Origin of the sequence: Pantoea cypripedii (assembly GCF_011395035.1) — a bacterium.
In the GTDB taxonomy this organism is placed as follows: domain Bacteria; phylum Pseudomonadota; class Gammaproteobacteria; order Enterobacterales; family Enterobacteriaceae; genus Pantoea; species Pantoea cypripedii_A.
In genome coordinates this window covers 508,942-739,627 of record NZ_CP024768.1, presented here as the reverse complement: position 1 = coordinate 739,627, position 230,686 = coordinate 508,942, and the positions used below count along the sequence as shown (strand labels likewise).

201 protein-coding genes, 6 tRNA genes, 1 pseudogene, 1 riboswitch and 1 other annotated feature (2 of these 210 running past the window's edge) are annotated in these 230,686 nt (G+C 55.6%); of the genes and pseudogenes, 91 read left to right on the top strand and 117 right to left on the bottom strand.

Features of this window, described 5'->3' with window-relative positions:
* The 17 genes from ftsA to ilvI all read right to left on the bottom strand — a co-directional run.
* Positions 1-1,216, bottom strand: the 5' portion of a protein-coding gene (ftsA, locus tag CUN67_RS03325) for a cell division protein FtsA (RefSeq protein WP_013507861.1). 41 nt of this gene lie to the left of the window's left edge; 1,216 of the gene's 1,257 nt are visible here — the first part of the coding sequence; it begins with the start codon at positions 1,214-1,216; the stop codon falls past the left edge of the window.
* Positions 1,213-2,052 (bottom strand): cell division protein FtsQ, encoded by an 840-nt coding sequence (gene ftsQ, locus CUN67_RS03320; RefSeq protein ID WP_208713996.1) that lies wholly within the window; start codon positions 2,050-2,052, stop codon positions 1,213-1,215. The genes ftsA and ftsQ overlap by 4 nt, the downstream gene beginning before the upstream one ends.
* Before the next feature lies 1 nt (position 2,053).
* Positions 2,054-2,974 carry a D-alanine--D-alanine ligase gene (locus CUN67_RS03315; protein WP_208713995.1) on the bottom strand — a complete coding sequence of 307 codons (921 nt, stop codon included), beginning with the start codon at positions 2,972-2,974 and terminating at the stop codon, positions 2,054-2,056.
* Positions 2,967-4,442 carry a UDP-N-acetylmuramate--L-alanine ligase gene (murC, locus tag CUN67_RS03310; RefSeq protein ID WP_208713994.1) on the bottom strand — a complete coding sequence of 492 codons (1,476 nt, stop codon included), beginning with the start codon at positions 4,440-4,442 and terminating at the stop codon, positions 2,967-2,969. Before murC ends, CUN67_RS03315 begins: the two co-directional genes overlap by 8 nt.
* 70 nt (positions 4,443-4,512) lie before the next feature.
* Positions 4,513-5,571, bottom strand: coding sequence for an undecaprenyldiphospho-muramoylpentapeptide beta-N-acetylglucosaminyltransferase (gene murG, locus CUN67_RS03305; RefSeq protein ID WP_208713993.1), 1,059 nt, complete (start codon positions 5,569-5,571; stop codon positions 4,513-4,515).
* Positions 5,568-6,782: a cell division protein FtsW gene (ftsW, locus tag CUN67_RS03300; protein ID WP_208713992.1), complete on the bottom strand. Its 1,215-nt coding sequence runs from the start codon at positions 6,780-6,782 to the stop codon at positions 5,568-5,570. The genes murG and ftsW overlap by 4 nt, the downstream gene beginning before the upstream one ends.
* Positions 6,782-8,098 (bottom strand): UDP-N-acetylmuramoyl-L-alanine--D-glutamate ligase, encoded by a 1,317-nt coding sequence (gene murD, locus CUN67_RS03295; RefSeq protein WP_208713991.1) that lies wholly within the window; start codon positions 8,096-8,098, stop codon positions 6,782-6,784. The genes ftsW and murD overlap by 1 nt, the downstream gene beginning before the upstream one ends.
* Before the next feature lie 2 nt (positions 8,099-8,100).
* Positions 8,101-9,183 (bottom strand): phospho-N-acetylmuramoyl-pentapeptide-transferase, encoded by a 1,083-nt coding sequence (gene mraY, locus CUN67_RS03290; protein WP_084872672.1) that lies wholly within the window; start codon positions 9,181-9,183, stop codon positions 8,101-8,103.
* Entirely contained in the window at positions 9,177-10,538 is a 1,362-nt protein-coding gene (gene murF / locus CUN67_RS03285) for a UDP-N-acetylmuramoyl-tripeptide--D-alanyl-D-alanine ligase (RefSeq protein WP_208713990.1), read from the bottom strand. The genes mraY and murF overlap by 7 nt, the downstream gene beginning before the upstream one ends.
* Positions 10,535-12,022, bottom strand: a complete 1,488-nt coding sequence (gene murE, locus CUN67_RS03280) for a UDP-N-acetylmuramoyl-L-alanyl-D-glutamate--2,6-diaminopimelate ligase (RefSeq protein ID WP_208713989.1) — start codon at positions 12,020-12,022, stop codon at positions 10,535-10,537. The genes murF and murE overlap by 4 nt, the downstream gene beginning before the upstream one ends.
* Complete coding sequence (locus CUN67_RS03275) at positions 12,009-13,775, bottom strand: peptidoglycan glycosyltransferase FtsI (RefSeq protein WP_208713988.1); 1,767 nt, start codon at positions 13,773-13,775, stop codon at positions 12,009-12,011. The genes murE and CUN67_RS03275 overlap by 14 nt, the downstream gene beginning before the upstream one ends.
* Before the next feature lie 16 nt (positions 13,776-13,791).
* Positions 13,792-14,112: a cell division protein FtsL gene (ftsL, locus tag CUN67_RS03270; RefSeq protein WP_084872661.1), complete on the bottom strand. Its 321-nt coding sequence runs from the start codon at positions 14,110-14,112 to the stop codon at positions 13,792-13,794.
* Positions 14,109-15,050, bottom strand: a complete 942-nt coding sequence (gene rsmH / locus CUN67_RS03265) for a 16S rRNA (cytosine(1402)-N(4))-methyltransferase RsmH (RefSeq protein ID WP_208713987.1) — start codon at positions 15,048-15,050, stop codon at positions 14,109-14,111. Before rsmH ends, ftsL begins: the two co-directional genes overlap by 4 nt.
* Positions 15,051-15,052: 2 nt before the next feature.
* Positions 15,053-15,511, bottom strand: a complete 459-nt coding sequence (gene mraZ / locus CUN67_RS03260) for a division/cell wall cluster transcriptional repressor MraZ (protein WP_208713986.1) — start codon at positions 15,509-15,511, stop codon at positions 15,053-15,055.
* A 490-nt stretch (positions 15,512-16,001) separates the two neighbouring features.
* Positions 16,002-17,012, bottom strand: coding sequence for a catabolite repressor/activator (gene cra / locus CUN67_RS03255; RefSeq protein WP_208713985.1), 1,011 nt, complete (start codon positions 17,010-17,012; stop codon positions 16,002-16,004).
* 197 nt (positions 17,013-17,209) lie between these two features.
* Positions 17,210-17,701, bottom strand: coding sequence for an acetolactate synthase small subunit (gene ilvN / locus CUN67_RS03250; protein ID WP_208713984.1), 492 nt, complete (start codon positions 17,699-17,701; stop codon positions 17,210-17,212).
* 2 nt (positions 17,702-17,703) lie between these two features.
* Positions 17,704-19,428, bottom strand: a complete 1,725-nt coding sequence (gene ilvI, locus CUN67_RS03245; protein WP_208713983.1) for an acetolactate synthase 3 large subunit — start codon at positions 19,426-19,428, stop codon at positions 17,704-17,706.
* Positions 19,429-20,163: 735 nt separating this feature from the next.
* Here ilvI and leuL point away from each other — a divergent pair.
* The 5 genes from leuL (at position 20,164) to leuD (ending at position 25,018) form a co-directional block, all read left to right on the top strand.
* Positions 20,164-20,247 (top strand): leu operon leader peptide, encoded by an 84-nt coding sequence (gene leuL, locus CUN67_RS30645; RefSeq protein WP_208717057.1) that lies wholly within the window; start codon positions 20,164-20,166, stop codon positions 20,245-20,247.
* Positions 20,248-20,341: 94 nt separating this feature from the next.
* A complete protein-coding gene (leuA, locus tag CUN67_RS03235) occupies positions 20,342-21,904 on the top strand; it encodes a 2-isopropylmalate synthase (protein WP_084872644.1) in 1,563 nt (520 codons plus the stop codon).
* A gap of 2 nt (positions 21,905-21,906) precedes the next feature.
* Positions 21,907-22,998: a 3-isopropylmalate dehydrogenase gene (leuB, locus tag CUN67_RS03230; protein WP_208713982.1), complete on the top strand. Its 1,092-nt coding sequence runs from the start codon at positions 21,907-21,909 to the stop codon at positions 22,996-22,998.
* 4 nt (positions 22,999-23,002) lie between these two features.
* Positions 23,003-24,409: a 3-isopropylmalate dehydratase large subunit gene (leuC, locus tag CUN67_RS03225; protein WP_084872638.1), complete on the top strand. Its 1,407-nt coding sequence runs from the start codon at positions 23,003-23,005 to the stop codon at positions 24,407-24,409.
* A 3-nt stretch (positions 24,410-24,412) separates the two neighbouring features.
* Positions 24,413-25,018 carry a 3-isopropylmalate dehydratase small subunit gene (gene leuD, locus CUN67_RS03220; protein WP_208713981.1) on the top strand — a complete coding sequence of 202 codons (606 nt, stop codon included), beginning with the start codon at positions 24,413-24,415 and terminating at the stop codon, positions 25,016-25,018.
* A gap of 82 nt (positions 25,019-25,100) precedes the next feature.
* Here the strand turns inward: leuD and CUN67_RS03215 are convergent, their stop codons facing one another.
* Entirely contained in the window at positions 25,101-26,279 is a 1,179-nt protein-coding gene (locus CUN67_RS03215) for an MFS transporter (RefSeq protein WP_208713980.1), read from the bottom strand.
* Between the two features lie 258 nt (positions 26,280-26,537).
* Here CUN67_RS03215 and sgrR point away from each other — a divergent pair, with 258 nt between their 5' ends.
* The 4 genes from sgrR (at position 26,538) to thiQ (ending at position 31,637) form a co-directional block, all read left to right on the top strand.
* The gene (gene sgrR, locus CUN67_RS03210; RefSeq protein WP_208713979.1) at positions 26,538-28,199 is read left to right on the top strand and encodes an HTH-type transcriptional regulator SgrR; all 1,662 of its coding nucleotides are present in this window, start codon (positions 26,538-26,540) and stop codon (positions 28,197-28,199) included.
* A gap of 35 nt (positions 28,200-28,234) precedes the next feature.
* A riboswitch (TPP riboswitch) is annotated at positions 28,235-28,332 on the top strand.
* 47 nt (positions 28,333-28,379) lie between these two features.
* Positions 28,380-29,366, top strand: a complete 987-nt coding sequence (gene thiB, locus CUN67_RS03205; RefSeq protein WP_208713978.1) for a thiamine ABC transporter substrate binding subunit — start codon at positions 28,380-28,382, stop codon at positions 29,364-29,366.
* A complete protein-coding gene (gene thiP, locus CUN67_RS03200; protein WP_208713977.1) occupies positions 29,342-30,952 on the top strand; it encodes a thiamine/thiamine pyrophosphate ABC transporter permease ThiP in 1,611 nt (536 codons plus the stop codon). Before thiB ends, thiP begins: the two co-directional genes overlap by 25 nt.
* Positions 30,936-31,637, top strand: coding sequence for a thiamine ABC transporter ATP-binding protein ThiQ (gene thiQ / locus CUN67_RS03195; RefSeq protein WP_208713976.1), 702 nt, complete (start codon positions 30,936-30,938; stop codon positions 31,635-31,637). The genes thiP and thiQ overlap by 17 nt, the downstream gene beginning before the upstream one ends.
* On the opposite strand, the gene CUN67_RS03190 is transcribed toward thiQ, so the two are convergent.
* A complete protein-coding gene (locus CUN67_RS03190; RefSeq protein ID WP_208713975.1) occupies positions 31,634-32,398 on the bottom strand; it encodes a DedA family protein in 765 nt (254 codons plus the stop codon). The genes thiQ and CUN67_RS03190 overlap by 4 nt on opposite strands.
* Before the next feature lie 167 nt (positions 32,399-32,565).
* Between CUN67_RS03190 and polB the strand changes: the two genes are divergently transcribed.
* From polB to rluA, 3 genes are all read left to right on the top strand, one after another.
* The gene (gene polB, locus CUN67_RS03185; protein ID WP_208713974.1) at positions 32,566-34,926 is read left to right on the top strand and encodes a DNA polymerase II; all 2,361 of its coding nucleotides are present in this window, start codon (positions 32,566-32,568) and stop codon (positions 34,924-34,926) included.
* 154 nt (positions 34,927-35,080) lie between these two features.
* On the top strand, positions 35,081-37,987 hold the full coding sequence (gene rapA, locus CUN67_RS03180; protein ID WP_208713973.1) for an RNA polymerase-associated protein RapA: 2,907 nt from the start codon (positions 35,081-35,083) through the stop codon (positions 37,985-37,987).
* A gap of 30 nt (positions 37,988-38,017) precedes the next feature.
* Entirely contained in the window at positions 38,018-38,677 is a 660-nt protein-coding gene (rluA, locus tag CUN67_RS03175; protein WP_208717056.1) for a bifunctional tRNA pseudouridine(32) synthase/23S rRNA pseudouridine(746) synthase RluA, read from the top strand.
* Between the two features lie 95 nt (positions 38,678-38,772).
* On the opposite strand, the gene djlA is transcribed toward rluA, so the two are convergent.
* Entirely contained in the window at positions 38,773-39,588 is an 816-nt protein-coding gene (djlA, locus tag CUN67_RS03170) for a co-chaperone DjlA (RefSeq protein ID WP_208713972.1), read from the bottom strand.
* Between the two features lie 182 nt (positions 39,589-39,770).
* Here djlA and lptD point away from each other — a divergent pair, with 182 nt between their 5' ends.
* The 6 genes from lptD to apaH are packed head-to-tail and all read left to right on the top strand — an operon-like array spanning position 39,771 to position 46,580.
* Entirely contained in the window at positions 39,771-42,146 is a 2,376-nt protein-coding gene (gene lptD, locus CUN67_RS03165) for an LPS assembly protein LptD (RefSeq protein WP_254711374.1), read from the top strand.
* A gap of 54 nt (positions 42,147-42,200) precedes the next feature.
* Positions 42,201-43,496, top strand: coding sequence for a peptidylprolyl isomerase SurA (surA, locus tag CUN67_RS03160; RefSeq protein WP_208713970.1), 1,296 nt, complete (start codon positions 42,201-42,203; stop codon positions 43,494-43,496).
* Positions 43,486-44,478 carry a 4-hydroxythreonine-4-phosphate dehydrogenase PdxA gene (pdxA, locus tag CUN67_RS03155; RefSeq protein WP_084872602.1) on the top strand — a complete coding sequence of 331 codons (993 nt, stop codon included), beginning with the start codon at positions 43,486-43,488 and terminating at the stop codon, positions 44,476-44,478. The genes surA and pdxA overlap by 11 nt, the downstream gene beginning before the upstream one ends.
* Positions 44,471-45,295: a 16S rRNA (adenine(1518)-N(6)/adenine(1519)-N(6))-dimethyltransferase RsmA gene (gene rsmA / locus CUN67_RS03150; protein WP_084872600.1), complete on the top strand. Its 825-nt coding sequence runs from the start codon at positions 44,471-44,473 to the stop codon at positions 45,293-45,295. The genes pdxA and rsmA overlap by 8 nt, the downstream gene beginning before the upstream one ends.
* Before the next feature lie 4 nt (positions 45,296-45,299).
* A complete protein-coding gene (apaG, locus tag CUN67_RS03145) occupies positions 45,300-45,677 on the top strand; it encodes a Co2+/Mg2+ efflux protein ApaG (protein ID WP_084872598.1) in 378 nt (125 codons plus the stop codon).
* Between the two features lie 51 nt (positions 45,678-45,728).
* The gene (apaH, locus tag CUN67_RS03140) at positions 45,729-46,580 is read left to right on the top strand and encodes a bis(5'-nucleosyl)-tetraphosphatase (symmetrical) ApaH (RefSeq protein WP_208713969.1); all 852 of its coding nucleotides are present in this window, start codon (positions 45,729-45,731) and stop codon (positions 46,578-46,580) included.
* A gap of 58 nt (positions 46,581-46,638) precedes the next feature.
* Here the strand turns inward: apaH and folA are convergent, their stop codons facing one another.
* From folA to ribF, 10 genes are all read right to left on the bottom strand, one after another.
* Positions 46,639-47,121 (bottom strand): type 3 dihydrofolate reductase, encoded by a 483-nt coding sequence (folA, locus tag CUN67_RS03135; protein WP_208713968.1) that lies wholly within the window; start codon positions 47,119-47,121, stop codon positions 46,639-46,641.
* A 288-nt stretch (positions 47,122-47,409) separates the two neighbouring features.
* The gene (locus tag CUN67_RS03130; RefSeq protein ID WP_208713967.1) at positions 47,410-48,552 is read right to left on the bottom strand and encodes a porin; all 1,143 of its coding nucleotides are present in this window, start codon (positions 48,550-48,552) and stop codon (positions 47,410-47,412) included.
* A 236-nt stretch (positions 48,553-48,788) separates the two neighbouring features.
* Positions 48,789-52,013, bottom strand: a complete 3,225-nt coding sequence (carB, locus tag CUN67_RS03125; RefSeq protein ID WP_084872587.1) for a carbamoyl-phosphate synthase large subunit — start codon at positions 52,011-52,013, stop codon at positions 48,789-48,791.
* A 13-nt stretch (positions 52,014-52,026) separates the two neighbouring features.
* On the bottom strand, positions 52,027-53,175 hold the full coding sequence (gene carA, locus CUN67_RS03120) for a glutamine-hydrolyzing carbamoyl-phosphate synthase small subunit (RefSeq protein WP_208713966.1): 1,149 nt from the start codon (positions 53,173-53,175) through the stop codon (positions 52,027-52,029).
* A 470-nt stretch (positions 53,176-53,645) separates the two neighbouring features.
* Complete coding sequence (dapB, locus tag CUN67_RS03115; RefSeq protein ID WP_208713965.1) at positions 53,646-54,461, bottom strand: 4-hydroxy-tetrahydrodipicolinate reductase; 816 nt, start codon at positions 54,459-54,461, stop codon at positions 53,646-53,648.
* A 266-nt stretch (positions 54,462-54,727) separates the two neighbouring features.
* On the bottom strand, positions 54,728-55,681 hold the full coding sequence (gene ispH, locus CUN67_RS03110) for a 4-hydroxy-3-methylbut-2-enyl diphosphate reductase (RefSeq protein ID WP_208713964.1): 954 nt from the start codon (positions 55,679-55,681) through the stop codon (positions 54,728-54,730).
* Entirely contained in the window at positions 55,662-56,132 is a 471-nt protein-coding gene (fkpB, locus tag CUN67_RS03105; RefSeq protein WP_208717055.1) for an FKBP-type peptidyl-prolyl cis-trans isomerase, read from the bottom strand. Before fkpB ends, ispH begins: the two co-directional genes overlap by 20 nt.
* A gap of 9 nt (positions 56,133-56,141) precedes the next feature.
* Positions 56,142-56,642: a signal peptidase II gene (lspA, locus tag CUN67_RS03100; protein ID WP_084872574.1), complete on the bottom strand. Its 501-nt coding sequence runs from the start codon at positions 56,640-56,642 to the stop codon at positions 56,142-56,144.
* A complete protein-coding gene (ileS, locus tag CUN67_RS03095) occupies positions 56,642-59,461 on the bottom strand; it encodes an isoleucine--tRNA ligase (protein ID WP_208713963.1) in 2,820 nt (939 codons plus the stop codon). The genes lspA and ileS overlap by 1 nt, the downstream gene beginning before the upstream one ends.
* A 27-nt stretch (positions 59,462-59,488) precedes the next feature.
* Positions 59,489-60,430, bottom strand: coding sequence for a bifunctional riboflavin kinase/FAD synthetase (ribF, locus tag CUN67_RS03090; protein WP_208713962.1), 942 nt, complete (start codon positions 60,428-60,430; stop codon positions 59,489-59,491).
* 318 nt (positions 60,431-60,748) lie between these two features.
* Here ribF and rpsT point away from each other — a divergent pair, with 318 nt between their 5' ends.
* Complete coding sequence (gene rpsT, locus CUN67_RS03085) at positions 60,749-61,012, top strand: 30S ribosomal protein S20 (protein WP_208713961.1); 264 nt, start codon at positions 60,749-60,751, stop codon at positions 61,010-61,012.
* Between the two features lie 60 nt (positions 61,013-61,072).
* Here the strand turns inward: rpsT and nhaR are convergent, their stop codons facing one another.
* From nhaR to dnaK, 4 genes are all read right to left on the bottom strand, one after another.
* Complete coding sequence (gene nhaR, locus CUN67_RS03080; RefSeq protein WP_208713960.1) at positions 61,073-61,966, bottom strand: transcriptional activator NhaR; 894 nt, start codon at positions 61,964-61,966, stop codon at positions 61,073-61,075.
* A 21-nt stretch (positions 61,967-61,987) separates the two neighbouring features.
* Positions 61,988-63,160 (bottom strand): Na+/H+ antiporter NhaA, encoded by a 1,173-nt coding sequence (gene nhaA / locus CUN67_RS03075; RefSeq protein WP_208713959.1) that lies wholly within the window; start codon positions 63,158-63,160, stop codon positions 61,988-61,990.
* 177 nt (positions 63,161-63,337) lie between these two features.
* Positions 63,338-64,483: a molecular chaperone DnaJ gene (dnaJ, locus tag CUN67_RS03070; RefSeq protein WP_208713958.1), complete on the bottom strand. Its 1,146-nt coding sequence runs from the start codon at positions 64,481-64,483 to the stop codon at positions 63,338-63,340.
* Positions 64,484-64,583: 100 nt separating this feature from the next.
* Positions 64,584-66,494 carry a molecular chaperone DnaK gene (dnaK, locus tag CUN67_RS03065; RefSeq protein ID WP_208713957.1) on the bottom strand — a complete coding sequence of 637 codons (1,911 nt, stop codon included), beginning with the start codon at positions 66,492-66,494 and terminating at the stop codon, positions 64,584-64,586.
* 275 nt (positions 66,495-66,769) lie between these two features.
* Between dnaK and satP the strand changes: the two genes are divergently transcribed.
* Complete coding sequence (satP, locus tag CUN67_RS03060; RefSeq protein WP_208713956.1) at positions 66,770-67,336, top strand: acetate uptake transporter; 567 nt, start codon at positions 66,770-66,772, stop codon at positions 67,334-67,336.
* A 35-nt stretch (positions 67,337-67,371) separates the two neighbouring features.
* On the opposite strand, the gene CUN67_RS03055 is transcribed toward satP, so the two are convergent.
* The 3 genes from CUN67_RS03055 to tal form a co-directional block, all read right to left on the bottom strand.
* Positions 67,372-68,682, bottom strand: coding sequence for an MFS transporter (locus CUN67_RS03055; RefSeq protein ID WP_208713955.1), 1,311 nt, complete (start codon positions 68,680-68,682; stop codon positions 67,372-67,374).
* A gap of 113 nt (positions 68,683-68,795) precedes the next feature.
* Positions 68,796-69,383, bottom strand: a complete 588-nt coding sequence (gene mog / locus CUN67_RS03050) for a molybdopterin adenylyltransferase (RefSeq protein WP_208713954.1) — start codon at positions 69,381-69,383, stop codon at positions 68,796-68,798.
* A 126-nt stretch (positions 69,384-69,509) separates the two neighbouring features.
* Complete coding sequence (tal, locus tag CUN67_RS03045) at positions 69,510-70,463, bottom strand: transaldolase (RefSeq protein WP_084872543.1); 954 nt, start codon at positions 70,461-70,463, stop codon at positions 69,510-69,512.
* A 213-nt stretch (positions 70,464-70,676) separates the two neighbouring features.
* On the opposite strand from tal, the gene yaaA reads away from it, so the two are divergent.
* Positions 70,677-71,453: a peroxide stress protein YaaA gene (yaaA, locus tag CUN67_RS03040; RefSeq protein ID WP_208713953.1), complete on the top strand. Its 777-nt coding sequence runs from the start codon at positions 70,677-70,679 to the stop codon at positions 71,451-71,453.
* Between the two features lie 111 nt (positions 71,454-71,564).
* Here yaaA and thrC read toward each other — a convergent pair whose 3' ends face one another.
* From thrC to CUN67_RS03015, 5 genes are all read right to left on the bottom strand, one after another.
* Complete coding sequence (gene thrC / locus CUN67_RS03035) at positions 71,565-72,851, bottom strand: threonine synthase (RefSeq protein WP_208713952.1); 1,287 nt, start codon at positions 72,849-72,851, stop codon at positions 71,565-71,567.
* 3 nt (positions 72,852-72,854) lie between these two features.
* Positions 72,855-73,784 (bottom strand): homoserine kinase, encoded by a 930-nt coding sequence (gene thrB / locus CUN67_RS03030; protein ID WP_208717054.1) that lies wholly within the window; start codon positions 73,782-73,784, stop codon positions 72,855-72,857.
* 2 nt (positions 73,785-73,786) lie between these two features.
* Positions 73,787-76,249, bottom strand: a complete 2,463-nt coding sequence (gene thrA / locus CUN67_RS03025) for a bifunctional aspartate kinase/homoserine dehydrogenase I (protein WP_208713951.1) — start codon at positions 76,247-76,249, stop codon at positions 73,787-73,789.
* A 27-nt stretch (positions 76,250-76,276) separates the two neighbouring features.
* Positions 76,277-76,399: a sequence feature (Thr leader region), on the bottom strand.
* Complete coding sequence (gene thrL / locus CUN67_RS03020) at positions 76,335-76,406, bottom strand: thr operon leader peptide (RefSeq protein WP_084878310.1); 72 nt, start codon at positions 76,404-76,406, stop codon at positions 76,335-76,337. (Overlaps the previous feature by 65 nt.)
* Before the next feature lie 185 nt (positions 76,407-76,591).
* On the bottom strand, positions 76,592-77,296 hold the full coding sequence (locus tag CUN67_RS03015) for a tRNA/rRNA methyltransferase (protein ID WP_208713950.1): 705 nt from the start codon (positions 77,294-77,296) through the stop codon (positions 76,592-76,594).
* 609 nt (positions 77,297-77,905) lie between these two features.
* On the opposite strand from CUN67_RS03015, the gene arcA reads away from it, so the two are divergent.
* Positions 77,906-78,622, top strand: coding sequence for a two-component system response regulator ArcA (gene arcA / locus CUN67_RS03010; protein WP_208713949.1), 717 nt, complete (start codon positions 77,906-77,908; stop codon positions 78,620-78,622).
* A 48-nt stretch (positions 78,623-78,670) separates the two neighbouring features.
* On the opposite strand, the gene creA is transcribed toward arcA, so the two are convergent.
* A complete protein-coding gene (gene creA / locus CUN67_RS03005) occupies positions 78,671-79,144 on the bottom strand; it encodes a protein CreA (RefSeq protein ID WP_084872528.1) in 474 nt (157 codons plus the stop codon).
* A gap of 195 nt (positions 79,145-79,339) precedes the next feature.
* Here creA and robA point away from each other — a divergent pair, with 195 nt between their 5' ends.
* Positions 79,340-80,215 (top strand): MDR efflux pump AcrAB transcriptional activator RobA, encoded by an 876-nt coding sequence (gene robA, locus CUN67_RS03000; protein ID WP_084872525.1) that lies wholly within the window; start codon positions 79,340-79,342, stop codon positions 80,213-80,215.
* Between the two features lie 55 nt (positions 80,216-80,270).
* Here robA and gpmB read toward each other — a convergent pair whose 3' ends face one another.
* The gene (gene gpmB, locus CUN67_RS02995) at positions 80,271-80,918 is read right to left on the bottom strand and encodes a 2,3-diphosphoglycerate-dependent phosphoglycerate mutase GpmB (RefSeq protein WP_208713948.1); all 648 of its coding nucleotides are present in this window, start codon (positions 80,916-80,918) and stop codon (positions 80,271-80,273) included.
* A 51-nt stretch (positions 80,919-80,969) separates the two neighbouring features.
* Between gpmB and yjjX the strand changes: the two genes are divergently transcribed.
* Complete coding sequence (gene yjjX / locus CUN67_RS02990; protein WP_208713947.1) at positions 80,970-81,488, top strand: inosine/xanthosine triphosphatase; 519 nt, start codon at positions 80,970-80,972, stop codon at positions 81,486-81,488.
* Here yjjX and trpR read toward each other — a convergent pair whose 3' ends face one another.
* Both trpR and sltY read right to left on the bottom strand, forming a co-directional pair.
* Complete coding sequence (gene trpR / locus CUN67_RS02985) at positions 81,489-81,812, bottom strand: trp operon repressor (protein ID WP_208713946.1); 324 nt, start codon at positions 81,810-81,812, stop codon at positions 81,489-81,491.
* A 44-nt stretch (positions 81,813-81,856) separates the two neighbouring features.
* Positions 81,857-83,776, bottom strand: coding sequence for a murein transglycosylase (gene sltY / locus CUN67_RS02980; protein WP_208713945.1), 1,920 nt, complete (start codon positions 83,774-83,776; stop codon positions 81,857-81,859).
* A 258-nt stretch (positions 83,777-84,034) separates the two neighbouring features.
* Here sltY and atzF point away from each other — a divergent pair, with 258 nt between their 5' ends.
* The 8 genes from atzF (at position 84,035) to urtE (ending at position 95,725) form a co-directional block, all read left to right on the top strand.
* A complete protein-coding gene (gene atzF, locus CUN67_RS02975; RefSeq protein ID WP_208713944.1) occupies positions 84,035-85,831 on the top strand; it encodes an allophanate hydrolase in 1,797 nt (598 codons plus the stop codon).
* A 2-nt stretch (positions 85,832-85,833) separates the two neighbouring features.
* Positions 85,834-89,454, top strand: a complete 3,621-nt coding sequence (gene uca, locus CUN67_RS02970) for an urea carboxylase (protein WP_208713943.1) — start codon at positions 85,834-85,836, stop codon at positions 89,452-89,454.
* A 9-nt stretch (positions 89,455-89,463) separates the two neighbouring features.
* Positions 89,464-90,165, top strand: coding sequence for a GntR family transcriptional regulator (locus tag CUN67_RS02965; RefSeq protein WP_208713942.1), 702 nt, complete (start codon positions 89,464-89,466; stop codon positions 90,163-90,165).
* A 30-nt stretch (positions 90,166-90,195) separates the two neighbouring features.
* The gene (gene urtA, locus CUN67_RS02960; RefSeq protein ID WP_208713941.1) at positions 90,196-91,464 is read left to right on the top strand and encodes an urea ABC transporter substrate-binding protein; all 1,269 of its coding nucleotides are present in this window, start codon (positions 90,196-90,198) and stop codon (positions 91,462-91,464) included.
* Positions 91,465-91,599: 135 nt separating this feature from the next.
* Entirely contained in the window at positions 91,600-93,165 is a 1,566-nt protein-coding gene (urtB, locus tag CUN67_RS02955; protein WP_208713940.1) for an urea ABC transporter permease subunit UrtB, read from the top strand.
* Positions 93,165-94,241 (top strand): urea ABC transporter permease subunit UrtC, encoded by a 1,077-nt coding sequence (urtC, locus tag CUN67_RS02950; protein ID WP_208713939.1) that lies wholly within the window; start codon positions 93,165-93,167, stop codon positions 94,239-94,241. The genes urtB and urtC overlap by 1 nt, the downstream gene beginning before the upstream one ends.
* Positions 94,234-95,025 carry an urea ABC transporter ATP-binding protein UrtD gene (gene urtD, locus CUN67_RS02945; protein WP_208713938.1) on the top strand — a complete coding sequence of 264 codons (792 nt, stop codon included), beginning with the start codon at positions 94,234-94,236 and terminating at the stop codon, positions 95,023-95,025. The genes urtC and urtD overlap by 8 nt, the downstream gene beginning before the upstream one ends.
* Before the next feature lies 1 nt (position 95,026).
* Complete coding sequence (gene urtE, locus CUN67_RS02940; RefSeq protein ID WP_208713937.1) at positions 95,027-95,725, top strand: urea ABC transporter ATP-binding subunit UrtE; 699 nt, start codon at positions 95,027-95,029, stop codon at positions 95,723-95,725.
* Positions 95,726-95,755: 30 nt separating this feature from the next.
* On the opposite strand, the gene CUN67_RS02935 is transcribed toward urtE, so the two are convergent.
* Positions 95,756-97,330, bottom strand: a complete 1,575-nt coding sequence (locus CUN67_RS02935) for a methyl-accepting chemotaxis protein (protein WP_208713936.1) — start codon at positions 97,328-97,330, stop codon at positions 95,756-95,758.
* Positions 97,331-97,523: 193 nt separating this feature from the next.
* Here CUN67_RS02935 and deoR point away from each other — a divergent pair, with 193 nt between their 5' ends.
* Positions 97,524-98,288: a DNA-binding transcriptional repressor DeoR gene (gene deoR, locus CUN67_RS02930; RefSeq protein WP_208713935.1), complete on the top strand. Its 765-nt coding sequence runs from the start codon at positions 97,524-97,526 to the stop codon at positions 98,286-98,288.
* On the opposite strand, the gene CUN67_RS02925 is transcribed toward deoR, so the two are convergent.
* Complete coding sequence (locus tag CUN67_RS02925) at positions 98,285-99,232, bottom strand: 2-hydroxyacid dehydrogenase (protein WP_208713934.1); 948 nt, start codon at positions 99,230-99,232, stop codon at positions 98,285-98,287. The genes deoR and CUN67_RS02925 overlap by 4 nt on opposite strands.
* A gap of 174 nt (positions 99,233-99,406) precedes the next feature.
* On the opposite strand from CUN67_RS02925, the gene ettA reads away from it, so the two are divergent.
* The 3 genes from ettA (at position 99,407) to CUN67_RS02910 (ending at position 103,834) form a co-directional block, all read left to right on the top strand.
* Complete coding sequence (gene ettA / locus CUN67_RS02920; RefSeq protein WP_208713933.1) at positions 99,407-101,074, top strand: energy-dependent translational throttle protein EttA; 1,668 nt, start codon at positions 99,407-99,409, stop codon at positions 101,072-101,074.
* A gap of 323 nt (positions 101,075-101,397) precedes the next feature.
* Positions 101,398-102,555, top strand: a complete 1,158-nt coding sequence (locus CUN67_RS02915) for a mandelate racemase/muconate lactonizing enzyme family protein (protein WP_208713932.1) — start codon at positions 101,398-101,400, stop codon at positions 102,553-102,555.
* The gene (locus tag CUN67_RS02910) at positions 102,548-103,834 is read left to right on the top strand and encodes an MFS transporter (protein ID WP_208713931.1); all 1,287 of its coding nucleotides are present in this window, start codon (positions 102,548-102,550) and stop codon (positions 103,832-103,834) included. Before CUN67_RS02915 ends, CUN67_RS02910 begins: the two co-directional genes overlap by 8 nt.
* A 31-nt stretch (positions 103,835-103,865) precedes the next feature.
* Here CUN67_RS02910 and nadR read toward each other — a convergent pair whose 3' ends face one another.
* The 3 genes from nadR to serB all read right to left on the bottom strand — a co-directional run bounded on the left by nadR (position 103,866) and on the right by serB (position 107,579).
* Positions 103,866-105,104, bottom strand: a complete 1,239-nt coding sequence (gene nadR / locus CUN67_RS02905) for a multifunctional transcriptional regulator/nicotinamide-nucleotide adenylyltransferase/ribosylnicotinamide kinase NadR (protein ID WP_208713930.1) — start codon at positions 105,102-105,104, stop codon at positions 103,866-103,868.
* Between the two features lie 101 nt (positions 105,105-105,205).
* Complete coding sequence (gene radA / locus CUN67_RS02900; protein WP_208713929.1) at positions 105,206-106,588, bottom strand: DNA repair protein RadA; 1,383 nt, start codon at positions 106,586-106,588, stop codon at positions 105,206-105,208.
* A 13-nt stretch (positions 106,589-106,601) separates the two neighbouring features.
* A complete protein-coding gene (serB, locus tag CUN67_RS02895; RefSeq protein ID WP_208713928.1) occupies positions 106,602-107,579 on the bottom strand; it encodes a phosphoserine phosphatase in 978 nt (325 codons plus the stop codon).
* 107 nt (positions 107,580-107,686) lie between these two features.
* Here serB and CUN67_RS02890 point away from each other — a divergent pair, with 107 nt between their 5' ends.
* A complete protein-coding gene (locus CUN67_RS02890) occupies positions 107,687-108,346 on the top strand; it encodes a YtjB family periplasmic protein (RefSeq protein ID WP_208713927.1) in 660 nt (219 codons plus the stop codon).
* Here the strand turns inward: CUN67_RS02890 and yjjJ are convergent.
* The 4 genes from yjjJ to CUN67_RS02870 form a co-directional block, all read right to left on the bottom strand.
* The gene (gene yjjJ, locus CUN67_RS02885) at positions 108,343-109,665 is read right to left on the bottom strand and encodes a type II toxin-antitoxin system HipA family toxin YjjJ (RefSeq protein ID WP_208713926.1); all 1,323 of its coding nucleotides are present in this window, start codon (positions 109,663-109,665) and stop codon (positions 108,343-108,345) included. The two genes, CUN67_RS02890 and yjjJ, sit on opposite strands and share 4 nt — an antisense overlap.
* A gap of 105 nt (positions 109,666-109,770) precedes the next feature.
* Positions 109,771-110,454, bottom strand: a complete 684-nt coding sequence (yjjG, locus tag CUN67_RS02880) for a pyrimidine 5'-nucleotidase (RefSeq protein WP_208713925.1) — start codon at positions 110,452-110,454, stop codon at positions 109,771-109,773.
* Positions 110,455-110,474: 20 nt separating this feature from the next.
* On the bottom strand, positions 110,475-110,915 hold the full coding sequence (gene rimI, locus CUN67_RS02875) for a ribosomal protein S18-alanine N-acetyltransferase (protein WP_208713924.1): 441 nt from the start codon (positions 110,913-110,915) through the stop codon (positions 110,475-110,477).
* Positions 110,887-111,297 carry a DNA polymerase III subunit psi gene (locus tag CUN67_RS02870; protein ID WP_208713923.1) on the bottom strand — a complete coding sequence of 137 codons (411 nt, stop codon included), beginning with the start codon at positions 111,295-111,297 and terminating at the stop codon, positions 110,887-110,889. The genes rimI and CUN67_RS02870 overlap by 29 nt, the downstream gene beginning before the upstream one ends.
* Positions 111,298-111,403: 106 nt before the next feature.
* Here CUN67_RS02870 and rsmC point away from each other — a divergent pair, with 106 nt between their 5' ends.
* The 4 genes from rsmC to CUN67_RS02850 all read left to right on the top strand — a co-directional run bounded on the left by rsmC (position 111,404) and on the right by CUN67_RS02850 (position 112,898).
* A complete protein-coding gene (gene rsmC / locus CUN67_RS02865; protein WP_208713922.1) occupies positions 111,404-112,435 on the top strand; it encodes a 16S rRNA (guanine(1207)-N(2))-methyltransferase RsmC in 1,032 nt (343 codons plus the stop codon).
* A gap of 142 nt (positions 112,436-112,577) precedes the next feature.
* A tRNA-Leu gene (locus tag CUN67_RS02860) sits at positions 112,578-112,664 on the top strand.
* Between the two features lie 32 nt (positions 112,665-112,696).
* Positions 112,697-112,783: transfer RNA gene (locus CUN67_RS02855), tRNA-Leu, on the top strand.
* 28 nt (positions 112,784-112,811) lie between these two features.
* Positions 112,812-112,898: transfer RNA gene (locus CUN67_RS02850), tRNA-Leu, on the top strand.
* An 85-nt stretch (positions 112,899-112,983) separates the two neighbouring features.
* On the opposite strand, the gene CUN67_RS02845 is transcribed toward CUN67_RS02850, so the two are convergent.
* Positions 112,984-113,268 (bottom strand): DUF1435 domain-containing protein, encoded by a 285-nt coding sequence (locus CUN67_RS02845; protein WP_208713921.1) that lies wholly within the window; start codon positions 113,266-113,268, stop codon positions 112,984-112,986.
* 230 nt (positions 113,269-113,498) lie between these two features.
* Between CUN67_RS02845 and CUN67_RS02840 the strand changes: the two genes are divergently transcribed.
* The 3 genes from CUN67_RS02840 to CUN67_RS02830 all read left to right on the top strand — a co-directional run bounded on the left by CUN67_RS02840 (position 113,499) and on the right by CUN67_RS02830 (position 116,049).
* Entirely contained in the window at positions 113,499-114,593 is a 1,095-nt protein-coding gene (locus CUN67_RS02840) for a diguanylate cyclase (RefSeq protein WP_208713920.1), read from the top strand.
* A 101-nt stretch (positions 114,594-114,694) separates the two neighbouring features.
* The gene (fhuF, locus tag CUN67_RS02835; protein ID WP_208713919.1) at positions 114,695-115,489 is read left to right on the top strand and encodes a siderophore-iron reductase FhuF; all 795 of its coding nucleotides are present in this window, start codon (positions 114,695-114,697) and stop codon (positions 115,487-115,489) included.
* A gap of 95 nt (positions 115,490-115,584) precedes the next feature.
* Positions 115,585-116,049, top strand: coding sequence for a YbaK/EbsC family protein (locus tag CUN67_RS02830; RefSeq protein ID WP_208713918.1), 465 nt, complete (start codon positions 115,585-115,587; stop codon positions 116,047-116,049).
* On the opposite strand, the gene CUN67_RS02825 is transcribed toward CUN67_RS02830, so the two are convergent.
* The 4 genes from CUN67_RS02825 to CUN67_RS02810 form a co-directional block, all read right to left on the bottom strand.
* Positions 116,046-117,266 (bottom strand): MFS transporter, encoded by a 1,221-nt coding sequence (locus CUN67_RS02825; protein WP_208713917.1) that lies wholly within the window; start codon positions 117,264-117,266, stop codon positions 116,046-116,048. The two genes, CUN67_RS02830 and CUN67_RS02825, sit on opposite strands and share 4 nt — an antisense overlap.
* Before the next feature lie 212 nt (positions 117,267-117,478).
* Positions 117,479-118,459 carry a nucleoside hydrolase gene (locus CUN67_RS02820; protein ID WP_208713916.1) on the bottom strand — a complete coding sequence of 327 codons (981 nt, stop codon included), beginning with the start codon at positions 118,457-118,459 and terminating at the stop codon, positions 117,479-117,481.
* A gap of 8 nt (positions 118,460-118,467) precedes the next feature.
* On the bottom strand, positions 118,468-119,490 hold the full coding sequence (locus CUN67_RS02815) for a LacI family DNA-binding transcriptional regulator (RefSeq protein WP_208713915.1): 1,023 nt from the start codon (positions 119,488-119,490) through the stop codon (positions 118,468-118,470).
* 47 nt (positions 119,491-119,537) lie between these two features.
* A complete protein-coding gene (locus tag CUN67_RS02810; RefSeq protein WP_208713914.1) occupies positions 119,538-120,929 on the bottom strand; it encodes an MFS transporter in 1,392 nt (463 codons plus the stop codon).
* A 583-nt stretch (positions 120,930-121,512) separates the two neighbouring features.
* Here CUN67_RS02810 and CUN67_RS02805 point away from each other — a divergent pair.
* Entirely contained in the window at positions 121,513-122,067 is a 555-nt protein-coding gene (locus CUN67_RS02805; RefSeq protein ID WP_208713913.1) for a histidine phosphatase family protein, read from the top strand.
* Here the strand turns inward: CUN67_RS02805 and CUN67_RS02800 are convergent.
* Positions 122,060-123,010, bottom strand: a complete 951-nt coding sequence (locus CUN67_RS02800; RefSeq protein WP_208713912.1) for a WD40 repeat domain-containing protein — start codon at positions 123,008-123,010, stop codon at positions 122,060-122,062. The genes CUN67_RS02805 and CUN67_RS02800 overlap by 8 nt on opposite strands.
* Before the next feature lie 389 nt (positions 123,011-123,399).
* Between CUN67_RS02800 and CUN67_RS02795 the strand changes: the two genes are divergently transcribed.
* Positions 123,400-124,419 carry a glycosyltransferase family 32 protein gene (locus CUN67_RS02795; RefSeq protein ID WP_208713911.1) on the top strand — a complete coding sequence of 340 codons (1,020 nt, stop codon included), beginning with the start codon at positions 123,400-123,402 and terminating at the stop codon, positions 124,417-124,419.
* Here the strand turns inward: CUN67_RS02795 and CUN67_RS02790 are convergent.
* The gene (locus CUN67_RS02790) at positions 124,393-125,316 is read right to left on the bottom strand and encodes a LysR family transcriptional regulator (protein ID WP_208717053.1); all 924 of its coding nucleotides are present in this window, start codon (positions 125,314-125,316) and stop codon (positions 124,393-124,395) included. The two genes, CUN67_RS02795 and CUN67_RS02790, sit on opposite strands and share 27 nt — an antisense overlap.
* A gap of 120 nt (positions 125,317-125,436) precedes the next feature.
* On the opposite strand from CUN67_RS02790, the gene CUN67_RS02785 reads away from it, so the two are divergent.
* The 4 genes from CUN67_RS02785 to CUN67_RS02770 all read left to right on the top strand — a co-directional run bounded on the left by CUN67_RS02785 (position 125,437) and on the right by CUN67_RS02770 (position 130,890).
* Positions 125,437-125,826 carry a tautomerase family protein gene (locus CUN67_RS02785; protein ID WP_084872422.1) on the top strand — a complete coding sequence of 130 codons (390 nt, stop codon included), beginning with the start codon at positions 125,437-125,439 and terminating at the stop codon, positions 125,824-125,826.
* Between the two features lie 212 nt (positions 125,827-126,038).
* Positions 126,039-128,336, top strand: coding sequence for a phosphatidylglycerol--membrane-oligosaccharide glycerophosphotransferase (gene opgB, locus CUN67_RS02780; protein ID WP_208713910.1), 2,298 nt, complete (start codon positions 126,039-126,041; stop codon positions 128,334-128,336).
* A gap of 319 nt (positions 128,337-128,655) precedes the next feature.
* The gene (locus CUN67_RS02775) at positions 128,656-130,257 is read left to right on the top strand and encodes an APC family permease (RefSeq protein WP_208713909.1); all 1,602 of its coding nucleotides are present in this window, start codon (positions 128,656-128,658) and stop codon (positions 130,255-130,257) included.
* A 171-nt stretch (positions 130,258-130,428) separates the two neighbouring features.
* Positions 130,429-130,890 carry a hypothetical protein gene (locus CUN67_RS02770; RefSeq protein ID WP_208713908.1) on the top strand — a complete coding sequence of 154 codons (462 nt, stop codon included), beginning with the start codon at positions 130,429-130,431 and terminating at the stop codon, positions 130,888-130,890.
* Here CUN67_RS02770 and CUN67_RS02765 read toward each other — a convergent pair.
* Positions 130,883-131,596, bottom strand: coding sequence for a GNAT family N-acetyltransferase (locus CUN67_RS02765; RefSeq protein WP_208713907.1), 714 nt, complete (start codon positions 131,594-131,596; stop codon positions 130,883-130,885). The two genes, CUN67_RS02770 and CUN67_RS02765, sit on opposite strands and share 8 nt — an antisense overlap.
* Before the next feature lie 107 nt (positions 131,597-131,703).
* Between CUN67_RS02765 and CUN67_RS02760 the strand changes: the two genes are divergently transcribed.
* Positions 131,704-133,152, top strand: a complete 1,449-nt coding sequence (locus CUN67_RS02760; protein WP_208713906.1) for a PLP-dependent aminotransferase family protein — start codon at positions 131,704-131,706, stop codon at positions 133,150-133,152.
* On the opposite strand, the gene CUN67_RS02755 is transcribed toward CUN67_RS02760, so the two are convergent.
* From CUN67_RS02755 to CUN67_RS02740, 4 genes are all read right to left on the bottom strand, one after another.
* Positions 133,142-133,582: an RcnB family protein gene (locus CUN67_RS02755; RefSeq protein WP_208713905.1), complete on the bottom strand. Its 441-nt coding sequence runs from the start codon at positions 133,580-133,582 to the stop codon at positions 133,142-133,144. The two genes, CUN67_RS02760 and CUN67_RS02755, sit on opposite strands and share 11 nt — an antisense overlap.
* Positions 133,583-133,755: 173 nt before the next feature.
* Complete coding sequence (locus CUN67_RS02750; protein ID WP_208713904.1) at positions 133,756-134,934, bottom strand: serine hydrolase domain-containing protein; 1,179 nt, start codon at positions 134,932-134,934, stop codon at positions 133,756-133,758.
* 136 nt (positions 134,935-135,070) lie between these two features.
* Entirely contained in the window at positions 135,071-135,856 is a 786-nt protein-coding gene (locus CUN67_RS02745) for a MetQ/NlpA family ABC transporter substrate-binding protein (protein WP_208713903.1), read from the bottom strand.
* Positions 135,857-135,865: 9 nt separating this feature from the next.
* Entirely contained in the window at positions 135,866-136,888 is a 1,023-nt protein-coding gene (locus CUN67_RS02740) for an isopenicillin N synthase family dioxygenase (protein WP_208713902.1), read from the bottom strand.
* Positions 136,889-137,122: 234 nt separating this feature from the next.
* Between CUN67_RS02740 and CUN67_RS02735 the strand changes: the two genes are divergently transcribed.
* Positions 137,123-137,797: a YecA/YgfB family protein gene (locus tag CUN67_RS02735; protein WP_208713901.1), complete on the top strand. Its 675-nt coding sequence runs from the start codon at positions 137,123-137,125 to the stop codon at positions 137,795-137,797.
* A gap of 123 nt (positions 137,798-137,920) precedes the next feature.
* On the opposite strand, the gene CUN67_RS02730 is transcribed toward CUN67_RS02735, so the two are convergent.
* Positions 137,921-138,970, bottom strand: coding sequence for a DUF1176 domain-containing protein (locus CUN67_RS02730; RefSeq protein WP_208713900.1), 1,050 nt, complete (start codon positions 138,968-138,970; stop codon positions 137,921-137,923).
* Between the two features lie 81 nt (positions 138,971-139,051).
* The gene (locus tag CUN67_RS02725; protein WP_208713899.1) at positions 139,052-139,942 is read right to left on the bottom strand and encodes a LysR family transcriptional regulator; all 891 of its coding nucleotides are present in this window, start codon (positions 139,940-139,942) and stop codon (positions 139,052-139,054) included.
* 90 nt (positions 139,943-140,032) lie between these two features.
* Here CUN67_RS02725 and CUN67_RS02720 point away from each other — a divergent pair, with 90 nt between their 5' ends.
* Positions 140,033-140,812 carry an NAD(P)H-dependent oxidoreductase gene (locus tag CUN67_RS02720; protein ID WP_208713898.1) on the top strand — a complete coding sequence of 260 codons (780 nt, stop codon included), beginning with the start codon at positions 140,033-140,035 and terminating at the stop codon, positions 140,810-140,812.
* Between the two features lie 9 nt (positions 140,813-140,821).
* On the opposite strand, the gene CUN67_RS02715 is transcribed toward CUN67_RS02720, so the two are convergent.
* The 10 genes from CUN67_RS02715 to CUN67_RS02670 all read right to left on the bottom strand — a co-directional run bounded on the left by CUN67_RS02715 (position 140,822) and on the right by CUN67_RS02670 (position 147,044).
* Positions 140,822-141,151: a DUF1493 family protein gene (locus CUN67_RS02715; protein ID WP_208713897.1), complete on the bottom strand. Its 330-nt coding sequence runs from the start codon at positions 141,149-141,151 to the stop codon at positions 140,822-140,824.
* 107 nt (positions 141,152-141,258) lie between these two features.
* Positions 141,259-142,128 carry an AraC family transcriptional regulator gene (locus CUN67_RS02710; RefSeq protein ID WP_208713896.1) on the bottom strand — a complete coding sequence of 290 codons (870 nt, stop codon included), beginning with the start codon at positions 142,126-142,128 and terminating at the stop codon, positions 141,259-141,261.
* 106 nt (positions 142,129-142,234) lie between these two features.
* A complete protein-coding gene (locus CUN67_RS02705) occupies positions 142,235-143,212 on the bottom strand; it encodes a nucleotidyl transferase AbiEii/AbiGii toxin family protein (protein ID WP_208713895.1) in 978 nt (325 codons plus the stop codon).
* Entirely contained in the window at positions 143,205-143,600 is a 396-nt protein-coding gene (locus CUN67_RS02700) for a DUF6088 family protein (RefSeq protein WP_208713894.1), read from the bottom strand. Before CUN67_RS02700 ends, CUN67_RS02705 begins: the two co-directional genes overlap by 8 nt.
* 101 nt (positions 143,601-143,701) lie before the next feature.
* Positions 143,702-144,658, bottom strand: a complete 957-nt coding sequence (locus tag CUN67_RS02695; protein WP_208713893.1) for a nickel/cobalt transporter — start codon at positions 144,656-144,658, stop codon at positions 143,702-143,704.
* 73 nt (positions 144,659-144,731) lie between these two features.
* Entirely contained in the window at positions 144,732-145,070 is a 339-nt protein-coding gene (locus CUN67_RS02690; protein WP_208713892.1) for a DUF1493 family protein, read from the bottom strand.
* Complete coding sequence (locus CUN67_RS02685) at positions 145,064-145,522, bottom strand: STM2901 family protein (RefSeq protein WP_208713891.1); 459 nt, start codon at positions 145,520-145,522, stop codon at positions 145,064-145,066. The genes CUN67_RS02690 and CUN67_RS02685 overlap by 7 nt, the downstream gene beginning before the upstream one ends.
* Positions 145,523-145,725: 203 nt before the next feature.
* Complete coding sequence (locus CUN67_RS02680; RefSeq protein ID WP_254711373.1) at positions 145,726-146,166, bottom strand: hypothetical protein; 441 nt, start codon at positions 146,164-146,166, stop codon at positions 145,726-145,728.
* Positions 146,167-146,272: 106 nt separating this feature from the next.
* Positions 146,273-146,545: a hypothetical protein gene (locus tag CUN67_RS02675; protein WP_208713889.1), complete on the bottom strand. Its 273-nt coding sequence runs from the start codon at positions 146,543-146,545 to the stop codon at positions 146,273-146,275.
* On the bottom strand, positions 146,523-147,044 hold the full coding sequence (locus CUN67_RS02670) for a DUF2778 domain-containing protein (protein ID WP_208713888.1): 522 nt from the start codon (positions 147,042-147,044) through the stop codon (positions 146,523-146,525). Before CUN67_RS02670 ends, CUN67_RS02675 begins: the two co-directional genes overlap by 23 nt.
* Positions 147,045-147,543: 499 nt before the next feature.
* On the opposite strand from CUN67_RS02670, the gene CUN67_RS02665 reads away from it, so the two are divergent.
* The 3 genes from CUN67_RS02665 (at position 147,544) to CUN67_RS30245 (ending at position 151,376) form a co-directional block, all read left to right on the top strand.
* Positions 147,544-150,747 carry an Eco57I restriction-modification methylase domain-containing protein gene (locus CUN67_RS02665; RefSeq protein ID WP_208713887.1) on the top strand — a complete coding sequence of 1,068 codons (3,204 nt, stop codon included), beginning with the start codon at positions 147,544-147,546 and terminating at the stop codon, positions 150,745-150,747.
* A 300-nt stretch (positions 150,748-151,047) separates the two neighbouring features.
* Positions 151,048-151,155: a hypothetical protein gene (locus CUN67_RS30250; RefSeq protein WP_368389656.1), complete on the top strand. Its 108-nt coding sequence runs from the start codon at positions 151,048-151,050 to the stop codon at positions 151,153-151,155.
* Complete coding sequence (locus CUN67_RS30245; RefSeq protein WP_217621300.1) at positions 151,143-151,376, top strand: hypothetical protein; 234 nt, start codon at positions 151,143-151,145, stop codon at positions 151,374-151,376. The genes CUN67_RS30250 and CUN67_RS30245 overlap by 13 nt, the downstream gene beginning before the upstream one ends.
* Before the next feature lie 341 nt (positions 151,377-151,717).
* Here CUN67_RS30245 and CUN67_RS30330 read toward each other — a convergent pair.
* Positions 151,718-151,822 (bottom strand): annotated as a pseudogene (locus tag CUN67_RS30330) (Arm DNA-binding domain-containing protein); the annotation flags it as partial.
* Between the two features lie 188 nt (positions 151,823-152,010).
* Positions 152,011-152,095, bottom strand: a tRNA-Leu gene (locus CUN67_RS02655).
* A gap of 240 nt (positions 152,096-152,335) precedes the next feature.
* On the opposite strand from CUN67_RS02655, the gene CUN67_RS02650 reads away from it, so the two are divergent.
* The 3 genes from CUN67_RS02650 (at position 152,336) to CUN67_RS02640 (ending at position 154,435) form a co-directional block, all read left to right on the top strand.
* Positions 152,336-152,845, top strand: coding sequence for a DUF2501 domain-containing protein (locus tag CUN67_RS02650; RefSeq protein ID WP_208713886.1), 510 nt, complete (start codon positions 152,336-152,338; stop codon positions 152,843-152,845).
* A gap of 184 nt (positions 152,846-153,029) precedes the next feature.
* Positions 153,030-153,665, top strand: coding sequence for a hypothetical protein (locus tag CUN67_RS02645; protein ID WP_208713885.1), 636 nt, complete (start codon positions 153,030-153,032; stop codon positions 153,663-153,665).
* A gap of 92 nt (positions 153,666-153,757) precedes the next feature.
* Positions 153,758-154,435 carry a MarC family NAAT transporter gene (locus tag CUN67_RS02640; protein WP_208713884.1) on the top strand — a complete coding sequence of 226 codons (678 nt, stop codon included), beginning with the start codon at positions 153,758-153,760 and terminating at the stop codon, positions 154,433-154,435.
* Positions 154,436-154,472: 37 nt separating this feature from the next.
* Here the strand turns inward: CUN67_RS02640 and CUN67_RS02635 are convergent, their stop codons facing one another.
* The 3 genes from CUN67_RS02635 to CUN67_RS02625 are packed head-to-tail and all read right to left on the bottom strand — an operon-like array spanning position 154,473 to position 158,265.
* On the bottom strand, positions 154,473-155,723 hold the full coding sequence (locus CUN67_RS02635) for a c-type cytochrome (RefSeq protein WP_208713883.1): 1,251 nt from the start codon (positions 155,721-155,723) through the stop codon (positions 154,473-154,475).
* Positions 155,724-155,727: 4 nt separating this feature from the next.
* Positions 155,728-157,497, bottom strand: coding sequence for a GMC family oxidoreductase (locus CUN67_RS02630; protein WP_208713882.1), 1,770 nt, complete (start codon positions 157,495-157,497; stop codon positions 155,728-155,730).
* Between the two features lie 36 nt (positions 157,498-157,533).
* Positions 157,534-158,265: a gluconate 2-dehydrogenase subunit 3 family protein gene (locus CUN67_RS02625; RefSeq protein WP_208713881.1), complete on the bottom strand. Its 732-nt coding sequence runs from the start codon at positions 158,263-158,265 to the stop codon at positions 157,534-157,536.
* 532 nt (positions 158,266-158,797) lie between these two features.
* Here CUN67_RS02625 and CUN67_RS02620 point away from each other — a divergent pair.
* The 3 genes from CUN67_RS02620 to CUN67_RS02610 all read left to right on the top strand — a co-directional run bounded on the left by CUN67_RS02620 (position 158,798) and on the right by CUN67_RS02610 (position 163,245).
* Entirely contained in the window at positions 158,798-160,369 is a 1,572-nt protein-coding gene (locus CUN67_RS02620) for an ABC transporter substrate-binding protein (RefSeq protein WP_208713880.1), read from the top strand.
* Positions 160,370-160,448: 79 nt separating this feature from the next.
* Complete coding sequence (locus CUN67_RS02615) at positions 160,449-161,951, top strand: helicase HerA-like C-terminal domain-containing protein (protein WP_208713879.1); 1,503 nt, start codon at positions 160,449-160,451, stop codon at positions 161,949-161,951.
* 10 nt (positions 161,952-161,961) lie between these two features.
* Complete coding sequence (locus CUN67_RS02610) at positions 161,962-163,245, top strand: DUF445 domain-containing protein (RefSeq protein ID WP_208713878.1); 1,284 nt, start codon at positions 161,962-161,964, stop codon at positions 163,243-163,245.
* An 86-nt stretch (positions 163,246-163,331) separates the two neighbouring features.
* On the opposite strand, the gene lptG is transcribed toward CUN67_RS02610, so the two are convergent.
* Together lptG and lptF are read right to left on the bottom strand one after the other, a co-directional pair.
* The gene (lptG, locus tag CUN67_RS02605; RefSeq protein WP_208713877.1) at positions 163,332-164,408 is read right to left on the bottom strand and encodes an LPS export ABC transporter permease LptG; all 1,077 of its coding nucleotides are present in this window, start codon (positions 164,406-164,408) and stop codon (positions 163,332-163,334) included.
* Positions 164,408-165,508, bottom strand: a complete 1,101-nt coding sequence (gene lptF / locus CUN67_RS02600) for an LPS export ABC transporter permease LptF (protein WP_208713876.1) — start codon at positions 165,506-165,508, stop codon at positions 164,408-164,410. The genes lptG and lptF overlap by 1 nt, the downstream gene beginning before the upstream one ends.
* Positions 165,509-165,778: 270 nt before the next feature.
* On the opposite strand from lptF, the gene pepA reads away from it, so the two are divergent.
* The 4 genes from pepA to CUN67_RS02580 all read left to right on the top strand — a co-directional run bounded on the left by pepA (position 165,779) and on the right by CUN67_RS02580 (position 171,330).
* Positions 165,779-167,290, top strand: a complete 1,512-nt coding sequence (pepA, locus tag CUN67_RS02595) for a leucyl aminopeptidase (RefSeq protein ID WP_084872334.1) — start codon at positions 165,779-165,781, stop codon at positions 167,288-167,290.
* Positions 167,291-167,438: 148 nt separating this feature from the next.
* The gene (locus CUN67_RS02590) at positions 167,439-167,897 is read left to right on the top strand and encodes a DNA polymerase III subunit chi (RefSeq protein WP_084872332.1); all 459 of its coding nucleotides are present in this window, start codon (positions 167,439-167,441) and stop codon (positions 167,895-167,897) included.
* A gap of 5 nt (positions 167,898-167,902) precedes the next feature.
* Positions 167,903-170,758 carry a valine--tRNA ligase gene (locus CUN67_RS02585; RefSeq protein ID WP_208713875.1) on the top strand — a complete coding sequence of 952 codons (2,856 nt, stop codon included), beginning with the start codon at positions 167,903-167,905 and terminating at the stop codon, positions 170,756-170,758.
* A 68-nt stretch (positions 170,759-170,826) separates the two neighbouring features.
* A complete protein-coding gene (locus CUN67_RS02580) occupies positions 170,827-171,330 on the top strand; it encodes a GNAT family N-acetyltransferase (RefSeq protein ID WP_208713874.1) in 504 nt (167 codons plus the stop codon).
* 141 nt (positions 171,331-171,471) lie between these two features.
* Here the strand turns inward: CUN67_RS02580 and miaE are convergent, their stop codons facing one another.
* Both miaE and rraB read right to left on the bottom strand, forming a co-directional pair.
* Positions 171,472-172,233 carry a tRNA isopentenyl-2-thiomethyl-A-37 hydroxylase MiaE gene (gene miaE / locus CUN67_RS02575; RefSeq protein WP_208713873.1) on the bottom strand — a complete coding sequence of 254 codons (762 nt, stop codon included), beginning with the start codon at positions 172,231-172,233 and terminating at the stop codon, positions 171,472-171,474.
* Positions 172,234-172,291: 58 nt separating this feature from the next.
* On the bottom strand, positions 172,292-172,714 hold the full coding sequence (rraB, locus tag CUN67_RS02570; RefSeq protein ID WP_208713872.1) for a ribonuclease E inhibitor RraB: 423 nt from the start codon (positions 172,712-172,714) through the stop codon (positions 172,292-172,294).
* Positions 172,715-172,878: 164 nt separating this feature from the next.
* Here rraB and argF point away from each other — a divergent pair, with 164 nt between their 5' ends.
* From argF to ridA, 4 genes are all read left to right on the top strand, one after another.
* Positions 172,879-173,886, top strand: coding sequence for an ornithine carbamoyltransferase (gene argF / locus CUN67_RS02565; protein WP_084872319.1), 1,008 nt, complete (start codon positions 172,879-172,881; stop codon positions 173,884-173,886).
* Between the two features lie 243 nt (positions 173,887-174,129).
* Complete coding sequence (pyrB, locus tag CUN67_RS02560; protein ID WP_084872316.1) at positions 174,130-175,065, top strand: aspartate carbamoyltransferase; 936 nt, start codon at positions 174,130-174,132, stop codon at positions 175,063-175,065.
* A gap of 13 nt (positions 175,066-175,078) precedes the next feature.
* On the top strand, positions 175,079-175,543 hold the full coding sequence (gene pyrI / locus CUN67_RS02555; protein WP_013507722.1) for an aspartate carbamoyltransferase regulatory subunit: 465 nt from the start codon (positions 175,079-175,081) through the stop codon (positions 175,541-175,543).
* A gap of 81 nt (positions 175,544-175,624) precedes the next feature.
* Positions 175,625-176,011: a Rid family detoxifying hydrolase gene (gene ridA / locus CUN67_RS02550; RefSeq protein WP_208713871.1), complete on the top strand. Its 387-nt coding sequence runs from the start codon at positions 175,625-175,627 to the stop codon at positions 176,009-176,011.
* Between the two features lie 86 nt (positions 176,012-176,097).
* Here ridA and CUN67_RS02545 read toward each other — a convergent pair whose 3' ends face one another.
* Positions 176,098-178,482 carry a beta-N-acetylhexosaminidase gene (locus CUN67_RS02545; RefSeq protein ID WP_208713870.1) on the bottom strand — a complete coding sequence of 795 codons (2,385 nt, stop codon included), beginning with the start codon at positions 178,480-178,482 and terminating at the stop codon, positions 176,098-176,100.
* 269 nt (positions 178,483-178,751) lie between these two features.
* Here CUN67_RS02545 and nrdD point away from each other — a divergent pair, with 269 nt between their 5' ends.
* Positions 178,752-180,890 (top strand): anaerobic ribonucleoside-triphosphate reductase, encoded by a 2,139-nt coding sequence (gene nrdD, locus CUN67_RS02540; protein ID WP_208713869.1) that lies wholly within the window; start codon positions 178,752-178,754, stop codon positions 180,888-180,890.
* Entirely contained in the window at positions 180,887-181,453 is a 567-nt protein-coding gene (nrdG, locus tag CUN67_RS02535) for an anaerobic ribonucleoside-triphosphate reductase-activating protein (RefSeq protein ID WP_208713868.1), read from the top strand. Before nrdD ends, nrdG begins: the two co-directional genes overlap by 4 nt.
* Here the strand turns inward: nrdG and CUN67_RS02530 are convergent.
* The gene (locus tag CUN67_RS02530) at positions 181,346-182,383 is read right to left on the bottom strand and encodes a permease (protein ID WP_208713867.1); all 1,038 of its coding nucleotides are present in this window, start codon (positions 182,381-182,383) and stop codon (positions 181,346-181,348) included. The two genes, nrdG and CUN67_RS02530, sit on opposite strands and share 108 nt — an antisense overlap.
* Before the next feature lie 184 nt (positions 182,384-182,567).
* Here CUN67_RS02530 and CUN67_RS02525 point away from each other — a divergent pair, with 184 nt between their 5' ends.
* Complete coding sequence (locus tag CUN67_RS02525; RefSeq protein WP_208713866.1) at positions 182,568-183,092, top strand: type 1 glutamine amidotransferase domain-containing protein; 525 nt, start codon at positions 182,568-182,570, stop codon at positions 183,090-183,092.
* Between the two features lie 83 nt (positions 183,093-183,175).
* Here CUN67_RS02525 and CUN67_RS02520 read toward each other — a convergent pair whose 3' ends face one another.
* Positions 183,176-183,601: a YhbP family protein gene (locus CUN67_RS02520; RefSeq protein WP_208713865.1), complete on the bottom strand. Its 426-nt coding sequence runs from the start codon at positions 183,599-183,601 to the stop codon at positions 183,176-183,178.
* 101 nt (positions 183,602-183,702) lie between these two features.
* Here CUN67_RS02520 and CUN67_RS02515 point away from each other — a divergent pair, with 101 nt between their 5' ends.
* Positions 183,703-183,990, top strand: a complete 288-nt coding sequence (locus CUN67_RS02515; protein ID WP_084872293.1) for a GIY-YIG nuclease family protein — start codon at positions 183,703-183,705, stop codon at positions 183,988-183,990.
* On the opposite strand, the gene CUN67_RS02510 is transcribed toward CUN67_RS02515, so the two are convergent.
* Together CUN67_RS02510 and ubiT are read right to left on the bottom strand one after the other, a co-directional pair.
* Positions 183,974-184,480 (bottom strand): GNAT family N-acetyltransferase, encoded by a 507-nt coding sequence (locus CUN67_RS02510; protein ID WP_208713864.1) that lies wholly within the window; start codon positions 184,478-184,480, stop codon positions 183,974-183,976. The two genes, CUN67_RS02515 and CUN67_RS02510, sit on opposite strands and share 17 nt — an antisense overlap.
* On the bottom strand, positions 184,474-184,998 hold the full coding sequence (gene ubiT / locus CUN67_RS02505) for a ubiquinone anaerobic biosynthesis accessory factor UbiT (RefSeq protein ID WP_208713863.1): 525 nt from the start codon (positions 184,996-184,998) through the stop codon (positions 184,474-184,476). The genes CUN67_RS02510 and ubiT overlap by 7 nt, the downstream gene beginning before the upstream one ends.
* 204 nt (positions 184,999-185,202) lie before the next feature.
* On the opposite strand from ubiT, the gene ubiU reads away from it, so the two are divergent.
* From ubiU to CUN67_RS02490, 3 genes are all read left to right on the top strand, one after another.
* Complete coding sequence (ubiU, locus tag CUN67_RS02500) at positions 185,203-186,198, top strand: ubiquinone anaerobic biosynthesis protein UbiU (RefSeq protein ID WP_208713862.1); 996 nt, start codon at positions 185,203-185,205, stop codon at positions 186,196-186,198.
* Between the two features lie 9 nt (positions 186,199-186,207).
* Complete coding sequence (locus tag CUN67_RS02495) at positions 186,208-187,092, top strand: U32 family peptidase (protein ID WP_208713861.1); 885 nt, start codon at positions 186,208-186,210, stop codon at positions 187,090-187,092.
* Between the two features lie 118 nt (positions 187,093-187,210).
* The gene (locus CUN67_RS02490) at positions 187,211-188,221 is read left to right on the top strand and encodes a luciferase-like monooxygenase (protein WP_084872279.1); all 1,011 of its coding nucleotides are present in this window, start codon (positions 187,211-187,213) and stop codon (positions 188,219-188,221) included.
* A gap of 5 nt (positions 188,222-188,226) precedes the next feature.
* On the opposite strand, the gene CUN67_RS02485 is transcribed toward CUN67_RS02490, so the two are convergent.
* Positions 188,227-189,141, bottom strand: coding sequence for an AraC family transcriptional regulator (locus CUN67_RS02485; RefSeq protein WP_208713860.1), 915 nt, complete (start codon positions 189,139-189,141; stop codon positions 188,227-188,229).
* Between the two features lie 183 nt (positions 189,142-189,324).
* Here CUN67_RS02485 and CUN67_RS02480 point away from each other — a divergent pair, with 183 nt between their 5' ends.
* Entirely contained in the window at positions 189,325-190,071 is a 747-nt protein-coding gene (locus CUN67_RS02480; protein WP_208713859.1) for an SDR family NAD(P)-dependent oxidoreductase, read from the top strand.
* A 70-nt stretch (positions 190,072-190,141) separates the two neighbouring features.
* Here CUN67_RS02480 and CUN67_RS02475 read toward each other — a convergent pair whose 3' ends face one another.
* From CUN67_RS02475 to rlmE, 17 genes are all read right to left on the bottom strand, one after another.
* Complete coding sequence (locus tag CUN67_RS02475; RefSeq protein ID WP_208713858.1) at positions 190,142-192,058, bottom strand: DEAD/DEAH family ATP-dependent RNA helicase; 1,917 nt, start codon at positions 192,056-192,058, stop codon at positions 190,142-190,144.
* Positions 192,059-192,074: 16 nt separating this feature from the next.
* A complete protein-coding gene (gene yrbN, locus CUN67_RS30640; protein ID WP_100229640.1) occupies positions 192,075-192,131 on the bottom strand; it encodes a protein YrbN in 57 nt (18 codons plus the stop codon).
* A 105-nt stretch (positions 192,132-192,236) separates the two neighbouring features.
* Positions 192,237-193,121 (bottom strand): lipoprotein NlpI, encoded by an 885-nt coding sequence (nlpI, locus tag CUN67_RS02465; protein WP_208713857.1) that lies wholly within the window; start codon positions 193,119-193,121, stop codon positions 192,237-192,239.
* Between the two features lie 247 nt (positions 193,122-193,368).
* Entirely contained in the window at positions 193,369-195,510 is a 2,142-nt protein-coding gene (pnp, locus tag CUN67_RS02460; protein WP_208713856.1) for a polyribonucleotide nucleotidyltransferase, read from the bottom strand.
* 309 nt (positions 195,511-195,819) lie between these two features.
* On the bottom strand, positions 195,820-196,089 hold the full coding sequence (rpsO, locus tag CUN67_RS02455; RefSeq protein WP_038016938.1) for a 30S ribosomal protein S15: 270 nt from the start codon (positions 196,087-196,089) through the stop codon (positions 195,820-195,822).
* A gap of 122 nt (positions 196,090-196,211) precedes the next feature.
* On the bottom strand, positions 196,212-197,156 hold the full coding sequence (truB, locus tag CUN67_RS02450) for a tRNA pseudouridine(55) synthase TruB (protein ID WP_208713855.1): 945 nt from the start codon (positions 197,154-197,156) through the stop codon (positions 196,212-196,214).
* Complete coding sequence (gene rbfA, locus CUN67_RS02445) at positions 197,156-197,563, bottom strand: 30S ribosome-binding factor RbfA (RefSeq protein WP_208713854.1); 408 nt, start codon at positions 197,561-197,563, stop codon at positions 197,156-197,158. The genes truB and rbfA overlap by 1 nt, the downstream gene beginning before the upstream one ends.
* A 65-nt stretch (positions 197,564-197,628) precedes the next feature.
* Positions 197,629-200,322 carry a translation initiation factor IF-2 gene (gene infB, locus CUN67_RS02440; RefSeq protein WP_208713853.1) on the bottom strand — a complete coding sequence of 898 codons (2,694 nt, stop codon included), beginning with the start codon at positions 200,320-200,322 and terminating at the stop codon, positions 197,629-197,631.
* A gap of 17 nt (positions 200,323-200,339) precedes the next feature.
* Entirely contained in the window at positions 200,340-201,827 is a 1,488-nt protein-coding gene (nusA, locus tag CUN67_RS02435) for a transcription termination factor NusA (RefSeq protein ID WP_084872254.1), read from the bottom strand.
* Positions 201,828-201,851: 24 nt separating this feature from the next.
* Entirely contained in the window at positions 201,852-202,304 is a 453-nt protein-coding gene (gene rimP, locus CUN67_RS02430; protein ID WP_139810892.1) for a ribosome maturation factor RimP, read from the bottom strand.
* Positions 202,305-202,517: 213 nt separating this feature from the next.
* Positions 202,518-202,594 (bottom strand) — tRNA-Met (locus CUN67_RS02425).
* 59 nt (positions 202,595-202,653) lie between these two features.
* Positions 202,654-202,740, bottom strand: a tRNA-Leu gene (locus CUN67_RS02420).
* A 47-nt stretch (positions 202,741-202,787) separates the two neighbouring features.
* Entirely contained in the window at positions 202,788-203,120 is a 333-nt protein-coding gene (gene secG, locus CUN67_RS02415; protein WP_013507698.1) for a preprotein translocase subunit SecG, read from the bottom strand.
* A gap of 218 nt (positions 203,121-203,338) precedes the next feature.
* The gene (glmM, locus tag CUN67_RS02410) at positions 203,339-204,673 is read right to left on the bottom strand and encodes a phosphoglucosamine mutase (protein WP_208713852.1); all 1,335 of its coding nucleotides are present in this window, start codon (positions 204,671-204,673) and stop codon (positions 203,339-203,341) included.
* A 6-nt stretch (positions 204,674-204,679) separates the two neighbouring features.
* Positions 204,680-205,513 (bottom strand): dihydropteroate synthase, encoded by an 834-nt coding sequence (gene folP / locus CUN67_RS02405; protein WP_208713851.1) that lies wholly within the window; start codon positions 205,511-205,513, stop codon positions 204,680-204,682.
* 85 nt (positions 205,514-205,598) lie between these two features.
* Positions 205,599-207,527 carry an ATP-dependent zinc metalloprotease FtsH gene (gene ftsH / locus CUN67_RS02400; protein ID WP_036627470.1) on the bottom strand — a complete coding sequence of 643 codons (1,929 nt, stop codon included), beginning with the start codon at positions 207,525-207,527 and terminating at the stop codon, positions 205,599-205,601.
* Positions 207,528-207,701: 174 nt separating this feature from the next.
* The gene (rlmE, locus tag CUN67_RS02395; protein WP_084872247.1) at positions 207,702-208,331 is read right to left on the bottom strand and encodes a 23S rRNA (uridine(2552)-2'-O)-methyltransferase RlmE; all 630 of its coding nucleotides are present in this window, start codon (positions 208,329-208,331) and stop codon (positions 207,702-207,704) included.
* Between the two features lie 126 nt (positions 208,332-208,457).
* Between rlmE and yhbY the strand changes: the two genes are divergently transcribed.
* Positions 208,458-208,754, top strand: coding sequence for a ribosome assembly RNA-binding protein YhbY (gene yhbY / locus CUN67_RS02390; protein ID WP_208717052.1), 297 nt, complete (start codon positions 208,458-208,460; stop codon positions 208,752-208,754).
* A gap of 107 nt (positions 208,755-208,861) precedes the next feature.
* Here the strand turns inward: yhbY and greA are convergent, their stop codons facing one another.
* Positions 208,862-209,338, bottom strand: a complete 477-nt coding sequence (gene greA / locus CUN67_RS02385; RefSeq protein ID WP_084872242.1) for a transcription elongation factor GreA — start codon at positions 209,336-209,338, stop codon at positions 208,862-208,864.
* 247 nt (positions 209,339-209,585) lie between these two features.
* Here greA and dacB point away from each other — a divergent pair, with 247 nt between their 5' ends.
* The 3 genes from dacB to pmrB are packed head-to-tail and all read left to right on the top strand — an operon-like array spanning position 209,586 to position 212,736.
* The gene (gene dacB / locus CUN67_RS02380) at positions 209,586-211,019 is read left to right on the top strand and encodes a serine-type D-Ala-D-Ala carboxypeptidase (RefSeq protein WP_208713850.1); all 1,434 of its coding nucleotides are present in this window, start codon (positions 209,586-209,588) and stop codon (positions 211,017-211,019) included.
* Positions 211,019-211,681, top strand: coding sequence for a two-component system response regulator PmrA (gene pmrA / locus CUN67_RS02375; RefSeq protein ID WP_084872237.1), 663 nt, complete (start codon positions 211,019-211,021; stop codon positions 211,679-211,681). Before dacB ends, pmrA begins: the two co-directional genes overlap by 1 nt.
* The gene (gene pmrB, locus CUN67_RS02370; protein ID WP_208713849.1) at positions 211,678-212,736 is read left to right on the top strand and encodes a two-component system sensor histidine kinase PmrB; all 1,059 of its coding nucleotides are present in this window, start codon (positions 211,678-211,680) and stop codon (positions 212,734-212,736) included. The genes pmrA and pmrB overlap by 4 nt, the downstream gene beginning before the upstream one ends.
* Here pmrB and CUN67_RS02365 read toward each other — a convergent pair.
* Positions 212,733-214,985 (bottom strand): TonB-dependent siderophore receptor, encoded by a 2,253-nt coding sequence (locus tag CUN67_RS02365; RefSeq protein ID WP_208713848.1) that lies wholly within the window; start codon positions 214,983-214,985, stop codon positions 212,733-212,735. The two genes, pmrB and CUN67_RS02365, sit on opposite strands and share 4 nt — an antisense overlap.
* A 254-nt stretch (positions 214,986-215,239) precedes the next feature.
* Here CUN67_RS02365 and fes point away from each other — a divergent pair, with 254 nt between their 5' ends.
* The 3 genes from fes to CUN67_RS02350 are packed head-to-tail and all read left to right on the top strand — an operon-like array spanning position 215,240 to position 220,605.
* Entirely contained in the window at positions 215,240-216,457 is a 1,218-nt protein-coding gene (gene fes / locus CUN67_RS02360) for an enterochelin esterase (protein ID WP_208713847.1), read from the top strand.
* A 16-nt stretch (positions 216,458-216,473) separates the two neighbouring features.
* Positions 216,474-216,695: an MbtH family protein gene (locus tag CUN67_RS02355; RefSeq protein WP_084872228.1), complete on the top strand. Its 222-nt coding sequence runs from the start codon at positions 216,474-216,476 to the stop codon at positions 216,693-216,695.
* Positions 216,688-220,605, top strand: a complete 3,918-nt coding sequence (locus CUN67_RS02350) for an enterobactin synthase subunit F (RefSeq protein WP_208713846.1) — start codon at positions 216,688-216,690, stop codon at positions 220,603-220,605. Before CUN67_RS02355 ends, CUN67_RS02350 begins: the two co-directional genes overlap by 8 nt.
* 75 nt (positions 220,606-220,680) lie before the next feature.
* Here the strand turns inward: CUN67_RS02350 and CUN67_RS02345 are convergent, their stop codons facing one another.
* Genes CUN67_RS02345 through fepD form a run of 3 tightly spaced genes read right to left on the bottom strand, consistent with a single transcriptional unit; the run spans position 220,681 to position 223,402 of the window.
* Entirely contained in the window at positions 220,681-221,481 is an 801-nt protein-coding gene (locus tag CUN67_RS02345) for an ATP-binding cassette domain-containing protein (protein ID WP_208713845.1), read from the bottom strand.
* Positions 221,478-222,449: an iron-enterobactin ABC transporter permease gene (gene fepG / locus CUN67_RS02340; protein WP_208713844.1), complete on the bottom strand. Its 972-nt coding sequence runs from the start codon at positions 222,447-222,449 to the stop codon at positions 221,478-221,480. The genes CUN67_RS02345 and fepG overlap by 4 nt, the downstream gene beginning before the upstream one ends.
* Entirely contained in the window at positions 222,446-223,402 is a 957-nt protein-coding gene (fepD, locus tag CUN67_RS02335) for a Fe(3+)-siderophore ABC transporter permease (RefSeq protein WP_254711372.1), read from the bottom strand. The genes fepG and fepD overlap by 4 nt, the downstream gene beginning before the upstream one ends.
* Before the next feature lie 182 nt (positions 223,403-223,584).
* Between fepD and entS the strand changes: the two genes are divergently transcribed.
* Positions 223,585-224,835, top strand: a complete 1,251-nt coding sequence (gene entS, locus CUN67_RS02330) for an enterobactin transporter EntS (RefSeq protein WP_208713842.1) — start codon at positions 223,585-223,587, stop codon at positions 224,833-224,835.
* On the opposite strand, the gene fepB is transcribed toward entS, so the two are convergent.
* A complete protein-coding gene (gene fepB / locus CUN67_RS02325) occupies positions 224,830-225,795 on the bottom strand; it encodes a Fe2+-enterobactin ABC transporter substrate-binding protein (protein ID WP_208713841.1) in 966 nt (321 codons plus the stop codon). The two genes, entS and fepB, sit on opposite strands and share 6 nt — an antisense overlap.
* 175 nt (positions 225,796-225,970) lie before the next feature.
* On the opposite strand from fepB, the gene CUN67_RS02320 reads away from it, so the two are divergent.
* The 5 genes in view from CUN67_RS02320 to CUN67_RS02300 are tightly spaced (at most 17 nt apart) and all read left to right on the top strand, a layout consistent with a single transcriptional unit that may run on beyond the window.
* Positions 225,971-227,149, top strand: a complete 1,179-nt coding sequence (locus tag CUN67_RS02320) for an isochorismate synthase (RefSeq protein WP_208713840.1) — start codon at positions 225,971-225,973, stop codon at positions 227,147-227,149.
* Between the two features lie 10 nt (positions 227,150-227,159).
* Positions 227,160-228,776, top strand: a complete 1,617-nt coding sequence (locus tag CUN67_RS02315; RefSeq protein WP_208713839.1) for a (2,3-dihydroxybenzoyl)adenylate synthase — start codon at positions 227,160-227,162, stop codon at positions 228,774-228,776.
* 17 nt (positions 228,777-228,793) lie between these two features.
* Positions 228,794-229,645 carry an isochorismatase family protein gene (locus tag CUN67_RS02310; RefSeq protein ID WP_208713838.1) on the top strand — a complete coding sequence of 284 codons (852 nt, stop codon included), beginning with the start codon at positions 228,794-228,796 and terminating at the stop codon, positions 229,643-229,645.
* Positions 229,645-230,403, top strand: a complete 759-nt coding sequence (gene dhbA, locus CUN67_RS02305) for a 2,3-dihydro-2,3-dihydroxybenzoate dehydrogenase (RefSeq protein WP_208713837.1) — start codon at positions 229,645-229,647, stop codon at positions 230,401-230,403. The genes CUN67_RS02310 and dhbA overlap by 1 nt, the downstream gene beginning before the upstream one ends.
* A gap of 3 nt (positions 230,404-230,406) precedes the next feature.
* On the top strand, positions 230,407-230,686 hold the 5' portion of the coding sequence (locus tag CUN67_RS02300; protein WP_208713836.1) for a hotdog fold thioesterase. Its footprint extends 137 nt past the window's final position; 280 of the gene's 417 nt are visible here — the first part of the coding sequence; the start codon lies at positions 230,407-230,409; its stop codon lies off the right edge, out of view.

Below are 230,686 nucleotides of genomic sequence, written 5' to 3'. Positions count from 1 at the left end.
AATTGCCCACTGAAGCACGTTTTTCCGTTTCAGCATCACCGTTCATATGTGACTCTTTGCCGTAATGCAGCAGACCAACTGCGGTTGAGTAGTACGGCTCCTGCGCATAATCCGTCAGGCCAGTGATGTTCAGTGGCTGACCAATACGCACCTGCGTGTGGAAAACACGCTGGGCGCAGGCCGCCAGGCCTTCAATCTGCGCCGCGCCACCGGTCAGCACAATACCGGCCGCCAGATGGTGCTTCACGCCTTGCTGGCGCAGTTGTTCTTGCAGTTGCAGAATCTCGTCATTCACCAGATTCAGCAATTCGGTGTAACGCGGCTCAATCACTTCCGCCAGCGTCTGACGTTGCAGGCTGCGCGGTGGACGTCCACCTACGCTCGGGACTTCCACATTCTCGTCTTTACCGACGATGGACCCCAGCGCACAGCCGTGGCGCACTTTAATCGCTTCGGCATCCGTCGGCGGCGTACCGAAGGCATAGGCTATATCGCTGGTCACCACGTTCCCGGCATAAGGGATCACTTTGGTGTGACGCAGCGCGCCGCCGGTGTAGACCGCGATATCCATTGTACCGCCACCGATGTCAACAACACAGACTCCCAGCTCACGTTCATCTTCAGTCAGTACTGAGAAGCTGGACGCCAGCCCGGCAAAAATCAGTTGGTCCACTTTCAGGCCACATCGTTCCACCGCCTTGACGATATTTTTCGCCATATCGTTGTGGCAGGTGATCAGATGAACCTTCGCCTGCATACGCACGCCGGACAAGCCAACCGGGTTTTTGATGCCTTCCTGATAATCGATGGCATATTCCTGAGGAATGACATGCAGGATACGATGCTCGTCACGCACGCGGACCGATTTCGCGGTATGCACGACGTTCTCTACATCATCCTGAGTCACTTCCTCTTCGGAAATCGGAACCATCCCGATTTCGTTCTGACAACTGATATGTTTGCCCGATAAAGCAAGGTAGACGGATGAAATCTGGCAATCTGCCATCAGTTCAGCCTGATCGATGGCGCGCTGCACGCATTTCACCACCGATTCAAGGTCATTCACGCCACCTTTATCCATACCGCGAGACGGGCAGCTGCCCACCCCAATAATGTTGACCATACCATCGGGCAGAATTTCCCCAACCAGGGCGGCGACCTTCGCGGTGCCGATTTCGAGTCCTACTACCAGTTTTCTGTCCGTTGCCTTGATCATTGTTGTTTAGCCTGTGCCTGGTTCTGTTGCTGATTGACTTCCTGTGGCTCTAACGGTGCCGGTGCCCATCCTACGGCGGCACCCGAGTCATAGCGCAAATCGACATAACTGATGCGCTTATTACCGCTCTGGGCCTGCTGTTGCAGTTCCGGATAGAGCTCAATAAAACGGTTCAGACGCTTCATGGTATCGCTGCGTCCCAGTTCGATGCGGACATCGTCACTGGTCACCAGCTGCCACGAGCGCCGCGCCGTCATCGACGCGACCTTCAGGGTAAACTTGCTGGCCTTCAGCACATCGCTCATGGTGTGATAACCGGCCAGCACCTCTTTTTCACTGCCTTCTGGCCCGTACAGCATCGGCATGTTTTCTTTGCCAATGTGACTGGCCGGGATGCTGAAGGAGACACCATCGGCGTCCACCATATGCAGGTCATTCCAGCGTGCCACCGGAACATACTCCACCAGGTTAATCTTCAGCTCATCAGGCCACTGCTTACGCACGCTGACCTGTTTAATCCACGGCAAACGTTCAATTTGCTGCTGGATAATGTCGACGTTCTGCGACATAAACGTGCCCGGTGCGCCGAGTGACAAAATCGCCTGGCGAATGTCATCGTGCGTGGTGTAATGCGTTTCACCGGTCACCACCAGTTTCGATAATGGCAGGCGGGAAGCATCATTCATCCACTTCAGCACCACCAGCCCACCGGCCACCATAATGCCCAGCACAATCAGCAGGAACACGATGCCGAAAAGTCGGGCACCGTTGCTACGCCCGGTGCGCGTGCGCTCCTGGGGTTCGCGGTTGCGTACGTTCAGCGCCGCCTGTGACATATCAGTCGGCCAGCTCCAGAATACGTGCAACCAGCTGCGGGAAGCTCAGTCCCGCCTGCTTCGCTGCCATCGGCACCAGGCTATGGCTGGTCATGCCCGGCGAGGTATTCACTTCCAGCAGCTGGAAGTTGTCATCACCGTCCACCATGACATCGACACGTCCCCAGCCGCTGCATCCCAGAGCACGCCAGGCTGCGACCACCAGCGCCTGCAATTCTGCTTCCCGTTCGGCACTCAAACCGCTCGGGCAGAAGTATTCAGTATCGTCAGAAATATATTTTGCTTCATAGTCATAGAACTCACTGGCGCTCTGAATTCTGATGGAAGGCAGAATCTGCTCGCCGAGGATACCGACGGTGTATTCCGCGCCACTCAGAAAGGCCTCAACCAGCACGTCATCGTCGTGACGAAAAGCTTCTTCCAGCGCCGCAGGCAGCGCATCAAGGGTATTCACCCGGCTGATACCGACGCTGGAACCTTCGCAGCTCGGCTTAACGAATAACGGCAAGCCCAGCGCGTCAATCGCCGCCTGCGTCTGTGCATCTAAACCGTTGTCCTGCTGCTGACGCGTCAGCCAGACAAATTTACCCGCCGGCAATCCCCTGCCCTGCCACAGCAATTTGCTGCGCAGTTTATCCATGGTGATCGCCGAGGCCATCACGCCGCTGCCGGTATACGGCATCTGCTGGAATTCCAGCACCGCCTGCAACGTACCGTCTTCACCGCCACGGCCATGCAGCGCGATAAAGGCTTTATCAAATCCCTGTTGCTTCAGGTTGAGCACCGAAACATCACGCGTATCAACCGGATGTGCGTCAATGCCCATTTCACGCAGCCCGGCCAGCACCGCGTTACCCGACATCAGCGAAACATCACGCTCCGCCGACGTGCCGCCTAACAATACCGCGACCTTCTCAGCCATTGCGCACCTCCGCTTTCACCGTGGGTTGCAAACGGATATCCGCCAGCTTGCGGGCGATTTTGCCAATGTTGCCAGCACCCTGCACAATCACCAGATCGTTGCCGGTCAGCAGCGGTGCCAGTGCTTCTGGCAGCGCATCGTGTTCTGAAACCAGAATCGGGTCCACTTTGCCGCGGCCGCGAATCGCGCGGCACAGCGAGCGACTATCCGCTCCCGGGATGGCCGTTTCACCTGCCGGATACACATCCAGCATCAGCAACACGTCCACCTGCGACAGCACGTTGGCGAAATCATCAAACAAATCGCGCGTGCGCGTGTAGCGGTGCGGCTGGAACACCATCACCAGCTTTTTCTCTGGCCAGCCAGCGCGTGCCGCTTTAATGGTCACATCCACTTCTGTCGGATGGTGACCGTAATCATCAACCAGCATGGCGCTGCCTGGCTTACCGTTGACAGGTGCGGTATCAAACTCACCCAGCACGTCAAAGCGGCGACCGGTGCCCTGGAAACTCTCCAGTGCGGCCAGAATAGCGTTGTCGTCGATACCTTCTTCGCTGGCTACCGCCACCGCCGCTGCTGCGTTCAGCGCGTTATGGCGACCCGGTGCGTTCAGCGTGACATGCAGTACCGGCTTGTCGTGGCGGATCAGGGTGAAATGCCCCTGCGCACCCCGCTGCTCGTAATTTTCAATGCGCACATCCGCATCGTCGCTAAAACCGTAAGTGGTGATCTGACGCCCGACGCGCGGAATCAGGTCACGGATAACCACGTCATCAACACACATCACCGCACGGCCATAGAACGGCAGGTTATGCAGGAAGTTAATGAACGTCTGCTTCAGGTTCTCGAAATCGCCCTGATAGGTGTCCATATGATCCGCTTCAATGTTGGTGACAATCGCCACCATCGGTTGCAGATGCAGGAAAGACGCATCGCTCTCGTCCGCTTCGGCAATCAGATAACGGCTGCTGCCCAGACGCGCATGGGTCCCGGCGGCTTTCACCAGGCCACCGTTGACGAAGGTTGGGTCCAGACCGCCTTCGGCATAGATGCTCGCCACCATCGCTGTGGTGGTGGTTTTACCGTGCGTACCGGCAATCGCAATGCCGTGACGGAAGCGCATCAGTTCAGCCAGCATCTCTGCGCGGCGAATCACCGGAATACGCTGTTCACGCGCCGCAACCAGCTCCGGGTTGTCCTGCGCCACGGCGGTGGAAACCACCACCACGCTCGCATCGGTCACATTTTCCGGACGATGGTTGAAGTAGATCGTTGCCCCCAGCGACGCCAGATGCTGCGTGACCGGGTTGGGTGCCAAATCGGAACCGCTAATATGATAACCTTCGTTCGCCAACACCTCGGCAATACCGCCCATGCCAGCACCACCGATGCCGACAAAGTGGATGTGCCGGACGCGACGCATCTCGGGCACAATAGAACGCAGTTTTGCCAATTGCTGTGTATTCATCTGTCTCTGTTACCTGTGTTTTCCATTTGTACCTGAGTCAGGTACGGGTCAGCCTCGCTGACCGATTAACTTATTTCGCGGCACCTGCCACTTCGTGTGCAACCCGATCGGTTGCATCAGGAATCGCCACCTGGCGGGCCTTTTCTGCCATGGTCAGCAGTGTGGCGCGATCCCAGTGACGCAGCGTGTCCGCTACCACAGCCGCGGTAAACTGCGGCTGCTCAAAAATTTTGGCTGCGCCCGCTTTCTCCAGCGGCAACGCATTCCAGTACTGCTGGCGATCTTTATGCATAAAAGGCACGAAAATCGCCGGTAAACCTGCGGCGGCCACTTCACTTACCGTCAGCGCTCCTGAGCGGCACACCACCACATCAGCCCAGGCGTAAGCAGCGGCCATGTCATCGATAAACTCGGTGACTTTGTGCTGCGGTTGACCGGCATCGCGGTAAGCCTGTTGCACCGTTTCCAGCGCACCTTTGCCGGTCTGATGCCATAAAGTGATGGCATCGCCCAGTTCTGCGGCAACCACAGGCAGCGTCTGATTCAGGATGCGCGCCCCCTGGCTGCCCCCGACCACCAGCACCCGCACCGGTCCGCTACGCCCCGCCAGGCGTTCAGCAGGCAACGGCAGCGCCAGCACATCGGTGCGTACCGGGTTACCCACCACATCCGCGTTGGGGAATGCGCCCGGGAAAGCCTGCATCACTTTGGTGGCGATTTTCGCCAGCCATTTATTAGTCAGCCCGGCGATGCCGTTCTGTTCATGCAACACCACCGGGATGCCGCAACTCCACGCCGCCAGGCCGCCAGGACCCGAAACATATCCGCCCATGCCCAGCACCACATCCGGCTGCCAGTTTTTCATGATGCGGCGCGCCTGACGCCAGGCATTAAAAATACGTACCGGGGCCAGCAGTTGTGCTTTTACCCCTTTACCGCGCAAACCGCTGATGCGGATAAAATCAATCTCGATACCATGTTTTGGCACCAGATCGGCTTCCATACGATCGGCGGTTCCCAGCCAGCGTACCTGCCAGCCCTGTTCCATCAGATGATGGGCGACAGCCAGACCAGGGAACACATGTCCACCGGTGCCACCTGCCATCACCATCAGTCGCTTCCCACTCATCGACCACCTCGGGTAAACGCCTGGGCTTTTGCCAGACGCGTTTCATAATCTATGCGCAACAAAAATACGATGGCTGTCGACATGATGATCAGACTGGAACCACCGTAACTGATCAGCGGCAGCGTCAGACCTTTGGTCGGCAGCATACCGGCGGCGGCCCCGACGTTAACCAGCGCCTGGAAGCTGAACCACACACCGATGGAACACGCCAGAAAGCCGGAAAAACGCTGGTCAATCTCCAGTGCGCGGCGGCCAATCGACATCGCGCGAAAAGCGACGAAGAATACCATCAACAGCGCCAAAACCACACCGGCGTAACCCAATTCTTCACCGATGATGGAGAAGATAAAGTCGGTATGCGCTTCGGGCAGATATTCCAGTTTCTGCACCGAGTTGCCCAGGCCCTGTCCCCAGAATTCACCACGACCAAATGCCATCAGTGACTGGGTTAGCTGGTATCCACTACCGAACGGATCTTCCCACGGGTTCCAGAACGAGGTCACACGGCGCATACGGTAGGGTTCGGCGATAATCAGCAGTACCACAGCGAACATGCCGGAGCCGATGATCGCCAGGAACTGCCACAACTTCGCTCCGGCGAGAAACAACATCGCCAGCGTGGTCACGAACAACACCACCACCGTACCGAGGTCCGGCTGCGCCAGCAGCAGAACCGCCAGTATCACCATCACGCCCATCGGTTTACAGAAGCCCCAGAAGTTGTTGCGCACCTCTTCAACTTTACGTACCAGATAACTGGCGAGGTAGCAGAACAACGAAAGCTTTGAAAGCTCAGCAGGCTGTATGCGCAACGGTCCCAGCGCAATCCAGCGCGATGCCCCGTTCACCGAGCTGCCCACCACCAGCACGATCAGCAGCATCAATACCGTCACCACCAACATCACGTTGCTGTAACGCTGCCAGAACTCCATCGGCACACGCAGCGTGACCAGCGCCATGCCGAGTGCCAGAGCGATATAAAACGCATCGCGCTTGGCAAAATAGAAAGGGTCTTCGTTGAGGCGTTGTCCCACAGGCATTGAAGCCGAGGTCACCATCACGAAACCGACAATCGCCAGACCCAAAGTCAGCCACAGCAGCGTGCGGTCATACAGCACCACCGGCGCATCTTCGTTCTCACGCGCCCCCATCACCCAATCTTTCAGGCGCAGGGAGAGGAAGCTGGCTATCGCGGCACCGGGAATTCGCATCAGCCTAACTCCTTCGCCAGTTGCGCGAACTGATCGCCGCGCTGCTCAAAATTACGGAACTGATCGAGGCTGGCACAGGCCGGTGATAACAACACCATATCGCCCGCTTTCACCTGGCTGGCAATGTGTTCCATCGCCTGCTGCATGGTCTCGGTGCGGGTGGCAATTTCCGGACGCAGCGCGGCCAGCGCGTCGCCATCACGACCAAAGCAGAGCAGTTGTACGTTGTTGCCTTGCAGATAACGCGCCAGCGGGCTGAAATCGGCAGATTTGCCATCGCCACCCAGCAGCAGCCACAACGTCCCTTTGACCTGCAAACCATTCAGTGCGGCTTCGGTGCTGCCCACATTGGTGGCTTTGGAATCGTTAATCCAGCGCACGCCCTTCGCTTCATGCACCAGCTGGAAACGGTGCGACAGGCCAGTGAAGGTGGTTAACGCTTTCAGGCTGGACGCACGCGGAATATTCACCGCATCCGCCAGCGCCAGTGCTGCCAGGGCGTTGGTGTAGTTGTGCTGGCCCACCAGCTTCATTTCGTCGGTGTTCAGCACTTTCTCGCCCTTCACCCGCAGCCAGGTGCTACCCTGCTGCCGGTTGAGATGATAATCACCGAGGTCGATACCAAAGCTGACGCAGCGGGTATCGGCACCGCGCACCGGCATGGTCATACCATCATCGGCGTTCACCACGCAGACGCTGGCGTTTTCATAGATGCGCAGCTTGGCGGCACGATACTGCTGCATCCCCAGCGGATAGCGATCCATATGATCTTCAGTCACGTTGAGGATGGTTGCGGCAGCGGCTTTCAGGCTATGGGTGGTTTCCAGCTGGAAGCTGGAAAGCTCCAGCACATACAGCTGTGCCGGGGATTTCAGCAGTGACAGCGCCGGTAAACCGATGTTGCCGCCCACCCCTACCTGCCAGCCTGCGGCACGCGCCATCTCACCGACCAGCGTGGTCACGGTGCTTTTGCCGTTCGAGCCGGTAATCGCCACAATCGGTGCCTGAGCTTCACGGCAAAACAGTTCGATATCACCGACGATTTCGATACCGGCATCCGCCGCATCGCTCAGCGCCGGATGCGCCAGGGCAATGCCGGGGCTGGCGATGATCAGATCGGCCGCCAGCAGCCAGTCGTCGTTCAACCCACCGACATAGCGCTCCACCTGTTCCGGCAACTTATCCAGCCCTGGTGGTGACACACGGGTGTCCATCACGCGAGGGGTTACACCCTGCGCTAAAAAGAAATCAACACAGGAGAGGCCCGTCAGGCCCAACCCGATGATGACGACTTTTCTGCCCCGATAGTCAGCCATGATTAACGTACCTTCAGCGTTGCCAGGCCAATCAGCACCAGCATCAGCGAAATGATCCAGAAGCGCACGATGACGCGCGGCTCTGGCCAGCCTTTCAATTCATAGTGGTGATGGATCGGAGCCATGCGAAAAATACGTTGCCCGCGCAGCTTGAACGATCCCACCTGCAGGATCACCGACAGCGTTTCAACCACGAACACGCCCCCCATGATCACCAGCAAAAATTCCTGACGCAGCAGCACCGCAATGGTGCCCAGCGCGCCACCGAGCGCCAGTGAACCGACGTCGCCCATAAAGACCTGCGCCGGATAGGTGTTGAACCACAGGAAACCAAGACCGGCCCCGACAATGGCGGTACACACAATCACCAGCTCACCGGCATGGCGCAGATACGGGATGTGCAGGTACTCAGCAAACTTCACGTTACCGGTCGCCCAGGCCACCAGCGCAAAACCGGCCGCGACAAACACCGTTGGCATGATGGCCAGACCATCCAGACCATCGGTGAGGTTAACCGCGTTCCCGGTGCCGACAATCACGAAGTAAGCCAGCAGCACATAGAACAGCCCCAGCTGCGGCATGATGTCTTTAAAGAACGGCACCACCAGCTCGGTCGCCGGGGTATCTTTCCCCGCCAGGTACAGCGCGAACGCCACGCCGAGCGAGATCACCGACATCCAGAAATATTTCCAGCGTGCAATCAGGCCCTTGGTGTCTTTGCGCACCACTTTGCGGTAATCATCGACAAAACCGATAATGCCGAAGCCGATCAGTACGGCCAGAACGCACCAGACATACGGGTTCGACGGATACGCCCACATCAGCACCGACACGGTGATGGAGGTGAGGATCATGATGCCGCCCATAGTCGGGGTGCCGCGCTTACTGAAATGCGACTCAGGACCATCGTTACGTACCACCTGACCAATCTGCAGCTTCTGCAGCCAGGCAATCAGGCGGGGGCCCATCCACAATGAGATGAACAATGCGGTCAGCAGGCTGACAATGGCGCGAAACGTCAGATAGGAAAAGACGTTAAAGCCGGAATAAAGTGCGACCAGATGCTCGGCCAGCCAGACTAGCATGTTCCTTTCTCCTGTAAGCTCTGTACTACCTGCTCCATGGCGGCACTACGCGAACCCTTAATCAAAATGGTAATGTCCTGATGTTCGGACAATAGCGTCCGCAAACGTTCAATCAGCGCGGCTTTACTGGCGAAATGTTCGCCATTGCCACTGTTTTCACTGATCAACTGGCTAAGCGTTCCGGTGCTCAGCACACAATCAATTCCGGCGGCTTTTGCCGCGTCACCGACCTGACGATGGCAGGCTTCAGCCTCCTCGCCCAGTTCGGCCATATCGCCGACCACCATCACGCGGTAGCCGGGCATATCACCCAGCACCTGCGCGGCGGCCGTCATCGAACCGACATTGGCGTTGTAGCTATCATCCAGCAGCAGCTGATGCTCAGCCAGACGAACCGGGAACAAGCGTCCTGGAACCGGCTGCAGGGTTTTCAGGCCAGCCTGAATTGCGCTCAGCGGTGCATCGACCGATAACGCTAAGGCTGCCGCCGCCAGCGCGTTGGCAATGTTGTGACGCCCTGGCAAGGGCAGCGTGATGGCGATGTCACCGCGCGGAGTATGCAGCGTGAACAGGGTGGCATCCGGGCGCAGCGTGATATCGCTGGCGCGGAATTCAGCATCCGCCTGCGGCTGCGGCGAGAAACGCCACAGGGTTTTACCGGCAAACTGCGGCTGCCAGTTCAGCAAATCATTGCTCTCTGCGTTGATGATGGCGGTGCCGTGAGGCGGCAAACCGGCAAAAATCTCGCCCTTCGCTTTGGCAACGCCAGCCAGTGAACCAAATCCTTCCAGATGCGCGGCGGCCAGGTTATTGACCAGCGCCGTCTCCGGACGCACCAGGTCGGTGGTCCAGGCAATTTCGCCCTGGTGGTTGGCACCCAGCTCAATCACCGCGTAATCATGTTCTTTGGTCAGACGCAGCAGCGTCATCGGCACGCCAAAATCATTATTCAGGTTGCCAGCGGTATACAGCGTTTCCCCGCACTGACGCAGAATCGCGGCGGTCATCTCTTTAACCGAGGTTTTACCGGACGAACCGGTTAACGCCACCACGCGGGCCTTCGCCTGCTGACGCACCCAGGCACCGAGGCGACCAAAGGCAATGCGCGTATCGGCTACCACGACCTGCGGTACAGCAACCGGTAATGATTTACTGACCAGTAACGCCTGTGCGCCATGGGCAATGGCATCCCCGACGAAGTCATGGGCATCAAAACGTTCACCCACCAGCGCGACAAACAGGCAACCCGCCGTCACTTTGCGCGTATCGGTGACCACATCACCAAAGGTGAGATCGGAGCCGATCAGCGTGCCGCCTGAGATTTCCGCCAGGGTGTTGAGTGAAAGCGGGATCATGCCATCACCCCCAGCAAACGGGCGACAGTGTCGCGATCCGAGTAATCCAGACGACGATTACCGACGATCTGATAATCTTCATGGCCCTTGCCTGCCACCAGCACGATATCGTTACTTTTGGCCTGCATGATGGCGTTGGTCACCGCCTGCGCGCGACCTGCCACCACACGGGCACGGCCCGGATCGAGCAGACCGGTCAAAATATCATTCACAATCGCCTGTGGATCTTCGCTGCGCGGGTTGTCATCGGTAATCACCACCACGTCAGCGAACTGCTCCGCAATGGCACCCATCAATGGGCGCTTACCTTTGTCGCGATCACCGCCACAACCAAACAGGCACCACAGCTGGCCTTTGCAATGCAGGCGAGCAGCTTCCAGCGCTTTCTCCAGCGCATCGGGCGTATGGGCGTAATCCACCACTACGGTGGGTTTTTCGGGTGCGCTAAAGACTTCCATGCGACCGGTCACCGGCAGCAACTGTGACGCACTGCTGACCAGAGATGCCAGCGGATAATCCAGCGACAGCAGGGTTGCCAGCGCCAGCAGCAGATTGCTGACGTTAAAAGCCCCCATCAGGCGGCTATCGAACTCGCCATCGCCCCAGCTGGAGCTAAAGCGAATATGCGCGCCACCGTCGTGATACGTCACTTCAGTGGCTTTCAGCCAGCGGCCATGGCAACCGGGTTGCAGGTTATCCTGCAGGGTGACAGCAACGGCATCCGGCAGTTTCGCCAGCCAGCGGCGTCCGACTTCGTCATCCGCATTGATAATCGCCGCACCGACCTGATGTTCGGAGAACAGCAGCCATTTAGCGGATTCGTAGCTTTGCATATCGCCGTGGTAATCAAGGTGATCACGGCTCAGATTGGTGAATACCGCGGCGGCAAACGGCAGCGCGGCCACGCGATGCTGCACCAGACCGTGCGATGACACTTCCATCGCCCCCAGCGTTGCGCCCTGGCTTACCAGGTCGTGCAGAACATGCTGAACATCCACCGCTGAACCGGTGGTGTTTTCTGTTGGCACCAGATGGCCGTAAAGACCGTTGCCGACCGTACCCATCACGGCCCCGGTTTCGCCCAGCAAATTGGCCCACTGCGCAATCAACTGGGTCGTGGTGGTTTTACCGTTGGTGCCGGTAACACCAATTAATTTCAGCTTTTCAGCAGGCTGCTGATAAAAGCGTCCAGCCAGTGCCGAGAGACGCTGCGGCAACTGCGCCAGATAGATAACCGGGACGCCATGCATCTCACGGATATCTCCATCGCTGGCCTCACCTTCGGCTTCGGCAATCACTGCCGCCACGCCCTGGGCAATAGCCTGCGGAATAAATCGACGTCCATCAGCATGATGGCCCGCCACGGCGATAAACAGATCGCCAGAAGCCGCAGAGCGGCTATCCAGTGTCATGTCACGGAGTGGACGCGCCGGCGCGCCCGGCACCCACGGGGCCAGTAAATCGCGCAGGTTACGATCTGTCACTTGGTTCCTCACTTCGGTTTTTCACCAACTCGTTCTTATCAATTACCGGTAGCGCATCGGGTTCGATATTCATGGTACGCAGTACACCGCCCATGATGGCACCGAACACCGGCGCGGAGACCGCACCACCATAATATTTACCGGCCTGGGGATCGTTGATCACCACCACCAGCGCGAAACGAGGATGACTGGCAGGCGCGACGCCTGCGGTATAGGCAATGTATTTATTAACGTAGCGCCCATCCGGTCCGACTTTTTTCGCGGTACCGGTTTTAATCGCAATACGGTAGCCCTTAATGGCTGCCTTCACACCACCGCCACCGGGCAGCGCAACGCTTTCCATCATATGCATCACGGTTTTCACCAGTTCTTCCGGGAAAACACGCTCACCGGCTACCGGTGGATCAACTTTAGTAATCGACAGCGGACGATAGACGCCATAGCTGCCAATGGTTGCGTAGACTCGCGCTAACTGTAACGGCGTTACCATTAGCCCGTAGCCGAAAGAGAAGGTGGCCCTCTCTATGTCAGACCACCGTTGTTTTTGAGGATATAAGCCACTGCTTTCTCCGACCAACCCCAAATTGGTCGGCTTACCCAGTCCAAAGCGCGCGTAAGTTTCTACGAGAGCTGAGGACGGCATCGCTAACGCCAGACGGGAAACCCCGACGTTACTCGACTTCTGCAGAACCCCGGTCAGGGTCAATTCGTTGTAACGCGCCACATCTTTGATCTCATGACCATTGATCCGATAAGGCACGGTATTCAATACGCTGTTTTCTTTCACCACACCGCGTTGCAGGGCGGTCATCACCACCATCGGCTTCACGGTAGAACCCGGTTCGAAGATGTCGGTGATGGCACGGTTACGCATCACATCTTTTGGCGTGTTGCCCAGATTGTTCGGGTTGTAGGCCGGGCTATTGGCCATGGCCAGCACTTCGCCGGTATTGACATCCACCAGCACCGCCGAGCCAGATTCTGCTTTGTTGAAGGCAACCGCGTTATTCAGTTCGCGATACACCAGCGCCTGCAAACGTTCATCGATGCTCAGCGTCAGGTTGTGTGCGGCACGGCTATCAACTGAGGAGATATCTTCAATCACGCGACCGAAGCGATCTTTACGCACGGTACGTTCACCGGGTTCGCCAGTCAGCCATTTGTCGAAGCTTTTTTCTGTGCCCTCAATGCCCTGGCCATCAATATTGGTGAAACCAATCAAATGCGCAGTGACCTGGCCCGCCGGGTAGTAGCGGCGTGACTCTTCACGTAAATAGATACCCGGCAGCTTGAGTTTTTTGACGTATTCGCCAATCGCCGGATTCACCTGGCGCGCCAGATAGACAAAGCGGCCTTTCGGGTTGGCATTGATGCGCGTGGACAGTTGATCGAGTGGGATCGACAACGCATCGGAAAGGGCTTTCCAGCGGCTGTCGAGAGAGACGCCGCCGTGTTCATTCAATTCTTTCGGGTCGGCCCAGATGGCGTTCACCGGCACACTGACCGCCAGCGGACGGCCCGCACGATCGCTGATCATGCCGCGGGCGGTAGGCACCGCCTGCACGCGCAGCGAACGCAGGTCACCTTCTTTCACCAGTTTGTCAGGATTGATCACCTGCAACCAGGCCACGCGAGACAGCAAGCCACCCAGCGCCAGTAAAATACAGCCGCACAGCAACGCAAAACGCCAGCTTACAAAGCTGGCCTTATCTTCCTGTTTTTTTAACTTCAGCGTTTTGCTCGCGCCGCTCATCAGGTTCTGAGATTCCTTATTGCTGCACCACAATGTTTTCCTGCGAAGGATCGACATGCTGCATTTGCAGCTTGTCGGTTGCGATTCGTTCTACCCGGCTGTGGTCGCCGAGGGCGTTCTCTTCAAGAATCAGGTTGCGCCATTCGATATCTAATGCGTCACGCTCCAGCACCAGCTGTTCGCGTTCTGCCGTCAGACGACGCGTTTTGTGCGTCGTCGTCACCACCAGCATGGCGGAAACCAAAACGGCCACCAGCAACAGCACCGGGATCTTGCCAAACCGCAGCAAATCGCCACCGATGACGCCGGGCAGACTGTGGCGTTCGTTTCCGATCATGACGCCGTCCTTTCAGCAATACGCAACACGGAACTCCGTGCGCGTGGGTTGTCAGCGACTTCGGCTTCTCCCGGCACCAGTTTGCCGAGGGTTTTCAGATCCCGACCACCCAGCGCTTTCAACTGCGTTTCGGTCATCGGGATACCTGCCGGTACCTGCGGACCACGGCTTTGGTCGCGCATAAAGCGTTTCACCAGGCGATCTTCCAGTGAATGGAAGCTGATCACTGACAACCTGCCGCCAGGTGCCAGCACCGACAATGCCCCTTTCAGCGCGATGTCGATCTCTTCCAGTTCGCTGTTGATCCAGATGCGAATCGCCTGAAAGCTGCGGGTCGCCGGGTGCTTAAATTTGTCTTTCACCGGGGTCGCTGCATAGATAACGTCGGCCAGTTCTTTGGTACGCGTCATCGGCTGCTCACGGTTGCGCTCCACAATCGCGCGCGCAATACGTTTGGCGAAGCGTTCCTCGCCGTAGGTCTTCAGCACAAAGGCGATATCCGCCTCTTCCGCGCTGAGCAACCATTCCGACGCCGATTGTCCGCGCGTCGGGTCCATGCGCATGTCCAGCGGACCATCACGCATGAAAGAGAAACCACGTTCTGCGTCATCCAGCTGCGGCGATGACACGCCTAAATCCAGTAAAACGCCGTCAATTTTTCCGTTCAGCCCGCGCTCGGTCACGTACTCCGCCAGTGCCGAAAACGGCCCGTGGACGATCGAGAAGCGCGGATCTTTTATCTCAGCGGCTGCGGCTATGGCTTGCGGATCGCGATCTATCGCCAGTAGCTGCCCGTTCGCGCCAAGTTGCGAAAGGATCAATCTGGAGTGACCACCGCGACCAAAAGTGCCGTCAATGTATATGCCGTCTTCCCTGATATTGAGCGCGTTAACCGCCTCATCCAGCAGCACTGTGGTGTGTTTGAAATTTTCCTGCATAGCTATAGCGACAAGTCCTGCAACCGCTCAGATAAAGGCTCCTGAGCCGACTGTTCTGCGTCAATATCGTCCTTAACTTGTTGATACCAGGTCTGTTCATCCCACAATTCAAACTTGTTGAACTGTCCAACCAGCATCACTTCTTTGGTCAGGCTCGCATGCTGACGAAGGGTATTCGCCAGCAGCAGGCGGCCTGCATTATCCATCTGACACTCACTGGCATGCCCCAGCAGCAGTCGCTGCACGCGACGCTCGGCAGGGTTCATGCTGGATAAGCGAGACAGCTTTTTCTCAATGATTTCCCATTCGGGCAGGGTATAAAGCAGCAGGCAGGGCTGGTGGAGGTCAATGGTACAAACCATTTGACCCTGAGACTCTGCGATCAGCAAATCACGATAGCGCGTTGGTACAGCCAGTCGCCCTTTGCTGTCGAGATTGACTAACGTTGCCCCACGGAACATGCCAGCCTCACCCCTCAGATACCCTTTTTCACCACTTTATCCCACATTTTACCACGAAAAGAGTTTACGGAGCCGATGAAATCCTTGTCAAGCCGCAACGACAAGTGAATATCACTCTTTACAGCGGGTGAAATTATTTGGCGGTGGGGAGAAGAAGGTCGTGAATGGCAAAATAAAAATTAACCTGATGAATAATGGAATAAAAATTTTCACGTAATAAAAAACGGCGAAAAATAAAGCGCTTTATCGCGTTTTGATAAATATCCTGCGTTATGCGACAGCGGCTGCATTTTAGGGGATTTCCTAAAGGAAGCCCAGCACCATCGCGACAGCTCTGCTACCGGCAGATGCCGAAGATGTAAACAAATAAGAAAAGGTAGTCCGCTTAATTTGTTAGCAAGGTCGACGAGAATTTACGCTTTTTTACGTGAAAGGTGACGGGGGAAATTAAAAGCATGATGAATAAATTGGGCAGCACGCTGCCCATCATTCATTTTGTCCGGCGACTTAATTGACCACGACGGAATAAATTACGGCGAATTCGGGTTAAACCTGGCTTCGGTTTTCGCGGTTCATCCAGCGAGGCTAAAACCAGCTCCAGAACGCGCTCGGCAACATCACGATGACGCTGTCCCACCGCCAGTACCGGACACTCAAGGAAATCCAGTAACTCATGATCGCCAAACGTGGCAATCGCCAGGTCGGTCGGTAAACGCCCGTCACGTTTCAGCGTGACATCCATAACGCCCTGCAACAGGCCAAAGGAGGTGGTGAACAACGCTTCCGGCATCGGATGATCTTCCAGATACTTCTCAAACAAGGCCGCCGCCGCCGTGCGTTCAAAGCTGTTGCAGTAGATATAATCAATCGGACGCTCGTCGCCCTTCCAGGCTTCACGGAAGCCCATTTCACGCAGGAAACTTACTGACAGCTCCGGCAGCGCACCGAGAAACAGGACATTTTTCACCGGCAGCTGACGCAATTCAGCGCCCAGCGTCTGGGCATCATCCTGATCGGCACCGACCACGCTGGTGAAGTGTTCACGATCCAGCGCGCGATCCAACGCGATAATCGGCAGAGGATCGTTGATCCAGCGCTGATAAAACGGATGTTCCGGCGGCAGCGACGTGGAGACGATGATCGCATCTACCTGACGCTGCAACAAATGTTCGATGCAGCGCATTTCATTGTCAGGCTGATCTTCCGAGCAGGCGATCAACAGCTGATAGCCACGCTGCCGTGCCTGGCGTTCCAGATAGTTGGCGATACGCGTATAGCTGGTATTTTCCAGATCGGGGATCACCAGACCAATCGAACGGGTACGTCCGGCGCGCAAACCCGCCGCCACGGCATTCGGGTGGTAATTGTACTCACGCACCACCGCCATCACTTTCTCGACGGTTTTGTCGCTGACACGATATTGCCGTGCTTTGCCATTAATGACGTAGCTGGCCGTGGTGCGCGACACGCCAGCCAGGCGCGCGATTTCATCCAGTTTCACGATGACACCTTAATTCCTGATTAGCCATACTGGCGAAAATGTCCGCAGATTAGCTAAGGGTAAAACATTTGTAACATCTAACCGCAGAAAACTACGCTGAGCAACCGCTTTTATCTGCCGGGGTGTGCAAGCGCATAAAATAAAAAAACCCGGCATTCCGCCGGGTTAGCAATGAGACTCAATCCAGGCAGTGGCGATTAACGCATGATGCGCTCGCCGCGAGACACGCCGACGATACCAGAACGCGCCACTTCCACGATCTCCGCGACGTCGCGCACAGTGTTCAGGAACGCATCCAGTTTGTCACTGGTACCCGCCAGCTGAACCGTGTACAGCGTCGGCGTCACGTCGATGATCTGCCCACGGAAAATTTCCGTACTACGCTTCACTTCTTCGCGGCCATAGCCCGAAGCCTGGATTTTCACCAGCATGATTTCACGTTCAACGTAGGCACCCTGCCCCAGCTCGCTGACACGTAACACGTCCACCAGCTTGTGGAGCTGCTTCTCGATCTGCTCCAGCACCTTGGCATCACCGACGGTTTGAATCGTCATGCGCGACAGGGTGGGATCGTCAGTCGGGGCAACCGTCAGACTTTCGATGTTGTAGCCACGCTGCGAAAACAGGCCAATCACGCGGGACAATGCGCCGGATTCGTTCTCCAGCAGTACCGATAAAATGCGACGCATAATTATGTCCTCTCCGTTTTGCTCAACCACATCTCGTCCATACCGCCACCACGAATCTGCATCGGGTAAACGTGCTCGCTGCCATCCACGGTCACATCAACAAACACCAGACGCCCTTTCGCCAGGGTCTCCAGCGCCTGCGTCAGTTTCTCTTCCAGCTCAGCCGGATGTTGAATCGCGATACCCACGTGACCATAAGCCTCAGCGAGACGCACGAAGTCCGGCAGTGATTCCATGTAAGATTGCGAATGGCGGCCAGAGTAGATCATGTCCTGCCACTGCTTCACCATGCCAAGGAAGCGGTTATTCAGGTTCAGCACCAGCACCGGCAAATCGTATTGCAGCGCGGTTGAGAGTTCCTGAATGTTCATCTGGATACTGCCGTCGCCGGTGACACAGATAACGGTTTCTTCCGGCAGCGCCATCTTCACACCCAGCGCAGCAGGCAGGCCAAAGCCCATGGTGCCGAGGCCACCGGAGTTGATCCAGCGACGCGGCTTATCAAACTGATAATACAGCGCGGCAAACATCTGGTGCTGACCGACGTCTGAGGTCACGTAAGCCTCGCCTTTGGTCAAACGACAGATGGTTTCGATCACCGCCTGCGGTTTGATTTTGTCGCTGGTGCGATCAAATTCGAGGCATTTGCGGCTGCGCCAGCCGTCAATGCGTTGCCACCAGTCACGCAGGCTGTCGAGCTCCTGCTTCACGTCGGTCTGCGCCAGCAACTCCAGCATTTGCGAAAGCGTTTGTTTCGCATCACCGACGATCGGAATATCCGCCGCGACGGTTTTGGAAATCGAGGTCGGGTCAACGTCGATATGCATCACCGTGGCATTCGGGCAATACTTCGCCAGATTGTTGGTGGTGCGGTCATCGAAGCGCACGCCGATACCGAAAATCAGATCGGCGTTATGCATGGTCATGTTGGCTTCATAGGTGCCGTGCATGCCGAGCATCCCGACGCACTGACGGTGAGTACCCGGGAATGCGCCCAGCCCCATCAATGAAGTGGTGACCGGAATGTTCAGCGTTTCCGCCAGTTGCAGCAGTTCCGCTTCACAACCTGAGGTAATCGCCCCGCCACCCACGTACATCACCGGATTATGCGCAGCCAGCAGGGTCTGCAACGCGCGCTTAATCTGTCCTTTGTGGCCCTGAATCGTCGGGTTGTAAGAACGCATGCTGACCGATTCCGGCCAGACGTAGGGCAGTTTATTGGCCGGGTTAAGAATATCTTTCGGCAGATCGATAACCACCGGTCCCGGACGGCCACTGGCTGCCAGCCAGAAGGCTTTTTTGATGACGGTTGGGATCTCTTCGGTGCTTTTCACCAGGAAGCTGTGCTTCACCACCGGACGGGAGATCCCGACCATGTCGCACTCCTGGAAAGCGTCATAGCCGATAAGCGAAGACGGCACCTGACCAGACAGAACCACCATCGGAATGGAGTCCATATAGGCGGTCGCAATACCGGTTATGGCATTGGTGGCACCAGGACCCGAAGTCACCAGCACGACACCGACTTCGCCGGTCGCACGCGCCAGGCCATCAGCCATATGCACAGCGCCCTGTTCATGGCGAACTAATACGTGGTCGATACCGCCGACCGTTTGCAGAGCGTCATAAATATCGAGCACCGCTCCGCCCGGATAACCGAATACCTGTTTAACGCCCTGATCGATTAACGAACGGACGACCATTTCGGCTCCTGACAACATCTCCATTTTCTGCCTCCAGGCTTGAGGAACTGAATCCACTGACGACCGCTTTCCGGCGCGCCACTTGCATCCTGCCCCATATTCGCCAATTAAGATCAAAACCTTATGTTTAAGCTCAGAAGAGGGAATTCATTTCCGCCTTCCAGGTACAGGGAAATCTACTTGAGTTCATTCTTTTGAGAGTAGGTCGATTACCATAACCGTAGAAAACCCGGCAGGCAAACACCGCAACTCCGCGCCGTGCTAATGACAACCGCAAAGGCTCTAAGGGGTGATAATCGCTTGCGAGGATTAAACTAATGTCCGCACTGAAGGGCAGATGATAATGCTGGTCTGGTGATTATTTACAGCGAGTTATAAGAAATGCATGATGCATATTTTGCAACGTTCCAGCCCACAATCTTACCCATCAATTAATTTCTGGCGTGATTATCTTTAAAAACTACCTCTCACATGAGAATCATCTAAACAACAGTGCGAATGCTGATTTATTACCAGAGAAACAACCAGATAAAAAATCATATAAATCATAATCTTAAAATTTACATTCATTTTTAAAACTTTTTTTAACCAGATTCCGATAACCCTGCACGCCTTAATATTTGTTTTTCCTCTGAACAAGCGGATTATCACAGCAGATCCCCCTTAACCGCCGTGGGAAATAACCTTTCACTTATGGTTGACATCGTCGGCCTTTCTCAGTATCAATATGTGCAGCACTCAATTTACGAGGTTTGATCCATGTCCCGTTCTTTCCGTCTACCTGGTCTACTACTAAACGCATCCCCATTGCGCGGTAGACTCGTGGGCGGAATCGACAACTGATTCGAACCTGCAGAAAGTTTAAAAAAACCCGCGCCATGCGCGGGTTTTTTTATGCTCGTAGCACCGGCGAAGTTAATGCATAAGGAAGATTACGATGAGCCAGCAAGTTATTATTTTCGATACCACTCTGCGTGATGGCGAGCAGGCATTACAGGCCAGCCTGAGTGTTAAAGAAAAACTGCAGATCGCCCTGGCGCTGGAACGTATGGGCGTGGACGTGATGGAAGTCGGTTTCCCGGTCTCCTCACCAGGCGATTTTGAATCGGTTCAAACCATCGCACGCACCATCAAAAACAGCCGCGTCTGCGGACTGGCACGTTGCGTTGAGAAGGATATCGATGCCGCTTACGAATCCCTGCGCGTCGCTGAAGCGTTCCGTATCCATACCTTTATCGCCACTTCGCCGATGCACATCGCCACCAAGTTGCGTAGCACGCTGCCCGAGGTGATTGAGCGCGCAGTGCATATGATCAAACGCGCCCGCAACTACACCAACGACGTAGAGTTCTCCTGCGAAGATGGTGGCCGCACGCCGATTGATGACCTGTGCCGTATGGTGGAAGCCGCGATCAACGCCGGTGCCACCACCATCAATATCCCGGATACCGTGGGTTACACCCTGCCACACGAGTACGCCAACATCATCAGCCAACTGGTGAATCGCGTACCGAATATCGATAAAGCCATCCTGTCCGTGCATACCCACGATGACCTGGGTATGGCCACCGGCAACGCCATTGCCGCCGTGATGGCAGGTGCACGCCAGGTTGAAGGTACGCTGAACGGCCTGGGTGAGCGTGCCGGTAACTGTGCGCTGGAAGAAGTGATCATGGCGATTAAAACCCGCCAGCAGATCATGAACGTGCACACCAATATCAAACATCAGGAAATCTACCGTACCAGCCAGACTGTCAGCCAGATCTGCAACATGCCGATCCCGGCTAACAAAGCGGTGGTCGGTTCCAACGCCTTCGCCCACTCCTCCGGTATCCATCAGGATGGTGTGCTGAAAAACCGCGAAAACTACGAAATTCTGACGCCGGAATCCATCGGCCTGCACAAAATCCAGCTCAACCTGACCTCGCGTTCTGGTCGCGCGGCGGTGAAACACCGTATGGAAGAGATGGGTTACAAAGAGACCGACTACAACCTGGATACCCTGTACGACGCGTTCCTGAAACTGGCTGATAAGAAAGGCCAGGTGTTTGATTACGATCTGGAAGCGCTGGCCTTCATCAACAAACAGAATGAAGAACCGGAACATTTCCAGTTGAAAGAATTCAACGTGCAGACCGGTTCCAGCGTCACGGCTACCGCGTCAGTACAGCTGGGCTGCGGCGAAGAAACCAAAGCTGACGCCGCCACCGGCAACGGCCCGGTCGATGCCGTCTACCAGGCGATTAACCGTATCACCGGTTTTGAAGCTGAACTGGTGAACTACAAGCTCACGGCTAAAGGCCACGGCGAGAACGCGCTGGGTCAGGTCGATATCGTGGTGAACTACAACAATCGCAAATTCCACGGCGTGGGTCTGGCGACCGATATCGTCGAATCTTCCGCTAAAGCGATGGTGAACGCCCTGAACAATATCTGGCGTGCTAAGCAGGTGGAAAAAGAATTGCAGCGTAAATTTAAAGAACAGAAGGAAACGGTGTAACTATGACTAAGTCTTTTCATATCGCAGTCATGCCGGGCGACGGAATCGGCCCGGAAGTGATGGCGCAGGCCATGAAAGTCCTGGACGCGATTCGCACGCGTTTCGACATGCGTATCACCACCAGCGAATATGATGTGGGCGGTATCGCTATCGATCGTCATGGCGAACCGCTGCCACCCGCATCCGTTGCGGGTGCCGAGCAGGCCGATGCCATCCTGTTTGGTTCAGTTGGCGGCCCGAAATGGGAACACCTGCCTCCTGCGCAGCAGCCAGAGCGCGGTGCGCTGCTGCCGCTGCGTAAACACTTCAAACTGTTCAGCAACCTGCGTCCGGCTGCGCTGTATAAAGGCCTGGAAACATTTTGCCCGTTACGTAGCGACATCGCCGCACGCGGTTTCGACATCCTGTGTGTTCGCGAACTGACTGGCGGCATCTACTTCGGTCAGCCAAAAGGCCGCGAAGGCAGCGGTCCGCATGAGCGCGCATTCGACACCGAGGTGTATCACCGTTTTGAGATCGAACGTATTGCCCGCATTGCCTTTGAATCTGCGCGCAAACGTCGCAACAAGGTGACGTCGGTCGATAAAGCCAACGTGTTGCAGACTTCAGTGATGTGGCGCGAGATCGTCAATGAAGTGGCGAAGGATTACCCGGATGTGCAGCTGAGCCATATGTACATCGACAACGCCACCATGCAGCTGATTAAAGATCCCTCACAGTTTGACGTGCTGCTGTGTTCTAACCTGTTTGGCGACATCCTGTCGGATGAATGCGCCATGATCACCGGTTCCATGGGCATGCTGCCGTCAGCCAGTCTGAACGAAGAAGGCTTCGGTCTGTACGAGCCAGCGGGCGGTTCCGCGCCAGATATCGCCGGTCAGAACATTGCTAACCCGGTTGCTCAGATCCTCTCGTTGTCCCTGCTGCTGCGCTATAGCCTGAATGCCGCTGAGGCTGCCGACAGCATTGAGCGCGCCATCAACCGCGCGCTGGAAGCGGGTCATCGCACCCGTGATTTGGCCGGTGACGGCCAATCCGTGAGCACCGATGAAATGGGCAGCATCATTGCCCGTTTCATCACCGAGGAAAAATAAAAAAATGAAAAGCTTATACCAGAAGTTATTTGATGCACATGTCGTCCACGAAGCACCGAATGAAACCCCGTTACTGTATATCGATCGTCATTTGATCCATGAAGTCACCTCACCGCAGGCCTTTGATGGCCTGCGCGCTCACGGCCGCAAAGTGCGTCAGCCGTCGAAGACGTTCGCGACCATGGACCACAACGTTTCTACCCAGACCAAAGACATCAACGCCTCGGGCGAGATGGCGCGCATTCAGATGCAGGAGCTGATCAAGAACTGTGCTGAATTCGGTATCCAGCTGTATGACCTGAACCACCCGTTCCAGGGCATCGTGCATGTGATTGGTCCTGAGCAGGGTATGACGCTGCCGGGTATGACGATTGTCTGTGGTGACTCGCACACCGCTACCCACGGTGCCTTTGGTTCACTGGCGTTTGGTATCGGGACGTCCGAAGTAGAGCATGTGTTTGCCACTCAGACCCTGAAACAGGGTCGTGCCAAAACCATGAAGATTGAAGTGCTGGGCGAAGCGGCGCCGGGCATCACCGCGAAAGACATCGTGCTGGCGATTATCGGTAAAACCGGCAGCGCCGGTGGTACCGGACATGTAGTGGAATTCTGTGGCCCGGCGATTGAAGCGCTGACCATGGAAGGCCGCATGACGCTGTGCAACATGGCGATTGAAATGGGTGCCAAAGCGGGCCTGGTTGCGCCGGATGACACCACCTTTAATTACCTGAAAGACAAACAGTTCGCACCGAAAGGCGAGCAATGGGATCAGGCCGTTGCCTACTGGCGTACCCTGAAATCCGACAGCGACGCGAAATTCGACGCCGTGGTCACCCTGAATGCGGCCGATATCGCGCCGCAGGTCACCTGGGGCACCAACCCGGGTCAGGTGATGGCGGTCGATCAGGCCATCCCGAATCCGGCTTCTTTCGCCGATCCGGTTGAACGCGCCTCTGCCGAGAAAGCGCTGGCGTATATGGATCTGCAACCTGGCATCAAACTGACTGACGTGGCTATCGACAAAGTCTTTATCGGTTCCTGCACCAACTCACGTATTGAAGACCTGCGTGCCGCAGCGGCTATCGCCAAAGGACGCCATGTGGCTCCGGGTGTGGTGGCAATGGTGGTGCCGGGTTCTGGTCCGGTGAAAGCACAGGCGGAAGCGGAAGGTCTGGATAAGATTTTCCTCGAAGCCGGTTTTGAATGGCGTCTGCCGGGCTGCTCCATGTGTCTGGCGATGAACAATGACCGTCTGAACCCCGGCGAGCGTTGTGCCTCAACCAGTAACCGTAACTTTGAAGGTCGTCAGGGCCGTGGTGGACGTACCCACCTGGTCAGCCCGGCGATGGCCGCGGCGGCGGCGGTCACGGGCCGTTTTGCCGATATTCGTGAACTGACTCAGGGAGCTTAAACCATGGCGAAGAAATTTACCCAGCACACCGGGATTGTCGCACCGCTGGATGCAGCGAATGTCGATACCGATGCCATCATTCCGAAGCAGTTCCTGCAAAAAGTGACCCGCACCGGTTTTGGCGCGCACCTGTTCCACGACTGGCGCTTCGATGACGATGCCGGTACCGTGCCGACGGCCAGCTTTGTTTTGAACAAGCCGGAATACAAAGGCACCAGCATTTTGCTGGCGCGTGAAAACTTTGGCTGTGGCTCCTCGCGTGAACACGCCCCGTGGGCACTGACCGATTTCGGTTTCCAGGTGGTGATTGCGCCGAGCTTCGCCGACATCTTCTATGGCAACAGCTTCAACAACCAGCTGCTGCCGGTGAAGCTGAGCGATGAAGAAGTAGATGAGATGTTTAAGCTGGTTGCCAGCCATCCGGGCGTCAGCTTTACCGTTGACCTGGAAGCCCAGACCGTGACCGCCGGTGACAAAAGCTATAGCTTTGAAATCGACAGCTTCCGCCGTCACTGCATGATCAATGGCCTCGATAGCATCGGCCTGACGCTGCAACACGAAGCGTCAATCAGCAACTATGAGACGAACCAACCGGCGTTTTTACGTTAAAAACGATGCGCAATAAATTGCGCCGCTACAATCCGGTCGTAGCGGCGCGATTTATCGCGCAGGTTTTAAGGTTTTACATCGTTTATACATCCCGCACGCGCGACGTCAGTCCCAGCGCCAGCACCGCCAACCCCAACGCCAGCCAGTACACCGACTCATGCCCGAAGCGTTCGCTTAACGATCCCTGAATCACCCCCGCCACGATCATGCCGGTGGAAATCGAGGTGGTAAACATGGTGGTCGCCGCTCCGGCGCGTCCCGGCATCAGATCCTGAAACCAGAGCATGCCAATCCCGGCAACAATGCCGATAAACGCCGCGTTGAACAGCTGCAACACCATCAGCGCCGTGCGTGAATGGAACAGCCCCAGCCCAAGGTAAAACAGCACGGCAGCCACCAGCGCCAGCTGCACCAGACGGCGTTTACCATAACGGCGCGCATAATGTCCGGCCAGCAGCATAATCGGGATCTCTAGCCCTGCTGCTGTCCCCATCAGCAAACCCGCCAGCTTTTCCGGCAGGCCGAGCGTGGAGCTGATATACAGCGGCATATCAATGATATACATCACGTTGCAGGTCCACATAATCACCGAAGCGATAAACAGCAGGCGCACCTGGCTATCCTTCCACGGACTCAGCTGCGTCAGCACCTGCTCGGGGGAAGCCGCAACGCGTGGTACTGATGGCAAGGTACGCCAGATCAGCACGGTACTGAGCAAAAAAATCACCGCCGCCACACTAAATAAGGTGATGAAACCGTAATTCAGCGCCAGCGCGAAGGATAACGGCGGCCCGATCACCCATGCCAGCGACAGCTGCGCACGCATCACCGAACTGAACATCACCACTTCGCGCGCCGAATGGTCGGCATACTCACGCGCCAGCGCAAATATCTGTGGTACCGCCACGCTGGCCAGCGCTGACAGCAGCACGCCCAGTGTAATCAGCGTCAGATAATGACGGCTGAAGGCAAACAGCACTGAATTCGCTACCGCCATCAGGCAGCAAAACAGGATCAGTTTGCGGCGATCGCCGTGACTATCGGATCGTTTCGCCACCAGCAGGCTGATGACGATGCCCGCGATAGCGTTGACGGTAAAAAACAGCCCGACCCAGAACGGGCGCACCTGTACCTCACGCGTCAGAAACAGGCTCAGCGTGGGGGCCTGTAACGCTCCGGCCACGCCAGTCATAAATGAGACGGCCATAAAAGCCAGATAAACCGGGTTGAGGCGACGTTGACGCGTTAACAGCGATTTCATGGTGAAATCCCTTTGCGGAAGAAAAGCGGAGAACCAAAAAAAGAGGGTAGAAGATTCCACAGCAAAACGAAAAAAGCCAGCAGAGAAAACACTGCTGGCGGTGAAATTGCACCCTACTCAGAAAAGGTTCCACGTCGGCGGAACCACTGTCAGAGCGCCATTCATGACTGAATGCCTCCCGCTCTTCCAATGAGGTCTACTATGCCTCTAATATAGGGCAGAAAAAACTGAGCGATTATGCGCTGGAGTTCCCCTTTTATGTCTTCTTCGCGACTACAACAGCAATTTATCCGCCTGTGGCAAAGCTGCCAGGGCCAGGATCAGGAAACCACCCTGAGCGAACTGGCGGAGCTGTTGCACTGCTCGCGCCGCCATATGCGTAACCTGCTGAATGCCATGCAGGCTGCGGGCTGGCTCATCTGGCAGGCCGAAGCGGGCCGCGGCAAACGTTCCACGCTGAGCTTCTGCTACACCGGGCTGGCGCTACAACAGCAGCGTGCGGAGGATTTGCTGGAGCAGGATCGTATTGATCAACTGGTACAACTGGTCGGTGACAAAAATCAGGTACGTCAGATGATTGCCGCCCATCTGGGCCGCAGCTTTCGCCAGGGCAAACATATTCTGCGCGTACTTTACTATCGCCCGCTGCCGAATTTGCTGCCGGGTTCACCGCTGCGGCGCTCGGAAACCCATCTGGCACGACAAATTTTCAGCGGTCTGACGCGCATAAATGAGGAAAAGGGGGAAATCGAACCTGATATCGCTCATCACTGGCAACAAACGTCACCGCTGCACTGGCGCTTCTTTCTGCGTCCGGCCATTCGCTTTCATCATGGTCGTGAACTGGAAATGGAAGACGTCATCAGTTCGCTGGAGCGTCTGCGCAGCCAGCCGCTGTTCTCCCATATCGCCAGACTGCACTCCCCGGCCCCCTGGACGCTGGATATTCAGCTGACGCAGCCCGATAACTGGCTGCCGTGGCTACTCGGCAGCGTCAGCGCGATGATCCTGCCGCGCGAATGGCAAACCCTGCGTGGTTTCGCGCGCCAGCCAATCGGCACCGGTCCCTATAGCGTGGTACGCAATCAACAGAGCCAGCTGAAAATCGCCGCCTTTGATGACTACTTCGGTTACCGCGCGTTAATTGATGATGTCTCCATCTGGGTACTGCCGGAGATCAGTGATGAGCTGGTGTATGCCGGGGTGAAGTTACAAGGCGAAACCGCTGATGAGAAATCGGAAGAGAGCCGTCTGGAAGAAGGCTGCTATTTTCTGTTGTATGACCAGCGCTCAGAACAGGGCCGCGATGCGCATTTCCGCCGCTGGGTCAGCTACCTGCTCAATCCTATCGCCCTGCTGAATAACGCGGGCATCGGTTATCAGCGCTACTGGTTCCCGGCTTATGGTTTATTACCACGCTGGCATCATCGTCGCGATCTGACGGCGGTCAACAAGCCGGATAACCTGAAGCAACTCACCATCAGCTGGTACAGCCACCATGTGGAACATGAAGGTATCGCCAACGCCTTACGCCCATTGCTGGCGCAACAGGGCGTGGAGCTGATCACCCGTGAGCTGAGCTACGAAGCATGGTTTAACGGTGAAGGTGCAAGCGACATCTGGCTTGGCAGCGTCAACTTCACCCTGCCGCTCGATTACTCGCTGTTCGCCCAGTTGTACGAGCTGCCGCTGATGCAACTGTGTATCCCGATTGACTGGGAAAATGCGGCCACACGCTGGCGCGAAAAAACGCTGCCGCTCGCAGAATGGAGTAAGCAACTGGTGGATAGTGATTATCTGCACCCGCTGTTTCACCACTGGCTGTTGCTGGAAGGTCAGCGCAGTATGCGTGGCGTGCGCATGAATACGCTCGGCTGGTTTGACTTCAAATCCGCCTGGTTTGCCCCGCCGGAACTGTGAACCTTTCACCCTGACGCGGAAATGTCTAGAATGTGCCGTTCTCAACGGGGTGCCCTGCATTACAGGGGCTGAGAGAGACCCGTCGAACCTGATCCGGTTAATACCGGCGTAGGGATTTGAGATGCCTCACCACTCAGATCCTTTGCGACTCAACCTTATCTTCTCCTCAAGGAGCGCAAAGTGTTAAACAAAGTTCTGCCCGTGCTGTTGCTGGTCTCTGCCCCGGTACTGGCTGCCAAACCGGTACTTACCGTCTACACCTACGACTCATTCTCCGCTGACTGGGGCCCAGGCCCGGCAGTGAAAAAAGCCTTTGAAGCCCAGTGCGGCTGCGAACTGAAATACGTGGCGCTGGAAGATGGCGTATCGCTGCTCAACCGCGTGCGGATGGAAGGCAAGAACAGCAAGGCGGATGTGGTGCTGGGCCTTGATAACAACCTGGTGCAGGCCGCAGAAAAAACCGGGCTGTTTGCCAAAAGCCCGGTGGATACCCACGCGCTCCAGCTGCCAGGTGGCTGGCATAACGACACCTTTATCCCGTTCGACTACGGTTACTTCGCCTTCGTCTACGACAAAAACAAACTGAAAAACCCACCCAAAAGCCTGAAGGAACTGGTCGAAAGCCCGGAAAAATGGCGCGTTATCTATGAAGATCCGCGCACCAGCACCCCTGGCCTCGGCCTGCTGCTGTGGATGCAAAAAGTCTATGGCGACCAGGCGCCGGATGCCTGGCAGAAGCTGGCGCAGAAAACCGTCACCGTCACCAAAGGCTGGAGTGAGGCCTATGGGTTGTTCCTGAAGGGAGAAGGTGATCTGGTGCTGAGTTACACCACTTCACCGGCTTATCACATCATTGAAGAGAAGAAAGAGAATTACGCCGCTGCGCCGTTTAGCGAAGGCCATTATTTGCAGGTTGAAGTGGCGGCGCAGCTGGCCAGCAGCAAACAACCGAAACTGGCGCAGGAATTTATGCAGTTTATGGTGTCCCCGGCCTTCCAGCAGACCATCCCGACCGGCAACTGGATGTATCCGGTGATCAAAAGCGACCTGCCTGCCGGTTATCAGGCGCTCAACGTGCCGCAAACTGCGTTGCAATATAGTCCGGCGGAAGTCGCCGACCATCGTGCAGCCTGGGTAGCCGCATGGCAACGCGCCGTCAGCCGTTAATTCCCGGCTGGCTGCTGCCCGGCAGTTTCACTGCGCTGCTGCTGTGCGCAGTGGCGCTGCTGGCGTTGGGTGCGCTGCTGATGTCAGCCCCCATCGGCGACTGGCGCGCCCTGCTCGCCGATGACTATCTGCATCATGTGCTGGCTTTCTCCTTCTGGCAGGCGCTGCTGTCAGCGCTGTTTTCGGTCCTCCCGGCTATCCCGCTGGCGCGCGCCCTGTATCGACGCCGCTTTCCGGGTCGAGAACTGTTGCTGCGTCTGTGCGCCATGACGCTGGTGCTACCGGTGCTGGTGGCGGTATTTGGCCTGCTCAGCGTCTATGGCCGCAGCGGCTGGCTGGCGCAGCTGTGCGCTGCGCTGGGCCTCCACTATCACTTCTCGCCTTATGGGTTACAGGGCATTCTGCTGGCACACGTATTCTTCAATCTGCCGCTGGCGACGCGCATGTTGTTACAGGCGCTGGAAAGTATTCCCGGCGAACAACGCCAGCTGGCGGCGCAGCTTGGCCTGCGCGGCTGGAATCTGTTTCGTCTGCTGGAGTGGCCGTGGCTGCGGCGGCAAATTTTCCCCACTGCCGCCCTGATTTTTATGCTGTGTTTTGCCAGTTTTGCTACCGTGCTGGCGCTGGGTGGCGGTCCGCAGGCGACCACGCTGGAGCTGGCCATTTATCAGGCATTAAATTTTGACTACGATCCCGGACGCGCGGCGCTGCTGGCGCTACTCCAGCTCGGTTGCTGCCTGCTGCTGGTGTTGCTGAGCCAGCGCTTCAGCAAAGCGATTCCCGCCGGAAGCCAGCAAATACGCGGCTGGCGCGATCCCGCCGATAGCTGGCGCGCCCGTATCAGCGACAGCCTGTTAATTGGTATTGCCCTGCTGCTGCTGCTCCCTCCGCTGCTGGCAGTGGTGGCAGATGGTCTGCGCGGCGGCGTGGCCGGAGCGATGCAGCAACCAGCCCTATGGCAGGCCACCTTTACTTCATTGCGCATTGCCGTCGGCGCTGGCGTGCTGTGTGTCATCCTGACATTGATGCTGCTGTGGAGCAGCCGTGAGCTGCGTCTGCGCCACAACAGCGTGGCGGCGCAGGCGATGGAACTGAGCGGCATGCTGATTCTGGCGATGCCGGGTATTGTGCTGGCCAGCGGCTTTTTCCTGTTATTCAACGCCACCGTCGGCCTGCCGCAATCCGCCGATGGGCTGGTTGTCTTCACCAATGCGCTGATCGCCATTCCCTATGCCATGAAAGTGCTGGAGAACCCAATGCGCGATCTTAGCGCGCGTTACAATCAGTTGTGCGCCTCACTCGGGGTACAGGGGCTGAACCGCCTGCGTCTGATTGAACTGCGCGCGCTGAAACGCCCACTGGCTCAGGCGCTGGCGTTTGCCTGCGTGCTGTCGATTGGTGATTTTGGCGTGGTGGCACTCTTTGGCAGCGCGGATTTCCGCACGCTGCCGTTCTACCTGTTCCAGCAAATTGGTGCCTATCGCGGCGATGATGGCGCGGTAACCGCCCTGCTGTTGCTGGTGCTATGCCTGCTTTTGTTTACCCTGATGGAAAAATTACCGGGTCGTCATGCTGACACTGAATAACCTCACTTACCTGTACCAGCATTTGCCGATGCGCTTTCAGTTCAGCGCGCAGCCTGGTGAACGGCTGGCAATCCTCGGCCCCAGCGGAGCCGGGAAAAGTACCCTGCTCAGCCTGATTGGCGGGTTTCTGCCTGTCAGCAGCGGCACCCTGCTGCTGAAGGGTGAGGATCATACCCATAGCGTGCCTGCCGCGCGTCCGGTATCGATGCTGTTTCAGGAGAACAACCTGTTTCCGCATCTGACCGTGCAACAAAATCTCGGGCTGGGCCTGCATCCCGGCCTGAAACTCAGCAACGACCAAAAGCAGCAGGTGAGCGACATCGCCGCGCAAACCGGACTCGGCGAGATGCTCGACCGTCTGCCGGGGCAACTCTCTGGCGGCCAGCGGCAACGCGTGGCGCTGGCGCGCTGTCTGCTGCGTAATCAGCCGATTTTGTTGCTGGATGAACCCTTCTCGGCGCTGGATCCGGCGCTGCGCAATGAGATGCTGCAACTGGTACGCAGCGTGTGTGAAGCACGCAATATCACGCTGCTGATGGTGTCGCATAGCCTGGAAGATGCGCAGCAAATTGCGCCGCGTAGTCTGGTGGTGGTCGATGGGCGGGTGTACTGGGATGGCAGCACCGCAGACCTGCTTAACGGCAGCAGTCCGGCGGCGGCCATCCTCGGCGTAGCACAACCTTAGGTGAAGAACACCTTCCACAGCAGATGGCGGAAGATGGGCATCATCGGATGGAACTGAATCGCGATAAACGCCGCCAGCCCGATCAGCGCGGCGAGCGGTGCCAGCCAGCGCAGGCGCGCCACAGGCAGATACTTCGTGGCCCAGTCGACAGATTTACCGCTGCGCCACCAACGCCAGCACAGCCAGAAGCCCAGCCACACCAGCAGCGCCACCAGCAATAACAGCCAGGTAAAGTGACCGCCCTGGCTCGCTTTAGGTACATCAATCGCCACCCCGGCCAGAATACCCGGCATCAGGTAGGCGGGCGGCCACAGGATGCAGCCGATAATATTGGGCGGCAGAAACTTGCGCACCGGCAGCTCCAGCATCCCCGCCGCCAGCGGGATCAGCGGACGCGTCGGCCCGACAAAGCGGCCTACCAGGATGGTAAACATGCTGTGCTGATGCAGCGCGTGCTCGGTTTTATCCAGCAGCCCACGGTATTTTTGCAGATATTTCCAGCGATGCAGCGGCCCCTGAAATTTCCAGCCAATGCCATAGGAAACCCAGTCACCGATCAGACAACCGACCAGACCAGCGGCCCAGGCGGGATAGAGACCAATCTGGCCGCTCCCTACCAGCGCGCCCAGACTTGCCATTAAAACCGTGCCCGGCAGTAACAATCCTACGAAGGCCAGTGACTCCAGAAAGGTCACCAGCGCCACAGCAAACAGCGCCCATTCCAGAGATTGCGTAAAGAGATGTTGTACCCAGGCTTCCATAAATATCCTCTGCGGAATATGAAGGCTGGATTGTCCAGAGCCAGCGCCACAGCGTCAAGGCAAGATTTGTACATCAATGTTGACATTATGCTGACAGTTTAAGCAAGCAACAGACACTGTATAAACATCCATGGTACACTTAAGGGGTATTCATACCCGGAGTGACCGTGACCGATCCACGCGCAGGTTTTCTGCTTTCCCGACACTGGCGAGACACCCCCACTGGCAGCGAAGTGGTGCTATGGCTGGCTACCGACCTTGGCGCACAGCGCGTGGTTCTGCCCGCTCAGGAGTCGGTCGCCTTTGTGCCGAGCGAGTTTCAACCCCAGGTTGAAGCGCTACTGCGTGATGAGCGCAATACCCGCCTGCAATCCCTGACGCTGAAAGATTTCCGTCGCCGTCCGGTGCTGGGCCTCTATTGTCGCAGCTACCGCCAGTTGCAGAATCTGGAGAAACGCCTGCGGGAAAACGGCATCCCGGTCTATGAGGCCGATATTCGCCCGCCGGAGCGCTACCTGATGGAGCGCTTTATCACCGCGCCGGTCTGGTTCAGCGGTGATGTGCGTGGCGACAGCGTGGTGAATACGCGCCTGAAACCCCATCCCGACTATCGACCGCAGCTTTCCTGGGTGTCGCTGGATATTGAAACCACCGAGCATGGCGAGCTGTACTGCATCGGGTTAGAGGGCTGCGGCCAGCGTCAGGTGTTTATGCTCGGCCCGCCGAACGGGGATGCCAGCCAGCTTGATTTTGAACTGATTTATGTCGAAAGCCGCCCGAAGCTGCTGGAGCAGCTGAACGCCTGGTTTGCCCGCCATGAGCCGGATGTGATCATTGGCTGGAACCTGGTGCAGTTCGATCTGCGCGTGCTGCAAAAGCATGCCGATCGCTACGGCATCCCGTTACGTCTGGGCCGCCAGCAACAGGCGCTGGAGTGGCGCGAGCACGGTTTCAAACCGGGCGTGTTCTTTGCCCAGGCGACAGGCCGCCTGATTATTGATGGTATCGAGGCGTTAAAATCGGCCTTCTGGGATTTCCCTTCTTTCAGCCTCGAAGCGGTATCGCGTGAGTTACTCGGTGAGGGCAAAGCCATCGACAACCCATGGCAGCGCATGGAGGAGATCAACTGGCGCTTCGCCCATGATAAACCGGCGCTGGCACGCTATAACCTGAAAGATTGCGAGCTGGTGACGCGTATTTTCCAGCATACCGCCATCATGCCGTTTCTGCTGGAGCGCGCCACCGTTAACGGGCTGGCGGTGGATCGCCACGGCGGCTCGGTGGCGGCTTTCGGCCATCTGTATATTCCACGTATGCATCGCGCCGGGTTCGTTGCGCCCAATCTCGGTGAAGTCACCCCTGAAGCCAGCCCCGGCGGCTATGTGATGGACTCTCGCCCCGGTCTGTATGATTCGGTGCTGGTGCTGGATTACAAAAGCCTCTATCCGTCGATTATCCGTACCTTCCTGATCGATCCGGTTGGGCTGGTGGAAGGCCTGGCGCACCCCGATGATGCCGATTCAGTGCCCGGCTTTCGCGGCGCACGCTTTTCCCGTCACACCCACTGTCTGCCAGCGATTGTGGAACAGATCTGGCAGGGACGTGAGCAGGCCAAGCGTCAGCACAATAAGCCGCTGTCGCAGGCGCTGAAAATTATCATGAACGCTTTTTATGGCGTGCTGGGCACCAGCGCCTGTCGCTTTTTCGATCCGCGTCTTGCGTCATCCATCACCCTGCGCGGCCACGCCATTATGCAGCAAACGCGCGAGCTGATTGAGGCCGAGGGCTATGACGTGATTTATGGCGATACCGATTCCACCTTTGTCTGGCTGAAAGGCGCGCACAGCGAGGAGCAGGCCGCCGCGATTGGTCGTCAGCTGGCCGATCACGTCAATGGCTGGTGGAAGAACCATTTGCAGCAGACCTACGCTCTCGACAGCGCACTGGAGCTGGAGTACGAAAACCATTTCAGCCGTTTCCTAATGCCCACCATTCGCGGTGCCGAGCAGGGCAGCAAAAAACGTTATGCCGGATTGATTCGTTCTGCAGGGACGGAACGGCTGGTGTTTAAAGGGCTGGAATCGGTGCGGACCGACTGGACCCCGCTGGCGCAACAGTTCCAGCAAACGCTGTATGGCCGCATTTTTCGCGGCGAGCCCTGGCAGGATTATATTCGCGACACCGTGGCGCAGTTGCTGGCGGGTGAACTCGATGATTTGCTGGTCTATAAAAAACGTCTGCGCCGCCCGTTAAAAGATTATGAACGTAACGTGCCACCACACGTGCGCGCCGCCCGGCAGGCCGATGAGGTTAATCGCAAGTTAGGCCGTCCGTTGCAGTATCAAAATGGTGGCTCCATCCGCTATGTCATCGCCACCGCAGGCCCGGAGCCACTGGAGGCGCGCAGCACGCCGCTCGACTATGATCACTATGTGTCAAAGCAGCTACAACCGGTGGCTGAAGGCATTTTACCCTTCGTCGGCGATGATTTTGCTACACTGATTACCGGGCAGTTGGGGCTTTTTTGACAGGTGACGAATCCCCTGTCATCCAGTACCATAGCGCCCTTCCTGAATCTCACCGCATCGATGCCTTCCCAAACCCATCTTGTTTGGCGGGACTGCTTTGCCTGAGAGCAGGTGCACATCTTCATGACATGACAGAGAGTCGAGCAGAAAATATATGGTTTTTACACTGGGTCAACGCTGGATAAGTGATACGGAAAGTGAACTGGGACTGGGCACGGTAGTTGCGCTGGATACGCGCATGGTCACTCTGATGTTTCCGGCAACCGGCGAAAACCGCCTTTATGCCCGTAACGATTCTCCTGTTACCCGCGTTATCTTCAATCCGGGTGATACCGTCACCAGCCACGAAGGCTGGCAGATGCAGGTTGACGAAGTTCGCAACGAAAACGATTTAATCACCTATATCGGCACCCGCCTCGATACTGAAGAAGCTAACGTGGTGATGCGTGAAGTGATGCTCGACAGCAAACTGGTGTTCAGCAAGCCGCAGGACCGCCTGTTCGCCGGCCAGCTCGACCGTATGGACCGCTTTGCGCTGCGCTTCCGCGCCCGTAAATATCAGAGCGAGCAGTACAACCTGCCCATCAGCGGCCTGCGCGGCATGCGCACTAACCTGATTCCGCATCAGCTGCATATTGCACACGATGTCGGCCGTCGTCACGCGCCACGCGTACTGCTGGCCGATGAAGTGGGTCTGGGTAAAACCATTGAAGCCGGGATGATCATCCAGCAACAATTGCTGGCAGGTCGGGCTGAGCGCGTGCTGATTGTGGTGCCGGAAACCCTGCAACATCAGTGGCTGGTGGAAATGCTGCGTCGCTTCAACCTGCGCTTTGCGCTGTTTGATGACGGTCGCTATACCGAAGCCCAGCACGACAGCGATAACCCGTTCGATACCGAACAACTGATCATCTGCTCCCTCGATTTTGTGCGCCGTAACAAGCAGCGTCTGGAACAGCTGGCCGATGCCGCCTGGGATTTGCTGGTGGTGGATGAAGCGCACCATCTGGCGTGGAGCGAAGACGCACCGAGCCGCGAATATCAGGTGATTGAACAACTGGCGGAACAAACCCCAGGCGTACTGCTGCTGACCGCCACGCCGGAGCAGCTCGGCCTGGAAAGTCACTTTGCCCGTCTGCGCCTGCTCGATCCTAATCGCTTCCACGATTTCAGCCAGTTTGTCGCTGAGCAGCAGCACTATCGCCCGGTGGCGGATGCGGTCAGCACGCTGCTGGCCGACAAATCGATCTCCAAAGATGAGATGAACCTGATTAACGATCTGGTCGGTGAGCAGGATATCGAACCGTTGTTGCAGGTCGCGAACAGCGACCGTGAAGGCAAAGAAGACGCGCGTAAAGAGCTGATTTCGATGCTGATGGATCGTCATGGCACCAGCCGCGTGTTGTTCCGCAACACCCGTAATGGTGTCAAAGGGTTCCCGAAACGCGAACTGCACCAGATCCGTCTGCCACTGCCTGCGCAGTACCAGACAGCAATTAAAGTCTCCGGCATCATGGGCGCACGCAAAAGCGCGGAAGAACGCGCGCGTGACATGCTTTATCCGGAGCAAATTTACCAGGAATTTGAAGGTGATACCGGCACCTGGTGGAACTTCGATCCGCGCGTCGAGTGGCTGATGGGCTACCTCACCAGCAATCGCAAAGAGAAAGTGCTGGTGATTTGCGCCAAAGCGGCCACGGCGCTGCAACTGGAGCAGGTACTGCGCGAACGCGAAGGTATTCGTGCCGCGGTATTCCATGAAGGTCTGTCGATCATTGAACGCGACCGTGCTGCTGCCTGGTTTGCCTCGGAAGAAGATGGCGCGCAGGTGCTGCTGTGCTCGGAAATCGGTTCTGAAGGCCGCAACTTCCAGTTTGCCAGCCGTCTGGTGATGTTTGACCTGCCGTTCAACCCGGACCTGCTGGAGCAGCGTATTGGCCGCCTCGACCGTATCGGCCAGGCGCACGATATCCAGATTCTGGTGCCGTGGCTGGAAAAAACCGCCCAGGCGGTGCTGTTGCGCTGGTATCACGAAGGTCTGGATGCGTTTGAACACACCTGCCCTACCGGCCGCACCATCTACGACAGCGTTTACAACCAGCTGATTGAATACCTGGCTGCACCGGAAAACCCGCAGGGGCTGGATGAGTTTATCGCTGAGTGTCGCAAGCAGCATGACCAGCTGAAAACCCAGCTGGAACAGGGACGCGACCGCCTGCTGGAGCAAAACTCCAACGGGGGGGAGGCCGCCCAGGCGCTGGCCGACGCGATTGCCGAGCAGGATAACGATACCGGTCTGGTCAATTTTGCCCTTAACCTGTTCGATATCGTCGGTATCAATCAGGAAGATCGTAGCGATAACCTGATCGTGCTGACGCCGTCCGATCATATGCTGGTGCCGGATTTCCCTGGCCTGCCGGAGGATGGCTGCACCGTCACCTTCAACCGTAACCAGGCGCTCTCGCGCGAAGATACCCAGTTCATTACCTGGGAGCATCCGTTGATCCGCAACGGTCTGGATTTGATCCTTTCCGGCGATACCGGCAGCTGTGCGCTGTCGTTGCTGAAAAACAAAGCGTTGCCGGTCGGCACCCTGCTGGTTGAGATGATTTACGTGGTGGAAGCCCAGGCACCGAAACATCTGCAACTGACCCGCTTCCTGCCGCCCACGCCGGTTCGTCTGCTGATGGACCGTAGCGGCAACAATCTGGCGACCAGGGTGGAGTTCGAAAGCTTTAACCGCCAGCTGAACGCGGTGAATCGTCATACCGGCAGCAAACTGGTTAACGCCGTCCAGCAGGATGTGCATCAGATTCTGACGCTGGCCGAAAGCGCCGTGGTGCCGGAAGCCCAGGCAGTCATCGCCGCAGCAAAAGTGGAAGCCGATGAGAAGCTCAGTGCGGAGCTGTCACGTCTCGAAGCACTGCGTGCCGTCAACCCTAACATCCGTGATGATGAGGTTGAGGCACTGGAAAGCAACCGTCGCCAGGTGCTGGCAAGCCTCGGTGAAGCGGGCTGGCGTCTTGATGCGTTACGTCTGATTGTGGTGACGCACCAATAACTGAACGGGGCCGTCTGGCCCCTTACGGAACTGCTGATGGAACCTTATAACCCCCCGCTCGAACCCTGGCTGCATATCCTGTATCAGGACGACCACATTATGGTGGTCAACAAGCCGAGTGGTTTGCTGTCAGTGCCGGGCCGCCTCGATGAGCACAAAGACAGCGTGATGACGCGTATTCAGCGCGATTATCCACAGGCTGAATCGGTGCATCGTCTGGACATGGCCACCAGCGGCGTGATCGTGGTGGCGCTGAACAAAGCGGCGGAACGTGAGCTAAAGCGCCAGTTTCGTGAGCGCGAACCCGCCAAACAATATGTCGCACGCGTCTGGGGCCACCCGGCGCAGGAAAAGGGGTTGATCGATCTGCCGCTGATTTGCGACTGGCCGAATCGGCCAAAGCAGAAGGTGTGTTTCGAGACAGGTAAACCGGCCCAGACGGAATATCAGGTACTGGCGTATGACGCGGATAACAGCGCGCGCGTGGTGCTGAAGCCGATCACCGGACGCTCGCACCAGCTACGCGTGCATTTGCTGGCGCTGGGGCATCCGATTCTCGGTGACCGCTTCTATGCGCCACCAGAAGCGCTGGCGATGGCTCCGCGCCTGCTGCTGCATGCCGAGTCACTGACCATTACCCATCCGGCGTTTGGCAACAGCATGACGTTTCGGCAACCGGCGGATTTCTGACCGTTGTCGTAGCGGCGCGATTTATCGCGCGTTTCCGTGCATGTGGCGGGAAAAACCTGCGCGATAAATCGCGCCGCTACAGCAGGAAAAAGGATTTATTTAAATCCTTTTTCCTTACGAATCAGATCGTAAGCCGCCTGAATCTCCTGCGCTTTCTGCTTCGCCATCTCCATCATCTCCGGCGGCAGCCCTTTCGCCACCAGCTTATCCGGGTGATGTTCCGCCATCAGCTTGCGGTAAGCACGTTTGATGGTGGTGCTGTCGTCACTGCTTTTCACGCCCAGCACGCTACAGGCATCTTCCAGCGTCGGCCCGCGTTTGGCCTGCTGGAATCCCCCACCGCTGTAAGAAGAACCGCCACCGCCAAACTGCTGGCCGCCTTCCATCATGCGCAGGAACTGATCAAACTGCATCCGCGAGATGCCCAGTTCCTCGGCAATCACATACAACACCTGCCGTTCATTCGGGTGGAGTGAGCCATCGGCAAATGCCGCCTGGATCTGAATTTCCAGAAACATCCGAATCAGATCAAAACGACCAAAACAGGCGCTGCGCAGTTCACGTAATTTATTACGCAACGGATAGTCACCCTGCTTCCCTTCACGGAAAGCACGCTGCGCGGCAGTACGCGCATCGCCATGCAGCTGCATCCGGTCCATCAGTAAAGATGCAATCTGGATATCCGCTTCAGTGACGCGCCCTTTTGACTTGGTCAAATGGCCCATCACCTGAAAAGTGGTGCTAAAAAACAGTGTCTGGCGGGTCTGGTTGTTGGCGAAATAGCCTTGTCCCTGCACGCTGCGCACTTTATCAAACATATGGCCAATGACGAGACCCAGTACGATGCCCCAAAAGCCCAGTCCGGATAGCAAGCCCAGAGCCAGACCAATTACTTTTCCCCAGTAGCGCATAAACTCCTCAATTCGCCATGCTTGCGGCTGAAAATTGCATTATCATACCTGTCATTTATCTCAGCGCCTAACGGCAACGCGGACAGACAAGGATTAACACTGGCGCAACGCCGGGCAGTAAGTTAGTCTCTGACCGGATTGTCGGCATGATGCCAGTTTTCATGGAATTATCGAAACCGCGTATGAAAAAACGTATACCTACCGTGCTGGCTACCATGATTGGTGCAGCGTTATACAGTCAGTATTCACTGGCCGACGACTTAATGTCGCAGTGTATGCTGGGCGTGCCGAGCTTTAACCGCCCGCTGGTTAATGGCGACACGAACTCGCTGCCCGTCACGATTCATTCTGACACGTCTAAAGGGAACTATCCCAACGACGCGGTGTTTACCGGCAATGTCGATGTACAGCAGGGTAACAGCCGCCTGAATGCCGACGAAGTGCAGCTGCATCAGCGCCAGCCGGAAGGGCAAACCACCCCGGTGCGTACTGTCGATGCGTTGGGTAATGTGCACTACGATGACAATCAGGTCATCCTGAAAGGTCCGAAAGCCTGGTCGAATCTGAATACCAAAGACACCAACGTCTGGAACGGTACCTATCAAATGGTGGGCCGTCAGGGGCGTGGTGATGCTGACCAGATGAAACTGCGTGGCGACAATCGTTATACCATCCTCGAAAACGGCAGCTTTACCTCGTGCCTGCCTGGCTCCAATAGCTGGAGTGTCGTCGGTTCTGAAGTGATTCAGGACCGCCAGGAAGAAGTGGCCGAGATCTGGAACGCGCGCTTCAAACTGGGCAATGTGCCGGTGTTCTACAGCCCGTATATGCAGCTGCCGATTGGCGATCGCCGCCGTTCCGGTTTCCTGATCCCTAACGCAAAATACAGCAGCACCAATGGCTTCGAGTTCATGCTGCCGTATTACTGGAACATTGCGCCGCAGGCCGATGCCACCATTACGCCGCACTACATGAGCAAGCGCGGCATGCAGTTGCAGAACGAATTCCGTTATCTGACTCAGTTCGGTGGCGGTTTGATGGAACTGGATTATCTGCCATCAGATAAACAGTACGATAACGATAAAGCGGTGCGCGGTATTTCGCAGGATGCCAGCTCCGATCGTTGGTTGTTCTACTGGCGTCACGCCGGTGTTTACGATCAACACTGGCGCTTCAATGCCGACTACACCAAAGTGAGCGATCCGTACTACTTCACCGATCTCACCTCGAAGTACTACAGCTCCACCGATGGCTACGCGACGCAGAAATTCAGCGTGGGCTATGCGGACACCAACTGGGACGCGACGCTCTCTACTAAAGACTTCCAGGTCTTTGGCAGCACCAGCACCAGCAACGTTTACCGTGCGATGCCGCAGCTCGATCTGAATTACTACCAGAACGATATCGGGCCATTTGATGGACATATTTATGCGCAGGCGGTGAAATTCACTAACGTGAATAGCCGCATGCCAGAAGCGACGCGTTTGCATTTCGAACCGACGCTGGATCTGCCGTTGTCGAATGGCTGGGCCAGCCTCGATACCGAAGCCAAGCTCCTCGCGACGCATTACCAGCAGGACGGCATCGATTATTACAACAATTCACTGGCACAGGACAGCACCGTCAGTGGTCAGTTGAAAGACTCGGTTAACCGCACGCTGCCACAGTTTAAAGTCGATGGTCGCCTGGTGTTTGACCGTGATATGGACTGGGCTGAGGGCTACACCCAGACGCTGGAACCGCGCGTACAGTACCTTTACATTCCGTACCGCGACCAAAGCAATATCTACCCGTATGACTCAACGCTGCTGCAAACCGACTACACCGGTCTGTTCCGCGATCGCACCTACAGTGGCCTCGATCGCATCGCTTCAGCCAATCAGGTGGCAACCGGTGTCACCACCCGAATTTATGATAACGATCTGGTTGAACGTTTTAACGTTTCTGTTGGTCAAATCTACTCGTTTACCCCATCGCGGACTGGTGTTAACCAGACCGACGCTGAAGATGACACCGGCAGCCTGATCTGGGCCGGTGACACTTACTGGAAAGTAAGCGATCGCTGGGCCGTGCGTGGCGGGCTGCAATACGATACCCGCCTTGATAACGTGGCGCAGGGCAATGCGGTGCTGGAGTATCGTCAGGACGCCGATCGTATGGTGCAGCTGAGCTACCGCTACAGCAGCCCGGAATACGTGGCACAGGCGCTGAATGATTCAAGCCTGCTGACTAACCCGATCTATAAAAACGGGATCTCGCAGGTGGGTGCCACTGCCAGCTGGCCGATTGCCGATGCCTGGTCGCTGGTGGGTGCATATTACTACGACACCCGCAACAGCAAGCCAGCGGATCAGCTGCTGGGCCTGCAATATAGCTCCTGCTGCTACGCGATCCGTCTTGGCTACGAGCGCAAAATCAACGGTTGGGAAAACAACGAAAGTAAGTATGACAACCAAATCTCATTCAACATTGAGCTACGTGGCCTTAGCTCCGACTATGGCTTAGGCACCCATCAAATGCTGCGTCAGGGCATTATCCCTTACCAGCAGGGTTTCTGATGTTGTGATGTTTGACAGGCTATCCCGCAGTGCGGAAACAACAATGGATAAAGTATGAAGAACTGGAGAATGCTGATTCTTGGTGTGGCGGTTGTCGCTAACACCGCGTTCGCAGCCCCGCAAATGGTAGATAAAGTTGCCGCCGTGGTGAATAACGGCGTGGTGCTGGAGAGTGACGTTGATAGCATGCTGCGCACCGTGAAAGCACAGGCACAGCAAGCTCATCAGCAATTGCCGGATGACAACACCCTGCGTCATCAGATCCTTGAGCGCCAGATCATGGATAGCATCATTCTGCAAATGGGTGAAAAAGCGGGCCTGCAGGTCAGCGACCAGCAGCTGGACGAAGCGATCCAAAACATCGCCGGTCAGAACCATATGACCCTCGATCAACTGCGCAGCCGCATTGCCTACGACGGTATCAACTACAACGAATATCGTGCGCAGATCCGTAAAGAGATGATGATCTCTGAAGTGCGTAACAATGAAGTCCGTCGTCGCGTCACCATTCTGCCGCAGGAAGTGGATACGCTGGCGAAGCAGGTGGGTTCACAGAACACCCAGGGTACTGAGCTGAACGTGAGCCAGATCCTGCTGCCGCTGCCGGAAAACCCCACGCAGAAACAGGTTGATGATCAGGAAGCACTGGCTCATCAGCTGGTGGGTGAACTGCAAAAAGGCGCTGACTTCGGCAAGCTGGCTGTGACCTATTCTGCCGATCCGCAGGCGCTGAAAGGCGGCAACATGGGTTGGGCCAAAATTGAAGAGCTGCCAACCCTGTTCTCCCAGGCACTGGCAACCGCGAAGAAAGGTGATGTGGTCGGTCCCATCCGCTCAGGCGTTGGCTTCCATATCCTGAAAGTGAACGATCTGCGTGGTGAGAGCAAAAACATCTCCGTCACCGAAGTGCACGCACGTCATATTCTGCTGAAACCGTCACCGATCCTGACTGATGATCAGGCACGTGCCAAACTGGAAGAGATCGCGGCTGACATTCGCAGCGGTAAGACCACTTTCGCTGCGGCGGCCAAACAGTATTCGGACGACCCAGGTTCAGCGAATCAGGGTGGCGATCTGGGCTGGACTTCTCCGGAAGCCTTTGATCCGGCTTTCCGCGATGCGTTAATGCGTCTGCAGAAAGGCCAGACCAGCCAGCCGGTTCACTCTTCATTCGGCTGGCACCTGATTCAGCTGCTGGATACCCGTCAGGTTGATAAAACTGACGCCGCGCAGAAAGAACGTGCCTATCGTCTGCTGTTTAACCGTAAATTCGCGGAAGAAGCGCAAACCTGGATGCAGGAACAGCGCGCCAGTGCTTACGTGAAGATTCTGGACAACAATGGTCAGTAATTATCGTGTGGTGATCACTCCCGGCGAGCCTGCCGGGATTGGTCCTGATTTAACCGTGCAACTGGCTCAGCGTGACTGGCCAGTTGAACTGGTGGTGTGTGCCGACGGCGAACTGTTGCGTCGCCGTGCCGCGCAGTTAGGTTTACCGCTGACGCTGCGTGATTACCAACCCGGTGTCGCCCCCCAGCCACAGCAGGCCGGTTCGCTGACGCTGTTACAGGTCGATACCGCCCAGCCGGTGACGCCCGGTGAATTGACGGTTGCCAACAGCCACTACGTGCTGGAAACCCTGGCGCGCGCCTGTGACGGCTGTCTGAATGGCGAATTTTCCGCCCTGATTACCGGCCCGGTGCACAAAGGTGTGATCAACGATGCCGGTATTCCCTTTACCGGGCATACCGAATTCTTTGCCGATCGCGCTGGTGGCGATCGCGTGGTGATGATGCTGGCCACCGAGGAGCTACGGGTGGCGCTGGCAACCACCCATTTGCCGCTCAAAGATGTTTCAGCAGCCATCACGCGCGACAGCCTGCATGAAGTGATCACCATTCTGCATCGTGATATGCAGCAAAAGTTCGGTCTGCCGAACCCGCATATTTTCGTCTGCGGCCTGAATCCGCACGCGGGCGAAGGCGGCCATATGGGCCGCGAAGAGATCGACACCATCATTCCGGCGCTGGACGAATTACGCCAGCAAGGCATCCAATTGACCGGCCCGCTCCCCGCTGACACCCTGTTCCAGCCCAAATATCTGCAACATGCTGATGCGGTGCTGGCGATGTATCACGATCAGGGCCTGCCGGTGCTAAAATTTCAGGGGTTTGGCCGCGCGGTGAATATCACGCTGGGCCTGCCCTTTATCCGTACCTCCGTTGACCACGGTACCGCGCTGGAACTGGCCGGACTGGGCCAGGCGGAGCCGGGCAGCTTTATTACGGCGCTTAACCTCGCCATCACTATGATCAAGAGCAGTAATGAATAATCGCGTCCATCAGGGGCATTACGCCCGTAAACGTTTCGGGCAAAACTTCCTGAACGATCAGTACATTATCGACAGCATTGTCTCCGCCATTCATCCGCAAAAAGGTGAAGCCCTGGTGGAGATCGGCCCTGGCCTTGGCGCATTGACTGAGCCGGTGGGCGAGCGTCTGGATGCACTGACCGTGGTGGAACTGGACCGCGACCTTGCCGCACGTTTGCAAACGCATCCGTTCCTCGGTCCTAAACTGACCATCTTCCAGCAGGATGCGATGACCTTTGATTTCTCTGCGCTGGCGCAGGAGAAAGGCCAGCCGTTGCGTGTTTTCGGCAACCTGCCGTACAACATCTCAACACCGCTGATGTTCCACCTTTTCAGCTATACTGGTTCGATTAAAGATATGCACTTCATGCTGCAGAAAGAAGTGGTCAACCGTCTGGTGGCCGGACCGGGCAGCAAAGCCTATGGTCGACTCAGCGTGATGGCGCAGTATTATTGTCAGGTGATCCCGGTACTGGAAGTGCCGCCACAATCTTTCACGCCACCGCCCAAAGTGGACTCTGCGGTGGTACGCCTGGTGCCCTTTACCCAGCCGCAACATCCGGTCAGTGATGTGCGTCTGCTCAGCCGCATTACGACTGAAGCCTTTGGTCAGCGCCGTAAAACGCTGCGCAATAGCCTGAGTCACCTGTTTACTGCGGGTGCGCTGGATGCACTGAATATTGATGCGACCCTGCGTGCAGAAAACGTCTCGGTAGCACAGTATTGTCAACTGGCCAACTGGCTTGGCAATCATCAGGCAGCAACCCCGGAGAACTGAGTGCATGAGTGAACTGGCCCGCGTCTGTATCCAGGTACAAAGCCTGTATGTGGAGTCGCAATCGTCACCTGACGAGGAGCGCTACGTGTTTGCCTACACCATCACCATCCGCAATCTGGGACGCAACAGCGTCCAGCTACGCGGCCGCTACTGGTTGATCACCAACGGTAATGGCCGTCAGACCGAAGTTCAGGGCGAAGGTGTGGTGGGTGAACAGCCTCATATCGCCCCGGGCAACGAATTTCAATATACCAGCGGCGCGATCCTTGAAACGCCGATGGGCACCATGCAAGGCCACTACGTGATGATCGATGAGGAAGGTGAAGAGTTCTTTGTCGAAATCCCGGTATTCCGGCTTGCGGTACAAACCCACATCCACTAATCCTTCTCCGCCCGGTCCATCCGGGCGGCGCGTTTTAACCGGACTGACGTAATGAGTACATACCTGATTGGCGATATTCACGGCTGTTACGACGAGCTTCGTGCCCTTTTGGCGCAGGTTGATTTCGATCCGCAGCAGGATACCCTGTGGCTGACCGGTGACCTGGTGGCGCGCGGCCCTGGCTCACTCGACGTGCTGCGCTACGTGAAATCGCTGGGGGATTGCGTACGGCTGGTGCTGGGCAACCATGACCTGCATCTGCTGGCGGTGTTTGCCGGTATCAGCCGTAACAAACCGAAAGATCGCCTGACCCCCTTGCTGGAAGCTGACGATGCCGATGAGCTGATCAACTGGTTGCGTCGCCAGCCGTTGTTGCAGGTGGATGAAGAGAAAAAGCTGGTGATGGCGCATGCGGGTATCACGCCGCAGTGGGATCTGGCGACGGCAAAAATTTGCGCGCGCGAAGTGGAAGCGGTGCTTTCCAGCGATAGTTATCCGCTGTTCCTCGATGCCATGTATGGTGATATGCCCAATAACTGGACGCCGGAACTCAGCGGGCTGTCGCGCCTGCGGTTCAGCACCAACGCGCTGACGCGTATGCGTTTCTGCTTCCCGAATGGCCAGCTGGATATGATCTGCAAAGATACGCCGGAGTCTGCCCCACCCCCGCTCAAGCCCTGGTTTAAGATCCCAAGTCCGGTAGCACAGGATTACACCGTGGTGTTTGGTCACTGGGCATCGCTGGAAGGCAAAGGGACGCCGGAAGGGATTATCGGTCTCGATACGGGTTGCTGCTGGGGCGGCACGCTAACGTTGCTGCACTGGGAAACGCAGCAATATTACGTCCAGCACTCCAACCGCGAACAGGCGATGGCGCAAAGCGCGACACATCCACGTCCGTAGCGGCGCGATTTATCGCGCTGTTTTTTAAAATACGCGCGATAAATCGTTCTGCCGTTAATTAACGGCGGCGTTCCAGAATCTCAAAGCAGTAGCTGTGCGAATTCTGCGCGTCGGCATCATGGAATTCACTGAAGGTTGACTGCCACTCATCCGGTTCGTAGTCCGGGAATTGCGTGTCACCTTCCACTTCCGCGTCGATATGAGTGAGATAGAGACGATCGGCGCGCGGCAGCATCTGCTCATAAATACGCCCCCCCCCAATCACCATCACCTCTTCAGCATCGCCTGCCGCATTGACGGCATCTTCCAGCGACGTCACCCAGGTCACGCCATCATGACTGCCCGGCTGGCTGCTGACCACAATATTCAGGCGTCCCGGTAACGGGCGGCCAATGGATTCAAAGGTCAGGCGGCCCATAATCACAGGCTTGTTCAGGGTGTTACGTTTGAACCAGGCCAAATCAGCCGCCAGGTTCCAGGGCATGGCGTTTTCCATACCGATGATGCGATCTGCTGCCAGTGCCGCGATCAGACTAATCATGTTAAAAGACCTACAGGAAAAAAATTGGCGCCATCATACGTAAAGGCGAAACTTTCGTCGATAGGGCGAACTCGCTATTTACGTAAAGCTCCTTTGCCACCGCATTTTTGTTATTGGACAGAGTTTTACACCGCTTTTCTCACCAATTTCCGAAAGAGGCGCCATAAATGGGTAGAGAAACGGCACAAGGCAGCGTGAAAAGGGGATCTTGCGTGTATGCGCCTGTAAAGAAAAGCGCACTCCATGCAACAAATGAAAACGGCTCCCGCAGGAGCCGTTGAGACAGGGTTAGAAATCGTAGCGCAGACGCACCAGATTCATGTTACCCAGTGATTTGTCAGTGCTGGAAGTGATCACATATTCATAGTCAACACGGAAGCCGTAGTCGAGCTGGAACGAGACACCCAGACCATTGTCGATACGCTGGTAGTCACGGTCATTAACGTATTGCAGACGGTCACCCATAAAGTACGGCTGAATGGATTTGACCGCATACTGACCAATCGGGAATTTATAACCCGCAAAGTATTCCACGCCCCATGCATCACCGGCGAAGTAGTTATGAACCGTTGATTTATGTGTGGTCAGGAAGTTCTGATAGTAACCAACGCCAGCAGACAGCGTCCAGTTGTCCGGTGTCCAGCTCAGCGCCGTACCGTAGATGTTCTGGTTGTAATTTTTGTCATCACCCGTTGAAGTGTTACGCATTTCAGCACGCGTGTAGTTCCACGCAGTACCCCAGGTCAGGTTTTTGGTGATGTGGTAATCCGCACCCAGCGAGCCGCCGCCTTTACGTTTGTAACGCAGGTAGTTGCCACGCAACAGATCATCGTCACTGAACAGGTATGATGCATAAACATCAACCTTGCCAAAGGTGTTTTTGTATTTCAGCTGTTTACGCGCACGGTAGGAGCCGTCGTAGTCACCATTGACACCATTACCTGGTGCCTGGGCCAGCATATCGTAGTCCCAGATATCGGTCTTCGCACCAACCACATCATAGTAGACGCTGTTCTGCTGACCGAAAGTCAGCTGACCCCAGGTGGCACTCTTGAAGCCGGTATACAGTTGACGGCGAGTGGTGTTGTTCGCACCGTCGGCATAGTGATTATCCCAGCCCCACCACGCCGGGAAGTTAACGCCCAGCTCGTAGTAACCTACCCAACTTATATCATCAAACAGATAATAATTGGCGGTGAAACGGAAGCGGGAACCGCCGTCATAGCCATTACGCTTGTAAGATTGGTCGCTTACGCCGGCTTGATGCTGGAACTGCGGACGAATACTACCGCCGACCTGGAAGGTGAGACGGCTAAGCGGATCGTTAGCCTGCGGATCCGCCTTCAGCAGAGTAACTTCAGCCTGGCTGGCAAGTGGTGCCGCTGCGACCAGCGCAGCAATGGCGGTGAGTGTGAAAGCACGCATTTTCATTTTTTATATCTATCCCAGTTACGCTCGAAAAGATGAGCGACTGAGATACTAAGGCTAGCGGCCTCGCTTTCTATTTATAAATTCGTGCTAATAAATGTGTGGACAATAAATACCGCATCAGGCGCTAAAAAATCTTAAAATCATAATATTGTCATAAACTAATGTTATGCAAAGATTAACAATAGCGAAAAAAACGGCCCCTTTCGGAGCCGTTATTTGTAACAATCGTTTAGATATCAACCATTGATTTGCGCATGCATTTCCTGCACGGAAATCACCTTCTCGGTTGGGTCCGCATTCAGCGCCATCGCTGTGGCAAAACCGCCATTCAGGGTGGTGTCGTAATGAACTTTGTATTGCAGCGCACTGCGGCGAATCAGTTTGGAATCTTCAATCGCCTGACGACCTGCGGTGGTGTTAACGATATAGGTATACTCGCCGTTCTTCAGGCGATCCTGAATATGCGGACGACCTTCGTGCACCTTGTTCACCAGACGCGGGTTAATCCCGGCTTCGCCCAGTACCACCGCCGTACCGTGAGTTGCATCCAGCTCAAAACCAAACTTCAGCAGTTTTGCTGCGAGGTCAACGATACGCTTCTTATCGCCTTCACGAACTGACAGCAGCGCACGACCTGATTTCTTCATGTTGCTCTGCGCACCCAGCATCGCTTTAGCGAAGGCTTCAGCGAAGGTACGACCGACACCCATGACCTCACCGGTAGAACGCATTTCCGGGCCGAGGATCGGGTCAACGCCCTGGAATTTGTTGAACGGCAGCACCACTTCTTTTACGGAGTAGTACGGCGGGATCACCTCTTTGGTGACACCCTGCTCAGCCAGGGTTTTACCAGCCATCACACGCGCTGCCACTTTCGCCAGCGGTACACCGGTCGCCTTGGAGACGAACGGTACGGTACGTGCCGCACGCGGGTTCACTTCAATCAGGTAAACTTCGTTATCCTTCACCGCGAACTGCACGTTCATCAGACCACGCACGTTCAGTTCGAACGCCAGTTTTTCTACCTGCTGACGCATCACGTTCTGAATATCCGCATTCAGGGTGTAAGCCGGCAGTGAACAGGCTGAGTCACCGGAGTGAACCCCCGCCTGCTCGATGTGTTCCATGATGCCGCCAATCAGCACACGCTCGCCGTCGCAAATCGCATCCACATCCACTTCAACTGCGTCATCGAGGAAGCGATCCAGCAGTACCGGCGCATCGTTAGAAACCGATACCGCGGTCTGGAAGTAACGCTTGAGGTCGATTTCGTCGTAAACGATTTCCATCGCACGGCCACCCAGTACGTAGGACGGGCGCACCACCAGCGGATAACCGATGCCAACCGCTTTTTCTACCGCCTGCTCCAGCGTGCTGACGGTGGCGTTGGCAGGTTGTTTCAGGTTCAGACGCTCAACCGCCTGCTGGAAGCGCTCACGGTCTTCCGCACGGTCAATGGCATCCGGGCTGGTGCCGATAACCGGCACACCCGCCGCTTCCAGCGCACGCGCCAGTTTCAGCGGAGTCTGACCACCGTACTGTACGATCACGCCTTTAGGTTGCTCAATACGCACGATTTCCAGCACATCTTCCAGCGTTACCGGCTCGAAGTAGAGACGGTCAGAGGTATCGTAGTCGGTTGATACGGTTTCCGGGTTACAGTTAACCATGATGGTCTCAAAACCATCTTCACGCAGCGCCAGCGCCGCATGTACGCAGCAGTAGTCAAACTCAATGCCCTGGCCGATACGGTTCGGACCGCCGCCCAGCACCATGATTTTGTCGCGATCCTGGTTCGGATTGGCTTCGCACTCTTCTTCATAAGTCGAGTACATATAAGCGGTGTCGGTGGCGAATTCTGCCGCACAGGTATCGACACGCTTATAAACCGGGTGCAGGTTGAACTGCTGACGCAGTTTGCGGATTTCACCTTCTGCGACGCCAGCCAGCGTTGCCAGACGTGCATCAGCGAAACCTTTACGCTTCAGCGCACGCAGGAAAGTCGCATCCAGTGACTGCACGCCTTCACGCGCGACCTGCTCCTCGAGACGGACCAGTTCCTCAATCTGCACCAGGAACCAGCGGTCAATATTGGTCAGGTTGAATACGCCATCGACAGACATACCCGCACGGAACGCATCCGCGATGTACCAGATACGGTCAGAACCGGCATCCTTCAGTTCGCGGCGGATACGGGTCAGTGCTTCAGCATCGTCCAGGCTCACTTTCGGGTCGAAGCCATTGGCACCCACTTCCAGACCGCGCAGCGCTTTCTGCATCGATTCCTGGAAAGTACGGCCAATCGCCATCACTTCACCGACAGATTTCATCTGAGTCGTCAGACGATCGTTGGCTCCGGCAAATTTCTCGAAGTTGAAGCGAGGAATCTTGGTGACAACGTAGTCGATGGACGGCTCAAACGAGGCCGGGGTACGGCCACCGGTGATGTCGTTCATCAGTTCATCGAGGGTGAAGCCCACCGCCAGTTTTGCCGCCACTTTAGCAATCGGGAAGCCGGTCGCTTTGGAGGCCAGCGCCGAAGAACGTGACACGCGCGGATTCATTTCGATGACAATCAGGCGACCATCTTTCGGGTTAACCGAGAACTGCACGTTGGAGCCGCCAGTCTCGACGCCGATTTCACGCAGTACCGCCAGCGAGGCGTTACGCATGATTTGATACTCTTTGTCGGTCAGGGTCTGAGCCGGGGCCACGGTGATGGAGTCACCGGTGTGGATCCCCATCGCATCGAAGTTTTCGATGGAGCAGACGATGATGCAGTTGTCGTTTTTATCACGCACCACTTCCATCTCGTACTCTTTCCAGCCAATCAGCGACTCGTCAATCAGCAGCTCATTGGTCGGCGACAGATCCAGGCCGCGCTCACAAATCTCTTCAAACTCTTCACGGTTATAAGCGATACCGCCACCAGTGCCGCCCATCGTGAAAGAAGGACGGATAATACACGGGAAGCCAACGTCTTCGGCCACGGCCAGTGCTTCTTCCATGGTGTGGGCGATACCTGAACGCGCGGTATCCAGGCCGATGCTTTTCATCGCCACGTCAAAACGACGGCGGTCTTCGGCTTTATCAATGGCGTCGGCGGTCGCACCAATCATGGTCACGCCGAACTCTGCCAGCACGCCCTGACGCTCCAGCTCCAGCGCACAGTTCAGCGCTGTCTGGCCGCCCATGGTCGGCAGCACTGCATCCGGGCGCTCTTTTTCAATGATTTTACGTACCACTTCCCAGTGAATCGGCTCGATATAGGTCGCATCGGCCATTTCCGGGTCGGTCATAATGGTTGCCGGGTTAGAGTTCACCAGAATGACGCGGTAGCCCTCTTCACGCAGCGCTTTACACGCCTGCGCACCGGAGTAGTCAAATTCACATGCCTGGCCGATAACGATCGGACCTGCGCCAAGGATCAGGATGGATTTTATGTCTGTACGTTTTGGCATCGTTAGCTCCTGATTACTTCGCGTTAGAACGGTAGGCTTCGATCAGTTCGATAAAGTGATCGAACAGCGGTGCTGCATCGTGCGGGCCTGGGCTGGCTTCCGGATGTCCCTGGAAGCTGAAGGCCGGTTTATCGGTACGGTGAATGCCCTGCACGGTCTGGTCAAACAGTGACACATGCGTCACACGCAGATTTGCCGGTAAGTTGCTTTCATCAACGGCGAAACCGTGGTTCTGGGCAGTGATCATCACGGTGTTGTTATCGAGATCTTTGACCGGATGGTTACCGCCATGATGGCCCAGTTTCATTTTGATGGTCTTCGCACCACTCGCCAGCGCCAGCAGCTGATGGCCGAGGCAGATGCCGAATACCGGGATGTCGGTATGCAGGAAAGCCTGAATGGCGTTGATAGCGTAGTCGCACGGCTCCGGGTCACCCGGACCATTGGAGAGGAAAATACCGTCCGGATTCAGCTTCAGAACGTCTTCCGCAGAAGTTTGCGCCGGAACCACCGTCAGGCGGCAGCCGCGATCCACCAGCATGCGCAGAATGTTGCGCTTCGCGCCAAAATCGTAGGCGACAACGTGGAACGGTAATTCTTCTGCAGATTTCTGCTCCGGCAGGTCGCCTTGCAGCGTCCAGCTCCCCTGCTGCCACGCATAGGTTTCGGCCGTCGTCACTTCTTTCGCCAGGTCCATGCCTTTCAGGCCCGGGAACGCCTGCGCTTTCTGCAATGCCAGCGCGGCATCCGGCTTGTCACCGGCGATGATGCAGCCGTTCTGTGCCCCTTTCTCACGCAGCAGACGCGTCAGCTTGCGGGTATCGATATCGGCAATGGCGACGATGTTGTTGCGCTGCAAGTAGGCTGACAGACTTTCTTCACTACGGAAGTTGCTGGTAATCAGCGGCAGATCGCGAATAACGAGGCCCTGAGCATGAATTTGGCTGGATTCTTCGTCGGCGGCGTTAGCGCCAACATTGCCGATATGGGGATAAGTGAGGGTGACGATCTGGCGGGAATAGGAGGGATCAGTGAGGATTTCTTGATAACCGGTCATTGACGTGTTGAAAACGACCTCCCCCACTGCCGATCCCGTTGCCCCGATGGCCCGACCGTGGAATTGGGTTCCGTCTTCCAGAACCAAGAGCGCTGACTTAATCAAAACATCCTCCAGGGAATAAACAGTCACAATATTTGCATATTAATTCAAAATACTGTCCTGAATCAATGCAAAAACCGCCTGAATGGTCGATTTTTGGCAAATTGCGCGCATTCTAATGATCGACCTGCACCTTGTCTACCCTGAGACGGTATTTTTTTGTTTTTTTCGGGCAACTGAATGTTAAAAGCCACAATAAGCGACAAAAGAGAGAGACAACTGGGAAAAATAAACGGTTGCGAGGCGGAAATAATCTTGAAATGGTGCTAGCGAGTGGAAAATTTTGACCAAATGGTCAAAAACGATGTTTTACAGGATGAAAAGCGTTCAAAAACTCAGTAAAAAATGCGACTCAAACAAAAACTAATCTATAACGGTTATTTTCAAGATAAAATAAAGGGCAATAATAATATTGCCCTATTCAATCAATATCTTACCGATTGAAATAACCACATCACGATGGTTCACAACACTCACAACATCGATAAATCCAGCACATCACGCATATCATAAAGGCCAGATTTCTTGTCTTTAAGCCAGGAAGCGGCTTTAACGGCTCCATTTGCAAAGGTCATGCGACTGGAAGCCTTGTGGGTAATCTCTACACGTTCGCCGATATCTGCAAACATCGCGGTGTGCTCACCGACGATATCGCCTGCACGGACGGTAGCAAAACCGATGGTCTGCGCTTTGCGCTCACCGGTATGGCCTTCACGCGCGTAGACTGCGTGCTCGTCCAGTTTCCAGTCCATCGCTTCGGCAATCGCTTCACCCATTGCCAGCGCTGTCCCTGATGGTGCATCAACTTTATGACGGTGATGCGCTTCAACGATTTCAATATCAGCGTAATCGCCCATCACTTTCGCCGCCTGTTTCAGCAGCTCCAGCACCAGATTCACGCCTACACTAAAGTTTGCCGCGAACACGATGCCAATCTCTTCCGCCGCAGCGCGAATGGCGGCTTTACCGGCTTCATCAAAACCAGTGGTGCCAATCACCATTGCTTTCTGGTGCTGGCGACAAAAGGCCAGGTACTCCAGCGTGCCTTCCGGGCGGGTGAAATCGATCAACACGTCGAAATCATTCACCACCTGCTGTAAATCGGCGGTGACCATCACCCCGGTTTTCCCGATTCCCGCCAGTTCACCGGCGTCACTACCGATCAGCGACGAACCGCTGCGAGCCAGCGCGGCACCTAACACTACGCCTTCCGCCTGCTGCGCAGCCTGAATCAAATTGCGTCCCATACGACCCGGCGCACCAACAATAGCAATGCGGATTTCACTCATATTTATTCATTCCTGATACAAATCTATGCATGCAAAGCGCAAACAGGTTAACGGTGAGATAACAGTCACGCCACAATAAAAAAGGGATAATAAGAATTTTATGCCAGCCGCGTCAGATTATCAGTAAAAGCAATCTCACCAGGTGGAAATGGGTCTGCGCGGACGGCAGATAATGAAAAGGCAGAACGATGTCTGCCAGTTGTAGCGGCGCGATTTATCGCGCTTTTTTCAGAAAGACGCGCGATAAATCGCGCCGCTACGAACGGTTACTGCACGTTGCGAACTTCGACGCGCAACTCTTTTGGCACTTCAAACACGATGTTTTCTTCACGGCCAATCAGCTCAATCGCCGCTTCGCCGCCGAACTCGCGCAGGCGCTGAATCACCTGCTGCACCAGAATATCCGGCGCAGAAGCCCCCGCCGTCACGCCAATGGTGGTCACGCCTTTCACCCACTCTTCCTGAATATCGTCGGCAGAATCGATCAGCTTAGCCAGTTTACCGGCACGCTGCGCCAGTTCGGCCAGACGGTTGGAGTTGGAAGAGTTTTTCGAACCGACCACCAGCACCACTTCAGCATCACGCGCCAGCACGCGTACCGCTTCCTGGCGGTTGGTGGTAGCGTAGCAGATATCATCCTTACGCGGACCGATGATCGCCGGGAAACGCTGACGCAGCGCATCAATCACATCAGAAGTATCATCCACCGACAGCGTGGTCTGGGTCATAAAGCACAGGTTGCTTTCATCTTTGACAGCCAGTTTGAACACGTCTTCCGGCGATTCCACCAGATACATGCCACCGTTGGGGTTGTTGTACTGCCCCATGGTGCCTTCCACTTCCGGATGCCCGGCATGACCAATCAGAATGGCTTCAACGCCTTTACGGCTGGCGCGCGCCACTTCCATATGCACTTTGGTCACCAGAGGACAGGTGGCATCAAACAACATGGTCAGGTTACGCGCCTTCGCTTCGGCACGGACCGCCTGCGATACCCCGTGGGCAGAGAAGATCAGGATGGCGTCATCCGGCACTTCACTGATTTCTTCGATAAAGATGGCACCGCGCTCGCGCAGGCTGCTCACCACGTAGCGGTTATGGACGACTTCATGGCGAACATAGATAGGCGCACCGTACATTTCCAGCGCGCGCTCCACGATACTAATGGCGCGATCCACGCCCGCGCAGAAGCCGCGTGGGTTAGCTAACAGGATTTGCATCGCTGGCCTCCAGCACCGGATCGATCTCCAGCACTTCAATTTCAAACTGAATGCGCTGCCCCGCCAGCGGGTGGTTGAAATCCACGGTGATGGAATCACCCGAGACTTCACGGATCACCCCCGGCATCTCGCTGCCACCCATGCCGCTGAATAGCATAATGGCACCGACTTCCGGCTCTCCCGCATCAATAAAATCACGACGGGAGAAGTATTGGATCAGGTCCGGGCTGATGCCACCGAAGGCATCCTCCGGTGCCAGGGTAAAACCGTGCTTATCGCCGACTTTACGTCCCAGCAGTTCCTGCTCCAGCGCTGCCGACAGGCTACCATCGCCCAGACGAAACAGCGCGGGTTTGCCGTTGGCGCGCGTTGATTCCGCTGTCGAGCCATCTTCCAGCTTCAGCGTAAAATGCACCAGCAGGGCGCTATCGCGCTGTACAGTGTCTGTCATCATTTACCCTTAATCTTTAACCTGTTTGCCTTTCGGGCTAAAGAAGCCCTCCAGCACCACCAGCGCCGCGCCGATGCAGATCCCGCAGTCGGCGATGTTGAAGGTCGCGAAGTGCCAGTCACCGATATAGAAGTCGATAAAATCGACCACGAACCCGTGGTAAGCACGATCAAACAGGTTACCTAATGCCCCGCCGATAATCAGCGCGTAAGCGATGTTGGTTAACTTGTTGCGGGCAGGATTGCGATACATCATGACCAGTAACGCGACCACAATCGCGATCGCGATACCGGCAAAGAACCAGCGCTGCCAGCCGCCTTTGTCCGCCAGGAAACTGAACGCCGCGCCATAGTTGTGCGCGTAGAACAGGTTCAGGAACGGCATCAGCGACCGCGTTTCGTGCAGCATCATGTTATTCATGACCCACTGCTTACTGGCGAAATCGACAACAATCACCACCAGCACCAGCCACAGCCAGCGCAATCCGGTTGAGAGAATAGCTTTACTCATCAGGCAAACTTACGCTCTTCGCCGTTACCGGCCACGTTGGTGTAACAACGTCCGCAGACCGCCGCGTGTTCCGGGTTCTGACCAACGTCGGTAGTGTAATGCCAGCAGCGCGGACATTTCTCGCCTTCTGCTTTATGCAAGGCGATTTTCAGACCTTTCAGCAATTCGCTCTGCTGTGCTTCGTCGCTCGCGGTGGCGTAATCCGCCACCGTGGCACCGGAGGTCAGCAGCACAAAGCGCAGCTCATTGCCCAGCGCCTGCAGTTTGGCCGCCAGTTCAGCATCGGCGTACAGCGTAACCGTCGCTTCCAGCGAGCCACCGATACGTTTATCACCACGCGCCTGCTCGATGACCTTGTTCACTTCACCGCGGACTTTCAGCAGTTCAGCCCAGTAAGCATCGTTCAGCGCTTCGTCTGTCGCCAGACCAAACAGGCCGTCGTACCACTCTTCGGTAAACACGTATTGCGCGCGATCGCCCGGCAGGTAACCCCAGATTTCATCCGCGGTGAAGGACATGATCGGTGCCATCCAGCGAACCAGCGCTTCCACGATGTGCCACAGCGCGGTCTGGCAGCTGCGACGCGCCAGGCTGTCGCCCTTCGCGGTGTACTGACGGTCTTTGATGATGTCGAGGTAGAACGACCCCATCTCAATCGAGCAGAACTGCATCAGACGCTGGATAACTTCATGGAAATCATAGTTGGCGTAGGATTCCACGATGTCCGCCTGTGCAGCCTGTGCACGGCCTACAGCCCAGCGATCCAGTACCACCATCTCTTCCGGGCTGACTTTATCCGTCGCCGGATTGAAGCCGCTCAGGTTAGCCAGCAGGAAACGTGCGGTGTTACGGATACGACGATAGGCATCCGCTGAACGTTTCAGGATCTCATCGGAAACCGCCATCTCACCGGAGTAATCGGTTGAGGCGACCCACAGACGCAAAATGTCTGCGCCCAGCTTGTCCATCACATCCTGCGGCGCGACGGTGTTGCCGATGGATTTCGACATTTTGCGGCCCTGACCATCAACGGTAAAACCGTGAGTCAGTACCTGGCGATACGGCGCTTTGCCTTTCATCGCGGTGGAAATCATCAGTGAAGACATAAACCAGCCGCGATGCTGATCCGAGCCTTCCAGATACATATCCGGGCTATGGCCTTCAAATTCCGGACGGGCGTCAACCACGGCATAGCTGGTTGATCCTGAATCGAACCACACATCCAGCGTATCCGGCACCCTGGTGTAGTTGTCAGCGTCGTCGCCCATCAGATCGCGCGGATCGAGATCCCACCACGCCTGGATGCCATCCTGCTCCACACGCTGTGCCACTTTCTCCATCAGCTCCAGCGTATCCGGGTGCAGCTGCTCGGTCTCGTTGTGGACGAACAGCGCCATCGGCACGCCCCAGGTGCGCTGACGGGAGATACACCAGTCCGGACGGTTAGCCACCATCGCTTCAATACGTGCCTGGCCCCAATCCGGGATCCACTGCACGCCTTTGATCTCTTTCAGCGACTGCGCACGCAGGCCTTTCTGATCCATGCTGATAAACCACTGCGGCGTCGCACGGAAGATGATCGGCGTTTTATGACGCCAGCAGTGCGGATAGCTGTGCAGCAGTTTTTCCACATGCAACAGCGCGCCTTTTTCTTTCAGCAGCTCAACGATCATATCGTTGGCTTTAAATACGTTAACGCCGTCCAGCGTCGGGTAAGTGCCCGGCAGATACGCGCCATCCGGGCCAACCGGGTTAGCGGTTTCCAGACCGTATTTCTGACCAATCACGTAGTCATCAGGACCGTGGCCCGGAGCGGTGTGCACCGCACCCGTACCGGCTTCGAGGGTGACGTGTTCGCCCAGCACCACTTTCGACTGGATGTTTTCCAGGAAAGGATGCTGGAACAGTTGCAGCTCCAGCGCTGAACCTTTGCATTCACCCAGCACGCGCCACTCGCTGATACCCGCGCGCTTCATCACGCTTTCGACCAGATCTTTGGCGAGGATCAGGCTACGGCCTTCGATCTGCACCAGCTGGTATTCAAACTCCGGATGCAGGGAGATACCGCGGTTGGCGGGCATGGTCCACGGGGTGGTGGTCCAGATAACCAGAGAAACCGGGCCTTCAGACGCGGTGACGCCAAATTTAGCGCGCACGGCATCGGCATCCAGCGCGTTGAACATCACGTCGATGGACGGGGAGGTTTTGTCGTAATATTCGACTTCCGCTTCCGCCAGCGCCGAACGGCAATCCAGACACCAGTGCACCGGCTTCGCGCCTTTATGCAGGTGACCATTGCCGATGATTTTGCCCAGCGCGCGGATGATGTTGGCTTCAGTCTGGAAGTTCATGGTCAGGTACGGACGATCCCAGTCACCCAGTACACCAAGACGGATAAAGTCTTTTTTCTGCCCTTCCACCTGCTCCGCCGCGTATTGACGGCAGGCTGCACGGAATTCCGCCGCGCTGACTTTCTCGCCCGGCTTACCAATCATCTGCTCAACTTTGTGTTCGATCGGCAGACCGTGGCAATCCCAGCCCGGTACATAAGGCGAATCAAAGCCCGCCATGCCTTTCGACTTAACGATAATGTCTTTCAGAATCTTGTTAACGGAGTGACCAATATGAATGCTGCCGTTCGCGTAGGGAGGGCCATCATGCAGAATAAAGGTTTTTTTCCCTTTTTTGGCTTCGCGGATGATGCCGTACAGGTTGTCATCATACCAACGTTGCAGCATTCCCGGTTCGCGTTTAGCCAGATCGCCACGCATCGGGAACCCCGTTTCCGGCAAATTCAGGGTAGATTTATAGTCACTCATCAGATTCTCGGTTCCGTGTTTCGGTCATTAAACCTTTGTTTTTAGCCCAAAAAATTGGCGGGCCGTCACCACATCTTTCGCTATTTGTTCTTTCAGGGCGTCCAGCGAGGCGAAACGCTGTTCGCTGCGAATCTTATGCCTTAGCACCACTTCAATGTGACGCCCATAAAGATTCATATTTGTGTCGAGCAGGTGAACTTCAAGCTGCTGACGCAGGCCTTTTACCGTCGGGCGTGTACCAATGTTGGCAACACCAGGGATAGGTTCGTCACCCAGGCCCAGTACTTCAACCGCAAATACGCCTTTAACCGGCGTTACCGTGCGGCGTAAAGGGAGATTCGCGGTGGGAAAACCAATGGTGCGCCCCAGTGCATCACCGTGCACGACGCGGCCTGAAATGCTGAAGGGATGGCCCAGCAATGCCTGCGCCTGAGCAAAGTCATCCTGCGCCAGCGCCTGCCGCACCGCGGTACTGCTGATGCGTATACCAACCCCATCACAAAAGGTCTGGGTGCTGATGACATCAAAGCCAAATTCCGTACCGGCTTTCTGTAATAACAGGAAATCACCCTGGCGACCAGCACCAAAGCGGAAATCATCGCCGACCGCGAGGAATTTGACGTTCAGCTTCGATACCAGCAGTTCAGCGATAAAGCTCTGCGCCGAATGGGCAGCGAAACGGCGATCGAAGCGGACACATAACACCTCATCCACGCCTGCCTGCTGAAAATACTTCAGCTTTTCACGCAGACGTGTCAGGCGTGCCGGCGCTTTATCACCCGCAAACAGCTCCAGCGGCTGTGGTTCAAACAGCATCACTATCACCGGCAACTGGCGCTTACGGCCCTCTTCAATCAGCTCTGCCATCAATGCCTGATGGCCACGATGGAAACCGTCAAAATTACCAATGGTCAGGACGCAGCCGCGATGCTGCTCATTGAGATTGTAAATACCGCGGATAAACTTCATGGCTGACTCAAACCGGTGGAAATCGGCGGATTATACCCTTGAATAGCGTTCAGGTTAACCCGTATACGTGCCTTTCCTGCGTCTGTGACAGCTTATTCCGCGTGCAGGCAGGGGCTTAGGTGCGATCTTGAGAATTTTATTGCGAAATACTGTATTCAACGAGGTGATGCTGGTAGAATCTTGCGCCATCAATTACGTAACCGGGTGTCGTTTGTAAAACGGCGCTTATTTGCACAAATCCATTGACAAAAGAAGGCACAAAAGGCATAGTCCTCGGCCTTTGATTTGTCCATATAGAACACATTTGGGAGTTGGACCTTGGCTAATATCAAATCAGCTAAGAAACGCGCCGTAACATCTGAGAAACGTCGCAAGCATAACGCGAGCAACCGTTCTATGATGCGTACTTTCATCAAGAAAGTATACGCGGCTATCGCAACAGGCGACAAAGCTGCTGCGCAGAACGCATTCAACGAAATGCAACCAATCGTGGACCGTCAGGCTGCTAAAGGTCTGATCCACAAAAACAAAGCTGCACGTCATAAATCAAACCTGACTGCGCAGATCAACAAACTGGCTTAATCGCCCGTCTGTTAATCGCTTTGTGAAAGAACCGGCGCTTAGCCGGTTTTTTTATGTCTGTTATTTGCCGCTGAACAGCGTGCTGAAGTCACCATGACAGATGCGCTGCACCGCCGGATGCTGGATCATACGCTCGGCAAAAATCACGTGATACTCCTCCATCACCGTATCCAGACGCCCCAACTCCTGAATGGTATCATCGCGATAAATGGCATCGCCGTAGAGCGTAGGAGCGACAAAAATCGCGTTATGCTGCGCACCAAACGCCTTCATCAATGCCGCATCATCAAACTCGCCAAGAATCTCAACCTGTAATCCCTGGCTATGAATCCAGTTCAGTAGCTTGCGTCCCAGCATGGAGCGGCGGCCCGGAATCAGCAAACGCCGCTGTTCCAGGCAGGCAGGAAATGCCTGTTCCGGCCAGGGCGCGCTACACCAGAAACTGACCGGGCACTCGCCCAGTTTGACCGAGAACAGCCCCTCCTGCTGCGTCGAATCAATCGGGCAGTCGGAGACAATCATATCCAGCTTATGCTGGCTCAGTTGCTCCAGCAGCATCTCATGCGTCGATTCAAAGCAGCGCAGATGAATCTTCTCATCGGCCACTACCGCCGCCTCCAGCACCTTACTGACCAGTTGCTTGGACAGCGCATCGGCGATGCCGACATCAAACAGCAGATGGGACTCCTTGCGGTAATTCACGATATCGAGCATTTCCTGGCTCAGCATAAACATGCGATCGGCATAGCGAAACACCAGCTGCCCCAGCTCCGTCGGGACCAGCCCGCGTCCCTGACGGCGAAAAAGTTTGCCTTGCAGACGATCTTCCAGCGCCTTGATCTGCCCGGTGATGGTTTGCGGCGTGAGAAATAGCGCCTCCGCCGCACCGACAATCGACCCCTCACGGCAGACATGCCAGAAGTAATACAGATGGTTGTAGTTGATATGTGACATCTGCGCTCTCCCTGCGTCAGCTTATGCCGCCTGACGCGGCAGACGTCGCCACAGCAGGAAATAACCGACAATGGCCGAGATTATCGATCCCAGCAAGATACCCAGCTTCGCCAGCGTGATCAGCTGGGGAGCGGCCTCACCATAGGCCAGAGAGGCAATAAAGATCGACATGGTAAAACCGATGCCGCACAGCACGCCGACGGCAGCGATATCGCGTAGCGAGGTATTATCCGGCAACTTCGCTACCCCGGTTTTTACGCCAAGCCAGCAAAACAGCGTGATGCCAAGGGGCTTGCCGATAAACAGCCCCAGCATGATGCCGAGCGGCAGCAGCGAGAACAGGCTGCCGGGCGTCACTCCCGCCAGCGAAACGCCCGCGTTGGCGAAGGCAAACAGCGGCAGAATCAGCCAGCGTACCCATGGATGCAACGCGTGCTCCAGATGGATGGCCGGGGAATGCCCCTCTTTCTTCTTCAGCGGGATCAGGAAACCGACCACCACGCCCGCCAGCGTGGCATGCACGCCAGATTTCAGCACCGCAGTCCACAACACCAGCCCCACCAGCAGATACAAACCGGTATTACGCACATTCAGCAGGTTCATGATGCCCAGCACCACAATCGCCCCTGCTGCTACGCCCAGCGACAGCACGGAAAGATCGCTGGTATAGAACAGCGCGATAATCACGATAGCGCCCAGATCATCAATGATCGCCAGTGCCATCAGGAAGATCTTCAGCGCGGGAGGAACCCGGCTGCCCAGCAATGCGAGGATACCCAACGCGAACGCGATATCGGTTGCCGTGGGAATGGCCCAGCCGCTGCGAGTGGCAGCATCGCCGATGTTAAATAGCAGGAACACTAAACCGGGTACCACCATACCGCCCAGCGCCGCAATCAGCGGGAAAATCGCCTGATCGCGTCTGGCCAGCGCACCCATCACCATTTCGCGCTTCACTTCCAGGCCGACCATCAGGAAAAACACCGCCATCAGTGCATCGTTGATCCACAGCAGCAAATTTTTGCTGATATCCAGCGCACCAAAGCGGAACTCCACCGGAATATTCAGCAGGTCGAGATAGCCCTGGTGGGTGCTGGCGTTGTTAGCCAGCAGCATGGCAATGGCCGCCGCAATAATCAGCACGACGCCGCTGCTGGCGTCGCTGTTAAGAATTTTTTTCAAACGGATATTCACGTCCAGATTCCTTGTTATAAGCGAATGGTAAAAAGGCGATTAGCTTAACGACAATATTAACTCGAAAAAAACAGATTATTTATTAGGCCAGGTTCGAAAAAACCGAATGATTGCGGGAAAACAGGCAATAAAAAAGCCAGCGACTCAGCGCTGGCTTCAGGGATAACGCAGAAAAACTTAGCGGGTTAAGTCGTCAAAAAACTTCTTCACGCCGTCAAAGAAGCTCTTGGAACGCGGGCTGTTTTTCTCACCGGTCGGGCCGCCAAAACTCTCTTCCAGTTCGCGCAACAGCGCTTTCTGTTTGTCATTCAGGCTGACCGGAGTTTCCACCACCACGCGGCACAGCAGATCACCCACCGCACCACCTCGTACTGATTTCACGCCTTTACCACGCATACGGAACAGTTTGCCGGTCTGCGTTTCTGACGGCACTTTCAGCTTCACACGGCCATCCAGAGTCGGCACTTCAATCTCGCCGCCCAGGGCTGCCATCGCGAAGTTGATCGGCACTTCACAGTACAGGTTGTTATCTTCACGTTCGAAGATCGGGTGTTTTTTCACCGAAACCTGAACATAAAGATCGCCAGCTGGCGCGCCATGTTCACCCGCTTCCCCTTCTCCGCTCAGGCGGATACGGTCACCGGTATCAACACCCGCGGGGATTTTCACCGACAGGGTTTTTGAGCGCTCAACGCGACCGTGACCATGACAGGCGTTGCACGGATCTTTGATCACCGAGCCGCGGCCATGGCAGGTCGGACACGCCTGCTGCACGGTAAAGAAGCCCTGACGCATCTGCACCTGACCAGCACCATGACAGGTCGGACAGGTTTGCGGTTGCGTTCCGGCTTTCGCGCCGCTGCCGTGGCAGACATCACACTCTTCCAGGGTTGGAATGCGGATCTCTTTGGTCACGCCGCGCACCGCTTCTTCCAGCGTCAGGTCCATGTTGTAGCGTAAATCAGCGCCACGGGCAGCGCGCTGACGGCGGCCACCACCAAAAATATCGCCAAATACGTCGCCAAAGATATCGCTGAAATCAGCACCACCGCCGCCGAAGCCGCCGCCGCCAAATCCACCACCGCCCATGCCGCCTTGTTCAAACGCCGCATGACCGTACTGGTCGTAGGCCGCACGCTTCTGCGCGTCGGTCAGAATTTCGTAGGCTTCTTTAACTTCTTTGAATTTCGCTTCGGCTTCTTTATCGTCCGGGTTACGGTCCGGGTGATACTTCATCGCCAGGCGCTTATACGCCTTTTTGATTTCGCGCTCATCTGCCGATTTAGAGACGCCTAAGATCTCGTAAAAATCACTCTTCGCCATCTTCTGCCCTTAACATGATCGCACGGGCGTGGAGAGATCTCCTACGCCCGTGCTGGTTTCAACGGCTGTCAGGCCAGCCGTCGCGCCCGGTCAGGGGCAATTATTTTTTATCTTTAACTTCTTCGAATTCAGCGTCGACAACGTCGTCATCTTTCTTCGCGGAAGCATCGCCTGCGTCAGCCGCGCCAGCCTGACCCTGCTGCTGTGCCATTTCCATCAGTTTGCTGGAAACCTGCATCAGAGCCTGCATCTTCGCTTCGATTTCGGCTTTGTCTTCGCCTTTCAGCGCGGTGTTCAGTTCGTTCAGCGCAGATTCGATCGGTGCTTTGTCATCGGCAGACAGCTTGTCACCGGCTTCATCCAGCTGCTTACGGGTGCTGTGCGCAATCTGGTCGCCCTGGTTACGCGTCTGCACCAGCTCTTCGAATTTACGGTCAGATTCCGCATTCGCTTCCGCGTCGCGTACCATTTTTTCGATCTCTTCTTCGTTCAGGCCAGAAGAGGCTTTAATGGTGATCTTCTGCTCTTTACCGCTGTTTTTGTCTTTCGCTGACACGTGCAGGATACCATCCGCATCGATGTCGAAGGTGACTTCAATCTGCGGCATACCGCGCGGTGCAGACTGGATACCGTCGAGGTTAAACTGGCCCAGTGATTTGTTGTCGCTGGCGCGTTTACGTTCACCCTGCAGCACGTGAATGGTCACGGCAGACTGGTTATCTTCAGCAGTCGAGAACACCTGGCTGTGTTTGGTCGGGATGGTGGTGTTCTTGCTGATCAGCGAAGTCATCACGCTACCCATGGTTTCAATACCCAGTGACAGCGGGGTTACGTCCAGCAGCAGCACGTCTTTCACGTCGCCGCCCAGCACGCCGCCCTGTACGGCAGCACCAACAGCAACCGCTTCGTCCGGGTTCACGTCTTTACGCGGTTCTTTACCAAAGAATTCAGTCACTTTGGCCTGCACCAGCGGCATACGCGTCTGACCACCCACCAGGATCACATCGTTGATGTCAGAAACAGACAGGCCCGCATCCTGCAGTGCCACTTTCAGCGGCTCAATCGAACGCGCAACCAGGTCTTCTACCAGTGATTCCAGTTTCGCACGGGTCACTTTGATGTTCAGGTGCTTAGGACCGGTCGCATCAGCGGTGATGTACGGCAGGTTCACGTCAGTCTGCTGGGCAGAAGACAGTTCAATTTTCGCTTTCTCTGCGGCTTCTTTCAGACGCTGCATCGCCAGCGGATCGTTATGCAGATCGATGCCCTGATCTTTCTTGAACTCAGCGACCAGATAGTTGATCAGACGGCTGTCGAAGTCTTCACCACCGAGGTGGGTATCACCGTTGGTTGCCAGAACTTCAAAGGTTTTTTCGCCATCAACTTCGTCGATTTCGATGATGGAGATATCGAACGTACCGCCGCCCAGGTCATATACCGCGATGGTGCGATTGCCCTGACCTTTGTCGAGGCCGTAAGCCAGCGCCGCAGCAGTCGGTTCGTTAATGATACGTTTGACTTCCAGGCCTGCGATACGGCCGGCATCTTTGGTTGCCTGACGCTGCGCATCGTTGAAGTAAGCCGGAACGGTGATAACCGCTTCAGTCACTGGCTCACCGAGGAAATCTTCCGCGGTTTTCTTCATTTTTTTCAGCACTTCCGCAGAGATCTGCGGCGGAGCCATTTTCTGGCCTTTCACTTCCAGCCAGGCATCACCGTTATCTGCTGCGGTGATTTTGTACGGCATGATTTTGATATCACGCTGCACTTCTTCGTCCTGAAAACGACGGCCAATCAGGCGCTTAATCGCGAACAGAGTGTTCTGCGGGTTAGTCACCGCCTGACGTTTAGCCGGTTGACCGACCAGAGTTTCGCCATCCTGTGTATAAGCAATAATTGAAGGCGTGGTACGATCGCCTTCGGCATTTTCCAGCACGCGTGCTTTAGTGCCGTCCATAATCGCAACACAAGAGTTGGTTGTACCCAGGTCAATACCAATAATCTTACCCATCTAAACGTCTCCCACTTAAATTCTGTGCCAAATTGGGTTGTGAAGCAGAGATGCGGACAAATCTTGCCGCTTTCAACTGCCTGAGCAGGCTTTTTTTCCTGCTCCACAACACTCGATGACAACTAGATGGGGCCGCTTCGAAGCGCATCAAGGGTTAAAACTAAAAAAATTTTAATTATCTCCCCCCTTTCAGATCAAAGATGCCCTTGTGGTGGCTGATTATTATGCAGCGCCCCCACAACGAGGGGTCTACACAACATTACCTCTGAGGAACTATGCGCAACATCTCTCTGGCGAATCCTGCGCCGCTGGGCTTAATGGGGTTCGGTATGACCACCATTCTGCTCAACCTGCACAACACCGGACTTTTCGCGATGGACACCATCATTCTAGCGATGGGCATCTTTTATGGCGGCCTGGCGCAAATCTTTGCTGGCCTGCTGGAGTTTAAAAAAGGCAATACTTTTGGTCTGACAGCGTTTGCCTCCTACGGCAGCTTCTGGCTGACACTGGTGGCCATTTTGCTGCTACCCAAAATGGGTCTGGCGGAAGCCGCCGATAGCCATTTCCTCGGGGCTTATCTCGGGTTATGGGGCGTATTCACGCTGTTTTTGTTCTTCGGTACCCTGACCGGTCCATTGATGCTGCAATTTGTTTTTGCCAGCCTGACGGTGCTGTTTGCTATGCTGGCGATTGGGCATTTGATCGATAACACCCTGCTGGTGCGCATCGGAGGTTGGATCGGCCTGGTGTGCGGTGCCAGCGCTATTTATCTGGCGATGGGCGAAGTGCTGAATGAACAATGGGGACGGACCATCCTGCCGATTGGTGCCACCCGCTGATAGCCACGCGGAGCCTGCTGGCTCCGCGTGATTAGTTATGACGTGTGGATGGGGCCCTCAAGCTGCACGCTTTCCTGCCGGTTATCGCGCAACAGCCAGATACCGACCACGAAGCCAATACCCGCCATCGCCAGTACATACCAGGCGGGGGCCATCGGCGTCAGACGCATCATCAGCGTCACGCTGATTGGAGTCAGTCCACCAAAGATGGCGTAGGCAACGTTATAGGAGAAGGAGATACCGGTGAAGCGCACCGCTGCCGGGAAAGCGCGTACCATCACAAACGGCACGACCCCCACAACACCGACGCACAGTCCCGCCAGGCCATACCAGACAAACAACATATCAGGTGTTCCGTCGAGCTGATGGAAGAAATTCCAGCTCGCGATAGCCAGCAACAATGATCCCACCACCAGCGTGCGCGCCGCACCGAAGCGATCGACCACCCAGCCCGCAATGACACAGCCAAACAGCAGCATCACCGTGGCAAAACTGTTGGCCTGCAAACTGAGCGCAGCCGGAATTGCGTGCTGTTTTTGCATCAGGGTTGGCGCCATCAGAATCACCACCACAATGCAGGCGGAGAGCAGCCAGGTCAGCAGCATGGAAATCACGATGCTACGTTTGTGATGTGCCAGGATGGTTTGCAGCGGCAGTGTATCGGCCAGCGCTTTACGCTGCTGCATCTGCTGAAACACCGGTGTTTCATGTAACCAGCGACGCAGATACATCGCCAGCAGACCAAACACCCCGCCGAGGAAGAACGGAATACGCCAGCCGTGATCGGCAATCGCCGCCGGGGTCAGCCCGGTATTGATAATGGTTGCCACCAGCGAACCGAGCAGAATTCCGGCAGTTAAGCCCGCCGTTAAGGTGCCGCAGGCAAAACCGACGCGTTTTTCGGGTACGTGCTCAGCCACAAACACCCATGCGCCAGGCACTTCGCCACCAATGGCGGCCCCCTGCAAGACACGCAGCAGCAGCATCAATAACGGAGCCGCAATCCCGATGCTGGCGTAGGTCGGCAACGCGCCCATCGCCAGTGTCGGTAAGGCCATCAGCAGGATACTCAGGCTGAACATTTTTTTACGGCCAACCTTGTCACCAAAGTGCGCCATGATGATGCCGCCAAGCGGTCGCGCCAGATAACCCGCCGCAAAGATGGCGAAGGTCTGCACCTGACGCAGCCACTCCGGTATATCGGCCGGGAAGAAGAGTTCACCGATGACCGCAGCGAAAAACACAAAGATGATGAAGTCGTAAAATTCCAGTGCCCCGCCAAGGGCAGCCAGCGCCAGGGTTTTGTAATCCTGTCGATTGAGGCGACGCGTTGAGTGCGAATCCATAACGTACCGGTATCCAGAGGCAAAATGAGTCTAGTTGTAAAGTTATACTTACTATACCGTCAATTTTTTGCCACACCAGTAAGACTGAATTTTATGCCTGAAAATAGCAATTTTCAGACGTTTGTTTCCCGCCTCGCGCTTTTTGGCCGAAATGCTGCTACCACCTGCGGGTCTGTTTCGACATACGGCCCTTCCAGAAGTTGTAAACAATACGGTACAGCCGCAAAGATCCCCGGCACTTTCACCGCCCCATCCTCGCCCTTCAGTCCTTCCAGCGTTTCTTTGATCGATTTCGGCTGGCCGGGCAAGTTGAGGATCAGCGATTGTTTACGGATCACCCCCACCTGACGCGACAGGATCGCCGTCGGCACAAATTGCAGGCTGATTTGACGCATTTGCTCGCCAAAACCCGGCATCTCGCGGTCGGCTACGGCCAGGGTGGCATCCGGTGTCACATCACGGCGAGCTGGCCCGGTGCCGCCGGTGGTCAACACCAGATGGCAAAAAAGCTCATCAACCAGTTCACAAATCGCCTGCTCGATCATTGGCTGCTCATCCGGCACCAGCCGGGTTTCAATTTCAAACGGCGTGGTCAGCGCGCTGCCGAGCCAGCTCTCAAGCGCCGGAATGCCCTGATCCTGATAAATGCCGTTCGCAGCACGATCGGAAACGGAAATTAATCCAATACGTAAAGTATCCATAGAGTTATCGCTGTGGTTTACCGCATGCGGTATGGAGATAAAGGGGGATTTAAGAAGGATAATACAAAGCGAAAGGGAGAATAAAGTTTAAAACCGTGGCGAACGGTGCCGCCACGGTTTGATGGATTACAGCAGTTCGGCAATCATCTTCTCAAGTTTGCCCTGGTCGATGGCAAAGTTACGGATGCCTTCAGCCAGTTTGGTCACCGCCATCGGATCCTGGTTGTGCTGCCACAGGAACTCGGATTCGGTCATTTTTGCCGGACGCGCTTTCACTTCACCGCTGTAGCTCAGTTTGCGCTCAACCGCGCCTTCGCTTTCAGCCAGCTCTTTCAGCAGGTTCGGGGAGATTGTCAGACGGTCACAACCGGCCAGCTCGATGATTTCGCCGACGTTACGGAAGCTCGCGCCCATCACCACGGTTTCGTAACCGTGCTGTTTGTAGTAATCGTAGATCTCAGAAACAGAAACCACGCCCGGATCTTCGTGTGCAGCGTACTCTTTCTTGTCAGTGTTGGCTTTGTACCAGTCAAGAATACGGCCCACGAACGGAGAGATCAGGAACACGCCCGCTTCAGCACAGGCACGCGCCTGAGCGAAGGAGAACAGCAGGGTCAGGTTACAGTTGATGCCTTCTTTCTCCAGCTGCTCCGCGGCGCGGATGCCCTGCCAGGTAGAAGCCAGTTTGATCAGGATGCGATCGTTGCTGATGCCGGCATCGTTATACAGTTTGATCAGACTACGGGCTTTAGCGATGCTCGCTTCGGTGTCGTATGACAGGCGCGCATCCACTTCAGTCGAAATACGACCCGGGATCAGTTTGAGAATTTCCAGACCAATGTTGACGGCCAGCTTGTCAGAAACCAGCTGCAATTGTTCTTCTTTGTTGCTGCTCTGCTGACGCGCCCAGCTAATGGCTTCGTCAATCAGTTTACGGTATTCAGGGATTTGAGCGGCATTGAGGATTAAAGAAGGGTTGGTGGTTGCATCCTGCGGTTGATAAAGTTTCATCGCCGCGATATCACCGGTGTCGGCTACCACAGTAGTCAGCTGACGCAAGGAAGTAAGTTTGTCCGTCATGGTTCTCTTTTCTCTTAGGTTGACTGTCAGGGTGTAAAAAGGCTGTTGCGATAATATCACGCGGTAACCACGGTGCAAGGTCGCGGCGTGCCCTTTCAGCCTGGGGAGACCGATGGGAACGATTTGCCGATCCGTCGCGCTTTTTTGCTACACTCGCCGGACAAATTTCCTGTTAATACCCTGATAAAATTGGGGGTCACCGAGGACGTACCGATGCTGATGGTCATCTCGCCAGCGAAGACGCTGGATTTTGAAAGCCCGCTTGCGACACAACAATTCACTCAACCGGCGCTGTTAGAAAAGTCACAACTGCTGATTGATGTCGCCCGTGACCTGTCACCCGCACAAATCGCTTCACTGATGGGCATCAGCGACAAACTGGCGCATCTCAATGCTGACCGTTTTAACAGCTGGCAGCCGCCTTTCACGCTGGAGAATGCGCGTCAGGCGATTCTGGCATTCAAAGGGGATGTCTATACCGGTTTGCAGGCGGAGACCTTTAGCGATAAAGATTTTACCTTCGCTCAACAGCATCTGCGCATGCTGTCAGGGTTGTATGGTTTGCTGCGCCCACTCGATCTGATGCAGCCGTACCGGCTGGAGATGGGGATCAAACTGGCTAACCCCGCCGCCAAAGACTTGTATGGCTTCTGGGGAGATTTGCTGACTGAGAAGCTGAATGCGGCGCTGGCGGAGCAAGGTGATGATGTGCTGATTAACCTCGCGTCAGACGAATATTTCAAAGCCATCAAACCGAAGAAACTGGCCGGACGCCTGATCAAACCGGTATTCCTCGATGAGAAGAACGGCAAATTTAAGGTAATCAGTTTCTACGCCAAGAAAGCGCGGGGCCTGATGAGTCGTTATGTCATCCAGCATCGCCTGAGCAAGCCGGAGCAACTGAAGAAATTCGACGTGGATGGGTATTTCTTTGCGGCGGCAGAGAGCAGCGAAAACGAGCTGGTGTTTAAGCGTCACGAACAAAAATAATCCAGGTGCGCATCAATGCGCACCCTACAATGTAGGGTCGGGATTTATCCCGACCTGGTTAATAACCGCACGTTACGTAATGACGGGATTTATCCCGACCTGGTAAAGCAATTATTTTTTCAGTAAGAACGCACGCAACGGAGCGAAATCTGCTGCCATCTCATGCGACAACAGCGGCAAATCAGCACGCTCAGCCAGGGCTTCCGGCAGCGGCAGCGTCTGTTCCAGAATCGCTTCCACGCTCTCCTTAAACTTCGCCGGATGCGCAGTGCCGAGGAACAGGCCGTACTCGCCTTCCTGTAACTGATCGCGCAGCAAACGATAAGCAATCGCCGCATGCGGTTCAGAGAGATAACCGATGGCCGCCAGTTCACGCATCGTCGCTTTGGTGGTCTCGTCACTCACCGCGCCATAGGCCAGATCGCCCAGACGCCAGGTTTTGCGGCGGAATAACTCTTCCACGCGTGGCCAGTTGTTTGGCTGACTCACATCCATCGCATTGGACAATGTCGCTACCGTAGCATGCGGCGTCCATTCACCATTGGCGAGGAAGCGCGGCACCGTATCGTTGGCGTTGGTCGCTGCGATAAAGCGTTTGATCGGCAGGCCGAGTGATTTTGCCAGCAGGCCAGCTGTCAGGTCGCCAAAGTTGCCGCTCGGCACCGACACCACCAGCTGATTGCGTTTCTCCTGTGGCAGCTGGGCTACCGCTTCGAAGTAGTAGCAAATCTGCGCCAGCAGACGGCTGATGTTGATGGAGTTAGCCGAGTTCAGGCCAATCGCCTTTTTCAGCTCTTCATCATCAAACGCCTGCTTCACCAGTGCCTGGCAGGCGTCGAAGTCACCATCAATGGCGATGGTTTCGATGTTGCCACCCAGGGTGCAGAACAGTTTTTCCTGCAACGGGCTGATTTTGCCCTGCGGATAGAGGATCACGACCCGCACGTTTTCCATGCCGTAAAACGCATGCGCGACCGCAGCACCGGTGTCGCCTGAAGTGGCAGTCAGAATGGTGATCTTCTCATCAGCACCACTCACGTAGGAAAGCATCTGCGCCATAAAGCGGCCGCCGAAATCTTTAAACGCCAGCGTCGGGCCGTGGAACAGTTCCAGACAGGCCACATCGTCACTGACTTTTGCCACCGGTGCCGGGAAGGCAAACGCAGCTTTGACACGCTCAGCCAGCTGATGGGCGGCAATTTCATCACCGATAAAAGCCGAGAGGATTTTGCTGCTGCGGGAGACAAAATCCATCTCCAGCATCGCGTCGATATCGGTCAGTTCAAATTCCGGCAGTTCGAGCGGGAAAAACAGCCCCTGCTGCGAGCCGAGGCCCTGCTTCACTGCCTGAGCGAAGCTCACCTGCTCGTTATGATCCTTAAGGTTATAGAGTTTCATGCGTTATCCCAATTTACGTGCGCCAGCCGTATCAAGACGGCAGATGTGGACGAAACCTTCTTCATTCTGCAGATAGTGCTGGCTCAGCCAGTCTGCCATCCGCTGTGCCGTTGCCATCTCGTTGCAAACGGCGAAAAGCGTCGGGCCGGACCCCGAAATACCGCAAGCCAGGGCACCGATATCGGCAGCCGCTTTACGCGCTTCGGCAAAGCCCGGCAGCAGTTTGGTGCGATACGGCTCGGCCACCACATCCTGCATCAGTTTAGCCGCAAGCGCGGGCTGACCGGTGTGACAGGCGTGGATAAAACCACCGAGCAGACGGCCATGCTTGATGATGTCCTGCTTGCGATATTGAGCGGGCAGAATGGCACGCGCCTCGGCGGTGGAGACTTTGATGCCTGGATAGGCCATCACCCACAGCCATTCATCAAACGACGGTACAGACTGGCTGATGATGCCATCTTCTTCAATCATCAGCTGCACGCCGCCGAGGAAACAAGGCGCGACGTTGTCGTAATGCACGCTGCCGGAAATGCGCCCTTCCAGCTCGCCCATCAGCGCCAGCAGCTCGGTATCGTTCAGCGGTTTGCCGCAGAATTCGTTCATCGCCATCAGGCCCGCCACCACGGAACAGGCGCTGGAGCCAAGACCTGAACCGATTGGCATGTTTTTTTCCAGCGTCATCGCCACCGGGACTTCTTTGCCAATCGCTTCACAAAAACGCTGCCAGCACTGGTAAACAATGTTTTCCTGTGGATCAGTCGGCAGTTTGCTGACAAAGCGCCCTTCGTTCACCAGGCTAAAGCTGTCGGCCGCCTCGACCGACACACAATCACCCAGCAGGGTGCCATCCACCGGCGAAACCGCCGCGCCCAGCACATCAAAGCCGACGCTGACGTTACCTATCGAGGCCGGTGCATAAATTTTTACCATCATCAAACTCCCAACTTCCACGACAGAGTGCGCAGCAGATCGGCAAATACGCCAGCGGCTGTCACATCATTCCCGGCACCGTATCCGCGCAGAACCAGCGGGATCGGCTGATAATAACGGCTGTAGAACGCCAGCGCGTTTTCGCCATTTTTAACTTTAAACAGCGGATCATTGCTGTCCACTGCATCAATTTTCACCTTGCAGGCTCCACCCTCTTCGATGGCACCCACGAAGCGTAACACTTTACCTTCATCGCGAGCTTTGGCAACGCGCGCCGCAAAGGCGTTATCCAGTTCCGGTAAACGCTGCATAAATTGCTCAACGTCGGCAATTTCCGTCAGGCTGGCGGGCAGCAGCGGCTCGATCTCGATATCGCTCAGCTCCAGCTGATGCCCCGCTTCACGCGCCAGAATCAGCAGCTTGCGCGCCACATCGGTGCCGGAGAGATCATCACGCGGGTCCGGCTCCGTAAAGCCGAGTTCACGTGCCATATTGGTCGCTGCAGACAATGAGACACCCTCATCCAGCTTGCCGAAAATAAATGACAGCGAGCCAGAGAGAATACCGGAGAATTTGATCAGCTCATCACCGGCATTCAGCAGGTTTTGCAGGTTTTCGATCACCGGCAGACCGGCACCCACGTTGGTGTCATACAGGAACTTGCGGCGTGATTTCTCTGCGGCGGCACGCATCTGCTGATAATAATTCCACGACGAGGTGTTGGCCTTTTTATTTGGCGTCACCACGTGGAAGCCGTCGGCAAGGAAATCGGCGTATTGATCGGCCACCGCCTGGCTCGAAGTACAATCGACAATCACCGGGTTCAGCAGATGATACTCCTTCACCAGGCGAATCAGACGGCCGAGGTTGAACGGCTCTTTGGCTTCCGCCAGCGCCGACTCCCAGTTGCTGAGATCGATACCGTGCACGTTGGTCAGTAAGGCGCGTGAGTTAGCGATGCCGCAAACGCGCAGATCAATATGCTTCTGCTTCAGCCATGCCTGCTGGCGATGCAGCTGCTCCAGCAGTGCAGCGCCCACACCACCTACGCCCACCACGAACACTTCGATCACCTGATCGGTGGCGAACAGCATCTGGTGAACGACACGCACCCCGGTGGTGACTTCATCGTTACTGACCACCGCCGAGATAGAACGCTCAGACGACCCCTGCGCAATCGCCACGATGTTGATATTGGCGCGCGCCAGTGCGGAGAAGAACTTGGCAGAGATGCCGCGCAACGTGCGCATGCCATCCCCAACCACGGAAATGATCGCCAGCTGTTCAACCACTTCCAGCGGATCCAGCAGGCCATCTTTCAGCTCAAGATAGAATTCATCTTCCAGTACGCGACGCGCACGCGCCAGCTCGTTCTGCGGTACGCAGAAGCTGATGCTGTATTCAGAAGAAGATTGGGTGATCAACACCACCGAGATACCGGTACGGGACATCGCCGCAAACACGCGCGCGGCCATCCCCACCATGCCTTTCATCCCCGGACCGGAGACGTTGAACATCGCCATGTTGTTGAGGTTGGTGATGCCTTTTACCGGATTCTCATCATGCTCGCCTTCGCCACCGATTAAGGTGCCCGGCGCTTGTGGATTGGCGGTGTTTTTGATCAGGCAGGGAATCTGGAACTGGGCAATTGGGGCAATGGTGCGAGGGTGCAGAACTTTAGCCCCGAAGTAAGACAGCTCCATCGCCTCCTGATAGGACATGGATTTCAGCAAGCGCGCATCCGGTACCTGGCGCGGGTCACAGGTGTAAACACCGTCCACGTCAGTCCAGATTTCACAGCAATCAGCGCGCAAGCAAGCCGCCAGTACGGCGGCTGAGTAGTCAGAACCGTTACGGCCCAGCACCACCAGCTCACCACGTTCATTACCAGCAGTGAAACCGGCCATCAGGATCATATGATCCACCGGGATCTGGCTGGCGGCGATACGGCGGGTCGATTCCGCGATATCGACGGTCGATTCCAGGTAATGTCCCACTGCCAGCAGTTTTTCCACCGGGTCGATCACCGTGACCTTGTGGCCACGCGCCTGCAACAGCGCTTCCATGATGGCGATCGATAACTTCTCACCACGGCAGATGATGGCAGCATTCACCGCATCCGGGCATTGCCCCAGCAAGCTGATGCCATGCAGCACTTGTTTCAACTGGGCAAATTCGAGATCGACACGGGTTTTTAAACCGTCGAAATCGAAACCAGGCTGGGTATCGGCCAGCCTCTGTAACAGCTCGGCAAAAATACGTTCGGCATCGCTGATATTCGGCAACGCATCCTGCCCGCTAATCGTTTTCTCAATCATCGCGACCAGATGATTGGTAATCTTCGCTGGCGCAGAGAGTACGGTGGCGACCTGTCCCTGTTGCGCATTGCTTTCCAGAATGTCTGCCACGCGGAGAAAACGTTCCGCATTGGCTACTGAGGTTCCGCCGAATTTCAGCACTCGCATGGTTGAAGCTCTCCTGAATTTTTGCCGAAAAAAAAAGCCCGCACTGTTTAGGTGCGGGCTTCTTTTTTTGTTTTTCCTGTATGCGTCAGCCCGCACCGTTACCTGTGGTAATGGTGGTGGTAATAATAATGGTGGTGTTCAGGCTGATTGTACGCATTTAGATTTTTTTCTGTCTGTCTTGATTGTCCGTCTGCCTTCCAGAATTAAAGCAAAGTGCCGGTTAAGTCAACGAATTTGTCCTTTGCTGGATTTTTCGCCACTACGCAGTGCTACGCTTTGCCCGGAAAATGCTATCAGGATCGTTCAGCAAATAGCCGCAAGTCCCGATCTGTCACTATAAACTCAGGATTTACCCGAGTTATTATCTATAAGTTTTTTTTCTACATCATGCAGCAGGCGGTGCAACATGGCGCTGTCGCGCTGCTCAAGCAAACCGATACGTTGATCAATCCAGTCGGCCATCTTGGCATCGTCGCTGACGTCCAGCTGCACCAGCAATTGCTGGAAACGCACGCGCAGTGCCTGCAATTGCTGAGCGTCCGCCCGTTCTGCCGCAGGAGCCGCGACCTGATTCAGCGCGGCAAGTTGATAGCAGTACACCATCACCGCCTGACCGAGATTCAGCGAGGGGTAATCATTGGCCATCGGGATACCGGTCAGCAGATCGACCTGCTCCAGTTCCTCGTTGGTTAACCCGCTGTCTTCACGACCAAAAACCAACGCGATACGGTTCAGCCACTGGCGTTTCTCCTGCAGGATGGTTTCCACCTGGGCAGGCGTGGCGTAATAACGAAACTTCGCCCGACTGCGGGCGGTGGTGGCGACGGAGAAGTCAACGTCCTGCAACGCCTCGCTCAGCGTGCCATAGGTTTTTACGTTATCGAGGATCTCGCCCGCGCCATGCGCCACACGCCTGGCTGCCGGGTCCTGCCAGGCGTCACTGGCGACAATACGCAACTCGCTAAATCCCATGGTTTTCATCGCACGGGCTGCCGCACCGATATTTTCTGGCCGGGCGGGAGAGACAAGAATGAGGGGGAAATGCATGATTTTTCCATCGAACTGTTAACAACGCGGCCTATGTTGGCATGCAGACCGCAAAATACCAACCATAGCGCTATAAGAAAATAAGATGTTAAGGATGTTAAAAGCGAATAAAACCGATGGGTAGCATAAATTAACGTATTAAAGCTAAATTTCCGGACCATTTTAATATAAAAGCATTAGATATCATCTTATTGAAATATAATTTCCGGCAGGTTTTGGTTTTGCTATTATGCAGCTGAAATGTAGCAAAAATGCTGCTTTTTGTGAGCTAAGCTGGCATTCCTGGAGAAGTTTTTCATAAAAGTGTTAACGTGCTACACTTGCATTTGATATAAGTCAACGAAGCGTTGTTTTTATGCTTATCGGTTGTTGTTGGTGCTGTTAGGTTGCTGTTAATACGGTTAGGATAAGCGCCAGTCCGATACCCACGGGGCACGCAAATATTCATCCTGACTGGCTGAGCTAACACTGAAGTTGACGTAGATGGATGGTGTATTCCGAAGATTATTTCGTACACCGGTTGTGAACGGCATGCTGTTACGACGAACAGTAAGTGCAACCGCCGTACGCCCTGTTTTCGATTTGTTGGCAAATTTTAGGTAGCGAAACATGCAGACCCCGCACATTCTTATCGTTGAAGACGAACTGGTCACGCGTAACACCCTCAAAAGTATCTTTGAGGCGGAAGGTTATGTGGTCTATGAAGCCACCGACGGCGCCGAAATGCATCAGGTCCTGACGGATAACGACGTCAATCTGGTGATCATGGATATTAACCTTCCCGGTAAAAACGGCTTGTTGCTGGCGCGTGAACTGCGCGAGCAGGCGAACGTCGCGCTGATGTTCCTGACCGGCCGTGATAATGAAGTGGATAAAATCCTTGGTCTGGAAATTGGTGCGGATGATTACATCACCAAGCCATTTAATCCGCGTGAGCTGACCATCCGTGCGCGCAACCTGTTGTCACGCACCATGAATCTGGCGATGCCGAACGAAGAGCGTCGTCAGGTGGAAAGCTACCGTTTCAACGGCTGGGAGCTGGATATCAATAGCCGCTCACTGATCAGCCCGAACGGCGAGCAGTACAAACTGCCGCGTAGTGAATTCCGCGCCATGCTGCACTTCTGTGAAAACCCAGGCAAAATTCAGACGCGTGCTGATCTGCTGAAGAAGATGACCGGTCGCGAGCTGAAGCCGCATGACCGCACCGTGGATGTCACCATCCGCCGCATCCGTAAGCATTTCGAGTCCACGCCGGATACACCAGAAATCATCGCCACCATTCACGGCGAAGGTTACCGCTTCTGCGGCGAGCTGCAGGACTAAGCAGCCCGCAAAAAAACGCCCGTCAGGGCGTTTTTTTATGCGCGATGATCAGTGCCACGGCATGATCGGCACGGCGCTGAGCGCGTTCTTCGGAGAGCCTTCGACGACTTTGTCTGAATAAGCCAGGTACACCAAAGCATTGCGCTTTTGATCATAAAAGCGTACAACCTGCAACTTCTTAAAAACCAGCGATGTGCGTTTCTGGAACACCACATCCCCCTGCGCCTTACCTTGCGCGATTTTATCACTAAGGGTGACCGGTCCAACCTGCTGGCAGGAAATCGCCGCGTCGGAAGTATCTTCCGCCAGGCCTAATCCGCCCTTGATCCCACCGGTTTTTGCCCGGCTGATATAACAGGTTACATTTTTTACATCGGGGTCATCGAAGGCTTCCACCACGATCTTATGATCGGGACCAAACATCTTGAACACCGTGTCAACAGAGCCGATCTCCTCAGCAAAGAGGGGGCCAGAAAAAGCAAATGTTGCCAGGGTGACTATAAGAAGGCGAGTTACTGTCATTGAGTTACCATTGCAAACGGAATAGATGAGAATGTAATGTACTGGCAATTGGTAACAGAACCAAACCAAATGGGTAACAACCCGCATTGATGTAGCACAGTCGACTTACAAAACCGCCCTCTCGCCTTTTTGCATTTCGTGCTATTATTCGACGACTTCATAAGTTGCGCCACCAGAGAATTATGAGGATGTTTTATGGACCAAGCCGGTATCATTCGCGATTTGCTTGTCTGGCTGGAGAGCCATCTGGATCAACCCCTTTCACTGGATAATGTCGCCCTGAAAGCGGGTTACTCCAAATGGCACCTGCAGCGCATGTTTAAGGACGTGACAGGCCACGCGATCGGCGCGTATATCCGCGCACGCCGGCTGTCGAAGGCAGCGGTCGCATTACGTCTGACCAGCCGTCCGATTCTCGACATCGCCCTGCAATACCGTTTCGATTCCCAGCAGACCTTTACCCGTGCGTTCAAAAAGCAGTTTAACCAAACGCCCGCCTGGTATCGTCGTTCGTCAGACTGGAACTCCTTCGGTATCCGCCCCCCAATCCGTCTGGACGACAATCATCTGCCGGAGCCGCAGTATGTCACGCTGCCGGAAACCGTGCTGGTGGGCCAGACACAAATCTACAGCTGCACGCTGGAACAGATTTCCAGCTATCGTGACGAAATGCGCGTGCATTTCTGGAAGCAGTTCCTGCTGGAAACCGACACGGTGCCGCCGGTGCTATACGGCCTGCATCAGGTACGTGCCAGCCACGAGAAGGATGATGAGCAGGAAATTCTCTACACCACCGCGGTGACGGCCGATCAGTTAGGGAAAAGCATGCAGTCCAACCAGAGCGTGATTCTGGAAGCGGGTGATTATGTGCAATTCACCTATACCGGCCCGCGCACTGCGTTGCAGGAATTTATTCTGCTGCTGTACGGCACCTGTATGCCAACGCTGGGTCTGGTACGTCGCCAGGGGCAGGATATCGAGCGCTTCTTTACCCACGGCGGTAAAAAGCGTAGCGAGCCGCCAACGGAAATCCGCTGCGAATACCTGATTCCGATTCGCCCGGCTCAGTAACATGCACATTCCGTAGCGGCGCGATTTATCGCGCCGCTACGGATATGACGATGATTTAGCGCTGCAATTCATCCAGCGCGGGCGCATCGAGATGCGATACATCGCCCGCCGTTTCCACTACCCAGCCCGCCGCCAGCCAGGCGCTCTGCTGATGATCAACACGCGAGATTGAGCAGTTACGCAGACGCAGACGGCGCTCCGCATGCGCCGGTAAGCCAAGAATGGTGCTCACCAGTACGCCCAGCGCCATACCGTGGCTGACAATCAGCGGACGGCTACCCGGTGGCAGGTCAAGACAGGCATTAAGCGCAGCGTGCATACGCGCCGCCATCTCCGCCATCGATTCTCCGCCAGGGATACGCCCCCCTTCGGTGCCATCCACCAGCGTTTTACGCCAGCTTTCCTCTTCCGGCGTCAGGCCGTCGAGGGGACGCTTCTCTAACACGCCCATATTCAGCTCGCGCAGACGCGCATCGACAGTGACGGTGCAACCGCAGGCATCCGCAATAATTTCTGCGGTGCGACGGGTACGTCCTAAATCGCTGGCAATCACGTGGGTAATGCCCAGCGATTTAACGCGCTCGCCCACCTGATGGGCCTGCTGCTCACCTTTTTCCGTCAGCGGACTGTCGGACTGCCCCTGAATGCGTCGGGCCGCATTCCAAACCGTTTCACCGTGACGAACAAGATAGACCTGTAGCATGCTTAATTTCCGTTATACTGCGACAAATTTGCCTTGAGGGTTCAAACAATTATGTACCATGTTGTCGCAGCCACCATCAACCCGGCAAAAATCCGCGCGATTGCACAGGCGTTCAACGACGTTTTCGGCGAAGGATCCTGCCATATTGAGGGGGTCGAGGTCGAGAGTGGCGTTGCTGCCCAGCCGCTGAGTGATGTAGAAACGCGAACTGGCGCACGTCAGCGCGTCGCCAATGCGCGTGCGAAAAAAGCCGATGCCGATTTCTGGGTGGCGATAGAGGCGGGTATTGAGGGCGATAGCGCCTTCGCCTGGATGGTGGTGGAGAATACCCGGCAGCGCGGAGAATCGCGTTCTGCCAGCTTTACGCTGCCACCGGTGGTGATGCGCGGCTTGAACGCTGGAAACGAACTGGGTGATGAAATGGCGCGTTTAACCGGTGTGGAGAATATCAAACACAAAGGTGGCGCGATTGGCGCCTTTACGCACGGCCTGCTGACCCGCTCCAGCGTGTATCATCAGGCGTTGATTCTGGCGCTGTGTCCGTTCACGCATCCGCTGTATCAGCAGTAATCAGGCGCGTCCCAGACGCGCTTCCAGCCAGCGTTTCAGCTCCGGTGGTGCTTCTTTCAGGCTGTTGGAGCCACGGGTGATAGTGGCGATACCGACGCCCAGCTCGTTCTTCAGTTCACGCTGGCTCATCTCGCCGTTCATCAACTCTTCAATAATCCGCAGACGCGTACCGTAAGATTCCCGCTCATCCGGGGTCATCATCAGATGCAGCAACGGCAGTGCCACGCCATCGGCGTAGGCATTTTGCATCAGTTCGACAAAACGCAGCCAGTTATCTTCAACCGGCTGTGCCGATTGCGGCTGGGAAGAAAGGGGTTGGCTCATGAAGGGCTTCCGTACTCATTAACGAGTACGGAAGCATAGCACAGTCAGTAGCGGCGATTCCACTCGCCATCAGCCAGAATCTTATCGGGCTTGCCCATGAAGTAACGATAGTAGGCATCGTAGGCCAGCACGTTCTTCACGTAACCGCGGGTTTCCGAGAACGGAATGGTCTCGATAAAAGCGACGGCATCAAGACGTCCGCCGCTGTTATTCAGCCAGCTGCGCACCCGTCCAGGTCCGGCGTTATAGGCCGCCGAGGCAAAGATACGGTTCTGATCAAACTGCTGATAAACATATTCCAGATACTGCGTCCCGATCTGGATATTGGTTTGAGGATCAAACAGTTGGCTGCTGTTCACATAACCGGGGATGTTATACATCTTCACGGTATGGGTGGCGGTGGCAGGCATGATTTGCATCAGGCCGCTCGCTCCCACCGGTGAACGCGCTTTCGGATTCCACGCACTTTCCTGGCGCGAAATCGCCATCGCATAGCTCTGCGGAATGCCTTTGCCGCCAGTGTATTGCTGATACAGGTTCTGCCACGCCAGCGGGAAGCGCTCTTTCAGGCTATCCCACATTTTGGCGGTGATGGTCGCCTGCACGCTGAGGTCCCACCAGTCCTGCTCATTGGCGTAACGCGCCAGCATCTGCTGCTGATCGCGGGTTTTGCTGGCGATCAGATTAGCCCACTCGCTGCGCGCCAGGTTATCCAGCCCCCAGTACATCAGCTCACGCACCCGAGCCAGTTCTGCACCCTGCACCAGGTTGTTATCCGGTGCCGGGGCTTTATCCACCTGCAACGGATAATCCACGCCCAGCCGCTGTGCCGCCACCATCGGGTAAAAGCCACGCGCCTGCATCAGCTTACGCAGAATCTCGTCAGCTTCTTCTTTACGCCCCTGAGAGATCAGCAGATCGGCTTGCCAGTATTGCCACTCATCCTTCTCTTTGGCTTCCACCGGCAAACGGGCAATCCAGGTGTTCAGCCCGCGACGATCGTTATTCGCCAGCGCCAGCCGCACGCGACGCTCAATCAGGGTGGTGGATTCACTGTTCATCACCACGTTATCGCGCCAGCGCGCCTGATCTGAGGTGACATCATTATCCATCAGTCGCCAGGCCACGATCTCTTTCAGCGCCTGGTCTTCTTCCGGTCCCATCTTCTGTGATTGCACCAGAATCGGAATCATCAGTCGGGCATTTTCCACATCCTGACGCGCCACGCGGGCAAAGGCAAACGTGGTGGCCTGACGGGTAAAATCGGTGGGACCGACGCTGCTGGCAAAGCTGGTGATGGTGAGCGGATTCTGCTGTAACGTCATCACCGCATTCGCCATGGTTTGATAATCCGCAGGCAGCATCTTCGCCAGGTAATTCACCAGGCTATCGTTGCCTTCTTTCATTGCCAGACGAATACGTTCGAGGATGGTAATCGGCGACAGTTGCCCGCTGGATTGCCACACCGAGAACAGTTGATCGCAATCATTGGGCAGCGCGGTGCCGCGCAGCCAGATCGATTTCGCCCCATCAAACGCCGCCTGCTGCTGGCCGGTCGCCCATTTGGCGTAGTACCAGTTACAGCGTGCCTGCACCGGTTTGGGTTCTTCCGGGCTAAAACTCAGCAACTCCTGCCAGTCCTGGCGGTGTGCCAGCACGTTGACAAAACGCGTCGCCAGCGAGCGCGCAGGCGGCAACGTTGGATATTGCTGAATAAAATTTTTCACCGCCAGCGGTGTTTCCTGATCGAGATCCTGCGCCAGCATCCGATATTGCAGATAAGGATAAAGCGGGTAATCCTGTAGCGTCGGCATCAGTTGCGCCACGGTATCCATCTGGTTGCTATCCCAGGCTTGTTTTATCTGGGCATAGCGCTGTCGTTGTTGATCAAGCGAATCGGCCCATACGCTGCTGGCCGCGCTGACCAGACAGATCCCTATCATCCAGTTACGCCACTTCTCCACGACGATCTCCTCTTTGTGCTGCGATCCAGCTCATGCCGGACTTCATTCATGCTAACCAGGGCCACGGCCTCTTGCCATGTTCTTCACAAAATTTACGCTCACGCACCGTCATCGACCACCCGACGCGCTGCCATTGTGCATTTATTCATCACAAAAACTTATCGTAAAACCATTAGTTACGCATAATCATTCTGTTACAAAAATGGCACGTCCTTTGCTCTGTTGAATTCCATCTTGTATACCAGTTGGAATTCACCCATGGCATCAACTTTTGGTCTCACGATTCAGGATTGGCAGCAGCGCTACCAGCAGGAACCACAGCAAATTACCGCCCTGCTGACCGCACACCTCAACGCAATCGATCCTCAGGACAACGCCTGGCTTTACCTCGCCACTCCCGCGCAATTACAGGCGCAGATTGAGCCATTGCTCGCCAGCTACCTGCGTAACCCGGCCGCGTTGCCGCTATTCGGCGTACCTTTTGCGGTGAAAGACAATATCGATGTCGCGGGCTGGCCCACCACCGCCGCCTGTCCGGCACTGACCTACACCGCCACCGCCGATGCCTTCGTCGTGGCACAACTGAAAGCCGCTGGCGCAGTGCTGATCGGTAAAACCAATCTTGACCAATACGCTACCGGCCTGGTCGGCACCCGCTCGCCGTTTGGCGCAGTCAGCAATACTTTTAACCCGGACTACGTCAGCGGCGGCTCCAGTTCCGGTTCCGCCTCGGTACTGGCACGCGGTCTGGTGGGTTTCTCCCTCGGCACCGATACCGCCGGTTCTGGTCGCGTACCGGCCGGGTTTAACAATATTGTCGGCCTGAAACCCACCAAAGGCTGGTTCTCCGCCAGTGGCGTCGTGCCCGCCTGTCGCCTGAACGACACCATTTCCGTGTTTGCCTTGACGGTGGAAGATGCGTTCGCCGTCGCCAGCGCCGCCGGTGGCTACGATGCGGGCGACGCCTATTCACGCAGCAACCCGCATACCGCACCCGCCAGCATCAAGGCCCATCCGGACTTTGCCATTCCGGCCAACCCGGAATTCTTTGATGACAAACAAGCCGAAGCGGCCTGGGATAGCGCGCTGGAGCGCCTGCTGGCCAGCGGTGCCACGCTGCATCCCATCGACTTTACCCCGTTCCACCAGCTGGCAGAGCAACTTTACTACGGCCCGTGGGTCGCCGAGCGCACCGTAGCAGTGGGCGAGATGATTAATCGCCCGGAAGAGATGGACCCGGTGGTCTACGGCATCGTCAGCAGTGGCCTGAAATACAGCGCGGTGGAGGCTTACCAGGCCGAATACCTGCGCGCCGAACTGACGCGTCAGATCCAGCAAACCCTGGCGCAGTTTGACGCCGTGGTAGTGCCCACTTCGCCAACCATCCACACGCTGGAAGAGATGCAACAGGAGCCGGTGCACTACAACTCGCAGTTCGGCACCTACACCAATTTCACTAACCTGGCCGATCTCAGCGCACTGGCGCTGCCCGCCCCGTTCCGCGCCGATGGCCTGCCTGCGGGCATCACGCTGATCTCCCCCGCCTGGCACGATCGGGCGCTGGTGGAGTTCGGCCTGCGCTGGCAACAGCAGCTGGCGTTGCCGCTCGGGGCCACCGGCAAACCACAACCGGCCCAGCACGCCGTTTTGCCGCCTTCCGCCGACCATGTGCGCGTGGCGGTGGTGGGTGCGCACCTCACCGGCATGCCGCTGAATTTCCAGCTCACCACCCGTCAGGCAGTTTTGGTGGAAGAAACTGCCACTGCCAGCAATTACCGACTGTTCGCCCTGCTTGATGGACCGATCAAAAAACCCGGCCTGCTGCGCGATGAGCAAGGTGCGGCGATCACCGTCGAACTGTGGGACATCCCGCTGGCGCGCTTTGGCGAATTTGTGGCGGAGATCCCACCGCCGCTGGGCATTGGCTCACTGACGCTGGCCGATGGCCGCGTGGTTAAAGGTTTTATCTGTGAACCGGCGGTGCTGAAACAGGCACTGGAGATCACCGAATTCGGCGGCTGGCGTAACTGGCTGGCGACTCAGGGGAGTAAATAATCATGTTCAGCACCGTTCTGATTGCTAACCGTGGCGAAATCGCCTGCCGTGCCATCCGCACCCTGAAGCGCCTGGGCGTGAAAAGCGTGGCGGTTTATTCCGACGCCGACCGCAACGCGCGTCACGTCAAAGAAGCCGATGTCGCCATTGCCCTCGGCGGTGATAAAGCCAGCGACAGCTACCTGAAAATCGACAAGATTCTGGCCGCTGCGCAAGAAACCGGTGCTGAAGCCATCTGGCCGGGCTACGGTTTCCTGTCTGAAAGCCTGCCGTTTGCTGCCGCCTGTGAAGAAGCGGGGATCGCTTTTGTTGGCCCCACCGCCCAGCAGATCGGCGAATTCGGCCTGAAACACCGTGCGCGTGAGCTGGCGGCCAGCGCCGGTGTGCCAATGACGCCGGGTACCCCGCTGCTGGCCTCGCTGGACGAGGCGCTGAACGCCGCCGATGGCATCGGTTATCCGGTGATGCTGAAAAGCACCGCGGGCGGCGGCGGTATCGGCCTGACGCGCTGTGCCGATGCCGATGCCCTGCGCAACGCGTGGGAGAGCGTGCGTCGCCTCGGCGAGCAATTCTTTAGCGATGCAGGGGTGTTTCTTGAACGCTGTATCGATCGCGCCCGTCATGTCGAAGTACAGATTTTTGGTGACGGCAACGGCAAAGTCATCGCCCTTGGCGAACGTGACTGCTCGCTGCAACGTCGCAATCAGAAGGTGGTGGAAGAAACCCCGGCCCCCAACCTGCCGCAGGCGACGCGTGAAGCATTGCTGGCTTCAGCGGTACGCCTTGGCGAGCTGGTCAGCTACCGCAGCGCCGGTACTGTGGAATATATCTACGACGCCGAACAGGATGCGTTTTATTTCCTCGAAGTGAACACCCGTTTGCAGGTGGAACATCCGGTGACCGAGTGCGTCACCGGCCTCGACCTGGTGGAATGCATGCTGAAAGTGGCGGCGGGTGACAGCCTCGACTGGGCACGGATGCAGCAGGCACCGCAGGGTGCGTCAATTGAGGTGCGTCTGTACGCGGAAGACCCGCTGAAAAACTTCCAGCCCAGCCCTGGCGTACTGACGGGCGTCAGCTTCCCGGATGACGTGCGTGTCGATGGCTGGATCGCTACCGGCACCGAAGTCTCCGCATATTACGACCCGATGGTCGCCAAACTGATCGTGCATGCCGCGACCCGTGACGCCGCGCTGGCGAAAATGCAGCAGGCGCTGGGCGCGACTCAGCTACACGGCATTGCCAGCAACCTGGATTATCTGCGTCAAATCGTCGCCACCGAGGCGTTCCGCAGCGGCAACGTCTGGACGCGTTTCCTGGATGGCTTCACCCCCTCAGCCAGCGTGATTGAAGTGCTGCAACCCGGCACCTTCAGCACCATTCAGGATTTCCCTGGCCGCCTCGGCTACTGGGACATCGGCGTGCCGCCGTCTGGCCCGCTGGATGATTTTGCCTTCCGTCTCGCCAACCGTATTGTCGGCAACCATGAAGCCGCTGCCGGGCTGGAATTCACCTTACAGGGACCGACGCTGCGTTTTCACAACGACGCGGTGATTGCCCTGACCGGTGCGGATTGCCCGGCGGATCTCGATGGTGAAGCGATCAGCTACTGGCAGCCGGTCAACGTCCGCACCGGACAGACCCTGACACTGGGCCGGGCGCACAGCGGCTGCCGCACCTATCTGGCGGTGCGCAACGGTTTTGATGTGCCGGAATATCTTGGCAGCCGCGCCACCTTCTCCCTCGGCCAGTTTGGTGGCCATGCCGGACGCACCCTGCGCGTCGCGGATATGCTGCCGATCTCCCAGCCGCAGTTGGCCGCCTGCACCACACCCGCTCCGGTCAGCGAACCGCAGCCGCTGGATCATGCGCTGGTGCCGCACTACGGCAACGAATGGCGCATCGGCGTGTTGTACGGACCGCACGGCGCACCGGATTTCTTCACCCAGGCCGCCATTGACGAATTTTTTGCCAGCGACTGGCAGGTGCACTACAACTCCAACCGCCTCGGTGTGCGCCTGGTGGGGCCAAAACCGAGCTGGACGCGCGCCAACGGCGGTGAAGCCGGGCTACATCCATCCAACGTGCACGATTGCGAATACGCCATCGGTGCCGTGAACTTCACCGGTGACTTCCCGGTGATCCTCACCCATGACGGCCCAAGCCTCGGCGGCTTCGTCTGCCCGGTCACCATCGCCAAAGCCGAGTTGTGGAAAGTCGGCCAGGTCAAACCCGGCGACAGCATCCGTTTCCATCCGATCAGCGCTGACGAAGCGGTGGCGCTGGAGAAAGCCCAGGCACACAGCGTCGAAACGTTGCGTCCGACCCATGCGCCCGCTTTCGAGGTGCCTTCGCTGGCTGATAGCGATATCGGTTCCGCCACCCTGCTGGCCGCCCTGCCCGCCACCACCCACACCCCGGCGGTGGCCTATCGCCAGGCGGGGGATAAATACGTGCTGATTGAGTACGGCGACAACGTGCTGGATCTGGCGCTGCGTCTGCGCGTGCATCTGCTGATGAATGCCCTGCGTGAACGCGCGGTGCCCGGCGTGGAAGAGTTATCCCCCGGCGTGCGCTCGCTGCAAATCCGTTTCGACAGCCTGATCCTCAGCCAGCCGCGCCTGATGGCCCTGCTGCTGGAACTGGAAGCCGGTCTGGGTGATGTCAGCCAGCTGAAAGTCCCGTCGCGTATCGTCTGGATGCCGATGGCGTTTGAAGACAGCGCCACGCTCGGCGCGGTGGAACGCTACAAAGAAACGGTGCGCGCCACGGCACCCTGGCTGCCGAACAACGTTGACTTTATCCAGCGTATTAACGGCCTGGAGAGTCGCGAAGCGGTGCGCGACACCATCTTCGATGCCAGCTACCTGATCCTCGGTCTGGGCGATGTGTATCTCGGCGCGCCCTGCGCGGTACCGGTTGATCCACGTCATCGTCTGCTCAGCTCGAAATACAGCCCGGCGCGTACCTTTACCGCTGAAGGCACGGTGGGTATCGGCGGCATGTACATGTGTATCTACGGCATGGACTCCCCCGGTGGCTACCAGCTGGTTGGTCGCACGCTGCCGATCTGGAACAAATTCCTGAAAAACGATCAGTTCGCCGCCGACGAACCCTGGTTGCTGCATTTCTTCGACCAGGTGCGTTTCTACCCGGTGAGCGAAGACGAACTGACCCAACTGCGTGACGACTTCCGTGAAGGCCGGGCGCGTATCCGCATCGAAGAGACGGTGTTTGATTTCGCCGCGCATCAGCAATTCCTCGCCGAACATGCGGCATCCATCGGGGAATTCCGCACCCGTCAGGCTGCCGCGTTTGAGCAGGAAGTGACGCTGTGGGCGCAGGAAGAGCAGAACGCACCGCTGACCAGTGAAGAGACGCTGGTGGTGAGCGACGAAGCGGATGACAGCGCGCTGGCGGTGTGTGCCGATATGAACGGCAACATCTGGAAAGTGCTGGTGCAGCCGGGCGATGAGGTTGAGGCCGGTCAGACGCTGATCATCGTGGAAGCGATGAAGATGGAACTGGCGATCACCGCACCGCAGGCGGGTCGCGTTAAACGTATCGCCTGCCAGGCGGGCCGTCCGGTCAGTCCGGGCGACACCCTGCTGTGGCTGGAATAAGGAATCGCCATGAGTGCTAACCCGCAACGCAGCAAAGGCCGTCCGGAAGCGCTGGCCGAGAAAGTCTACCAGGCGCTGAAGAACGATATTTTTGAGTTTCGCCTGATGCCCGGCGACCGCTTCAGCGAGAGCGAAATCGCAGAACGGATGGAGGTCAGCCGTACACCGGTGCGTCAGGCGTTGTTCTGGCTGGAGCGCGAGGGTTATGTCGAGGTGTGGTTCCGCAGCGGCTGGCAGATCAAGCCGTTCGACTTCGAATACTTCGAAGAACTGTACGACTTCCGCACCGTGCTGGAACGGGAAGCGGTGCGCCGTCTCTGCGCCCTGCCGCCGTTGCAGTGCACGGAAATCCTGACCGAACTGAAAACCTTCTGGATCGACAACCCGCGACTGGAGGATGGCAAAGCGGTGTCGCTGCATGACGAGGCGTTTCATATGGCGCTGGTCAGCGCCACCGGTAACCGCGAGATGGCACGGGTACACGCCGAACTGACTGAAAAGATTCGCATCATCCGTCGTCTCGACTTCACGCGAGACGACCGGGTCGATGCCACGTACCGCGAGCACGCTCAGATCTTACGGGCGATTTTTCAGCAACACACCGAGGAGGCACAGCGCATTCTGACCGACCATATCGCCGTCAGTAAGGCCGAGGTCAGAAAAATCACTTTACATATGTTACAGCAGGCCAGGCTTCAACCCATTGAATAAAAACACATTACACATTTAGGGGTTTAAACGATGAAAAGACGTTCGTTGCTTAAGGCTTTCGCTCTCTCCGCTACCGTCGTCAGCATGGGCTTTGCCTTTGGTGCTCAGGCTGCCGATACCATCAAAGTGGGGATTATGCATTCGCTCTCCGGCACCATGGCCATTTCGGAGACACCGCTGAAAGATGTTGCGCTGATGACCATTGATGAAATTAACGCCAAAGGCGGCGTGCTGGGCAAAAAGCTGGAGCCGGTGGTGGTTGACCCGGCGTCCAACTGGCCGCTGTTTGCCGAGAAAGCCCGCCAGCTGCTGACGCAGGACAAAGTCGCAGTGGTGTTTGGCTGCTGGACCTCGGTATCGCGTAAATCGGTACTGCCGGTGTTTGAGGAGCTGAACGGCCTGCTGTTCTATCCGGTGCAGTATGAAGGCGAAGAGATGTCACCGAACGTGTTCTACACCGGCGCAGCGCCGAACCAGCAGGCGATTCCGGCAGTGGAATACCTGATGAGCGAAGATGGCGGCAGCGCCAAACGCTTCTTCCTGCTGGGCACCGACTACGTCTATCCGCGCACCACCAACAAAATCCTGCGCGCCTTCCTGCACTCGAAAGGGGTGCAGGATAAAGATATCCAGGAAGTTTATACCCCGTTTGGTTACAGCGATTACCAGACCATCGTTTCCAACATCAAGAAATTCTCCGCTGGCGGTAAAACTGCGGTGATCTCCACTATCAACGGTGACTCCAACGTGCCGTTCTACAAAGAACTGGCGAACCAGGGCATCAAAGCCACCGATATTCCGGTGATTGCCTTCTCGGTGGGCGAGGAAGAACTGCGCGGTATCGACACCAAACCGCTGGTAGGTCAGTTAGCGGCCTGGAACTACTTTGAGTCTGTTGATAATCCAACCAACAAGAAGTTTGTCGCCGATTACCGCGCTTACGCCAAAGCGCATAACCTGCCAAACGCCAACACCGTGGTCACCAACGACCCGATGGAAGCCACCTATGTCGGCATCCATATGTGGGCGCAGGCGGTAGAAAAAGCGGGTACCACCGACGTCGACAAAGTCCGTGCGGCCATGGCCGGACAGACCTTCAAAGCGCCTGATGGCTTCACCCTGACCATGGACAAAACCAACCACCATCTGCATAAGCCGGTGATGATTGGTGAAGTGGAAGAGAACGGTCAGTTCAACGTGGTGTGGCAGACCGATAAACCGGTACGCGCCCAGCCGTGGAGCCCGTATATCGCCGGTAACGATAAAAAGCCTGATTACCCGGTGAAATCCACCAATTAATGCACAAGGTCGCCATTAATGGCGACCCAGTCCCTTGTAGCGGCGCGATTTATCGCGCGGATTTTTCCAGCACCGTGCACGGAATTGCGCGATAAATCGCGCCGCTACGTTATCCGCAACCACAGGGCCAGAACCATGACAATTCGCCGCACTCTCTGCTGTCTGCTGTTGCTCCTGCCCTGGCTGGCCCAGGCGGGCGATGGCGCAGATTTCGCTGCTGCCAGTCGTACCCAACAGGCCACGCTGCTCCAGCAATGGGCCGCCGCGCCGCAGGCCAGCCGCCTGCCGCTTCTGGAGGCGCTGCACAATGAAACCGTGGTCATTGATGAAAACAAACAACCGTTCAGTAAACAGGACGACAAATTCCAGCCGCTCGACAGCGCACAGCAGCCGACCGGAGAAAGCAAAAAACTCTTTATGAACAACCGGCTGCGCGTACTGATCGCCAGCGCACTCGCTGCACACCAGCTGGTCAGTGATGATCCTGCCATTCGTCTGCGCGCCGCGCAGCAGCTGCAAAATGACGGCGCGGCCGATCAGCTGCCGCTGATTGAGCAACGTCTCGCCAGCGAAAAAGACAGCAAGGTCCATGCCACGCTTGCCATGGCCGCTGCCAACCTGCAACTCGCCAGCCCGGATGCGCAGGTCCGGCTGAAAGCGGTGCAGCTGCTGGGGGAATCGAGCGATCCCAATATGCAGGCCAGCCTGCAACAGCTGACGCAACCGGCGAACGAACCGGATGCCCAGGTACGCGCCGCTGCCAGCGCCAGCCTGCAACAAATTAAACATCGCCTGATGTGGGGCGATCTGCTCGGCCAGGCGTTTACCGGCCTGTCGCTGGGATCGATCCTGCTGCTGGCGGCGCTCGGGCTGGCGATCACCTATGGCCTGCTCGGGGTGATCAACATGGCGCACGGCGAGATGCTGATGCTGGGGGCCTACGCCACCTGGCTGGTGCAGAGCCTGTTTCAGCAGTTCGCGCCACAATGGCTGGCGTGGTATCCGCTGCTGGCGCTGCCAGTGGCCTTCCTCGTCACTGCGGTGATGGGCATGGTGCTGGAACGCACCATTATCCGTCATCTGTACGGTCGCCCGCTGGAAACCCTGCTCGCCACCTGGGGCATCAGCCTGATGCTGATCCAGCTGGTGCGTATGCTGTTTGGCGCGCAAAACCTGGAAGTTGCCAACCCGGACTGGCTCTCCGGCGGGATGCAGGTGCTGCCAAACCTGGTGCTGCCTTATAACCGTATCGCGGTCATTCTGTTTGTGTTTGCGGTGCTGGGGCTGACCTGGCTGCTGCTGAACAAGACCCGTCTCGGCCTCAGCGTGCGTGCCGTCACGCAAAACCGCGCGATGGCGGATTGCTGCGGTGTCCCCACCGGACGTATCGACATGCTGGCATTTGGCCTCGGATCCGGCATCGCCGGACTCGGCGGGGTGGCCCTGTCCCAGCTGGGTAACGTCGGCCCGGAACTCGGCCAGGGCTACATCATCGACTCGTTCCTCGTGGTGGTGCTCGGCGGTGTCGGTCAGCTGGCTGGCACCGTGGTGGCCGCCTTTGGCCTTGGCATTCTTAATAAGGTGCTGGAGCCGCAGATTGGTGCGGTGCTGGGCAAAATCCTTATCCTGGTGTTGATCGTACTGTTTATTCAGAAACGACCGCAGGGCCTGTTTGCCTTTAAAGGGAGGGTGATTGACTGATGAGCCAGCCGCTAACCTTAACCGCCGCGCGCAAAGCGCCGCGCCTGACCTTAAGCCTCGGCGTGATTATCGCCCTGCTGCTGCTGATCATGCCGTTCTTTGCGCTGCTGCCCGCCAGCCACCCGCTGGCGCTTTCCACCTACACCCTGACGCTGGTGGGCAAAATCCTGTGCTACGCCATCGTCGCGGTGGCGCTTGATCTGGTATGGGGCTACGCCGGGCTGCTGTCTCTCGGCCATGGCCTGTTCTTCGCCCTCGGCGGCTACGGCATGGGGATGTATCTGATGCGTCAGGCATCGGGTGACGGCCTGCCCGCCTTTATGTCGTTCCTGTCGTGGAATCAGCTGCCGTGGTTCTGGGCCGGTACGCAACACTTCGCCTGGGCGCTGTGCCTGATCGTGCTGGTGCCCGGCCTGCTGGCGCTGGTGTTTGGCTTCTTTGCCTTCCGTTCGAAGATCAAAGGCGTCTACTTCTCGATCATGACCCAGGCACTGACCTACGCCGGGATGCTGCTGTTTTTCCGTAACGAAACCGGCTTTGGCGGTAACAACGGCTTTACCGGCTTCACCACCCTGCTCGGCTTTAACGTCACCGCCACCAGCACGCGTATCGGCCTGTTTGTCGCCACCGTCTTGTTGTTGCTGGTCAGCCTCGGCATCGGTTTTGCCCTGGCACGCAGCAAGTTTGGCCGGGTGCTGACCGCGGTGCGTGATGCGGAAAACCGTCTGATGTTCATCGGTTACGATCCACGCGGCTTTAAGTTATTTGTCTGGACGCTCTCCGCCGTACTGTGCGGTCTGGCGGGCGCGCTCTATGTGCCGCAGGTTGGCATCATCAACCCGAGTGAGATGTCCCCGACCAACTCCATCGAAGCGGCAATCTGGGTCGCGCTGGGTGGACGCGGCACGCTGATCGGCCCGCTGCTCGGCGCTGCGATTGTTAACGGTGCCAAAAGCTGGTTCACCGTGGCGTTCCCGGAATACTGGCTGTTCTTCCTGGGATTGATGTTTATCCTCGTCACGCTGTTCCTGCCGCGTGGCGTGATTGGCCTGCTGCGCCGGAGGCGAGATGACTGAACAACTTTTTACCCAACCCCATCCGGCAGACCGCCATCGTGATCAAAGCGATCCGGTACTGTTGCTGGAAAACATTAACGTCTCGTTTGATGGCTTCCGTGCACTGACCGATCTGTCGTTGCAGATCGGCGTCGGCGAGTTGCGCTGCGTCATCGGCCCTAACGGCGCGGGGAAAACCACGCTGATGGATGTGATCACTGGCAAAACCCGCCCCGATAATGGCCGGGTGATCTACGACCAGGATACCGATCTCACCCGGCTGTCATCGGTGGACATCGCGCGCGCCGGTATTGGCCGCAAGTTCCAGAAACCCACGGTATTTGAAGCACTGACGGTGTTCGAAAACCTCGAAATCGCGCTGAAAAATGACAAATCGGTGTGGGCCAGTTTGCGCGCCCGCCTCAGCGGCGAGCAGCAGGATCGTATCGACGAAGTGCTGAAACTGCTGCGGCTCGGCGCTGAACGGCAGCGCAAAGCGGGTTTGCTGTCGCACGGGCAAAAGCAGTTTCTGGAGATCGGCATGTTGCTGGTGCAGGACCCGCATCTGTTGCTGCTGGATGAACCCGCGGCGGGTATGACCGATGCGGAAACCGAGTACACCGCCGAGCTGTTCCGCAGCCTCGCCGGTAAGCATTCGCTGATGGTGGTGGAACACGACATGGGCTTCGTTGAAACCATCGCCGATCATGTGACGGTGCTGCATCAGGGGCAGGTGCTGGCCGAGGGATCGTTGCGCGAAGTACAGGCCGACGATCGGGTTATCGACGTTTATCTGGGGCGCTGAGATGTTACAGGTATCGGAACTGAATCAATATTACGGCGGCAGCCATATTCTGCGTGGCCTGTCGTTCGAAGCCAAAACCGGTGAAATCACCTGCCTGCTGGGGCGCAATGGCGTGGGGAAAACCACGCTGCTGAAGTGTCTGATGGGGCTGATTCCGGCGAAATCGGGTGAAATCCGCTGGCGGGATAAAGTCATCAACAGCCGTAAACCGCATCAGCGCGTGCAGTCCGGGATTGCTTACGTGCCACAGGGACGGGAGATCTTCCCGCGTCTGACGGTGGAAGAAAACCTGCTGATGGGGCTGGCGCGCTTTTCCGGGGCGCAGGCCAAAGCGGTGCCAGAGGAAATTTATCAACTGTTCCCGGTCCTGCGTGAGATGAAAGCACGTCGCGGTGGCGATCTTTCCGGGGGGCAGCAGCAGCAACTGGCGATTGGCCGCGCTCTGGCCTGCAAACCCCAGCTGTTGATCCTCGATGAACCCACCGAAGGGATCCAGCCATCGGTTATCAAAGAGATCGGCGCGGTGATCCGCCAGCTGGCCCAGCGCGGCGATATGGCGATCCTGCTGGTGGAGCAGTTTTACGACTTCGCTGCCGAGCTGGCCGACAGCTATCTGGTGATGTCGCGCGGCGAAATCGTGCAGCGCGGACGGGGTGAGGCAATGGAAGCCGACGGGGTACGTGGGCTGGTCGCGATTTGATAACGGCCCCTGCCGGGGCCGTGTAACATGTTAACTCTCCAGCTGGAAGACGCTGACATTTTCCACCAGCGAACCCACCTGTTGATCCAACGCACGCGCCGACTGAGCCGACTGCTGCGACAGCGTGGCGTTCTGCTGGGTGGCCGCATCCATATGGGTCACCGCCAGATTGACCTGCCCGATACCCACGCTCTGCTCGGCGCTGGCCGCCGAGATATTCTCCATCAGTTCGCACAGCTGATTCACGCTTTCGACAATCTCCTGCATCGAGACACCTGCGCCTTTCACCAGCGAGTTGCCCTGGGCAATCAAGCCGACCGAACGATCAGTCAGGCCACGGATATCCCGCGCGGCCGAGGCCGAACGCTGCGCCAGCGCCCGCACTTCAGAAGCCACCACCGCGAAACCGCGTCCATCATTGCCCGCACGCGCCGCTTCCACCGCCGCGTTCAGCGCAAGAATATTGGTCTGGAAGGCAATGCCGTCGATCACGGTGACAATTTCGTTGATCTCGCGCGAGAATTGATGAATCTCCTCCATCGCCTCCACCACTTTTTCCACCACCTCGCCTCCCTCACCGGCACGCTTGCGAGTGTCACGGGCGATATCGTTGGCGTGGCGGGCGTTGTCGGCATTGTTTTTCACCACCGAGGTCAGTTGCTCCATCGACGCCGCCGTCTGCTCCAGGGCGCTGGCCTGAGCTTCATTACGCGCTGACAGCTCGCGACTGCCGTGTGCCACCTGCCCGGTGGTATCAGCAATGGCTTCCGTCCCGGCACGAACGCCGGTGACGATACGTGTCAGGTTGCCGTTCATGTCGCGCAGCGCCGCCATCAACTGGGCGGTTTCGTCACGTCCCGCTACCTGAATCTGCGTGCGCAGATCCCCGCCAGCCACCGTTTTCGCCACCGCAATCGCCTGCTGCAACGGACGAGTAATGCTTTGGATCAGCCACCAGGTCACAAAGAACCCCACCAGCAGGATGCAACCCATGGCTATCAGCAACAGCGAGCGTGTCTGCTGATAATGTGCCAGATTGCTGGCTTCAATCGCCTGATGCATCTGCTGCGCACGCTGCAACGTGGCGGCCACCAGGTCATCGATCTGCTGAGTTGGCGCACGATCGATGCCGGTGACCAGATGATCAACGCGCGCTGCGCTGGTGATATCGCTGATGACGTAGTTATCCAGTGCCGCCAGATATTTGCTCTCCAGCCCGGCGTGTACAGTGCGGGCCTGTTCCACCGGACCCTCCGGTAAACCCAGAGCCGTCTGGATATGGCCCAGCTTAGTCAGCAGTGCCTGAGTGGTTTTGCTTTCCTGCAAAAAGGCCGCTTTGTATTTGTTAAAGGTATCCTGGCCCTGGTTGCCGCGCAGCAGCGTGTTTTTCCACTCCTGCACCTGAATTTTAAATTGCACCTGCGCACTACGGGCGGTGTCGATGCTCTCGGCAATCAACACTTCCCGCGCCATCACCTCCTGATTGTTGTTCAGCGCTTGCAGGTTAACCTGCAATCCGCGCAGCCCCATGAGCAGGGTCGCAAGCAAGAGCAGCGTGGCAAGGAAACCCAGCCGCTGACCAATTTTGAAATGATTGAGCTTCATAAGATCTGATACCTGGTGAGGGGAAAATGAAACGTTATCGACTAACGTCACCACGGTTATCGTCCCGCTGGCGGGGAAGTTTCGTGACATTTTTGTGACAGTCAGGCAGGTTGTTAATCTGCAAGAAAAAACTTAATGTCTATCTCCACAAGACCATCATCGAATTCACCTTCTGCTGAGCGAATGCCCGACTATGGAAACCCGCCGCGATGACCGCATCACCCGCCTGGCGCAGGCGCTGAAGCGCACCGATAAACTGCATCTGAAAGAAGCCGCGCAGCTGCTGGGCGTGTCGGAAATGACTATCCGCCGCGATCTGCCCACGCCCGCCAGCGGCGTGGTGTTGCTGGGCGGCTATATCATGCGTGACCCGCGTCAGCACATCGCGCATTACTTTGTCAGCGACCAGCAGAACCTCAACGTGAGCAAAAAGCAGCAGCTGGCCCAGTATGCAGCGGCGTTAATTGAGCCTGACGATACGGTATTTTTTGACTGCGGCACCACGCTGCCACTGGTGGTGGATGCCATCGACAATGACCTGCCGTTCACCGCCATTTGCAGCGCCATCAATACCTTTCTGGCGCTGAAGGAGAAACCGAACTGCCGGGTGATTTTATCGGGTGGGGAATTTCATGCCGACAACGCGGTGTTTACCCCGCTGGAGCAGGTCACGGTGCTGGACGCGCTCTGCCCGACCAAAGCTTTTATCTCCGCCGCCGGGATGGATGTGCGTCAGGGGGCGACCTGCTACAACCTGAATGAGCTGCCGATTAAACATCTGGCATTGCAACGGGCGCAGACGCGCATCATGGTGGGTGACAGCAGCAAATACGGCAAGGTGCTGCCTGCCCGCATCGGCGATTTTTCGCTGTTTGATATCCTGGTGAGTGACAGCCCGCCGCCGCCCGCGTTACTGAAAGTGATGCAGGCGGCAGAGGTGAAGCTGTGTTGTGGTTAGGCCCAGCGATCGACCACCGCTTCGCCATCGCGCAGACGACGCAGGTTATCGCACACCCCTTTGATATTGCCTGCCAGTGAGATATCGGTGACGCCACCGATGTGTGGCGTGGCAATCACGTTGTGACGGAATACCGCATCGTTCGGGTCCGGCGGCTCCTGCCAGAACACATCTAAACCGGCACCGGCCAGGGTTTTGTTCTCCAGCGCCGCAAGAAACGCCGCTTTGTCGATCAGGCCGCCACGTCCAAGGTTTACCAGGAAACTTTCCGGTTTCATCTGCGCCAGCGCGGCGGCATCGATGATGTGGTGCGTTTCCGCGCTATCCGGCAGGCTCAACACCACAAAATCAGACTCCGCCAGCAGCTGCGGCAACTGGCCGATACCGCCCGCCCAGTCGAGCTGATGCTGACGCGCAAAGGCCTCATCAGCTTCACGTTTCACGCCAATCATGCGCATGCCAAAGGGCGCGAGACGCTTCGCCAGCGCTTTACCAATGCCGCCCAGCCCTACCAGGCCCACGGTTTTCCCCATCAGCCCCATCCCGATGGGTTGCCCGAGGCGTTGCTGCGCCAGACACTGGGCTATTTCCTGCTGGCGACGCGCCAGGCCAATCATCATCCAGATGCCCAGTTCCGCCACCGAATCAGCGTTGCCGGAATGGTCGGAAGGGACGTTCGCCACCATAATGCCCGCCTTCTTTGCCGCATCGATATCGACGCCTTCCAGCCCGACCCCCGCCTGCTGGATCAGTTTCAGACGGTCGGCGGTGGCCAGCAGTCGCGCATCGACCCGACACATGCCGGGCACCAGCGCGTCAAATCCCGCCAGACTTTCCGCCGCATGACCGGCAGACGCCACAAACTCCACGTCGGGTAATGTCTGACGAATCGACGGTATCAATCCGCCCCAGGCATGTTCATCCGCAGCTATCAGCACTCTCATCGCAGCTCCTCCGGTTTTCAGGCAAAAAGGCAGCATAGTCCGGCGGCTGAGTGAGAATCAATCAGTTATCCACTTCCGGCGAGTTTCACCGCTGCGTGGCTGTGAATACCACGGGAAAACGGCTAAACTTCAGCATCTGACGTTCACCTCCACAGACCAGGAGTTCCATACAACGTGGCTCAATTCGTCTATAGCATGCATCGCGTCGGCAAAGTGGTTCCGCCGAAGCGTCATATTCTGAAGAATATTTCTCTCAGCTTTTTCCCTGGGGCAAAAATTGGTGTCCTCGGCCTGAACGGCGCGGGTAAATCTACCCTGCTGCGCATCATGGCCGGGATTGATAAAGATATCGAAGGGGAAGCACGCCCGCAGCCGGGTATCAAAGTCGGCTACCTGCCGCAGGAGCCGCAGCTCAACCCGGAACACACCGTGCGTGAATCCGTTGAGGAAGCGGTGTCCGAAGTGGTAGGCGCACTGAAGCGTCTCGACGAAGTCTACGCGCTGTACGCCGACCCGGATGCCGATTTTGACAAGCTGGCCGCCGAACAGGGCCGCCTGGAAGAAGTGATCCAGGCGCACGACGGTCACAACCTCGAAACTCAGCTGAACCGTGCGGCTGACGCGATGCGTCTGCCGGACTGGGATGCGAAAATTGCTAACCTGTCCGGTGGTGAGCGCCGCCGTGTGGCGCTGTGCCGTCTGCTGCTGGAAAAGCCAGACATGCTGCTGCTCGACGAACCCACCAACCACCTGGATGCAGAATCCGTGGCGTGGCTGGAACGTTTCCTGCACGATTTCGAAGGTACCGTGGTGGCGATCACCCATGACCGTTACTTCCTCGACAACGTCGCTGGCTGGATTCTGGAGCTGGACCGCGGTGAAGGTATTCCGTGGGAAGGTAACTACTCCTCCTGGCTGGAGCAGAAAGATCAGCGTCTGGCGCAGGAAGCTTCATCTGAAGCCGCACGTCGCAAATCGATTGAGAAAGAGCTGGAGTGGGTGCGTCAGGGCGCGAAAGGCCGTCAGTCGAAGGGCAAAGCCCGTCTGGCACGCTTTGAAGAACTGAACAGCACCGAATACCAGAAACGTAACGAAACCAACGAACTGTTCATTCCGCCAGGCGCACGCCTCGGTGACAAGGTGGTGGAAGTCAGCCATCTGAACAAATCCTATGGTGATCGTGTGCTGATTGATGATCTCTCCTTCTCGCTGCCGAAAGGCGCGATTGTCGGGATCATCGGACCGAACGGCGCGGGTAAATCGACCCTGTTCCGTATGATGTCGGGTCAGGAACAGCCGGATTCCGGCAGCATTGAGTTGGGCGAAACCGTCAAGCTGGCGTCCGTTGATCAGTTCCGTGATGCGATGGATGGCAGCAAAACCGTGTGGGAAGAAGTGTCTGGCGGCCAGGACATTATGCGTATCGGTAACACCGAAATGCCAAGCCGCGCCTACGTCGGTCGCTTTAACTTTAAAGGCACCGACCAGGGCAAACGCGTTGGCGAGCTGTCTGGCGGTGAGCGCGGTCGTCTGCACCTGGCAAAACTGTTACAGGTAGGCGGCAACCTGCTGCTGCTCGATGAACCGACCAACGACCTCGACATCGAAACCCTGCGCGCGCTGGAAAACGCCCTGCTGGAATTCCCTGGCTGTGCCATGGTGATCTCGCATGACCGCTGGTTCCTCGACCGTATCGCTACCCATATCATCGATTATCAGGATGAGGGTAAAGTGGAGTTCTTCGAAGGTAACTTCACCGAATACGAAGAGTACAAAAAACGCACCCTCGGCGCCGATGCACTGGAGCCGAAGCGTATGAAGTACAAACGTATGGCGAAGTAAGCACGCTAACGCGATGACCAAAGGCACCTTTCACGGTGCCTTTGTTTTGCGCGATAAATCGCGCCGCTACCCCCATTGCACCTTCCGTAGCAGCGCGATTTATCGCGCTGATTTGATTTTTAAACCATATTTGTGATCCCCTGCACCACACGCCGTTGATCGGCCCAAAAACTCGCCTGAATCCGCTTTCACTCCTGGGCTGTTGCCCGATGTCGCCGCTTTGCCCGCTTTTTATACTCGCTATTGACCTGACTTATCTCTCTCTGTCCCGGCATTCTTCATAACTATTCACGCCGGGCGTTACCCCTATCGAGGTCTATGGCATGAAAATAACTATGATCGAAGTGATGCGTATCGCGATCCCATTCGATGCGCATCGACGCCCACCAGCGGAGCAGGAAACCACCTTTAACGCCGCCTCGCCGTCGCTCAGCCGGATGGAAACGCTGCTGGTAAAAGTGACCAGTGACAACGGCCTGGTTGGCTGGGGTGAAGGTTTTGGGCATCTGGCTAATCCGGTGACCGAGCAGGCGCTGTCCAGCCTGGTGGCACCGTTTTTCCTGCAACGGGAGTTGCCCGACAGCCAACAGGCCATCGCCGCACTGATGCAAAGTGCCGAACAGGCTTTGCATGCATTTGGTCGCAGCGGTCCGGTACGTTACGCGTTATCGGCCATTGATATCGCCCTGTGGGATCTGCTCGGCCAGCAGCGCCAGCAGCCGCTGTGGCAACTGCTGGGAGCCACACGGCAGCGCATCGAGCGTTATGCCAGCCTGGTGAGCTACGCCAACGACCCGCAGGAAGTCGCCGCTCAGGTCCAGCGCGCCCACCAGCAGGGTTTCCGTACCATGAAACTGCATGAAACCGCCCAGCCCGCCATTGCCGCCGCACGCGCCGCGCTGCCTGCCGATGTGCAACTGATGGTGGACGTCAATTGCCCGTGGACACGCGAGCAGGCCAGTCAGCAGGCTTACCAACTGCGGTCGCTGAACCTGGGCTGGCTGGAAGAGCCGATTTGGCCACCGGATGATTTTGACGGCCTGGCCCAGTTACGTCGCGTCGGCGTGCCGCTGGCGGCGGGTGAAAATGTCGATGGCGATTTTGGCTTCGTCAATCTGCTGGAAAGTGGTGCCGTCGATGTGGTGCAACCCAGCGTCACCAAAGTGGGGGGCATCACCGCGGCCCTGCATGTGTTCGAGCTGGCACAGCAATATCGTGTCCGTGTGGTGCCACACTGCTTCTATTACGGCGCGGGGATGCTGGCTACGGCGCATCTGGTGGCCGCGTTGCCGGAGAGCGTCAAAATGGAGATCCCGTGGATCGATTTTGCCGTCCCACTCTATCCCGACCTGCCTGCGGAGGTGAGTTTTAACCTGAGCCAGCGTCCTGGCCTCGGTTATCAACCCGATGAACAGGTGTTGCGGGAATATCGCTTAACCCATCAGCAGATTGATCAGCAGGGAGTGCAGCGTCATGTTTAAAAACTATCGTGTGGTCATTGCCCTGCTGCTGTTCTGCGCTGGCATGCTCAACTATCTCGATCGCGCGGCCCTGTCGGTGATGGCACCGCTGGTGAAAAAGGATCTGGGGATTGATGATGCGCAGATGGGCATTCTGTTCAGCTGCTTTTTTATCGGTTATTGCCTGTTTTGCTTCCTCGGTGGCTGGGGCGCTGACCGCTTTGGTCCACGTCGCGTCTATGCCTGGGCTGCCACTATCTGGTCACTGTTCTGCGGCGCAACGGCGCTGGTCACCGGCTTTGGCCATCTGCTGATCGTGCGTATGCTGTTCGGCATCGGCGAAGGCCCAATGGGCACCACCACCAATAAATCGATTGCCAACTGGTTCCCGCGCCAGGAGGTTGGCCGTGCCGTCGGCTTTACCAACGCCGGGCAACCGCTGGGGGCCGCCATTGCCGCACCGATCGTCGGTCTGGTGGGGCTGAATTATGGCTGGCGTATCGCTTTTGTGGTGATTGCCGCGCTGGGCTTTATCTGGGTCGCCAGCTGGTTGCTGCTGTTCCGCGACAAACCAGAGCAGCATCCGCGTGTCAGCCAGGCAGAAAGCCAGCTGATTATGCAGCAGCGTCCGGCCAGCCAAACCACCAGCACGCCGCAACAGGATAACCACTCGCTGTGGCGTTATGTCCTCTCACTGCCGGTGCTGGGCGTCGCCAGTGCGTTCTTCTGCTTCAATTACATCCAGTATTTCTTCCTCTCCTGGTTGCCCAGCTACCTGACCGATTTCCAGCATCTGGATATCAAAAGCATGAGTATCATCGGCATTCTGCCGTGGCTCGGTGCCACTGTCGGATTTCTTGGTGGCGGCGTGGTGTGTGACATGCTGTTTCGCCGCACCCAGAACTTCCTGCTGTCACGCAAGCTGGTGATCTTTGTCGGTCTGGCCGTGGCGGCGTTGTGCGTAATGCTCACCGCCTGGAGCCAAAACCTGGTAACAGCGGTGACGCTGATTACGCTGGCAAGCGTGTTTGCTTATATGACGCCGCAGGCCTGCTGGTCGTTGTTGCAGGATATCGTCCCGGCAGGTCGCATTGGCACCGCGGGTGGCTTCGTTCATCTGCTGGCGAATCTGGCGGGCATTCTGTCACCGGGGATTACCGGCTTCCTGATTCAGTATGGTGGCGGCTATCACACCGCTTTTGTGCTGGCGAGTGTGCTGGCGCTGGCAGGCATGTTATTGCTGGCGCTGCTGGTGCGGCAAAAAGGGGTGAATACGCTGCGCGCACTGGCGACGCATTAAAATCCTTGCCGGGCATCATGCCCGGCTTTGCTTAACGCGGGACACCATCCCCCAGCATCTGCTTCACCAACTCGACACAGCGCAGGAAGCGCGTGTCGTAGTCATCCTCTTTCACATGCACGAATTCAACATTGTTCTCGCGCAGCATGGTGATGAGCAGCGACTGGAATTCGCGTCGATCGACCGAGCTGCCAAGGCTGCGCAATCCATCCGCCACCCAGGGCACGTTATTCTCCAGCAGGATCACCAGGTCGAAACGGTATTCATCAATCAACGCCTGCACAAAGGGGTGTTCGCGTCCTTCATACTTGAGGCAGAACGCCTGCGTAGTGATGAAATCGGTGTCGATAAACGCCACCTTGTTGGCGTACTTGACGGCGAAATCAATATACTGCGCCTGGCCGAGCGCAATTTTGTCGTAGTCGGAATATTGCAGCGCGATCTCATCCCCGCCGAGGTGGGAGAAGACATAATCGCGGCCAAATTCCCACGCACTGGTGGTATTAAAGATATTCGCCAGCTTATTCACCAGCGTCGATTTACCGCTCGATTCACCACCCAGCACAGCCACGGTGCGCACAAAGAACGGTTTCACCTCGGTGGGGATATATTCCCAGTAGCGGAACGGATCCTGACGAATCTGCCCGCCGCTGATGCTCATAAAAGATCGACTGGGATCGACAACCACCGCTTCAATCCCCAGATGCTGCTGATACATCGGCGCATCCGGCGCTTCGCTGGTGTAAACGCAATCTGCTTCAATCCCTTGCTGTGCCAGAAACGTTTTCACCCCTGCACTCCACACATCCCAGCCGTGCGGATACGGTTCGATCCCCTCTTCATTGAACGAGTGGATACGGATATTTTTCTGGTATTTAAAGGTTTGCAGCAGCCAGCGCAGACGATCGCTGACCGTCGGCTGCTGTGACATGGCGCTGTTTTCAAACAGCTCACGATCGCGCGGATCGTCATGTCCCATGATGATATGCAGTTCATCCACCTGGCTGCAGGCGCGCTGGATCAGATAAATATGCCCGGTGTGCAGCGGATAGAACTTCCCGAACACCACGCCGACCGTTTTCTGCCGACGCGGAAATTCCAGCCCGAGGAAGCGATGCAGCGCTTCCAGCTTTTGTGCGCTGGGGCTTTTGATTTTGGCATTCAGCAACTGGCTTAAGTAGCCTTTGGTCATCCCGCTGGCATCCGCCACCTGTTGCAGCGTATGGCCCTGCTGGCGAATGGCGGTTTTCAGGTAGTCAAATGATGACACTGCGTGCCTCCTGCATGAAAAGTAATGAGGTCGCCATAAATGGCGACCCTACAAATATTTTGCACGAACGTAGGGTCGGCATTCATGCCGACCAGGCCGGTTTACAGCTCATCCAGAATCGCCAGCGCATCGGCCAGCTTCTTCGCACTGTAAACTTTCATACCGTCGATAGGTTTCTTGGGGGCATTGCCCGCAGGCACAATGGCACGCTTAAAGCCGTGCTTGGCCGCTTCTGAAATACGTTCCTGGCCGCTTGGCACCGGACGAATCTCCCCCGCCAGCCCGACTTCACCGAAGATCACCAGATCCTGCGGCAGTGGACGATCGCGCAGGCTGGAGACCATCGCCAGCAGTAACGCCAGGTCGGCACTGGTTTCGGTGACTTTCACGCCACCGACCACATTCACGAATACATCCTGGTCCGCCATCTGCAAACCACCGTGGCGATGCAGCACCGCCAGCAGAATCGCCAGACGGTTCTGTTCCAGGCCAACCGCCACGCGACGCGGGTTACCCATCATCGAGTGATCGACCAGTGCCTGAATCTCCACCAGCAAGGGGCGCGAGCCTTCCCAAACCACCATCACCGAACTGCCCGAGGTCACCTCATCACCACGGGACAGGAAGATGGCCGACGGGTTGCTGATCTCGCGCATGCCCTGCTCGGTCATGGCGAATACTCCCAGCTCATTCACCGCACCAAAGCGGTTTTTATGGCTGCGCAGGGTGCGGAAACGTGAATCGGCATCGCCATCCAGCAGCACCGAACAGTCGATGCAGTGTTCCAACACTTTGGGGCCAGCCAGCGAGCCATCTTTGGTGACATGTCCCACCATCACAATCGCCACGCCACGCGTTTTCGCGAAACGCGTCAGATAAGCTGCGGTCTCGCGCACCTGCGCCACGCTACCGGGCGAAGACTGGATCTCCGCCATATGCATCACCTGGATCGAGTCGATCACCATCAGCTTCGGCTGTTCCTGCTCGGCGATCAGGCAGATCTGCTCGATGCTGGTTTCCGACAGCATATTCAGATTTTCGGTGGGTAATCCCAGACGATGGGCGCGCATTGCCACCTGTTGCAGTGACTCTTCGCCCGTGACATACAGGGTTTTCATCCCCTCCGCCAGCTTACACATCACCTGCAACAGCAGCGTCGACTTCCCGGCCCCGGGGTTGCCACCAATCAGAATGGCACTGCCCGGCACCACGCCGCCGCCGAGCACACGGTCAAATTCTTTAAAACTGGTGGAGAAGCGTGGCAACGCCTCAAGGCTGATCTCGGAGAGCTTCTGCACCCGGCTGGTGCCCGCGCTACCGGCATAGCCACTCAGACGTTCGTTACGCGCGGCCGCAGGTGAGGCCGCAATGCGCACCTCGGTGATGGTGTTCCAGGCGTGGCAGGCGCTGCATTGCCCCTGCCAGCGCGGATAATCAGCGCCGCATTCATTACAAACGAACGCGCGTTTTGCCGCTTTGGCCAAATCAGTTCCTTAATTAACGCTCTTCGTGAATCAGGCTGCCGCTCAGGATGCAGAACACCCCCATCAGGTCAGCATGGCGGATAATAACCTCCGTCTGCTCATTCACTTTAGGTTTAGCATGATAGGCGATACCCAGGCCTGCGGTTTTAATCATCGGCAGGTCGTTAGCACCGTCGCCAATCGCCACGGTCTGCTCCGGCGCAATGGCAAAACGCTGCGCCAGATTGTTCAGGGTATCGGCTTTAAATTGGGCATCAACAATTTGCCCCACTACCTGGCCTGTCAGCTTGCCGTCGCGCATTTCCAGCTCGTTTGCTACTGCCGCCGCCAGATGCAGCGTGTCGCGCAGATAATCGGCGTAGTAGGTGAAACCGCCAGAGGCAATCGCCACCTGCCAGCCCAGCGCCTGCAACTTTTGCACCAGCGTGGTCAGACCCGGCATCAGCGGCAGCGTATCGCGCACCTGCTTCAGGATATTGGCATCCGCCCCGGTCAGCGTCGCGACACGCTCACGCAGGCTGGCTTTGAAATCCAGCTCACCACGCATTGCACGCTCGGTGACTTCCGCCACGCGCTCGCCGCTGCCTGCCAGTTTGGCAATTTCATCGATGCATTCGATCTGAATGGCGGTGGAATCCATGTCCATCACCAGCAAGCCGGGGGTTTTCAGATGGGGGATCTTGCCGAGTGGCGCGACATCAAAACCCACATCATGCGCCAGTTTCATGGCGCGCGGCGTCAGGGAGCCGGCCAGACGTATCACCTGGTACTCATCGACATTCCAGGCGCTGACGATAACCATCGCCGCACCCAGCTGATGCTGATAGTCGGTTAGCTTTTGTTTATCAAGCCCGCGCCCATACAGTAACCAGCCTGTCCGACCGGCACGGTAATCCAGCGGCATCACTTCATCACCGCTGAGGGAAAGGGGTAAGCCCGGCCAAAGAGACACATCGGCAGGCAGATCGCACCAGGTAAGACGATTTGGCATTACAGCTCCTGTAGGGACAACAAAACCACGCAAGAGGCTACCTTGTCTGCGCGGGTTCTGGCAACATAATTGCCAGGCTTTCTGTTGTTATGTCACACGGGTTTCTGATGGTAAAAACCGCACTGAAATTTCGCCTGCACCGCACGGTGATTGTTCTTATCTCGCTGGCCCTGTTAGTGGTGCTGATGCAGGGGGCATCCTGGTTCAGTCTCGGCCATCAAATGGCGCGTTCCGAACAGGTGGATGAACTCGCCCGTACCCTGACCAAACAGGTGGCGTTCAGCCTGCAACCGTTGATGGACAATAGCGACGATAATCGCCCGCAGATTGAAGCCGTACTGAATCAACTCACCGATAACAGCCGTATTCTTGATGCCTCCGTCTATGACGATGATGGCAGCCTGGTGGCACACAGCGGTGAAAACATCAATGTACGCGACCGCCTGGCACTCGACGGCAAACGCGCCGGCAGTTACTTCAACCATCAAATTGTGCAGCCGCTCAACGGGAAAGAGGGGCCGCTGGGTTTTCTGCGCGTCACGCTGGATACCCACGTGCTGGTCACCGAATCGCGCCAGGTAGATAACACCACCAATATTCTGCGCCTGATGATGCTGCTGGCGCTGGCGATCGGCATCATCCTGACCCGTACCCTGCTGCGCGACCGTCGTACCCGCTGGCAGCAATCGCCGTTCCTGCTCACCGCCAGTACACCGGTGAAGGAAGATAAAGAAGAAGAGACGACCACCGAAGAGACTAAATCTTAGGCCATTTTTTCGATGGTCACATCCAGCGCAGCCAGCTGTTGCTGCGCCTGGCGCGCAATCTGCCGGAATCCGTCACTAAACGCCCCCTCGGCTGCAATCGTCTGCCAGTAACTTTTCGCCATCGCACTGGCAGTACGCCAGATATCACCCGGCAACGAGAAATCGAGAGTTAAATTTACCTCGTCGCGCATATGCCCCAGCGAATTCGGGGCCAGCGCCATGGGTAACATGTCGTAAGCCGGAGTCAGTTGCAGCCGATCGCCACCCGTAAAAAATGACAGATTCCCGGCATGCATATCGCTATTGGCGATCAGGCGGCCAAAGGCCCATTGCAGCGTGCCACGATGTACTGATGCCTCATCAACGCGTTGCTGGTGTGCCAGCTCGCGCAGTGCATCGGGCCAGTGCTGCTGCCGCCCTAAAAATTCGGCACTGACCGCCTCAAGGGAACACATGCCGCGACGGCCCCGCTCGCCTTCACGATCAAAACGCTGGACTTCAAGAAACAGCTGGCCGCCCTGTTCGATAATCTGGCTCTGCGCCGCCGCCAGCCCCGCCGCCGCCAGTTGCCGCAGCGCTTGATCCTCCGCACGCAGCAAATCACGCCAGCGCTGGCTGCTTTCGCTCTGGCGCGCCACGGTGAATTTGACCAGACAATGGCGCTGACCGGATGTGGTTTCGGCGTAACACAGAAATTTGGGCTGCTCACCCGCCGCCGACGATCCGACTTCATCACCGTCCAGCACCTGCTGCGCCAGCTGCGGATAACGCATGATTTTTTGCCCGGCGCACAGCACTACCGGCGCTGATTGCTGCAACCAGCGCTGATACGCGGTAGCGCCCAGCAGGCAATTGCCTGGCATATCCATGCCGGTGACCGTCAGCGCCATCAGGCACTGTTCATCACTCCAGACGCGCAGATCCTCGGTCAGCCCAAGGGATTGCGCATTCTCCCGTCCCCAAAGCCGTCCAAGAAAACCCTGCGGACGCATATCACTGAGAAACCACGGCAATCCTTCGTAAAAGGTCCCGTTATCCTGCTCATCAAGATGGAGGCAACTGCCCTGCGGCCAGGTACGCACCAGCCAACCGGTCTGCACCGTTTGCCCCGACGGCAGCACCCGATAGAGGGGAAAACGGCTTTCGCCACGCAGCGGGCGCAGCAGGGCATAGCGCGTGGCGCGCGCTTTACCCCATCTGATGACCTGGTCCTGCTGACGTAACTGGCGCGACAGCGTTGCCTGGCTGATACCAAGACGACGCACCAGCTCGGGCGCGCCTAACGGGCCATCCAGCAGCTGTGAAGTGATATCGGCCATCCCGCCCCCACCGATGAATAGATTAATGAATAGATTCTAGCATAAAAAAAGGCCCGCTCAGCGGGCCTTCAGACGCAGAATCATCTCAATGATGAATAGATACTTTTAACGCTGCGTCAGTAAGTTCTCCAGCTCCGCCAGCGATGTCACCCGCCAGTCTGGGATAATGTCCTGCGGCAGCGGACGTGTGCCGTGATCGAGCCAGCAGGTTTTCAATCCGGCATTGATACCACCGAGAATGTCCGACTCCGGCGTATCCCCCACCATCAGCACACGTTCACGCGCCGGATTGCCAAGCAGCTCCAGCGTGTGATCGAAGATGGCGCGATCGGGCTTCGGCACCCCCACCTGCTCTGAAATCACCACCGTGGCAAAATAATCACGGAAGCCGGTGCGTTCCAGTCGCGCCTGTTGCAAGGCGGTGAAACCATTGGTGATGATCGCCATTTTCACCTTACCGTGCAGCGCGTTCAGCAAGCTGGCCGCGCCGGGCAAAGGCAGGCAAATCTCAGCCATCGCGGTGAGGAAACCGTGGTTCAGCACTTCAGGCGCTACGCTGAGCTTCTCACCCCAGCCGGTAAAACGGCGCGTCTGTAGCTGCAAGGCCGAAATTGCACCGTTCTGATAATCGACCCACAGCGGTTTGTTGATCGCCTGATAATCGGCGTAGTCTTGATCGGTGAATTGCACATCATAACCGGCAAACATGCGTTGCAGACCGGCATAGGCGTCGAAGTGAAACAGCGTGTCATCTGCATCAAAAATAATGCAGTCCCAATCGTTTAACATAGATCTCCTAAGCCAAAGGGCTACAGCGTTAACGCCATGATGATGGCATCTTCTCGTCCACTGGCAGTGGGGTAATAATTCGGGCGGCGGCTGACCTGGTGAAACTCCAGCTGCTCATACAAGGCAATGGCCGCCTGATTGGACGCGCGCACTTCCAGCCACAGCGTCATCACGTCGCGTTTCTCCAGCTCGGCAATCAAATGCTGCAACAGCTGGCGCGCGTAACCCCGGCGCTGGAAATCAGGATCAACCGCGATATTGAATAGCGAGGCTTCGTCGAGCACCACCTGGGTGATGGCAAAGGCCACCAGCTTGCCTTCCGCCTCAAAACGTAAATTTAAAAAACGCTCGCCCTGGTTGCTGGCAAACGTCTGTTCGCTCCAGGGAAAAGCGTGGCTGCGGCGTTCAATCGCCAGCAGTTGCGGCTGGTCTTCAGGGGTGAGTAAAGAGATGGCTGTCATGATTACACATCTGTTGCCAGAGGGCGCGTTTCGCCGCGCCGCTGCTGATTAATTCATTGAAAGCGGCTGTCGTAAAGGTGACGCCATTAAAGGGATGTGCACTTTCGATACCCAGCAACCAGCCGACACAATCTACCTGTTCCGGTAGCATCGGCAGCTGTTCCGGCGTCAGTGTCATCACCTGAGCGGGCTGCAGATGCAGCGTGCGCAATACATCCTGCACCAAAGGTTCGTGCAAGTCCGGCGCGTGTTCGGCCACCAGCACCAGCCGGGTGTCTGGCGAAAGACTCACCGCTATTTCGCCCTGCAGCACGCGCGGACGCCGCAGCTGATACTGCGTAATCCCCATTTGCTGTAAAAGCCAGTCGCGCCTTGATGTCATGCTGTTACCCGTTGTGCGGCCATAATGCGACGCTATGCTAGCAAACCCATCGAACATGCGCCAACAAAGCACTATAATCCCCGCTCTGATTTAACAGGAGCCATTCATGTCAGCTTTAACCCCGGCCAGCGAAGTGATTCTGCGCCACAGTGATGAATTTACCGCCCGCCATGTTTTATTTGCTGGCGATTTGCAGGACGACCTGCCCGCCCAGCTGGAAACCGCGGCAACACGCGTGCATACCCAGCAATATCATCACTGGCAGAACCTCAGCCGCCGCCTTGCAGAGCGCGCGGTGTATGGTCTGGTAGCAAGTGCCGAAGATGTTGCCGGCTGCGATACGCTGATCTACTTCTGGCCAAAGAACAAACCAGAAGCCCAGTTCCAGCTGCAAAACCTGCTCTCTCTGCTGCCGGTGGGTAGCGATATCTTTGTGGTGGGAGAAAACCGCAGCGGCGTCCGCAGCGCGGAAGGCATGATCGAACCCTGGGCCAAATTAGAGAAGATCGACAGCGCGCGCCGCTGCGGCCTGTATCACGGTCAGCTGGAACAGCAACCCGCATTTGATGCCGCCGCGTTTGGTGACAGCTACATGCTGGACCATCTCACTATCCATACCCAGCCGGGTGTATTCAGCCGTGACGGCCTTGATGCAGGCAGCGCGCTGCTGCTGTCGACGCTGACGCCGCATACCAAAGGTAAAGTGCTGGATATCGGCTGTGGCAGTGGCGTGCTGGCGACGGTACTGGCACAGCACTCACCCAAAGTTCGTCTGTGGTTGTGTGATGTGCATGCCGCCGCGATTGAAGCGAGTAAAGCCACCCTCGCGGCCAATGGCCTTGAAGGCGAAGTGTTTGCCAGCAACGTGTTCTCTGATGTGACCGGTCGTTTCGATCTGATCATCTCCAACCCGCCGTTCCACGATGGCCTGCAAACCAGCCTGGATGCGGCAAACACGCTGATCCGTGGTGCGCTGAAGCATCTCAATTCCGGCGGTGAACTGCGCATTGTCGCCAACGCCTTCCTGCCTTATCCGCAGGTGCTGGATGAAACCTTCGGTAACCATGAAGTGCTGGCACAAACCGGACGCTTTAAGGTTTATCGCGCGGTTTACGGACGCGGCGCGAAAGCACGTTAATTCAGAGAATTTGCTGACGCGGCGGCAGAAACGTTGCTTTTTGCAGCAATCGTTTCACCGTCGCGAAATATGTGTTGACGCATTGGGTAAAATCTCTAAAATGCGCCTCCGTGGTTAGCAATTCTTAAGGTATTGCGGGTATGCGAAGGTGGCGGAATTGGTAGACGCGCTAGCTTCAGGTGTTAGTGTCCTTACGGACGTGAGGGTTCAAGTCCCTCTCTTCGCACCAAAAATCACATCGTTTATATCGTAGCGCACTGCGCGAAGGTGGCGGAATTGGTAGACGCGCTAGCTTCAGGTGTTAGTGTCCTTACGGACGTGAGGGTTCAAGTCCCTCTCTTCGCACCAATGCGATGATATAAACAGACAACGCGATGCGAAGGTGGCGGAATTGGTAGACGCGCTAGCTTCAGGTGTTAGTGTTCTTACGGACGTGAGGGTTCAAGTCCCTCTCTTCGCACCAACGTTGTCATCCTTCCCGGCTTTATCTCCCCCGATTTTTATGGTTACTGAACACGCTCTGGCGTGATTTTGTCGTTTCTGCTTTTTCAGATCAGGTGAAAATTCACCGATACCGCGGCCAGTCCCCCCGCCAGCGCCAGGCAAGAAGGCAGCAGCAGGTAGTGACGCAGACGATGATGAAATAACATCACGACAGTCAGCAGCAGCGCCACCATCATCACCACACGCCACTGGCTGAAACTGGGTTCCCACAACGCGAAGACCGGCATCGCCGCGCAGGGTAACAAGACTCCCCAGCCGCTATCCAGACGTTTGCCCAGCATCCAGCTCACGCCCCACAACCCGCAGGCAGCCATCATCGCCATGATCATCGCGCAACCCTCAAATGATAAGAATTCCCATTATCATATGATAATATTTCTCATCTTGCAGCGGATTTTTTCTGCGCGGTGCCACGCGGATGACACTGCTACTGGAAAATGCTAAATTGCCGCCGATAACTATTTTGAAAACACAGCAATAATGTGCTCACTATCCTGGTGGAGAGAATATCTCGGCCGGATAGCGCTTTGATATTTCAGGGCTGTCACGAGTAATAATAATGAAATTACAATCTTACGAAGAATTGAAACACAGCAAATATCGTCTTTCAGTGATGCTTTTTCTGTTTCTTAATGTCGCTGTTGCACTATTTAGTTTGTTACCATTTTTAGGGGAGGAATCCAGCACCCATTCACTGCCAGCGGCATTGGTGGCGGGCTTTAGTATTACATTGCTTACCGTTTGTTTAATCATCCCAAAACTGAAATTCCCGCTATTAAATCCTGTCGCGCTGTTATTCGGTGCATTATGGGCATGGCACATCGACCATAAGTACCATCTGGTTTTTTATTTTGATGGCAGCTTTTTAATAATCAGCCTGTTAAGCGTATTTTTTGTCAGTGCTATTGCGCTCAGTGATTATTTAGTTGCGTTCTGCTTACATATCACGCCGCCAGTATTTACTGTTTTACTGCTGGATGATGGCCAGCATTTAGTGATGATTTTGTTCACCATCACCCTGCCGCTGATCGGTTTTTCATTACACCATTTGATGCGCCGCCGCTTTGATCATTTCACCCGGCGTCTGGTGCGCCAGCTGTATGAAGAAAAAGAAAGTTTTAGCGATTTAAGTATGCTGGACCCGCTGACCGGTTTGTATAACCGCCGTGGGCTGAAAAACCGGCTCGATACCATCCTGGAAAACCATGCGGGCAGCCACTTTGTGCTGCTGCTGGATATCGATCATTTTAAGGCTTACAACGACAACTATGGTCATGCCATGGGCGATCAGGCGCTGGCTCGGGTCTCAGTGGCGATTCGTGATGCGGTGCGTTCGCGGGATGTGGTGACCCGCTACGGCGGTGAAGAGTTTCTGGTGCTGATGACCAACGTTAACGCCTCTATTGCCATGAAACTGGCGGAACGGATTCGCCAGTACGTGCTTAACCTGGAAATCCCCCATCGGTTTAATGAGCGGGTTTCAACTCACGTCACCATCAGTGCGGGTATCGCCCCGATTTTTGCTGATGATTTTGATCAGGCAGTGTCCAATGCCGACCGCGCATTGTATGTGGCAAAAAATCAGGGACGTAACACCATTCTTGCCTGGGAAGATTTACCGAAAACCGCCCTGAGCAGCAAAGATCTGGCCTGAAATTCACCAGGGGCGCATGAATGCGCCCCTGACGATCTTGTGAGGTTAAGCGGGAACGATTATCATTTGTTTTTCGCTTACCGTTTTCATTCAGGATCGGCATGGCCATTATCACTCGTCAGGATCATCGCTTCAGCGAACATCCACTGATCTTTATGCAGAGCGATCGCCTACTTGCGAGCGCGCTGGAAGATCTGATGCGTGAGCAGCGCAGCTATATGCTGGAAACCATCAAACTCGGCCAGCCCGCCCCGGCAGGTACGCTGACGCTGGCCGAATGGTCTGCCACTCCCCATTACCGCCGCCTGACGCAACGCTACAGCGATCATCTCTACCGTAATCACCCCGATGTACAGCAGGAAGCCAAGCCGCTCCAGTCGCTGTGGGCGCAATGGTATTTCGGCCTGTTGTTGCCCCCCCTGATGCTGGCGCTGCTGCTGGAGCCGCGGGCACTGAACTGCGCGCCCCATCTGATTCACGTTGAGTTCCATGAAAACGGCCATCCCTGCGCCTTCTGGATCGATGTGCAGGAAGATGAAGACGCCCGCTACCTGAATTCGCAACAACGTATCGACCGCCTGATTCAGCAGCTGCTGATCCCGGCAGTGAACGGCATGACGCAGCACGGCGATATCAACGCCAGGCTTATCTGGAACAACATGGGTTTCTCCTTCTGGTGGTTCCTCGGCGAGCTGAAAACATTACTGCCCGCCGCCGTGGTGTCACAGCTGGAGCAGGCATGGTTCTTCAGCCAGTCCCTGCTGGATGGCAGCGATAATCCGCTGTATCGCACCATGATCCCGCGTAACGGCGAGATGGAACGCCGCAGCTGCTGCCAGCGCTATCGTATTCCCGATGTTGAACGTTGCGGTAACTGCACGTTAAAAGTGGTGTAAAGCCTGCGCATTCTGTTACAGATTCTCCCTTTCTCCCGTTTACAGCAGAAAAGGCTTATGGCAGCTTTTAGGCTTCGTTTTTGCCGGAGAAAAAAATGAGCCTGGAATCGGTACGGCACTTCTTTGCCGAACACGCACCGGATGTCGACATCATTGAGATGCCAGAAAGCACCGCCACCGTGGAACTGGCCGCACGCGTTCACGGCGTGGAGCCGGGGCAGATCGCCAAAACCCTGTCGTTAAAGGTTAAAGATAACGTCGTGCTGATTGTCACGCGCGGTGATGCGCGCCTCGACAACCGTAAACTGAAAGCCGCGCTGGGTGCCAAAGCACGCATGCTGAGTGTTGATGAGGTGGTGAACTGGACCGGTCATCCGGTCGGCGGCGTCTGCCCATTCGGGCTGGAAAACCCGCTGACCGTGTATTGCGATGTGTCACTGCGCGGTTTTGCGGAAGTGTTGCCCGCAGCAGGATCGATTCATAGTGCGGTACGCATTTCACCGCAGCGCATGGCCGATCTCACTGCGGCAAAATGGATTGATGTGTGCGAGTCGCGTTAACGCGAGTCGCGTGCCACAGCTCCGGAGATTTGAATGCCACGCGTTTCACGCCCAAAGGCGACAAACACGCAGATCAGCACCGCCACCGTCCCGGCAACAATTGCCATCCCTAAGCCATAGTTGCCGCCGTGGGCCTCGGCAATCCGCGACTGCAACGTCGCGTTGACCGAGGCAATCAGGTTACCCAGCTGATAGACGAACCCCGGCAGCACGGCACGGGCGTTGGCGGGGACCAGCTCCGTCAGGTAGGTCGGAACCACACCCCACGCGCCCTGCACCATAAACTGCATCAGAAACGCACCAATCCCAATCATCCACGTACCACTGGAAAAGGCCCACAGCGGCAGCACCGGCAATGCGAGAAATGAGGCCAGCATAATGGCTTTTTTCCGCCCGATACGCTCCGACAGTGAACCGAAGAAGATGCCTCCCAGCATGGCAGCGATGTTGTAGCTGATGGCGATAATACTCACGGTATGCGGATCAAACTGATGCTGCACTTTCAGGAAGGTGGGATAGAGGTCCTGCGTACCGTGGCTGAAGAAGTTAAAGCACGCCATCAGCAGCACCATGTAGATACAGATTTTCCAGTGCTGGCGAATAATCGGCAGCAATGCCGTGCTCTCTTTACGCTGACGCGCCGCCAGCCAGACCGGTGATTCCGGAACTTTAAAATAGATAAACGGCAGCAGCAGGATGGGCAGAGCGCCAATCATAAACATTCCACGCCAGCCCACGCTCTCGAAGAACAGGCCAAAAATAATCGACGCCAGCAGATAACCGCACGGATAACCGGCCTGGAAAATGCCGGACATCAATCCACGCGAACGGTCCGGAATGGTTTCCATCGCCAGCGACGATGCCACACCCCAGATCCCCCCCATCGCTACGCCGTAAATGACGCGGAATGTCAGGAAGGCAGCGAAGTTAGGTGACCACGCCGACAGCAGCTCAAACAATGAAAACAGCACGATATTGAGCATCAGAATCGGCCGACGGCCATATTTCTCCGCCAGACGCCCAAACACCAGCGCGCCAATCGGTCGCACCGCCAGGGTGAGCATAATCGCGATAGAGACATCTGAAACGCTGGTGTGGAAATACTGAGCCAGATCGCTCAATACAAACACCAGGATAAAAAAGTCGAACGCGTCCAGCGTCCAGCTGGCGAAGCTGGCAAAAGCCACATTTCGCTGCGTTGCAGTCCAGTTAAACATAGGGGGTATCCTGTCTGACAGCGTCCGGATCGTTGGCCGGACATTCTTGTGAACGTTACCGTGCGAATGATTGCATCGGTTATTATTATGTTAACTATTTGTATATAGCATGTCAGAAAGGGGGGCTGTGGCGGGGAATTGTCAGCGAGTGCTTCGGGCTGTAAGCAAGCATGTCACACGGTCATTGCCACAGGATGACCGTGTGTTGTTGATTATTTCAGACCATTAAAGGCCTGTTCGAGGATCTCCAGCAGCAGCGGGTTATCTACGCTGTGCAATACATGCACCAGTGCACCGGCATTTTCCGGGATGCCGACATCCAGGCGCAGCGGCGTGCGATAACGCCAGCTTTTACCACGCGTTGCTCCGGGGCGTAGCTCCACATCGACATGATAATCCATGCCGTCGGCGACACGCTGATTCAGCAACCAGGCCACCACCAGCGCATCATGGATCCAGCAACCGGGCAGATGGCGCGTGCGGATGGAGTAATCAATCCACGGCCGCAGAGTTTCACGCACAAACTGGGTGAGCGGGTGATCGTTTACGGTCAGACGGTTGAGATCCTGATGTGTCATCAGCGTTTGCGTGGTGGCATCCATCGGTACCAGCGTCACCGTCGCGCCACTGTGCAGCACCTGATGCGCGGCCTCCGGATCAAGACCAAAGTTGGTGTCCTTGATGTAATCATCCAGCGCGAACACCCCGCCCATAATCACAATCTCCGCCACCGCTTCCGCCATCTGCGGATAACGTTGCAATGCCTGCGCGATGTTGGTGAGCGGGCCGATAGCTACCAGCGTAAATTCACCGGGGTTATCACAAATCAACTGGCCCATCACCCCAGCGGCATCATTGCCATCTGCGGGCAGCAGTTGTGGCTGACGCACGCCACGCCACAGCTCGGCCAGTTTCTGATCTTCCACCCCGTCAAGACGGGCGCGCCACGGAGCCGGATCTTCACGCAACGCCTGTCTGGCCCCCTGCACCACCGGGATATTGACGCCCAGCCGTTGTAGCAAGTCCTTCGCCACCTGCGCTCCTACCGCACAGGGCGTATTGCCGCTGACGGTGGTAATTAACTCCAGCGATAACGCAGGCGACGCCAGTGCTAAGGCCAGCGCCAGGCCGTCATCGGTGTTTGCACCGGCAATACCATTCCCCGGATCACAATCAATAATCAGTCTTTTCATGATGTTATTTATTTTTTTCTGGTAAGTTGGCAACCACAGGACTCACCGATCTCCAGATGGTGAGGAAATTCCGCCAGCTCCGCCTCGCCATCCCCGTTTTTCAGCATGGCAATCGCGCGCTGCGCCATTTCGCGTAGCGGCTGGCGTACCGTCGTCAGCGCCGGCACATGGAATGCCGACTGCTCGGTACCGTTAAAACACACCAGCGCGACATCATGCGGCACACGCAGGCCATGTTCAGAAAAAGCACGAATGCAGCCAATCGCTTGCCCTTCGTTGCTGGCAAACAACGCGCGCGGTACGCGGCCACTCTTCAGCATTTGCTGCGCGGCCTCGTAACCGCCCTGCCGCGAATAATCGGCGGGGAAAATCAAACTATCATCAGCCTGCACCCCATATTCCGCCAGTGCATCGCGCCAGCCCTGAATACGATCCTGGGTATTCAGCATCTCCAGCGGGCCGCTGATCATCCCCACCTGCTGATAACCATGACTGAGCAGATGGGTCGTCACCTGACGCGCCGCTTCGCGTTCATTCACCCGCAGCATGCTGACGCCCGGCTGGGGTTCCACACGATCGAGCATGACCAGCGGTGTACCGCTGGCCTTGATTAAATCGATATAGGGATGACGGTCGACGCTGTTGTAAAACAGGCCATCAACCTGACGATTCAACAGTCCCTGAATCAACTCCAGCTCGCGCTGGCGATCATCACCGGCATCCCCCAGCAACATGACATGACCGTGATTCAGCGACTCCTGCAACAAGGCATGCGCCATCGCTGCAACAAACGGGTTGGCGATATTCGGCACCACTAAACCGAACGTTTTGGTGCTGCCCGAAGCCAGCGCACGCGCGACGGCATTAGGCCGATAGCCGGTTTGCTTAATCGCCTCCAGCACCCGCTGGCGTGTCGCTTCCGCCACCGGACGTGGCCCGTTGTTGATGACATAACTCACCACCGCGACCGACGTACCCGCGACTTTAGCGACATCGCTGCGCGTAATATTCCCGGATGACGATTTAGCCAATAGCCTGCCTCTTTTTATGCCCGATACATCAATGTGTTAACCTGCTGTCAGATCGCATCATCCGGCAGATTCAGGTCACGCCCACGCGTTTCCGGTGCCACAAAGGTGGTCAGAAAACCGATGGTCGCCATTGCCGTGAAGTAGACAGCAATCGCCCACCAGTGGCCGGTAAACGACAGCAGCGCCGCCGCAACCAGCGGTGCAGTGCCTCCTGAAAGGATAGACCCCAGCTCCTTCGCCACCGCCATCTTGGTGTAACGATGTTTAACACCAAACATCTCGACTCCCCAGGCGGCCTGCACACCAAAGATGCCGAGTGACGCCAGCGCCATGCCGACCACCATCACCGGGATCACCACTGCCGGTTCACGGCTGTCGAGCAGATGGAAGGCAGGCCAGGCGTAGAACATCAGCAGCAAACAGAAACCGCGATAGGTGATACGGCGGCCAAAGCGGTCAGAGAGCCAGCCCGCAAACGGAATGATCAGGAAACCCAGAATGGATGCGATAAACACCGCGGTGGTGGGCACCGATTTGTCCACCATCAGCACTTTCGCCACATAGCCGACGATAAAGCCCTGAGCCAGATAAGAAGGACCGTTTTCGCCGATGCGCAGACCCACCATGGTCCAGAAGGCGCGGCTGCGCTGCCAGAAACCGCGCGTATCCGCAGGTACAGGGCTTTCCAGTTGGGCATGACGCTGTGCCTGCAGTTCAGCCTGCTGGCGTTCAAATACCGGGGTTTCGCGCAGATGACGACGGAGCCACAATGCCACCAGCGCAATCAGTACGCTGCTGAGGAAAGGAATACGCCAGCCCCAGGCGAGCAGGCTTTGCTGATCCATCTGTACCACCGCCAGCCACACCAGCGACGCGATCAACGTGCCGCTATTGGAACCGAGCGCAATCACCGATGACACCAGCCCACGGCGTTCAACCGGCGCATATTCGCCCAGCATCACCGTGCCGCCGGAGAGTTCAGCCCCGGCCCCCAGCCCCTGAGTAAAGCGCAGCAGCACCAGGCAGGCGGGTGCCCACAGGCCAATGCTGGCGTAGGAAGGAATAAAACCGATCAGCGTGGTTGAGGCCCCCATCAGAATGATGGTGGTGATCATCACCACTTTGCGTCCTTTGCGATCGCCAATCCAGCCAAACAGCAGTGCCCCGATCGGACGGGCAATAAAACCGACCGACCAGGTAGCAAAACTGGAAAGCAGCGCCATGGTCGGGCTGGCTTCGGGGAAGAACACATCGCCAAAAATGATACCGGCGGCCAGGCCATAGAGCGCGAAATCCGCATACTCCATGGCCGTTCCCAGCCAGCAGGATAAGGTGGCACGCCAGAAATCTTTGCGGCCAGCCGAGGTTGCAAGCCGCTCATCAGCAGCCGAAGAAGAAGACAGTGCGCGTTGTTGCGAAACGGAGTGATGTACCGTCATAACCATTTCCCTGATAGATGAAGATCAATCAAACGCCCTTCCGTGGGTAGGTTCCCTTGCAACAAGCGGAACGCCCCGGTAGCGACGTTTAGTGGGCAAACCTGGATGAAAGGTCAGTAAAGGATTCCCTGGTGTTGGAATTCTCTTATTCGCCAGGCTTTGCCGATGTTTTTTTCACCGATCGCATTAATAAGGCAAATGTAACTGCATCATCTCAAGGCCAACTTATTCCGTGGTACCGTGAGCTATCACTGTGTAATTAGTCTATCTACGCGCGTAGATAAATCAAGTGATCTTAGTAAAAATAATTAATTTATCTTTACTATTACTCAGGGGTTAACGATAAAAATGGCGTCAATTCATGACATTACATTCAATGCGCGAGAGCAAAAAACCGTCAAAGAAGGACCTGATTAACGATTTCTGCTTATCATTAGCAAAGTGGCGACTGATCCTGCATCGCGCCTCTTGTCGCATATTTCAGTTAAGGTTTAATGACAAATGCGAATTTGTCTTAAATCCTGCCGACCTGACAGGTCCTGCAGAATCTGCATTACACTGGAGAAAATCATTCAGGAGCGTTATGACCATCATCCTTATGCGACACGGCAAACCCGACCATCCGGTGAGCGGGCGCTTCACGGCGCGGGCGCTGGCCGACTGGTGCGAAGGTTATGATCAGGCTGATATCTGCGATTCACCACCACCGCGCAGCCAGGCCATTGCTGGCCTTGCCAGTGTGATCGCTTCCAGCCCGTTGCCGCGTGCGCGCTCGTCACTGGCGCGGCTGGGATTGCAGCCCCATGCGGTGGATGCGGTATTCAGCGAAGTGGCTATCCCCCACCTGCCATTTGAACGTTTGTATCTGCCGCTTAACGTCTGGCTGGCGCTGCTACGCCTGCTGTGGCTATGTGGCTACGCCGGACATGTGGAATCGGTGCAGCATGCCCGCCAGCGCGCCTGCCAGGCGGCTGATAAACTGATTACCCTGGCGGATAGCGGCACCGTGTTGCTGGTTGGCCACGGCATTATGAACAAGTTGATTGCCCGCGAACTGCGCAAGCGCGGCTGGCAGGCAGAAAAACATGCCAGCAGCCGCCACTGGAGCAGCGCCATTTATCACCGGCCCTTTATTTAAGTGTGAAATAGCTCAGCACTTCACAGCCCTTACCGGCCTGCGGTGTTGCCACCACCTGCATCTGCACCAGGTCAATGACGCTGAGCGAGCCATCTCCTTCATTGGCAATCAGCAGCGTGCGCCTGTCATCGCTGAAGCAACCGTCCATCGGTTTATTGCCGACCACGATATCACCCAGCGGATTGAGCAGATCGTCAAACAGCGTGATCACCGCTTCGTGATCGCCAATCGCCACCAGCCGTTCACCATCGGGACTGAAGCGGACCACCTGACAAGGTTGTTGATGCCCCGGCAAACGCACGCGCTGGCGGATACGATGGCTCTGGCGATCCACGACATACAGCAGTGGGGCATCCCCGGCACTGGCCACCAGATAGGGATGTTTCGGTGATGCCGCAATACCGGCGATCGGACCAGGCAGCAAAATGTTGTCGATGACCCGCCCTTCAGCCTCGCACAAATCGACCACCGTGATACTGGCGTCCTCTTCATTGTCGGTAAACAATTTACGACCGCTGGGGGATAGCGCCAGCCGATGGGCATTGTGTGACGGCAGTGCGATGGTCTTCTCGACCCGATCGCTGGCCGGATCGATCACCGCCACCGCCGCGCTATTTTCGCAGCAGAGATAAACTTTGCCATCGCGCCCCAGCTGGCCGCTGTGCGGTGCCTGTAACGGTGAGAGATCGATAAAGCCGCTAATCACGCGCTGACGTAAATCAATCACCGCCACTTTATGGCCGGGATGCGGATTTGCGCCGTGAATGCCATCACCGTAAATCGGTACATAGGCTTTCCCCCACTGGGGTAGCATCAGTAATTCATGGGGCCGCGGTGGAAAAGCATTCAGCTCCTGCTCCACGGCAAAGGTGTCCGGGTTAAGAAACAGTACGCGATTGCCCTGCTTATCAACCGCCAGTAGTCCGCGGTGACCTGGCTGCATAGCGCCTCCTTTTTGTTAACAGCTTCCCTTAAGCGTAGCCAATATGCCAGGACCGTAAAAAAAACAACAGCGTCAGTGCTGCATCTGACACGGACTTTTTAATTTCCTCGCATCCTGCCACAGGACAGATCTATTTTATTAGGAATAGTCTCAATGGGATTTAATTAAATCAGTCCGTATTAATTGATCTATTTCACACTCATTTTATCAGTAACGGTTCATTTATTTTACGGTTTATCTGAAAGAGAAAAAAAGTGATAGCCTCGCACGCCGGAATGCTTTATTAAGCAGGTGTAGTATTTTACACACAGCCGTGAGGAAACAAGAGCGCGCCAGGCGCCAGCATCAGGGAAAACCCAACCACTATAATCACAATAATCAGGTGCACCATGACAACAAAACGCCTACAACCTGCCCGTATGCTGTGGCAAAACTGGCAAAAAATTGCCTTTACCAGCCAGATGTTACTGCAAAAAAAGCAGCTGAATGCCGTACCCGCACCGGAATACGATCCGAGCGAAGAGGATAATGTGGTGTTGATTTCCGGACAGAAAGATCTGCCGGAAATACCAAAAATAGTCTGGATGTATTGGGAAAATGAATATTTACCTACATCAATGATGTTAAATATTCAAAAAATCCGCAAGGATAACCCTGATCACCAGGTGCACCTGTTGCATCGTCAGAATGTAGAAGAAGTGCTGCCGGATTTTGTCTTCACTTCCGCTGAATTAAGCCTGCAACAAAAGAGTGAAGCAATTCGGCTGGAATTATTGTTGCGCTACGGCGGTATCAGCATTGATTGCAGTGCCTTGCTGTTTGAAGATCTCAGCTGGGTTCATCGTGTGCATCAGGAACAGCGCATGGACGTGATTGGCTTCTATTGTGAAGTCTCGACCATGAATTATCTGTCACCCGTAATGGAAAACTGGTTTATTGCCGCTGCCCCGAATAATCCCTTTATCCGCGAGTGGCAAAAACAGTACGCGCCGATTAAACATCTTGGCGGCCAACGTTTTTTCAGCGAACTGAATAAGCGCGATGACTATTATCTGCTGACGCAAAAAATTGCCGAGCCGGAGCAGCAATTATGCTCACTGGCGCAGCAGGCCGCGATGCGTGAATACCGCCGGGCAAATGTCTATTTGCGCAAAGGCCAGGCCAATGCGTATTTCTATCAGCGCCTGAGCGGGTGGAACAGCGCCGCTTTTGCCCGGTCAGTATTATTTCAGCAGCGCCCGCATAACCCGCCACCGGTGATCAAACTGAGCGGTAATGAGCGTCTGCATCTCGACTTTAATCTGCGTCTGGGTAACTACAATCGCACCAGCCTGCTGGGTGAGTTAATGCAGCCACATGCACCCATTGCGCTGGCGTCTCCCTCAGCCATCAACAAAGCGCGCGCGTAGCCAGTGAATAAAGGTGGTGACTGCCCGTGGCACCTGGGCCGCATAAGGGCGCACCACCCATAAACGATCGGCAAACGCATCAACCGACTGCCACTGCGGCAGTACCTGCTGCAATGTCCCGGCGGTCAGTGCCGCGCTGGCGCTAAAATCCGGCAACATGGCAATCCCTAAGCCCTGCAAAGCGGCATCACGGATCGATTCGCTATTGTTGGTGGCAAAATTCCCCTGAATCCTGACCTGTACGGTTTCGCTGGCGTCGCTGCGCTGGCAAAACCGCCACTGGGGCGATTCCAGCCCGCGCGGGTAATACAGGCAATTATGCTGCTGCAACGCCTGCGGTGTTGCTGGCGTACCGTACTCCGCCAGATAAGCAGGCGACGCCACCAGCAAGGTATGGGTTTCGCACAGTGGCAAGGCGACATGGGTTTCCGGCAGCTGCTGGCTATGACGAATTGCCAGATCGAACCCCTCGCTACCGAGCGATACCAGCCGATCGGTCACATCCAGCTGTAAACGCACCTGCGGGTATTCCCGCAAAAAATCGCCGATGATTGGCACCAGCTGCTGGCGGGCAAAGGCCACAGGGGCGCTGACACGCACCATTCCGCGTACCGGACCGGCTTCATCGCGCACACTGAAAAAACTTTGTTCAATACGCGCAAAGGGATCGCGCAGCTCCTCCACCAGCTTTTCCCCGGCGGAGGTGAGACGCACACTGCGTGTGGTGCGCAACACCAGCGCCACACCTGCCATCTCTTCCAGTTCTTTTATCTTTTGGCTCATCGCCGCCTTGCTGACGTCGAGGCGTTCAGCCGCGCGGGTAAAACTCCCCAGCTCGGCCAGCACCGTGAGCCAGTGCAGGTGCACCCAAAGTGCGTCGGTTTTTATCTCTTTCATCATGATTGTTCAAAATAATAAATAATCATTTCAGGCAGCGCGCTTTTTCTTTACCGCGGCACGCGGCAGCATAGCTTCACATCCTACTCTTTTCATGTGAGCAAAAACGAGGGTTTAATCATGCCGCTACTCCAGTTCGATGTTATTCAGGGCCGTTCTGAATCAGAATTACGTACTCTGCTGGATGCCGCCCATCGCGCCGTCTTAACCGCGTTTAAAGTTCCGGCACGCGATCGTTATCAGATTGTTCACGAAAACAAAAGATATCAGATGGTTTTCCAGGATACCGGCCTCGGTTTTGAACGAAGTGACAACCTGGTGATGGTGCGGGTGTACACCAGCCCAAGAAGTGAAGAACAGAAAACGCTATTCATGGCAGAGTTAGCACGCGAGTTGCAGGAAAACTGTGGCGTGCAGGGCAACGATCTGATGATTAGCTTTATTACGAATAACAAAGGTGACTGGAGTTTTGCCGATGGCGAAGCACAGTATCTGACTGGCAAACTCTGATCCTCATTCCTGCATCCCTGCTGGCAGCAACCCAATGCTGCCAGCCCAAACCATAGCCCGCCTAAACCCGCTTTAAACAAATTCAAATCAACCGCACAAATCTGACTGGTCATGTTGCAGCCATGTGACAGCCAATATAGATTGACGCAAAAACCCCCGCAGAGGGTCGTAACGCATGGAATGCGTTTTTAATTTGCCTGAGGATCTGAATCTTGTCCGAACTCATATCGGTTGTACTTTTTTTGGCTGCGATCGCAGTCTATTCCTACAAAGCCGGGCGAAATAAGTTCTGGTTTGTCCTGATTTTGGTTTTGCTTACCCTGTTTATCGTGCTGAATACCACGCTGTATGCCAGCAACTATTTTACCGGTGACGGCATCAATGACGCAGTACTCTATACCCTCACCAACAGCCTGACGGGTGCGGGGATCAGCAAATACGTGGTGCCTGCCATCGGGCTTATCATTGCGCTGTTTTTGCTGTTCTGCCTGCTCTCCTGGCTGTTACGCCGCCGTAAACAGCAGCATCATCTTGGCTGGAGTCTGCTGGCTATCGCCTGCGCTGCGGGTTCGGTACAAACCACCCCGGCATTTCGTCAGGTGAAAGATTTGATCGTCTCCCATAACCGCCAGGCGGATTCTGACTTCGAGAGCTATTTCAAAACGCCAAAATCGGTCATTGCCGAGCCGAAGCTCAACCTGGTCTACATCTATGGCGAAAGTCTGGAACGTACCTACTTTAATGAGCAAACCTTTCCCGGACTGGCTCCCGAACTGAGCCGGGAAAAAGATCAAAGCCTGGATTTCAGTAACACCGAGCAACTGCCAGGCACCGATTACACCATTGCCGGGATGGTCGGCTCACAGTGTGGTATCCCGCTGTTTGCGCCATTCCAGGATAACGCCTCGGCAGCGCTTTCCAGCTTCTTTCCGCAGAATGTTTGCCTCGGCGATATCCTGAAAAACTCAGGCTATGAGAACTGGTTTATTCAGGGCGCGGATTTGCGCTTTGCCGGTAAAGACACCTTCCTCAAGTCACACGGTTTTGACCCGGCCCATATGTACGGTGCCCAGGAGCTGAAAGACCGCGTCACCGATCCCAACTATCGTAATAACTGGGGTTATTACGATGACACCGTAATGGATGAGGTGTTTAAGAAGTATGAGGAACTGTCACGCCAGCAAAAACGTTTCGCGCTCTTTACTTTGACGGTTGATACTCACCACCCGGATGGTTTTATTTCCCGGACCTGTGAACATAAAAGCTATAGCTATGACGGTAAACCTAACCAGTCTTTCAGCGCTGTCGCCTGTTCACAGGAACATGTAGCACGCCTGATTGAACGCATCAAAGCCTCGCCCTGGTTTAAGAACACCATCATTGTGGTGACGTCAGACCATCTGGCCATGAACAATACCGCGCATCAATATCTGATCCAGCAACCGCGTCATGACCTGTTTATGGTGATCCGTGGCGATCAGCCTGAGGCAAAAGTGCTCGACGGCAAACGGAGTACGCTGGATAACGGTGCCACGGTGCTGGATATTCTCGGTGGCGATAAGGCCATTGGCCTCGGCCGTAGTGGCCTCAGCATGCCGTCGCTGTCAGCTCAGTTTGATGACATGACGAAGAAAGTACTGGCGTGGAAGCCGGATATCATCCAGCTATGGAATTTCCCCAGCAAGCTCAATGCGTTCACCGTCGATCAGCAGAAAGGTACCTTTAGTTTCTCTGGCACCACCTTCAGGCTGCCGATTCTCTTCCGCGTAGGCGATAAACGTGTGGAGCCGCTGCCAGAGGGGGAATATTCCGCCCCGCTACGCTATCAGCTGGCGGACTTTGCCGCTGCGGATAAGTTTGTCTGGGTTGACCGCTGCTTTAAGATGGCTCGCCTGTGGCAGCCTGAACTGGCGCTTTCCGGCGATCTTTGTGTTGCGATGGGGCAAATGGGGGGCCAGCCAAGCGTGACGCGTATCGATAAGCCAGTGTGGAAAGGTAAAGCCACCTTCCCGCAAACCGCTCTGAGCGATGCGCAGTATCAGCATAACGAGCAGCAGATTCGTATCGAAGACAATGCCATTCGCTACAGCGCCGACAGCTTTATGCTCAACGTGCCGGGTGCACCGCAGAACATCAAAAGTTTCACCGGTATTTCACGCCCGGAACTGTGGGGACGCTGGTCCAACGCCAATCTGGCCCCGGAGGTCAACATTGAATATGTTGACCCACTGCCAGGCAGTTTTGATGTGGTGATCACCGCACGCGCCTTTGGCCCGAATGCCCATCGGCCGATCCCGGTGCGGGTCGGTGATCAACAGCAGGACATCACCCTCGGGGATGATCTTTCAACCACGACGCTGCATTTCACCAATCCTGGCGGCAGCCATAATTTAATCATCTCACCGCCGGAACCACAGCTATCCAATGTGGGAAATATTATCGGCCAGGATCCACGTAAATTAGGCATCGGCATGGTGGATATTAAAATTATTCCTCAACCGCAGAGTTAAATTGAATTATGTCATTTCTCAAGCAGGGATGACATAATGTTTCAACCAGCCACATAATATATATTTCGGATCATCACGGTGCGCCCTGCACCGTGATTCCGCTATTTCAGTCAAATCACTCCACGCCATAAATTTTATTTCACATCATTTAGCCAACCAAAAACCCATTATTCAGCCATTCGCCACCTGCGTTTATTTCATCAAAAAACAATCACGCAGATAAAATAATTCTGGCACGCGATATGCTTTATTCCCCTGCCACAACATTTAATAAGCAAAACTGAAATTCATTCAGGTAAACACATCACAGGGGCATTTTATGGCGTCAAGTGGACTGAAACAGAAATTGGGGCTGGTCGATCTGTCGTTACTTGGCATTGGATCGATGATCGGATCCGGCTGGCTTTATGCGGCGCTAAATAGCTCCGGTTACGCAGGCAGTAACACCGGCTGGGCATGGGTGCTGGGGGCGGTTATCGTGCTGATGATCGGTCTGGTGTACGCCGAGTTATCATCAGCGCTGCCACGTGCGGGTGGCTTTGTGCGCTATCCCAACTATTCGCATGGCAACATCGTCGGCTTTGTTATTGGCGTCAGCTCACTGCTGGCCTACACCAGCACTGCCGGGGTTGAAGTGGAAGCAGTACGACAATACGCCATCTACTGGTGGCCCGCACTCGGTCACGCTGACGGTAGCCCAACCGGACTCGGTTTTGCCGTACAGATTGGCCTGCTGGTGGCATTTTTCCTGCTGAACTACTGGAGCGTCAGCTTCTTTGGTCGCGTGAATACCATTGTGACCACTTTCAAATTCATCGTACCGTTACTGACAATCGGCACGCTGCTGTTGTACTTCCATGCTCCTAACCTTGATGTACCACCGGCTCCCCCAGGCGGAGCGCATGGCGTATTCAGCTCGCTGACCGGCGCAGGTATCGTGTTTGCCTACCTCGGGTTTCGCCAGGCGGTGGATTTCGCCAGTGAAGCAAAAAACCCGCAGCGCAACGTACCGCTGGCCATCGGTATCGCGATTGCCGTCAGTTTTGTCATCTATCTGGCACTGCAATACGCCTTTATGGGCGCAGTACCGACCGATTTGCTGTCGCAACATGGCTGGGCAGGACTGAAGCAGGTGTTCCAGTCACCCTATGCCGATCTGGCACGCAGCCTTGGCCTGACCTGGCTGATTAACCTGATCCTGATTGATGCGGTGATTTCACCCGCCGGGACCGGCAACATCTATCTGGCAGGTGCCGCTCGCGTGCTGTTTGCCTGGGCGCGTAATGGCCATCTGTTCAAAGTATTTGGTGAAGTGGATGCGAAATCCGGCGTACCGCGGGGTGCGCTGTGGTTGTCGCTGCTGCTGGCTATCGTCTGGACGCTGCCGTCAGAGTTCCAGGTTTGGGGTGGTCTGATTGGCGCGGTGACCTCCGCGACCGTCTTCACCTATATGCCCGGTCCGGTAACGCTAGGGGCCTTCCGTAATCATCTGCCGGATATGCAGCGTCCATTCCGTTTGCCAGTCGCCGCCATTCTCAGCCCGCTGGCATTTGTCGCCAGTACCCTGCTGATTTACTGGAGCGGCTGGTCGGTGAATGAAATCCTCATCCCGATACTGATTGTTGCCTGGATTGGTTATGCCATTTTTGGCAAGAAAAACAGCCAGTTTAGCCGCGATTTGCAATGCGCCTGGTGGCTGCTGGCCTATTACATTGCCGTGATGGTGATTTCTATGCTGGGAACTTACGGCGGCAGCGGAGTGATTAGCACGCCACTGGATATGATTCTGGTCATTGTCGCCTCATTGGTTTGCTACTTCTGGGGAGTGAAAGCCAGCCTGTCTGTCCCTGCCATCACGGATGAAGAGGATGAAACCCCGTCATCCGGCAATAACGTCAGCGGAAAATACGCACACAATTAAGCCTTTCCCGCCTGCACTTCGGTGCAGGCCAACCCGCCTTCACATCGCGTTACTCGTTGTACTAATTGATTTTTTTCGAGATGGCGCGCAAAATATACATCGTTGCATAGCGTAATTATCACAACCTGGTTAATTTCCTCCGCTCAAGGAAACGGATCAGGGAGAACATGGATGACACTGGCGATGATGAACACCCATAAAGCATACAAATCCCTGCAGCAGGCAGGCGTGGAAGAACGGCAGGCAGAAGTGCTGGTCGAGATCTTTGCCGAAATGCAGCAGGAACATTCACTGACGAAGGTCGACCTTGCCCAGGCGATGGAAGGTGTGGTGCAGGGGCAGCAGGCCCTCAATCAACGCGTTGATCGTTTAGAAGAACGCGTTGACCTGTTTGAAAAAAACGTCAATGAACGTTTCGATTTGATAGAAAAGAATATTGATAGTCGTTTCGCTCTGGTCGATAAACGCTTCGAGAAAATCGACGCGCGTTTCGACAAAACGGATACCCAAATCCACACCATGAACCTGGATATCATCGGTATCAAGAAAGAACTGCAATGGCTGAAGCGGATAATGATGGCGGCAACCTGTGCCATCGTTCTTGCCGCCAGCAAATATATTTTTATCAGTTAGCCTGGCGCAGCGCTTCCAGCCGGTTGCGCTGCGCCCCCTCAGCGTTAAAGTTGTCCGCCGCCAGCCAGCGTTCAAATCCCTGTTTCACCTGCGGCCACTCACCATCAATAATTGAAAACCAGCAGGTATCCCGGCTGCGGCCTTTGTAGACAATGGCCTGACGAAAAATCCCTTCAAGCTGGAAGCCCAGCCGCAGCGCCGCCTTGCGTGAGGGCTGATTGCAGCTATCACATTTCCACTCATAACGACGATAACCCAGTTGCTCAAACGCGTAACGCATCAGTAAAAAATGCGCTTCGGTCGCCATACGTGTTTGCTTCAGCAACGGGGAAAACGCCACATGCCCGATTTCAAGCACACCATGATTGGGTTCGATACGCATCAGCGCCAGCGTACCTACCGCCCGGTTAGTTTGCCGATCAATCACCGCAAAATGCATCGGATCGCGTCCATTCTCGATCTTACGCGCATAAGCCAGATAAGCCTCTTCAGTGGCGAAGGGTTCTGCAAACATATAAGTCCAGTCCCGTCCATCCCCGGTTTGCGCATAGGCGGCATATAACTGCTGGCCATGACGTTCCGCATCGAGCGGTTCCAGACGGCAATAGTCACCGGCAAAAGTCATAAATTCCGGCCAGGGGCGCGGTTGCCAGTCTGGCAGCGCAAAACCCACCGGTTGTCCGTAAGCATTGGTGTTTTGAGACATGATATTTTCCCTGTCGCAGGATTAAGTGTGAACAGCAGATTGCCACTTTGCTGGCTCGTTAAAAAGCGCCACAATCAGACTTATTGATAGATCCACGTGAGCGCAGCATGGACACCTTTGATCTCAGCACCCTGCTCCTGGCCCCATTGCGTTGCGATGATGCCTTAACCCTGCAACAACAGCTTTTTCAGCGCATCCGCCAGGCGATTCTGGCCGGTAAACTGCCGGCAGGAACACGCCTGCCCGCCACGCGCCAGCTGGCGTCTGAACTACAGGTTTCGCGTAACACGGTCATTGCCGTCTGGGCACAGCTACAGGCAGAAGGTTTTCTCACCAGCGATCGCCAGGGTAGCCACGTCAGCCCCCTCGCGCAGTTACCGCCGCACTCCCCCACCCCGGCAAACGACGGAGAAATCAGGGTGGCAGCACGCGTGGCACAGCTGCGTTCTTCTCATCGCACGCTGCACCAGGAGATGGCTCTGCGCCCCGGCATCCCGGCGTTATCGCACTTCCCACTGGCTCAGTGGCGACGGGCATTTAATCGTGTGATGCTGCACCAGCCGCAGGCGCTGATGGGTTATGGTGATCCTCTCGGGGAGCGAACGTTACGTGAGGCGCTGGCACAGCATCTCGCACTGGCGCGCGGTGTACGCTGCACGCCCGAGCAAATTGTTATTACCGAAGGTGCACAACAGGCCCTGTCATTGTGCGTACTGCTGTTGAGTAATCCCGGCGACATCGGCTGGGTGGAGGAACCGGGCTATCGCGGGGCCAAAGCCGCCATGCGAGCGGGCGATATGCGCATCGAACCCGTCGCCGTTGATGCCCAGGGGTTGGCACCCCAGCCGGAGGACTGGCAACAACGCCCGCCGCGTCTGATCTACACCACACCAACCCACCAGTATCCCACCGGCGTGGTGATGAGTGCGCCACGCCGTCTGGCATTACTGGCTGCCGCAACACAGCATCAGGCGTGGATCATTGAGGACGACTACGACAGCGATTTTCGTTACAGCGGCGAACCGATTGCGGCGATGCAGGGTATGGCCGCGCAGACACCGGTCATCTACGTGGGATCGTTCAGTAAAACGCTGTTTCCTGCCCTGCGTCTGGGTTTTATGGTGCTACCCGCGCAACTCTTGCCGCATTTACGCCCGGCGCTGCATGAATTGCTGCGCGGCGGCAATCGCCCGGAGCAGCAGGCGCTGGCACACTTCCTGCGCAGCGGTGATTTCAGCCGCCATCTCAGCAAGATGCGCCGTCTGTATCGTCAACGCCAGGCCACCTTACGCGCCGCATTAATACAACAATTCGGGGCTAAGGTGTCGTTACTCGGCGGAGAATGCGGGATGCATCTGGTGATGCGGCTGCCGACAGCCTGCACAGATATCACGCTGGTCGATCAACTGATAAAAACGGGTTATGCACCGGGAGCGTTATCGGGATTTTATCTGGGCGAGGAAAAACAGCAGGGACTGGTGCTGGGGTATGGCAACACCAGCACCAGTCAGATCGGCAACGCAGTGGCGCAGTTAGCGCGCTTACTTAGCCTTTGAAGAAAATGTCACCCGATTTACCCATCACGATCTTGCCGGTATCGTTGGTGATCAGGATGTAGTTGGCGTTGATATACGCCCAATGGGTATTCTCCTGCGGTGCCGGCAGATGACGCGGCTGCCATTCAGCAATGATGTAGGATTTACCACGATATTGATCCGGCACCACATCGCCGACTTTGTACTCTTTATAGTCGATCACGATGGTGGTCAGATCGTAATTATTCGGTGCCGCAGGCTGTGCTGGGGCAACAGCTGCCGGAGCGTCGGTAACCGGAGTCTGGACCTGCGCGTCCGGTGCGGTTTGTTCCACCTGCGGTGGTGTGGGTACGTTATCAGTTTGCTCGCCTTCGGCCAGCGCGGCGGGCGTCAGGGTTAACGAGCCCAGAAAAAGTCCTGCAGAAAGAAGTACAGCGTGAGTCCTGCGCATGGTGATTTCCACTCTGGTTGATTATTACCGGTTCAATGTACTGACAAGTGCAGAACGCGGAAGGTTCCCCGGTGCGTTTTGCACCCCGCAACCTGCGCGTCAAATTTCGCCCGACAGCATACAACAGCCATCGCGCTTTTCCGCTAAGCAAAATTGCAAGCAACCATGTTACATCAGGGCTGGCGATCCCCGGATGCCAGATTCCTGAGCAACGCAATGCCGAGATAGTTGCTCCAGTTAAACGCATTTTGCAGCACCACAATCGCGTTGCCGTTGTGCTGATCAAAACCGATAAAGCTGGAATAGCCGCCAATATAACCCACCTGATACGTGATTTTCTGCTCACCATAATGATCGGTAACCCAGGCGATATTCTGTGACTGATTGCCGTGCTGCTGATAAGCCTGCCCAACCTGCGCGAAGGCCTGATTAATGGCCTGATCGGGTGTCGCGCTGAGATGCGCGCCGAGATAGCGGATCAGATCACGCGCGTTACTGTACAAACCGGCTGCCGCCATCATGTTGTTGTTAAATCGCCAGTCCGGTGTCAGTTGTCCACGGGCAATCAACTTCGGCTGGTCACCCGTATGCCCCAGCGCCCGCCAGGGAAAATTGCGCAGCTTTGCCGCTTCAAAGCTGCTGCTGGTCATCCCCAGCGGGATAAACAGGTTGCGTTGCGCGAGGCTTTCAATGTTCTGATGGCAACGATATTGCAGAATGTAGCCCAGCAAAGCGTAGCCGAGGTTGGAATATTGCGCCGTCGGCTGGTGGGGTGCACGGAAATCGGCCAGATAATCCAGCACCGCATCGCTGTCGAGGTTGCCATAGAAATTCTCACCGCTGCCGAGGTAACGCATGAATTTGATAAACATCGGCAAATCCATATCCTGTCGTGGCAGACCCGAAGTATGCGTCACCAGCTGGAGCAGCGTAATGCGTCTGGCATCGGCGCTGAGTGGCACGGTGGCAGGCAGCAAGGTTGCCAGCGTATCATCCCAGTGCAGTTCGCCACGGTTGACCAGTTCGATGATCACCTCAGCGGTAACCCCTTTACTGAGCGATCCCAGCGCAAACAAGGTGTCCGGGGTGATCGGATAGCGATGCACCGCGTCAGTGACGCCAAAGCTGTAAAACTGCGGTTCACCTCGTTGATGGATAATGGCGATGCTGATCCCTGAGACCTGCTTCTGCTGCATGTAATGCCGCACCATATCATCGACATTCTCATGGAAGGTGGCGTGCGAGAGATAAACGTCGTCACTCACCGGCGCGGAGATTTGCGACAGAGTGCCACAGGCACTCAGCAACACCACCATCACCAGCAGCGTAAACAGCCGTGAGACATGCCACATCACAATGTCATCTCAGAGATAAAAAGGAAGATCACAGGTTTTTAAGTCAAATTAAGGGGTTGGGAGAAAATCAGCGCTGATATATCCGGCGAAATATAACACAGAACCACCCGCAGGATACGGGTGGTGGCAGGAATTAAAGATGTACCGGGATCACCGAACCTTTGTACTGCTGGTTGATAAATTCAGCCGTTTGTTTTGACTCAAGATCTTTCGCCAGCTCCAGAATGCGTGGGTCATGTGCCAGTTTCGGCGTCGTCACCAGTACGTTGGCATAGGGGTTGCCCTTCGCCTGCTCCAGCGCCAGCGCGTCCTTCGACGGCACCAGACCCGCCTGCAAGGCATAGTTACCGTTGATGATCGCCAGAGTGGCGTCATCCAGCGCACGCGGCAGCTGTGGCGCTTCGATCTCAATAATCTTCAGATGATGCGGATTGTCGCTAATGTCGGCGGTGGTCACCAGCGTACTGGCATCGCCACTTCCCTTAAGTTTAATCAACCCATTCGCCTGCAACAGGTACAACGCGCGGCTCAGATTGGTGACGTTATTTGGCACCGCAACCTGTGCGCCATCTGGGATATCCTTTAATGATTTGATTTTGTGCGAATAAATCCCCAGCGGTTCAATATGTACCGTCGCGACCACCACAAACTTCTCACCCAGCGCTTTTTCCTGATCGCGCAGGTAAGGCACATGCTGGAAATAGTTGGCATCGACATCGCCACGCGCCAGCAGCTCGTTGGCATTGAGGTTGCCGTTCAGTTCGATCACTTTAAGATCGAGATGCTTATCCGTTTGTTTGATCTGGTTGAGAATTTCGCTGTGCGGCACCGGATCGGCCGCCACACGCAATGCGGCCGCCGAAGCCCATGTGGTCATCAGCGAAAATAACGCCAGTCCAGCTATCACCTTTTTATGCATATGTTTTCCTTAGTTCGATTTAACGGTATTGAGAGTGTCGGCGTAGTAACGCTGCGCGACATCGCGGTGCGATCGCAAACGCCCTTTCAGGTAATTCCAGCCCACTTCGCGAATCAGCGGGTTAGCGGGATCGCTGGTCGGCCCCTGCGCTTCAGCCGCCAGTGATGCAGGTAACTGATAAACAGGCACCTGCGCATCCAGTTGTGCGCCGAGGAAAAAGGCGATAGAGATGCGTTCTTTGCGCTCCGGTGGCGAGATCACACGATGTACCGTGGCGCGCAAATAGCCGTTGGTTGCCAGTTCCAGCAACTCACCAATATTCACCACGAAAGCACCGGGTTTCGGTAACGCATCCACCCAGTTGCCGGGGGTCACCTCCACCTGCAAACCTGGCTGTTGGTCCTGCAACAGAAAGGTCAGGAAGCCGGAGTCTTTATGCGCGCCCACTCCCTGCTGGCTCGCATCCACTGCCTGGCCGGGATAACGGATCAGTTTGACGTGTTCATTGGGATGGGTGCCGTACAGCGCATCAAAAGCATCAACAGGCAGCGAGAGCGATTTGGCAAAGGCACGCAGTAAACGCAGAGCCACCCCGGTCATCGCCTGCTGCCAGGCATAAATCACCGGACGCAACTGCGGCAGCGCCTCCGGCCACAGATTAGGCCCCTGCAGGCGCTTCCATGCCGGGTCCCCTGGCAACAACGTGAGTGCAGCCCGCTCAGCGCCAATATCAAACTGCTCACGCTGATCACGTTGCTCGCGGGTATATTCCACGCCTGCCCGGTTGTAACCACGAAAATGCGGCGAATGGATCATCGACACCCGCTGTTTTTCCGTCTCCGGTAAGGCAAAAAAGGCGCGAGTGAGGCTCTGCACATTGTGCAGCAGCTGCGTATTAATGCCGTGGTTGACCAGATAGAAAAAACCGATATCACGCGCGGTTTCCCGTAACCCGGCAAGATGTTCTGCCTGTTCAGCGGCCGGTAACTCCAGCAGAGCCAAATCCAGTACCGGCAAGGTACTCATACCCATGATAGTTGCGTCCTTTGTGCAGCAAGTTTCGGTGTTTACGCTGACATTGGTCGCGAATCAGGGCCAATAATGTTAGGCAATATGTTATGGGAAATGATTTTTAGCAGAGGTTCTGCAATGGATAGTCATAAAGTGGCAATTGATGGCTGAATCACTCTGCTTCCCGCTATAATTGCGCGTTATCGACGTTGGGCAATTCGCCCGCCAATAAGCACAGATCGCAGGAGATGCCGTATGAACCAGGGCCCGTTAACCGAGAAAGAACTGAACTGGCTGGAGGAGATGCTGGAGAAATACGGCAATGAACATTCCGTGGTGGATGTCGCCGAGCTGGATGGCATGCTCACGGCGCTGCTTTCTGGCCCGAACGACATCGAACCGAGCGAATGGCTGGTCGCGATGTGGGGCGGCCAGAAACACATTCCTAAGTGGTCCAGCGAGCGCGAAATGGATCGCTTTATGACCCTGACGTTCCAGCATATGAACGATATCGCCGAGCGTTTGAGCGAATTCCCGGACCAGTTCGATCCTTTGTTCGGCACGCGGGAGATGGAAGGCCAGGAATTCACCGTGGTGGAAGAATGGTGCTTTGGTTATATGCGCGGCATCGCGCTGGATGACTGGTCCGCCCTGCCGCAAGCCGAGCAGCCCGCACTGGATACCATCGCCCTGCACGGCAGCGAAGAGAATTTTGCTAAACTCGACGGCTTCTCACCGGAAGAGTTTGAAGCCAGCATTGAGGCGATTCGCCCGGCGGCGTTGCAACTGCATGATTACTGGCAGGAACAACGTCTTTCGCAACCTGAACCTGCGCCGCAGGTGCCGTATTTTGCCGGGGAAAAAGTGGGACGTAACGATCCCTGCCCGTGTGGCAGCGGCAAGAAATACAAGCAGTGCTGCATGAAATAACCACCATCGTAGCTACCGTCTTGAGCGTCAATCCCTGGGGCGAATAAATTCGCCCCCTACGCTTGTAGGGTCGGCATTAATGCCGACCAGGCCAATAATCGCATGGTCGCGTAGCGGCGCGATTTATCGCGCGGGTTTGACATTCGTCACCAGCGTCGGCAGTTGCCACGGGCCGCCAGCGCGAATCGCACGACACATGCCCGTCGTCGCTTCACTGCTTTGCTGGAAGTCTTTACCATCCCACACCCAGGCGGCTGTACTCCAGCAATCGCCGATACCACGTCCTTTTTGTGCCAGCGAAATCACCCCATCGCTGTAGTCTGAAGCGGAATCGGTGATCAGTTCAGGCTTCTGTTGCAGGCGTTTGTCCATCAGCCAGTAGCCATAACCTTCGTTATAAGCCCCGCGCCAGCACAGGGCGGAAATCAAGACATGGGAGCCGTCGACCGGCGTCAGCATGATAGGTTCAGCTCCAGCGGCTGGCTGATCGTCAGACGGCTCAAGATTATCGCAGCTATCATCATCGGTAAGCGAAGCGATCAACTGCGGCTTCACCGATGACAGCTCCTGTGCGCTTAACGGACGCGGCTGGGCTTTGATGACTTTGACCTGCTGAATCACCGGAGCCGCCACCGCCACCAGCGTGCTGCTCTCCGGTTTATCCCCTTTTCTGATCATCGCGCCGGGTGTACCAATACGTCCCTGCGCATCATCCATTTTCAGCAAGGTGGCAAAAGCGCCATTGCCAGACAGCTCAAACGGTTCGACACCTCCGCGAAACTCGACGGTGCCACTGCCTTTCACCGCGGTGATCACGGCCTGCGTCTGCGCTTCGGTTAAGCGCCATTCGTCGTTATCGGTCTTTTGCAGTTCACCGAGAGTATTGTCGTCGATCCACAGCGACAGCACCGCCACCGGTTTCGGTTCCTCATCCATGGTATCGGCCAGCACCACTTCCCCGCTCACAGGTGTGTCCGGACCCGCCTGACGCGTCAGCAATACCGATCCACCCGCACCTTCTTCGGTGCTATAGCCCGCTGCGCGACAGGTCAGCGTGTTGTCGCACGCCAGCTCCCAGTCTTTGTGACTATAAGAAACGCCGCTGTCGTCTGCCCACAGCGGCGCAGCCATGCTGGCAAACAGCGCGAGCGCCAGCAGGTATCGGGAAGTCATGCCATCTCTCCATAATGGTAAAGGTGGCTAGTGTGCGCAGTTTTTCGAACGGGGAGAAGTGAATTTTTAGCGAAGAGGTGACTACACCACCGCCAGCATCTGTTGCCGCAGCCACTGATGTGCCGGATCGCGCTGTACGCGTTCATGCCACATCATCAAAATATCAAATCCCGGCACCTCAATAGGTGGCTCGATAACCTGTAACTGCGTGGAGGCGCGCACCAGCCGTTCCGGCAACACCGCGACTAAATCGCTGCTCGCCAGCACTTCCAGCATAAAAAGAAAGTGCGGCACCGACAGCACCACTCGACGCGAGCGTCCAAGCTTCGCCAGCGCGCTGTCTGTGGCGGCACTGAAGCCTCCGCCGTCTGGCGAGACAATCAGATGTTCCAGCTGACAAAATTCATCCAGCGTCAGCCCCGGTCGCAACCGTGGGTGCCCCTTACGCCCGGCCAGCATGTAGCGCTCGCTAAACAGTTTGCGCTGATGCAGCGTTTCCGGGGCGTGGTCACCGGTATGGAAAATCAAATCCAGCTCGGCCTTCTCCAGCTGCTGGGCCACCATTGGCGGGTTGAGGCCGAATACCGCCACGCGACACTCCGGTGCGGCGACACGTAACCTGTTGATGGCCGGTAACAGAATCGCTGAGGACATATAATCGGTGGCAGCGATGCGCCAGGTGAGATGCGCCTTTGCCGGATCGAAATCATCCGGTGGGGCAACCGCCCGTTGCAGCGATTCCAGCGCCAGCCGTAATGGTTCCCGCAGCGCTTCAGCCCGTGCTGTCGGCAACATACCACGCGGCCCCGGCAATAAAAGTGGATCGTCAAAGATGCCGCGCAGCCGCGCCAGCTGGGCACTGACCGAAGGCTGAGTCAGGTTAAGACGCTGCGCTGCACGCGTCACGTTGAGTTCCGCCAGCAATACATCCAGCGTCAGCAGCAAATTTAGATCCAGATTTCCGATATTCATTCTGTCTATACCTGAGATACCAGCAATTGATTTCTACTATAGAAAGCCCTGCCGTACCCTGCACCTGATTTCTTCCAACAGGATTACGCCATGAATGTATTGATTGTCTTTGCCCATCCAGAAGCCCATTCACTGAATGGATCGTTAAAAGATTTCAGCGTGCAGCATCTGCAACAAGCCGGACATCAGGTGCAGGTTTCCGATCTGTATGCCATGAACTGGAAAGCGCAGCTGGATGCTGCTGACACCCTCGCCCCGCTGGTCGGTGAATATTTTCAGGCCTCTCAGGACCCGCGCTTTGCCTTTGAACATCAGTTGCAGGCGGCGGATATCAGCGCTGAACAGGAAAAACTGCGCTGGGCCGATGCGGTTATCTTCCAGTTCCCGCTGTGGTGGTTCTCAATGCCCGCCATCATGAAAGGCTGGTTTGAACGCGTGTACGCCTGTGGCTTTGCCTATGGCGTGGGAGAACATAGCGAAAACCACTGGGGCGACCGCTACGGTGAAGGCACGCTGGCAGGTAAACGGGCGATGCTGGTGGTGACCACGGGCGGCTGGGAATCCCACTACAGCCCGCGCGGCATCAATGGCCCAATTGATGATCTGTTGTTCCCGATTCAGCACGGCATGCTGTTCTATCCTGGCTTCAGCGTCCTGCCGCCGGTGGTGTTTTACCAGGTGCAGAAATCAGCGGAGACTCGCTTCAATAGCTGGTGCGATACGCTGGCCACAAGGCTGGATACCCTGGAAACCTGTGAACCCATTCCTTTCCGGCGACAGAACCACGGTGACTATGCCATTCCGGCTCTGACGCTGAAGGAGGAGATTGCACCGGGCAAAACCGGGTTTAGGGTGCACCGGGAAGGCTAATGGGCCACGCTATTCATATAACCAGCGCCCGGCCTTAGCCGACTCAATCAACATGCCCAGCGTGAAATCTGGCACCACCGGCACTTCACGCTTATTAAACGGATTAAGGATCGCGCCCAGGGATGGCTCAGGCGGGTAATAGGTTTCGATGGCAAAGGTGCCGCGCGCCACGTTGAATTCGGCAAAAAACTCTTCCATTAATGCCGCTGCTTCGTCGTCCTCAAAGTTAAGATCGCTATCAATATCAATCTGTGGCATCAGCGTTCTTTGCTTAAACAGATATACGCCATCATAACGGCGGACAAGCTCATAGATGCGCTGTTCGATGTCATCTGACATAACGTCTTTCCCCTTGCGAATTCTGATGAGTCGGTCGGCTATTCTGCCACGATATGGGCGGGACGTGTCGATAAACTCCCGACAGCACACGCCGCCGGGAGTGTCGGCTATTTCAATGGCAGATAGATGTCAGTGATGAGCTGATGCTCAGGGACGTCATGAATAAAATTCTGGTAGTGAAAGAACAACGGGAAATCACGCAGTTCTTCGCCGCTGGCGGGTAGCCAGTCCCGATAGAGCGTCCATGCACTTTCCGATAAGGCATCGTGCGAACCCAGATGACGCAGCTGCGCACAGCGTCCTGCCGGAATCATCGCATTCACCACACCGAAGGGATTATCTTCCGGAATCGGTGACGTGACCGAACCACAGATATCAAAGCGGAATGTTTCCGGTGGTGTGGTGGCGGGATCATGGGGCGCGATACCAAAAGTCTGGCTGCTGGCGATGGGGGAGAATCCCGTGGTTTTGCGCCAGGCGATAAAGCGCGCCGCGGTCTCCATAATCTGCTCCGGCAGACCGAAATGCGACAACATCGCCACCGGGGTGGTGGGAAAATCTATGATAGTGACTGGCATCCTCTCTCTCCGTTTTGGCTGTAGCGTTGGCATGCACTGGTGCCATCGGACCCAGGCGGGCTGCTGGCGGAATTCGCTCGGCGTCATGGCAAACACCTGTTTAAAAGCCCGGCTGAACGACTCGGCGTGCTGAAATCCCGCATCCAGTGCAATGTCGATAATTTTCTCGGCAGAATTAAATGCCAGCCGATATGACGCGCGTTTCAGACGCATCAACTGGATATAGCGCCCCGGCGTGATACCACAGTAGCCAGTAAACTGGCGGTGAAAATGGTACGGCGAAAAATGGGCAACTTCGCTCAGCTGTTCCAGCAGCAGCGCATCGTCCAGATGTTGATCGATATAATCGAACACCTTATTGAAGCGCTGGTGATAAGCATCCGATTTATTGGCTGACATGGCATTCTCCTTGCCGGTGACTATGCCTGAACGGGGGAGCGATTGGCCTGACGGATCTTGCGGAGTTGGTGTGAACGTAAGCTGATTATCAGCGGCGTACCATCAATTATCTATATTGGCCAATTTTATGACTCTGGATATCAAGTACATCTAATGCCGTTTGGTGGAAACAGGCATAGGCTTCGTCCCATGAAATGGGAGTATCGCCAAACACCATTGGCACAACGAACTGCTGATAGCGCTGCTTATATATTATATTTTTCTCTAACTCTTCCAACCCCATTTTCAGTTCCTGTACAGGTGATACGCGGAATTCATGATATTGATTACCGTAACGCTCAATATCTTGCTGGATACATTCATGTACAAAATGCTTTAACAATGGGACGTCAACGCCTTTTTCTCTGACAATACAGAAATTGTCATAAATATGGCGAACCAGAGATTCATCATTTTCTCGCTCGACATTGCGCACGATTGCAGCTGTACGCCTCATCATTGCTACCAGTTTTTCCGCCTGAGTGCTCTCGATGGTTACACAAGGGAAAGCCTTCGCTATATTTCCCTGTTTTGTTAAGTCCGTTAATAGAGAGCAGATATCACGGTTTTCTGACGCCTCAAGTAAAACAGCTTCTATCAATTCCAGTTTAATAAAAGGGCGTAAGCACGGAACTTGTGCATATTTCTGCGGATAACGAACAGGAATTTCCACATAACGATATTCATCACGGATGACACAAGGATAGCTTTCATCAAAGCTAAACATGCCCGACTCATCAATCAACTTATTAATTCTTTGAACAATATTTTTACGAAGATTTTTACGCTGGCTTCGCGAATGATTCTGTGTAAAACCAGGAACAGGGACCATTTTAATATCAACATCCTCTGACATCCTTTTTAAGGACATTCCTGATTTTGACAAAGCAGTTCCCCCGGCAAATACCAATTGATGAGTATCAAATACCAGGGGCTGGAGAAGTCTTAATAATTCGACGATATAATAATCTTTCTCGACAATTGCAACAGATTCAATTCCCAGCGCATCAGCAACATCAGGGAATAACTTTATCAAATCATCCATTTAATTTGCTGTTTCCCACAGATAAAGTCCTTTTAAAACGTGGTGACGTTTTGATTTCCAGAGAAGCAGGAATCTGAGTGGATTTGCCACGGTTGTAGTCATCAGACGCCCCGACCAGGCGATATTCAACCTTTAGCCGTTTCAGTGCCTCAATCACGACTGCCGCAGAACCACCTGGTGCCGCAGGCATCAACTTCCCGGTAATCGCATTTTTACGTGCTTTGGTGTAAACACCATAACCGACTTTCAGTAATTGACCTTCATTCACCAGTTCACGCAATACTCTGCCAATCTGATCGTAACCAGCCAGATCCTTGAAATCATCACGCGTGAAAACATAACGTTTTGAGCGTTTCAGCCGCGACTGAATGAGAGCTTTAATTGTCATGTTATCCTCCAACTGGTCATTTTTGCATCATAGCAAACATACGACATTTTTGACAGCAAACATACGACATCTGACTCAACCAATCTGATGCCAGAAGGCTGTCAACACCCGGCGGCGATGTAGTCCCCGTTTGGGCTGATCGGAACCACGGTGAGAAATAAAACGATGGCGAAGAGGATGATAATCAGACCTCCCACGATTCTGGCCGTCGGGACCAGCCAGCTGAGGTTTTCATTATCCCGGCTGAAGAACGTGACCGTGCGGTTACGCGCATAACGCACCGCCAGTGACAATGACAAAATGGACAACGCCGTACCTAATGACATGGTCATCACCGCCGCAATGCCCCAGCTGACAATTCCCAGCGTATTTGCAAACAGCAAAATCATAATCGCCCCGCTGCATGGCCTGGCTCCGATCGTCAGCACCACACCCAGCCGGGTTTTCCAGTCAGCGTGGCTCAGATTTGCGCCAACACCGTGCTGCCCACAGCCACAGTGTTCAGTGTGTTGATGCAGCGGCTTCAGCGCATTAATAACGATTTTCCGGGGGCGTAGCTGTTTTAACGTCTGATAAATCACAAACAGGCCGAAAGCGCCAATCAGCAGTGCACTGACTTTTTCCACATACCAGCGGCTGGTGCTGAGATCTCCCGCTGCGAGGTTAAAACCCACCGCCAGGATATAAACAAACAGGATGGCACTGCCCCCCTGCATCAGGCTGCCGAGAAACGGCACCACGCGTGCCGCGAGCAGGCTTTCTTTATTGGTGCTGAGGTAAGTGGTGATGATAAATTTGCCGTGCCCCGGCCCCACCGCATGCAGCACGCCGTAAATAAACGCACCGCCGAGCAGCCAGATTCCGCCATTGTAATCGTGGCCGTTGAGTTGCAGCAGATACGTCACCAGCCTGCGATGCAGCGAGATTTGCGTGGCAAGGCTCCACTGGAGAAATGCGCCCCAATGGGTGTACAGCGTGGTACCGAGAACCAGCAACGTCAGGATTAACAATCCTGCTGCGGGAGTCCGCCAGTCGAGGGTGAGGGAGCGAGTTGTCACGGTTTTACCTGGGTAGAGGCTGGGGATGATGGGGAGTATTTTGGCACCATAGCAGAACTTTCAACAGCCACGATTAATCGAACAACCAACGCCCTGCTTTTGCCGACTCGGCAAACATTCTGACAGTGAGGGGTTTTCTGATATGCATCATCTCAGCTTCAATCTGGCTTCTTTTGAACAACCTTTTGAATAAGGATGCCTCGACAAATGGATAATATGCTTCGATATTCATAGACGAAATATCAATACTGAATTTGTTGCTGAAATCCTCAATAACGTAGGGAAGTTCATCTGACTCCGAGTAATCCTGCAAGACAGTATCCATTTCAAGATGAATTCTTCCGCTTGTTAAGGAAAACGGGATCGATAGCTCACCTCGGAAAAATTCCAGAACGTCGCTTTCTGTTACCATATCTTGTCATTCCCTCGCGCGATGGAATTGTATTTTTGCATTGTACAGGAAGTTATCTGGAACAAATCATATGAAAGGATAACCCAGCCAACAACAGGAATGGACCTGCCAACAAATGTACTGACTTTGTGAGTCATAAGAATCTTCAGCTTGTGTGGAGGATACCCACCGACTAAGGAAGGTAACTCTTTTCCCCACGGAAACTTAGCATTGCCAAAGACTTTACGTGCAGCTTTGGAAGCATAGGACGTTCCGGGCGTAGCTCCAGCAAACTTCCCTCTTGTTGATGCAATGTTCAGCCCTGAAACAATGGCCACTATGGCCCCAAAATCATCAACTCCAAGCTGATCGGCCACCTGTTCACAGAAAATCATAAATAGCAATTCACTGGCGCTTATATTCATCCTACCAGCGTAAAAATACGTTCCGTTTAGCTGTTCTGTCGTATCCATTGCAGAAACTCCATTTCGTAGATGATTTCTTATCCTAAAATCCTGCCTGACCTGTGTCTATACCAAGGTTTAGGTAACGAGAGCTACTCACCATTGAGTTAAATGATATCGTTGATCAGCTTTACGGGCGTTTCATCTGTGATCTTAGCAGTAGCCGGTTCGGTTCCGTATAACGGGCACCGAACCCAACATCCGGCTTCGAGTTAACACGCTGGGGCTGTCGAAAAAGTCATATATGTTTTTAATCCAGGAGAACGTTTCACGCCACGCGGATCAGACAGGAAAGGAATACGCAAATGAGGTGACCTGGAAATTTTTATTGTCCATCTGACATCATCTATGAACTGAAAATAAACACTATCTTTATCTGTGGAGACATTTTCAAATGTGCCCGAAGCGTACTCACCGCCAAGGTGGACAACTTCAATAACGCCCTTATTGGAACTTAACAGGGTAATAGTCAACGATTCCTCAAACAAAACATCATCAGTGGTGAAAATAAGATATCTGTCATTATCAACACGAAAAGCTGCTTCTAATAATTTTCCGAAAACGATTATCCCCGATGGTTTTCCGTCAAAATCAACTTCCGAGCCGGTCTGAGAAAAAGCCGTCTGCCGGGTGTTTTCGAATAATGATAACATTGTGACTTGTCGCATAATAAGATTAATAATCACCCAGTGAACGAATATATATATTAAGTACTGGTTACCTGGAACATGACCAGATAACCAGAGTTACAGGTAAGTTTTACCGATGATGAATAGCTCTTCTGATTAGAACAAAAATTAATGCCGCAACAATAAAAGGAATTCCAAAGATCACCCACAGTCCAGCTGGATCGAGTTCTCCGTCCGCTAATGCCATGCCTGTGGCATTCAGAACATCATCAAGCCTGTAAGATAATTTCTCAATTACTCCCCACACTGGGTGAACAAAGAAAACAACGGCAAGACATATCAGATAGATCACCAGAAATAAAATGAAAGTACGCACACTCTTACTTGATTGTGCAATTGTCATAATCCGTTCTCCCTTTCACCTCTACACGTCCATAAGCTTTGACTCCGGGTTTAACCTGAATCATTGGCGTTGCAAGTAATGTCCTTCGCAGGAGTTCAAATTGAGACATATGGTAAAAAGTTATGCATCCCCATGACTCTCCACCACCATCGGGGCGCAGAGGATGAAGCCTGAAGCCACCTCTTTCCACACCGTGAACAAACAGCTGATCACTCATCGTGGTATCACTATATAACCCAAACCATTGGCTATGATCAGTTCCATTCTGCCAATCTTTGATGGCACTTAACACCTGGTTCGCGAAACTGCCAACCGGACGCGGGACAATCCAGTAAGTAACAGGCGGTAACGCAGCTTTGTTTTTATAAGCACATTCAGCAATGTTTGTTGTTGGATTCTCACCCGAGAAAACGTCAAAGGTGCCAACTCCGTAGCAAAGTAGTTTAACGGTTTTGCCGTCTGAACTGACTTCATTGTAATCCATTTCACATTGGATCATCCGTTATCCTCCATCCTTAGGGAACGCATACCTTACTGAGCGGATTTTAACCAGTCCACTTTTTATAATAGGTTTTGTGAGTCAAGCCTCATGACAGCATGTGGTACCTAACTTATTCATTACATGAAAATATTCAGCTTGCATCAGTTTGAAAGCACTAATGTTCTCTCCCGATTTCTACCCATTTACTAAAAATCGATGATTTATGGCTCGGGTAAACACCACTGCAAAACCCGGCCCTTTAATGGTAGAGCCTGGATTTCTAATATTAGGCTTTCCTATCCTCTACGGCGTCATCTCGACATTGAACTTTTAGACAACACACCAGTTGCTTGACCTCGTTGCCAACTGTCTCCCTGCCTTTCCACTGGCAATTCATCCCAGTAGCCTGCCCATTACTAGCCGCTGAAATGCAAAAACAATAAATCTTGAAGCGGCACCTTATAGAGATCATAATGCTTGGTTGCACACTTTTTTCCTTGCTACCAGGTCCCTTTACATGAAGCAATCCGCTTACAACTCCATTCAAGAAAAACGTCTTCAACCATGGAAGGGTGAAGAAGAAGTCCGGTTTGCTTGGAACAAAGCTCTAGAAGACGCAACTGGATTGCATCTTTTTGCCGAGCGTGATCGCAACGATGCAAGTTACAATCACGTTATCATTGAATACAAAGCACCCGGGTATTTTAAAGGTAAGAAAGACAGCCCGGCATTCCTGAATGCTACTAAAGAGAGACTGCTACCCTATATATTAAAGAAAGCAGCAGAGACTAAAATACCAGAATCAGATTTCATCGGGATCGCTATAGATGGAGAACATATTTGTTTTGCACAAGTTATTGATGGTGATATCAATACTCAGCACTTGATGCCATTTTCTCCCGAATCCGTAGAAATGGTAGTTGATGCTCTGCGTTCAGATACACGTAAAGGACTTACCACTGAAAACTTACTTGCCGATTTTGGTCATGGCTCTGCTAACGCTCGAGCTTTCATGCAACAACTCTCCGATGGACTTGCTCAACAACTCACCATCGATGGGAATAACAAACTAAAGATGCTTTTTGCCGAATGGCGCACTTTGTACGGCCAGGTTGCAGACCTCTCTATAGTCCAAGCTGAAGCCATTACAAAAGAACTGAAATTTACTTGGTCTGGATCCCCATCGGATTCTATCTCTGCACGGCTCTTTGTTCTTCATACCTATAACTCAATGCTGATCAAACTGTTGGCTGCTGAAATAATCTCAGCACATGGGCTAACATCAACAGAACAGCCAGCTCAAAGCATGGCTGCATTGAAGAATGACGCTCAGATACTTGAGTTTCTCGGTTCGGCTATAGAACGCTCCACGATTTTCCAGGAAGCGGGAATTAATGGCTTCGTTGAGGAAGCCATTTTCAGTTGGTATCTCGATATAGCCAGCCTGAATACGGTCCCAGAGTTACTTCCAACTTTAAGGCGTTTACTTTCAGTCTTGTCGCTATATCGTCTTGACCAGCTGTCCCAAACACGCGATGTATTGCGTGATCTGTATCAGGGATTGGTTCCGGGTAAATTACGTCAGAGCTTGGGTGAGTTTTATACACCTGACTGGCTGGTTGACTTCACCCTGAATAAGGTCAACGATCCGAGCCTTATAACTAAAAGAGTCCTTGATCCAACTTGTGGATCAGGAGCTTTCTTGCTGGCTGTTATTCGCAAGAAGCGTCAATTGGCAAAAGAGAAAAATCTCAGTGCCAAGGAAACATTGAAACTTATCTGTGGCACCGTATGGGGTTTCGATCTCAATCCATTGGCTGTACAAACAGCAAGGGTGAACTTTCTTATCGAAGTCGCCGACCTATTATCGCAATGCCCAGGCCAAGAGTTGGAAGTCCCGGTTCTAATGGCCGATGCGATATATTCTCCAGCATCCTCACCCGAAACGACTGAACCCATCATTCAGTATCGCATTGGCAGCCAGTTTGCGAAGCTTGATATTCACTTACCAGCAGCGCTGGCACTTGATCGCATCAGCCTTGATGTTATGTTTAATCGCATGGGTAAAGATGTTGAGATGGGGTTAGATTTTGACGAGTCCATGGATAAGGTAAGGAAAGGACATTACTTTTCTGAAGATCTGCTTAAAGAATGGGATGCCCCACTGCGTTACACGTATGATCAGATTCTGAATCTGCATCGCCAGAACTGGAATGGAATATGGTTCAGGATTGTCAGAAACTTTTTCTGGTCGGCCACCGCTGGGAAATTCGACTTAGTCATCGGTAATCCACCATGGGTTAGATGGTCGAAATTACCAGATTTATATCGTGAGCGTGTGAAACCCACCTGTGAGCAATATGGGATTTTCTCGAAAACTCGAATGCATGGCGGTAATGAGCTCGATATTTCTGCAATGATTACCTATACAGTCGCAGACAAATGGCTTAATACCGGTGGACATCTAGCATTCGTCATCACAGGCACATTGTTTAAAAATCCTTCCTCCGCGGGCTTTAGAACATTCAAAATCGAGCCTTCACGCGAGGATTCGTTATACCTGCAGCCAATATCAGTGGATGACATGAAAGGTCTCAAGCCTTTCGAGGATGCCAGTAACCACACTACAGTTGCTATATTCGAAAAGTCAGAAACTGCGCCAGAATATCCCATTTCATATCGGGTTTGGGCCCCCTGTGCCGGTCAAAAGCGGGCTATAAAATCTTCGCAGACTCTTGAAGCGGTCATAGACAGTATCCGCTATGAAGAAAAAGAAGCCTTTCCTGTTGATGAAGCAGGCTCACCATGGGCGATATTAGTGCCAGACCGATTTGAATCGATTAAATATCTGTCTCGTCAATGCTCATGGACCAAGGGCAGGAAAGGAATTACAACCGATCTTAACGGGGTATTCTTCGTACCTATACTCAACGTGAACGAAACCCATGTTCAGATTAGAAGCCGGCCAGAAGCTGGTAAAAAGGAAATAGGACCGGTTAAACAGGCATGGGTAGAGCCTACAGATCTTTACCCTCTCATTAAAGGAGCTAGCGATTTTGAAGAGTGCTATCTCAAAATCAGCGCGCCTGATGTTGACAATAAAGACCGTCTTTTCACATTTGTGCCCAATACGGGAATATCAATTGCCGATTATGCTGAAGCAGAAGAGCGCCTAAACAAGCATGAGATGAGAAAAACCGCAGCTTGGTTCGATTCATATGAACCTCTTCTGCAGGCACGTTCGACTTATCGTAGGCAAATGAAAGGTGCACCTTTCCATGCCGTTTATAATGTCGGTGAGTACACATTTAAGCCTTGGAAGGTCATCTGGCCCGAAATGTCTTCATCATTCTATGCCGCAGTAGCTGGAAGCAATGATGTTCCCTTGGTAGGCACTCGTCCTTACATACCTGATCATAAAGTTTATTTTTCAGCTTTTGATGATAAAGAAACAGCTTACTACCTATGCGGGCTTCTAAACTCCCAAACTGTTCAGGAATGGATTGATGCACACAATGTTTCTATTCAGGTTGCTGATGTATTCAAACACTTAGATTTACCTGAGTTTCGAAACGATGACCGTCGGCATATCGCTCTAGCAGAAAAAGTAATGTCTGCTCACCAAGAGCATAATAGAGAGGGACGTAAATTTATCGTGGAAGAAGCAAAACAATTGGCTGAAGAAATATTGACAAGATGGAGTAAACAACTTCCTAGCTAATTCCCTTACCTGTATAGATCGAATTTAATCACATACCTATAGTCAAAACGCCGTATTGAGGCGTTTTGACTACCTTACCCACTCTCCGTTGATAAGTATATTGCGATATTAGCGATTCTCCCTTCAGAGCCAGCAGTCGAAAATACGCTCTACATTGATGTTCATCTTTTAGACAAGTATTGTAGTCTCATATTTTAAATATGAGGTCATGCAATGAAATAGCTCCTCACATCAAAGCAAGTTAAAGCCGCCAGAGCTCTTCTTGCTTGGTCCCAACAAGAACTCGCATTCAAGGCCAATGTGGCGACATCAACACTTGCGGATTTTAAGCGGGGTTTCCGTACACCAATAGCAAATAATTCCCAAGCGATCCGCGATGCTCTAGAAGCTAGAGTTTGCAGTTTATAGCTGGTGGCGTATTTGAAAGGGACATGTTGCAGCCATCTGAAAATGTCAGACCAGATTCTGTGATACGCTGGATTAATGCAACTCACCTTTCAAAATGGGGTGAACGGCAAGATGGTCAGAGCGGTATTCCTGAATTATTACGGCGTTTAATTTTTGCAACGGTAGGCCCTGCTGCAAAAGTTCATTTCCCATCAGATGAGAGTGTTCAATATTCTGGCTGAGATGATGAGTGTAGAACGAGTTTAGGTTTAGGTTTTGTTCCTGAAGGTGATTCTATTTGGGAAATTGGTGCTCAACGTGCTTCTATCCGCGCTAAGGCAAAAGAAGTTTTTAATAAAAGATCAGAAAATACACTCGGGTATCGTCCAGCAAAACAACATATATATTTGTTTCTCCACAACGTTTTCCCGGTAAAAATACATGAGTTGAGGAGAAAAAAACTCTCAATATTTGGCTGAATGTCTGTGCGATTGACGCTGATGACCTTGTTCATTGTGCTCTAACTGGGATCGACGCCGTTAACTAACTACTTACGTGCTGATAAGTGCCAGCGAAACTTCAGGGGGGATTTCCCCAACGCCAGCTTCTTCTCTTTACCATCGAAGCGAAAACGTAGCCGCCAGTATTTCGAACCGTCAGGGTGAACCAGCAAAACCATCCCATAACCATGATGAGTATCCTTTCAAAGGTTTCGTTTGGGTACAAACATTATCTAACCGGAATATCCCCCGCAGATGTCCCCATGTCAGCAAGTTGGTGTAAATTGAATCAGGTAGAAAAAATCACGAAAAGCCTTGTATGGCACGGATTCCAGACACAAAAAAAGCCGCTCGTAAGCGACTTGATTGCATCGTATGGTGCCGAAGGCCGGACTCGAACCGGCACGTATTTCTACGGTTGATTTTGAATCAACTGCGTCTACCGATTTCGCCACTTCGGCACTGAAGAGGATGCGGAAAACGTTGGGGATTATACCGTTACAGACAAGGCACGCAACCGGAATCAATGGGAGTGTGCGCCAAGCGTTGAAAAAAGCAGCGTTTCCCTTCTTCCGCCCCCGCACCCGGCGTTAAAACCCAGAACAATCTCAATCTCCCCTGCATCCTGGAACTTTCTTAGGTCTGCCCTTTCTTAAGCAAAACTGACATCAGTCAGCCATTAAAGAAAAAATGAGGTTGAGATGAATACAACAACACAACGTGTGATTTGGGGATTGGGTATGGCGGCGGCGCTGGTTGCTGGTAGCGCATCGGCGGCGAGCTGGCAGGATCAACTGAGCAGCGCAGCATCACAGCTGAGCCAGCAGAATAGCACCACCACCAGCGGTGCGCAGACTGGCGGAATGTCGCTCTCCTCCATCACCGGCCTGTTGAACGGCGGTGATAAAGCGGTGAGCGCCAATAGCATGACCAATGCTGCCGGTGTGATGCAGTATTGCGTTGAGCACAACGTGGTGAAAAACAACGTGCAGTCAGTTAAAGATCAGGTATTGGGCAAACTCGGCCTGAACGACACCACCGCACAGGAGCAGAAAACCGATTATCAACAGGGATTACAGGGCTTGCTGAACACCGGTAACGGCCAGCAGCTCGACCTGGCCAGCCTGAGCAATTCCACCATGGGCGAGAAACTGAAAACCAAAGCCTGCGACGTGGTGCTGAAGCAGGGTAAAAAATATATCGGCATGTAATTGATTCCGGGGCGGCGCGAGGCGCACAGGCAAGCTGTCCCTTGCCTGTGGGTTTATCGCGCTGTCCCTCTCCCCGGCAAAATCGCACGTCCGTGCTGCCTGTCACGTCCTTCCCTTGCGCTGTGATTTCCCCGCAACATCATTAACGCTATAGTGGCGTTTTGGATCACATAGGACAGCGCGCATGAAAGGCATCAACATTGCGATTTACTTCGATCCCGACCTGATTCGTATTAGCGTACATCAGCAGGACGGCAGCTACCTGAACCACAACTTCAATTACGAAGACAGCGTAATCGAAGAGATTTACCAGTGGCTGGAGCAGTTCACCCCTAATCGCACCCATATTTGCCTGATTGAGCATGACACCGCCGATATCCTGGCGGATGAACTGGTGGATAACGGTTATCACGTCCATCAGGTGAGCCAGCATGATTTACTGGACTGGTTTGCCAGCGAACCGCCCTCAACGCCAGATGGCTCACCAGTGCGCGCTCTGCTGCGTTATCTGGAGGAGGAAAAGCCAGAGGAATACCAGTCACGCACGCCACAAATTGAAGCATTAATGGATATGCTGGATGAGCTGGACGATCTCGAAGCGGTGGAAGAAGCCGAAGATGAAGACAGCCTGCCTGATGATGTCCTGCGCCTGATGAAGCAGAAAAAAATCAGCGCCAACGATGCGGCGCAGCGGCTGATCCCGGATGTGAACGAGCGTATTCGCGAACATCTGATCCAATATCCGGACCTGATGACGCCCGAGCTGCTGGAAGACTTTTTCCCCGAGCTGATTGAAGCGCTGGATCGTCCGAAACACTAACCACACGCCCGCGCAAGATTTGCCACGTTGTCTCCGTAAACTGTGCCACGCGCTGATATGTTATCGGCGCGTCTACATCAGAAGGAATCGACATGCTGGAACTTTTCAAAGCCATTGGCCTTGGGCTGGTGGTTATTCTGCCCCTTGCCAATCCACTCACCACCGTCGCGCTGTTCCTGGGCCTCGCTGGCGATATGAATTTTCAGGAACGCAACCGCCAGGCCATGCAGGCCTCCATCTACGTTTTCCTGATTATGATGGTGGCCTGGTATGCCGGTACGGCGGTACTCCACACCTTTGGTATCTCCATCCCCGGCCTGCGTATGGCGGGTGGGCTGATAGTGGCCTTTATCGGCTTTCGTATGTTGTTTCCCGCCAAACCAGTTGGCCATTCGGTGGAAGCGGAGCATAAGCACGACGAGATGGAATCCAGTGATAACCAACGTGAAAGCGTGAATATCGCTTTTGTGCCGCTGGCAATGCCCAGCACGGCTGGTCCGGGAACCATCGCGATGATCATCAGCTCGGCGTCAACGATACGCAGCGGCGTTGATTTCCCCGGCTGGGTGATCGCCGTGGCACCGGTGATGATCTTCTTTTTAGTTTCGGTGATTTTGTGGATATCGCTGCGCAGCTCTGGCGCGATTATGAAGCTGGTGGGGAAAGGCGGTATTGAGGCGATTTCACGCCTGATGGGCTTCCTGCTGGTGTGTATGGGCGTGCAGTTTATTATCAACGGCGTGCTGGAAGTGATACATACCTATCATTAAAAAGGAGCGCATAAATGCGCTCCCTACATGCGAACAATTACTTCAATGACTTACGCACTTCAGTCACCTGATCTTTGGTGACTGCCGGTGCGTTGTTGCTCCAGCCCTGACGGATGAAGGTTGCCAGTTGCGCCACTTCATCATCGCTCAGACGATTAGCGAAGCCAGGCATCAACAACGTTGAGGCCGTCTTCTCTGTCGATGGCTGTTGCGCACCGGCCAGAATGGTGTGGATCAACCCGGTGGGATCTTTGGCATTCACGATAGTGGCCTGATCCAGTTCCGGGAACACACCCGGCGCACCTTTACCGGTGACAAAGTGGCAAGCACCACAGTTGTCGAGGTACAGACGCTCACCTTCTGACAGATTTTTCCCTGCCGTCAGCTTCGCTTCCGTCGCCTGCTGAGCCTGCACGTTATACGCCTGCAGCGGTGGATTCCCCCCCAGGAACTTCAGATAGGCCGCGATGGCTTTCAGGTCGGCATCGGTCATGTGCGAGCTGCTGTGCTCAATCACCGACTTCATCTCACCGCCCACTGCCGCTTTATCGTTACGGCCAGTTTGCAGGTAATCAACGATCTCCTGCTCACTCCAGCGCGGCAGGCCACGCAGGGACGGCACATCCCAGTTGTTCAGGCTGCCGCCTGCCAGGAACTGCGCATCGCTGCTGTCGAGCGCTTTCTCATTCATACCCAAGCCGCGCGGCGTATGGCAGCTGCCGCAGTGGCCTAGGCTCTCAACGATGTACGCGCCACGGTTCACCTCTTCCGATGCGCCACCAATGGGCTGGAACGGCTTATCAGAGGTGAACGCCCAGTTCCAGAAACGCATGCCCCAGCGCTGGCTGAACGGGAAGCTCAGTTTAGTTTCCGGCGGTTGCTCGGCACTCGGTTTCACGCCCTGCATAAAGTAGACATACAACGCGTGCATATCTTCATCGCTGATTTTGGCGTAATCCGGGTATGGCATCGCCGGGTAGAGACGCGAGCCATCCGGCAGCACGCCTTTACGCACCGCGTCGGAGAACTGCTGCTCGGTATAGTTACCGATACCGTGTTCTTTATCCGGCGTGATGTTGGTGGAGTAGATGGTGCCAAGATTCGACTCAATCGCCAGGCCACCGGCATAGTCCGGCTTACCCGCTACCGAGTGACAGGCCATACAGTCGCCGAGACGCGACAGGTATTCACCCTTCTTGATCAGTTGAGCATCATCTGCCGCGTGCGCCTGTACTGCGATACTTCCCAGCAGTACGGCATTAGCAATTAACAATGATTTTAATTTCATGCGCTTATGCCTGTACCAGTGGACCGGGGTTTTTCAGATACTGTTCTTTGATTGCCTGTGCCGCCATCAGGGTAATCGCACCGATGGTATCGGTCGGGTTCGCCTGGAAGTTCTGCGGGAAGGCATTTCCGCCCGGTACAAACACGTTATGCACGTCCCAGCTTTGCAGGTACTTGTTCAGCGCGGAGGTTCTCGGGTTATCACCCATCACCGCACCGCCCACGTTGTGGGTGGAAACGTATTTGGTCAGGTCAAAGTCAGCGCCCATTGGCAGGAAGCTCATGCTCATGCTATCCGGATTCAGTTCTTTGGCGATGTTGCCCACGATGCCTTTCAGATGCTGCTGGAGCTTCAACTCGTTCTCTTTCCAGTTGAAGGTCATACGCAGCAGCGGCAGGCCACGGTGGTCGGTGTAATGCGGGTCCAGATCCAGATAGATGTCACGATACGACTGGCAGGTCGTGGTGATGCTGATCTTCATCGAATGGTTGTACCACTGCTCCAGACCTTCCTTGTAGCCCATACCCCAGCTCGGCGTACCTTTCGGCAGCGAGGTAGCAATTGGCGTACCGGTCGCCTGTGAGCTGTGGATCTTGGCACCACCGAGGAAACCGAGACCAGGGCCATCGAAGTTACCCGGAGAGATGTCGTTAAACATCTGGCCAGTCGCACCCGCGGTAGCGAATGAGTTGAAGTTTTTGTCTTTGAAGAACAGGGTCGCGCCGCCGTTGGACAGGAACGCATAGTTACGCCCTACCACACCTTCTTCGGTGATCGGGTTGTACGGCTTACCAATGCCGGACAACAACATCAGACGCACGTTGTAGAGCTGGAAGCTGGAGAGCACCACGATCTTCGCTGGCTGGAACACTTCGTTGCCATCGACATCGTAGTAAATCACGCCTTTGGCGGTTTTCTTGTCATCATGCAGCACCACTTTCACCACTTCCGCGTGCACTTCGTAAGAGAAGTTCGGCATACGCTTCAGCGCATCCATCACGGCGGTTTGCGGTGAGGCTTTGGAGTAGTTCAGGCATGGATATTTCGAGCAATAACCGCAGTAGTTACAAGGCGCGATGGTATTGCCATAGGGGTTTTTCCACGCGCGTGACACGCAAGCGGATGGGTTCGGGAACGGATGATAGCCCAGTTTGGTAGCGGCTTCTTTGAACATCACGTTGTTCAGCGTGTCTTCCAGCGCTGGCAGCGGATAAGGCTCCGAGCGTGGACCTTCAAACGGGTCACCGCCTTCGAGGATCTGGCCGCGCAGGTTACCGGTGTTGCCGGACTGGCCGCAAATCAGCTCGAACTTGTAGTAATAAGGCTCGATCTCTTCCCAGGTGAACGGGAAGTCCATCACGCGCATATCTTCCTGCAGAACACCCGGCTTATACGCCTGATCGACATAGCTCTTCAGTTTGATATCGGTTGGCGTCGGACGAATCAATACCGCCGTCCAGTGCATACCCGCACCACCTACCCCGGTACCCGGTGCAAACGCACCCCATTTACGGGTCGGTAGCGCCGTTTGATCCATGTTGTAACGCACGGTGACCGCCACTTCTTTTGGCGTGGCAAATACCTTGTTACGCACGTTATAGGCGTATTCATCGGCCGGTTTCGGGTAGGCGAATTCGGGATAATCGCGCTCACCGCCGCGCTCCAGCGCGCGGACTTCCAGACCGGCCAGCGCCAGTTCGATGCTCATTAACGAGCCTGCCCAGCCGAGGCCGCAGACAACGACGTCGACTTCTTTTTTAGTAATCTGTGCCATGTTATTCCTGTCTCAAATACCTGATGCGAAACGCAATTACGCGCGCTCACCCATGATGCTGACCGGGCCAAGCGGGTACGGTACGTTGTGCTGTTTAACCCACTCGGTGAAGCTGGCGCGTGCGCCAGGGAAGCCGATGGCAATCCAGGCTTTCATGCCCTTGTTACCGCCGTACATCGGATCAGCGAGGTAGCCATGTTTGGTATCTGCAAGCAGTTGGCTAAAGAACTGGGAGGCTTTCAGGTTCGGCTCGCCCAATGCAGCGAAGTCGATACCATCATTCTTGTTAACTTTGGTGAGAACCGCGTCTTTCTCTTCCAGCGTCAGCTCGTGGAACGCTTTCTGATAGCTGCTCTGCGTCCACTGATTCACCAGTTTGATACCGGTGTGGTACATCTGCTGCGGCGTGAACGGGATCTGGTAACCCATGGTGGCGGGCGCATGCACGTCAAACGGACCCTGCATGTAGATTTCAGCGCCAAATTCCGGGCTGTGCAGCTGCTGGTCGATAAAGATCGGTACGTTCGTTTCCAGCGCGCCAGGTGCTTTGCCATTTCCCCCGGCGGGGATCAGGCGATCGGTGGCGGCAAGGATAAATTGCCACTCATCGGCGCTGAAAAAGATCGGTTTATAGTCGGCAAGTTCCGGTGCTGCCATTTCCGCAGCCTGCGCCGCAGTTAATCCCTTAAATACCAGGTCACTTAATGGCAAAGCCAAAAGCGACCCAAGCAGAAATTTACGTCTGGTGGTCGGTTTTTGTAGAAGCATGGCCTGACGACTCTCACTTGCTAAGAAAGATAATTATTTTTGTTAATGACTTAATTAATCGGTAAACAACGTGGCAATCTTAGGGATACAGATATTTCAAATTGTAAGAGTTAAATTAAGAATGTGTTTTGATGAGAAACCATCATGATGTTGAATTTTGGTTACAGGCTGGTAAAGGGCTTTCGAGGCGGGAATTTCCGATTTATCCGTACAAATGTCAGGTTTTTATTCAAATCGACTGTGCAAATGACCAAAACAATTTACGCATCGCAATAATACCGTCAATTAATCGATAAAAAGAAATCATACTTCCATACAAGAGAATTATTCTCATTAATAACATTCTATTTACTAAATAGAAACACCACCTACATATCTATTTCTGAAAAATGACAGACAGCGCACAAAATAAGCGAAATAATTGAACACCGAAACGAATTGTTAATTTTCGGCACAGCTCAGAACAAACCGGCATTTTGCCCTGGCGACCTCAGCGATAGAGTCATTTAATCAATCACTCAGGATAACCATAATGCGATCAATCGTTTTGTTACTGGCGCTAATGAGCAGCGCCTTTGCTTTGCAGGCGGCAACGCCGAAAGACACGCTGGTTGTGGCCGTGCCGCTCGACGGCATTATCAGCTTCGACCCCGCCGAAAGCTTTGAAACCATCAGCAACAGCGTCCAACGCAACCTGTATCAAACGCTGGTGGAGGCCGATCGCGATACGCCACAGAAGCTTGCCCCGCTGCTGGCCACTTCCTGGCAACCCGGCAGCGACCCGCACAGCCTGGTCTTTAACCTGAAACAGGGAGCACATTTCTCCAGCGGCAATCCGGTAACCGCCCAGGATGTGGTGTTCTCGCTCACCCGGGCAGTGCAGCTCAACAAAGCGCCGTCGTTTATCCTCGCTGAATTTGGCTGGACGCCGGACAATATCGCCGGACAATTTAAGGTGCTGAACGACCACCAGCTGGAAATTCAGTGGCCAGCGGCGATTGGTCAGGACCTGGCGCTGCGCCTGCTCACCGCGCCGGTGGCATCGATTGTCGATAGCAAAACGGTGCAGCAACATGCCAGCAATAACGACCTCGGCAACGGCTGGCTGCATACCCACTCTGCGGGTAGCGCCGCCTTTGTGATTCAGCAATACGTGCCGCAGCAGGCACTGGTGCTGAGCGCTAACGCTCAGGCCCAGCCGCAGCCCCATTTGCATCGTATCCTGCTGAAAGGCGTGGCCGATGCCGGGGCGCGTCGCCTGTTGATTCAGCAGGGCGATGTCGATGTGGCCTATCAGCTCGGCCCGGACCAGATCGCGGCACTGAAAAGCGATAAAAATTTGCGTATCGATGCCTTCCCCTCCAGCCTGGTGTACTACCTCGGTTTCAACACGCAAAACCCGGCACAGCCTGCGCTGGGGAATCCGGCCCTGTGGCAGGCGGCACGCTGGCTGGTGGATTATCACGCCATCGCCGATCAGCTGTTAAAAGGCCAATACAATATTCATCAGAGCTTCCTGCCGCAGGGGTTTGATGGCGCACTGGACAATCAGCCCTTCCATTACGATGTGGCAAAAGCGAAGCAGATCCTGCAACAAGGGGGGATTAAACCCGGCAGCCGCTTCACGCTGACGGTGATCAATCAGCCACCTTATATCGACGTCGCGCAGGCGTTACAGGCCAGCTTCGCCAAAGCGGACCTGCAAATTGAACTGCAACCGGTGGCGGAGTCGGAGTTGTGGAGCAAAATGCGCGGGCGTGATTTCCAGTCGATTTTTATCTACTGGGGGGCGGACTATGTGGATCCCAATACCAACGCCAGCGCCTTTGCGTATAACGTGCCGGGCGGATCGAAAACCCTCGCGTGGCGCGTTGGCTGGGACATCCCAGCGTTAAGCGCCAAAACCCGTGCCGCGGCCGGAGAAAGTGATGCCGCCAAACGCCGTCAGCTTTACACCGAATTGCAGCAGTCGTTGCAGCAGAACTCACCGTTTGTCATCACCCTGCAAGGAGCACAGCAGGTGGCGGTGCGCAACAATATCGACCATGTACAACAGGGGATCGGCGTCAGCCTGCTGTACTTCGACACCGTGCAGAAAAAGTAAACTGTCGCGTAGCGGTGCGATTTATCGCGCTGCTGCGCTATTCTTTCAGGCATAACCATTTGCCTGAAAGAGAAAAATCATGACCAGCCCGCTGCTGATTGCACAAACCCCGGAAGTGAAACTCCATCTGTTACCGCAGATGGCAAACCGCCACGGCCTGATTACCGGTGCAACCGGCACCGGTAAAACGGTCACGCTGCAAAAGCTGGCGGAGTCCTTCTCCTCCATTGGTGTGCCGGTCTTTATGGCAGATGTGAAAGGCGATCTGACCGGCGTGGCCGCGCAAGGTGAAGGCTCGGAAAAACTGCTGGCGCGCCTGGCGAAGATTGGCGTCACCGACTGGCAAGCACAGCGCAATCCGGTGATGCTGTGGGATATCTTCGGCGAGAAAGGCCATCCGGTGCGCGCGACGGTGTCGGATCTTGGTCCGCTGCTGCTGGCACGTCTGCTTAACCTTAATGAAGTTCAGAGTGGCGTGCTGCAAATCATCTTCCGCATCGCCGACGATCAGGGCTTGTTGCTGCTGGATTTCAAAGACCTGCGCGCCATGACGCAATATATCGGCGACAACGCCAAATCCTTCCAGACGCAATACGGCAACATCAACAGCGCATCAGTGGGTGCTATCCAGCGCGGTCTGCTGGCGCTGGAGCAGCAAGGTGCTGAACATTTCTTTGGCGAACCGATGCTGGATATCCGCGACTGGATGCGCTGCGACGACCAGGGCAACGGCTTTATCAACATCCTTTCCGCCGAAAAGCTCTACCAGATGCCCAAACTCTACGCGACCAGCCTGCTGTGGCTGCTGGCGGAGTTGTATGAACAATTGCCGGAGGCGGGCGATCTGGATAAACCGAAAATGGTGTTCTTCTTTGATGAGGCCCATCTGCTGTTCAATGACGCCCCTCCGGTGCTGCTGGAAAAAGTAGAACAGGTGATTCGCCTGATCCGCTCCAAAGGTGTCGGCGTGTATTTTGTTACGCAGAATCCTGGCGATATTCCCGACAGCGTACTGGGCCAGCTGGGGAACCGGGTACAGCATGCGCTGCGCGCCTTTACCCCTAAAGATCAGAAAGCGGTGAAAACCGCCGCCGACACCATGCGCGCTAATCCGGCGTTTAATACTGTCGAAGCCATTCACGCGCTGGGCACCGGTGAAGCCCTGATTTCCTTCCTGGATGAAAAAGGCAGCCCGTCGATTGTCGAACGTGCGATGGTGATTGCACCGGGTTCGCGTATGGGTCCTGTCAGCAGCGATGAACGTAACGGGCTGATCAACCATTCGCCGCTCTACGGCAAATACGATACTGAAGTTGACCGCGAATCCGCCTTTGAAATGCTGCAAAAAGGGTTTCAGGTTGCCACCGAACAAGCCAGTGCGCCGGAAGCCAAAGGGAATAGCGTGGCGGTCGATGACGGCATCCTCGGTGGTCTGAAAGATATTCTGTTTGGCAGCACCGGCCCACGCGGCGGCAAACGTGATGGCGTGGTACAAACCATGGCGAAAAGCGCCACACGACAAATCACCAATCAAATTATTCGCGGCGTGCTTGGCAGCCTGATGGGAGGTCGTCGTCGTTAGGGAGCGGTATATGGATAAACATCAACAACTCAAACGGAGCAAACGTCTGGCACTGTCGCTGCTGCTGATTGCCGCAGCGATTTTTGTCATCACGTTGTTTCTGCCGCCCAACTTCTGGGTAAGCGGCGTGAAGGCGATTGCGGAAGCGGCAATGGTGGGCGCACTGGCCGACTGGTTTGCAGTGGTGGCCCTGTTCCGCCGCGTACCGGTGCCGTTTATTTCGCGCCATACCGCGATTATTCCCCGCAACAAGGACCGTATCGGCGAAAACCTTGGGCGCTTTGTGCAGGAAAAATTCCTCGATACCGATTCGCTGCTGGCGCTGATTCGGCGTCACGATCCGTCACACATGCTGGCGCAGTGGCTGAATGCGCCGGGGAACGCCGATCGCATTGGTCGCCATCTGTTGCAGGTGATGCGTGGCTTTCTTGATCTCACCGACGACGCACGTATTCAGCAGTTTCTGCGTCGGGCGGTTCATCGCGCCCTCGACAAAGTGGATCTCACGCAATCCAGCGCGCTGCTGCTGGAGAGCCTGACCAAAAACAATCGTCACCAGGAGCTGCTTGATGCCGCGGTACAACAACTGCTGCGCCTGCTGCATAAACCGGGCACGCGGGAATTTATCGCCACGCAAATTGTTCGCTGGCTGAAACGCGAGCATCCGATCAAAGCCAAAATGCTGCCAACCGAGTGGCTCGGTGAGCACAGCGCTGATCTGGTAGCAAACGCGGTGGATTCGATTCTGGATGAAGTGGCGCTCGATCAGGGACACGAATTTCGCCTTGGTTTTAATCGCGCGGTGGAACGCTTGATTGTGAAGCTGAAGAACGATCCGGAAATGGTGGAACGTGCCGATGTCATCAAGAGCTGGTTAAAGGAAGATGAGTCGCTGAACCGTTATATCGGTGAGTTGTGGCAGGATCTGCGCGGCTGGCTGAAGGAGGATCTGAGCAGCGATAACTCGCGCGTGCAGGAACGGGTCCGGCTGGCGGCGTTGTGGCTGGGGGAAACGCTGACGGCCGATCAGGCGCTGCGCACCTCAATGAACCAGCATCTGGAAGACGCCGCGCGCAGCGTTGCTCCGGAGTTTGCACAGTTTCTGACGCGCCATATCAGCGACACGGTAAAAAGCTGGGATGCGCGTGAGATGTCGCAGCAGATTGAGTTGAACATTGGCCGTGATTTGCAGTTTATCCGCATCAACGGCACGCTGGTGGGCGGGTCGATTGGGCTGGGGTTGTATCTGCTGTCGCAGTTACCAGTGTTGATTGGGTATTTGTCGCTGAAATGATTTGGTGCGCATAAATGCGCACCCTACGCCTGTAGGGTCGGCATTAATGCCGACCAGGCCAATAATCGTTACGGAAGATGCAGCTATCAGCGCCGTTTAAACAGCAGGAACAGGCTGATCAGCAGGAACGCACCACTTGGCAGAATCGCGCCGAGAATCGGCGGGATACCATACACCAGGCTTAACGGGCCAAAAATCTGGTCCAGCACGTAGAACAGGAAGCCGAAGCTGATACCCGTTACCACACGCACCCCCATCGACACACTGCGCAATGGACCGAAGATAAACGACAGCGCCATCAGCATCATCACCGCCACAGAAAGTGGCTGGAAGATTTTACTCCACATATTCAGCTGATAACGACCGGCTTCCTGACCACTCTGCTTAAGATATTTGCTGTAGTTGTAGAGACCACGAATCGACAGCGCATCCGGATCCAGCGCCACTACGCCCAGCTTATCTGGCGTCAGGTTAGTTTTCCATTCGCCGCTCAGGCTCTGCGAACCGGTAATTTGCTTCGGATCTGTCAGGTCGGATTCATCGACCTGCGACAGCACCCAGAGCTTCTTCGCGTTATCCCAGGTGGCAGTCGCCGCATAGCGCACGCTCAGCAGACGACGTTGACCGTTGAAGTTGTAGATGCTGACGCCATCGATCTGGTTGTCGCCCTTGATGCGTTCGATATAGATAAAGCTGTGACCATCTTTCGCCCACAGGCCATTTTGCGTCGAGACCAGTGCACCGCCATACAGCTGCTGCGCACGGTAGTTACGCGCCATTTGCTCACCCTGCGGCGCAACAAACTCACCAATCGCCATGGTCAGCAACACCAGCGGAATCGCCGTTTTCATCACGGCCAGTGCCACCTGCATGCGGGTGAAACCCGATGCCTGCATCACCACCAGCTCACTACGCTGCGCCAGCGTTCCCAGACCCAGCAACGCGCCGAGCAGTGCCGCCATCGGGAAGAAAATCTCGATATCTTTTGGCACGCTAAGCAGGGTGTAGTAACCGGCATCCAGCGCGGTGTACACGCCCTGCCCGGTTTTACGCAGCTGATCAACAAACTTGATGATGCCCGACAGTGACACCAGCATGAACAACGTCATCATGATGGTGTTAAAGATGGTTTTACCGATGTAGCGGTCAAGTACCTTAAACATCACACTGACCCTCCACGGCTAAAACGGGCGCGGACGCGGCGCATGGGCACCGTATCCCACAGGTTCAGGCCAATCGCCAGTGCCAGATACGCGAAGTTAACCACCCACATCCAAATTGCCGGATCGAACTTGCCTTTTGCCGCATTCGACCGCAGCGAGCTTTGCAGCAGGAAGAAGATCAGATACAGCAGCATGGCAGGCAGCATCGACAGCACACGGCCCTGGCGCGGGTTCACGACGCTAAGCGGCACCACCATCAACGCCATCACCAGCACCGCAAACACCAGCGTCAGACGCCAGTTGAACTCGGCATTAAACGAAGGATCTTTGCTTTGCCACAGCGTGAGCATATCGGCCTGGCTGGAATCGTTAGGATCGAGCACCGCTTCTTTGTAACCCACCACCGCCTGATAATTGACGAAGTCGGTTATGCGGAAATCCCGCAGCATCGCGGTGCCTTCAAAGCGGGTGCCTTTATCCAGCGTCACCACCTGCGAGCCGTCCGGGCGTTGCTGCATATGGCCACTGTCGGCCAGCACCACTGAGGGGCGTGCATTGCCCTTCGGACGCAGCTGCGCGAGGAAGACATTGCCGAACTGATTGCCCTTCACGTCTTCAACGAACAACACCGCATTACCGTCGCTGGAAGTCTGGAATTGACCTGCCGCCAGCGCCGCCGCACCAGGGTTGGCTTTCGCGTTCTGCGTCACCTCATCCTGATAACGCGAGGACCAGGGACCCAGCCACACCACGTTGATGGTTGCCACGATGGAAGTGAGCAGCATCAGGATCATGGCTGCTTTCACCAGCACACTTTTACCCAGGCCGCAGGCATGCATCACCGTGATTTCACTTTCGGTGTACAGCCGCCCAAGGGTCATTAAAATCGCCAGAAACAGGCTTAGGGGCAGGATTAGTTGTGCCATTTCAGGCACGCCAAGTCCTAACAATGTCAGAACCAGGTTTGTCGGGATTTCGCCATCCACCGCAGCACCCAGAATCCTCACTAACTTCTGACAAAAGAAGATCAGTAGCAGGATGAACAGGATAGCCAGCTGGCTTTTGAGCGTTTCCCGAACCAGATATCTAATGATGATCACGCTTAGTACGCCTGTGATAACTTGTCTTTTTGCAGGAAAATCGCTAGTTTCAACGCTTATCAGCCATTTTTCTTCATCAATGGCCGTCATCGCAGCTAAAATAGTATGACAAACGCGTCCGGGTGGTGAAAAAACAACACATTGCCACCCTAACTCATTATGACCGCCGGCGTTTAAATGTCATGGCGTCGCAACAAATTTTAATGTGTTACGAGCGCGCTACATTCTAACGACAGCTTCGGCCGTTGTCTTTAAGATTCAGGAGAGTGCATGGAGTTCAGTGTAAAAAGCGGTAGCCCGGAAAAGCAGCGCAGCGCCTGTATTGTAGTTGGTGTTTTCGAACCGCGCCGTCTGTCACCGATTGCCGAACAGCTCGATAAGATCAGCGACGGCTACATTAGCGCCCTGCTGCGCCGCGGTGAGCTTGAGGGTAAAGTGGGCCAGACACTGCTGCTGCACCATGTGCCAAATATTCTTTCCGAGCGCATCCTGCTGATCGGCTGCGGCAAAGAACGCGAGCTGGACGAGCGTCAGTACAAGCAGGTTATTCAGAAAACGATTAACACGCTGAACGATACCGGCTCGATGGAAGCGGTATGTTTTCTGACCGAACTGCACGTTAAAGGCCGCAATACCTACTGGAAAGTGCGTCAGGCAGTCGAAACCTCGAAAGAGGCGTTGTACAACTTCGATCAACTGAAAAGCAACAAAGTGGAGCCCCGCCGCCCGCTGCGTAAGCTGGTGTTTAACGTGCCGACACGTCGTGAACTGACCAGCGGCGAACGTGCCATTCAGCATGGTCTGGCTGTCGCCTCTGGCGTGAAAGCCGCGAAAGACCTCAGCAATATGCCGCCAAATATTTGTAACGCCGCTTATCTGGCGTCGCAGGCGCGTCAGCTGGCTGATGCCTTCAGCAAAAATGTCACCACCCGCGTGATTGGCGAACAACAGATGAAAGAGCTGGGCATGAATGCCTATCTCGCCGTCGGTGCCGGTTCGCAGAATGAATCGCTGATGTCAGTGATTGAATACAAGGGCAGCAGCGATCCCGACGAGCGTCCGATTGTGCTGGTCGGTAAAGGCCTGACCTTCGATTCCGGCGGCATCTCGATCAAACCAGCCGAAGCCATGGACGAAATGAAGTACGACATGTGCGGTGCGGCATCGGTTTATGGCGTGATGCGCATGGTGGCGGAGCTGAATCTGCCGCTGAACGTGGTGGGCGTGCTGGCGGGTTGTGAAAACATGCCGGATGGCCGTTCCATGCGTCCGGGCGATGTGCTGACCACCATGTCAGGCCAGACGGTAGAAGTGCTGAACACCGATGCCGAAGGCCGTCTGGTGCTGTGTGATGCCCTGACTTACGTTGAGCGTTTCGAGCCAGAAGTGGTGATTGACGTCGCCACCCTGACCGGTGCCTGCGTGATTGCGCTGGGTCATCATGTCAGCGGTTTGATGTCGAACCATAATCCGCTGGCACACGAGTTGATCGGGGCTTCCGAACAGTCTGGCGACCGCGCCTGGCGTTTACCGATGGCCGATGAGTACCAGGAACAGCTGGAATCCAATTTTGCCGATATGGCGAACATTGGCGGCCGCCCTGGGGGTGCCATCACCGCGGCCTGCTTCCTCGCACGCTTTGCCCGCAAATTTAACTGGGCGCACCTGGATATCGCCGGTACCGCCTGGCGTTCCGGTAAAGCTAAAGGTGCCACCGGCCGTCCGGTGCCGCTGCTGTCGCAGTTCCTGCTGAACCGTGCAGGTCTGAACGGCGACGATTAAGTCAAAAAATGCGACCATTGAAACGGCGCGCATAAATGCGCACCCTACGCCCGTAGGGTCGGCATTCATGCCGACCGTATTAATAGACGCACAAAACTTGCGGGGCGCATAATGCGCCCCAATGTCATTTAATGGAATGTAGCCTGCCATGAAAAACGCCACCTTTTATGTGATGGAGTCCGATACCGCCAGCGACGGCCTGAGCGCCATTGAAGCGCTGGTGTGCGATCTGGCTGAAGCACGCTGGCGTGACGGCAAACGCATCCTGATTGCCTGCAACGATGAACAGCAGGCGAATCGTCTGGATGAAGCATTATGGCAGCGCCCGGCCAACGCCTTTGTGCCGCATAACCTGGCCGGTGAAGGGCCACGATATGGCGCTCCTGTCGAACTGGCGTGGCCGCAGCGTCGTGGCAGCTCGCCACGCGATTTGCTGATCAGCCTGCTGCCGCAGTTTGCAGATTTTGCTACTGCTTTCCATGAAGTGATAGACTTCGTACCTTACGAAGAATCCCAGAAACAACTGGCGCGTGACCGCTATAAAGCGTATCGCAGCGTTGGTTTCCAATTGAATACGGCGACGCCACCACAGCCGCAAACGACATAGCAGAAATGGAAAAGACATATAACCCGCAAGATATCGAGCAGCCGCTTTACGAGCACTGGGAACAGCAGGGCTACTTTAAACCCAATGGTGACACCAGCCAGGAAAGCTTTTGCATCATGATCCCGCCGCCGAACGTCACCGGCAGCTTGCATATGGGTCACGCCTTCCAGCAGACCATCATGGACACCATGATTCGCTACCAGCGTATGCAGGGTAAAAACACCCTGTGGCAGGCCGGTACCGACCACGCGGGTATCGCTACCCAGATGGTGGTTGAGCGCAAAATCGCGGCTGAAGAGGGCAAAACGCGCCAGGATTACGGTCGCGAAGCCTTTATCGACAAAATCTGGCAGTGGAAAGCGGAATCTGGCGGCAATATCTCCCGTCAGATGCGTCGCCTCGGCAACTCGGTTGACTGGGAGCGCGAGCGCTTCACCATGGATGAAGGGCTTTCCAATGCCGTAAAAGAAGTGTTTGTGCGCCTGTACAAAGAGAACCTGATTTACCGTGGCAAGCGCCTGGTCAACTGGGACCCGAAACTGCGTACCGCCATTTCTGACCTCGAAGTGGAGAACCGTGAAACCAAAGGTTCCATGTGGCATATCCGCTATCCGCTGGCCGATGGTGCCAAAACTGCGGAAGGTAAAGAATATCTGGTCGTCGCCACCACCCGTCCGGAAACCCTGCTGGGCGATACCGGTGTCGCGGTGAACCCGGAAGATCCGCGTTACAAAGATCTGATTGGCAAAGAATTGATCCTGCCGCTGGTCAACCGTCGCATTCCGATCGTCGGTGATGACCACGCCGATATGGAAAAAGGCACCGGTTGCGTGAAGATCACCCCGGCGCACGACTTCAACGACTACGAAGTGGGTCGTCGTCACGCGCTGCCGATGATCAACATCCTGACTTTCGACGGCGATATCCGTGTCACTGCGGAAGTGCTGGACACCAACGGTGAAGAAACCGATGTGTACAGCAACGAAATCCCGGCGCAGTTCCAGAACATGGAACGTTTTGCCGCGCGTAAAGCGATGGTGGCTGCGGTTGACGCACTCGGCCTGCTGGATGAGGTCAAACCTCACGATCTGACCGTTCCTTACGGCGACCGTGGTGGCGTGGTGATCGAGCCAATGCTGACCGACCAATGGTACGTGCGCACTGCCCCGCTGGCGAAAGTCGCGGTGGAAGCAGTGGAAAACGGCGACATCCAGTTTGTGCCGAAGCAGTACGAAAACATGTATTTCTCCTGGATGCGTGACATTCAGGACTGGTGTATTTCCCGTCAGCTGTGGTGGGGTCACCGCATCCCGGCATGGTACGACAACCACGGCAACGTGTACGTCGGTCGCACCGAAGAGGAAGTCCGTCAGGAAAATAATCTGGCTGCCGACGTCGCGCTGCGCCAGGACGAAGACGTACTGGATACCTGGTTCTCTTCCGGCCTGTGGACCTTCTCTACCCTTGGCTGGCCGGAGAACACCGAAGCGCTGCGCACCTTCCACCCGACCAGCGTGCTGGTGAGTGGCTTCGACATCATCTTCTTCTGGATTGCCCGCATGATCATGCTGACCATGCACTTCATGAAAGATGAAGACGGCAAGCCGCAGGTGCCGTTCAAGACCGTGTATATCACCGGCCTGATCCGCGACGAAGAAGGACAGAAGATGTCCAAGTCGAAAGGTAACGTCATCGATCCGCTGGATATGGTTGACGGCATTTCGCTGGAAGATCTGCTGGAAAAACGTACCGGTAACATGATGCAGCCGCAGCTGGCGGATAAAATCCGTAAGCGCACTGAGAAGCAGTTCCCGGACGGGATCGTACCATCAGGCACCGATGCCCTGCGCTTTACCCTGGCGGCACTGGCTTCAACCGGCCGTGACATTAACTGGGACATGAAGCGCCTGGAAGGCTACCGCAACTTCTGTAACAAGCTGTGGAACGCCAGCCGCTTTGTGCTGATGAACACCGAAGATCAGGATTGTGGTCAGAACGGCGGCGAAATGAAGCTGTCGCTGGCGGATCGCTGGATCCTGACCGAGTTCAACAGCACGGTGAAAGCCTATCGTGAAGCGCTGGACAGCTATCGTTTCGATATCGCGGCGAACCTGATGTACGACTTCACCTGGAACCAGTTCTGTGACTGGTATCTGGAGCTGACCAAGCCAGTGATGAACAGCGGCAGCGAAGCGGAACTGCGTGGTACGCGCAATACGCTGGTCACCGTGCTGGAAGCGTTGCTGCGCCTGGCGCACCCGATTATTCCGTTTATCACCGAAACCATCTGGCAGCGTGTCAAAGGCCTGAAAAATATCAGCGACGATACCATCATGCTGCAACCGTTCCCGCAGTACGATGCGGCGAAAGAAGATGCCGTGGCCAAAGCAGATATCGAATGGATGAAGCAGGCGATTGTCGCGGTGCGTAATATCCGTGCCGAAATGAACATCGCGCTGAGCAAACCGCTGGATGTGCTGCTGCGTGATTGCTCGCCTGCGGCGCTGCGTCGCGTGGAAGAGAACCGCAACTTCCTGTCGCGTCTGGCACGCCTCGAAAGCCTGACCATTCTGCCTGCGGGCGAGAAAGGCCCGGTATCGGTGACCAAGATCGTTGAAGGCGCTGAGCTGCTGATCCCGATGGCAGATCTGGTGAACAAAGAAGCGGAGCTGGATCGTCTGGCGAAAGAGCTGACCAAGCTTGATGTTGAGATTGAGAAGATCCAGACCAAGCTGGCGAACGAAGGCTTTGTCGCCCGTGCACCGGAAGCGGTAGTGGCGAAAGAGCGCGAGCGCGCAGCTGAGCTGGAACAAGCGAAAGCAAAACTGATTGAACAGCAGGGCGTGATTGCGGCATTGTAAGCGTTTCAGGCCAACTGCTTAACCGAAGCCGGGCACTGCCCGGCTTTTTTATATCGGATGAGATGATAATGACCACCGCCACCCCACTGAATCTTCAGGTGCGCCCGATTACCGCTGCCGATAATCCGCTGATTGCGCAGGTAATTCGCGCCGTGTCTGCCGAATTCGGTCTGACCGCTGACAAAGGCTATACCGTATCCGATCCCAATCTGGATCGTCTGTTTGAGTTGTATAGCGAAACCAACAGCGCCTACTGGATTGTCGAGCATCAGGGCAAGGTGCTGGGCGGGGGCGGCGTGGCACCACTGGCTTGCAGCGCGCCGGATATTTGTGAATTGCAGAAGATGTACTTTATGCCGGAAGTGCGCGGCTTCGGTCTGGCGCGCGATCTGGCGCTACGCGCGATGGATTACGCACGCCAGCAGGGATTCCGCCGCTGTTATCTGGAAACCACCGGCAGCCTGACGCGCGCCATTAAGTTATATGAATCGCTCGGTTTTAAGCTGATTGAAGAAGCGATGGGCTGCACCGGGCATGTGGATTGTGAAGTGCGGATGCTGCGTACCCTGTAAAAAACGCGCGATAAATCGCGCCGCTACAACAGTGCGAAATATCAGGCTGGTATAAACATCGCACAATACCGTAGCGGCGCGATTTATCGCGCAATTCCGGGTTGGATGCTGAAAAAAAGCGCGATAAATCGCGCCGCTACGTCAGAAGGTCGGTACACCGCTATGAAAACGCAGCTCCGTGTCCGGTTGGCTGATTAACCGCCCTTCTGCCTCACCAATCGCCCGCACGCGTGGTGCAATATCCTTCGGGGATATCTGCACCGCCAGCGCCAGGTAATCCTGGTAATGACGCGCTTCTGAACGCAGCAGTGAGATGTAGAATTTCTCCAGTTGCTCATCCAGATACGGTGCCAGGCTGGCAAAGCGTTCGCAGGAACGCGCTTCGATGTAAGCGCCACAAATCAGCTTATCCACCAGCGTATCCGGTTCATGCGTGGTGACCTCGCGCAGCAATCCCTTCGCGTAACGGCTGGCGGTGATTTTGCGATAGGGCAAACCGCGTGCCTGCATGATTTCCCATACCTGATAAAAATGATGCAGTTCTTCTTTGATCAGCAGCACCATCTTCTCCACCAAATCATCAGCCCACGGCAACTCATTGCGCACGATGATACTTTTGGTCAGATTCTTATGGGCGTTGATAAAGTTGCTGTCGTGATTTTCACCAAAGATGAAATCTTCATAAGGCTGCAACCACGCCAGAATGGCGTCACCACTGGGCTTATCCGCGACATATTTGCGAATCAGCCAGACGGCGGTTTGTGCCGCTTTCAACTCGCATACCATATGATCGGTAAGCAGCAGCGTCAGATTTTCCGGTTTGCGCGCTTCATCAATCCACGCCTGCGGCGTGCGGCAATGCAGAAACTGATGGATAGGTTCTAACAGCGGGGCGTAATTCATCGGTTGTCTTTGTCTTGCGGGGAATTGAGTTCGGGCGGCATGCGCCGCCCGTTAAGCCTTAGTGACGCACACCATTGTCGTCTTCATCGTCGATAAAGTCGCCGTCGTCATCTTCGTCTTCAGCGTCCGGGTCTTCAAAGTAAGTGCCCCAGCCGTCGTAATCGACGTTGTATTTACCCGCCAGATTCACCAGTTGCTCAACCTGTGCATCGATCAGGTCGGGTTTCAAAGCCGCTTCGCTCAGAATATCGACACACATCACCGTGCTGCCATCTTCCAGCTCCAGCTCTTCCGGCTCGGTCACTTCGTAGCCCAGCTTGAAGGCATCAACCGCCGCTTTTTCCAGCGAGTCAAAATTGTTGCAGGAGAGATGATGCTCGATGGTGTAGAGCGCATCCGGATCGCTGCCATCTTCCAGTAATTCATCAATGATCAACCGCGTCTCTTCGCGTTGTTCTTCCAGCAATGCTTCGTATGCCATGGGGATATCCTCAAAATGTTCGGCAATGAATGCAATTATTTTCCCACACTGCCTCGCGCGCCACTACTCAAAACACAAAGTTTCTTAACGTCGGGGTTGAAAATGCATATTCATACGGTTAGATTGAATTTTAATTCATTTATGATGATCACACGGAGAGCTGTATGAGTCAGCTGAATCAACGTCATTTCCTGAGATTGCTGGATTTCACCCCAGCAGAAATTGATTACCTGTTAAGTCTTGCCGGTGAATTAAAACACGCAAAGAAAAACGCCAGTGAAACGCAGTACCTGAAAGGTAAAAACATCGCGCTCATCTTCGAAAAAGACTCGACCCGTACCCGTTGCTCTTTCGAAGTTGCCGCTTACGACCAGGGTGCTAACGTCACTTATCTCGGCCCCAGCGGCAGCCAGATCGGCCATAAAGAGTCGATGAAAGATACCGCGCGCGTGCTGGGACGCATGTATGACGGTATTCAGTATCGTGGTTACGGCCAGGCGCTGGTCGAAACCCTTGCCGAATACGCTGGCGTACCGGTATGGAACGGGCTGACCACTGAATTCCACCCAACGCAGCTGCTGGCCGATCTCCTCACCATGCAGGAACATCTGCCGCAGAAATCATTGAGCGAAATGACGCTGGTGTACGTCGGTGACGCGCGCAACAACATGGGTAACAGCATGCTGGAAGCGGCAGCGCTGGTCGGGCTGGATCTGCGTCTGGTGGCACCGAAAGGCTGCTGGCCGGAAGAACAACTGGTGGAGCAATGTCGCGTGGCGGCACAGAAGACCGGTGGCAAAATTACCCTGACGGAAGATATCGCCGAAGGCGTACAGGGTGCCGATTTCATCTACACTGACGTATGGGTATCGATGGGCGAAGCCAAATCGGTATGGGCCGATCGTATCGCCCTGCTGCGCCCGTATCAGGTCAACAGCGCGATGCTGGCGCTGACCGGCAATCCGCAGGTCAAATTCCTGCACTGCCTGCCCGCCTTCCACGACGATCAAACTACCCTCGGACATCAGATGGCCGAGCAGTACGGTCTGCAAGACGGCATGGAAGTCAGCAATGACGTGTTTGAGTCGGAGCACAGCATCGTATTTGATCAGGCAGAAAACCGCATGCACACCATCAAAGCGGTGATGGTCGCCACGCTGGGACAACCGTAGTAGCCGTCAGGGCAAACGTTTACCTCGCCGCGATTTTTGCTTGATGCAAATCAGTGAATGCGTATAATGCGCCACAATTTGCCGGGAGGAAGCATGCAACAGCGCAGCGCACAATTTGACGCTCCATTACGCCAGAAAGCTGGCGGCGCATCTGTTTCTTTCCGTCATCAATCGATCGCAAAAAAAGCCCCTTAAGCAGGGGCTTTTTTTTGTCCGTCATCCGGCAGCGCAGAGGAGAGAGCTATGGCCAACCCGCTATATCGTAAGCACATTATTTCTATTAACGATCTCAGCCGCGACGAGCTGGAGCTGGTACTGCATACCGCTGCACAGCTGAAAGCGCATCCGCAGCCGGAGCTGCTGAAGCACAACGTCATCGCCAGCTGCTTCTTTGAGGCCTCGACGCGTACCCGCCTGTCGTTCGAAACTGCCATCCATCGTCTCGGTGCCTCGGTGGTGGGGTTTGCTGACGGCAGCAACACCTCGCTCGGCAAAAAAGGGGAGACGCTCGCCGATACCATCTCGGTGATTGGCACCTATGTTGATGCCATTGTGATGCGCCATCCGCAGGAGGGGGCCGCTCGCCTCGCGACAGAATTTTCCGGCGGCGTGCCAATTCTCAATGCCGGGGACGGTGCCAACCAGCATCCAACCCAAACCCTGCTCGACCTGTTCACCATCCGCGAAACCCAGAGTCGCCTGGATAACCTGAATGTGGCGATGGTTGGTGACCTGAAATATGGCCGTACCGTGCACTCCCTGACCCAGGCGCTGGCAAAATTCGATGGCAACCGCTTCTTCTTTATCGCCCCCGATGCGCTGGCAATGCCGTCTTACATCACCGATATGCTGGATGAGCGCAACATCAGCTGGTCACGTCATGACAGCATCGAAGAAGTGCTGCCGCAGCTGGATATCCTGTATATGACCCGCGTGCAGAAAGAGCGTCTTGACCCGTCGGAATACGCCAACGTTAAGGCCCAGTTTATTCTGCGCGCCAGCGACCTGGTGGGGGCGCGCGATAATATGAAGGTGCTGCATCCGCTGCCACGCATCGACGAGATCACCACCGACGTTGATAGCACGCCGCACGCCTGGTATTTCCAGCAGGCCGGTAACGGCATCTTCGCCCGCCAGGCATTGCTGGCGCTGGTCCTGAATCGCGATTTGGCCCTGTAAGGAGGAAAACAGCATGACACACGATAACAAATTGCAGGTTGAAGCCATCAAACGCGGCACGGTGATTGACCATATCCCGGCGCAGGTCGGCTTTAAGTTACTGTCGCTGTTTCGCCTGACGGAAACCGATCAGCGCATCACCATTGGTTTGAATCTGCCTTCTGGCGAAATGGGGCGCAAAGATCTGATCAAGATCGAGAACACCTTTCTGACCGACGATCAGATCAACCAGCTGGCGGTGTATGCCCCGCATGCCACCGTTAACCGCATCGACGAGTATGAAGTGGTGGCGAAGATCGCCCCGACCTTACCGGATCGTATCGAACGCGTGCTGACCTGCCCGAACGGCAACTGCATCAGCCGCAGCGAGCCGGTGTTCTCCAGTTTTGCGGTGAAAAAGCGCGATAACGAAGTGCACCTGAAGTGCAAATATTGTGAGAAAGAGTTCGCGCATCACGTGGTGCTCGGTCACTGGTAATCGTCGGCATCGTCCCTATAATGGGTCGATATTTTCACGTCGCTGGCAGCAGCTGGCGGCGCACTTTCTTAAGGAGAAACAATGTCTCGCGAAATCAGTACTGAAAAAGCACCGGCAGCGATTGGTCCGTATGTACAGGGCGTGGATCTCGGCAGCATGATCATTACCTCCGGCCAGATTCCGGTGGATCCACAAACCGGTGCCGTTGCGGAAGATGTTTCCGCTCAGGCGCGTCAGTCGCTGGAAAACGTGAAGGCGATTGTTGAAGCCGCTGGCCTGAAAGTGGGCGACATTGTGAAAACCACGGTGTTCGTGAAAGATCTGAACGATTTCGCCACCGTTAACGCCACCTATGAAGCCTTTTTCACCGAGCACAACGCCAGCTTCCCGGCACGCTCCTGTGTGGAAGTGGCGCGTCTGCCGAAAGACGTGAAAATTGAGATCGAAGCGATCGCGGTTCGCCGTTGATCCTACGTAGCGGCGCGATTTATCGCGCCATTTCGTGCGCGATGCCAGAAAAATCCGCGCGCTAAATCGCGCCGCTACGAACGAGGTTATTTGAACGATCGCAATAATTTTTCCAGCGGTCGCACCATAGCCAGCACCGTTTCATCCTGCACCTGCGCGGCAGCATCCAGTTTTGCCTGCATCTGCGCCACTTCGCCTGCGCCATACGCCTGATTACGCTGCAACGTCGCCACTAAATCCAGCCCGATACGACTCAGTTCAGCCACCTGCTGCACCTGCGGCTGCAACGCGTGTAACTGATAGTTATGCAGCGTCAGCGGCATTACCCGGTCGCAATTGCTCAGCCAGCGTTGTAACTGCTGGCGAATGGCGTTGGCGGCCTGATGGTTTTCACGGTTGGCAATCAATGCATCGACCTGCTTATCCAGCAAACGCACCGCTTCACTCTCCGCTGGCAACACATCGGCCAGCCGATTCAGCGGTTCGAAATAGTTGTAGTGCCCCGCCTGGAATTTCAGATGCTGGCGCGTGTAATACTGCGCCGGTTCCAGCACTTCGCTCAGCACCCGCAGCGGGGTGATATCGGTACTGTTGGCCAGACGCATCATCTGCACTTCCGCCTGCCGATATTGCTGCAATCCCACTGATACCGTGCCCCAGCGATCAATGGCGCGCAGACGCTGGTACATGTTGTCGCTGTCATTCACATCAGCAGCAGACCACAGCCGCTCAGCCACCACAAAAGTCCGCGGCCAGAGTTTGATATCAATAATCTGGCTGTTGACGTTTTCTGCCCACAACGCCGCTTCACCGCCCAGCAGATTGTCACTCAGTTGCTGCGTTGTCGGCAACGATGGGGCGATACCCGCTGGCACCTGCACCAGGCGGCTTCCCTCGGTGGGATAACGCACATTACCCACCAGCATATAACCGGTCAGGTTGTTTTCCGTCAGCGTCACCACCGGCTGCACTTCTCCCATCCAGCTATCAACGCGGAACGTCACCTGCCCGGGCGACAGCCAGTCAATCTGGCTGACCAGACGCCGCGCTTTTCCGCTGAAGTCGATAAATCCGCGCCAGCCTTCTTTGCCGTCAATCAGGGTAAAACTGCCCTGCACCGGGCTACCCTTCAGGCGCGGCAGGGTGAATTGCCAGCTCTGCGCCTGTTCACCCGGTTGCAACTGATCCTGCCCATGCAACCCCTGGGGGAAAGGTTCGTTGCGGTAGTGATAAGCCGCAGGCTGCGGCTGGTCGAGATAGAAGCCGGTCGAAAGAATGCCGCGATAGCCATTTTTCACCACCTCCCCCAGCGCATCCTGCCCCTGCCATGACTGGATTAGAATGCTGTGCGGCAGATCGGGATGGTAGATTTCGTCCCAGCCCACCATCTGCCGCTGATGCGCTTCCAGGATTTTTTCCACCCGCTGATTAAACCATGCCTGCAAAGCATGGGCGTCTTTCAGCCCATGGTCGCGCATAAATTGCTGAATCTTTGGGGAATCATTCCACTGCGTGGGATCAACCTCATCGCCGCCAATATGCAGATACGGATCCGGGAAGATCGCCGCCACCTCCCCCACCAGCGTATTAATAAAGTTGAAAACCTCTTCATTGCTCGGATCGAGCAAGGGTTTGAACACACCCCAGCCGCGCTCCATCGGGTACGGTCCCGGTGCGCTTATCAGCTCTGGCATCGCCACCGCGATGGCTGAAGCATGGCCTGGCAGATCAATTTCCGGTACCACGCGGATGCCACGCTGCATGGCGTATTGCACCACATCACGCATTTCCTGCTGGGTGTAGTAGCGGCCATCGCTGGCTTTCTCCTGCAACTGGGGATAATGGCTGGAGGCAAAGCGCCAGCCTTGATCGTCGGTCAGATGCCAGTGGAAAACATTCATGCGCGCCGCAGCAATGCCGTCAATCTGCCGTTTGAGGGTCTCCACCGGCATAAAGTGACGGGCAGAATCGATCAGCAATCCCCGCCACGCGAAGCGCGGTTGATCGTCGATAGTGACATAGGGGATCACCGTGCCACTTTCGCTATTTTCAATCAGCTGCAACAACGTCTCCATGCCGCGCATCGCGCCAAAGCGCGTTCTGGCCTCCAGCAGCACGCCGTCACTGTTGACCACCAGATGGTAACTCTCATCACTGTCCGGCTGGGGGAGCGGATCCACCGCATCAGCAATCTGGATGCGAATGGTGGCCTTTTCGTCTGACGTACCGGACGGTAACAGCGGCCATCCTGTCTGCCGTGCGATGCGTGCCAGCCAGCGCGCCTCAGCGCCCTCCAGATGATCGCCTGAGATTTGCAACGTGAGTTGCGGTGTCAGCTGATACGCCCCACCGCTGTGCGGCTGTTCAACCTTTTGCGGCCAGGGCATAAGCGGCAGGTCACCTGCCGGTGTCGCGAAAGCAGAAAAACTCATTGATAAACAGCAGGCGAGCAGCGTTCGGGGCAGAGGCATGAAGGGCATCCTTGTGGAAAATTGTCGGATCAAAACCGGCAAAAAGCCCATTAGACCTGCTTCGCGTCGCAAATCAAGCCAGGCAAACCAGAAGTATGGGCGTGTTAAAACTTTTTCAGTTTAGCCAGAGTTACAGATTGCGCGCCTTTCATGCTTTGCAGAAACTTCTTTGCGCCTGGTCAATAACGGCCTAATTAATTCACGCGCAAACACCATATGTAGGCATTACACTTCATTAAAACCACAACATATAGTTTCATGGAGGCTAAATGGCAACGGTAGTGATTAAGCGTGATGGCTGCAAAGTGCCTTTTGATGCACAGCGAATCGCCAGTGCGGTGCAGGCAGCAGCACGCGCTGCCCAGGTAAACGATAGCGCCTGGTGCGCCCAGGTCGCGACTGAGGTAGGTCAGCAACTGGCTTCCCGCGACGAAGTGGATATTCGCGACATTCAGTGTGCAGTAGAAGAGACGCTAATGAGCGGCCCCTGGCCACAGCTGGCGCGCGCCTATATTGAATATCGCCACGATCGCGATCTGGCACGCGAGCAGCGCGGGAAACTGCATCACGCTATTCGCGGCCTGGTTGAGCAAACCAACGCCGCCCTGCTGAATGAAAACGCCAACAAAGACAGCAAAGTGATCCCCACCCAACGCGATTTGCTGGCTGGCATCGTGGCTAAGCACTACGCGCAGCAACAAATCCTGCCGCGCGATGTGGTGCTGGCGCACGAGCGCGGCGAGATCCATTACCACGATCTCGATTATTCGCCCTTCTTCCCGATGTTTAACTGCATGCTGATCGATCTGCGCGGCATGCTGACCAACGGCTTCAAAATGGGCAATGCCGAGATCGAACCGCCAAAATCGATCGCCACGGCGACCGCCGTCACCGCCCAGATCATCGCTCAGGTCGCCAGCCATATTTACGGCGGCACCACCATCAACCGCATTGATGAAGTGCTGGCCCCCTTCGTCACCCTGAGCCTGGAAAAACACCGTGCCGTCGCGCACGAGTGGCAGATTGACGATGCCGAGGCTTATGCTCGCGCGCGTACTGAAAAAGAGTGCTATGACGCTTTTCAGTCACTGGAATATGAGGTCAACACGCTGCATACCGCTAACGGACAAACGCCGTTTGTGACCTTCGGTTTTGGCCTCGGCACCGACTGGGCCGCGCGTCTGATACAGCAATCGATCCTGCGCAACCGTATTGCCGGGCTGGGCAAAAACCATAAAACCGCCGTGTTCCCGAAACTGGTGTTTGCTATCCGTGAAGGTATCAACCGTCGCGCTGGCGATATGAACTACGACATCAAACAGCTGGCGCTGGAGTGCGCCAGTAAGCGCATGTACCCGGATATCCTGAATTATGATCAAGTGGTGAAAGTCACCGGATCGTTTAAAACCCCGATGGGTTGCCGCAGCTTTCTTGGCGTGTACAAGGAAAATGGGCAGCATATTCATGAAGGGCGCAATAATCTCGGCGTCATCAGCCTCAACCTGCCGCGCATTGCGCTGGAAGCACAGGGTGATGAAGCACGTTTCTGGTCGCTGCTGGATGAACGTCTGGCGCTGGCAAAACGCGCGCTGATGACACGTATCGCCCGGCTGGAAAAAACCAAAGCACGCGTCGCGCCAATTCTTTATATGGAAGGTGCCTGTGGCGTGCGTCTCAACGCGGATGACGACATCGGGCCGATTTTCCGCAATGGCCGCGCGTCCATCTCGCTCGGCTATATCGGCCTGCATGAAACCCTCAATGCCCTGAGCGGCAACGAGGTACATCCTTACGATGCCGATTATCTGCGCGCCAAAGGGGTGGCGATTGTCGAGCATCTGCGCCAGGCCGTCGATGCGTGGAAAGCCGAAACCGGCTACGGCTTTAGCCTGTACAGCACGCCGAGCGAAAATCTGTGCGACCGCTTCTGCCGCCTCGATGCCGCTGAATTTGGCGTGGTACCCGGCGTCACCGACAAAGGTTATTACACCAACAGCTTCCATCTTGATGTCGAGAAGAAGGTCAATCCCTACGACAAAATTGATTTTGAAGCACCCTATCCGCCCATCGCCAGCGGGGGTTTTATCTGTTACGGCGAATATCCCAATATCCAGCACAACCTCAAAGCGCTGGAAGATGTCTGGGATTACAGCTATGACCGCGTGCCCTACTACGGCACCAATACGCCGATTGATGAATGCTACGAATGCGGCTTTAGCGGCGAGTTCAGCTGCACCAGCAAAGGCTTTACCTGCCCCAGCTGCGGGAATCACGATCCAGCACGCGTTTCGGTGACGCGTCGCGTGTGTGGCTATCTTGGCAGCCCGGATGCCCGTCCGTTTAACGCTGGCAAGCAGGAAGAGGTGCAACGTCGGGTTAAACACCTGGATACGGGACAACTGGGATGATGCATATCCATCGCTATTATGACGTCGATATCGTTAACGGGCCGGGTACACGCTGCACGCTGTTTGTCGCCGGTTGCGAACACCAATGCCGTGGCTGTTACAACCAGAGCACCTGGCGCCTGGATTCCGGTGTGCCGTTTACGCTGGCGATGGAGGAGCAATTGATCGCCGATTTGCAGGATCGGCGCATTCCGCGTCAGGGATTGTCGCTGAGCGGCGGCGATCCGCTGCATCCGCATAACGTGCCGCATATACGTCGCCTGGTGAAACGCGTGCGGCGCGAATGCCCGGATAAGGATATCTGGTTGTGGACCGGCTATCAGCTGGCGGAACTGAGCGATGCCCAACGTGAGGTGATCGCGGAAATTGACGTGCTGATTGACGGGCGTTTTATCGAAGAAGAGAAAGATGCGCGGCTGCTGTGGCGCGGCAGCCGCAATCAGAAAATCTGGTATTTACGCCAGCCACAGGGCGAGCACCCCGACCAGCATCCCGCTGAAGGCTACGCCCAGCAGAGCTATCCACAAGGCACGTGCCGGAAAAGCCCGGTGCAACATCAGTAACGAAGGTACGCTAACGGCGGGCAATGTCAGCAGCAGCGCCAGAGCTGGCGCGATGCCCATTCCCGCCAGCATCATGGTTTGTACAATCGGGATCTCGGCTGCCGTCGGGATAACAAACAAGCACCCCGCCAGCGCCATCACCACCACCCAAAACAGCGTATTGCCCACCGCGCCATCCGCGTGCGGGAACAACCAGACGCGCGCCGCCCCCAGCAGCAGCACCGCTATCACATATAACGGGATGGTATTCCAGAACAACCGCCACAGCACGCGCAGCCAGCGCAGGAAAAAAGGTTCTTCCGGCAGCGCTGCAGGCATAGCGTCAGGGAGTGCTACCTTTTGCGGCACGCTGCGCTGTACCAGCCAGGCAATGCCCAACACCATAATCATCCCCGCCACCAGCCGCACTGCCGCAAACTGCCAGCCGAGTACAAACCCCATAAAGATTAACGTGGCCGGATTCAGTACCGGATTCGCCAGCCAGAAGGCCATCGCCGCCCCGCTGGACACCTGCGACTGACGCAACCCGGCGGCCACCGGTGCCGCACAGCAGGTACACATCATGCCAGGCAGCCCGAGGCCAGTGCCCACCAGCGCCGAGCCAAAACGGTTTTGCCCCATCATCCGCAGCAGCCAGTTACGCGGGATCAATACCTGCACCAGCGACCCCAGCAGCACGCCCAGCACCGCCGCTTTCCACACCGCCAGAAAATAAACCATGGCGTAATCCAGCGCGGCACGCCAGGGTGAGGCATCAGCGCCTGCCAGAATCGATTTACCAATGGAATGCGTTTCTGCCGCCGTGAAGGCTTTGCCGTAGTACGGCTGCCATTTGACGTACCAGAGGCCAATGACCACCACCAGCAGAAACAACAGCGGTTTCCACCAGGCAAAACGCGTTGCCGGAGCAGCAGAAGTGAGTTGAGTCATGAGAGAGTCCCGTATTCAGCCTGAATAACGAAAATCGCACCAGGACGGCGCGACGGATTAACCTGAGTGTTTATCAGGTGAAGGAATTTTTCCATGCTTAATCGCTCTAAAATTGACCTGCTTGCGTTTTGCAGGTGGGCAACCACACTTGATCTGATACACAAGCACGACAAGGGGGAGAAAGATGAGCAAGAAGATTGCGGTATTAATTACCGATGAATTTGAAGACTCAGAATTTACCTCACCGGCGGAGGCTTACACCAAAGCGGGCCATGAAGTGGTCACCATTGAGATGAAAGCCGGTAAGACTGTCAAAGGCAAAAAAGGCAAAGCCGAGGTAAAAATCGATAAGGATATTGATCACGTGGATGCAGCCGAGTTCGATGCCCTGCTGCTGCCGGGCGGACATTCACCCGATACGTTGCGCGGTGACGATCGTTTCGTCAACTTCACCAAAGAGTTTGTCGCCAGCGGGAAACCGGTGTTTGCCATCTGTCACGGGCCACAGTTATTGATCAGTGCCAATGGCGTGCGCGGCCGCAAAATGACCTGCGTGAAAGCCATCGCTATTGATCTGCGCAACGCCGGTGCTGACTTCTACGACAAAGAAGTGGTGGTGGATGATGACAAACTGGTCACCAGCCGCACCCCGGACGATCTGCCCGCCTTCAATCGCGAATCCCTGCGGATTCTCAACACAGCCACCTGATGGCTAAAAACCGCGCGATAAATCGCGCCGCTACGGCTTTGTGCGACATTTGTAGCGGCGCAATTTATTGCGCAATCATGCCGTTACGCACGCTGCCAGACAATTTTTTTGCCGAAACCCAGCGCGTTATCGGTCATCTTCACCTCTTCCAGCACAATCTCCCACAGCGGTGCCGTGACGGCACGTGAGATCGGGAAACGTTTCTGGTAAGCGTGGCGCGCCTGCTGTTCAGCCTCATCGCTTAAACGCTGAATATGGCCGCGATACTGTACGCCTTTGATTAGCAGCACGGTTTTCGGCTGGCCGTTGACGGTGCCTGCCACGCGGGGATTAGCCAGCATCAGCTGGCCATGTCGGGTATCCGGCTCCGTCATCAGCCAGAAAACCATGCGGGATTCATCGAAGACATAAAAACAGTTGGCGCACCACAGGTCGTCGCCGTCTGTCGCGCACAACGACAGCGCATGCTGTTTTTTCAGGTAGCGAATCAGATGGGAATGGTCGGACACAATCGAACTCCCTTGCAGGCCGGAGGCCTGTGCTGACGGATAGCGGCAACGCCTGATGCGCGCTACACTGCCTGTCAGCGATTTTTCCGAGGTTAATCATCATGGAGCAGGGCTGGCAGCTTTATATGCTGCAAACCGCCGCAGGCCAACTCTACACCGGCATCACCACAGATGTGAACCGGCGTTTACAGCAGCATCAGCAGGGACGTGGAGCGCGATCATTGCGCGGAAAAGGTCCACTGACGCTGGTGTTTCATTGTGATGCGGGCGATCGGTCTGCCGCATCACGTCTTGAGTATCAGGTTAAGCAGTTAAGCCGGGCACAGAAGCTGCAACTGGTGGCGCAACAGCCGCCCAGCCTGAACAACTGGTTTACGCAAAACGATTGAAGGGGGCAGCAAACTCGATCTGCCCTTCCGCGCCTGCGAACGCGTCGTCAGCCAGTTTATACACCTGAAACGCGGCTTCGGAGCCGGTCCAGCGGCAATGCAACCCGTGACGCGCTGCCGGTTCGAAACCGAAGTCATGGTAGTAAGCCGGATCGCCCAGCACCACCACCGCGCTGTAACCAAATTCATTCAGCGCATCCAGCCCTTCATACACCAGCTGTTTACCGATGCCCTGTTTGCGTACCGTCTCATCCACCGCCAGCGGTGACAGAGCAACCCAGTTGCGGTCTTCACCCTGCAACGTCACCGGGCTGAACGCGGCATACCCCAAAACCTGACCTTCATCATCGGTCGCCACCACGCCAAGGGTCAGCAAACCATCTTCACGTAACTGCTGTACCAGTTCCGCTTCGGCGGCGCTGGCAAAACAGCGCTTTAACAGGCTATCGATGCTGGCCGCATCAACGCCAATTTCAGTACGAATCAACATGAGATCCCCGCGCGCGACTCAGTGGCCTTCGCGTCCTGTTTCAGTCCAGCCTCAACAAAAGCAGCCAGCTGCTGCAATCCCGTTCGCAATGGCGTGGGCATGGCATCCAGTTCAATGGCATCCATCAGGTTCTTCACCTCCAGCCCCAGCTCCGTGTCACCTTCAATCACCAGACGGCGTTGAAAGAACAACATATCGGGGTCCGCTTTGCGTGCTGCCACCAGCAACAGATCGTTGGCTTCGCCACGAAACCAGACATCAGCTTCGGTATCGCGCGAAACAGTCAGACGCCCGCCCTGTAACGTGGTCATCCAGCGCAAATTGATGTCGCTGATTTCGATTCCCAGGGAGCGCCCTTCCAGAAAGTCTAACTCACCTTCAGCCAAAGCATGGCGAAATTGCCAGTTTAGGAGTTGTTGCAAAACGGCTTTTTTCAGCGCGAAAGGGGTTAATGACACCGGTAAGGCTAAGAATTCTGGCCCTTTTTCAACAATCAAACCGCGTAAGCGAGTAAACACCAGCTGCACTCCCTTCAGAAAATTTTACCTATTCTGCCACATCCGTTTGGCTTCGCCTCCACTGAGATCAAGGAATTCGCACTCTGGTTGTGTGAAAAATCTTCAATCTGCATCACCATTGGCCGTTTCACTGCCTTAAATCAACATTCTGCGACGAGGGCTTACCTACACTCAACGCCGTCCAGAACCCGGGGAGGAAAATGTATGGAACTGCTGTGCCCGGCGGGGAATTTACCCGCGCTGAAATCGGCGGTGGAGCATGGCGCCGACGCCGTCTACGTCGGCCTGAAAGACGATACCAATGCCCGCCACTTTGCTGGTCTTAATTTTACCGACAAAAAACTGGCCGAAGCGGCGCGCTTTGTGCACCAGCATCGACGCAAGTTGCATGTCGCGATTAACACCTTTGCCCATCCTGACGGCATGAACCGCTGGCAACAGGCCATTGATATCGCGGCGCAAAATGGCGCAGATGCGCTGATTCTCGCCGATATCGCCACGCTGGAATATGCGGCAAAGCACTATCCGCAGGTTGAACGCCACCTTTCGGTACAGGCATCGGCCACCAATCTGGAAGCGATCCGTTTTTATCACCGCCATTTCCAGCTGCATCGCGTGGTGCTGCCGCGTGTGCTGTCGTTGCATCAGGTGAAGCAGCTGGCGCGTGAAACACCGGTGCCGCTGGAAGTGTTCGCTTTCGGTAGCCTGTGCATCATGGCCGAAGGCCGCTGTTACCTCTCCTCATGGCTGACCGGAGAATCTCCCAACAGCGCCGGAGCCTGTTCGCCCGCCAAATTCGTTCGCTGGCAACAGACGCCGCAGGGCATGGAATCACGCCTGAATGAGGTGTTGATTGACCGCTACGGACCGGATGAAAGCGCCGGTTATCCCACCCTGTGCAAAGGACGCTACGAGGTCGATAACCAGCGTTACCACGTGCTGGAAGAACCCACCAGCCTGAACACCCTGTCGCTGCTGCCGGAGCTGCTGCGTGCCGGAGTAGCATCGGTGAAGATTGAGGGCCGTCAGCGCAGCCCGGCCTATGTGGCACAGGTGGCGAAAGTGTGGCGTCAGGCGATTGACCGTTGTATGGCTGCGCCAGAGCAGTATGCCGTCCAGGAACCCTGGATGCAGGCGCTGGGTGAACTTTCTGAAGGTAGCCAGACCACGCTCGGTGCTTACCATCGCGACTGGCAGTAAGGAGTCAGCATGAAATACGCAATCGGCCCGGTACTGTGGTACTGGCCCAGTGAAAAACTGGAAAACTTTTATCAGCTTGCCGCGCAGTCCAGCGCGGAAATCGTCTATCTGGGTGAGGCGGTGTGCAGCAAACGCCGTGCGACGCCTTTCGCCCAATGGATGGAAATGGGACGCGCCCTGGCCCAGCACGGTAAACAGGTGGTGATCAGCACGCTGGCGCTGCTGCAATCGCCGTCGGAATTGAAAGAGCTGCGCCGTTATGTGGAAAACGGTGAGTTTCTGATTGAAGCCAACGATATCGGTACGGTAAATATGGCGGCCGAACGCCAGTTACCCTTTGTCGCTGGCCCGACGCTTAACGTCTACAACGCACAGACCTTGCAGTTGCTGCTGAAAGAAGGGATGACACGCTGGTGCATGCCGGTTGAGATGTCGCGCGACTGGCTGATTCAGCTTTTACAGCAATGCGATGCCGCAGGCATACGCAATCGCTTTGAGGTGGAAGTACTGGGTTACGGCTATCTGCCGCTGGCGTTATCCGCGCGTTGCTTCACCGCCCGCTCAGAGAATCGCGCCAAAGACGATTGCCAGACCTGCTGCATCGACTATCCCAACGGACGACGCGTGTTGTCCCAGGAAGGCCAACAGGTGTTCGTGCTGAATGGTATTCAGACCATGAGTGGCTATTGCTACAACCTCGGCAATGACCTGGCGGGCATGCATAACTGGGTGGATATTGTGCGTTTATCGCCGCAGGACGACAGCACACTGGAAGATGTGGATCGCTTCCGCGCCAACGAAGCCGGTGAAGCGCCGCTGATGGTGGCCCGTGGCAGTGACAGCAACGGTTACTGGCGACGCCTGGCAGGAATGGCACTGGATAGCGGCCGCTGAAAGGCACGTTCCGGCTATATTCCTGCCCTTATTAGCAGTTTTAATATGGGTACTGATGCGTAATACTGGATGGCGCAGGTTTGATGAACACCTGCGCCATACTTATTCTGGAGTGCCCATGTCTGAGAAAAAAACTGTTCGCCTGTCCGTGCTGGACCTGGCCCCCATTCCACAGGGTGCAACGCCGCGTGATGCGTTCCACAATTCGCTGGCCCTGGCCCGTCAGGCTGAAGCCCTTGGCTTTTATCGCTACTGGTTAGCTGAACACCACAACATGACCGGCATTGCCAGCGCAGCGACCTCGGTGCTGATTGGCTATCTGGCCGCCAATACCGAAACCCTGCGTCTCGGTTCAGGCGGCATCATGCTGCCCAACCATTCGCCGCTGGTGATTGCCGAGCAGTTTGGCACCCTGGAATCGCTCTATCCGGGACGTATCGATCTCGGTCTGGGCCGTGCGCCGGGTTCCGATCAGCGCACCATGCTGGCGCTGCGCCGCCATCTTTCCGGCGCGCAGGCTGACAGCTTCCCGGATGATGTTGCCGAACTGATTAACTGGTTTGACGCCGAAGTCGGTGAATGTCCGCCGGTACAACCCGTACCGGGCCTGTGTTCAAAAATTCCGGTATGGCTGCTGGGTTCCAGCCTTTATAGCGCACAGCTGGCAGCTCAACTGGGCTTACCGTTCGCCTTTGCCTCACACTTCGCCCCTGACCTGCTGTTCCAGGCACTGCATGTGTACCGTGAGAAATTCCAGCCATCGGCGCGTCTGGCAAAACCTTACGCGATGGTGTGCGTAAACGTGGTTGCCGCCGACAGCGAGCGCGATGCCCGCTTCCTCTTCACCTCAATGCAGCAGCAGTTTATCAACCTGCGGCGCGGTAAGCCCGGCCCACTGCCGGCACCGGTGGAGAACATGGATAACCTGTGGTCACCGTCTGAACAATATGGCGTTCAGCAGGCGCTGAGTATGTCGATCGTGGGTGATAGCGATAAAGTGCGCCACGGCCTTGCGGCCTTGCTGCGTGAAACCCAGGCGGATGAAATCATGGTGAATGGCCAGATTTACGATCCGCAGGCGCGTCTGCGCTCCTTTGCACTGGCGATGGAAGCCGCCCGTTCGCTGTAACCGGGTTATTGCGGTGGCCAGGCTTCGGCCCCCACCGCATTCTGCCGAATATCACGTCCCGGCGACTGACCATAAAAACGGCTGTATTCGCGGCTGAATTGTGAAGCGCTCTGATATCCCACCCGATAACCTGCCGTTCCGGCGTCCAGCTTTTCCATCAACATCAGGCGGCGCGCTTCGTTGAGGCGCAATTGCTTTTGATACTGCATCGGCGTCATTGCGGTAACTGCCTTGAAGTGGTGATGCAGAGACGAAATGCTCATGCCGACGTTGCTTGCCAGCTGATCCATCTTCAGTGGCTGATGGAAGTTTTCCCGTAGCCAGCGCGCCGCACGCGCCACTTTGTTGCCCGGGCGTTCTGCCAGCGCCATATTCAGAATACGTGGTCCTTCCGGGCCGGTCAGCAGTCGATAGAAAATTTCCTGTTCAATCAGTGGGGCCAGCGCAGCAATATCATGCGGCTGATCTAACAGTTCGATCAGGCGAATCACCGCATCCACCAGCGGAGGTGCCACCTTATGTACCGTGATACCGCGCTCATTGTTGGCAGCGAGTCCCATCTGATGCATCGGGAAATGTTCCAGATAGCGCATCAGCCGCGTTTCATTGATGGTGATGCCTACGCCCAGGTTGGGTTTCTCCGGTGTCGCCGTAACCACGCAGGATTGCACGGCCATATCCAGCGTCACCAGCAGCAAATCCCCCGCGCCGTAATGCATCACATCGTCACCCATGCGTAACGCTTTCTGCCCTTGCGCCACCAGCGCAAAACTGGCCCAGGTGGCAATGTGTGACAGGCTTGATGGCATGGAGCTACGACCAAAAGAGAGAAAATCGATGGCGCTATGATGGCGGCCATCCTCCGGGGCGTGGCGGGCAATCATGGCAACCAGTTGCTGCCACTGTTCCTGATGAATCATGCGTTGAGCGCTCCGCAATGAGGGATCATTGAGTCCCTATTCTAACCTGGCGTTGAACCAGCGCCTGGCCTCTGGTGCTGAGATTTGCAGGATCGTGCAAAAAGCTTGCAGGATTGCACTACCTGCTAATTGTATGTACAGCGCATTCTTATGCTTCCCCGAAACCTCAGGTGGAGAGACACGATGAAAGCACTTGAAGGCAAAATTGCGCTGGTGACGGGCGCTTCGAAAGGCATCGGTGCTGCTATCGCCATGACTTTCGCGGCGGCCGGTGCCCGGGTTGTGGTGAATTATCGTCAGGATGAAGTTGGCGCTGCTGATATCGTCACGGATATTCGCGGGCTGGGCAGTGATGCTATCGCCGTTCAGGCCGATATCTCACGTGAAGAGGATGTTGCGCGGTTGTTCGCTACCTGTATTGAGCAATTTGGCGCACCGGATATTGTGGTCAACAACGCAGGCATTTTTCATCACGGCGATTTTGTGGCGCTAAATGTTATTGAGATGCAGCAGCAGTTGAATGTCAATCTGCTGGGTACACTACTGGTTTGCCAGCAGGCGGCAAAACATTTCCCAACGCGTGGTGGTTGCATCATCAACCTCAGCGCGCTAAACAGCCAGCGCAGCACCCCAGGCTCGGTGCTGTGGGCCGCGACCAAAGGCGCGATTGATACCCTCACCCAGGGACTGGCACGAGAACTGGGGCCGCGCAATATCCGCGTTAATGCCCTGGCCCCTGGCATCATCCTGACCGAAGGCTTACTGGCTGCGAAGAAGATGCATCCGGAACTGAAAGCACAGTTAATTGCGGCGACACCGCTGGGACGTTTTGGTTTGCCGGAAGATGTCGCGCAGGTTGCGCTGTTTCTGGCGTCAGAAGAGTCAGCCTATGTCAGCGGTGAACGGGTGCTGATCGCTGGCGGGGTGTAAAGCTAATCTTACGACTTGATAAAAAAAATGGGACGCCGAGGCGTCCCATTTTGCTATTTAGCTTTATCGCTTAGATGTCACGACGACGCGGTGCAGCAGCACCTGCTTCTTCGCGACGCGGGCCACGGCTACCTTCACGGCTGAAGCGTCCGCCTTCACGGCCACCTTCACGACGCTCAGAAGAGAAGCGACGGCCGCCTTCACGACCTTCACGTGCACCAGCACCGCCTTCACGGTTACCACGACGCTCACCACCGAAATCACGACCACCGCTACGACGCTCGCCACGCTCTTGCGGCTGTGCATCGCCCAGCAGCTGCATATTCATCGGCTTGTTGAGAATACGCGTGCGGGTGAAATGCTGCAGAACTTCACCCGGCATGCCTTTCGGCAGCTCGATGGTGGAGTGAGTACCAAACAGCTTGATGTTACCGATGTAACGGCTGCTGATATCACCTTCGTTAGCAATCGCGCCCACGATATGACGAACTTCAACGCCATCATCACGGCCGACTTCAATGCGGTACAGCTGCATTTCGCCAACGTCACGACGCTCACGACGCGGACGGTCGCCATCACGGCTTTCACGCGGACCGCGTGAATCACGTGAATCACGGCTGTCACGACGATCATCACGATCGCGGAACTCACGACGCTGCGGACGCGGTGCATCTGCCGGCAGAATCAGCGGACGTTCGCCCTGTGCCATTTTCAGCAATGCGGCAGCCAGGGTTTCCATATCCAGTTCTTCTTCCGGCTGCATTTTGCTGAGCAGCGCACGGTACATGTCCAGATCGCTGCTTTCCAGCTGCTGCTGTACTTTGGCAGCAAATTTAGCCAGACGACGCTCACCCAGCAGCTCGGCATTCGGCAGTTCAACTTCCGGAATGGTCAGCTTCATGGTGCGTTCAATGTTGCGCAGCAGACGACGCTCGCGGTTCTCAACGAACAGCAGCGCACGGCCTGCACGGCCTGCACGACCGGTACGGCCGATACGGTGAACGTAAGATTCTGCGTCCATCGGGATGTCATAGTTAACAACCAGGCTGATACGCTCAACATCCAGGCCACGTGCTGCAACGTCAGTCGCGATCAGGATGTCCAGACGACCATCTTTCAGGCGCTCCAGCGTCTGCTCACGCAGTGCCTGGTTCATGTCACCGTTCAGTGCTGCACTGTTGTAACCGCTGCGCTCCAGCGCTTCAGCCACTTCCAGTGTCGCGTTTTTGGTACGCACAAAGATAATCGCAGCATCGAAGTCTTCTGCTTCGAGGAAACGCACCAGCGCATCAGTTTTACGGCCATAAGCGGTCCAGTAAGACTGAGAGATGTCCGGGCGAGTGGTAACGCTGGACTGAATACGCACTTCCTGCGGATCTTTCATGAAACGCTTGGTGATACGACGAATGGCTTCCGGCATGGTGGCAGAGAACAGAGCGGTCTGATGACCTTCCGGGATCTGCGCCATGATGGTTTCAACGTCTTCAATAAAGCCCATGCGCAGCATTTCGTCGGCTTCGTCCAGCACCAGACCACGCAGGTTAGACAGATCAAGCGTACCGCGTTTCAGGTGGTCGAGCAGACGACCCGGGGTGCCCACCACAATTTGTGGGCCCTGACGCAGTGCGCGCAGCTGCACGTCATAACGCTGGCCGCCGTACAGGGCCAATACGTTTACGCCACGCATGTGTTTAGAGAATTCAGTCGCTGCTTCAGCTACCTGCACCGCCAGTTCGCGGGTGGGTGCCAGCACCAGAATCTGCGGTGCCTTCAGCGACGGGTCAATGTTGTTCAGCAGCGGCAGAGAGAACGCTGCAGTTTTACCACTACCAGTCTGTGCCATACCCAGCACGTCACGGCCAGCCAGCAGGTGCGGAATGCACTCGGCCTGGATCGGTGACGGCTTGACGTAACCCATGTCGTTAAGAGCAGACAGGATGGATTCGTTAAGGCCCAGATCAGCAAAAGTGGTTTGAATATCAGTCATGTAGTACACGTGCCTCTTAGATTGCGGCGGCCAGTCTACATAACTCGTCATGAAAATTTTCAGTCATTTTCATCGAAAAGTGTGAACCGGCTCAAATTAGAAGTTTCGACGAACAGAAAAGCCCTCATCCCGGAAGATGATGACTTAACGGGTAATTCAGGCAATAAAAGTTCGTCAGCTATTGCTGGTCAGATTCTGATAAATCGTCTTGTGCCTGGCCGAGTTGCGCCAGTTCCAACAATGCGTATCGGTGTTCAACAAAGTTGTTAACGTTGTTGGCCACCGCCAGTTTGAACAACGCTTTCGCGTCGTCCTTCTCCCCCAGACTTAGGTAGTACTTACCTAAATAGAAGTTGGTTTCACTGAGATGTTCAGCGAGCGAGGTGTTATCCGTTGCGTCCGCCTTGAGACGTTCCATCAATGTTTTTTCACTGATGTCGCCCAGGTAGAACTCGACAATATTCCATCCCCATTGGTCCCGGACCGCTTTGTCGTAACGCTGTTTAAGCGTCACTTTGGCCTTATTGGCATCCATCTCGTGTTCAACGAGGTAGAGCCACAGACTGCGGAATGGATCATTAGGATCGTCTTGATAAAACGCCAGCAGATCATCTTGCGCTAACTTGTATCGACCGCCGTAATAGAGGGCGATACCACGGTTTAAATGCGCATAATTGTAAGTTGGATCAAGCTCAAGTACAGAATCAAACGCTTCATAGGCAGCATCAAAATTGCCTGCCTGCGTTAAATATATGCCGAGATAGTTAAACACCTCGGGCATATCCGGTCTGATAGACAGCGCTTGCGAAAAATCGTTCCGCGCTAATGCTCTCAGACCTAAGCTATCATACAACACTCCACGCTCATATAATAGCTGTGCGCGTTCATCATCGGTCAGGGCACGACTGGCAAGAATTTGTTCCATTCGCGCCAGAATCACTTCCTGCTGCAGTGTGGGCTGCAAAGGTACTGCCAGAACTTCGTTCTTACGCCAATTGGAGTTGCTGCATCCTGCCAGCGTCAAAGCTGTCGCAACAAAACACCAGCGCAAAAAAGGCTTCATTTCCCACTCCCGAATACAAACATTGGGATAACCATCCTGTCATCCGCCTGCTATGCACAAGGGTTCCCGCCCTCGCGATGATACCCGTCATACTTCAGATTGCGGGTCTGCAGCTGTACTCATTCATCCTGGTCACTTACCTGAAGTAAGCTGGATTCACTTGTTTGCTGCCTTCCTGCAACCTGAATTACCTGCGGTATACAAACACCCCTCTCCGCCAGGCGGAAAGGGGTTAATCAGGAAATACTTATTCAGCTTCAGGTGCGTCGGTCGCAGCGGTGGTCTCTTCCGCCGCCTGCGGTTTTTGCTCTGTCGCTTCTTTGATGCTCAGACGCACACGGCCCTGACGGTCCACTTCCAGTACTTTAACCGGAACTTCCTGGCCCATCTGCAGGTAGTCGGTCACTTTCTCAACGCGCTTATCAGCGATTTGTGAAATATGAACCAGACCTTCTTTGCCGCCGCCAATCGCAACGAAGGCACCGAAATCAACGATACGGGTCACTTTACCAGTGTAAACACGGCCCACTTCGATTTCTGCGGTGATTTCTTCGATACGACGAATTGCTTCTTTCGCTTTCAGACCATCAGTCGCTGCGATCTTCACGGTGCCATCATCTTCGATTTCGATGGTGGTGCCGGTTTCTTCAGTCAGCGCACGGATGACAGAACCGCCTTTACCGATAACATCTTTGATCTTGTCAGAATTGATCTTGATGGTGTAAATGCGCGGTGCGAACTCAGAGATCTCCTGACGCGGCGTGCTGATTGCCTGCTCCATCACGCTCAGGATATGCAGACGCGCACCCTTAGCCTGGTTCAGAGCAACCTGCATGATCTCGCGGGTGATCCCTTCAATTTTGATATCCATCTGCAGCGCGGTAATGCCTTCACGGCTACCGGCTACTTTGAAGTCCATGTCGCCGAGGTGATCTTCGTCACCCAGGATGTCAGACAGAACAACAAATTTTTCGTCTTCTTTCACCAGACCCATCGCGATACCCGCAACGGCTGCTTTGATCGGTACGCCTGCATCCATCAGTGCCAGAGAAGCACCACACACGGAAGCCATAGAAGAAGAACCGTTTGATTCGGTGATTTCAGATACTACACGCACGGTGTACGGGAAGTCTTCCTGCTTCGGCATGACTGCCAGCACGCCGCGTTTCGCCAGACGACCGTGACCAATTTCACGACGCTTCGGCGAACCGACCATACCGGTCTCACCCACCGAGTACGGAGGGAAGTTGTAGTGGAACAGGAAGCTGTCGGTGCGCTCACCCATCAGCTCGTCCAGGTTCTGCGCATCACGAGCAGTACCCAGCGTCGCAGCAACTAACGCCTGAGTTTCACCACGGGTGAACAGGGACGAACCGTGGGTACGCGGCAGTACGCCAGTACGCACGTCCAGACCACGGATCATGTCTTTTTCACGGCCATCGATACGCGGTTCACCGTTCAGAATACGGGTACGAACAACGTTCTTCTCAAGACTGTGCACGATATCGCCGATTTCAGCGCTATCCAGAGTTTCATCTTCAGCCAGCAGTGCAGCGATGGTTTCATCTTTGATGACGCCAACCTGAGTATAACGCTCCTGCTTGTCAGTGATGCGGTAAGCATCGCTGATACGTGCTTCTGCCAGGGCAGCAACGCGTGCAATCAGTGCATCATTAGCCGCTTCTGGCTGCCAGTCCCAACGCGGTTTGCCCGCTTCAGCTACCAGTGCATTGATGTTCTCAATAACGACCTGCTGCTGGTCGTGGCCGAATACCACTGCGCCCAGCATCTGATCTTCAGTCAGGATGTCAGCTTCTGATTCAACCATCAGCACCGCGTTCTGGGTACCGGCAACCACCAGGTCCAGACGAGATTGTTTAACTTCGTCAGCGGTTGGGTTCAGGACGTACTGATCGTTGATGTAACCAACACGTGCCGCGCCAATCGGGCCATTGAACGGGATACCGGACAGTGACAGGGCAGCAGAGGCACCGATCATTGCCACGATGTCCGGGTTAACCTGCGGGTTAACGGAAACAACGGTAGCGATAACCTGAACTTCGTTAACGAAGCCTTCCGGGAACAGCGGACGAACCGGGCGGTCAATCAGACGCGCGATCAGGGTTTCGCCTTCGCTCGGACGGCCTTCACGACGGAAGAAGCTCCCCGGGATACGGCCAGCAGCGTAGGTACGCTCCTGATAGTTTACGGTCAGCGGGAAGAAATCCTGACCAGCTTTAGCTTTTTTCTGGCCAACAACGGTTACGAAAACCGCGGTGTCGTCCATGCTCACCATCACAGCGGCAGTGGCCTGGCGTGCCATCATGCCGGTTTCCAGCGTGACGGTATGCTGACCATATTGGAATTTGCGTACGATCGGGTTCAGCAAAATTAAAGTCCTTAACGTCGGGGCAGACCCATCTCAGGCCCGCCGGGGATTACCGATCTTCAGCTGCATCCTCGCGACTAATGACAACCTTTAACCGCCCCTGCGGTAAAGCCTCTCATTAGCCGCGCGAACCTCTGCAAGCGAAGATCACTCTCAGCAACAATACATGAGTTTGGACCGGATTGCTGCCGATTGCTCGAAAAAAGGGGCCGTAAAGGCCCCCTTTTCGCGAAACTCGCACAAATCTGATCGTCAGATGCGTTTTTTTGCATACTGTCTACGCTACACCCTTGATCAGATTCTTCAGACTTAGCGACGCAGACCCAGGTTTTCGATCAGGCTGGTGTAGCGTGCAACATCTTTACGCTTCAGGTAGTCCAGCAGCTTACGACGCTGGGATACCATGCGCAGCAGACCGCGACGGCTGTGGTGGTCTTTTTTGTGCTCAGAGAAGTGACCCTGCAGGTGGTTAATCTGAGCAGTCAGCAGAGCAACCTGAACTTCAGTTGAACCGCTGTCGTTGGTACCACGACCGTATTTGGCAACGATCTCTGCTTTAGCTTCTACGCTTAGAGACATAATAAACTCCAGTAATTAATGAATGAATGGGTGCCGATCTCTAATTCAGCAGCCCGCTTTAAAGCCGCGCTATTCTACTCTCGGTCCGACAGCAACGCAAATGCCCCATTGAGGCAACCGCATTATTGCGGAAATTCCACCACCAGGCGGCGCGGGGCAACACGCTGCCGGTCATCAATCTCGGCCATGCCAATAAACTTGCGCGCCTCACCTTCAGTGACGCGCACCAGACCCGCAGCAGGTACGTCAGCGGCCTCTACCGGTTGACCCAGCTTGAAATAAACCGCGATGGCAGCGGGCAGATTCACTTCCGGGAAATCCTCCGCCGGGCTATCCATCGGTAACAGCAGAGGGTCAAGCAAATCAGCCGGTGGGATGTCTGCGGCATTCGCCTGTTCCAGCAAGGCCTGTAGCTGTTCAAGCGTCACCATTTTTTCTGCCGGATAGCGGGAAACCTGTAAACGACGCAGCATCGTCACATGCGCACCACAGCCCAGTTTCTCACCCAGATCGTCAATGATGGTACGAATGTAGGTGCCTTTGGAGCAGTGAATTTCCAGCTCCAGCTCATCCCCTTCCCAGCGAATGAACAGCAGTTCATACACGGTGATGGGACGAGGTTCGCGCTCGACGGTAATCCCCTGGCGCGCATACTCATACAATGGACGTCCCTGATGCTTCAGCGCCGAAAACATGGTCGGCACCTGTTGAGTGTCGCCACGAAAACTTTCCAGCGCCGCATCCAGTTCCGCCTGAGTAAAGGTCACCGGACGTGTTTCTACCACGTTGCCGTCAGCATCGGAGGTATCGGTACGCTCGCCGAGGCGGGCGATCACGCGGTAACGCTTGTCTGAATCCAGCAGATATTGCGAAAACTTGGTCGCTTCACCGAGGCAAATGGGCAACATGCCGGTCGCCAGAGGATCCAGCGCACCGGTGTGGCCCGCTTTATTCGCATTGAAGATGCGTTTTACTTTTTGCAGCACGTCATTAGAAGACGCACCCTGATGCTTATCCAGCAGCAATACACCATGCACATCGCGACCGCGACGACGAGGACGACTCATCAATCCTCCTTGTCGTCGTCCGCTGCATGATCGCCACGGCGCTCAGCATCATTTTTGACAACGTTGGTGACCAGGTTTGACATGCGCATACCTTCGATCAACGAGTTGTCATAGAAGAAGGTCAGCTCAGGTACGATACGCAGACGCATCGCTTTACCCAGCAAAGTACGGATATATCCTGAAGCTTCTTTCAGCGCCTTCAGACCGTGTTTCACCGCTTCTTCGTCTTTATCATTCAGAAAAGTGACAAACACTTTGGCATAAGCCAGATCGCGTGACACTTCAACGCCAGAAACCGTCACCATCATACCGAGGCGCGGATCTTTAATTTCGCGTTGCAGAATAATGGCAATCTCTTTCTGCAGCTCCTGAGAAACGCGCTGCGGGCGACCAAATTCTTTCGCCATAATTATTTCTCCCAAATAATTCGGGAGGCCAATGGCCTCCCAAATTGCAACACATCAGATGATGATCAATCGATGGTGCGTTTAACTTCAATCACTTCAAAGACTTCGATCATATCGCCAACACGAACGTCGTTGTAGTTCTTCACGCCGATACCACACTCCATGCCGTTACGCACTTCGTTGACATCGTCTTTGAAGCGACGCAGGGATTCCAGCTCGCCTTCATAGATAACAACGTTATCACGCAGAACGCGGATCGGGTTGTGACGTTTGATGTTGCCTTCGGTGACCATACAGCCTGCGATAGCGCCGAATTTCGGTGACTTGAACACATCACGGACTTCAGCCAGACCAATGATCTGCTGTTTGTATTCCGGAGCCAGCATGCCGCTCATCGCTGCTTTCACTTCGTCGATCAGGTTATAGATGACGGAGTAGTAACGCAGATCCACGCTTTCCGCTTCGATCACACGACGCGCAGACGCATCAGCACGCACGTTGAAGCCAAGGATAATCGCGTTGGAAGCCGCTGCCAGCGTGGCGTCGGTTTCGGTGATACCACCCACACCCGAACCGATAATCTTCACCTTCACTTCGTCGGTGGAGAGTTTCAGCAGGGAGTCGGAGATCGCTTCCACAGAACCCTGTACGTCGGATTTCAGTACGATATTCAGCTCGGACACTTCGCCTTCGGTCATGTTGGCGAACATGTTCTCCAGCTTCGATTTCTGCTGACGCGCCAGTTTCACTTCGCGGAATTTACCCTGACGATACAGTGCGACTTCACGCGCTTTCTTCTCGTCACGTACCACAGTGGCTTCGTCACCCGCAGCCGGAACACCAGACAGGCCAAGGATTTCGACTGGAATAGACGGACCCGCAGCCAGAACTTCACGGCCCAGCTCGTCACGCATCGCACGCACACGGCCATATTCAAAGCCGCACAGCACGATGTCGCCTTTGTTCAGCGTACCTTCACGCACCAGAACGGTAGCAACCGGACCACGACCTTTGTCGAGGAACGATTCAATCACCACGCCGCTTGCCATACCTTCACGGATAGCGGTCAGTTCCAGCACTTCCGCCTGCAGCAGAATGGCGTTCAGCAGATCGTCGATACCGGTACCCGCTTTCGCAGAAACGTTGACGAACATGTTTTCGCCGCCCCACTCTTCCGGGATGATACCGTACTGAGTCAGCTCGTTTTTAACGCGATCAGGATCGGCTTCAGGTTTATCGATTTTGTTCACAGCAACAACAACCGGCACTTTCGCGGCTTTTGCGTGCTGGATTGCTTCGATAGTCTGTGGCATCACGCCATCATCTGCAGCCACCACCAGGATAACGATATCCGTTGCCTGCGCACCACGTGCACGCATCGCGGTAAACGCGGCGTGGCCCGGGGTATCCAGGAAGGTGATCATGCCGTTATCGGTTTCAACGTGGTATGCACCGATATGCTGGGTAATACCGCCAGCCTCGCCTGAAGCGACTTTGGTTGAACGGATGTAGTCCAGCAGTGAAGTTTTACCGTGGTCAACGTGACCCATAATGGTCACGACCGGTGCGCGGCTTTCCTGCGCTGCATCGGTATCACGATCGTCCATCACCGCTTCTTCCAGCTCGTTCTCGCGGCGCAGGATCACTTTGTGACCCATTTCCTCAGCAACCAGCTGAGCCGTTTCCTGATCGATAACCTGGTTAATGGTCGCCATCGCGCCCATTTTCATCATCGCTTTGATGACCAGGGAACCTTTAACGGCCATTTTATTAGCCAGTTCGGAAACGGTGATGGTTTCACCGATGATGACATCGCGGTTCACTGCCTGAGCTGGCTTGTTAAAGCCCTGCTGCAGGGAGCTAGGTTTGCGATGCTTACCGCCTTTACCACCACGAATAGCGGCACGCGCTTCTTCACGGTCGGTTTTGGCTTCAGAATGCTTGTTGCCTTTTTTGGCCGGGCGTGCAGCTTTAGTGGTGCGCGTGCGGCTGCGACCACCTTCAACTTCACGATCGTTCTCATCTTCTGCCTGACGGGCATGGGTTGAGGTGGTGACGTGATAGTCACTGGTGTCTTCTTCGTCGGGTTTTTCCCACTCAGCAGATTTTTCTTCTGCCAGACGGCGGGCTTCTTCGGCCACACGGCGCGCGTTCTCTTCGAGTTTACGGCGCGCTTCTTCTTCAGCTTTACGCTTCAGTTCTGCGGCTTCAGCTTCACGACGGGCTTTGTCAGACTGCGTAGCCTTGGTCATTTCGTCGGTTGGTTGATTAGTCACTTTCTCATTTTCCGCTGCTTCACGCTTCGCCTTGTCAGCGGCTTCGCGCTTGGCTTTTTCTTCGGCTTCACGTTGCGCTTTTTGTTCAGCTTCGCGACGGGCTTGTTCTTCCGCCTCGCGACGCGCCTTCTCTTCCGCTTCACGCTGCGCCTCGGCTTCTGCTTCAGCCTGAGCCTGTTGCTCAGCTTCTGCATCACCCTTCACATAGGTGCGCTTTTTGCGGACTTCGATTTGCACCGATTTACTTTTACCCCCGGTGCCTGGAATATTCAAGGTGCTGCGTGTTTTGCGTTGCAGCGTCAGTTTACCTGAACCTGCCTGACCATGTTCACGATTCAGGTGGGAAAGTAAGGTCTCTTTCTCTTGCTGGCTCACCGCGTCGTCTTCAGACTTACGGATCCCCGCATCAGCAAATTGCTGTACCAGGCGATCTACCGGAGTCTGAATTTCGGCGGCCAGCGATTTTACGGTTACATCTGTCATGCTGTTCCTTCCTGTAATTATGCGTCATCGCCGAACCAGCAGATATTTCGCGCGGCCATGATCAGCGCGCCGGCCTTCTCATCATCCAGCCCTTCGATATCTGTCAGATCGTCGACACCTTGCTCGGCAAGATCTTCCAGCGTACAAACGCCTTTTGCCGCCAGGCGGTAAGCCAGAGCACGATCCAGACCGTCGAGATTCAGAAGATCTTCAGCAGGTTCCTGATTACCAAGGCTCTCTTCTTTCGCCAGTGCCAGGGTAGTTAACGCATTTTTTGCTCGTTCACGCAGGGCTTCTACCGTGTCTTCATCGAGGCCGTCAACTTCCAGCAGCTCGTTGATCGGTACATATGCCAGCTCTTCCAAAGAAGAGAAGCCCTCTTCCACCAGTACGGTGGCGAAGTCTTCGTCGATGTCGAGATGTTTGGTGAACATATCGATGGCCGCATGGGCCTCGGCCTGATGTTTAGCCTGCAGGTCATCGACGGTCATCACGTTCAGTTCCCAACCGCTCAATTGGGAAGCCAGACGCACGTTTTGGCCGTTACGGCCGATCGCCTGAGCCAGATTGCCAGCTTCAACGGCGATATCCATGGTGTGATTGTCTTCATCCACCACGATTGACGCCACATCAGCCGGAGCCATGGCGTTAATTACAAACTGTGCCGGGTTATCGTCCCACAGCACGATATCGATACGCTCACCGCCCAGCTCACTGGAAACCGCCTGAACGCGTGCGCCGCGCATACCTACGCAAGCGCCTACCGGATCGATACGTTTGTCATTGGTTTTCACCGCGATTTTGGCACGAGAACCCGGATCACGCGCTGCCGCTTTGATCTCGATAACTTCTTCGCCAATTTCCGGTACTTCGATGCGGAACAGTTCGATCAGCATTTCCGGCTTGGAACGGGTGACGAACAGCTGCGCACCACGCGCTTCCGGACGTACTGCATACAACACGCCGCGAATACGGTCACCCGGGCGGAAGTTTTCACGCGGCAGCATATCTTCACGCACAATCACCGCTTCAGCATTGCTGCCGAGATCCAGCGAGATGTTGTCGCGGTTCACTTTCTTCACCACGCCAGTGATGATTTCGCCTTCCTGCTCGCGGAACTGATCCACCACCATCGCGCGTTCAGCTTCACGCACTTTCTGTACGATGACCTGCTTCGCGGTCTGGGTAGTGATACGGTCAAAGGTGACCGATTCAATCTGATCTTCAACATATTCGCCCAGATTGAATGCTTCATCTTCGAAGCGGGCTGCGTCCAGCGTGATCTCGCGAGTTGGCTGCGTGACTTCTTCAACAATCTGCCAGCGACGGAAAGTATCGAAATCGCCGCTTTTGCGGTCAATGCTGACGCGCACGTCGATTTCCTGCTCATACTTCTTCTTGGTCGCAGTGGCCAAAGCGCTTTCCAGCGCTTCGAAGATTTTCTCGCGCGGCAGGGCTTTTTCGTTAGAAACGGCTTCTACTACAGCTAAGATCTCTTTGTTCATCCTGGTTAGCCTCAATCCGGACTTTTAAAAGTGGGGGACCAGGTTCGCTTTCTGAATGTTGCTCAGCGCGAACACTTCATCGTTGCCCTCAACGGTTACCGTGATCATCTCGCCTTCGACAGACTTGATGATGCCCTGCCATTTACGGCGGTTCTGCACGGCCATACGCAATACCAGACTCACCTCGTCACCAGCGAAACGTGCATAATGTTCAGCGGTAAAAAGAGGACGGTCAAGGCCCGGTGAGGAAACTTCAAGGTTGTAAGCCACCGTGATGGGATCTTCCACATCCATCACAGCGCTGACCTGGTGGCTGACATCGGCGCAATCATCAACATTGATACCCTCTTCACTATCAATATAGATGCGCAAGGTTGATGTGCGACCACGAATAAACTCGATACCGACCAATTCGTAGCCAAGCGCTTCTACCGGAGCAGAGATCAACTCTGTCAATTTTTGCTCTAATGTGGACAAGCCCACCCCCAAGACATAAAAAAAGGGCCTAATAGCCCAGTGTTGCGATTTCCTGATAACAAAAAACCCCGAAAAATCGGGGCTTTTTGTGACTGGACCCTGTATGCCGCGATGCGGCTCGGAGCACAATCCAGAAGAATTTTTTTCAAAAACCACTGTGGAATGCGTCCGTCGATGCATACAGTATATTTGAAAAAGAACTCTAAGGGAAAGTGGTTGCGGGGGCCGGATTTGAACCGACGACCTTCGGGTTATGAGCCCGACGAGCTACCAGGCTGCTCCACCCCGCGTCCGAAAACGTGGCGAATAATACGCCAAACTTGCGAAAATTGCAAGTCATACTGAGATTTGGTACCGAGGACGGGACTTGAACCCGTAAGCCCAATCGGGCACTACCACCTCAAGGTAGCGTGTCTACCAATTCCACCACCTCGGCACTTCACTGACAGCGACAATATTTTGTCGCATTGCAAGCTGACGATCTCACTGCGGGATATCGTTACCCGGGGTTGCCGGTTTTGCTGGCTGAGTCTGTTCAGATTTCGCCGGCGCAGTCAGATTTTCCCACTCGCTTCCTTTGGAAGTTTTATTCGTGTTCAGGTTACCCAGAATCAGGCTGATGATGAAGAACAGCGTCGCCAGCACTGCGGTCATGCGAGTCATAAAGTTACCAGACCCGGTAGAACCAAACAGCGTCGCAGAAGCGCCTGCACCGAATGATGCTCCCATATCAGCGCCTTTACCTTGCTGCAGCATGATCAGACCCACAAGGCCCAGTGCCACAATAAGGAAAACTACCAAAAGAGCTTCGTACATAATCAACCTGTTTCCTTGCGCGTAACCCGCACAGTTAAAGCTTCAACCAGTATCGATGGGGAGTCTCGTCATCACCCACCAGAAGCGGGTGTGAATACTAACCAAAGGCGCATACCTCTGCAAGCGCAATTTTCACGAACCTTACTGATTGCGGAAAAAAGCGCCATCACGGTGATTTTACAGGCGGAAAGCGAAAAATCCTGCCGCCTGTCGCGCGCTTAAACGGCCTTCACCGCGTCGGCAATCTGGTGCGCTAGCGCGGTGACCTGCGCTTCATCCTCACCCTCAACCATCACCCGAATCAGTGGCTCAGTGCCGGATTTACGCAACAATACACGGCCACGCCCGGCGAGGATTTTTTCCACCTCAGCGCTGGCCGCCTTAACGGCATCGCTCTGCAAAGGATCGCTCTCGCCGCTAAAGCGCACATTCACCAATACCTGCGGCAGCATCTTCATGCCGCTACACAAATCGTGCAGACTCATATGGTTTTGCACAATAGCAGTGAGCACTTGCAAACTTGCAACGATACCGTCACCGGTGGTGGTTTTATCCAGCAAAATCACATGACCAGAGTTTTCCGCACCGAGCCGCCAGCCTTTCTCGCGCATTTTTTCCAGCACGTAGCGGTCACCCACTTTGGCGCGCACAAACGGAATACCGAGCTGCTTGAGCGCCAGCTCAAGGCCCATATTGCTCATCAGCGTACCCACCACGCCACCACGCAGCTGCCCCTGACGTAAACCTTCACGGGCGATGATGTAGAGGATCTGGTCGCCATCGACCTTATTGCCCAGATGGTCAACCATCATGATGCGGTCGCCGTCACCATCGTAGGCCAGACCCAGGTCTGCCTTCTCGGCCAGCACGCGCTGCTGCAACATGCGTAAGTCGGTGGCACCACATTCTTTATTGATGTTCATGCCATCAGGTTGGGTCGCGATAGCAATCACTGTCGCCCCCAGTTCGCGCAGCACATTAGGCGCGATGTGGTAAGTGGCACCGTTGGCGCAATCCACCACAATTTTTAACCCATTCAGGCTTAGCTCACTGGGGAAGGTGCCTTTACAGAATTCGATGTAACGACCAGCCGCATCGACAATCCGGCTGGCACGACCCAGCTCTGCCGATTCTACGCAGGTAATCGGTTTTTCCATCTCCAGCTCAATCGCTTCTTCCACTTCGTCCGGCAGCTTGGTGCCTTCAGCAGAGAAAAATTTGATGCCGTTATCGTCGAACGGATTATGTGAGGCTGAAATCACAATCCCGGCTTCTGCGCGGAAAGTACGTGTCAGGTAGGCAATCGCCGGAGTGGGCATCGGTCCGGTAAACGCCGCAGACAGACCAGCCGCCGCCAGTCCGGCTTCAAGCGCCGATTCCAGCATATAGCCTGAAATACGCGTGTCTTTGCCAATCAGTACTTTTCTGGAACCATGGCGCGCCAGGACCTTACCTGCCGCCCAACCCAGCTTCAGTACGAAATCAGGGGTGATCGGCGCTTCACCCACTTTGCCGCGAATACCATCCGTACCGAAATATTTACGATCACTCATGCCTTTTTATCCTTTTGCTCTGCGTGTTGCTTCCACAACGCGCATCGCCTCAACGGTTTCTTTCACGTCATGCACGCGAATAATCTGTGCGCCCTGCATGGCGGCAATGACCGCGCATGTCAGGCTGCCAGTCAGACGCTGCGCCGGACCGACATTTAACAGCTGGCCAATCATGGACTTACGCGACATTCCCACTAACAGCGGCAAACCGAAATGGTGGAAATGACTAAGTTCAGCCAGCAGTTCATAGTTGTGGTTGAGATTCTTACCGAAACCAAAGCCGGGGTCGAGCAGCAGATTGTCTTTTTTGATCCCCGCCGCCACGCAGCGTGCAATCTGTTCGGTGAAGTAAGCGTCCACTTCGCCGACGATATTTTGATACTGCGGAGCCTGCTGCATGGTGCGAGGTTCGCCCTGCATATGCATCAGGCATACCGGCAGGCCAGTTTCCGCCGCCGCCTGCAACGCACCGGGCTCTGTCAGCGAGCGAATATCATTGATGATGTGAGCGCCCACTCGCGCGGATTCGCGGATCACCTCAGCTTTTGACGTATCGACAGAAATCCACACTTCGAAACGTTGAGCAATGGCTTCCACGACCGGAATCACACGTTCCAGTTCTTCTTCAACACTGACTTCATCCGCACCAGGGCGCGTCGATTCGCCACCCACATCGATAATGGTCGCACCCGCGTTGACCATCTCATTGGTGTGCGTTAACGCATCCACCAGCGAGTTATGCTTACCACCATCGGAGAAGGAGTCCGGCGTGACATTCAAAATACCCATCACATGGGGAAACGACAGATCGAGATGGGAATCACGGGCGTACAACTTCATGGTGAGAATCTCCTTGAGGAATGACTGAACTGCGGGATGTAAAAAACCCCGGACCGGCCGGGGTTTGTATTGAGGTTGGTGCCTGTTACTTGTCGAGTTGTTCTGACATGGTATTGCCTGGGTTCGGCGTACGCGGTTCATCAACCGGACGTGGCGCTTTCGGCGTACCGTTGTTGTCAGAAGAGTTGCTGCCCGGATCTTCCCAGCCAGCTGGCGGACGCACTTCACGGCGCGCCATCAGGTCATCAATCTGCGGTGCATCGATGGTTTCATACTTCATCAGCGCGTCTTTCATCGCGTGAAGGATGTCCATGTTTTCACCCAGAATGCGGCGTGCACGCTGGTAGTTGCTATCGATCAGGTGTTTAACTTCCTGGTCGATGATACGCGCCGTTTCATCAGACATGTGTTTAGCTTTCGCCACAGAACGACCGAGGAACACCTCACCCTCTTCCTCTGCATACAGCAGCGGACCGAGTTTTTCTGAGAAGCCCCATTGCGTCACCATGTTGCGCGCCAGGTTAGTCGCCACTTTGATGTCGTTAGATGCACCCGTTGATACGTGCTCAACACCATAGATGATTTCTTCCGCCAGACGACCGCCGTACAGCGTAGAAATCTGGCTTTCCAGCTTCTGACGGCTGGCGCTGATCGCATCGCCTTCCGGCAGGAAGAAGGTGACACCCAGTGCGCGGCCGCGCGGGATGATGGTCACTTTATGCACCGGATCGTGTTCCGGCACCAGACGACCAATAATCGCATGGCCCGCTTCGTGATACGCGGTAGATTCTTTCTGCGCTTCCGTCATCACCATGGAGCGACGTTCCGCACCCATCATGATTTTGTCTTTCGCTTTCTCGAACTCGACCATCGATACCACACGCTTGTTGGAGCGCGCAGCAAACAACGCCGCTTCGTTCACCAGGTTCGCCAGGTCAGCACCGGAGAAGCCCGGGGTACCACGCGCGATGATGGCAGCATCAATGTCGGTTGCCAGCGGCACACGACGCATATGCACTTTCAGGATCTGCTCACGGCCACGAACATCTGGCAGGCCAACGACGACCTGGCGGTCAAAACGGCCTGGACGCAGCAGCGCCGGGTCAAGCACGTCAGGACGGTTAGTTGCCGCGATAACGATAATGCCTTCGTTGCCTTCAAAACCATCCATCTCAACCAGCATCTGGTTCAGCGTCTGTTCACGTTCATCGTGACCACCGCCCAAACCCGCACCACGCTGACGGCCCACTGCATCGATTTCATCGATAAAGATGATGCACGGTGCCGCTTTTTTCGCCTGTTCGAACATGTCACGCACACGAGATGCACCAACACCCACGAACATTTCAACGAAGTCAGAACCGGAGATAGTAAAGAAAGGCACTTTTGCTTCACCGGCGATTGCTTTCGCCAGCAGCGTTTTACCGGTACCCGGCGGGCCAACCATCAGGACGCCCTTGGGAATTTTACCGCCCAGTTTCTGGAAACGGCTCGGTTCACGCAGATACTCGACCAACTCACCCACTTCTTCTTTGGCCTCATCACAACCGGCCACATCAGCAAAAGTGGTTTTGATCTGATCTTCCGTCAGCATGCGGGCCTTGCTCTTACCGAAGGACATCGCGCCCTTCCCGCCGCCACCTTGCATCTGACGCATAAAGAAGATCCACACGCCAATCAGCAGCAGCATCGGGAACCAGGAGATGAAGATCGAAGCCAGCAGGCTCGGTTCTTCCGGCGGTTCGCCAACCACTTTGACGTTTTTGGTCAACAGGTTATCGAGTAACTTGGGATCGTTGACAGGAATGTAGGTCGTGTATTTATTACTGTCTTTTTTGGTAACGTTAATCTCACGCCCGTTAATACGTGCCTCGCGGACCTGATCCTGGTTCACTTCCGACAGGAAGGTTGAATAATCAACCCTACGGCCATTCGACTCGCTGGGCCCAAAGCTCTGGAATACTGACATCAGCACGACCGCGATGACTAACCAGAGAATCAGGTTTTTCGCCATGTCACTCAAGGGATTAACCTCATATTACAACGGTGTTAACAGACAGCGTAGGGTACTATATATCCTTCATACCTGGAATCGCGGCGCTGATGATTTTGCTTGTTTACCCTGAAAGTCAGAATTCTCATCGGTGTAAACGCATTGGTCGCCTTGCTTTGATTCCTGTAATTCTGGTTATAGTTTGCGCCCTGTCGCCACAATGTACACTTCGCGCGAACGTGATCGCGAAGCATCCGGCTTACGAATTTTCACTTTCGTAAACAGGGAGCGAATTTCCCGCAGGTATTCATCGAAGCCATCTCCCTGAAACACTTTCACCACAAAACTGCCGCCTGGAGCCAGGATATCCCGACACATTTCCAGCGCCAATTCTACCAAATACATCGAACGCGGAATATCAACTGCGGGTGTACCACTCATGTTCGGCGCCATGTCCGACATCACCACCTGCACTTTTTCGTCTCCCACACGTTCCAGTAGCGTTTTCAGCACTGCTTCGTCACGAAAATCGCCTTGCAGAAAATCAACACCGACAATCGGGTCCATCGGCAGCAGGTCACAGGCAATGATACGGCCATTCGAGCCAATCAGTTGTACCACATATTGCGACCAGCCACCGGGTGCAGCTCCCAGATCGACCACTGTCATACCGGGTTTGAACAGCTTGTCACCCTGCTGTATTTCCTCAAGTTTAAACCAGGCGCGCGAACGCAACCCTTTTTTCTGTGCCTGTTGCACATATTTATCGCTAAAGTGTTCCTGAAGCCAGCGACTGGAACTGGCCGAACGCTTTTTACCCGTCATAATTTTTCCAGTTAAATCGTCATCGTAGCGATAAATCAGCACGCATGGGTTGCGTTGATTTGGCGATATACCCGAGATGGCGGTAGAATGAACCGTTTTCAATCCCTAAGTAAGCAAAAAAATACGATGAATCTGAGTACCAAACAAAAACAGCACCTGAAAGGCCTTGCCCATCCGCTTAAACCCGTTGTTATGCTGGGTGGTAATGGCCTGACTGAAGGCGTGCTCGCCGAAATCGAACAGGCGCTAGAGCATCACGAATTGATCAAGGTAAAAATTGCCTCGGAAGATCGTGAAACCAAGCTCCTGATCGTTGACGCTATCGTCCGCGAAACCAAAGCTTGCAACGTACAGGTCATCGGCAAAACGCTGGTGCTGTATCGCCCTGCAAAAGAGAGCAAGATTTCTCTGCCTCGTTCGTAAGGCGGGCAGAGAAAGTGCCATGCTCCTGCATGGGATAAAAGGCCGCTATGCGGCCTTTTTCCTTTCTTTACAATATGCAGCAACGCATTTCAAAGCGTAGCAATATATTAGATGTATTCCACCTTCAGGATCTCATATTCCACATCCCCGCCCGGTGTTTTGATGATCGCGACGTCATCCGCCTCTTTCCCGACCAGACCACGCGCCATCGGCGAGTTCACTGAAATCAGATTTTGTTTAAAATCGGCTTCATCATCGCCCACGATACGGTAGGTCGATTCTTCATCGGTATCGATGTTCAGCACCTGCACGGTAGCACCAAAAATGACGCGACCGGTTTTCGGCATCTGAGTCACATCAATAACTTGCGCATTGGAGAGTTTCGCTTCGATCTCCTGAATACGTCCCTCGCAGAACCCTTGTTCTTCGCGGGCAGCATGGTATTCGGCATTCTCTTTCAAATCGCCGTGCTCACGGGCTTCGGCGATAGAGGCGATGATGCGCGGACGCTTAACGGTTTTCAGTTCGTTCAGCTCTTCGCGCAGCTTTTCAGCGCCTTTTAAAGTCATCGGAATCTGTTTCATTTTGGCTCCTCGTCATCTTTCCTGGTTAACAGCGTCATCCTGACCGGTGACAGCAGAAAACAGCTTCTGCGGCGCGTTACCTCATTTTCACAAGCAAAAGAATCCTGACCCGGAAAGCTTTCCGGGTCAGGATTGGTTTTGCATTTTGATACGTATTTTACCCCAGAGTTCCCTGTGGGTCATCGTTTACTTTGCACCGTCCGGGGACGTAGTATTGTCGCCTTCACCCGTCAGTTACCGCGAGATTATGCGATTTTCACGACTTGTTACCGGATTAACCTGTGCGTTTATGCTGCAGGCACAAGCAGCCCCCGTTGAGGAATACATGCAGTATTTACCAGACGGCGCAAACCTGGCGCTGATGGTACAAAAAGTGGGCGCATCAACCCCGATAATCGATTTTCATGGCAAACAAATGGCGTTACCCGCCAGTACCATGAAGGTCGTGACCGCGCTGGCGGCATTGCTGGAGCTCGGGCCAGACTTCCGTTTTCAGACCACGCTGGAAACCAAGGGCGCAGTCAGCGATGGCACCCTGAATGGCGATCTGGTGGCGCGCTTTGCCGGTGATCCGACGTTAAGTCGTCAGGATTTACGCAACATGGTCGCCACGCTGAAAAAGCAGGGCATCACCCATATTAAAGGCAACCTGGTGATCGATACCTCGGTCTTCGCCAGCCACGATATGGCTCCGGGCTGGCCGTGGAACGATCTGACGCAATGCTTCAGCGCACCACCAGGGGCTGCCATCGTCGATAAAAACTGTTTCTCCGTTTCGCTCTACAGCGCCAGCAAGCCGGGCGAAACCGCCTTTGTGCGCATCGCCTCCTATTATCCGGCGCATATGTTCAGCCAGGTACGAACCCTCGGCCCCAACAGCGGCGAAGGACAATATTGCGAGCTGGATGTAGTACCAGGCGAACTGAATCGCTACACCCTGACCGGTTGCATGCGCCAGCGTGCCGAACCGTTGCCGCTGGCCTTTGCGGTGCAGGATGGCGCAGCCTGGGCAGGCGAGATCCTGAAAGATGAACTGCGTGCTGCGGATATCGACTACAGCGGCCATCTGGTGCGTCAGACGCAGGTCACGTCGCCGGGTACGGTGCTGGCTTCCACGCAATCCGCACCGCTACACGATTTGCTGCATACCATGCTGAAGAAATCGGACAATATGATTGCCGACACCGTGTTTCGCACCATCGGCCACCATTACTTCAACGTTCCAGGCACCTTCCGTGCCGGTTCTGATGCGGTGCGCCGTATTCTGCGCGAAAAAGCCGGTATCGATCTCGGCAACACCATTCAGGTAGACGGCTCCGGCCTGTCACGTCATGATTTGGTCGCGCCCAGTACGATGATGCAGGTGCTGCAATACATCGCCAAAAATGATTCAACGCTGAACTACATCTCCATGCTGCCGCTGGCGGGCTACGATGGCACGCTACAATATCGTGGTGGTCTGCATGAAGCTGGCGTTGATGGTAAGGTATCGGCGAAGACCGGTTCGCTGCAGGGCGTCTATAATCTGGCAGGATTCATTACCACTGCCAGCGGCGCGCGCGTTGCCTTTGTCCAGTATCTGTCCGGTTATGCAGTACCGCCGGAAGATCAGAAGACACGCCGCATTCCGCTGGTGCGTTTTGAAAGCCGCCTCTACAAGGACATTTACCAGAACAACTGATGAAACTGTTAATCGTTGAGGATGATGCGCTGCTGCAATCGGGCCTGGCCCAGGCATTGAGCGCCCAGGGTTACGCTGTCGACTGTGCCGCCAGCGCCGCAGAAAGCAATGCCTTGCTGCGCAGCGGCCAGTACAGCCTGATCGTACTGGATCTTGGTCTGCCCGATCGTGACGGTGCTGCGCTACTGCGTCAGTGGCGTCGCGATGGCATCGCCGTACCGGTACTGATTCTCACCGCCCGCGATGCGCTGGAAGATCGAGTGGATGGGCTGGATGCCGGTGCTGATGACTATCTGGTGAAGCCCTTTGCGCTGGTGGAGCTTCAGGCACGTGTGCGGGCCTTGATTCGCCGCTATCAGGGCCATAGCGATAACCTGTTGCAGCAGGGTGACCTCACCCTCAACCTCAGTTCTCAGCAGGTGCTGCTGGAAAACCAGCCGCTGGAAATCACTCCGAAAGAGTTCGCGCTGCTGACCCGTCTGCTGATGCGTGTCGGGCAAAATGTGCACCGCGAAACCCTGCAGCAGGATCTCTACAGCTGGAACGATGATCCCGGCTCCAACACGCTGGAAGTCCACATTCACAATCTGCGCCGTAAACTCGGCAAAGATCGTATCAAGACCGTGCGTGGCGTCGGTTATCGGCTGGAAGAACGCGAATGAATAGCATGCGTCAGCGCTTGCTGATCATGCTGGCGCTGATTCTGCTCACCTGCCAGATCATGAGCGCCATCTGGCTGTGGCACGAAAGCCGCGAACAGATTGGCTTCCTGGTGAATGAAACCCTCACCGCCAAAGCACGTAACGATCACGTCGAAAACGAGATCCGCGAAGCCATTGCCTCACTGCTGCTGCCTTCGCTGGTGATGGTGTGCCTGACGCTGCTGTTCTCCTTCTGGGCCATCAACTGGATTATCCGCCCGCTGAAGTCGTTGCAAAGCAGCCTCGCCCATCGCTCTGCCGATAATCTGTCCCCGCTGCCGCTCTATTCCGAGATGGAAGAGATCGTGGCGGTGACCACCTCGATCAATCAACTCCTGTCGCGTCTCGATCATACGCTGCAACAGGAACGCCTGTTCACCGCCGATGCCGCCCACGAATTACGCACGCCATTGGCCGGGCTGCGCCTGCATCTGGAGCTGCTGCAACAGCAAAACGTCCCGCAAAGTGAAATGCTGGTGGAACGTATCGACCAGCTGATGCACACGGTTGAACAATTGCTGATGCTGTCGCGTGCTGGTCAGGCGCTGGCCGGCGGTCACTATCAGCAGCTGCACTGGCGACAGGACATCATGCAGCCGTTGCAGCCGGAAATGGCCGAACTTTACGCCCAGCGTCAGCAGCAATTGTTCTGGCCGCAGGGCGAGGATGTGCCGCAACAGGGTGAAGCGGTTTTGCTGCGCCTGATGCTGCGTAATCTGCTGGAAAATGCTTCGCGCTATAGCCCGGAAGGCAGTGAAGTGAAGGTGTTGCTACGCGAAGAAGCAGACCAGGTGATTGTTGAGGTATGGGATCAGGGACCCGGCATTGAAGCCAGTGCGGCAGAGGAGTTGACGAAGGCTTTCCGCCGTCGCGATCAACGTTACGGTGGCAGTGGTCTGGGTCTGAATATTGTGCTGCGTATCGTGCAGATGCATCACGGCAGCCTGGAACTGGTTAACCGGAAGGACGGCAGCGGCCTGATTGCCCGCTGCCGTTTGCCTCATCATCTCAATTAGAATTGAGTGTTAAGGCTCATGTAGTAAGTACGACCTGAATCGTTGTAGGTGTTCGCACCGGCACCATACAGATACGCACCAGTCGTCGCGTTGCCGGTGGTCTGGGCATTACCCTGACGCCAGTGGCGCTTGTCGAACAGGTTGTCGATACCGAGCGTGACGCTGACGTACTTGTTCACATCATAGGTACCACTCATACCCAGGATGGAGTAAGGGCTGACCTGATCGGTGGCGCTGCCGGTAACCGGGTTGCCATGATAGTCATACTTCTTAGGCACTTGCTTGCCATACCAGGTAAAGGTGGTTTGCAGTGACAGATCCTGCGTTGCCTGCCAGCTCAGCGTCGAGTTCAGGGTATATTGCGGGATAATCGACAAACGATCGCCGGTCTCTTTGTTCTTACTCTGCAGCATATACGTGTAGTTGTTATTCCACGTTACGGTGTCAGAGAACGGGATATTGATGGTGCCTTCCAGCCCTTCAACCACGGCTTTCGGTACGTTTTCCCATTTGTAGATGTTGGTCGTGCCGTTAGACGCGGTACCGGTTGAAACCATCCCTGCTTCGATTTTGTTGCGATAATCGTTGCGGAACCAGGTCAGACCGGCCTGATAGCCCTCGTGTTTCCACTCCAGACCAATCTCTTTGTTGATGCTGTTTTCTGCTTTCAGGTCTTTATTACCCTGCAAATAACAGGCGCTGGACGCGTCAGCACAACCCTGACCGTTGCTGTACAACAGATAGTTCGGGTTGGTCTGATACAGGCTCGGGGCTTTATAAGCACGACCGATCCCCATCTTCAGCGTGAAGTCATCACCCAGTCCTTGCGACAGGTTCAGTGACGGACTCCAGTTGTTGCCAACAATCGAGTGATGATCGAAACGCAGGCTCGGCGTCAGCATGGTGCTGTCTGTCAGCTCCATGTTGTCTTCAGCAAACAGCGAGAAGATTTCAGCCTGGGAATACGGGCTGCGTCCGGTATTCGAGATACCCGGTACACTACCGTAGCTGGCTGCCTGGGTGGTTGAAGAAGGATCCTTCATGCGCTGCTGATTCCACTCAGTACCCAGCGTTGCGGTCTGGTTAACCAACCATTCAAACGGAATGCTGACTTCACTGTGCAGCATAATGTCGTCGAGCTGGATGGTGTTAAAACCACTGTTGGAGAAGATACCTTCGGTCCCGCCCGCCAGACCTTCATTGATACGGGTATTACGGGTTTTCTCGTAGCGTCCCCAGGTACTGGTGCTGATACCGTTGTCCCAGGCACCGGTCCATTTCAGCGAGATGTTCTGCCGATACAGGCGGTTGGTCTCATCACCATACAGGCTTTTCACCAGCGTACTGGTGTTGGTGTTCTGCGTATCACCGGCATACAGGTTGCCCTGACGGCTATAGCCTGCCTGCAATTCGAGGGTTTGCATCGGCGCAAACGCCCAGCTCAGTAACGCATTGATATCCTTGTTGACGGAACCTTCGCGTCCAGCCGGATAGCTGCCCGCATAAGTCCCGGTACGATCGGCGGCATGGCCTTCATTGATGTCGTAGGCATCGGCCTGCGTTTTGGCTAAGCCACCGTACAAGCGGAAGTTAAAGTCATCGCCCAGCGGCCCCTGCAGGCTGAAGTTGGTACGCTTGGTCGCGCCTTCATCCTTGTGCTGCGGTACGTTGAAATAGCTACTCCAGGAACCGTGCCACTGCTGGTCGGTGTTTTTCTTGGTGATGATATTCACCACACCGCCCGCTGCGCCGTTACCGTAGCGCACCGCTGCCGGACCACGGATCACATCAATATGGTCGATCAGCTCTGGCGGTACCCAGTTGGTATCGCCGCGCGTATCACGCTCGCCACGCCAGCCAAGGCGTACCGAGTTACGGCTGGTGATCGGCATCCCATCGACCATGATCAGGGTGTTTTCCGGGCCCATACCACGGATATCAATCTGGCGATTGTTGCCGCGCTGGCCGCTGGTGGAGTTACCGGTCAGGTTAACGCCCGGCATGGTACGGATGATTTCAGACACATCGCGCGCTGGCGGATGCTTTTTGATTTCATCGGCGGTAATGGTAGAAACGCCGGGAGCCTGCAATGTCTGCTGTTGGGCGGTCACCATCATGGTGCCCCCATCCACGGAAGCGGCGTCTGTGCTGGTAGTCGTGCTGCTGGAGGTTTCTGCTGCCCAGGTAGTACCGGAAAGAAGCCCCAGTTCAATCAGAATGGCTAATGATAAACGCGAATATTTTTTCATTTTTTCGTTCCTGGATTGCCAGCAAACGTAACTGGCGCGCCGGTGAGAAAGTCACAATCCTTTATCGTCGCCCTGTCCCAAACCTGGCAGTGCCATCCGTCGCGCATCCCTTCCTTTGTGAGAAAGGTGACAGGCGGAACGAGCGTGCTCATTTATGAGCGGAAACACCCTATTGCAAATGCAAATAATTATCAATAGTATTATCTGTAACCTTTGTGAAAAGATCCTTGAGTAAACGGCGACTGGCAGCACCTATGACCTGGCTAAACGAGATAACCGGCAGTGAAGCCTGGTGGCAGGAGCAGCAACGTAAAGGCATCCCGTATGTCGAGGGAGAAGTGGATGGCACATGTCAGGTCACGTTCTTCTGGCGCGATCCGCAGGGCAATGAAACGCAGTCGCGCACGCAGCGGGTGTGGATCAATATCACCGGCGTAACCGATCACCACCAGCACCGCCCCCCACAATCTTTGGTACGCGTCGCCAATAGCGATGTCTGGTACTGGCAAACCCGCCTGCCAGCGAACTGGCGCGGCAGTTACTGTCTGATGCCGGATACACAGGCGACCGATTTCGCCGGTGATGCCGACATGTATGCCCTGCGCAACTGGTGGCGCGATAAATTCCCCACCGCCCAGGCCGATCCGCTCAATGCCCTGCGTGGCTGGTCTGGTGGACGCGGTATGGGTGTTTCTCCCCTGCATCTGCCACAGGCCCCCAATCAACAGGTATGGCGCGCCATTGATGAAGGCCGTGCCCCTGTAATCTCCTTACAGCAATATCGCTGGGACAGCGCCTTACTGGGCAACAGCCGTTCGGTCTGGCTGTACTGCACTGGCGAGGCTGAACCCCGGCAGCGACCGCTGGCGATTTTGCTCGATGGGCAGTTCTGGGCGCACAGCATGCCGATTGCCGGTCCGTTGCAACAACTTACCGACCAGGGCGCGCTGCCTGCGGCGGTATATCTGTTTATTGACATCATCGACCGCGAACATCGCAGCCGCGAGCTGCCGTGCAATGCCCTGTTCTGGCAAGCCTTACAGGAAGAGCTGCTCCCTCAGGTCGCGCAGTGGGCACCGTACCGGCAACAGGCGGATAGCACCGTGGTGGCCGGACAAAGCTTTGGTGGCCTCGCCTCGGTATTCGCGGCGCTGCACTGGCCACAGCAGTTTGGCAATGCCATCAGCCTGTCCGGTTCCTTCTGGTGGCCGGAACGCGGCAACCCGCACGGCTGGCTGCTTCAGCAGCTGGAACAGGGCCTGGCACCACATCAGCCACTGCGTTTCTGGCTGGAAGCCGGCATTCGTGAGGGGCTGATTTTGCAGGCGAATCAGCAATTGCAGCAGTTGTTGCAGGCGGCCGGTTATCAGGTGGATTACCAGCCGGTGGAAGGCGGACACGATGCGCTGTGCTGGCGTGGTGGTCTGCTGGATGGCCTGCAAGCGCTGTGGCGCAATCCGACCCCGCATTAAACAAGCAGGAGCCGACATGGAACATCGCAATCCCTTTGACGATCCGCAGCAGGATTGTCTGGTGCTGCGCAATCCGCAGCAACAATACAGTTTATGGCCCGCGTTCAGCGCCCTCCCCTCTGGCTGGCAAACCGTGTTTGGCCCACAGCCGCAGCCCGCTTGTCTGAGCTGGCTGGAACAAAACTGGCAGGATATCCGGCCGCTGACGCAGGACACCAACCGGAGCGACAATGTCTGAATCCCTGATGAACCGACACCACACCGAACAGCAAACCCTGCCGCTGGTGGCGGCACAGCCCGGTATCTGGATTGCCGATCAGCTGTCTCGCCATCACAACGCCTATGCGGTCGCACACTTTATTGAATTGCAGGGTGATATCGATAGCACCCTGCTGTGCAAAGCGATTATTGCGGGCATGCAGGAAGCCGATACGCTAAACATGGCGTTTGGCGAAGTTGACGGCGAGGCGCTGCAATGGCCGCAGGCGCAGAACTTTAGCCTGCCTCAGGTCATCGATCTGCGTACAGAAGCCGACCCCGCTGGCAAAGCCCGCGCCCTGATGCGCGACGATATGAACGGCGATTTGCGCGTGCTGAGCGGTGCACCGCTGTATCATCATTGCCTGTTCCGGCTGGGTGAGCAGCACTGGTTCTGGTATCAGCGTTATCATCATCTGGTGGTGGACGGGTTCAGCTTTACCGCTCTGACGCGCCGCATCGCCAATCTGTACAGCGCCTGGGCACAGCAGCAACAAGCGGAGCCAACGCCCTTTATTCCCTTTAGCGAGGTGGTGGAAGAGTATCAGCGCTATCAGCAATCCACTTCCTTCACGCGTGACAGCCAGTTCTGGCGCGAAAAAGGGGCCTGCCTGCCTGCGCCCGCCTCACTGTCACCGCAGCCACTGGCAGGACAAAGCGCCAGTACCGATCTACTGCGCCATAGCCTGACGCTGGATCGTGCCACTTTCCAGACACTGGTAAGCCAGCATCCTCAGCATAGCGCTGCCGATCTCGCTTTCGCGCTGGTGGGGCTATGGCTGGCCCGCCTGAGCGGACAAAACGCTTTCTCCGCGGGCTTTATCTTTATGCGGCGTATCGGTTCGGCCGCGCTCTGCGCCACCGGTCCGGTGATCAACGTGCTGCCGATGGCGATCCATTACGATCCGGCACAACCGCTGGCTACGCTGGCGACGCAGTTAGCCAATGAAGTGAAGAACATGCGCCGCCACCAGCGTTACGATGCTGAACAGGTGATGCGCGATCTCGGGCGTCTCGGTGATGGCGATCCGCTTTACGGACCGGTGATTAACCTGAAGATGTTTGACTACCAGCTGGATTTCGCCGGTGTTGAGGGGATTACCCATCAGCTGGCATCCGGCCCGGTGCGCGATCTGGAAATTGCCATCTACATCAGCGAGCAGGGTGAACTGACGCTGGAGCTGCTGGCGAATGCGGCGCGCTACACTCTGCCCACTCTGCAACGTCATAGTCGTCGTTTCGCCTTGTTACTGGCGCAACTGGCGGCGGACCCGCAGCGCCCGTGTGGTGAGCTGGATCTGCTGACGGCAGAGGAACATCGCCAGCTGGCTGATATCAATCACACCGCGCATCCGCTACCGGCTGAAACGCTGGCATCACTGCTGGCGCGTCAGGCCGCGCGCACCCCGGAGGCCCCGGCACTGGCCGATGCACAACATCAGCTGAGCTATCGTCAGATGCAGCAGCAGGTCTTTGCGCTGGCGCAGCAGCTGAGTCGTGCTGGCGTGCAACGTGGCGATATCGTGGCGGTGGCTCTGCCGCGTTCGGTGCAGCTGTCGCTGGCGTTACAGGCGATTGTGACACTGGGTGCCGCTTATCTGCCGCTCGATACCGGTTATCCCGACGACCGTCTGCAACTGATGCTGGAAGACGCCGCACCGCAAACCCTGATTACCTCGGCTGCGCTCTCAGCACGCTTCGCGGCCATTGCGCCGGTCAGCCAGTTGCATTTCGATACGCTCTCCTCTGAGCTGCATGCCCCAGCCCCAGCCAGCGCGCCGCAACCGCAGGACGGGGCCTATATCATCTATACCTCGGGTTCGACCGGGCGTCCCAAAGGGGTGCTGGTTGGCCATGAAGCCATCGTCAACCGTCTGTTGTGGATGCAGGATCACTACCCGCTGCAAGCTGATGATGTGGTGCTGCAGAAAACCCCGAGCAGCTTTGACGTTTCGGTGTGGGAATTCTTCTGGCCGCTGCTGGTCGGCGCGCAGCTGGTAATGGCCCCGCCGGAAGCCCATCGCGATCCGGAAGCCCTGCAACAGTTGTTCGCGCAGCATAAGGTGACCACCACCCACTTCGTTCCCTCGATGCTGGCGGCCTTTGTCGCGGCATTGCAGGATGATGCGGCCATCAGGAGCTGCGCCAGCCTGCGCCGCGTCTTCTGTAGCGGTGAAGCGTTGCCGACCGATCTGTCACGCGAGTGGGAACAGTTGACCCGGGTGCCGCTGCACAATTTGTATGGTCCGACGGAAGCGGCGGTGGATGTCAGCTGGTATCCGGCGTTTGGCGAAGCTCTGGCGGCGGTTGAAGGAGCCAGCGTACCGATCGGTTATCCGGTATGGAACACCGGCCTGCGTATTCTCGATGCCCGCCTGCAACCGGTGCCGCCTGGTGTCGCTGGCGATCTCTATCTGACCGGAATCCAGCTGGCGCATGGCTATCTGGGACGTCCTGATCTCACTGCCAGCCGTTTTGTCGCCGATCCGGCGGGCAACGGTGAACGTATGTACCGCACCGGCGATGTCGCACGCTGGCTGGACAATGGCGCGGTGGAATATCTTGGCCGCAGTGACGATCAGTTGAAAATTCGCGGCCAGCGTATCGAGCTCAATGAAATCGATCATGTGCTGTGCGCGCAGCCTGGCATTGATCAGGCAGTCACGCACGCGGTGGTGCTGGGTGGTGCTGCGGCGCAGGGCGATGCCCGTCAGCTGGTGGGTTATGTGATTGCCGACCATGCGGTTGATGGCGAAGCACTACGTAATGCGCTGGCTCAGCAATTGCCCGCCCATATGGTGCCGGTGTCAATTGTACAGCTGGATGCCTTCCCGCTCAGCAGCAACGGCAAGCTGGATCGCAAAGCCCTGCCGCTGCCGCAGGCCGCCACGGCCAGCGCCGGACGTGCGCCTCACCCAGGGCTGGAAAGCCAGCTGGCAGCGGCGTTTTGCCAGCTGCTGGCCCGCGACAGTATCAGCGCACAGGATGATTTCTTTGCCCTTGGCGGCCATTCGCTGCTGGCAATGCGCCTGGCCGCGCAACTGCGTCGGGAGCTGCAACAGCCGGTATCCGTGGGTCAGATTATGGTCGCATCGACGGTTGAAAAGCTGGCGGTACTCCTGAGCGATACGCAGTCCCACCAACAGGCCGGTTTCGAAGCGGTGTTGCCGCTGCGTCAGGGCAATGGACCCAACCTGTTCTGCTTCCACCCGGCCTCCGGTTTTGCCTGGCAGTTCAGCATCCTGCAACGCTATCTTGACCCCCGCTGGTCGCTGATGGGTATTCAGTCGCCGGATACCGACAGCCCGCTGAATCAGAGCACGCATCTGGACGAGGTTTGTGACGCCCATCTGCGTACCCTGCGCGAGGTGCAGCCGCACGGTCCTTATTACTTCATTGGTTATTCGCTGGGCGGCACCCTGGCACAGGGCATTGCCGCACGGCTGACGGCCGCCGGTGAAGAAGTGGCGTTCCTTGGCCTGCTCGATACCTGGCCGCCGGAGACGCAGAACTGGGATGAAAAACGTGGCGAGAACGTGCTGGATCCGGCCGTGCTGGAAGAAGTGAACCGTGAGCGTGAGCAGTTTATTGCCGCGCAGCGTCACCAGGCGGGTGAAGAGATGCAGGCGATGTTCGATACCATCGAAGCCAACTACGCCAGCTCGGTACGCCTGCTGGCAACCGCCCGCAGCGCCCACTTTACCGGACGCGCGACGCTGTTCCTGGCGGAGCAGACGCAGCAACCGGGGCAGGACGCGCGACGCGCCTGGTCACCGTATGTCGGTGAACTGGAAGTGTGGCCGATGGATTGCGCCCACGTGGATATCATTTCACCGCAGATGTTCGAGCAGATTGGCCCCTTGTTGCATCGATTGTTAGCAGAACTGTAAACCCGGTGCGCATCAATGCGCACCCTACGCGTAGGGTCGGGATTTATCCCGACCAGGTTAATCAGCGCACCGGCCTTACGCCTTTGGTCGTCCCAGCGGTACGATCATCGGCGTATGCGCCACGGGATCTTCCACAATCACGCAGCGCAGGCCATAAACCTGCTCAATCAGCGCCGGAGTGACAATTTCTGCCGGTTTCCCTTCGGCAATAATCCGTCCATGACGCATCGCAATCAGGTGCGTGGCATAACGGCAGGCATGATTCAGGTCATGCAACACCACCACCAGCGAACGTCCGTGCTGCTGATTCAGATCCTGCATCAGCTCCAGCAGCTCAATCTGATGGGTAATATCCAGCCAGGTGGTGGGTTCATCCAGCAGCAATAACGGCGTCTGCTGTGCCAGCACCATCGCAATCCACACCCGCTGACGCTGTCCACCGGAGAGCGTATCCACCTGCTGCTGCGCCAGGTCAGCCACGCCGGTCGCCAGCATCGCCTGCTGTACCGCCGCCTCATCTTCGGCACGCCAGCGGCCAAACAGCTGCTGATGTGGATAACGTCCGCGCGCCACCAGTTCGGTGACGCTGATCCCCGCCGGGGCGTTGGAACTTTGCGGCAGCAGGCCGAGACGGCGCGCCACCTCTTTCGTGGGATAGCGGTTGATGGCATCACCATCGAGAAAAACCTGGCCTTTCAGCGGAGGATTAAGGCGGCTCAGGGTACGCAGCAGGGTCGATTTTCCGCAGGCATTTGGGCCGATAATCACCGTCAGCTCCCCCTCCGGGATCGCCACCGACAAATTCTCCGCCACCACTTTTTTGTCGTAGCCCAGCGTCAGCCCTTCGCCATAGAGACGTGAAGGAATTTCGGTCATTGGCGTCGCGCCTCCCGCACCAGTAAAGCAATCAGATAAAGTCCGCCGAGGCTGACGGTAATCACGCCAACCGGTAATTGATAAGGCAGGAACAGGTGCTGCGCGGCAAAATCCGCAGCGATCAACAGCAACGCACCGCAAAGCGCGGTCAGTGGCATGCCGCCGCCGAGACGACGGGCGATCTGCGGTGCCAGTAAGGCGATAAACGAAATCGGCCCGACCAGCGCCGTTGAGGCCGCAGTCAGTACCACGCCGAGCAACATTAACCACAGGCGACTACGTTCAACCGGTACGCCAAGCGCACAGGCGGTGTCATCCCCCATTTCCAGCAAACGCATCCGCCGCGCCAGCAGTGCCACCAGCAGCAAGCTCAGCAACAGCACAGCAATCACCGGCGGCGTCTTCGCCCAGGTGATGCCGTTGAGCGACCCGGCACTCCATAAACCGGCGCTGACCGCAGATTCGAGCGAAGCGCTGATAATCAGCCAGCTATTGAGCGCCATCAGCAAGGCACGCACGCTGATGCCGACAATGATCAAACGGAAGGTTTCCACCCCATTACGCCAGGCAAACACATACACCAGCGCAGCCGTGATAATACCGCCCAGCAGCGCGGCGAAGGTTATCGCCGAGGCATTTTGATTAAACAACACCAGCGCCACCAGCACACCGCTATAGGCCCCGGTGTTAAAACCTAAAATATCCGGGCTGCCGAGCGGGTTACGCAGCAGCGACTGGAAAATCGCGCCACTGATGCCGAGCGCCGCGCCAATCAGCAGCGCCATCAGCACACGCGGCAAGCGCCATTCCAGCAGGATCAGTTTCACGTTGCTGGCACCCTCCCCCAGCAGCACCTGCCACAGCTGTTCGCCAGTGATCGGTAGCGCACCGCGCGTCAGAGCCAGAAAAGCCAGTAGCCCGCAGCCCAGCAGCAACCAGAGAGCATGCCATAGTGAGCGCTGTGTCATACCGCACCTCGCCCTAATTTGCGCCGTACCAGCACGATCAGCATCGGCGCACCGAGCATCGCGGTGACGATTGACACCCGCAACTCGCCGGGCACCAGCAGGCGACCGATAATATCTGCCGCCAGTAGCAGGATCGGCGTCACCAGCGCGGTGGCGGGCAACAACCAGCGATGGTCATTCCCCACCAGCCAGCGCGCCAGATGCGGCGTCATTAAACCGAGAAACGCGATCGGTCCCACTGCTGCCGTCGCCGCGCCACACAACAGCGCAATCGCCAGCAGCCCGAGCAGTTGAGTACGCGCCACGCGGGTTCCCAGCGCCGTCGCCATATCGCCGCCCATACTCAGGCTGTTAAGCGCCTGAGACAGGCAAAAAGCCACCACGCTACCCACCAGCACGGCAGGAAACAGAGTACGCAGAATGGTGAAATTGCGGATATCCAGCGAGCCGCTATGCCAGAAACGCAGATGATCGTAGATGTCAGGGTTGAGCAGTGATATCCCCGAGGTTAGCCCTTCCAGTACCGCCCCCAGTGCCACGCCTGCCAGGGTCAGACGCACCGGATTCACGCGTCCGCCGCCAATCGCCCCGGTCATCGCCACCAGCAGCGAAGCCAGCAGCGCGCCGCCAAAAGCAAACCCGAGCCATGCGACCGGTGTGTCGGCACCAAACAGCGCAATGCCCAGCACCACAGCAAAACCCGCCCCGGCGTTCACCCCGAGAATACCCGGATCGGCCAGTGGGTTACGCGTCAGGCTTTGCATCAATGCGCCTGCCAGCCCCAACGCGACACCCGCCAGCAATCCTGCCAGCGTTCGTGGCAGACGCGCATCGCGCACAATCACGCAATCCGCGTCAGAGCAGCTTGAAGTAAGCGAATGATAAACATCGGAAAAAGAGATAGATTTTGCCCCCAGCATTAAACTGAGGGCAATAAGGAGCACCAGCAGCATCCCTGATCCTGCGAGTGCACGAGTCTGGCGCATAGCGTTCTGAACCTTCTACTTAACAACGTTTTCGCGTGCGTAAGGGAAATATGATAATGATATTTGTTATCGTTATTACTCGTATTTGTCTATGTTATCATGACTCGCCTCACGGAAGATGAGGAAAATTGGTGCAAAAAGGCAAAGATATGAACAAACCCTCCCACTTTATTGATCTCTCCCTGCTTAAATCTCACCCGGCGTTTCGCGCGGTGTTTATCGCCCGTTTTATCTCGATTGTTGCCCTCGGCATGCTGGCAGTGGCGGTACCGGTACAAATTCAGCAGATGACGGCGTCATCCTGGCTGGTCGGTCTGGGGGTGACCGTGGCGGCCTGCGGCATGTTTATCGGTTTGCTGACCGGGGGCGTGCTGGCCGATCGTTATGAACGTAAGAAACTGATTTTATTCGCTCGTTCTACCTGCGGCCTTGGCTTTGTCGGGCTGGCAATTAACGCGGCATTGCCACACCCCTCACTGATGGCGGTTTATCTGCTGGGATTGTGGGATGGCTTCTTTGGTGCGATTGGCGTGACCGCGCTGCTGGCCGCGACACCGGCACTGGTTGGACGCGAAAACCTGATGCAGGCGGGTGCCCTGACCATGCTGACCGTGCGTTTCGGCTCAATTCTCTCCCCGGCAATCGCCGGCATGGTGATCGCCAGCGGCGGCGTGGTGTGGAACTTCGCGCTGGCAGCGGCGGGTACGCTGCTGACCGTACTGACGCTGCTCAAACTCCCGGTATTACCTATACCGCCGCAACCGCGTGAGAACCCCTTGAAATCACTGGCAACCGGTGTGCAGTTCCTGTTCAGCACACCGCTGGTGGGCATGGCGGCGCTGATCGGCGCGCTGGTGACGCTGGCCAGTGCCATCCGTGTGCTGTACCCGGCCCTGGCGCCACACTGGGAGGTCAGCGCGGACCGGCTGGGATTGATGTTTGCCGCCGTGCCGCTCGGCGCGGCGGTCGGTGCATTAACCAGTGGCCGACTGGCACACGCCAGCCGTCCGGGGCTGTTGATTATCAGCAGCGCGATAACCGCTTTCGTTGCGCTGGGGCTGTTTGGCCTGATGCCAACGTTCCCCCTGGCTTTGCTGTGTCTGGTGGCATTTGGCTACTTCAGCTCGATTACCAGCCTGGTGCAGTACACCATGATCCAGGCGTTAACGCCGGATGCACTCCTTGGGCGTATCAACAGTTTGTGGACGGCGCAGAATGTCACCGGCGATGCGTTGGGGGCGGCGATGATTGGTGCGATGGGGTCCTGGCTGCTGCCACAGCAGGCTGCAACGATGTTTGGCTGCGCGGCGGCCTTGCTGGGTGTGCTGATGTGGCTGCTGATGGGACGTTTACGCCGCTATCAACCGCCAGCGCCGACGCTGGCGGAAGACGCATCATGATTTAACGAATAACTTTTCCAGACGCGCCAGCAGATTGCTGGCGCTGTAGTAATCAAGGCGGAAGGTATCAGCCCCCAGCGCATACACCTGCTTGCCCTTCACCGCCTCGTTTTGTGCCAGGAAAGGGTTGCTCAGCACCGATTGCGTGGTCTTATCATCAGCAGCAAACAGCAGGAAGCTGTGCCCGGTCAGGCCGCTGGCGACGGTTTCACCCGATAGCTGAATGATATCTTTGCGCTGCCCCATGCTGTGACTCTGCTGAATCGTGGCCGGAGGCATCGCCAGCGTGAAACCGAGCTGCTGCAACAATTTTCCCTGAGCGGATTCTGCCGTCCACAGATTCACCGCACGCCCGTCACCGTTCCACACCATGGCGGAAACCGGCTGCGGTGGCAGCGTGATGGCTTTTTTCAGTGCCGCTTCACGATCGTCAAAAGCCTTAATACGTTGAGCCGCCTGTGCTTCATGGCCGGTGGCGTCACCGAGCAGCGTCACCAGATCCTGCCAGCTTTTATCGTCGTAGTTGATCACCAGGGTCGGGGCAATGGCAGACAGCTGGCTTACCAGCTTGATGGCGGAGTCATTGCCGGTGGCGCTGACGATAATCAGGTCCGGCGCTTCCGCCGCAACGGCTTCTGCACTGGCTTCACCAATATACAGACGCTTCACACCACGCTGTTTCGCCACCTCGCCCCACTGACGGAAGAACCCCTGAGCGTCAGAAAGACGGCTGTTGGGTGCAGTCGCCCCCGAGGCGATCACCGGCGCATCAATCGCCAGCAGCGACCCCGTCAGCGTGAGGCTGGTCGAGACAATGCGCTGCGGCGCTTTGCTGAGCGTGACGATGCCCTGCTCGGTTTGAATCTTGCGCGGCCAGCCCTGGTCGGCACGCGCGATGCTGCTGAACGCCTGCAAAATGAACAACAGGACAACCGTGCCCCATAAACCGCATTTATTCATAAGTTTTTAACCACCATTTAGCATATTTCCGCGTCCGGCGTGCGCGCCGGAAAGCGCCTAAAGATGACTGAGCACCCGCGAATCGATTGACTATTTAGCCCATTCGACGTAGGTTACAGACCATAATAAAAATGATAATCATTCTTAATAATCTTATCATTTATAGGTGAAAATTATGGTGGAATCGTCCACGTTTGAAAATGCCTGGCTGAAGGATTTTTCCGCCCTTTGTCGCGGATTCCTTTTTACCTCTCCCTGGCAGAGCCTGGTGACGCAGGGTTGTTACACCACCCTGACTGAGCCGGTGCAGGATGCTGCCGATTTACAGGGGCATTTTCAGCAGCAGCTGCGTCAGCACTTCGCTGCGGCTAAAAAGCAAGGTATTGAGAAACCGATTCTGGTGGGTGCCATCCCGTTTGATGCCAGCCAGCCTGCGGCGCTATTTATTCCTGAATCACATCAAACCTTTAAACGCGCCGATCTGCTGGCCGCGCTGCCCGCCACACCCGGTGCGCTGCCCGAGGTGCGTCGCCGCGCGGCCATACCGGATCACGATGTCTTTCTCAACATGGTGGCCGAGGCGGTTGCCGCCACCCAACGGGGCGATCTCGACAAGGTGGTGCTGTCGCGCCTGATGGATATCGTCACGGAACAACCGGTAGATAGCGCTGCACTGATGCAGCGGGTGATGGCGTTAAACCCCAACAGCTACCATTTCCATCTGCCCTTGCCGCAAGGCGGGGTACTGCTCGGTGCCAGCCCGGAACTGATGCTGCGTAAGCACGGACGTGATTTCAGCTCCTGCCCGCTGGCCGGTTCTGCTCGCCGTGATAATGATAGCCAGCGTGATCAAGCCGCTGGGGACACCCTGATGAACTCCGGTAAGGATCGGCACGAACATCAGCTGGTGACCGATGCGATGCGCGGCACACTGCAACCACGTAGTCGCCGGTTGTCGGTGCCGACGGTACCGTCGCTGATTACCACCTCCACCTTATGGCATCTCGCCACCCAGATAGACGGCGAAGTGCAGGACGAGCGCGACAATGCCCTGTCGCTGGCCTGTCTGCTCCATCCGACCCCGGCGCTGAGCGGTTTCCCGCATCAGCGCGCTCAGCAACTGATCCAGACGCTGGAGCCATTTGATCGCCAGTTATTCGGCGGCATTGTGGGCTGGTGCGATGACGCAGGCAATGGCGAATGGGTGGTCACTATTCGCTGCGGCACGGTGCACGATACGCACGTACGTCTGTTCGCCGGTGCGGGCATCGTTGCCGACTCTCAACCTGAATCAGAATGGCGTGAAACCGGCGTGAAGCTGGATACCATGCTGCGCGCCTTTGGACTGCAATAAAGGAAAGACCATGAGTATTCCCTACAACCGCTGGCCGGACACCCTGGCCGCGCGTTACCGCGAGAAAGGCTACTGGCTCGATGTGCCGATGACCGACATCCTGGCACGTCAGCAGCACAATGATGCTATCGCGGTTATCGATGGCGATCGTCACATCAGCTATCGCGAAATGCATCAGCTGACCGACAATCTGGCGGCGGCGCTGCAACGTCGCGGCCTGAAAACCGGCGATACTGCGCTGGTGCAACTCGGCAACGTGGCAGATTTTTACCTGACGCTGTTTGCCCTGTTCAAAATCGGCGTGGCACCGGTCAATGCGCTGTTCAGCCATCAGCGTACCGAACTGACCGCCTATGCTGCGCAGATTGAACCGGTGCTGCTGATTGCCGACCGCAGCCATCCGCTATTTGCCGATGACAGCTTTATCGCTACGCTGTGCCGCTCGCATCCGTCGCTGCAACAGGTGATCCTGCGCAACGATCATCAGCCGGAAAACACTCTCGAAGCATTACTGGCTGAAGCTGCCGGTGACTTTTCACCGACGCCGAGCGCCGGTGATGAAGTAGCATTCTTCCAGCTTTCAGGCGGCAGTACCGGCACGCCAAAACTGATCCCGCGCACCCACAATGACTACTACTACAGCATTCGTGGCAGCGTTGAGATTTGCGCCGTGACGGATCGCACCCGTTATCTGGTGGCGTTACCTGCTGCGCATAACTTCCCGATGAGCTCTCCGGGCGCACTCGGCGTCTTTTATGCCGGTGGCCAGGTGGTGCTGGCCGCCGATCCCAGCGCCACGCTGTGCTTTCCCCTCATCGAAAAACATCAGATCACCGACACCGGCCTCGTCCCCCCGGCGGTAAGCCTGTGGTTGCAGGCGATTCAGGAATGGGGCAGCAATAAACAGCTGGCTTCACTCGAACGTATGCAGGTAGGCGGTGCCAAGCTGGGTGAAACCCTCGCCGCGCGGATTCAGCAGGAAATCGGTTGCAGGCTGCAACAGGTGTTCGGCATGGCAGAAGGCCTGGTGAATTACACCCGCTTCGATGATGACGAAAAAACCATCCTCACCACCCAGGGTCGCCCGATTTCTGACGATGATGAAGTCTGGGTGGCTGACGCCGAGGGCAATGCCCTGCCGAACGGTGAAGTGGGCCGGTTGATGACGCGCGGACCCTATACCTTCCGTGGCTACTACCGCAGCCCGGAGCATAACGCCGCCAGCTTTGATGCCGACGGATTTTACTGTTCCGGCGATCTGATTGAGATCAACCCACAGGGTTACATCACCGTGCAGGGGCGCGAGAAAGATCAGATCAACCGTGGCGGCGAGAAGATCGCGGCGGAAGAGATCGAAAACCTGCTGCAACGGCACCCGGATGTGATCCACGCCGCGCTGGTATCGATGAACGATGAGCTGATGGGTGAAAAAAGCTGCGCCTTTATCGTCGCCAGCCAGCCGATTAAACCGGTGGCGCTGCGTCGCCATCTGCGCGAGCTGGGCGTTGCCGAGTTCAAATTACCCGATCGTATTACCTGCGTAGACGCCCTGCCGCTGACCCCGGTTGGCAAGGTGGATAAAAAACGTTTGCGCCAACAGCTTGCCGATCAACAAGCGCAAGCCTGACCTGTTCCGGAGATTGTATGGCTATTCCAAAATTGACCGCTTATCCGCTGCCAACCGCTACCGAGTTGCCTGTCAACAAGGTGAAGTGGAGCCTGGAGCCGCAACGCGCGGCACTGCTGATTCACGATATGCAGGCCTATTTCCTTAACTTTTGGGGCGAAAACAGCCCGCTGGTGAATCAGGTCGTCGAAAACATTGCGCGTCTGCGTGCGTACTGCAAAGCACAAGGCATTCCGGTGTTCTACACCGCGCAGCCAAATGAGCAGAGCGATGAGGATCGCGCGCTGCTCAACGATATGTGGGGACCGGGCCTGAACAAACATCCCGATCAACAGAAGATCGTCGATGCGCTGGCCCCGGATCAGGATGATCAGGTGCTGACCAAATGGCGCTACAGCGCTTTCCACCGTTCACCGCTGGAATCGATCCTGCAAGAGATGGGCCGCGATCAGCTGATCATTACTGGCGTTTACGCCCATATTGGCTGCCTGACCACCGCGACCGATGCCTTTATGCGCAACATCCAGCCATTTATGGTGGCGGATGCGCTGGCTGACTTCACCCGTGAAGAACATATGATGGCGCTGACCTACACCGCAGGCCGCAGCGGCAAAGTGGTGATGACCGCTGATCTGATGCCGTTACCACTCTCCAAAGATGATCTGCGTGCGCTGATCCTGCCGCTGCTGGAAGATGATGATGTGCCGGAAGATGATGAGAACCTGATTGATTATGGTCTTGATTCCGTGCGGGTGATGGCACTGGCCGCTCGCTGGCGTCAGGTGCATAGCGATATCGATTTCGTCAGCCTCGCCAAAAACCCCAGCATTGATGGCTGGTGGGCGCTGCTGTCACGGGAGCGTGCGTAATGAGCCTGCCTTTCGATTTCCGCGGGAAAATTGTCTGGGTCACCGGTGCCGGTAAAGGTATCGGCTACCATACCGCCCTCGCCTTTCATCAGGCGGGGGCGCAGGTAGTCGGCTTCGATCTGCGTTTTGATCAGCCGGAATATCCCTTCTCCTGCCAGGTGATGAACGTGGCTGATGCCGCCGAGGTGAAATCCGTCTGCCAGCGACTGCTGGCCGAACAACCACGTCTCGATGTGCTGGTGAATGGTGCCGGGATTCTGCGTATCGGCAGCACCGAAGAACTGGCGTTTGAGGACTGGCAGGCATGCCTGGCCGTCAATGCGGGCGGGGCATTCAATATGTTCCAGCAAACGCTGCCGGTGTTCCGCCAGCAGCGTGCTGGCGCCATCGTCACTATCGCCTCCAATGCCGCCCATGCGCCGCGTCTCGGCATGTCCGCCTATGGCGCGTCAAAAGCGGCATTGCGCAGCCTGTGCCTCACCGTCGGCCTGGAAATGGCCCCGCTCGGCGTGCGTTGCAACATCGTTTCACCCGGTTCTACCGATACCGATATGCAGCGCAGCCTGTGGCATACGCCGGAAGCCGAGCAGGAGATGATCAACGGCTTCCAGGATCAGTACAAACTGGGGATCCCGTTGCGCAAGATCGCAAAACCCCAGGAGATCGCGGCCAACATTTTGTTCCTCGCTTCGGATCTTGCCAGCCATGTGGTGTTGCAGGATATTGTGGTCGACGGTGGCGCAACACTGGGAGCCTGATGCATGGCAATCTGGAAACGATCGTTCGACCTGGATGCACTCAACAAAGTCGGTGAAAACTCGCTGGTGGCCCATCTCGGCATTGTGTTTACCGTGATTGGCGACGATTACCTCGAAGCCACCATGCCGGTGGATGCGCGAACGCAGCAACCGTTTGGTCTGCTGCACGGCGGTGCGTCGGTGGTGCTGGCGGAATCGATGGGGTCGATTGCCGGTTATCTCAGCGTGGAAGAGGGAAAAAGCGTGGTGGGTATAGAGGTGAGCGCCAGCCACCATCGCGCAG

What these genes read in the sequence shown, in the direction of transcription:
- fepD (WP_254711372.1), bottom strand. Translation starts at nt 223,402, where the DNA reads ATGCTGCTGGTGCTCCTTATTGCCCTCAGTTTAATGCTGGGGGCAAAA.
- CUN67_RS02935 (WP_208713936.1), bottom strand. Translation starts at nt 97,330, where the DNA reads ATGAAGCTCAATCATTTCAAAATTGGTCAGCGGCTGGGTTTCCTTGCC.
- CUN67_RS02910 (WP_208713931.1), top strand. Translation starts at nt 102,548, where the DNA reads ATGTTTAAAAACTATCGTGTGGTCATTGCCCTGCTGCTGTTCTGCGCT.
- fepB (WP_208713841.1), bottom strand. Translation starts at nt 225,795, where the DNA reads ATGAATAAATGCGGTTTATGGGGCACGGTTGTCCTGTTGTTCATTTTG.
- CUN67_RS02870 (WP_208713923.1), bottom strand. Translation starts at nt 111,297, where the DNA reads ATGACATCAAGGCGCGACTGGCTTTTACAGCAAATGGGGATTACGCAG.
- CUN67_RS02700 (WP_208713894.1), bottom strand. Translation starts at nt 143,600, where the DNA reads ATGACAATTAAAGCTCTCATTCAGTCGCGGCTGAAACGCTCAAAACGT.
- CUN67_RS02715 (WP_208713897.1), bottom strand. Translation starts at nt 141,151, where the DNA reads ATGTCAGATGACATCGAACAGCGCATCTATGAGCTTGTCCGCCGTTAT.
- CUN67_RS02925 (WP_208713934.1), bottom strand. Translation starts at nt 99,232, where the DNA reads ATGAGAGTGCTGATAGCTGCGGATGAACATGCCTGGGGCGGATTGATA.
- CUN67_RS02790 (WP_208717053.1), bottom strand. Translation starts at nt 125,316, where the DNA reads ATGAAAGAGATAAAAACCGACGCACTTTGGGTGCACCTGCACTGGCTC.
- CUN67_RS02515 (WP_084872293.1), top strand. Translation starts at nt 183,703, where the DNA reads ATGGAGCAGGGCTGGCAGCTTTATATGCTGCAAACCGCCGCAGGCCAA.
- djlA (WP_208713972.1), bottom strand. Translation starts at nt 39,588, where the DNA reads ATGCGCTACTGGGGAAAAGTAATTGGTCTGGCTCTGGGCTTGCTATCC.
- leuB (WP_208713982.1), top strand. Translation starts at nt 21,907, where the DNA reads ATGACTAAGTCTTTTCATATCGCAGTCATGCCGGGCGACGGAATCGGC.
- leuD (WP_208713981.1), top strand. Translation starts at nt 24,413, where the DNA reads ATGGCGAAGAAATTTACCCAGCACACCGGGATTGTCGCACCGCTGGAT.
- murC (WP_208713994.1), bottom strand. Translation starts at nt 4,442, where the DNA reads ATGAATACACAGCAATTGGCAAAACTGCGTTCTATTGTGCCCGAGATG.
- CUN67_RS02485 (WP_208713860.1), bottom strand. Translation starts at nt 189,141, where the DNA reads ATGATTCATCAGGAACAGTGGCAGCAACTGGTTGCCATGATTGCCCGC.
- creA (WP_084872528.1), bottom strand. Translation starts at nt 79,144, where the DNA reads ATGACAGTAACTCGCCTTCTTATAGTCACCCTGGCAACATTTGCTTTT.
- CUN67_RS02475 (WP_208713858.1), bottom strand. Translation starts at nt 192,058, where the DNA reads ATGACTGATATTCAAACCACTTTTGCTGATCTGGGCCTTAACGAATCC.
- thrC (WP_208713952.1), bottom strand. Translation starts at nt 72,851, where the DNA reads ATGAAACTCTATAACCTTAAGGATCATAACGAGCAGGTGAGCTTCGCT.
- CUN67_RS02795 (WP_208713911.1), top strand. Translation starts at nt 123,400, where the DNA reads ATGACAACAAAACGCCTACAACCTGCCCGTATGCTGTGGCAAAACTGG.
- rapA (WP_208713973.1), top strand. Translation starts at nt 35,081, where the DNA reads ATGGTTTTTACACTGGGTCAACGCTGGATAAGTGATACGGAAAGTGAA.
- dnaK (WP_208713957.1), bottom strand. Translation starts at nt 66,494, where the DNA reads ATGGGTAAGATTATTGGTATTGACCTGGGTACAACCAACTCTTGTGTT.
- CUN67_RS02365 (WP_208713848.1), bottom strand. Translation starts at nt 214,985, where the DNA reads ATGAAAAAATATTCGCGTTTATCATTAGCCATTCTGATTGAACTGGGG.
- yjjG (WP_208713925.1), bottom strand. Translation starts at nt 110,454, where the DNA reads ATGTTAAACGATTGGGACTGCATTATTTTTGATGCAGATGACACGCTG.
- CUN67_RS02800 (WP_208713912.1), bottom strand. Translation starts at nt 123,010, where the DNA reads ATGCAGCCAGGTCACCGCGGACTACTGGCGGTTGATAAGCAGGGCAAT.
- pyrB (WP_084872316.1), top strand. Translation starts at nt 174,130, where the DNA reads ATGGCCAACCCGCTATATCGTAAGCACATTATTTCTATTAACGATCTC.
- mog (WP_208713954.1), bottom strand. Translation starts at nt 69,383, where the DNA reads ATGGATACTTTACGTATTGGATTAATTTCCGTTTCCGATCGTGCTGCG.
- yhbY (WP_208717052.1), top strand. Translation starts at nt 208,458, where the DNA reads ATGAATCTGAGTACCAAACAAAAACAGCACCTGAAAGGCCTTGCCCAT.
- arcA (WP_208713949.1), top strand. Translation starts at nt 77,906, where the DNA reads ATGCAGACCCCGCACATTCTTATCGTTGAAGACGAACTGGTCACGCGT.
- CUN67_RS02640 (WP_208713884.1), top strand. Translation starts at nt 153,758, where the DNA reads ATGCTGGAACTTTTCAAAGCCATTGGCCTTGGGCTGGTGGTTATTCTG.
- CUN67_RS02840 (WP_208713920.1), top strand. Translation starts at nt 113,499, where the DNA reads ATGAAATTACAATCTTACGAAGAATTGAAACACAGCAAATATCGTCTT.
- CUN67_RS02545 (WP_208713870.1), bottom strand. Translation starts at nt 178,482, where the DNA reads ATGCCTCTGCCCCGAACGCTGCTCGCCTGCTGTTTATCAATGAGTTTT.
- ilvI (WP_208713983.1), bottom strand. Translation starts at nt 19,428, where the DNA reads ATGGAGATGTTGTCAGGAGCCGAAATGGTCGTCCGTTCGTTAATCGAT.
- CUN67_RS02680 (WP_254711373.1), bottom strand. Translation starts at nt 146,166, where the DNA reads ATGTTATCATTATTCGAAAACACCCGGCAGACGGCTTTTTCTCAGACC.
- thrB (WP_208717054.1), bottom strand. Translation starts at nt 73,784, where the DNA reads ATGGTAAAAATTTATGCACCGGCCTCGATAGGTAACGTCAGCGTCGGC.
- CUN67_RS02525 (WP_208713866.1), top strand. Translation starts at nt 182,568, where the DNA reads ATGAGCAAGAAGATTGCGGTATTAATTACCGATGAATTTGAAGACTCA.
- CUN67_RS02510 (WP_208713864.1), bottom strand. Translation starts at nt 184,480, where the DNA reads ATGTTGATTCGTACTGAAATTGGCGTTGATGCGGCCAGCATCGATAGC.
- lptG (WP_208713877.1), bottom strand. Translation starts at nt 164,408, where the DNA reads ATGTTTAAGGTACTTGACCGCTACATCGGTAAAACCATCTTTAACACC.
- CUN67_RS02705 (WP_208713895.1), bottom strand. Translation starts at nt 143,212, where the DNA reads ATGGATGATTTGATAAAGTTATTCCCTGATGTTGCTGATGCGCTGGGA.
- CUN67_RS02750 (WP_208713904.1), bottom strand. Translation starts at nt 134,934, where the DNA reads ATGTGGCATGTCTCACGGCTGTTTACGCTGCTGGTGATGGTGGTGTTG.
- CUN67_RS02770 (WP_208713908.1), top strand. Translation starts at nt 130,429, where the DNA reads ATGACACTGGCGATGATGAACACCCATAAAGCATACAAATCCCTGCAG.
- rimI (WP_208713924.1), bottom strand. Translation starts at nt 110,915, where the DNA reads ATGACAGCCATCTCTTTACTCACCCCTGAAGACCAGCCGCAACTGCTG.
- CUN67_RS02890 (WP_208713927.1), top strand. Translation starts at nt 107,687, where the DNA reads ATGGTAAAAACCGCACTGAAATTTCGCCTGCACCGCACGGTGATTGTT.
- CUN67_RS02765 (WP_208713907.1), bottom strand. Translation starts at nt 131,596, where the DNA reads ATGTCTCAAAACACCAATGCTTACGGACAACCGGTGGGTTTTGCGCTG.
- CUN67_RS02490 (WP_084872279.1), top strand. Translation starts at nt 187,211, where the DNA reads ATGTCTGAGAAAAAAACTGTTCGCCTGTCCGTGCTGGACCTGGCCCCC.
- CUN67_RS02740 (WP_208713902.1), bottom strand. Translation starts at nt 136,888, where the DNA reads ATGGGTATGAGTACCTTGCCGGTACTGGATTTGGCTCTGCTGGAGTTA.
- nlpI (WP_208713857.1), bottom strand. Translation starts at nt 193,121, where the DNA reads ATGAAGCCTTTTTTGCGCTGGTGTTTTGTTGCGACAGCTTTGACGCTG.
- CUN67_RS02720 (WP_208713898.1), top strand. Translation starts at nt 140,033, where the DNA reads ATGAATGTATTGATTGTCTTTGCCCATCCAGAAGCCCATTCACTGAAT.
- CUN67_RS02315 (WP_208713839.1), top strand. Translation starts at nt 227,160, where the DNA reads ATGAGTATTCCCTACAACCGCTGGCCGGACACCCTGGCCGCGCGTTAC.
- pmrB (WP_208713849.1), top strand. Translation starts at nt 211,678, where the DNA reads ATGAATAGCATGCGTCAGCGCTTGCTGATCATGCTGGCGCTGATTCTG.
- mraZ (WP_208713986.1), bottom strand. Translation starts at nt 15,511, where the DNA reads ATGTTCCGTGGGGCAACGTTAGTCAATCTCGACAGCAAAGGGCGACTG.
- pepA (WP_084872334.1), top strand. Translation starts at nt 165,779, where the DNA reads ATGGAGTTCAGTGTAAAAAGCGGTAGCCCGGAAAAGCAGCGCAGCGCC.
- CUN67_RS02785 (WP_084872422.1), top strand. Translation starts at nt 125,437, where the DNA reads ATGCCGCTACTCCAGTTCGATGTTATTCAGGGCCGTTCTGAATCAGAA.
- tal (WP_084872543.1), bottom strand. Translation starts at nt 70,463, where the DNA reads ATGACGGACAAACTTACTTCCTTGCGTCAGCTGACTACTGTGGTAGCC.
- CUN67_RS03130 (WP_208713967.1), bottom strand. Translation starts at nt 48,552, where the DNA reads ATGAAAATGCGTGCTTTCACACTCACCGCCATTGCTGCGCTGGTCGCA.
- CUN67_RS02645 (WP_208713885.1), top strand. Translation starts at nt 153,030, where the DNA reads ATGAAAGGCATCAACATTGCGATTTACTTCGATCCCGACCTGATTCGT.
- CUN67_RS02735 (WP_208713901.1), top strand. Translation starts at nt 137,123, where the DNA reads ATGAACCAGGGCCCGTTAACCGAGAAAGAACTGAACTGGCTGGAGGAG.
- CUN67_RS02480 (WP_208713859.1), top strand. Translation starts at nt 189,325, where the DNA reads ATGAAAGCACTTGAAGGCAAAATTGCGCTGGTGACGGGCGCTTCGAAA.
- CUN67_RS02685 (WP_208713891.1), bottom strand. Translation starts at nt 145,522, where the DNA reads ATGGATACGACAGAACAGCTAAACGGAACGTATTTTTACGCTGGTAGG.
- CUN67_RS02620 (WP_208713880.1), top strand. Translation starts at nt 158,798, where the DNA reads ATGCGATCAATCGTTTTGTTACTGGCGCTAATGAGCAGCGCCTTTGCT.
- truB (WP_208713855.1), bottom strand. Translation starts at nt 197,156, where the DNA reads ATGAGTCGTCCTCGTCGTCGCGGTCGCGATGTGCATGGTGTATTGCTG.
- CUN67_RS03015 (WP_208713950.1), bottom strand. Translation starts at nt 77,296, where the DNA reads ATGCATTTCCCCCTCATTCTTGTCTCTCCCGCCCGGCCAGAAAATATC.
- rraB (WP_208713872.1), bottom strand. Translation starts at nt 172,714, where the DNA reads ATGGCATACGAAGCATTGCTGGAAGAACAACGCGAAGAGACGCGGTTG.
- urtE (WP_208713937.1), top strand. Translation starts at nt 95,027, where the DNA reads ATGTTACAGGTATCGGAACTGAATCAATATTACGGCGGCAGCCATATT.
- apaG (WP_084872598.1), top strand. Translation starts at nt 45,300, where the DNA reads ATGAGTGAACTGGCCCGCGTCTGTATCCAGGTACAAAGCCTGTATGTG.
- CUN67_RS02310 (WP_208713838.1), top strand. Translation starts at nt 228,794, where the DNA reads ATGGCTATTCCAAAATTGACCGCTTATCCGCTGCCAACCGCTACCGAG.
- CUN67_RS02775 (WP_208713909.1), top strand. Translation starts at nt 128,656, where the DNA reads ATGGCGTCAAGTGGACTGAAACAGAAATTGGGGCTGGTCGATCTGTCG.
- murG (WP_208713993.1), bottom strand. Translation starts at nt 5,571, where the DNA reads ATGAGTGGGAAGCGACTGATGGTGATGGCAGGTGGCACCGGTGGACAT.
- gpmB (WP_208713948.1), bottom strand. Translation starts at nt 80,918, where the DNA reads ATGCTACAGGTCTATCTTGTTCGTCACGGTGAAACGGTTTGGAATGCG.
- ribF (WP_208713962.1), bottom strand. Translation starts at nt 60,430, where the DNA reads ATGAAGTTTATCCGCGGTATTTACAATCTCAATGAGCAGCATCGCGGC.
- dhbA (WP_208713837.1), top strand. Translation starts at nt 229,645, where the DNA reads ATGAGCCTGCCTTTCGATTTCCGCGGGAAAATTGTCTGGGTCACCGGT.
- leuC (WP_084872638.1), top strand. Translation starts at nt 23,003, where the DNA reads ATGAAAAGCTTATACCAGAAGTTATTTGATGCACATGTCGTCCACGAA.
- thiQ (WP_208713976.1), top strand. Translation starts at nt 30,936, where the DNA reads ATGCTGACACTGAATAACCTCACTTACCTGTACCAGCATTTGCCGATG.
- ftsW (WP_208713992.1), bottom strand. Translation starts at nt 6,782, where the DNA reads ATGCGAATTCCCGGTGCCGCGATAGCCAGCTTCCTCTCCCTGCGCCTG.
- yjjX (WP_208713947.1), top strand. Translation starts at nt 80,970, where the DNA reads ATGTACCATGTTGTCGCAGCCACCATCAACCCGGCAAAAATCCGCGCG.
- CUN67_RS02530 (WP_208713867.1), bottom strand. Translation starts at nt 182,383, where the DNA reads ATGACTCAACTCACTTCTGCTGCTCCGGCAACGCGTTTTGCCTGGTGG.
- CUN67_RS02630 (WP_208713882.1), bottom strand. Translation starts at nt 157,497, where the DNA reads ATGGCACAGATTACTAAAAAAGAAGTCGACGTCGTTGTCTGCGGCCTC.
- CUN67_RS03315 (WP_208713995.1), bottom strand. Translation starts at nt 2,974, where the DNA reads ATGGCTGAGAAGGTCGCGGTATTGTTAGGCGGCACGTCGGCGGAGCGT.
- pyrI (WP_013507722.1), top strand. Translation starts at nt 175,079, where the DNA reads ATGACACACGATAACAAATTGCAGGTTGAAGCCATCAAACGCGGCACG.
- greA (WP_084872242.1), bottom strand. Translation starts at nt 209,338, where the DNA reads ATGAAACAGATTCCGATGACTTTAAAAGGCGCTGAAAAGCTGCGCGAA.
- CUN67_RS02725 (WP_208713899.1), bottom strand. Translation starts at nt 139,942, where the DNA reads ATGAATATCGGAAATCTGGATCTAAATTTGCTGCTGACGCTGGATGTA.
- uca (WP_208713943.1), top strand. Translation starts at nt 85,834, where the DNA reads ATGTTCAGCACCGTTCTGATTGCTAACCGTGGCGAAATCGCCTGCCGT.
- mraY (WP_084872672.1), bottom strand. Translation starts at nt 9,183, where the DNA reads ATGCTAGTCTGGCTGGCCGAGCATCTGGTCGCACTTTATTCCGGCTTT.
- lptD (WP_254711374.1), top strand. Translation starts at nt 39,771, where the DNA reads ATGAAAAAACGTATACCTACCGTGCTGGCTACCATGATTGGTGCAGCG.
- CUN67_RS02345 (WP_208713845.1), bottom strand. Translation starts at nt 221,481, where the DNA reads ATGACCGAAATTCCTTCACGTCTCTATGGCGAAGGGCTGACGCTGGGC.
- thiP (WP_208713977.1), top strand. Translation starts at nt 29,342, where the DNA reads ATGGCAACGCGCCGTCAGCCGTTAATTCCCGGCTGGCTGCTGCCCGGC.
- rsmA (WP_084872600.1), top strand. Translation starts at nt 44,471, where the DNA reads ATGAATAATCGCGTCCATCAGGGGCATTACGCCCGTAAACGTTTCGGG.
- urtD (WP_208713938.1), top strand. Translation starts at nt 94,234, where the DNA reads ATGACTGAACAACTTTTTACCCAACCCCATCCGGCAGACCGCCATCGT.
- yaaA (WP_208713953.1), top strand. Translation starts at nt 70,677, where the DNA reads ATGCTGATGGTCATCTCGCCAGCGAAGACGCTGGATTTTGAAAGCCCG.
- rbfA (WP_208713854.1), bottom strand. Translation starts at nt 197,563, where the DNA reads ATGGCGAAAGAATTTGGTCGCCCGCAGCGCGTTTCTCAGGAGCTGCAG.
- atzF (WP_208713944.1), top strand. Translation starts at nt 84,035, where the DNA reads ATGGCATCAACTTTTGGTCTCACGATTCAGGATTGGCAGCAGCGCTAC.
- murF (WP_208713990.1), bottom strand. Translation starts at nt 10,538, where the DNA reads ATGATCCCGCTTTCACTCAACACCCTGGCGGAAATCTCAGGCGGCACG.
- CUN67_RS02495 (WP_208713861.1), top strand. Translation starts at nt 186,208, where the DNA reads ATGAAATACGCAATCGGCCCGGTACTGTGGTACTGGCCCAGTGAAAAA.
- CUN67_RS03055 (WP_208713955.1), bottom strand. Translation starts at nt 68,682, where the DNA reads ATGGATTCGCACTCAACGCGTCGCCTCAATCGACAGGATTACAAAACC.
- leuL (WP_208717057.1), top strand. Translation starts at nt 20,164, where the DNA reads ATGTCCCGTTCTTTCCGTCTACCTGGTCTACTACTAAACGCATCCCCA.
- nrdG (WP_208713868.1), top strand. Translation starts at nt 180,887, where the DNA reads ATGATGCATATCCATCGCTATTATGACGTCGATATCGTTAACGGGCCG.
- ubiU (WP_208713862.1), top strand. Translation starts at nt 185,203, where the DNA reads ATGGAACTGCTGTGCCCGGCGGGGAATTTACCCGCGCTGAAATCGGCG.
- CUN67_RS02915 (WP_208713932.1), top strand. Translation starts at nt 101,398, where the DNA reads ATGAAAATAACTATGATCGAAGTGATGCGTATCGCGATCCCATTCGAT.
- CUN67_RS02350 (WP_208713846.1), top strand. Translation starts at nt 216,688, where the DNA reads ATGTCTGAATCCCTGATGAACCGACACCACACCGAACAGCAAACCCTG.
- CUN67_RS02610 (WP_208713878.1), top strand. Translation starts at nt 161,962, where the DNA reads ATGGATAAACATCAACAACTCAAACGGAGCAAACGTCTGGCACTGTCG.
- CUN67_RS02825 (WP_208713917.1), bottom strand. Translation starts at nt 117,266, where the DNA reads ATGTTTAACTGGACTGCAACGCAGCGAAATGTGGCTTTTGCCAGCTTC.
- urtA (WP_208713941.1), top strand. Translation starts at nt 90,196, where the DNA reads ATGAAAAGACGTTCGTTGCTTAAGGCTTTCGCTCTCTCCGCTACCGTC.
- ftsQ (WP_208713996.1), bottom strand. Translation starts at nt 2,052, where the DNA reads ATGTCACAGGCGGCGCTGAACGTACGCAACCGCGAACCCCAGGAGCGC.
- CUN67_RS02965 (WP_208713942.1), top strand. Translation starts at nt 89,464, where the DNA reads ATGAGTGCTAACCCGCAACGCAGCAAAGGCCGTCCGGAAGCGCTGGCC.
- sgrR (WP_208713979.1), top strand. Translation starts at nt 26,538, where the DNA reads ATGTCTTCTTCGCGACTACAACAGCAATTTATCCGCCTGTGGCAAAGC.
- CUN67_RS02320 (WP_208713840.1), top strand. Translation starts at nt 225,971, where the DNA reads ATGGTGGAATCGTCCACGTTTGAAAATGCCTGGCTGAAGGATTTTTCC.
- CUN67_RS02670 (WP_208713888.1), bottom strand. Translation starts at nt 147,044, where the DNA reads ATGATCCAATGTGAAATGGATTACAATGAAGTCAGTTCAGACGGCAAA.
- ftsH (WP_036627470.1), bottom strand. Translation starts at nt 207,527, where the DNA reads ATGGCGAAAAACCTGATTCTCTGGTTAGTCATCGCGGTCGTGCTGATG.
- ilvN (WP_208713984.1), bottom strand. Translation starts at nt 17,701, where the DNA reads ATGCGTCGCATTTTATCGGTACTGCTGGAGAACGAATCCGGCGCATTG.
- dnaJ (WP_208713958.1), bottom strand. Translation starts at nt 64,483, where the DNA reads ATGGCGAAGAGTGATTTTTACGAGATCTTAGGCGTCTCTAAATCGGCA.
- lspA (WP_084872574.1), bottom strand. Translation starts at nt 56,642, where the DNA reads ATGAGTAAAGCTATTCTCTCAACCGGATTGCGCTGGCTGTGGCTGGTG.
- glmM (WP_208713852.1), bottom strand. Translation starts at nt 204,673, where the DNA reads ATGAGTGATCGTAAATATTTCGGTACGGATGGTATTCGCGGCAAAGTG.
- ridA (WP_208713871.1), top strand. Translation starts at nt 175,625, where the DNA reads ATGTCTCGCGAAATCAGTACTGAAAAAGCACCGGCAGCGATTGGTCCG.
- CUN67_RS02625 (WP_208713881.1), bottom strand. Translation starts at nt 158,265, where the DNA reads ATGCTTCTACAAAAACCGACCACCAGACGTAAATTTCTGCTTGGGTCG.
- CUN67_RS02690 (WP_208713892.1), bottom strand. Translation starts at nt 145,070, where the DNA reads ATGGTAACAGAAAGCGACGTTCTGGAATTTTTCCGAGGTGAGCTATCG.
- CUN67_RS02820 (WP_208713916.1), bottom strand. Translation starts at nt 118,459, where the DNA reads ATGAAAAGACTGATTATTGATTGTGATCCGGGGAATGGTATTGCCGGT.
- CUN67_RS02615 (WP_208713879.1), top strand. Translation starts at nt 160,449, where the DNA reads ATGACCAGCCCGCTGCTGATTGCACAAACCCCGGAAGTGAAACTCCAT.
- urtB (WP_208713940.1), top strand. Translation starts at nt 91,600, where the DNA reads ATGACAATTCGCCGCACTCTCTGCTGTCTGCTGTTGCTCCTGCCCTGG.
- fkpB (WP_208717055.1), bottom strand. Translation starts at nt 56,132, where the DNA reads ATGACAGACACTGTACAGCGCGATAGCGCCCTGCTGGTGCATTTTACG.
- secG (WP_013507698.1), bottom strand. Translation starts at nt 203,120, where the DNA reads ATGTACGAAGCTCTTTTGGTAGTTTTCCTTATTGTGGCACTGGGCCTT.
- nhaR (WP_208713960.1), bottom strand. Translation starts at nt 61,966, where the DNA reads ATGTCACATATCAACTACAACCATCTGTATTACTTCTGGCATGTCTGC.
- CUN67_RS02845 (WP_208713921.1), bottom strand. Translation starts at nt 113,268, where the DNA reads ATGATCATGGCGATGATGGCTGCCTGCGGGTTGTGGGGCGTGAGCTGG.
- CUN67_RS02760 (WP_208713906.1), top strand. Translation starts at nt 131,704, where the DNA reads ATGGACACCTTTGATCTCAGCACCCTGCTCCTGGCCCCATTGCGTTGC.
- nusA (WP_084872254.1), bottom strand. Translation starts at nt 201,827, where the DNA reads ATGAACAAAGAGATCTTAGCTGTAGTAGAAGCCGTTTCTAACGAAAAA.
- surA (WP_208713970.1), top strand. Translation starts at nt 42,201, where the DNA reads ATGAAGAACTGGAGAATGCTGATTCTTGGTGTGGCGGTTGTCGCTAAC.
- CUN67_RS02755 (WP_208713905.1), bottom strand. Translation starts at nt 133,582, where the DNA reads ATGCGCAGGACTCACGCTGTACTTCTTTCTGCAGGACTTTTTCTGGGC.
- fepG (WP_208713844.1), bottom strand. Translation starts at nt 222,449, where the DNA reads ATGACACAGCGCTCACTATGGCATGCTCTCTGGTTGCTGCTGGGCTGC.
- CUN67_RS02590 (WP_084872332.1), top strand. Translation starts at nt 167,439, where the DNA reads ATGAAAAACGCCACCTTTTATGTGATGGAGTCCGATACCGCCAGCGAC.
- CUN67_RS03215 (WP_208713980.1), bottom strand. Translation starts at nt 26,279, where the DNA reads ATGAAATCGCTGTTAACGCGTCAACGTCGCCTCAACCCGGTTTATCTG.
- folP (WP_208713851.1), bottom strand. Translation starts at nt 205,513, where the DNA reads ATGAAGTTGTACGCCCGTGATTCCCATCTCGATCTGTCGTTTCCCCAT.
- CUN67_RS02675 (WP_208713889.1), bottom strand. Translation starts at nt 146,545, where the DNA reads ATGACAATTGCACAATCAAGTAAGAGTGTGCGTACTTTCATTTTATTT.
- CUN67_RS02730 (WP_208713900.1), bottom strand. Translation starts at nt 138,970, where the DNA reads ATGACTTCCCGATACCTGCTGGCGCTCGCGCTGTTTGCCAGCATGGCT.
- CUN67_RS02580 (WP_208713874.1), top strand. Translation starts at nt 170,827, where the DNA reads ATGACCACCGCCACCCCACTGAATCTTCAGGTGCGCCCGATTACCGCT.
- ftsL (WP_084872661.1), bottom strand. Translation starts at nt 14,112, where the DNA reads ATGATCGGAAACGAACGCCACAGTCTGCCCGGCGTCATCGGTGGCGAT.
- rpsO (WP_038016938.1), bottom strand. Translation starts at nt 196,089, where the DNA reads ATGTCTCTAAGCGTAGAAGCTAAAGCAGAGATCGTTGCCAAATACGGT.
- CUN67_RS03190 (WP_208713975.1), bottom strand. Translation starts at nt 32,398, where the DNA reads ATGGAAGCCTGGGTACAACATCTCTTTACGCAATCTCTGGAATGGGCG.
- CUN67_RS02805 (WP_208713913.1), top strand. Translation starts at nt 121,513, where the DNA reads ATGACCATCATCCTTATGCGACACGGCAAACCCGACCATCCGGTGAGC.
- urtC (WP_208713939.1), top strand. Translation starts at nt 93,165, where the DNA reads ATGAGCCAGCCGCTAACCTTAACCGCCGCGCGCAAAGCGCCGCGCCTG.
- yjjJ (WP_208713926.1), bottom strand. Translation starts at nt 109,665, where the DNA reads ATGGCCGATATCACTTCACAGCTGCTGGATGGCCCGTTAGGCGCGCCC.
- infB (WP_208713853.1), bottom strand. Translation starts at nt 200,322, where the DNA reads ATGACAGATGTAACCGTAAAATCGCTGGCCGCCGAAATTCAGACTCCG.
- CUN67_RS02355 (WP_084872228.1), top strand. Translation starts at nt 216,474, where the DNA reads ATGGAACATCGCAATCCCTTTGACGATCCGCAGCAGGATTGTCTGGTG.
- CUN67_RS02585 (WP_208713875.1), top strand. Translation starts at nt 167,903, where the DNA reads ATGGAAAAGACATATAACCCGCAAGATATCGAGCAGCCGCTTTACGAG.
- carB (WP_084872587.1), bottom strand. Translation starts at nt 52,013, where the DNA reads ATGCCAAAACGTACAGACATAAAATCCATCCTGATCCTTGGCGCAGGT.
- CUN67_RS02745 (WP_208713903.1), bottom strand. Translation starts at nt 135,856, where the DNA reads ATGCATAAAAAGGTGATAGCTGGACTGGCGTTATTTTCGCTGATGACC.
- CUN67_RS02810 (WP_208713914.1), bottom strand. Translation starts at nt 120,929, where the DNA reads ATGACGGTACATCACTCCGTTTCGCAACAACGCGCACTGTCTTCTTCT.
- satP (WP_208713956.1), top strand. Translation starts at nt 66,770, where the DNA reads ATGCGCAACATCTCTCTGGCGAATCCTGCGCCGCTGGGCTTAATGGGG.
- ileS (WP_208713963.1), bottom strand. Translation starts at nt 59,461, where the DNA reads ATGAGTGACTATAAATCTACCCTGAATTTGCCGGAAACGGGGTTCCCG.
- apaH (WP_208713969.1), top strand. Translation starts at nt 45,729, where the DNA reads ATGAGTACATACCTGATTGGCGATATTCACGGCTGTTACGACGAGCTT.
- pmrA (WP_084872237.1), top strand. Translation starts at nt 211,019, where the DNA reads ATGAAACTGTTAATCGTTGAGGATGATGCGCTGCTGCAATCGGGCCTG.
- deoR (WP_208713935.1), top strand. Translation starts at nt 97,524, where the DNA reads ATGGAAACCCGCCGCGATGACCGCATCACCCGCCTGGCGCAGGCGCTG.
- CUN67_RS02635 (WP_208713883.1), bottom strand. Translation starts at nt 155,723, where the DNA reads ATGAAATTAAAATCATTGTTAATTGCTAATGCCGTACTGCTGGGAAGT.
- robA (WP_084872525.1), top strand. Translation starts at nt 79,340, where the DNA reads ATGGACCAAGCCGGTATCATTCGCGATTTGCTTGTCTGGCTGGAGAGC.
- CUN67_RS02830 (WP_208713918.1), top strand. Translation starts at nt 115,585, where the DNA reads ATGAGCCTGGAATCGGTACGGCACTTCTTTGCCGAACACGCACCGGAT.
- rlmE (WP_084872247.1), bottom strand. Translation starts at nt 208,331, where the DNA reads ATGACGGGTAAAAAGCGTTCGGCCAGTTCCAGTCGCTGGCTTCAGGAA.
- CUN67_RS02710 (WP_208713896.1), bottom strand. Translation starts at nt 142,128, where the DNA reads ATGTCAGCCAATAAATCGGATGCTTATCACCAGCGCTTCAATAAGGTG.
- fes (WP_208713847.1), top strand. Translation starts at nt 215,240, where the DNA reads ATGACCTGGCTAAACGAGATAACCGGCAGTGAAGCCTGGTGGCAGGAG.
- rsmC (WP_208713922.1), top strand. Translation starts at nt 111,404, where the DNA reads ATGTCAGCTTTAACCCCGGCCAGCGAAGTGATTCTGCGCCACAGTGAT.
- fhuF (WP_208713919.1), top strand. Translation starts at nt 114,695, where the DNA reads ATGGCCATTATCACTCGTCAGGATCATCGCTTCAGCGAACATCCACTG.
- trpR (WP_208713946.1), bottom strand. Translation starts at nt 81,812, where the DNA reads ATGAGCCAACCCCTTTCTTCCCAGCCGCAATCGGCACAGCCGGTTGAA.
- miaE (WP_208713873.1), bottom strand. Translation starts at nt 172,233, where the DNA reads ATGAATTACGCCCCGCTGTTAGAACCTATCCATCAGTTTCTGCATTGC.
- entS (WP_208713842.1), top strand. Translation starts at nt 223,585, where the DNA reads ATGAACAAACCCTCCCACTTTATTGATCTCTCCCTGCTTAAATCTCAC.
- leuA (WP_084872644.1), top strand. Translation starts at nt 20,342, where the DNA reads ATGAGCCAGCAAGTTATTATTTTCGATACCACTCTGCGTGATGGCGAG.
- CUN67_RS03275 (WP_208713988.1), bottom strand. Translation starts at nt 13,775, where the DNA reads ATGAGCGGCGCGAGCAAAACGCTGAAGTTAAAAAAACAGGAAGATAAG.
- folA (WP_208713968.1), bottom strand. Translation starts at nt 47,121, where the DNA reads ATGATTAGTCTGATCGCGGCACTGGCAGCAGATCGCATCATCGGTATG.
- serB (WP_208713928.1), bottom strand. Translation starts at nt 107,579, where the DNA reads ATGCCAAATCGTCTTACCTGGTGCGATCTGCCTGCCGATGTGTCTCTT.
- CUN67_RS02650 (WP_208713886.1), top strand. Translation starts at nt 152,336, where the DNA reads ATGAATACAACAACACAACGTGTGATTTGGGGATTGGGTATGGCGGCG.
- dacB (WP_208713850.1), top strand. Translation starts at nt 209,586, where the DNA reads ATGCGATTTTCACGACTTGTTACCGGATTAACCTGTGCGTTTATGCTG.
- ispH (WP_208713964.1), bottom strand. Translation starts at nt 55,681, where the DNA reads ATGCAAATCCTGTTAGCTAACCCACGCGGCTTCTGCGCGGGCGTGGAT.
- CUN67_RS02665 (WP_208713887.1), top strand. Translation starts at nt 147,544, where the DNA reads ATGAAGCAATCCGCTTACAACTCCATTCAAGAAAAACGTCTTCAACCA.
- argF (WP_084872319.1), top strand. Translation starts at nt 172,879, where the DNA reads ATGAGTCAGCTGAATCAACGTCATTTCCTGAGATTGCTGGATTTCACC.
- pdxA (WP_084872602.1), top strand. Translation starts at nt 43,486, where the DNA reads ATGGTCAGTAATTATCGTGTGGTGATCACTCCCGGCGAGCCTGCCGGG.
- rsmH (WP_208713987.1), bottom strand. Translation starts at nt 15,050, where the DNA reads ATGCAGGAAAATTTCAAACACACCACAGTGCTGCTGGATGAGGCGGTT.
- murD (WP_208713991.1), bottom strand. Translation starts at nt 8,098, where the DNA reads ATGGCTGACTATCGGGGCAGAAAAGTCGTCATCATCGGGTTGGGCCTG.
- nrdD (WP_208713869.1), top strand. Translation starts at nt 178,752, where the DNA reads ATGGCAACGGTAGTGATTAAGCGTGATGGCTGCAAAGTGCCTTTTGAT.
- dapB (WP_208713965.1), bottom strand. Translation starts at nt 54,461, where the DNA reads ATGAGTGAAATCCGCATTGCTATTGTTGGTGCGCCGGGTCGTATGGGA.
- thrA (WP_208713951.1), bottom strand. Translation starts at nt 76,249, where the DNA reads ATGCGAGTGCTGAAATTCGGCGGAACCTCAGTAGCCAATGCGGAACGT.